At 62.9% G+C, this 193037-nt stretch carries 180 protein-coding genes (1 of these 180 only partly in view); 86 read left to right on the top strand and 94 right to left on the bottom strand.

All coding sequences use genetic code 11. The features are described from left to right. The 6 genes from DD235_RS14175 to DD235_RS14150 all read right to left on the bottom strand — a co-directional run. Positions 1–7019: two-partner secretion domain-containing protein (locus DD235_RS14175; RefSeq protein WP_109062744.1), on the bottom strand; the 7019-nt coding region annotated here is incomplete at its 3' end. Positions 7020–7080: 61 nt separating this feature from the next. Beyond that, positions 7081–8730 (bottom strand): ShlB/FhaC/HecB family hemolysin secretion/activation protein, encoded by a 1650-nt coding sequence (locus DD235_RS14170; protein ID WP_109062771.1) that lies wholly within the window; start codon positions 8728–8730, stop codon positions 7081–7083. 346 nt (positions 8731–9076) lie between these two features. Beyond that, on the bottom strand, positions 9077–9538 hold the full coding sequence (locus DD235_RS14165; protein WP_109062743.1) for a tetratricopeptide repeat protein: 462 nt from the start codon (positions 9536–9538) through the stop codon (positions 9077–9079). After that, positions 9535–10317 carry an ABC transporter ATP-binding protein gene (locus tag DD235_RS14160; RefSeq protein ID WP_109062742.1) on the bottom strand — a complete coding sequence of 261 codons (783 nt, stop codon included), beginning with the start codon at positions 10315–10317 and terminating at the stop codon, positions 9535–9537. Before DD235_RS14160 ends, DD235_RS14165 begins: the two co-directional genes overlap by 4 nt. Positions 10318–10386: 69 nt before the next feature. Then, positions 10387–11223, bottom strand: a complete 837-nt coding sequence (locus DD235_RS14155) for an ABC transporter permease (RefSeq protein ID WP_109062741.1) — start codon at positions 11221–11223, stop codon at positions 10387–10389. Between the two features lie 26 nt (positions 11224–11249). Further along, positions 11250–12416: an ABC transporter substrate-binding protein gene (locus DD235_RS14150; RefSeq protein WP_109062740.1), complete on the bottom strand. Its 1167-nt coding sequence runs from the start codon at positions 12414–12416 to the stop codon at positions 11250–11252. 314 nt (positions 12417–12730) lie between these two features. On the opposite strand from DD235_RS14150, the gene DD235_RS14145 reads away from it, so the two are divergent. The 17 genes from DD235_RS14145 (at position 12731) to lhgO (ending at position 30471) form a co-directional block, all read left to right on the top strand. Then, on the top strand, positions 12731–13546 hold the full coding sequence (locus tag DD235_RS14145) for a substrate-binding periplasmic protein (RefSeq protein ID WP_162300507.1): 816 nt from the start codon (positions 12731–12733) through the stop codon (positions 13544–13546). A 32-nt stretch (positions 13547–13578) separates the two neighbouring features. Beyond that, positions 13579–14700: a cytochrome-c peroxidase gene (locus DD235_RS14140; protein WP_109062738.1), complete on the top strand. Its 1122-nt coding sequence runs from the start codon at positions 13579–13581 to the stop codon at positions 14698–14700. Positions 14701–14934: 234 nt separating this feature from the next. Next, positions 14935–15741, top strand: a complete 807-nt coding sequence (locus tag DD235_RS14135; protein WP_109062737.1) for a MetQ/NlpA family ABC transporter substrate-binding protein — start codon at positions 14935–14937, stop codon at positions 15739–15741. A gap of 62 nt (positions 15742–15803) precedes the next feature. Next, on the top strand, positions 15804–16625 hold the full coding sequence (locus tag DD235_RS14130) for a MetQ/NlpA family ABC transporter substrate-binding protein (RefSeq protein ID WP_109062736.1): 822 nt from the start codon (positions 15804–15806) through the stop codon (positions 16623–16625). A gap of 22 nt (positions 16626–16647) precedes the next feature. Further along, a complete protein-coding gene (locus tag DD235_RS14125; RefSeq protein WP_109062735.1) occupies positions 16648–17817 on the top strand; it encodes a methionine ABC transporter ATP-binding protein in 1170 nt (389 codons plus the stop codon). Further along, positions 17801–18451, top strand: coding sequence for a methionine ABC transporter permease (locus DD235_RS14120; protein WP_109062734.1), 651 nt, complete (start codon positions 17801–17803; stop codon positions 18449–18451). Before DD235_RS14125 ends, DD235_RS14120 begins: the two co-directional genes overlap by 17 nt. 42 nt (positions 18452–18493) lie before the next feature. Next, positions 18494–19753 carry an SfnB family sulfur acquisition oxidoreductase gene (locus DD235_RS14115; protein ID WP_109062733.1) on the top strand — a complete coding sequence of 420 codons (1260 nt, stop codon included), beginning with the start codon at positions 18494–18496 and terminating at the stop codon, positions 19751–19753. 5 nt (positions 19754–19758) lie between these two features. Next, positions 19759–21006, top strand: coding sequence for an SfnB family sulfur acquisition oxidoreductase (locus DD235_RS14110; protein ID WP_109062732.1), 1248 nt, complete (start codon positions 19759–19761; stop codon positions 21004–21006). 111 nt (positions 21007–21117) lie between these two features. After that, positions 21118–21930, top strand: coding sequence for a MetQ/NlpA family ABC transporter substrate-binding protein (locus DD235_RS14105; protein WP_109062770.1), 813 nt, complete (start codon positions 21118–21120; stop codon positions 21928–21930). A gap of 1 nt (position 21931) precedes the next feature. Continuing rightward, entirely contained in the window at positions 21932–23302 is a 1371-nt protein-coding gene (locus DD235_RS14100) for an LLM class flavin-dependent oxidoreductase (RefSeq protein WP_109062731.1), read from the top strand. Between the two features lie 44 nt (positions 23303–23346). Then, the gene (locus DD235_RS14095; protein WP_239990166.1) at positions 23347–24150 is read left to right on the top strand and encodes a MetQ/NlpA family ABC transporter substrate-binding protein; all 804 of its coding nucleotides are present in this window, start codon (positions 23347–23349) and stop codon (positions 24148–24150) included. A gap of 14 nt (positions 24151–24164) precedes the next feature. Further along, a complete protein-coding gene (locus DD235_RS14090; RefSeq protein WP_109062729.1) occupies positions 24165–24770 on the top strand; it encodes an NAD(P)H-dependent oxidoreductase in 606 nt (201 codons plus the stop codon). 5 nt (positions 24771–24775) lie between these two features. Further along, positions 24776–25990, top strand: coding sequence for an acyl-CoA dehydrogenase family protein (locus DD235_RS14085; protein WP_109062728.1), 1215 nt, complete (start codon positions 24776–24778; stop codon positions 25988–25990). A gap of 6 nt (positions 25991–25996) precedes the next feature. After that, complete coding sequence (locus DD235_RS17170; RefSeq protein ID WP_109062727.1) at positions 25997–27223, top strand: sigma 54-interacting transcriptional regulator; 1227 nt, start codon at positions 25997–25999, stop codon at positions 27221–27223. Next, entirely contained in the window at positions 27220–28359 is a 1140-nt protein-coding gene (ssuD, locus tag DD235_RS14075; protein ID WP_109062726.1) for an FMNH2-dependent alkanesulfonate monooxygenase, read from the top strand. Before DD235_RS17170 ends, ssuD begins: the two co-directional genes overlap by 4 nt. A gap of 7 nt (positions 28360–28366) precedes the next feature. Further along, a complete protein-coding gene (locus DD235_RS14070) occupies positions 28367–29215 on the top strand; it encodes an amidohydrolase family protein (RefSeq protein ID WP_109062769.1) in 849 nt (282 codons plus the stop codon). A 62-nt stretch (positions 29216–29277) separates the two neighbouring features. Further along, entirely contained in the window at positions 29278–30471 is a 1194-nt protein-coding gene (lhgO, locus tag DD235_RS14065; RefSeq protein WP_109062725.1) for an L-2-hydroxyglutarate oxidase, read from the top strand. Positions 30472–30545: 74 nt separating this feature from the next. On the opposite strand, the gene metK is transcribed toward lhgO, so the two are convergent. Further along, positions 30546–31703, bottom strand: coding sequence for a methionine adenosyltransferase (gene metK, locus DD235_RS14060; RefSeq protein ID WP_109062724.1), 1158 nt, complete (start codon positions 31701–31703; stop codon positions 30546–30548). Between the two features lie 303 nt (positions 31704–32006). Here metK and DD235_RS14055 point away from each other — a divergent pair, with 303 nt between their 5' ends. The 5 genes from DD235_RS14055 to xerC all read left to right on the top strand — a co-directional run bounded on the left by DD235_RS14055 (position 32007) and on the right by xerC (position 36553). Further along, positions 32007–32939, top strand: a complete 933-nt coding sequence (locus DD235_RS14055) for a lysophospholipid acyltransferase family protein (RefSeq protein ID WP_109062723.1) — start codon at positions 32007–32009, stop codon at positions 32937–32939. Further along, positions 32932–33840: a lysophospholipid acyltransferase family protein gene (locus DD235_RS14050; RefSeq protein WP_109062722.1), complete on the top strand. Its 909-nt coding sequence runs from the start codon at positions 32932–32934 to the stop codon at positions 33838–33840. Before DD235_RS14055 ends, DD235_RS14050 begins: the two co-directional genes overlap by 8 nt. A gap of 16 nt (positions 33841–33856) precedes the next feature. Beyond that, entirely contained in the window at positions 33857–34729 is an 873-nt protein-coding gene (gene dapF / locus DD235_RS14045; protein WP_109062721.1) for a diaminopimelate epimerase, read from the top strand. After that, positions 34729–35460: a DUF484 family protein gene (locus DD235_RS14040; protein ID WP_109062720.1), complete on the top strand. Its 732-nt coding sequence runs from the start codon at positions 34729–34731 to the stop codon at positions 35458–35460. The genes dapF and DD235_RS14040 overlap by 1 nt, the downstream gene beginning before the upstream one ends. Positions 35461–35533: 73 nt before the next feature. Beyond that, entirely contained in the window at positions 35534–36553 is a 1020-nt protein-coding gene (gene xerC / locus DD235_RS14035) for a tyrosine recombinase XerC (RefSeq protein ID WP_109062719.1), read from the top strand. 69 nt (positions 36554–36622) lie between these two features. On the opposite strand, the gene DD235_RS14030 is transcribed toward xerC, so the two are convergent. Further along, positions 36623–37240 (bottom strand): DUF3885 domain-containing protein, encoded by a 618-nt coding sequence (locus DD235_RS14030; protein ID WP_109062718.1) that lies wholly within the window; start codon positions 37238–37240, stop codon positions 36623–36625. Between the two features lie 115 nt (positions 37241–37355). Here DD235_RS14030 and DD235_RS14025 point away from each other — a divergent pair, with 115 nt between their 5' ends. The 3 genes from DD235_RS14025 to DD235_RS14015 are packed head-to-tail and all read left to right on the top strand — an operon-like array spanning position 37356 to position 40187. Continuing rightward, positions 37356–38078 (top strand): hypothetical protein, encoded by a 723-nt coding sequence (locus tag DD235_RS14025; protein ID WP_109062717.1) that lies wholly within the window; start codon positions 37356–37358, stop codon positions 38076–38078. A 40-nt stretch (positions 38079–38118) separates the two neighbouring features. Next, complete coding sequence (locus DD235_RS14020; protein ID WP_162300506.1) at positions 38119–38835, top strand: response regulator transcription factor; 717 nt, start codon at positions 38119–38121, stop codon at positions 38833–38835. Between the two features lie 5 nt (positions 38836–38840). After that, complete coding sequence (locus DD235_RS14015) at positions 38841–40187, top strand: sensor histidine kinase (RefSeq protein ID WP_109062715.1); 1347 nt, start codon at positions 38841–38843, stop codon at positions 40185–40187. Here the strand turns inward: DD235_RS14015 and DD235_RS14010 are convergent. The 12 genes from DD235_RS14010 to DD235_RS13955 form a co-directional block, all read right to left on the bottom strand. Continuing rightward, a complete protein-coding gene (locus DD235_RS14010; protein WP_239990164.1) occupies positions 40145–40933 on the bottom strand; it encodes a class I SAM-dependent methyltransferase in 789 nt (262 codons plus the stop codon). The genes DD235_RS14015 and DD235_RS14010 overlap by 43 nt on opposite strands. Before the next feature lie 9 nt (positions 40934–40942). Next, positions 40943–42994, bottom strand: coding sequence for a TonB-dependent receptor domain-containing protein (locus DD235_RS14005; protein WP_109062714.1), 2052 nt, complete (start codon positions 42992–42994; stop codon positions 40943–40945). Between the two features lie 136 nt (positions 42995–43130). Next, the gene (locus DD235_RS14000; RefSeq protein ID WP_109062713.1) at positions 43131–44159 is read right to left on the bottom strand and encodes a YncE family protein; all 1029 of its coding nucleotides are present in this window, start codon (positions 44157–44159) and stop codon (positions 43131–43133) included. 122 nt (positions 44160–44281) lie between these two features. Next, complete coding sequence (locus DD235_RS13995; protein WP_109062712.1) at positions 44282–46819, bottom strand: TonB-dependent receptor; 2538 nt, start codon at positions 46817–46819, stop codon at positions 44282–44284. A 78-nt stretch (positions 46820–46897) separates the two neighbouring features. Then, the gene (locus DD235_RS13990) at positions 46898–47833 is read right to left on the bottom strand and encodes a FecR family protein (RefSeq protein WP_109062711.1); all 936 of its coding nucleotides are present in this window, start codon (positions 47831–47833) and stop codon (positions 46898–46900) included. Then, a complete protein-coding gene (locus DD235_RS13985; RefSeq protein ID WP_109062767.1) occupies positions 47833–48384 on the bottom strand; it encodes an RNA polymerase sigma factor in 552 nt (183 codons plus the stop codon). The genes DD235_RS13990 and DD235_RS13985 overlap by 1 nt, the downstream gene beginning before the upstream one ends. 81 nt (positions 48385–48465) lie before the next feature. Next, positions 48466–49470 carry a nickel/cobalt transporter gene (locus DD235_RS13980; protein ID WP_420810473.1) on the bottom strand — a complete coding sequence of 335 codons (1005 nt, stop codon included), beginning with the start codon at positions 49468–49470 and terminating at the stop codon, positions 48466–48468. A 59-nt stretch (positions 49471–49529) separates the two neighbouring features. Next, positions 49530–50270, bottom strand: coding sequence for a DUF1007 family protein (locus DD235_RS13975; protein ID WP_109062710.1), 741 nt, complete (start codon positions 50268–50270; stop codon positions 49530–49532). Continuing rightward, positions 50231–51406 (bottom strand): metal ABC transporter solute-binding protein, Zn/Mn family, encoded by a 1176-nt coding sequence (locus tag DD235_RS13970; protein ID WP_109062709.1) that lies wholly within the window; start codon positions 51404–51406, stop codon positions 50231–50233. The genes DD235_RS13975 and DD235_RS13970 overlap by 40 nt, the downstream gene beginning before the upstream one ends. Before the next feature lie 36 nt (positions 51407–51442). Beyond that, positions 51443–52339, bottom strand: coding sequence for a metal ABC transporter permease (locus DD235_RS13965; protein ID WP_109062708.1), 897 nt, complete (start codon positions 52337–52339; stop codon positions 51443–51445). Between the two features lie 2 nt (positions 52340–52341). Beyond that, positions 52342–53091 (bottom strand): metal ABC transporter ATP-binding protein, encoded by a 750-nt coding sequence (locus tag DD235_RS13960; RefSeq protein ID WP_109062707.1) that lies wholly within the window; start codon positions 53089–53091, stop codon positions 52342–52344. A gap of 4 nt (positions 53092–53095) precedes the next feature. Then, on the bottom strand, positions 53096–53275 hold the full coding sequence (locus tag DD235_RS13955) for a hypothetical protein (RefSeq protein WP_109062706.1): 180 nt from the start codon (positions 53273–53275) through the stop codon (positions 53096–53098). A 187-nt stretch (positions 53276–53462) separates the two neighbouring features. On the opposite strand from DD235_RS13955, the gene DD235_RS13950 reads away from it, so the two are divergent. The 3 genes from DD235_RS13950 to dksA all read left to right on the top strand — a co-directional run bounded on the left by DD235_RS13950 (position 53463) and on the right by dksA (position 55720). Beyond that, entirely contained in the window at positions 53463–53972 is a 510-nt protein-coding gene (locus DD235_RS13950) for a Fur family transcriptional regulator (protein WP_109062705.1), read from the top strand. A 122-nt stretch (positions 53973–54094) separates the two neighbouring features. Then, a complete protein-coding gene (locus DD235_RS13945) occupies positions 54095–55219 on the top strand; it encodes a CobW family GTP-binding protein (RefSeq protein WP_109062704.1) in 1125 nt (374 codons plus the stop codon). Between the two features lie 39 nt (positions 55220–55258). Then, a complete protein-coding gene (gene dksA / locus DD235_RS13940) occupies positions 55259–55720 on the top strand; it encodes an RNA polymerase-binding protein DksA (RefSeq protein ID WP_109062703.1) in 462 nt (153 codons plus the stop codon). A gap of 71 nt (positions 55721–55791) precedes the next feature. Here the strand turns inward: dksA and glyA are convergent, their stop codons facing one another. Then, positions 55792–57039, bottom strand: a complete 1248-nt coding sequence (gene glyA, locus DD235_RS13935; protein WP_109062702.1) for a serine hydroxymethyltransferase — start codon at positions 57037–57039, stop codon at positions 55792–55794. A gap of 191 nt (positions 57040–57230) precedes the next feature. Between glyA and DD235_RS13930 the strand changes: the two genes are divergently transcribed. From DD235_RS13930 to hslU, 3 genes are all read left to right on the top strand, one after another. Further along, positions 57231–58658 carry an aminotransferase-like domain-containing protein gene (locus DD235_RS13930; RefSeq protein WP_109062701.1) on the top strand — a complete coding sequence of 476 codons (1428 nt, stop codon included), beginning with the start codon at positions 57231–57233 and terminating at the stop codon, positions 58656–58658. 85 nt (positions 58659–58743) lie between these two features. Continuing rightward, on the top strand, positions 58744–59283 hold the full coding sequence (hslV, locus tag DD235_RS13925) for an ATP-dependent protease subunit HslV (RefSeq protein WP_109062700.1): 540 nt from the start codon (positions 58744–58746) through the stop codon (positions 59281–59283). A gap of 5 nt (positions 59284–59288) precedes the next feature. Next, complete coding sequence (hslU, locus tag DD235_RS13920) at positions 59289–60620, top strand: ATP-dependent protease ATPase subunit HslU (protein ID WP_109062699.1); 1332 nt, start codon at positions 59289–59291, stop codon at positions 60618–60620. 6 nt (positions 60621–60626) lie between these two features. On the opposite strand, the gene DD235_RS13915 is transcribed toward hslU, so the two are convergent. Genes DD235_RS13915 through hutW form a run of 3 tightly spaced genes read right to left on the bottom strand, consistent with a single transcriptional unit; the run spans position 60627 to position 63255 of the window. Beyond that, on the bottom strand, positions 60627–61295 hold the full coding sequence (locus DD235_RS13915; RefSeq protein WP_109062698.1) for an NAD(P)H-binding protein: 669 nt from the start codon (positions 61293–61295) through the stop codon (positions 60627–60629). Beyond that, positions 61292–61843 carry a heme utilization cystosolic carrier protein HutX gene (gene hutX / locus DD235_RS13910; RefSeq protein ID WP_109062697.1) on the bottom strand — a complete coding sequence of 184 codons (552 nt, stop codon included), beginning with the start codon at positions 61841–61843 and terminating at the stop codon, positions 61292–61294. The genes DD235_RS13915 and hutX overlap by 4 nt, the downstream gene beginning before the upstream one ends. Then, on the bottom strand, positions 61840–63255 hold the full coding sequence (gene hutW / locus DD235_RS13905; protein WP_162300505.1) for a heme anaerobic degradation radical SAM methyltransferase ChuW/HutW: 1416 nt from the start codon (positions 63253–63255) through the stop codon (positions 61840–61842). The genes hutX and hutW overlap by 4 nt, the downstream gene beginning before the upstream one ends. A gap of 501 nt (positions 63256–63756) precedes the next feature. Between hutW and nirB the strand changes: the two genes are divergently transcribed. The 8 genes from nirB (at position 63757) to DD235_RS13865 (ending at position 75937) form a co-directional block, all read left to right on the top strand. Then, positions 63757–66312 (top strand): nitrite reductase large subunit NirB, encoded by a 2556-nt coding sequence (nirB, locus tag DD235_RS13900; RefSeq protein WP_109062695.1) that lies wholly within the window; start codon positions 63757–63759, stop codon positions 66310–66312. Next, positions 66309–66659: a nitrite reductase small subunit NirD gene (gene nirD, locus DD235_RS13895; RefSeq protein ID WP_109062694.1), complete on the top strand. Its 351-nt coding sequence runs from the start codon at positions 66309–66311 to the stop codon at positions 66657–66659. The genes nirB and nirD overlap by 4 nt, the downstream gene beginning before the upstream one ends. A gap of 73 nt (positions 66660–66732) precedes the next feature. Further along, entirely contained in the window at positions 66733–67977 is a 1245-nt protein-coding gene (locus DD235_RS13890; protein WP_109062693.1) for a CmpA/NrtA family ABC transporter substrate-binding protein, read from the top strand. 20 nt (positions 67978–67997) lie between these two features. After that, complete coding sequence (ntrB, locus tag DD235_RS13885) at positions 67998–68786, top strand: nitrate ABC transporter permease (RefSeq protein WP_239990163.1); 789 nt, start codon at positions 67998–68000, stop codon at positions 68784–68786. 25 nt (positions 68787–68811) lie between these two features. Beyond that, the gene (locus DD235_RS13880) at positions 68812–69618 is read left to right on the top strand and encodes an ABC transporter ATP-binding protein (protein WP_109062691.1); all 807 of its coding nucleotides are present in this window, start codon (positions 68812–68814) and stop codon (positions 69616–69618) included. 40 nt (positions 69619–69658) lie between these two features. Then, positions 69659–73840, top strand: coding sequence for a bifunctional nitrate reductase/sulfite reductase flavoprotein subunit alpha (locus DD235_RS13875; RefSeq protein WP_109062690.1), 4182 nt, complete (start codon positions 69659–69661; stop codon positions 73838–73840). After that, positions 73840–74640, top strand: a complete 801-nt coding sequence (cobA, locus tag DD235_RS13870) for a uroporphyrinogen-III C-methyltransferase (protein ID WP_239990162.1) — start codon at positions 73840–73842, stop codon at positions 74638–74640. Before DD235_RS13875 ends, cobA begins: the two co-directional genes overlap by 1 nt. 25 nt (positions 74641–74665) lie before the next feature. Beyond that, positions 74666–75937: a nitrate- and nitrite sensing domain-containing protein gene (locus tag DD235_RS13865; RefSeq protein WP_109062689.1), complete on the top strand. Its 1272-nt coding sequence runs from the start codon at positions 74666–74668 to the stop codon at positions 75935–75937. Positions 75938–75984: 47 nt separating this feature from the next. Here the strand turns inward: DD235_RS13865 and DD235_RS13860 are convergent, their stop codons facing one another. The 6 genes from DD235_RS13860 to DD235_RS13835 are packed head-to-tail and all read right to left on the bottom strand — an operon-like array spanning position 75985 to position 80675. Continuing rightward, positions 75985–76659, bottom strand: coding sequence for a protein-methionine-sulfoxide reductase heme-binding subunit MsrQ (locus DD235_RS13860; protein ID WP_239990161.1), 675 nt, complete (start codon positions 76657–76659; stop codon positions 75985–75987). A gap of 6 nt (positions 76660–76665) precedes the next feature. Continuing rightward, entirely contained in the window at positions 76666–77670 is a 1005-nt protein-coding gene (gene msrP / locus DD235_RS13855; protein ID WP_109062688.1) for a protein-methionine-sulfoxide reductase catalytic subunit MsrP, read from the bottom strand. An 18-nt stretch (positions 77671–77688) separates the two neighbouring features. After that, complete coding sequence (locus DD235_RS13850; RefSeq protein ID WP_109062687.1) at positions 77689–78465, bottom strand: ABC transporter ATP-binding protein; 777 nt, start codon at positions 78463–78465, stop codon at positions 77689–77691. Between the two features lie 12 nt (positions 78466–78477). Further along, positions 78478–79224 carry an ABC transporter permease gene (locus DD235_RS13845; protein ID WP_204524245.1) on the bottom strand — a complete coding sequence of 249 codons (747 nt, stop codon included), beginning with the start codon at positions 79222–79224 and terminating at the stop codon, positions 78478–78480. Further along, positions 79221–79907, bottom strand: coding sequence for an ABC transporter permease (locus DD235_RS13840; RefSeq protein ID WP_109062686.1), 687 nt, complete (start codon positions 79905–79907; stop codon positions 79221–79223). Before DD235_RS13840 ends, DD235_RS13845 begins: the two co-directional genes overlap by 4 nt. Positions 79908–79910: 3 nt before the next feature. Further along, on the bottom strand, positions 79911–80675 hold the full coding sequence (locus DD235_RS13835) for a transporter substrate-binding domain-containing protein (RefSeq protein WP_239990160.1): 765 nt from the start codon (positions 80673–80675) through the stop codon (positions 79911–79913). 116 nt (positions 80676–80791) lie between these two features. Between DD235_RS13835 and DD235_RS13830 the strand changes: the two genes are divergently transcribed. Further along, the gene (locus DD235_RS13830) at positions 80792–81379 is read left to right on the top strand and encodes an RNA polymerase sigma factor (RefSeq protein WP_239990159.1); all 588 of its coding nucleotides are present in this window, start codon (positions 80792–80794) and stop codon (positions 81377–81379) included. A gap of 13 nt (positions 81380–81392) precedes the next feature. After that, complete coding sequence (locus DD235_RS13825; protein ID WP_162300504.1) at positions 81393–82442, top strand: FecR domain-containing protein; 1050 nt, start codon at positions 81393–81395, stop codon at positions 82440–82442. 48 nt (positions 82443–82490) lie between these two features. Here DD235_RS13825 and DD235_RS13820 read toward each other — a convergent pair whose 3' ends face one another. Next, entirely contained in the window at positions 82491–84926 is a 2436-nt protein-coding gene (locus DD235_RS13820; protein ID WP_109062683.1) for a TonB-dependent receptor, read from the bottom strand. Positions 84927–84946: 20 nt separating this feature from the next. Beyond that, positions 84947–86050: a YncE family protein gene (locus DD235_RS13815; protein ID WP_109062682.1), complete on the bottom strand. Its 1104-nt coding sequence runs from the start codon at positions 86048–86050 to the stop codon at positions 84947–84949. Positions 86051–86204: 154 nt separating this feature from the next. On the opposite strand from DD235_RS13815, the gene DD235_RS13810 reads away from it, so the two are divergent. Next, positions 86205–87320 (top strand): YncE family protein, encoded by a 1116-nt coding sequence (locus DD235_RS13810; RefSeq protein ID WP_109062681.1) that lies wholly within the window; start codon positions 86205–86207, stop codon positions 87318–87320. Between the two features lie 81 nt (positions 87321–87401). On the opposite strand, the gene ubiT is transcribed toward DD235_RS13810, so the two are convergent. The 4 genes from ubiT to DD235_RS13790 all read right to left on the bottom strand — a co-directional run bounded on the left by ubiT (position 87402) and on the right by DD235_RS13790 (position 91356). Next, entirely contained in the window at positions 87402–87839 is a 438-nt protein-coding gene (ubiT, locus tag DD235_RS13805; RefSeq protein WP_109062761.1) for a ubiquinone anaerobic biosynthesis accessory factor UbiT, read from the bottom strand. Positions 87840–87851: 12 nt separating this feature from the next. Next, complete coding sequence (locus DD235_RS13800) at positions 87852–88778, bottom strand: U32 family peptidase (RefSeq protein ID WP_109062680.1); 927 nt, start codon at positions 88776–88778, stop codon at positions 87852–87854. An 8-nt stretch (positions 88779–88786) separates the two neighbouring features. After that, positions 88787–89812, bottom strand: a complete 1026-nt coding sequence (gene ubiU, locus DD235_RS13795; protein ID WP_239990158.1) for a ubiquinone anaerobic biosynthesis protein UbiU — start codon at positions 89810–89812, stop codon at positions 88787–88789. 158 nt (positions 89813–89970) lie between these two features. Next, a complete protein-coding gene (locus DD235_RS13790) occupies positions 89971–91356 on the bottom strand; it encodes a dicarboxylate/amino acid:cation symporter (RefSeq protein ID WP_109062679.1) in 1386 nt (461 codons plus the stop codon). Between the two features lie 225 nt (positions 91357–91581). Here DD235_RS13790 and DD235_RS13785 point away from each other — a divergent pair, with 225 nt between their 5' ends. The 5 genes from DD235_RS13785 to DD235_RS13765 all read left to right on the top strand — a co-directional run bounded on the left by DD235_RS13785 (position 91582) and on the right by DD235_RS13765 (position 97160). Further along, positions 91582–93423 carry a sensor histidine kinase gene (locus DD235_RS13785; protein WP_162300503.1) on the top strand — a complete coding sequence of 614 codons (1842 nt, stop codon included), beginning with the start codon at positions 91582–91584 and terminating at the stop codon, positions 93421–93423. Next, positions 93420–94781: a sigma-54-dependent transcriptional regulator gene (locus DD235_RS13780; protein WP_109062677.1), complete on the top strand. Its 1362-nt coding sequence runs from the start codon at positions 93420–93422 to the stop codon at positions 94779–94781. The genes DD235_RS13785 and DD235_RS13780 overlap by 4 nt, the downstream gene beginning before the upstream one ends. A 99-nt stretch (positions 94782–94880) precedes the next feature. Continuing rightward, on the top strand, positions 94881–95588 hold the full coding sequence (locus tag DD235_RS13775; protein ID WP_109062676.1) for a FadR/GntR family transcriptional regulator: 708 nt from the start codon (positions 94881–94883) through the stop codon (positions 95586–95588). Between the two features lie 112 nt (positions 95589–95700). Then, complete coding sequence (locus tag DD235_RS13770) at positions 95701–96243, top strand: hypothetical protein (RefSeq protein WP_109062675.1); 543 nt, start codon at positions 95701–95703, stop codon at positions 96241–96243. Between the two features lie 14 nt (positions 96244–96257). Beyond that, positions 96258–97160, top strand: a complete 903-nt coding sequence (locus tag DD235_RS13765; RefSeq protein ID WP_109062674.1) for a barstar family protein — start codon at positions 96258–96260, stop codon at positions 97158–97160. Here DD235_RS13765 and DD235_RS13760 read toward each other — a convergent pair whose 3' ends face one another. From DD235_RS13760 to DD235_RS13715, 10 genes are all read right to left on the bottom strand, one after another. Next, positions 97161–98207, bottom strand: coding sequence for a hypothetical protein (locus DD235_RS13760; protein WP_109062673.1), 1047 nt, complete (start codon positions 98205–98207; stop codon positions 97161–97163). Positions 98208–98209: 2 nt separating this feature from the next. Then, the gene (lipA, locus tag DD235_RS13755; RefSeq protein WP_239990157.1) at positions 98210–99241 is read right to left on the bottom strand and encodes a lipoyl synthase; all 1032 of its coding nucleotides are present in this window, start codon (positions 99239–99241) and stop codon (positions 98210–98212) included. Between the two features lie 135 nt (positions 99242–99376). Continuing rightward, complete coding sequence (lipB, locus tag DD235_RS13750; protein WP_275667552.1) at positions 99377–100033, bottom strand: lipoyl(octanoyl) transferase LipB; 657 nt, start codon at positions 100031–100033, stop codon at positions 99377–99379. Further along, positions 100030–100326, bottom strand: coding sequence for a DUF493 family protein (locus DD235_RS13745; protein ID WP_109062672.1), 297 nt, complete (start codon positions 100324–100326; stop codon positions 100030–100032). The genes lipB and DD235_RS13745 overlap by 4 nt, the downstream gene beginning before the upstream one ends. 22 nt (positions 100327–100348) lie before the next feature. Continuing rightward, the gene (locus DD235_RS13740) at positions 100349–101584 is read right to left on the bottom strand and encodes a D-alanyl-D-alanine carboxypeptidase family protein (protein WP_420810472.1); all 1236 of its coding nucleotides are present in this window, start codon (positions 101582–101584) and stop codon (positions 100349–100351) included. A gap of 64 nt (positions 101585–101648) precedes the next feature. Then, positions 101649–102305, bottom strand: a complete 657-nt coding sequence (locus DD235_RS13735) for an alpha/beta hydrolase (protein ID WP_109062670.1) — start codon at positions 102303–102305, stop codon at positions 101649–101651. Positions 102306–102335: 30 nt separating this feature from the next. Further along, positions 102336–102959: an ABC-type transport auxiliary lipoprotein family protein gene (locus tag DD235_RS13730; RefSeq protein ID WP_109062669.1), complete on the bottom strand. Its 624-nt coding sequence runs from the start codon at positions 102957–102959 to the stop codon at positions 102336–102338. Next, positions 102956–103891, bottom strand: coding sequence for an MlaD family protein (locus tag DD235_RS13725; protein ID WP_109062668.1), 936 nt, complete (start codon positions 103889–103891; stop codon positions 102956–102958). Before DD235_RS13725 ends, DD235_RS13730 begins: the two co-directional genes overlap by 4 nt. Continuing rightward, complete coding sequence (locus DD235_RS13720; protein WP_109062667.1) at positions 103878–104687, bottom strand: ABC transporter ATP-binding protein; 810 nt, start codon at positions 104685–104687, stop codon at positions 103878–103880. Before DD235_RS13720 ends, DD235_RS13725 begins: the two co-directional genes overlap by 14 nt. Positions 104688–104690: 3 nt before the next feature. Then, a complete protein-coding gene (locus DD235_RS13715; RefSeq protein ID WP_109062666.1) occupies positions 104691–105824 on the bottom strand; it encodes an MlaE family ABC transporter permease in 1134 nt (377 codons plus the stop codon). Positions 105825–105872: 48 nt separating this feature from the next. On the opposite strand from DD235_RS13715, the gene DD235_RS13710 reads away from it, so the two are divergent. Genes DD235_RS13710 through DD235_RS13700 form a run of 3 tightly spaced genes read left to right on the top strand, consistent with a single transcriptional unit; the run spans position 105873 to position 107705 of the window. Then, positions 105873–106724: a biotin--[acetyl-CoA-carboxylase] ligase gene (locus DD235_RS13710; protein WP_109062665.1), complete on the top strand. Its 852-nt coding sequence runs from the start codon at positions 105873–105875 to the stop codon at positions 106722–106724. Beyond that, entirely contained in the window at positions 106721–107533 is an 813-nt protein-coding gene (locus tag DD235_RS13705; RefSeq protein WP_109062664.1) for a type III pantothenate kinase, read from the top strand. Before DD235_RS13710 ends, DD235_RS13705 begins: the two co-directional genes overlap by 4 nt. Beyond that, positions 107526–107705 carry a hypothetical protein gene (locus DD235_RS13700; protein WP_109062663.1) on the top strand — a complete coding sequence of 60 codons (180 nt, stop codon included), beginning with the start codon at positions 107526–107528 and terminating at the stop codon, positions 107703–107705. Before DD235_RS13705 ends, DD235_RS13700 begins: the two co-directional genes overlap by 8 nt. 25 nt (positions 107706–107730) lie before the next feature. Here DD235_RS13700 and DD235_RS13695 read toward each other — a convergent pair whose 3' ends face one another. The 3 genes from DD235_RS13695 to waaC all read right to left on the bottom strand — a co-directional run bounded on the left by DD235_RS13695 (position 107731) and on the right by waaC (position 111122). Next, on the bottom strand, positions 107731–108669 hold the full coding sequence (locus tag DD235_RS13695) for an Rpn family recombination-promoting nuclease/putative transposase (protein WP_109062662.1): 939 nt from the start codon (positions 108667–108669) through the stop codon (positions 107731–107733). A 105-nt stretch (positions 108670–108774) separates the two neighbouring features. Next, entirely contained in the window at positions 108775–110151 is a 1377-nt protein-coding gene (locus DD235_RS13690) for a 3-deoxy-D-manno-octulosonic acid transferase (protein WP_109062661.1), read from the bottom strand. Next, positions 110151–111122: a lipopolysaccharide heptosyltransferase I gene (gene waaC / locus DD235_RS13685; protein ID WP_109062660.1), complete on the bottom strand. Its 972-nt coding sequence runs from the start codon at positions 111120–111122 to the stop codon at positions 110151–110153. Before waaC ends, DD235_RS13690 begins: the two co-directional genes overlap by 1 nt. 80 nt (positions 111123–111202) lie before the next feature. Here waaC and DD235_RS13680 point away from each other — a divergent pair, with 80 nt between their 5' ends. Beyond that, on the top strand, positions 111203–112630 hold the full coding sequence (locus DD235_RS13680) for an MFS transporter (RefSeq protein WP_420810469.1): 1428 nt from the start codon (positions 111203–111205) through the stop codon (positions 112628–112630). Positions 112631–112693: 63 nt separating this feature from the next. Here the strand turns inward: DD235_RS13680 and DD235_RS13675 are convergent, their stop codons facing one another. From DD235_RS13675 to aspS, 4 genes are read right to left on the bottom strand one after another with little or no spacing between them, the layout of a single operon-like run. Continuing rightward, entirely contained in the window at positions 112694–113044 is a 351-nt protein-coding gene (locus tag DD235_RS13675) for a hypothetical protein (RefSeq protein ID WP_109062658.1), read from the bottom strand. Positions 113045–113071: 27 nt separating this feature from the next. Further along, positions 113072–113341 (bottom strand): immunity protein TriTu family protein, encoded by a 270-nt coding sequence (locus DD235_RS13670; RefSeq protein ID WP_204524244.1) that lies wholly within the window; start codon positions 113339–113341, stop codon positions 113072–113074. Between the two features lie 4 nt (positions 113342–113345). Then, positions 113346–114206: an endonuclease/exonuclease/phosphatase family protein gene (locus DD235_RS13665; RefSeq protein WP_109062657.1), complete on the bottom strand. Its 861-nt coding sequence runs from the start codon at positions 114204–114206 to the stop codon at positions 113346–113348. A 40-nt stretch (positions 114207–114246) separates the two neighbouring features. Next, a complete protein-coding gene (aspS, locus tag DD235_RS13660; RefSeq protein ID WP_109062656.1) occupies positions 114247–116037 on the bottom strand; it encodes an aspartate--tRNA ligase in 1791 nt (596 codons plus the stop codon). Between the two features lie 131 nt (positions 116038–116168). Here aspS and DD235_RS13655 point away from each other — a divergent pair, with 131 nt between their 5' ends. From DD235_RS13655 to DD235_RS13610, 10 genes are all read left to right on the top strand, one after another. Continuing rightward, positions 116169–116879: a potassium channel family protein gene (locus DD235_RS13655; protein ID WP_239990156.1), complete on the top strand. Its 711-nt coding sequence runs from the start codon at positions 116169–116171 to the stop codon at positions 116877–116879. A gap of 219 nt (positions 116880–117098) precedes the next feature. Next, positions 117099–118334 (top strand): thiamine pyrophosphate-dependent enzyme, encoded by a 1236-nt coding sequence (locus DD235_RS13650; protein WP_109062655.1) that lies wholly within the window; start codon positions 117099–117101, stop codon positions 118332–118334. A gap of 3 nt (positions 118335–118337) precedes the next feature. Next, the gene (locus tag DD235_RS13645; RefSeq protein ID WP_109062654.1) at positions 118338–119351 is read left to right on the top strand and encodes an alpha-ketoacid dehydrogenase subunit beta; all 1014 of its coding nucleotides are present in this window, start codon (positions 118338–118340) and stop codon (positions 119349–119351) included. A gap of 3 nt (positions 119352–119354) precedes the next feature. Further along, positions 119355–120662 carry a dihydrolipoamide acetyltransferase family protein gene (locus DD235_RS13640; protein WP_109062653.1) on the top strand — a complete coding sequence of 436 codons (1308 nt, stop codon included), beginning with the start codon at positions 119355–119357 and terminating at the stop codon, positions 120660–120662. A gap of 108 nt (positions 120663–120770) precedes the next feature. Beyond that, positions 120771–121958 carry a cystathionine beta-lyase gene (gene metC, locus DD235_RS13635; RefSeq protein ID WP_109062652.1) on the top strand — a complete coding sequence of 396 codons (1188 nt, stop codon included), beginning with the start codon at positions 120771–120773 and terminating at the stop codon, positions 121956–121958. Positions 121959–122147: 189 nt separating this feature from the next. After that, positions 122148–123380: a pyridoxal phosphate-dependent aminotransferase gene (locus tag DD235_RS13630; protein ID WP_109062755.1), complete on the top strand. Its 1233-nt coding sequence runs from the start codon at positions 122148–122150 to the stop codon at positions 123378–123380. Positions 123381–123560: 180 nt separating this feature from the next. Further along, positions 123561–124187: a 2OG-Fe(II) oxygenase gene (locus tag DD235_RS13625; protein WP_109062651.1), complete on the top strand. Its 627-nt coding sequence runs from the start codon at positions 123561–123563 to the stop codon at positions 124185–124187. A 48-nt stretch (positions 124188–124235) separates the two neighbouring features. After that, complete coding sequence (locus DD235_RS13620) at positions 124236–125084, top strand: LysR family transcriptional regulator (protein ID WP_109062650.1); 849 nt, start codon at positions 124236–124238, stop codon at positions 125082–125084. A 108-nt stretch (positions 125085–125192) separates the two neighbouring features. Next, positions 125193–125906 carry an aspartate/glutamate racemase family protein gene (locus DD235_RS13615; protein WP_109062649.1) on the top strand — a complete coding sequence of 238 codons (714 nt, stop codon included), beginning with the start codon at positions 125193–125195 and terminating at the stop codon, positions 125904–125906. 106 nt (positions 125907–126012) lie between these two features. After that, complete coding sequence (locus tag DD235_RS13610) at positions 126013–126369, top strand: carboxymuconolactone decarboxylase family protein (RefSeq protein ID WP_109062648.1); 357 nt, start codon at positions 126013–126015, stop codon at positions 126367–126369. Between the two features lie 81 nt (positions 126370–126450). On the opposite strand, the gene DD235_RS13605 is transcribed toward DD235_RS13610, so the two are convergent. The 9 genes from DD235_RS13605 to DD235_RS13565 all read right to left on the bottom strand — a co-directional run bounded on the left by DD235_RS13605 (position 126451) and on the right by DD235_RS13565 (position 135560). After that, positions 126451–127188 carry an amino acid ABC transporter ATP-binding protein gene (locus DD235_RS13605; RefSeq protein ID WP_109062647.1) on the bottom strand — a complete coding sequence of 246 codons (738 nt, stop codon included), beginning with the start codon at positions 127186–127188 and terminating at the stop codon, positions 126451–126453. Between the two features lie 18 nt (positions 127189–127206). Continuing rightward, entirely contained in the window at positions 127207–127878 is a 672-nt protein-coding gene (locus DD235_RS13600) for an amino acid ABC transporter permease (RefSeq protein WP_109062646.1), read from the bottom strand. 2 nt (positions 127879–127880) lie between these two features. Then, positions 127881–128636: an amino acid ABC transporter permease gene (locus tag DD235_RS13595; protein WP_109062645.1), complete on the bottom strand. Its 756-nt coding sequence runs from the start codon at positions 128634–128636 to the stop codon at positions 127881–127883. Positions 128637–128777: 141 nt separating this feature from the next. Continuing rightward, the gene (locus DD235_RS13590; RefSeq protein WP_109062644.1) at positions 128778–129677 is read right to left on the bottom strand and encodes an amino acid ABC transporter substrate-binding protein; all 900 of its coding nucleotides are present in this window, start codon (positions 129675–129677) and stop codon (positions 128778–128780) included. 155 nt (positions 129678–129832) lie between these two features. Continuing rightward, positions 129833–130216 (bottom strand): alpha/beta hydrolase, encoded by a 384-nt coding sequence (locus DD235_RS17225; RefSeq protein WP_338028420.1) that lies wholly within the window; start codon positions 130214–130216, stop codon positions 129833–129835. A gap of 498 nt (positions 130217–130714) precedes the next feature. Continuing rightward, the gene (locus DD235_RS13580) at positions 130715–132322 is read right to left on the bottom strand and encodes a DHA2 family efflux MFS transporter permease subunit (protein ID WP_109062643.1); all 1608 of its coding nucleotides are present in this window, start codon (positions 132320–132322) and stop codon (positions 130715–130717) included. Then, positions 132319–133494 (bottom strand): HlyD/EmrA/EmrK family protein, encoded by a 1176-nt coding sequence (locus tag DD235_RS13575; RefSeq protein ID WP_109062754.1) that lies wholly within the window; start codon positions 133492–133494, stop codon positions 132319–132321. Before DD235_RS13575 ends, DD235_RS13580 begins: the two co-directional genes overlap by 4 nt. Before the next feature lie 46 nt (positions 133495–133540). Further along, positions 133541–134953 carry an efflux transporter outer membrane subunit gene (locus tag DD235_RS13570; RefSeq protein ID WP_109062642.1) on the bottom strand — a complete coding sequence of 471 codons (1413 nt, stop codon included), beginning with the start codon at positions 134951–134953 and terminating at the stop codon, positions 133541–133543. Between the two features lie 112 nt (positions 134954–135065). Next, a complete protein-coding gene (locus DD235_RS13565) occupies positions 135066–135560 on the bottom strand; it encodes a MarR family winged helix-turn-helix transcriptional regulator (protein ID WP_420810471.1) in 495 nt (164 codons plus the stop codon). A gap of 156 nt (positions 135561–135716) precedes the next feature. Between DD235_RS13565 and DD235_RS13560 the strand changes: the two genes are divergently transcribed. Together DD235_RS13560 and DD235_RS13555 are read left to right on the top strand one after the other, a co-directional pair. Continuing rightward, positions 135717–136775, top strand: a complete 1059-nt coding sequence (locus DD235_RS13560; protein WP_109062640.1) for a 2,3-butanediol dehydrogenase — start codon at positions 135717–135719, stop codon at positions 136773–136775. 376 nt (positions 136776–137151) lie between these two features. Further along, the gene (locus DD235_RS13555; RefSeq protein ID WP_109062639.1) at positions 137152–139710 is read left to right on the top strand and encodes a tetratricopeptide repeat protein; all 2559 of its coding nucleotides are present in this window, start codon (positions 137152–137154) and stop codon (positions 139708–139710) included. 140 nt (positions 139711–139850) lie between these two features. On the opposite strand, the gene ssb is transcribed toward DD235_RS13555, so the two are convergent. Together ssb and DD235_RS13545 are read right to left on the bottom strand one after the other, a co-directional pair. Further along, positions 139851–140375, bottom strand: a complete 525-nt coding sequence (ssb, locus tag DD235_RS13550; protein ID WP_109062638.1) for a single-stranded DNA-binding protein — start codon at positions 140373–140375, stop codon at positions 139851–139853. A gap of 207 nt (positions 140376–140582) precedes the next feature. Then, the gene (locus DD235_RS13545; RefSeq protein ID WP_239990155.1) at positions 140583–141764 is read right to left on the bottom strand and encodes an MFS transporter; all 1182 of its coding nucleotides are present in this window, start codon (positions 141762–141764) and stop codon (positions 140583–140585) included. Between the two features lie 86 nt (positions 141765–141850). Between DD235_RS13545 and DD235_RS13540 the strand changes: the two genes are divergently transcribed. Continuing rightward, positions 141851–144892, top strand: coding sequence for an excinuclease ABC subunit UvrA (locus DD235_RS13540; protein WP_109062637.1), 3042 nt, complete (start codon positions 141851–141853; stop codon positions 144890–144892). A 2-nt stretch (positions 144893–144894) separates the two neighbouring features. Here DD235_RS13540 and DD235_RS13535 read toward each other — a convergent pair whose 3' ends face one another. Continuing rightward, a complete protein-coding gene (locus DD235_RS13535) occupies positions 144895–145641 on the bottom strand; it encodes a tyrosine-protein phosphatase (protein ID WP_162300502.1) in 747 nt (248 codons plus the stop codon). Positions 145642–145903: 262 nt separating this feature from the next. Here DD235_RS13535 and DD235_RS13530 point away from each other — a divergent pair, with 262 nt between their 5' ends. Next, entirely contained in the window at positions 145904–146719 is an 816-nt protein-coding gene (locus DD235_RS13530) for a tellurite resistance TerB family protein (RefSeq protein WP_109062635.1), read from the top strand. A gap of 30 nt (positions 146720–146749) precedes the next feature. Here the strand turns inward: DD235_RS13530 and DD235_RS13525 are convergent, their stop codons facing one another. Both DD235_RS13525 and DD235_RS13520 read right to left on the bottom strand, forming a co-directional pair. Next, positions 146750–147673, bottom strand: coding sequence for an Rpn family recombination-promoting nuclease/putative transposase (locus DD235_RS13525; RefSeq protein WP_109062634.1), 924 nt, complete (start codon positions 147671–147673; stop codon positions 146750–146752). Positions 147674–147799: 126 nt separating this feature from the next. Continuing rightward, positions 147800–148606, bottom strand: a complete 807-nt coding sequence (locus DD235_RS13520; protein WP_109062633.1) for a methyltransferase domain-containing protein — start codon at positions 148604–148606, stop codon at positions 147800–147802. A gap of 279 nt (positions 148607–148885) precedes the next feature. Here DD235_RS13520 and DD235_RS13515 point away from each other — a divergent pair, with 279 nt between their 5' ends. From DD235_RS13515 to DD235_RS13490, 6 genes are all read left to right on the top strand, one after another. Then, positions 148886–149944 (top strand): iron ABC transporter substrate-binding protein, encoded by a 1059-nt coding sequence (locus DD235_RS13515; protein WP_162300501.1) that lies wholly within the window; start codon positions 148886–148888, stop codon positions 149942–149944. A 1-nt stretch (position 149945) separates the two neighbouring features. After that, positions 149946–151040, top strand: a complete 1095-nt coding sequence (locus tag DD235_RS13510) for a FecCD family ABC transporter permease (protein WP_109062631.1) — start codon at positions 149946–149948, stop codon at positions 151038–151040. Beyond that, on the top strand, positions 151037–151831 hold the full coding sequence (locus DD235_RS13505; RefSeq protein WP_109062630.1) for an ABC transporter ATP-binding protein: 795 nt from the start codon (positions 151037–151039) through the stop codon (positions 151829–151831). Before DD235_RS13510 ends, DD235_RS13505 begins: the two co-directional genes overlap by 4 nt. Further along, positions 151828–153975, top strand: coding sequence for a TonB-dependent receptor plug domain-containing protein (locus DD235_RS13500; protein WP_109062629.1), 2148 nt, complete (start codon positions 151828–151830; stop codon positions 153973–153975). Before DD235_RS13505 ends, DD235_RS13500 begins: the two co-directional genes overlap by 4 nt. After that, positions 153975–154823 (top strand): DUF364 domain-containing protein, encoded by an 849-nt coding sequence (locus tag DD235_RS13495; protein ID WP_109062628.1) that lies wholly within the window; start codon positions 153975–153977, stop codon positions 154821–154823. The genes DD235_RS13500 and DD235_RS13495 overlap by 1 nt, the downstream gene beginning before the upstream one ends. 98 nt (positions 154824–154921) lie before the next feature. Further along, positions 154922–155590, top strand: coding sequence for a dienelactone hydrolase family protein (locus tag DD235_RS13490; protein ID WP_109062627.1), 669 nt, complete (start codon positions 154922–154924; stop codon positions 155588–155590). 12 nt (positions 155591–155602) lie between these two features. Here the strand turns inward: DD235_RS13490 and DD235_RS13485 are convergent, their stop codons facing one another. Both DD235_RS13485 and aroB read right to left on the bottom strand, forming a co-directional pair. Beyond that, positions 155603–156757 carry a deoxyguanosinetriphosphate triphosphohydrolase gene (locus DD235_RS13485; protein WP_109062626.1) on the bottom strand — a complete coding sequence of 385 codons (1155 nt, stop codon included), beginning with the start codon at positions 156755–156757 and terminating at the stop codon, positions 155603–155605. A 119-nt stretch (positions 156758–156876) separates the two neighbouring features. Beyond that, complete coding sequence (gene aroB / locus DD235_RS13480) at positions 156877–158571, bottom strand: 3-dehydroquinate synthase (protein WP_109062625.1); 1695 nt, start codon at positions 158569–158571, stop codon at positions 156877–156879. Between the two features lie 117 nt (positions 158572–158688). Here aroB and DD235_RS13475 point away from each other — a divergent pair, with 117 nt between their 5' ends. Beyond that, entirely contained in the window at positions 158689–161139 is a 2451-nt protein-coding gene (locus DD235_RS13475; RefSeq protein WP_109062624.1) for a penicillin-binding protein 1A, read from the top strand. A gap of 184 nt (positions 161140–161323) precedes the next feature. Beyond that, on the top strand, positions 161324–161932 hold the full coding sequence (locus tag DD235_RS13470) for a DUF4136 domain-containing protein (protein ID WP_239990154.1): 609 nt from the start codon (positions 161324–161326) through the stop codon (positions 161930–161932). 73 nt (positions 161933–162005) lie between these two features. On the opposite strand, the gene cyaY is transcribed toward DD235_RS13470, so the two are convergent. After that, positions 162006–162335 (bottom strand): iron donor protein CyaY, encoded by a 330-nt coding sequence (gene cyaY, locus DD235_RS13465; RefSeq protein ID WP_109062752.1) that lies wholly within the window; start codon positions 162333–162335, stop codon positions 162006–162008. Positions 162336–162370: 35 nt separating this feature from the next. Between cyaY and lptM the strand changes: the two genes are divergently transcribed. Further along, complete coding sequence (gene lptM, locus DD235_RS17295; RefSeq protein WP_420810468.1) at positions 162371–162631, top strand: LPS translocon maturation chaperone LptM; 261 nt, start codon at positions 162371–162373, stop codon at positions 162629–162631. A 134-nt stretch (positions 162632–162765) separates the two neighbouring features. Then, positions 162766–164055, top strand: a complete 1290-nt coding sequence (gene lysA / locus DD235_RS13455) for a diaminopimelate decarboxylase (RefSeq protein WP_109062621.1) — start codon at positions 162766–162768, stop codon at positions 164053–164055. 59 nt (positions 164056–164114) lie between these two features. On the opposite strand, the gene ccsB is transcribed toward lysA, so the two are convergent. From ccsB to DD235_RS13440, 3 genes are all read right to left on the bottom strand, one after another. Next, complete coding sequence (gene ccsB / locus DD235_RS13450; protein ID WP_109062620.1) at positions 164115–165449, bottom strand: c-type cytochrome biogenesis protein CcsB; 1335 nt, start codon at positions 165447–165449, stop codon at positions 164115–164117. Then, a complete protein-coding gene (locus tag DD235_RS13445; protein WP_420810467.1) occupies positions 165446–167587 on the bottom strand; it encodes a cytochrome c biogenesis protein ResB in 2142 nt (713 codons plus the stop codon). Before DD235_RS13445 ends, ccsB begins: the two co-directional genes overlap by 4 nt. Before the next feature lie 122 nt (positions 167588–167709). Further along, positions 167710–168405, bottom strand: coding sequence for a c-type cytochrome (locus DD235_RS13440; protein WP_109062619.1), 696 nt, complete (start codon positions 168403–168405; stop codon positions 167710–167712). A gap of 240 nt (positions 168406–168645) precedes the next feature. Here DD235_RS13440 and yihA point away from each other — a divergent pair, with 240 nt between their 5' ends. Next, a complete protein-coding gene (gene yihA, locus DD235_RS13435; RefSeq protein ID WP_109062618.1) occupies positions 168646–169269 on the top strand; it encodes a ribosome biogenesis GTP-binding protein YihA/YsxC in 624 nt (207 codons plus the stop codon). After that, complete coding sequence (hemB, locus tag DD235_RS13430; RefSeq protein ID WP_109062617.1) at positions 169266–170282, top strand: porphobilinogen synthase; 1017 nt, start codon at positions 169266–169268, stop codon at positions 170280–170282. Before yihA ends, hemB begins: the two co-directional genes overlap by 4 nt. Before the next feature lie 130 nt (positions 170283–170412). Here the strand turns inward: hemB and dsbD are convergent, their stop codons facing one another. Both dsbD and cutA read right to left on the bottom strand, forming a co-directional pair. Beyond that, a complete protein-coding gene (gene dsbD / locus DD235_RS13425) occupies positions 170413–172332 on the bottom strand; it encodes a protein-disulfide reductase DsbD (RefSeq protein WP_109062616.1) in 1920 nt (639 codons plus the stop codon). A gap of 63 nt (positions 172333–172395) precedes the next feature. Continuing rightward, on the bottom strand, positions 172396–172758 hold the full coding sequence (cutA, locus tag DD235_RS13420) for a divalent-cation tolerance protein CutA (protein ID WP_239990153.1): 363 nt from the start codon (positions 172756–172758) through the stop codon (positions 172396–172398). Between the two features lie 108 nt (positions 172759–172866). Between cutA and DD235_RS13415 the strand changes: the two genes are divergently transcribed. The 9 genes from DD235_RS13415 to DD235_RS13375 all read left to right on the top strand — a co-directional run bounded on the left by DD235_RS13415 (position 172867) and on the right by DD235_RS13375 (position 181581). Then, positions 172867–173790 (top strand): LysR substrate-binding domain-containing protein, encoded by a 924-nt coding sequence (locus DD235_RS13415; RefSeq protein WP_109062615.1) that lies wholly within the window; start codon positions 172867–172869, stop codon positions 173788–173790. A gap of 224 nt (positions 173791–174014) precedes the next feature. Further along, complete coding sequence (locus DD235_RS13410) at positions 174015–174875, top strand: transporter substrate-binding domain-containing protein (protein ID WP_109062614.1); 861 nt, start codon at positions 174015–174017, stop codon at positions 174873–174875. Between the two features lie 100 nt (positions 174876–174975). Further along, positions 174976–175839: a transporter substrate-binding domain-containing protein gene (locus tag DD235_RS13405; RefSeq protein WP_109062613.1), complete on the top strand. Its 864-nt coding sequence runs from the start codon at positions 174976–174978 to the stop codon at positions 175837–175839. Then, positions 175836–176576 carry an amino acid ABC transporter permease gene (locus DD235_RS13400; RefSeq protein WP_109062612.1) on the top strand — a complete coding sequence of 247 codons (741 nt, stop codon included), beginning with the start codon at positions 175836–175838 and terminating at the stop codon, positions 176574–176576. The genes DD235_RS13405 and DD235_RS13400 overlap by 4 nt, the downstream gene beginning before the upstream one ends. Beyond that, positions 176566–177255 carry an amino acid ABC transporter permease gene (locus DD235_RS13395; RefSeq protein WP_109062611.1) on the top strand — a complete coding sequence of 230 codons (690 nt, stop codon included), beginning with the start codon at positions 176566–176568 and terminating at the stop codon, positions 177253–177255. Before DD235_RS13400 ends, DD235_RS13395 begins: the two co-directional genes overlap by 11 nt. After that, positions 177242–178048 (top strand): amino acid ABC transporter ATP-binding protein, encoded by an 807-nt coding sequence (locus tag DD235_RS13390; protein ID WP_109062610.1) that lies wholly within the window; start codon positions 177242–177244, stop codon positions 178046–178048. Before DD235_RS13395 ends, DD235_RS13390 begins: the two co-directional genes overlap by 14 nt. A gap of 62 nt (positions 178049–178110) precedes the next feature. After that, positions 178111–178728, top strand: coding sequence for a cysteine dioxygenase family protein (locus DD235_RS13385; RefSeq protein ID WP_109062609.1), 618 nt, complete (start codon positions 178111–178113; stop codon positions 178726–178728). 16 nt (positions 178729–178744) lie between these two features. Then, a complete protein-coding gene (gene metC / locus DD235_RS13380) occupies positions 178745–179932 on the top strand; it encodes a cystathionine beta-lyase (RefSeq protein ID WP_109062608.1) in 1188 nt (395 codons plus the stop codon). Positions 179933–179967: 35 nt separating this feature from the next. After that, complete coding sequence (locus DD235_RS13375; protein WP_109062607.1) at positions 179968–181581, top strand: rhodanese-like domain-containing protein; 1614 nt, start codon at positions 179968–179970, stop codon at positions 181579–181581. A gap of 91 nt (positions 181582–181672) precedes the next feature. On the opposite strand, the gene rplQ is transcribed toward DD235_RS13375, so the two are convergent. From rplQ to DD235_RS13280, 19 genes are all read right to left on the bottom strand, one after another. Next, positions 181673–182062: a 50S ribosomal protein L17 gene (rplQ, locus tag DD235_RS13370; protein WP_109062606.1), complete on the bottom strand. Its 390-nt coding sequence runs from the start codon at positions 182060–182062 to the stop codon at positions 181673–181675. Between the two features lie 202 nt (positions 182063–182264). After that, on the bottom strand, positions 182265–183260 hold the full coding sequence (locus DD235_RS13365) for a DNA-directed RNA polymerase subunit alpha (protein WP_109062605.1): 996 nt from the start codon (positions 183258–183260) through the stop codon (positions 182265–182267). A 133-nt stretch (positions 183261–183393) separates the two neighbouring features. Further along, positions 183394–184017, bottom strand: coding sequence for a 30S ribosomal protein S4 (rpsD, locus tag DD235_RS13360; protein WP_109062604.1), 624 nt, complete (start codon positions 184015–184017; stop codon positions 183394–183396). An 11-nt stretch (positions 184018–184028) separates the two neighbouring features. Next, positions 184029–184430 carry a 30S ribosomal protein S11 gene (rpsK, locus tag DD235_RS13355; RefSeq protein ID WP_109062603.1) on the bottom strand — a complete coding sequence of 134 codons (402 nt, stop codon included), beginning with the start codon at positions 184428–184430 and terminating at the stop codon, positions 184029–184031. Between the two features lie 15 nt (positions 184431–184445). Then, a complete protein-coding gene (gene rpsM, locus DD235_RS13350; RefSeq protein WP_109062602.1) occupies positions 184446–184811 on the bottom strand; it encodes a 30S ribosomal protein S13 in 366 nt (121 codons plus the stop codon). 33 nt (positions 184812–184844) lie between these two features. After that, positions 184845–184958 (bottom strand): 50S ribosomal protein L36, encoded by a 114-nt coding sequence (gene rpmJ / locus DD235_RS13345; protein WP_109062601.1) that lies wholly within the window; start codon positions 184956–184958, stop codon positions 184845–184847. A 33-nt stretch (positions 184959–184991) separates the two neighbouring features. Further along, positions 184992–185210 carry a translation initiation factor IF-1 gene (gene infA, locus DD235_RS13340; RefSeq protein ID WP_109062600.1) on the bottom strand — a complete coding sequence of 73 codons (219 nt, stop codon included), beginning with the start codon at positions 185208–185210 and terminating at the stop codon, positions 184992–184994. 7 nt (positions 185211–185217) lie between these two features. Then, a complete protein-coding gene (gene secY, locus DD235_RS13335) occupies positions 185218–186558 on the bottom strand; it encodes a preprotein translocase subunit SecY (RefSeq protein ID WP_109062599.1) in 1341 nt (446 codons plus the stop codon). Between the two features lie 16 nt (positions 186559–186574). Next, positions 186575–187018, bottom strand: coding sequence for a 50S ribosomal protein L15 (gene rplO, locus DD235_RS13330; RefSeq protein WP_109062598.1), 444 nt, complete (start codon positions 187016–187018; stop codon positions 186575–186577). Between the two features lie 11 nt (positions 187019–187029). Further along, positions 187030–187215, bottom strand: a complete 186-nt coding sequence (gene rpmD, locus DD235_RS13325) for a 50S ribosomal protein L30 (RefSeq protein ID WP_109062597.1) — start codon at positions 187213–187215, stop codon at positions 187030–187032. A gap of 3 nt (positions 187216–187218) precedes the next feature. After that, positions 187219–187740 carry a 30S ribosomal protein S5 gene (gene rpsE, locus DD235_RS13320; protein ID WP_109062596.1) on the bottom strand — a complete coding sequence of 174 codons (522 nt, stop codon included), beginning with the start codon at positions 187738–187740 and terminating at the stop codon, positions 187219–187221. Positions 187741–187755: 15 nt separating this feature from the next. Beyond that, positions 187756–188121 carry a 50S ribosomal protein L18 gene (gene rplR, locus DD235_RS13315; protein ID WP_109062595.1) on the bottom strand — a complete coding sequence of 122 codons (366 nt, stop codon included), beginning with the start codon at positions 188119–188121 and terminating at the stop codon, positions 187756–187758. Between the two features lie 21 nt (positions 188122–188142). Then, positions 188143–188676 carry a 50S ribosomal protein L6 gene (gene rplF / locus DD235_RS13310; RefSeq protein WP_109062594.1) on the bottom strand — a complete coding sequence of 178 codons (534 nt, stop codon included), beginning with the start codon at positions 188674–188676 and terminating at the stop codon, positions 188143–188145. A gap of 10 nt (positions 188677–188686) precedes the next feature. Further along, positions 188687–189082: a 30S ribosomal protein S8 gene (gene rpsH / locus DD235_RS13305; protein ID WP_109062593.1), complete on the bottom strand. Its 396-nt coding sequence runs from the start codon at positions 189080–189082 to the stop codon at positions 188687–188689. Between the two features lie 10 nt (positions 189083–189092). Beyond that, positions 189093–189398 (bottom strand): 30S ribosomal protein S14, encoded by a 306-nt coding sequence (rpsN, locus tag DD235_RS13300; protein WP_109062592.1) that lies wholly within the window; start codon positions 189396–189398, stop codon positions 189093–189095. Positions 189399–189409: 11 nt separating this feature from the next. After that, on the bottom strand, positions 189410–189949 hold the full coding sequence (gene rplE, locus DD235_RS13295) for a 50S ribosomal protein L5 (protein ID WP_109062591.1): 540 nt from the start codon (positions 189947–189949) through the stop codon (positions 189410–189412). 9 nt (positions 189950–189958) lie between these two features. Next, the gene (gene rplX / locus DD235_RS13290; RefSeq protein ID WP_109062590.1) at positions 189959–190291 is read right to left on the bottom strand and encodes a 50S ribosomal protein L24; all 333 of its coding nucleotides are present in this window, start codon (positions 190289–190291) and stop codon (positions 189959–189961) included. A 10-nt stretch (positions 190292–190301) separates the two neighbouring features. Then, entirely contained in the window at positions 190302–190670 is a 369-nt protein-coding gene (rplN, locus tag DD235_RS13285; RefSeq protein WP_109062589.1) for a 50S ribosomal protein L14, read from the bottom strand. Positions 190671–190920: 250 nt separating this feature from the next. Continuing rightward, positions 190921–193037 carry the 3' portion of a TonB-dependent siderophore receptor gene (locus DD235_RS13280; RefSeq protein WP_109062588.1) on the bottom strand. It continues 334 nt past the right edge of the window, so the window shows 2117 of its 2451 coding nt (coding positions 335–2451); its start codon lies beyond the right edge, outside the window; its stop codon occupies positions 190921–190923.

The raw sequence follows: 193037 nt of genomic DNA, 5'->3' as shown, positions 1-193037 counted from the left end.
CCAGTTGCCGAACTGTGGCTGTACCCGCCGCCCAGGCTGATGCCGCTGGCTTTGTAATCACTGTGGTTGGCTATGTCACTGGCGCTGAGCGTGCCTGTCGAGAGCCGGTTGCGGCCCGCCTCCACCGTCTCACGGGCGCTGGCAATCACCGCGCCTCTCAGGTCTGTGTGGCCTGCCACATCGACATCAAATCCGCCTGCGCCTGCCTGGATGCCGCTGATCTCATTGACGCTGGCGTAATCGCCTTCGGCCTTCGCACGGCTGTAGCTGCCGCTGGCCGCAAAGCCCGCGCCTACTGTCAGGCTACCGCCCATGCTGCTGTCACGCCCTTTGTACGTGCTGGTCTCCTGCAGGCTCTCGATCGTCAGGTCGCCTCCCACGCTGGCGCGCACGCGCTCGCCTGCTACCTGAGCCCCCTGCAGCACGGTATCTGCGCCTGATATCAGCGTGGCTGTCTCACCTGCGCGCACATGGCTGTTCGTCCAGGTGGTATCGCGGCCATCAGCGCTGCCTCGTCCACGGCTGGCGCTGACGGTCACGCCTGCGGCCATGCCATTCTGACCAAAGGTCAAGGCGACGCCCGCGCCTGCGCTGCTGCTTTTGCTGCTGCTCTCCTGACTTGCACTGTTGCGTGCAGCCTGCAGGCGAATATCATTTTGCGCCAACAGGGTTGCATCACCACCGGCTGTCACATCGCTGCCGCGCACCAGGATATTGCTCTTTGCATCGGCACCGGTTGCGACCAGACTCACATCGCCTCCTGCCTGCACACTGGAACCTCTGGCCTGATCCTCGCGCATTTCCTGCCAACTGCTGCTCTTGCTGCTGCCGACCGTCACACTGATGCCGATGCCCGCCTGGGCCGGATTGCCATTGGCCAGCGCACTGGCTGAATCCGCAATGGCCCCTGCATTGTTGTAGACATTGAGCGCTGCCGCACCGGCTGCCAGGGCCTGCATGCGGGCGTCCCCGGTATGGCCGGCAGCCTGCTTCATCTGATCGGCCATCTGCACCGCGCTGATCACCGGCGAGGTCACGCTCACGCTCAGACCACTCTGCCTGAATTTCGTCTCCTGGGTCTGCCGCCAGGTGTCACGCGCCTCGGTGATCGCGATGTCCTGCGCGGCGATCAGCACGTCGCCGTCAGGCGCCAGTACGTCGCTGCCGGTCTGGCGGTATTGGCCACCGGCCACGATCGCCACGTCGCCCGCCACGCTGCCGACGGTGCTGGCGGCAGCGCTGGCCTGGGTGCTGTCCTGGTCGGTGCTGAGCTGGCGGCTGCCGATGGTAAAGCCGATGCCGCTGGACATCAGGCCGCTGCGTTTGGTTTCCTTGAAATGGTTTTCGTCGTGGAAGTCCTGCCCGGCCTCGATGGCCACGTCGCGCCCGGCGCGCAGCGACAGGTCGCCATCGGCGGCAATCTGACCGGCCTCGATACCAATGTCGCGGCCCGCTTGCAGCGCAATCGTCTCGGCGCTCAGGCGGGAGCCCTGCGCGGTATCACTGCGCAATTGGTCGCGGGTCGCCACCGAGGAGCTACCCAGGGTGCCGCTGTGCTTGTGATAATGGGCCTCGTCAAGGTATTGCGCATCGCGGCCTGCCTGCAGATCGATGTCACGGCCTGCAGCCACGCCCAACGCCCCGCGTTCGCTGCTGATGGTGGCGGCTACGGTACGTACGTCCTGACCGGCCTGCAAGCGCACGTCGCCTGCCGTTTCAATACGGCTGCCCACATCCTGACGGCTACCCTGGCGCAGGTAGTTGCGGCTGTCGGCCACGCTGTTTTCATCCTGCGCCACGGTCACGGCACTCAACGTCAAGTCACGCCCGGCCAGCACGCGCGTCTCGCCCTGTACGCCAGCGTGCGAGAACACCCCGCCCAACGCGGTCAGGTCGCGACCGGCGCTGGCCACCAGAGTTCCTTGCGCATCCGGGTTCAGCACATATAGCCCGGCGACCCGATCAAGGTTGGTGCGGCTGAAACTGGATGCGCCCGCTTCATTGGCATCGCTGCGCACGGTGCTCTCCAGGTGCAGGTCGCGCCCGGCCAGCGCAGCCAGTTGTTGGCCTGCCAGTACCTGGCCACCCAGCAGTGCCAGATCGGCGCGAGCATCCAGCAGAATATCGCGGCCCTGAATGGTGCCTGCGTTGTGGATGTTGTCGGCGGCAATGCGTACCGTGCTGCGTCCAGCGATCGTGCCGCTGTTGACCAGATCGCTGCCAAGCGCCAGGTCGATCTGGTCAGCCGCGATCAGCGTACCGTCTCCCCGCAGATCGCCCGGCTGCACCCGCACGTAGACCTGCGGAGCCAACACGCGCTGCACCGTGCCGTCATCAAGCGTCACGTCACGCGCCACCAGCCAGACCATGTCAGTGGTCAACTGCGCCATCTGCGCGGGCGTGAGCGCCACGCCCGGCACCAGATCCCACTGCTGCGCATAGGTCAGACCGGCCTGCATCAGGGTGCGATACTGTTCCTCGTCGCTGGCATGACCCTGGAGGTAGCGCCTGCCGGTCAACTGGCTGATCTGCTCGCGTATCAGGCGCTGCTCATAGAAGCCATCTCCCAGCCGTTTCTGCATCCGGGTCGGATCGCTGGACAGCGCCGCCAGCATGTAGTCTGAACTCAGCCACTGGCGATAATCGGTAAAGCGGGTATCGGTTTCAATCAGGTAGCGGGCGGCAGGATCAGGCTGACGGCGATAGAGGCCGGCATCCGGTAGTTGAGTGTCGGATGCTACGGTGCGGATCAGCGCCGGTGTCTGCGTGCCGGTACCCGCAGCACCCGCTTGTTGGGCCAGAGCGGCAGCGGCCTGGTCGCGTGCGGTCTCGACGGCGGCCTGCGGTCCGGCATGCGCCTGCACTTCGGTCACGCGTTCGCCCAGCGCTGCCAGTTCAACGGTCAGGCTGCCATCATCAACCCGTCCACCCGAGGCCTGGGCGTCTGGCGCATAGCCGCTGCCCTGGGCCTGCGTGTCGCCTTCGGCACGCGTAACCGGCAACGTGATACTGGTCACTTCATCAGCCGGCAAATAGGCCACCCGATCGCCCCACCTGCGCTGGTGGTAACGCTTGAAGCCGCCGCGCCAGCGGCTGTAGGTGTACTGGCTGGTGCCTTCCTCATGGACCACATGCACGCCTTCGGCGTCGATGTTGTCAAGCCTTTCCAGGTCCCCTTCGAGCGCACCGCCTGCGACGATCTGACTCTTATCGTTGACCAGATGACCGCCTTCGAGACGCAATGCGCCCCCGGCCAGAATCTGGCCTGGGTCAGAGACCGCCACCTGAGTCTCGTACTCGGTACGCGTCACTGCATACTGAGTCCAGTCACGGATCTTGTTACCCGCGAATCGGTTGTTGTAGGTTGCGATTGCCTGATCCAACGCCTCGTAGCGCGTCTCGGATTCAACCTGCCATTGCGCATGGTCAGTTTGATACTGTGCCCAGGCCTGATCATAAGCCTGCTGATCGGCGCGATACGTGTCCCATGCCGCCTCATACACGCCACACGCCTGGGCATCATAGCCAGCCCCTGTTGCGCAGGCAGTCTGGCCTGCAGGATCGGGTGCCGTCGGCTGCGCCAGGGTTGGCCTGGGCGGTGCGGCGGCCGGTGCTGGCAGGCTGAAATAGCTCCAGGCCGGATCATGGCTCGGGTAGTCCGCCCCCGCCAGCGGGGTGCAGACTTCGCTGGCCTCATCGCCTGTGCAATCCTGCTCGCCTACGCGTGGCACCGGCGACAGTCCCAGCACACCGCTATCGTTGTCGGGCGGATCTGTTTTAAAGCGATACTGGCCTGCCCGGCTCCAGCCCTCCCAGCGCAGATTCTCAGCCAGGATTTTGAGTGTGCTGCCACGCGGCTGGATATACAGCAGCGATTCGGGACCCGCAACCTGCTCCAGCGTCGTCCTGAAATCGGCATTGGCGTTTTCCAGCGCCGCAGCGCCCAGCCGCAGGTTACCGAGTGCCTCGATCGTGGCCCCGACGTTGTCGATCCGGCCCGCCAGACCGGTCGCCCGATACTGCGCATCGAGCATACCGCCGACAGCCATATCTCCGGCGCTGAACACCAGGGCATGCCCTGTGTTACGCAAGGTGCCTGCGGCGATGTCGAGGCGCTCGCGTGCGGCGATCACCGCCGAGGTCGTCGCGCCGTCAACGGTTTCGGCGGTATTGTCGAGCAGGTCGGCTCGGATCGACACCTCGTCGCCATAGATGCGGCCAGTACCGGTGTTGTTGAGATGGGCAGCATCGATACGTGTGTGAGCACCATCGATCAAGCCACGGTTATCCAGCCGGTCAAGGACGTGAAGCGTCGTCTTGTCGGCCAGAAGGCGTCCCTGCGCCGTGTTGTCGATTTGGCGGGCGCGCAGAGTCAGGCTGTCGCCGGCGGCCAGTTCACCCCGGTTGACGATCCGGCCAGCGCTGGTCAGCGCCACGGCACCATTGGCCTGCAGTTGTCCCTGCGCTTCATGCTGATAATCCTGACTGAGATCGGCAGCCAGATCGCCCGAGCTCAGCACCTGCCCATCGCCGCTCAGGCGGGCGGCGGCAATGTCCAGACGCGTTCCAGCCAACAAGGCACCGGCGCGGTTGTCCACCGCCAGGGCGCGCTGCTGCACGTCTGCCGCATCACGGTCATGCAGGTTCAACACGCCGTCGGCTGACACCAACCCATCCCGGTTGTCGAGTCGCTGCGCCACCGCCAGACGGGCCTCGTCCGCCTGGAGGGCACCACGCCGATTATCGATGCCGGCGGCAGTCAGCGCCATGGCCTGTCCAGCCGCGACGACACCTTCGCGGTTATCGATCTGCCCTGCCGTGATGCGTATCCTTTCAATCCCAGCGATACGGCCCGACTGGTTGTCCAGGACTCCCGTATCGACCTCGATGTCGCGGGCGCGCATCTGGCCGCCGCGATGATCCAGCCGTTGTGTCTGCTGCGTGCGCAGAGCCAGATGGTCGCGCGCCGACAGCGTGGCTTCACGCGCATCGATGTCGCCTGTTTCGGCCACAATCTCGATTGCTGCGCCACTGAGCTGGCCGCCGCGCACGTCCACGCTGGCGCCCGCCAGCGTGACGCTGCCGCTGGCAGCGGTCTGTCCCTGCGCCTGGGCGGCCTGCCGTGCCTCGGCGCGCAATGTGCGGGCGCCGTCGACAAACCTGCCTGTGCCATCCACACCTGCGGCCAGCAGGCTGCCGGTGCTGCTTTCCAGCGTCTCTGTGGCCAGCGTCAGATCGCCCTGTGCGGCGATCGCGCCGCTGTTGCGCACGCGGCGGTCACTGTCGATATGGCTGTTACCCTGTGCATACAGACTGCCGGCGCGATTGTCGAGATCGCCTCCCAGGCGGATATCAAGATCACCCGCCGTCACGATCTGACCATCGCGATTGTCCAGCGTGCCGGGCAGCTCCAGATGCAAGGTCCGGGCCTCGCGCTGCGCGATGCGGCCACCTGCGTTGTCCAGGTTTTGTGCCTGCACTGTGATGTGGTTGGCACCCAGTTGGCCTTGCGCGGTGATCACGGTATCTGTAGCCTGCAACGCTGCACCGTCACGGGCGATGGTGTCCGCCTGCGACAGATCGATATCACCTGCGCGAGCCTGCAGCGCAATATCACGCGCACCGCTCTGGCTGCCGCGCATATCAATCTCGCTGCCCTGTACCGACAGGCTGGCCTGTGCCAGGATCTGGCCCTGAACCTGTACCGCACCATCAGCCTCCAGTGACAGATTGCCCTGGTCCTGCACCGCCAGGCGGCCATCGACCTCCATGCCGGCGGCCAGTGCCGAGGTTCGCGCCGCAACAATACGACTGTCTTGGCCCCGTGCCTGCAAACGGACATCGGCACGGGCCGCCAGCACGGCCTGCTCATCCTGCACGATATCGCTACTGGCCTGGATCACGGCATCGCCCTGTGCATAGAGTGTCCCGGCATTGCGCGCCTCGCCCGAGGTACGCACCACGATATCGGCGCGCTCGCCGCCGGATGACAGTATCTGGCCCTGGTTGTACAGCTTGCCATCAGCCGAAATGGCCACCTGCCCAGCACTGGCGGCGATACGCCCGGCGTTGCGCACGCCCAGGCCCGCCTCGGTGCCCACCAGCGCAATCTTGCCTGCATACATGCCGCCCAGCGCCGCGACATCCAGCGCATAGCCAGATACCGGCCCCGTGGCGGGATCACCCTGCCCAGGCCGCGCCGTATCGACTGCAGAGCCGGCTGCAGCCACTTCGCTGGCCCCCGCAATGACCTGCAGGTCGTTGGCCCAGACCCCGGCATTGACTTCGACTGCCCGCGCCAGCAGGCCGGTGTAATCCGTACTGCTGGCGTCCAGCCCCTTGCCCTCGATGGCAATCGTGCCACGCTGTACGCGATAGCCCTCCAGGCTGCCACCCTGCAGGATCGGCTGGCCGGTCGTGATCGTGGCTCGGCTGGCGTTGATAAAGCCGCCGCCATCGATCTGCACGCCAGCCGGATTGGCAATCACCACTTCGGCGCGCTGGCCAGCGACTTCGACATAGCCGCGCAAGTGGCTGGGGTCGCTGCTGTTGACTTCGTTCAGGATGACACGCGCCTCGCCGCGCGCCAGCCACGGATTGCCCTGCACCCATCCCCCCAGTTGGGTCTGTGCCTCGCGGCGGCTGTTGTTCAGGATTGCGCCCTGCTCCTGCACATCGAACTGGCGATACTCGTTGCGACTGACCCCTGCCGCGCTGGGCGTCTGGATATTGACCAGTGGCACGCCGTTGGGTGCCTGCAGAATCGTAGGCTGCTGGTTGCCGGGTGCCGCCGGATCGGCCACGATCTGGGCCTCAGCCGGACGCACAACCGCCAGTGCCAGCAAGATCGCCATTGATAACAGGCCGAGGCGAAAAAACGGCATCGATGTTCCGGCCAGCACGACAGCGCCCTGCGTCGTACGCCCGCCCGCCTTACCAAGGCCGCGTGCCGTTTCACCGACGACGATGAGCTGCCCGCGCACTGCGCTGAAAATCACTTTGTACAGGTTTTTATTCATGTCATTGCCCCGTTCGCACCTGGACCGATCTGCGACCAGATGCCCGGAAAATGCTGCGTTTTCAGAATTGGTAGCTGAGACTGAAACCGGCTGTCTTGCTAGCCGTCTGGAATCCATCAGGCTTGCGCAGCGGCAAGCCACCGAACAAGTCATACTGCAGACCACGCCAGCCACCACGCACGCCAATCACGCCGCCGACCAGCGTACGCCCCAGCAGCCATTGCGCCGACTGACCACCGACCCGTCCGGCATCCACGCCGAGATAGAACTCCTGGCCCGTGTTGCCCAGCGCCAGCCCCAGATCGTTGCGCCATAGCCAGCCACGCTCTGCCATCAGCGTGGACTCGCCATCGAAACCACGCACGGTATAGCGTCCGCCAATGGCAAAGCGTTCCTGCGGTGACAAGGGCGTACGGTTGAACTGAGCACGCCACAGTCCGGCATAGCGCAATCGCAGAGGCCCCAGCTGGAACGGCACCCCCAGGCTCAGATCGGCAGTAATCAGTCGAAAACGCGACGTGCCTTCGCCAAAGGCCTCTTCGGGCGCGGGCAGGGCACCAAACGCCCCGGTGCCATGACGGTAAGCCAGGCTGGCATCGAGCACGGCCCGGCCCAGGTAGGCCCGATGCGACAACCCAGCCTCCCAGCCGCCCGTAGCCCGTCGCTGAACTTCGATCTCGGTATCGTCGATGTAGTTGCGCGAACGCCGCTTGAAGACGCGCACATGGGCGCTGAGCTTGTTGCTCGCATCGCGCCATAACAGGCGCGACAGGCGGAATTCAGCCTGGCGGCTTTCGCCGCTGTATTCATAGGTCTGGTTCAGGCCGGCAATGGACTGATAGTAGCGGTTGCGGCTGGCCGTGACCGAAAACAGCCAGTAGCCATACGGCACCGAATAATGCAGCGTATCGGCACGCGAACCACGCCGGCCCGACTCGCCACCGCCCAGGTCATGGCTGAGACTGGCATAAAAAAGATCGTTGAGCGTCCACCAATGATCATAGGATACCGTCAGGCTGCCCTGGTACTTGCCCGTGGCGCGTGTCCCGCCATCATCGACCGACGCCACCACCCGCCAGGGAAAGCCCTGTCCGTAGCGAACTACGATATCGCTCTGTCCAGGCAGCGCATCATCGCCGGTTGCCGGCTCGATCTGGATGTCGGCATCGGCGGTAGGCACACGCTTGAGGTTTTCGAGCATTTGCTCGATATCGCGCAGGTCAAGCAAGTCGCCGGGTGCCATCGGCCGGGCATTCCAGAGCCGTGCGCGCGGGTCGGCAGGCTCGGCCAGACGGATGGCTCGAATGCGGCCAGGCAGCAGCGTCAGCGTCAGCGTTCCCTGAGCCAGATCCTGCGGCGAGGCCAGGACCCGCGTGGTGATGTAGCCATGATCGACAATTGCGTTCTGGATCCGGGCCATGACCAGATTGATGCCTTGCGCGCCCAGGCAGCGGCCAATGGCTGGATCGTCAGGCCGATCAGCCGCCCGCAAGGCCCATTGAAAATCTTCCGAGGACTCGCCCTCCAGGGCAATGTGTTCGATCGGAAAGCAAGGCTGCTCGGCCACCGGCAAATAGGCAGCCCTATCAGTCGCAGTCGACGACTCCAGGCGCACGTCCGGCGTGCGCTCCTGCGCTTCGCGCAGCGCACGCTCACGTTCCTGCTGCCGGGCCTGCTCCTGGGCATCCAGCCCCATCCCGACAGAGCCCATTCCCTGCCCCTGGACACCAAAGGCCACCACGACACAACTGGCCGCCAACAACAGCCGAGCATAGCGCCGCCCATCCCGCAGCACCCTGGATTTTTGTATTGTCATTTTCAGCGCTGCCCTGAATGAATACAGGCAGACTATTGTTTATATATATTTTAACTATGCAACTCCAATTGGGAATTTATCGTGTTTGCTCTTTTTTGGTGCGATTAAATGTAACAGGCCTGCTTTGCAACAGGCCCGGCCAAATCAAAATTGAAGACGTCAACGGAACATTCCAGCCAGATCGACAGAAAATTTTCGATACTCAATCAGGCCATTCGAGACATATTCCGTGTAGGCAAGCTCAGCGCACTTGCGTCGCACCATGCCCCGCATCTGCCAGCGCCTGCGTCAGTTGATCCACTTCCGCGCACCCCTGCTGACCACACAGCATTTGCAGATAATGCAGATTCTTGCGTGCGGCCTCGATATCGCCCGTGGCAATGAACAGTTCGCCCTGGTACTCGAGTGCCGGTCGGTGTGTGCCATCGAAATACAGGGCTTCGCGATACCACTTGCCGGCTTCGTCGTAGCGCCCCAGCTTGCGATAGCTGAAGCCCAGCAGATTGAACAGATCGGGGTGGCTGTTCTCCTGTGCCAGTGGCAACAGCGCCTCGATGGCTGCAGCATAATCACCCGCATAGATCTGGGCACGAATGGGGGAAATGTCGGGCAGATCCGACACCGGTGCCGTATCGGCTGCCCAGACGCTGCCGGTGGTCAGCACCAGCGCCACGCCCAGGGCGCTCAGCCGGAACCGGCTCATGCCGCCTCCTGCTCGAGGCCAGCGTATTCACCCATCGCTGCCAGGATATCGCGCTTGATCGACACGAAGGCATGACTGGCCCGATCTCGTGGGGCCGGCAGGTCGATCTCGATCTGCCGGACGATGCGGCCCGGATTGGCGTTCATGACCACGACCCGATTGCTCAGGTAAATGGCCTCGTCGACATCATGCGTGACCAGGATCATGGTCACGCCTTCGACACGCCAGATGCGCAGCAACTCCTGCTGCAGGCGAATGCGGGTCAGCGCATCGAGCGCGCCCAGCGGCTCGTCCAGCAACAGGATCTCCGGACGGCTGGCCAGACCGCGCGCAATGGCTGCACGCTGCGCCATGCCCCCCGACAACTGGTGCGGATAGGCCTGCTCGAATCCCCCCAGCCCCACCAGCGAAATATGATCGTGCACGGTCTGGGCCTGCTGCGCCGGATTGAGCGTGGAGTTCTGCACACTCAGCGCCACATTGCGCTCGAGGGTCAGCCACGGCAGCAGGCGGTGATCCTGGAACACGATGCCACGCGCCAGACTGGTACCGGCAATCCGGTCGCCGTGCAGCAGGATATCGCCCTCGTACTCGTCATCCAGCCCAACGATCAGTCTCAGCAGCGTGGACTTGCCACACCCGCTCGGGCCGACGATGGAGACGAACTCGCCGGCCTCTACCGTCAGGCTGGCCCGATCAAGCACCTGCACGCTGGCGCGGCCCTCGACCTCGTATTTCTTGGAAACATTGCGGATTTCCAGCCGCCCGCTCTGACTCATGATTACTGCTCCCTCAGTCCTGAATAGTCTCTTGTCGGGGCGACCGGGGCCGATCGCCGCCCGCCATCATCAACCGTCGTAGCCCTGCTTCCAGCGCAATACGCGCCGTTGCAACAGGTACATGCCGCGATCGATGGCAAATCCCACCAGACCGATGATCACCATGCAGACCAGCAACTGGTCGGTCAGCAACAGGCCCTGGGCACGGAAGATCAGGAACCCCAGCCCTTCCAGCCCGCTCAGACCCTCGGCCACCACCACCAGTGCCCAGGCCAGCCCGGCCGCATAGCGCAGCGACACCATGATGTTGGGCATGGCGGCCGGCAGGATGATCTGCCGCACCAGTTGCCAGCGCGTGAGCGTCAGCACCCGGGCCAGCTCGATGTGGCTCTTGTCCACATTGCGGATGCCCTGCAGCGTATTGAGGAATACCGGGAAGAACACCGACTTGCCGATCACCAGGATCTTGGCCGGTGCGCCCAGCCCCAGCCAGAGCACGATCAACGGAAACCAGGCGATACCCGGCACATGGCGGATAGTGTCGAACGTCGGCCCCAGGAAACGCTCGACGTTCTGCGACAGACCGGCGGCCACGCCCAGCACAACGGCCGTGATGGTGCCGTACAGGAAAGCCTGGCCGACGATGCTCAGGCTGGCCAGGAAATCCAGGGCCAGATTCTGGCGCAGCAACATGTCCCAGAAAGACGCCACCACCACTTTCGGCTCGGGCAGGAACACCTTGTCGATCCAGCCTTGCGATGACGCCATCTGCCATAGCAGCAGGATGGCAGCGGGCAGGATCAGGCCGATCAGGTTCTGCCTGCGCCACCGTGATCGCGCCGGCCCGGAACGTGTGCTGGGCAGGCCGAGGCGGGCCTGGTCGATGGTCTGGACGGCTGTGCTCATGTCCGCTCCCTGTTGCGTATCCGCGCTTACTGGCGGTAGATCGAGTAGTCACCGCCCACGAAGAAACGGCCATCGATGAAGGCATCCACCTGGTCGTCGCTCAGGCGGCGCTCGGAAAGAATGTCATCGCCATTGGCGACATACCATTCCTGGAAATTCTTGATGGCCTGGCGTGCACGCTCGGCATTGGGCTCGCCAGCCATGAACTCCCACTGACCCGGATGCGTGATCTGGAACTTGGCGATATTGACCGGCACACGCGTTTCGCGCGCCACGATCTCGGCAGCCTCGTCGACATTGTCGAGCGCCCATTCGCGGGTGCGCTCGCGTGCCGCCAGGAATGCCTTGACCACGTCGGGATAGCGATCCACGAAGTCGCGACGGGCGAAATAGGTGACCCGACCGCCATTGTTGACATAGACCCCGTCATCGGGCGACTGGGCCACGACCTTGAGCTTGCCCGACAGCCAGGCTCCGGTGAAGGCACCTGCCGCCAGGTGGGCGGTGGTGGCATCGGTCGCCCCGGACAGGACGGCCGAAATGGCGACCGCGCTGTTGTCGATGGACTCGTAGCGCACGCGGCCACGCTCGTTGCGAGAATCGAATGGCAGGCCTGCCTTGGTCAGGATCTCGAAAGGCGAAGACCAATAGCAACTGATGCGGCTGCTGCCGAATTTCTTGCCATCCAGGTCGGCGACCGAGTTGATGCTGTCATTGTCGGCCCGCGCCAGGATCGGCGCGCGATAGCGGTTGGACGGTTCCGACGCCCAGATGATCACGCCATCCAGGCCGTTGGCGCGATGCACGGTCGCGGGATAGATCATGCGCTGCGCAATGGCGATGGCCCCCCCGCCCACGGCAGCCGCTTCGGCCCCCAGCAGTTCGGCTGCGCCCGAGGCGATCAGGTTGACCTTCTGGGTACCGATGCGACCGAACTCTTCTTCGAAGAAACCTTTTTCGCGTGCGATCACCGACCAGGGAGAAAGCTGCAGATTGATCTCGGGCAGTGCCTGGGCCTGAGACGGTCCGGTCGAGACGGCAGCCGATGCATCCGTGGCGGCATGAGCCTCCGGTGTGCGCAGCAGCACGCTGCCGCCGGCCACGCCCAGGGCAACCAGGGTTGAGACATAAAGTTTGAGGTAACGGCGCGCAGGCGCAGTATTCGGTTCGGAACGCTGGAAACCGGACGACATGGATGATTCTCCGCTGATGAATATGATCGAATATCGAATTCAGCCAGCAGGCTAGCACGCATTGATTTTGGTCAATAAATATATGTTTTGAATTTGCTATTCAAAAATAAATATTAAGCATGGCCGCATAAAAACACAGAATATATATAGAGACCCTGATCCTGGATATATATTAATCACCCAGAATAATGCCCGACAGAAAATACTCGCGCGCCGATCTCCGCCTGCCAGCGACGGCCTCGAACCACCGACCTGCCATACCGCAACAGTCCAGGCGTATCGGACGACGTACACGCGGGATTGTGTGTCTGCTTATGCTGGTGGCCGCTACCTTGTGCCTGGCCACGGTCTGGCGCAGTGGCGCGTTGGCTGGCGTCGATGCGCAGGCTGCTGTCATCCCGCCATCCAGTAGCGATCGCGCCATGCGCCCGCTGAGAATCGGCCTGCTGCCCTCGGCCATGCCACTGGATGATGGCACCCGGCGCTATACGGAAGAAGGTTTCGAAGCCCTGCTGGCGCAGGCACTGGCGGACACGCTGGCGCGCCCGCTGGAACTGGTGCCGCTGCCCGCCGATGCCCAGGCAACCGCCCTGCTGGGTGCCCAGGTCGATGCCGTGCTGTCCCGACCGGAGGCCGACCATCGCGACACGCGCCTGCTGTGGCTCGACACCCGCTTCGAATCAGGCCTGAGCGTCGCCATGCGTTCGGATACCGATATCCGGACCTGGCAGGATCTGGCTGGCCGCACCCTCTGCCTGTCGGCCGCCGACCCGCGCAGCCTGGCACTGGCACAATCACTGGATGCCCATATCCGCGTGCTGCGCGCGCCCGGGCAGGCACTGGCGCTGGTCCGCTCCGGCGACTGCGACGCCTCGCTGCACGCCCAGGCGCAACTGGCGGCGCTCTTCGACCACCAGGACTGGCAGAAATTTTCGGCCACACTGCCACCCCAGGACACGACGCGCCTGGCACTGGCCGTCTCGCCGGCAGCGCCCGCCATGGCAGCCGCGCTCCAGCAGGCCCTGACGGCACTGGACCGCCCTGCAGCATGGCAGGAGCGCACCCACCAATGGGCGACCGATGTCGCTTTCGACGCCTACCTCGACCAGGTCGGCACAGACTGCCACTGACCCCCGACAGCCACAAGGGCACAGCCCCTGCCATGCGCCTCACCCTGCGCTGCCTGACAGCCCTTGCAGGGCCGCTGCTGATCATCGGCCTGTACCAGGACACGCCTGCGCAACGACACACGGGATCCAGCCCGACCGACGCAGACCCTGCCACCCTGCGAGCCCGCTACGAAAAGCCTGCCACGCATTGGCCGCCAGCCTGGCTGGATCCCGGTGTCCCCTTGCGTGAGCTGGCCATCCTGCCTGCCCGCGCAAGGCCCACCCCGTATCGACAGGCACAGGCCGCGCTGGGAGAACGCCTGTTCTCGGACACCGTGCTGGCTGCGCCTGGATACCCATCCTGCGCGGCCTGCCACCAGCCCGCGCAGGGCTGGAGCGCGCCCCCGCGACGCTTCGAGGCCCCGCTGGGCAGCACCGCCGGCCGCAAGCCGCCTTCCCTTTATCATGTCGCCCGACGTACGCACTGGGGCTGGGATGGCCGGCGTGACTCGCTGGTGGCACAGACGCTGGCACCGCTGACCGATCCGGATGAAATGGGCAACACCGACCTGGCCGTTGTCCTGCAGCGCCTGGCCCGCGATCCACGCCATGCGCAGGATTTCCAGTCCCTGTATGGCCCCGGCCCGGTCACGGCAGCCATGCTGGGGGATGCGCTGGTGGCCTATCTGGCAGGTATCGAGAAACCCAGCCGCCTCGATCGCTTCCTGGCAGGCGACCATGCCCAGTTGTCCGACCAGGCCATTCTGGGATTGCACCTGTTCCGCACCAAGGCCCGTTGCCTCAATTGCCACTCCGGTCCCTTGCTGACCGACGAAGGCTTCCACAACCTGCGCATCTCGGCCTTTGGCGAACCTGCCGAGGATCTGGGCCGCTACCGGGTCAGCGGCCAGCCTGAAGATGCCGGAGCCTTTCGTACCGCCAGCCTGCGCCATGTCGGCGAACATCCGCCCTATATGCACAATGGGTTGTTCCCGACCCTGGCGGGTGTCATCAACCTGTATGACCGGGGTGGCGGCGAAGTCTGGGCACGCAATGCCCAGGAGGCTGCCCATCCGCTCTATCCACATGCCGCACGCCGATCCGCCCGGCTGCAGCCACTGCATCTGGATGAGGCCGAAAAAGCCGCCCTGCTCGCCTTTCTGGAAGCACTGTAGAAATATGCGCAGATTGCGCATATTTCAGCATGCACGCCATGCCAGCTTATTAAAAATAAAAATAAGAAAATAATATTGGCAGAGACAAACTCCCCATTTCTCAAGCGACACAGCCGATTTCTGATTCCTAATAAACAAATAAAAAAACAATGCATTCGATCCCCCCTGATCAGGGATTAAATAGTCTGCCTGACCCTCTGGTCTGTTCACATTGGCCCAACCGGACTATTTACCATGATCAAATCGCTGCAAACCCTGGCTGCCGCCCTGGCACTGTCCATCCTGCCCCAGACCCATGCCGCCCCGATCAAGATCGGCGTCGTGCCCGGTGCCTATGCCGACTCGATCACTGTCGCCGCGCAGGAAGCCAAGGCCCAGGGCCTGGATATCGAAGTCGTCGAGTTCACCGACTGGACCACACCCAACGTCGCGCTCAACGCCGGCGACATCGACCTGAACTACTTCCAGCACGAACCGTTCCTGCAGGACGCCATCCAGAAACAGGGCTTCAAGCTGACCGGCATCGACACCGGCATCCTGGCCAATATCGGTCTGTACTCGCTCAAGCACACTTCTGTCGATCAGGTGCCGGAAGGCGGCAAGGCCGCCATCGCCAACGATCCCGTCAACCAGGGCCGTGGCCTGCTGCTGCTTGAAAAGGTCGGCCTGATCAAGCTGCGCGATGGCGTCGGCTTTCTCGGCACGGTGGACGACATCATCGAGAACCCCAAAAAGCTGACGTTCGTCGAAGTCGAAGGCCCGCAACTGGCGCGCATCACCGGCGACGTCGATGTGGCACAGGGCTATCCGCACTTCATCGTCGCCTCCAAGGCCTTTGATCCGTCCAGCGGACTAGCCTACTCCGGCATCGAGGATGCCCGCTTCGCCATCCGTTTCGTCGCCAACGAAAACAGCCTCAACAATCCCGACATCAAGAAGTTCATCGAGATCTACCAGAACTCGGACGCCGTGAAAGCCGACATCCATCGCGCCTTCTCCAACGACAACCGCCTCTACACCCTGGCCTGGCTGCGCAAGTAAAGCCGGCGCTGCTGCGCCCCTCGCCTGATCATCGCCACGCACAGAAAGACACGGAGTTTTCCATGCCGAATCTCACTACCCTGGCCCGCTGGCTGGGCCTCCTGACACTGGCAACCGCCGCCACGGCGCATGCAGCCGATGTCGTCAAGGTCGGCTCCACGCCCGGTGCCACCGCAGATGCCGTCGCCGCCTTGGCTGAAGAGGTCAAGGCCAGTGGACAGGCCCTGGATATCCAGCTGATCGAATTCACCGACTGGACATTGCCCAACGAGGCCGTGGACAACGGCGACATCGACCTGAACTTTTTCCAGCACCAGGCCTTCCTTGAAAACGCAGTCAAGGAGCGCGGCTACAAGCTCGAACTGATCGGCCTGGGGCTGCTGCAGAACATCGGCCTGTACTCGGACCGCATCAAGCGCCTGGAAGACATCCCGGACGGTGCCCGCATTGCCGTCGCCAACGATCCGGTCAATCAGGGCCGTGGCCTGCTGCTGTTGCAGAAGGCCGGACTGATCAAGCTGCGCGAGGGTGACGCGGTCGGTGCCTCGGTACACGATGTCATCGACAACCCGAAGCAACTGAAATTCGTCGAAATCGAAGGCCCGCAATTGATCCGTTCGCTGCAGGACGTGGATCTGGCCGTGGTCTGGCCCAGCTATTTCGTCAACGCCGGGCGCAAGGAGCAGGCCGGCCAGGCGCTGATCTACTCGGGCATCGACGACACCTTCTATGCCATGGGCTTTGCCGCCCGCAGCGACCGGGCCGACGAACCGAAGCTGCGCAAGTTCGTCGAGCTGTTCCAGTCCTCGCCCGCCGTGCGCCAGGTCATCAGCGACCGTTTCGACGGCAATCCCAACCTGTACACACTGCCCTGGCAGCGCTGAGCACTGAGCAAGGAGCCTGCCCATGACTACCAGCCAGAGTACTGCCATCGCCCTCGAGCACGGACTTGAACGGCACGGCGATACGGCGTCGGCAAGCCGTGCATCCGCGCTCGATGCCGCCACCGTTGCCGGTTCGGTCGTCTTCGAACGCATCGGCAAAACCTACCATTCATCGGCCGGCCCGGTCCATGCTCTGCAGGATATCGACCTGTCGATTCCGTCGGGCAGCATTTTCGGCATCATCGGTCGCAGCGGAGCCGGCAAGTCCAGCCTGCTGCGCACGATCAACCGGCTGGAATCGCCCACCTCGGGGCGCGTGCTGGTCGATGGCATCGACATCAGCCAGCTCAGCGAACGCGAACTGGTCCAGCTGCGCCGCCGCATCGGCATGATCTTCCAGCATTTCAACCTGCTGTCGGCCAAGACCGTCTACGAAAACATCGCGCTGCCGCTGCTGGTCGCCGGTGCCACGCCCGCCGAGATTGAACCACGCGTGCTCGAGCTGCTGAATCTGGTGGGCCTGCAGGACAAGCGCAACACCTATCCCACCCGCCTGTCAGGTGGCCAGAAGCAGCGCGTCGGCATTGCGCGGGCCCTGGCCACCGGCCCGGAGATCCTGCTGTGCGACGAGGCCACCTCGGCACTCGACCCTGAAACGACGCACTCCATTCTGCAATTGCTGCGCGACATCAACGGGCGGCTCGGCATCACCATCATCCTGATCACACACGAGATGAGCGTCATCCGCGAGATCGCCGACCAGGTACTGGTGCTCGAGCAGGGGCGCATCGCCGAGACCGGCCCGGTCTGGAAGATTTTCGGCGAACCACGCCACGAAGCCACCCGGGCCCTGCTGGCACCGCTACAGCACGACCTGCCCGACGATCTACGCCGGGTACTGCGCCAGACGCCCCCCGAAGGCGCGGCACAGTCCGGTTTCGAACGCATCCTGCAACTTTCCTACACCGGTGCAGGCGGCCTGGAGCCCGACTTCATCCGCATCAGCCAGGCACTGGCCGCCCCTGTGCGGCTGGTCCATGGCGGCGTCGATCGTATCCAGGGCCACGCCAATGGACGTCTGCTGGTCGCAGTGCCGGCCAGCCACGCCTTGCCCGAACTGCCCCCGCTGGCGCACGGCGCAGCCGCCATCGCCCATCACATCGAGGAAATCGGCTATGTCCCTGTCCTTTGAACGCTACTGGAATGCCTTCCTGGATACCCTGATGATGGTCGGCGTCTCCGGCGGCATCGCTTTTCTGGCCGGCATTCCGCTGGCGGTCCTGTTGATCGTCACCGCCCCCGGCGGATTTCTCGCCTCGCCCCGCATCAACCGCGCGGTGGGCAGCGTGGTCAACGGCTTTCGCGCCACGCCGTTCATCGTCCTGCTGGTGGCACTGATTCCGTTCACCCGCATCGTGGCCGGCACCACCATCGGTGTCTGGGCTGCCATCGTACCGCTGGCGATCAGTGCCACCCCCTTCTTTGCGCGCATCGCCGAAGTCAGCCTGCGCGAAGTCGACCCCGGACTGATCGAAGCCGCACAGGCCATGGGCTGCCGCAAGTGGCACATCGTGCGCCATGTGCTGCTGCCCGAGGCACTGCCCGGCATCATCGGCGGTTTCACCATCACCCTGGTCGCACTGATCAGTTCGTCCGCCATGGCGGGTGCCGTGGGCGCGGGTGGCCTGGGCGACCTGGCTATCCGCTATGGCTACCAGCGCTTCGATACCGAAGTCATGCTGATCGTGATCGCCATCCTGATCGCCCTGGTCACCGCGGTGCAACTGAGCGGCGACCGCTATGTCCGCTGGCTCAGGAGCCGCTGAGCAGGCCTGCCGTCGATCCGTCCATATTTCACAGGAATCCTCATGTCTGCTGTTTCTCCTGCCGGCACCACGCCGGACACCCCTCAGGCCGAACGCTTGCCCCTGCCGCCGCGCACACCGGACCGCATCCGCGATGACGCGCACGCCATCACCGTGGCACAGGCACTGGCCGAAGAATTTCGCCAGGAAGCCGCCACACGCGACCGCGAGCGTCGCCTGCCCTGGGACGAGCTGGACCGCTATACCGCCAGTGGCCTGGGCACGATCACCATCCCCCGCGAATACGGCGGCACCGGCGTGTCCTACGAAACCCTGGCGACGGTCTTCGCCACGATCTGCGCAGCCGATCCGTCGTTGGGTCAGATCCCGCAGAACCATTTCGCCGTCCTGCAGAACCTGCGCGACACCGGTACCGAGGCACAGAAACGCCGCTGGTTCGGCGATGTCCTGGCCGGACATCGCCTGGGCAACGCCGGACCGGAGCGCAAGGCCCGCGCCGGCAAGATGACCGACGCCACCGCCCGGCTGACGCGTACCGCCGATGGCCTGCGCGTGAGCGGCACGCGCTTTTACTCGACCGGGGCACTCTATGCGCACTGGATTCCATTTCGCGCCGCCGATGAGGAAAACCGACCACTGCAGGTCTGGGTACGACGCGACGCCCCAGGCGTCAGGGTCATCGACGACTGGGATGCCTTCGGCCAGAAAACCACCGCCAGCGGCACGGTCCTGCTCGACAATGTGGCCGTGGGCGAGGAAGACTTCATTCCACTGTACCTGCATCTCGATACGCCGACCCTGTCCGGCCCGGTCTCGCAACTGATCCAGGCATCCATCGACGCAGGCATCGCGCAAGGCGCATTGCGCGATGCGCTCGACTATGTCCGCACCCGTACCCGTCCCTGGGTGGATTCGGGCGTGGAACTGGCCGTGCAGGACCCCTACATCATCCAGGAAGCGGGCCAGTTGCAGATCGAAGTCGATGCGGCCCATGAGGTGCTGCTGTCGGCAGCACGCACCCTCGATGCACTGTCACGCCAGCCCGTGACCGACGACACCAGCGCCCAGGCCTCCATCGCCGTGGCCGAGGCCAAGATCCTGACCACCGAGGCCGCGCTGGCTGTCAGCGAAAAACTGTTCGAGCTGGCCGGCTCGTCGGCCACCCGTGCCGCACACAACCTCGACCGCCACTGGCGCAACGCCCGCGTGCACACCCTGCACGATCCGGTGCGCTGGAAGTACCACCTGCTGGGCAACTACCTGCTCAATGGCGTGCGCCCGCGCCGCCATCAATGGAACTGAACGCCATGAGTACCGATACCCTGATCGCCCCTCCCGACGCGGTGACTGCTGCCGCCGAACCTGCCACCCCGGCGGCCCGCCTGACCAGCACCGAGCAGGCCCTGGATGTCGCCCGCAACTTTGCCGCCACACTCGAAACGGATGCCGTCGCCCGTGATCGCGACCGCATCCTGCCCTGGCAGGACATCGAACGCTACAGCGCCAGCGGCCTGTGGGGCATTACCGTCCCGCAGGAGTATGGCGGCCTCGGTGCCTCGAGCGGCACCCTGACCCAGGTCATCGCGACCATTGCCGCAACCGACGGCAACTTCGGCCATATCCCGCAGAACCATTTCTATGCACTGGAAGTCCTGCGGGTCGGTGCCAACCATGCGCAGAAGACATTCTTCTACGACCGCGTGCTGCGCGGCGAACGCTTTGGCAACGCCCTCGCCGAAATCGGCCACAACGACTACAAGCGCCGTACCCACCTGAGCCGCGAGGCAGACGGCTGGTTCGTGCAGGGCCGCAAGTTCTACTGCACCGGCGCGATCTTCGCGCACTGGATCCCCACCCTGGTCACGGCCCTCGAGAACGGCCTTGAGGTCACCTATCTGGTATTCATCCCCCGCAGCGCGCCCGGCGTCAGCATCACCGACGACTGGGATGGTTTTGGACAGCGCGTCACAGGCAGCGGCTCGGTCGCGTTCGAGCGGGTCCGGGTTGAACCGGAATGGGTCGTACCATTCAAGGCATCGTTCGACCGGCCCACGACCATCGGCCCCTTTGCGCAGATCATCCATGCTGCGCTGGACGTCGGCATCGGTCATGGTGCCCTCAAGGCAACCCTACCCTACCTGCGTGAACACACGCGGCCCTGGGTCGATGCCGGCGTCGACCACGCCAGCCAGGACCCCTTGCTGCTGCACCAGCTCGGCCATGTCCATCTGCGCCTGCGTGCCGCCGATGCGCTGATCGCCCGGGCGGCACGCTTTGTCGATGCAGCGCAGGCCGAACCCACCGACGCATCCGTGGCGGCAGCCTCGGTCGCCGTCGCCGAGGCCAAGGCTCTCAGCACCCAGGCCAGCCTGCTGGCAGGCACCAAGCTGTTCGAGCTGGCCGGCACGTCGGCCACTGTAGGTGGCCTGGGGCTGGACCGTTTCTGGCGCAATGCGCGTACCCACACACTGCACGACCCCGTGCGCTGGAAATATCACGCCATCGGCAATTACGTCCTCAATGGCCGTCATCCGCCCCGGCACGGTGCGCTGTAAGCCGCCCCGCAACACACCAGGAATCCGAGCATCATGAGCAGGACAAACGATTTGATCGCCCTCACCTCCCCGGACCAGCCACGCACTGGCCGGACACAGCGCCGACGCACCATGACACGCCTGGGTGCCTGGCTGGTCACCTTTTTCGGTGCCACCGCACTGCTGGCCGGCAACGCGCTGGCCGCGCCCCTGAAGATCGGCGTCGTGCCAGGCATCTTTGCCGACTCGGTCGAGGTGGCCGCGCAGGAAGCCGGCAAGCAGGGGCTGGACGTCGAGGTCGTGGAATTCACCGACTGGGCCACGCCCAACGTGGCGCTGGATGCCGGCGACATCGACCTGAATTACTACCAGAACAGCAACTACCTGGCCAACGCCATCCGCGACAAGGGATTCAGCCTGACCAGCGTGCAGCCGGGCATCCTGTCCTACCTGGGCCTGTATTCGCTCCGGCACAAGAGCCTGGACGATCTGCCGCAGGGAGCCAAGGTGGCGATTGCCAGCGATCCCGTCAACATCGGTCGTGCGCTGCGCCTGCTGCAGCATGCCGGACTGGTCACGCTGCGTCCGGGCACCGGGCTGCTGGCCGAACTCAAGGATATCCAGGACAACCCGAAGCAGTTGCAGTTCGTCGAGGTCGAAGGCCCGCAACTGGTCCGGGTCACACCCGACGTCGACCTGGCCCAGGGCTTTCCCTATTTCATTATCGCCTCCGGTGCCTTCGATGCCACCCAGGGCCTGTCCTACACCCGCTACGAAGATGATTCGTGGGCCATCCATTTCGTGGCCCGCACGGACCGCGCCGATGATCCGCGCATCCGGCAATTCCTGGATATCTACCAGAACTCCAATGCCGTACGCGACACCATCCACGCGTTCTACCTCAACGACCCAAGGCTCTACCGCCTGGCCTGGATCAAGGACTGACATGAGCCAGAAAAAGCAGATCCACGTCAACGCATTCAACATGAATTGCGTCGGCCATATCCACCACGGTCTCTGGACGCATCCGCGCGACCAATCGACACGCTACAACACGCTGGAATACTGGACGAACATTGCCCGCATACTCGAGAAGGGCCTGTTCGACGGCATTTTCATTGCCGATGTCATCGGCTACTACGATGTCTACCAGGGCGGTACCGACCTGACCCTGCGCGAGTCCATCCAGTTGCCGGTCAACAACCCCTGGCTGCTGATCTCGGCCATGGCGGCCGTCACCGAGCACATCGGCTTCGGCGTGACGGCCACCGTGGGTGCCGAGCACCCCTATACCTTCGCCCGCAACGTGTCGACCCTGGACCAGGCCACCCGTGGTCGGCTGGGCTGGAACATCGTCACCGGCTATGTAGACAGCGGCGCACGCGGGCTGGGGCAGGACGGGCTGGCCGCGCACGATGCGCGCTACGACCGCGCCGACGACTTCCTGACCCTGTCCTACAAACTGTGGGAAGGCAGTTGGGAGGACGACGCCGTCATCGCCGACCGCGCCAGCCGGGTCTATGCCCGGCCCGACAAGGTACACCCGGTGCAGCACGAAGGGCCCTACTACCGGGCCAACGCCATTCACATGAGCGAGCCCTCGCCACAACGCACGCCGGTCCTGTTCCAGGCAGGCACTTCCGAGCGCGGCATCCGCTTTGCCGGCCAGCATGCGGAAGGCATTTTCATCGGCGCGCCCAATCCTGCCGCCGCCCGCACGGCCTCGCGCCGCCTGCGTCAGGCGGCTGCCGACGCAGGCCGCGATCCGTCCGACCTCAAGATCTATGTCGGGCTGGCCGTCATCCCTGGCCATACCGAAAAAGAGGCCCGCGACAAGTACGCCGAGTATCTGCAGCATGCCAACCCGGAAGCCGGACTGGCGCACTTCTCGGCCAGTACCGGCATCGATTTCTCGCAATACGGGCTGGACGATCCGATCAGCTACGGCCCGTCCAATGCCATCCAGTCGGCGACACAGACTGCACGCCAGCAAGGCTGGACCCGTCGCCAATTGCTGGAGCAGCACAAGCTGGGCAGCCGCTATACCACCGTGGTGGGCGACCCGTCGCAGGTCGCGGATCAACTGGAGCAGTGGATAGACGAAGGCGAAATCGACGGCTTCAATCTGACGCGCATCGTCGTCCCCGAAACTTACGCGGATTTTGCCGAACTGATCGTGCCGGAATTGCAAAACCGGGGCCGCTACCGCACCGCCTATGCCGAAGGCACCCTGCGCCAGAAACTCTTTGGCCGGGGCGACCGACTGCCGGACAGCCACCCTGCCGCGCAATGGCGTCATGCAGGAGTGACCGCATGAAGGTGCGCCACTCCGCTTGCAATCGCCTGTTGCACCCATTGCAGATGATTCTGTGCGCCGGCAGCCTGCTGCTGTCCGGCACACTGGCGGCAGCGCCCTTGCGGGTCGGCGTTACCCCCGGCTCTCTGGCCGACTCGGTGGCCGTGGCCGCCGCCGAGGCCCGCCAGCAGGGGCTGGACGTCGAACTCATCGAATTCACCGACTGGACGGCTCCCAACACCGCCCTGGATACCGGCGACATCGACCTCAACTATTTCCAGCATCAGGCTTTTCTGGACAACGCCATCCGGGAACGCGGCTATCGCATCCAGAGCGTGGCGGTCGGCCTGCTGCCCAATATCGGCCTGTACTCGAAAAAACATGCCCGCCTGGCCGACCTGCCCAAAGGTGCCACCATCGGTGTCGCCAACGACCCGGTCAACCAGGGCCGTGGGCTGCAACTGCTCGACCAGGCCGGCCTGATCACCCTGCGCGACGGCGTCGGGCCGCGCGGCACCGTCGATGACATCGTCGCCAACCCCGCCGGCTTCCGGCTGGTCGAGGTTGAAGGCCCGCAACTAGTCCGCGCCATCGACGACCTCGACCTGGCCCAGGGCTATCCGGCCCACTTCGTCAATGCCGGGCAGCCTGAACTGGCCAGCCGGGCGTTGCAGTATTCCAGCATCGACGACATCTACTACGCCATCCGTTTCGTCGCCCGCACCGAAGGGGCCGACGACCCACGCATTGCCCGCTTCATTGCCATCTACCAGGGATCGGATGCCGTGCGCCGCACCATCCATGAGGCCTTCGCCAGCGATCCGCAGCTCTACGCCCTGCCGTGGCTGAACGCCTCGCCTTCCCGCTAAAGGACATTTTCGCCATGATCACTTACGCCCCGCCTGATTCCGACACACCGCTGCGTGCCGTCGTGCTCAACGGCAGCCCCAGCGCCTCCTCGCGTACCCGCGTCCTGCTGGATGCCTTGCAGGCCCGCCTGGCACAGGCCCTGCCGCTCGATACCCGCTTCATCGATCTGCCGGACCTGGTCCCGCACATCGGCACCGCGCTGTCCGCCCAGCACCTGCCTGCCCCGGCACAGGACACCTTGCGCCAGATCGGCAACGCCGACTTGCTGATCGTCGGCTCACCGGTCTTCAAGGGCAGCCTGCCGGGCCTGTTCAAGCATCTGTTCGACCTGATCGACCAGGATGCGCTCATCGGCACGCCGGTTCTGCTGGCCGCCACAGGTGGCAGTCCACGTCATTCGCTGTTCATCGACCACCAGTTGCGCCCGCTGTTCAGCTTTTTCCAGGCCCTGACCCTGCCCATCGGGGTCTATGGCACACCCGACGAAATCATCGGCGGCCGGATCGCCGCCCCCTTGCTGGCGGAACGCATCGAGCTGGCCGCGTCCCAGGCACTGCCGGTACTCAAGGCACTGCAACGGGCGCGCCAGCCCCTGGCATCCGAACTGCTGGAGGCCTGAGCGCCATGGCACCGACCTCTGTACACCCGGCACCGGCATCAAGCGATTACGATGTGCCGGGCGGTACGCCGGAATTCATCAGCCAGGAACTGGCACGCCAGTTTGCCGCGACCGCAGCCGCACGCGACGAAGCCGGCGGCACCCCCCAGGCCGAGCGCGACGCACTGCGCCGCAGCGGTCTGCTGGCACTGAGCATTCCTCGCCAGTACGGCGGCCTGGGCGCAGACTGGGCGCAGGTTCTGGACAGCGTGCGGCAGATCGCCACCGCCGACAGTTCGGTTGCACACGTCTATGGTTTTCAGCATCTGCTGCTGGCCACAGTGCGGCTGTTCGGCCAGCCCGAACAATGGGAACCCTGGTGGGAACAGACTGCCCGCAACCACTGGTTCTGGGGCAACACGCTGAACCCGCTCGATACCCGGACAGTCGCCACCCGGCATGACGGCTGGTGGAGTTTTTCCGGCAAGAAAAGCTTCTGCTCCGGTGCCACCGATTCGCAGATGCTGGTCGCCTCGGCACTCGACAGCGAATCCGGCCGCCTGCTGATCGCCGCGCTGCCGACCGGACGTGCCGGCATCACCCTGAACCAGGACTGGAACAACATCGGCCAGCGCCAGACCGACAGCGGCAGCGCCCTGTTCGAAAAAGTCAGGGTCGAGCAAGCCGAACTGCTGCTGAATCCCGGCCCGCTGTCCACGCCGTTCTCGTCGCTGCGACCATTGCTGGCGCAACTGATATTCGTGCATATGTTCCTGGGCATCTCCGAGGGCGCACTGGCACAGGCACGCGAATACACCCTCAGCGAGGCACACCCCTGGTTCAAGTCGGGCGTCGAGCGCGCCAGCCAGGATCCACATGTGCTGACCCGCTACGGCGAGTTCTGGGCTGCCCGCGAAAGCGTGCGCGCCCTGGCCGCCGAGGCAGCCCAGCGCTTTGACGAGGCCTGGCGGCAGGGCGAGACGCTGACGGCAGAAGCACGGGGCCGACTGGCCATCGCCGTCAGCACCGCCAAGGTCGTGGCCGTACGCGCCGGGCTGGACATCACCAGCGGCCTGTTCGAGGTAACCGGTGCCCGGGCCACCCACGGCGCGCTGCGCCTGGACCGGTTCTGGCGCAACCTGCGTACCCAGTCGCTCCACGATCCGCTGCACTACAAGGTCCAGGAACTGGGCGAGTGGGCACTGAACGACAGCGCCCCCACCCCGTCGTTCTATTCCTGAGGCATCATGACTTCGACGCTGCCGACCTGGCCCATTCCGACACCCGAGCCCCCGCCCGAGACACCCGGCTGGCTGTTCGAGGACCCGGCCTCGCGGGCACTGCACGAGATCATCGAGCAGATCGCCCCCAGCGACGCAGGCGTCCTGATCGAGGGCGACAGCGGCACCGAGAAGGAACTGGTCGCCCGCCATATCCACACCACCAGTCTGCGCCGCGCCTATCCTTTCGTGGCCGTCAATTGCGGAGCCTTCTCGGAGTCGCTGGTCGATGCCGAGCTGTATGGTCACGAAAACGGGGCCTTTGCCGGGGCCTTCGGCAGCCAGCCCGGCTGGCTGGAGACAGCGCACCGGGGCACCCTGTTCCTGGATGAAATCGAAGCCCTGCCGCTGCAGGCTCAGGCCAAGCTGATCCGCACGCTGCAGGAGGGCACGGTATCCCGGCTGGGGTCGCGCCAGCGGCTGCCGGCCGACGTGCGAATCCTGGCCGCTACCCATGACGATCTGGCGCAACGCGTGCAACAGGGCCTGTTCCGCAAGGATCTCTATTACCACGTCAATGTCGTCAGCCTGGTCATGCTGCCGCTGCAATCTCGCCCCGGCGACATTCTGCCGCTGGCGCGTCACTTCATCCGCCAGTACTGCAAGCGGCTGCACTATGCGCCTGCCGAACTGAGTGCAGGGGCCGAGCGCCGGCTGCTGGCGCACTCCTGGCCCGGCCATGTTCGCGAACTGGAAAACGTGATCTACCGCACCCTGCTGCTGAGCCGTGGCCTGCGCATCCAGGCCGATGACCTGCGACTGCCGGCTGCGTCCGACACGCCGGTCACACCTCCCGTCAGCCCGGTGCCTTCCCCTGATATCAAGGCGACGTACCGCGCACAGGAAAAACCGGATACTGAAATATCCCTTGCTCGGGACACAGCGACTTTCCCAGGCAATGACATTGACCCTGCCGGATCCCCAATCTCTCTTGAACAGGTCCTGGAACAACTCTGCCAGACCTGCTCGCACGACCTTGAACAGCGCGTGCTCGACACCCTGCTGCTCAAGGCCTGGCATCACAACCACTACAGCCAGGTCCAGACCGCACAGCAACTGGGCATCAGTCGCCATGTCGTCCGTGCCCGGCTGGTCCGCCTGCAACAACTGGCCCCTGGCCGCAACAGGCTGACCGACACCGGCCCGGATGCCCCCCCCCTTCATCTTCCACCTGATAGGACCGTCACATCATGAGTCTCGACATTTTCTGGTTCCTGCCCACCTCCGGCGATACCCGCTACCTCGGTGCCTCCGAGTTTGGCCGACCGGTCACCAACGAATACCTGCGCCAGATCGCCGTCACCAGCGAATACCTGGGCTACGACGGCCTGCTGATCCCAACCGGCAGTTCATGCCTGGACCCCTGGGTCGTCGCCTCCAGTCTGGTACCGGTCACTCAGCGCATCAAGCTGCTGGTGGCTTTGCGCACCTCGCTCGGCAACCCTGTCTCGACCGCACGCCAGGCCGCCACGCTCGACCAGGCGCTGCACGGGCGGCTGCTACTGAACGTAGTACCCGGCGGCGATGCCGTCGAACTGGCCGCCGATGGCATTTTCCTCGAACACGACGCGCGCTACGAGGCTGCCGACGAGTTCCTGACCATCTGGCGCAAGATACTGGCCGGTGAAACCGTGGACTTCGATGGCAAGCACTACAAGACCCGCCAGAGCCGCAACTTCTTCGAGCCCGTGCAGAAACCCTATCCTCCGCTGTATTTCGGCGGCTCGTCCGAGGCGGCGCACGAACTGGCCGCCAAACATGTCGATGCCTACCTGAGCTGGGGCGAACCACCGGCCCAGGTCGCGGAAAAGATCGCCGATGTCCGCGCCCGCGCCGCACGCCACGGCCGCACCGTGCGCTTCGGCGTGCGCCTGCATGTGATCGTGCGCGAAACCAGCGAAGAGGCCTGGGCCGATGCCGACCGGCTGATCAGCAAGTTGAGTGACGACGACATCGCCCGCGCCCAGGCCAACTTCTCCCGCATGGACTCGGTCGGCCAGCAACGGATGGCACAGCTGCACGGTGGCCGTCGCGACAAGCTGGAAGTCAGCCCCAACCTGTGGGCCGGCGTCGGACTGGTGCGCGGAGGTGCCGGCACGGCCCTCGTCGGCGATGCCGAAACAGTCGCTGCACGCCTGCAGGAATATGCCGATCTCGGCGTGGACACGTTTGTCCTGTCGGGCTACCCCCACCTGGAAGAATCGATCCGTTTCGCGGAACTGGTCTTCCCCCTGCTCGGCAAACAAGCCGTAACGTCAGGCCAGGCACAGACCGGCGGTGCCTTCGATATCCGTGCCGCCGCGCCCCAGGCTGCGCGCTCCGCATCGTGAGGCAGGCATGACCCGTATCATCGACATGCGTTGCAGGCCCGCCTACCTGCATGATTTCTTCGGGGCCACGCCGGGCTCTGCGGAACACGCGACGGCACTCTGGCTCAATGGCCGCGTAGGCACGCGCGGCAACCCTGCTCACTTCGAGCGCTCGCTGACGCAGGAGGGTTTCCTGGCCGAGATCCATGACGCCGGCCTGAGCCACGCCGTCGTGGTGGGCCGGCACACGCCCGGCCAACACCTGCCCAACGACACCATCCACGGTATCGTGCAGGGACATCCGGAACTGATCGGCATCGGCGCCGTCGATCCGGCCCTGCAGGGCGAGGCGGCCGCCGTCGCCGACGCCGAACGCGCACTGCGCGAGCTGGGCCTGGCCGGCATCGACCTGGAGCCCGGCTTCGGCGCACCGGCTCGCCATCCGGACGATCCCGTCTACTGGCCGATCTACGAGCTGTGCCTGCAGCACGACGTGCCGGTCTTCCTGATGAGCGGCCCAACCACGCCGGATCCGCGCTTCAACGATCCCGCGCCGCTGGCGAAGGTCGCCCAGGCCTTCCCCAACCTGCAGATCGTGGTCTATCACGGCTATTGGCCCAACGTGCAGCAGGCCATCGGCCTGGCCTTCCGCTACGCCAATATCCATCTGGTGCCGGACATGTACCTGTTCCAGCCCGGCACTGAGGCCTACGTGCAGGCAGCCAACAGCTTCCTGGCCGACCAGTTCCTGTTCGGCTCCTCCTACCCGTTCCGGCCCATCGGCCAGACCATCGAGGACTTCCTGGCGCTGGGCCTGCGCGACAGCGTGATCGAACGCCTGCTGTACGGGAATGCGGCACGCCTGCTGAAAGTCTAGGACGAGCGCCCCCTGCAGGCGGAGTATCATGAAGCAAACACACCTCCCGCAAGGACCTCTCCATGGCGACCCCGACTTATGACTACCTGATCATCGGCGCAGGCATCATCGGTGCCGCACTGGCAGCCGAAATATCGCGCCGGCAGCCGGGGGCCCGCCTGCTGGTCGTGGACAAGGAAGACCGGGCCGCCTTCCACCAGACCGGCCGCAACAGCGGCGTCGTCCACTCCGGCGTGTACTACACACCGGGCAGTCTCAAGGCCCGCTTTTGCCGCGAGGGCCTGGCCAGGCTGCAGGCCTTCAGCCAGACCCACGGCATCGGCTACGACACGCGCGGCAAACTACTCGTCGCCACCAATGCGCAGGAAGTCGACCGGCTCGACAACCTGGCGCAACGCGCTGCGGACAACGGCGTGACTGCGCATCGCCTGGACCGATCCGCCCTGCAGGCCTGCGAGCCGGCCGTGGCCGGCCTGGCGGCGCTGCAGATTCCGGAAACCGCCATCATCGATTACACCGGCGTCACCCGCACCCTGCTGACCGAAGTGGAAAATGCCGGCGGTACACTCCGGTTCGGCCAGCCGGTCAACCATGTGGCGGCTACCCAGGCTGGCTATCGCATCCGAATCGGTGACGATAGCGTGGAAGCCGGCCGCATCGTTGCCTGCGCCGGGCTCGCCTCGGACCGGGTGGCCCGGCTGCTGGGCATAGACCCGGAAATCCGCATCGTCCCCTTCCGCGGCGAATATTTCGTGCTGCCGGCCGCGCTCAACCAGGTCGTTCACCATCTCATCTATCCGGTGCCGGACCCGACGCTGCCTTTTCTCGGCGTACACCTGACCCCGATGATCGACGGCTCCATCACCGTCGGCCCCAATGCAGTGCTGGCGCTGGCCCGTGAAAAATACCAGCGTTTCAGCTTCGATGCCCGCGATGCTGCCGATGCGCTGACATACCCCGGATTGTGGAAAATACTGGCACGGCACCCACGCGCTACCTGGCAGGAACTCAAGGGCTCGTTCTCGAAGCAGACCTATCTGCAGGCCGTGCGCAAATACTGCCCCCGGATCACCTTGGCAGACCTGCAGACCTATCGCAGCGCCAACCGTGCCCAGGCCGTGCGTACCGACGGCAGTCTGGTCGATGACTTTCTCATCAAGACTCAGGGCGGCGCGACTGCCATCCTGAACGCACCGTCACCGGCCGCAACCTGCAGCCTGCCCATCGCTGCCCACATCGCCGATCTCATACTGTAGCCCGCACTCCTCGCCACAAACGACTTGCGGGCGGCATCGAGCAGCCCGCAAGTCAGTGTAAAGCGACAGGAAAATCAGCCCTTGAGCAGCGTGGCGCGGTCAGTGGCTTCCCAGGTGAACTCGGGTTCGGCACGGCCGAAGTGGCCATAGGCCGCCGTCTTGGAATAGATCGGGCGCAGCAGGTCGAGCATGTTGACGATACCGCGCGGACGCAGGTCAAAATGCTCGCGCACCAGCTTGGCGATCTCCGCATCGGGGATCACGCCGGTGCCTTCGGTATAGACCGTGATGTTGATCGGTTCGGCCACGCCGATGGCATAGCTGACCTGCACCTGGCACTGGCGCGCCAGACCCGCTGCCACGACGTTTTTGGCAACATAACGGGCAGCGTAGGCCGCCGAACGATCCACCTTGGAAGGGTCCTTGCCCGAGAAGGCACCGCCACCATGCGGACATGCGCCGCCATAGGTATCGACGATGATCTTGCGGCCGGTCAGGCCGCAATCGCCCTGCGGGCCGCCGATCACGAAGCGTCCGGTCGGGTTGACCAGGTAGCGGGTGTTGGCCGTAAGCAGGCCTTCGGCAAAGCTGGGCTTGATGATGTCTTCGATCACGGCCTCGCGGATGGTTTCCTGCGAGACATCCGGCGAGTGCTGAGTCGACAGCACCACGGTATCGACCTCGACGGGACGGCCATCGACATAACGGAACGTGACCTGCGACTTGGCGTCAGGACGCAACCAAGGCAGGCGGCCATCCTTGCGCAGTTCGCTCTGGCGCTGCACCAGCCGGTGCGCGTACCAGATCGGGGCCGGCATCAGGTCGGGGGTTTCGTCGCAGGCATAGCCGAACATCAGGCCCTGGTCGCCGGCACCCTGGTTGAGGAAATCCTCGGAGGTGCGATCCACCCCCTGGGCGATATCGGGCGACTGCTTGTCGTAGGCGACCAGCACGGCGCAGCCCTTGTAATCGATGCCGAAATCGGTGTTGTCGTAGCCGATGCGGCGGATCGTATCGCGCGCCACCTGGATGTAATCAACATTGGCGGTCGTGGTGATCTCGCCGGCCAGCACCACCAGACCGGTGTTGCACAGCGTTTCGGCGGCCACGCGCGCATTGGGGTCTTGCTCGAATATGGCATCGAGCACGGCATCGGAAATCTGGTCGGCGACCTTGTCGGGATGACCTTCCGATACGGACTCGGAAGTGAAGAGGAAATCTTGTGGGGCCACGACTGGCATCCTTGCAAAACCGGCTCTACGGAGAAACCGGACAGGTTGACGGGCGCGTTGCACGCCTGACGAAGACCTGGAAAGCAGGAGAGTACGGGCGCGACGCTTTAGCGGAAAAAAGCCGGAACGTGTGCAGACGATAATACAGCCCGCCCTGCAGTTCCGCGGCCGCCCCGCAAGTTGTCGGTTAATTCGGCGGCCTTTCTCATTTTAGGCGAAAATGGCACCTTTTGGTGATCCGTCAGCCGACGAACAACCGGCCAAAGCGCCATCACTTCACGGCCTTCGTCAGACTCCCGCCCTATGTTGCTCCTGCTCCTGCGCCTGCTGGCCTGTCTTCCCCTCTCCGTCCTGCATGGTCTCGGCCGACTCGCCGGGGGCCTGATCTACGCCCTGCCGGGCAAGTACCGGACCCGTTTGCGTGCCAATGCCACCCAGGCCGGCTACCCCGAGGCGACGTTCGCACGCCGCGCTGCCCGCGAGGCCGGCGCCATGATTCTCGAACTTGCCTATGTCTGGCTGCGCACGCCCCAGGCCGTGGCCAGGGTCGAGGTGGATGACGCTGCCGACCTGCACGAGGCCCTGGCCGATCCGCGCGGCATCCTGTTTCTCACCCCGCACCTGGGCTGCTACGACATCACCGCCCGCTGGCTGGCCCAGCATCGCGCCATGACCGTGATGTACCGTCCGCCGCGCAAGACATACCTGGCCCCCATCCTGTCCACCATCCGCAACACCGAAGGCCTGACGGCCGTACCGGCCACCATGCAAGGCGTGCGGGCCTTCGTACGCACACTCAAGCAGGGCCACAGCATCGGCATGCTGCCGGACCAGGTACCCAACGCGGGCGACGGCGTCTGGGTGCCTTTCTTCGACCGCCCGGCCTTCACCACCACGCTACCTGGCCGGCTGGCCCGCCAGACCAAAGTGCCGGTGGTCATGGTGGCAGGCGAACGCCTGCCCGGCGGTCGCGGCTGGCGGCTGCACCACCTGCGCCTGCCCGACCCGCTGCCGGAATCCCCCGAAGAACAGGCCCGCCTCATCAATGCCGCCATGGAGACCCTGATCCGGCGCTGTCCGCAGCAATATCTGTGGAGCTACAACCGCTACAAGCAGCCTCACAAGGAAACCGCCCGCCACCCGGACGGCACCGCACCGGCCAACGCCCACGACAGGCCGGCCACCTCCGAAGAATCCGCAACGCCCCGCACATCGGGCCATACGCCGCATGACTGACGCCGCTCCCGTCTCCACGTTCAAATCCCGCATGCTGTTCCGGCTGCTGGGCGTCTTCGCACGCCTGCGCCCGGCCAGCCGCCTGCGGCTGGGCCGCATCCTGGGCCGGCTGGCCTACCGGCTGGTGCGCCCCCGCGTGCGGGTGGCCCGGCGCAATCTCGAAATCTGCTTTCCCGAACAGACTGCCGAACAACGTGAAATCCTGCTGCGCCAGCATTTTCATGCGCTGGCGCAATCCGTGATCGACCGTGGCGTACTGTGGCGCGGCAGTGAGACTGACATTCTCGACATGGTGGAGCTGCGCGGTTTCGAGCATATCCAGGCACTGCAGGATGCCGGCAGGCCCGTCATCATGCTGGCACCGCACTTCATCGGACTGGATGCCGCCGCCACCCGCCTCTCGATCGCACTGACCGAAGCCGCCTCGATCTATTCCGTGCAAAGCGACCCCGGCATCGACGCGCTGGTACGCGCCGGGCGCGCCCGTTTCAACAAGATCCACCTGGTCAGCCGGCGCGACGGCGTGCGCGGCCTGATCCGGCACCTGCGCGCCGGCTTGCCGGTGTATTACCTGCCCGACATGGACTTTGGACGCCGGGGCGCGATTTTCACGCCGTTCTTCGGCACTCCTGCGGCCACCATTCCGGCCACGGCCCAGATCGCCCGCAACTGGCATGCCGCAGTCGTCCCCATCATCAGTACCTGGGACCCGGCCAGTGGCCGCTACCTGATCGAAGTCCTGCCCGCACTGGAGGACTTTCCTGGCGACGCCTCGCTCGAAGAAGCTACGGCACGGCTGAACCACCTGCTGGAGGGCTGGATCATGGCCCGCCCTAGCCAGTATTATTGGGTACACCGACGCTTCAAGACCCGGCCCGAGGGCGAGCCCGGCCTGTACTGAACACGAGACACGCATCATGGCTTTCTACGAATTCACCAAAATGCACGGTGCCGGCAATGATTTCATTGTCCTCGACGGCGTGCGCCAGCAGATCAGCCTCAGCCCCGCCCAGTTGCGCGCCCTGGCCGATCGCCGTTTCGGCATCGGTGCCGACCAGATCCTGCTGGTCGAGCCAGCGCAGCATGGCGAAGCCGATTTCCGCTACCGCATTTTCAATGCCGATGGCAGCGAGGTCGAACACTGCGGCAACGGCGCACGCTGCTTCGTGCGCTTCGTGCACGAGCAGGGCTTGTCCGACCGCAACCCGCTGCATGCCGAGATCGCCACCGGCACGCTGACACTGACGGAGCAAGCCGACGGCGAAGTCACCGTCGACATGGGCATCTGCCGCTTCGAGCCCGCGACCCTGCCGTTCGATCCCGATGGTCTGACCACCAGGACCACGGGAGAAGCCACCCAATGGGCATTGCCGCTGGAAGGCGAGACAGAGCCGGTCTGGATCGTGCCCGTCTCGATCTCCAACCCGCATGCCGTGCAGGTGGTGACCGATGTCGATACCGCACCTGTCGCCCGTACCGGCCCACTGATCGAATCGCACCCCCGCTTTGCGCGCCGCGTCAATGCCGGCTTCATGCAGATCCTCGGTCGTCACGATATCCGCCTGCGTGTGTACGAGCGCGGTGCCGGCGAAACCCTGGCCTGCGGTACGGGTGCCTGCGCGGCTGCCGTCGCCGGCATACGCCTCGGCCTGCTCGACAGCCCGGTCAGGGTGCAAACGCGCGGCGGCGACCTGACGATCCGCTGGGATGGCACCCGGCTCGCCATGACAGGGCCGGCCACCACCGTCTTTACCGGCCGGTTCGATACCGATACGCTGGTGGGTGACTGATGCAGGCTGCGCGTGGCCACAATACCGACCGCCACGCGTACGCATCGCCCACTTTCATTGCCCCCCTTTCGCACCACATTATCGCCATGACCGACGCCACCACCCACACCCCGGAAGACATCGCGCTCTTTCTGCGCCAGCATCCGGATTTCTTCATCCAGAATGCAGACATCTTCGCTGAATTCAAGCTGCCGCACCCGCACTCCGGCAAGGCCATTTCACTGGGAGAGCGCCAGATCCTGACGCTGCGCGAACGGCTCAAGCAGACCGAAAACACGCTGGCAGGGCTGATCCACAATGCCAAGTCCAACGATGCCATCAGCCTGCGCCTGTATCAGTGGGTCGAACACCTGGTGGCCCTGCCCGACAGCGATACGCTGGCCGATGCCATCCGCGCCACGCTGATCGAGGATTTCGGCCTGCAGGACGCCACGGTGCGCTGGTGGGGTGCCACGCCCCCCGAGGATGCCGCCCTGCTCGACAGTCTGACCAACCAGGCCGCCCCTGCCGTCGGCTCCAGCCTGGATCACCCGGCCGTAGCCTTGCTGGCACAGCCGCCCGCGTCAGTCGCGATTATCGTGCTGCGCCATGACGTTATCGGCGACCAGCCGGCCGGCGTGCTGGTACTGGGCGCAGACAGCGCAGACCGTTTCACGCCGGACATGGGCACGCATTTCCTGGCCACCATCGGTGCCCTCGCCAGCGCCACGCTGGGGCGCACAGCCGCCTGACGCCATGCGTGGCCCTCCATCCACCGCTTCGCCTCCGATGCCCAGCCTCGCTGGAGCCGAAGTGTCGCCGAATATGGGCCATGACAGCGACGGGCCAGCACCGAATGCCCCCCTGCCATCCCCGATGGCCGGCTGGCTGCAACACCTGCAGACCGAGCGACGCTACTCGCCCCATACCCTGTCGAACTATCGTCGCGACCTGTGCGCCCTGCTGCGGCAGGCCGAGCACCGCCCCCTGGACCAGATCAGCCAGGGACATATCCGCCAGTATCTGGCGCGCCTGCACGGCCAGGGGCTGAGTCCTGCCAGCCTGGCGCGCACGCTGGCCGCCTGGCGTGGCTTCTTCCAGTGGTGGGGGCCACAGGCCAGCCTGCCGGCCAACCCGGCCCTTGGCGTGCGCGCGCCCAAAGCCCCCAAGGCGCTGCCCAAGGCGCTGTCGGTAGACTACGCCATCCACCTGCTCGACCAGGTCGCCCCCGATGCCACTCAGGCAGCGGTCGCCCTGCAGCACGGTCAGGAAGCCCAGACCATCCTGCGCGACCAGGCCATGTTCGAGCTGCTGTACTCAAGCGGATTGCGCATCTCCGAACTGGTCGCCCTGGACTGCCGGCACCACCAGTCGCAGACCTACGCATCACGCAGTTGGCTGCAGCTGGATGAACGCGAGGTCATCGTGCTGGGCAAGGGTGGCAAGCGCCGCAATGTTCCTGTCGGCCAGGCCGCCGCACAAGCCCTTGAGCGCTGGCTGCAGGCTCGCCCAGCCTGGGTCCCGGCACAGACAGACGAAGACACGCAGGCCGCGCTTTTTCTGGGCCTGCGCGGTGCCCGCATCACGCCCCGGGTGGTCCAGTTGCAACTTGCCAAACGAGCGCAGGCTGCCGGCTTGCCCACCCATGTGCATCCCCATGTGCTGCGCCACAGTTTCGCCAGCCATCTGCTGCAGTCTTCACAGGATCTGCGGGCCGTGCAGGAGTTGCTGGGTCATGTCAACATTTCCACCACCCAGATCTATACCCGGCTCGACTACCAGCACCTGGCCAAGGTCTACGACCAGGCCCACCCGCGGGCCCAGCGGCAGGACAAGGACAAGTAAACGGACTGACCCGTCCACAGGGTGATCGGGGCTCCTCCCGCCCGCATCGCGCCGGGCGTCGCCGAGCCGTCAACACGCAGGGTTGAAGGTCCGCTCCATGGCGTCCCTGTCGTAGTCGAGCAGCCAGGCATGGTGCTTTTCATACAAGGGTCGCAGCCGTGTGGAGTCGCGACAGATCACATCCATCCCCCGATCATCGTAAGGATGAAGCAGAATGCCGGATGCCGGCTGTATCAGATACACCCGGCACTGTGGGTTTGGGCAGACAGTACTCAGGTCGGTCGCCAGGGCACACCAGAGCAGGTTCTGCAGTTTGGCTGCAGGAACCTCAAACGCACAGTTGATCCAGCTACCGATATCGGACGCATCGGTGTCACTGTCCGCTTCGCGCCATATCGCCCGCACTTTCGGCACAGCAATACCGGCCAGTCGAAGCTCGCGCAGCGTCTCCCGCAGTTCGAAACCCGAAGCCCCCACAAAGCGCTGCATATGCACCAGCACGCGGTCTTGCGTACCGAACACGTCTCGGGCGATGACCGTTGCCCTGTGCAACGCAGTCAGCATCAGGTCGAGCGGGCTGTCGCCCTCGGACAGTTCAAAGCGCAGCCCACCGGGGAAAGTATAGAAAAGAGCATGCCGATAAGGCCCCGCCCCGGTCAATTCATGAGTGATGCGCTTGAAGTCCATGGCTGCTGGTCACATAAGAACGGCAAAACCGAAGCGTACTCCACCGCCTGCCATCACGACTAAAATCCTGCCTGCCGCATCACCTCATCATGCCCACACGCACACAAGGCCTGCCGTGAAAGACTGGTTCGAATCCGCCCCGCTCGTCGAGAACGCCGCCGTCGAGATTGCATTCCTGCTGCGCACCGACTTCTATTACGGCCCGGATGGCCATCAGGATATCGCCGAGAAAAAGCTGATCGTCCCTCTGGGCCTTCCCGAGTTTCCCAGAGTCGTCGCCTCACAGGCCACGACCCGGGAAGCCGAGCGCCACACCGGCGAACTGATCCGCTATTACGCCGACATCATCCGATATGCACAGCAATACGGCCGGAATATCGAGCAGGTGCGCCACTATTTCTGGCTCAGACTGTATCTCAGCACGCCTTCCGGCCATTTCGATGTCGCGTTTCCCTATTACGACACCCTGGCCGAGATTGCCCCACTGCTCCTCACCCTGATCAATCCACCCGCCAGTGGCGAAGTGCTGTGGGATCGGGACCAGTGCTGGGAACTGGACATGATTGCCCACGACGGCATGCTGTATGTCCGCGAATGGGACCCGGATGGCGCAGATCACCCCAGGGACCCCGAGGCCGGTGCCGTCCATGCCCTCGGCAAGCTTCCCCTGCAGGCGTTGGCAGCATCGAGCAAGGCCGCACTGGAACGCGCCAGGCGCATCGTGGCCACCCTGAATGACGCCCTGGGGGTGGATCTCTGGAGTGCCCGCCCGCCGGAGGACATGGATTTCCAGCGGCTGATGCTGCCTGTCCAAGCCAGCGGGCGCGCTTCATCATAAAATAGGCAATGCTTCCTGTTTTCAGTCATAGAGGTTGGTCTTGCCGCCCCGCAATGCTCCTACCGTCCTGATCGTCGAAGATGACGCCGCACTGGCCGAGAACCTGTTCTCTTCGCTGGAAGCAGACGGCTTCGTGCCCGACATCGCCTACGACGGCAGCATGGCGATCGAAGCCATCGACCACCAGCGCTTCGACCTGATCGTGCTCGACATCGGCCTGCCTCACGTCGATGGCTGGACCGTGCTGCGCCACCTGCGTACCGAACTGGGCCTGTCCACCCCGGTCCTCATCCTGACGGCACGCCAGGAAATCGAAGACAAGCGCATCGGCTTCAACCTGGGGGCAGACGACTACCAGACCAAACCGTTTTCGCTCGAGGAAATCTCGTTGCGACTGCATGCCCTGCTGCGCCGCAGCAGGGCCAGCCAGGCCGATCCCATCCTGCGCTGCGGTGCCCTGACCTACGCCCTGGCCACACAGCAGGTCTGCCTGGATGACACCGAACTGCGACTGCCTCGCAAAAGCCTGCAGATCCTGGAAGCGCTGATGCGTCAGCCTGGACGCATCGTCTCCCGCACCGAACTGGAACAGATCCTGTGGCCCGATGAAACACCGGCCTCCGACGCCCTGCGCAGCCACATGCATGTGTTGCGCAAGACGCTGGCCGCCCATGGCTTCGAGGGGCTGGAAACCCTCAGCGGCAGCGGCTGGAAAATGACCGTTCCGCCCTTGCGCCAGTCCCCGCCCGAGGCCTGATACACATGCGCCCGTCACTGGCTACCCGCGTCATCCTGGCCTTGACCGTGCTGATCATGTTCGCGGTCGGGCTGGTATCCCTGACCGCGTTCTATACCCATCAGCGCATGGAAAGCCGCGTCATCGACACGCTGCTGAAAACGGAAGCCGACAGGCTGGTGTCGCGCATCGCCAGTGTCAGCCCGACATGGGATGTGCCCTTCGTGCGGCAGTTCGGCCCACACCTGTATGCCTGGGGCGAAAGCGACCAGGTCCGTGCGCCGGACATGCCGGATTTCCTGCGTGCCCTGCCCAACGGCATGCACTACATCGATGGCGAGCACAGTACCCTGCACATCAAGATCGTCGATGCCCGCGATGGTCGCTTCTACGTCATGTACGACGCCGTGGAAACCGAGGCCCTGACACGTGAGTTCGGACTGTCGCTGCTGCTGATCGCGCTGTTCTTCATCCTGGCCTCCTACGCCACGGCATGGAAACTGGCCCAGTGGGTGGTACAGCCGCTGCAGGAGGTGACCGACCTGCTGGCGCGCTGGGCACCGGGGCGACCACGCAAGCAGGACGCCCGCAGCGACGAGCGCGGTCGCCTGACCGAAGCCTTCAACCGCATGCAGGACCGGATCGAACGTACCATCGCCGACCAGAAAGAGTTCGCCGCCAACTTCCAGCACGAAGTTCGCACCCCCCTGTCGATCATCCGCAGCGATGCCGAACTGCTGCGCCGGCTGCCGCTGGACAGCCCGGCACGCCAGCATCGGCTGGATCGCATCATCCGCTGCGTGGATGAGCTCAACGACGCGCTCACCAGCACCTACAGCCTATCGCAATCAGATGATGGGCAGCGTGAAACCGTCAGCCTGCAGACCATCATCCAGGATGCCCTGTCGAGCCTGTCGGAAGAGGCCGCCCGCCAGGGACTGACCCTGCACATCGAAGTCGATCCGGCCTGCCATGCCACGGTCAACCCACACGCCCTGCTGACGGTGGTCCGCAATATCGTACGCAATGCCATCCGCCATGCAGCACCGGCTACCCTGTCCATTCGGGCACTGCCGGGCGGGCTGTCTTTTACCGATGACGGCCCCGGCATCCCGGCCTCCGAACTGCCCCATATCTTCGATCGCTACTTCAGCCAGCGGCGCAAGGACGCCCCCGCCCAGTCCTCGTTCGGCGATAGCGGCATCGGCCTGGCGATTGCCAAGCAGACCTGTGCCCTGCAGGGATGGCAACTGGAAGCACACTCCCCGATCAGGGACCAGCGCGGCACCGCCTTCACCCTGACATTCGACACCACATCGCCACGCGCCCCTCAGCCTGCCGCTGGCGACACCGGCTCGGCAACGATCACATAATCATGGCCATGCCGCAGGCCCCCCTCGGCATCATCCAGGGCGCGTGCCCGCTGGCGCAACTCGGCCACATGCGTGGACAATGACACCGCCAGTGAACGGTCACGCAGCCGGGCCAGGCGCTGATCGCACATATCCAACTGGCTGTCGATAAAACGGGCACCGTAGCGGATGCCGTAGCGCTGCATATCCAGCACCCGGAAACCTGCCTGCTGCAAATGGCGCACGACCCAGTCCGCCGGATATTCGCGATAGGGCCGCTCCCCCGCCAGCAGCAGGCAGGCATCGCGCAACCGGCCGATCTCGCACACCATGCGACCGGCCGCACTCTCGGGAAAATAAGGCACGTACGGTTCCAGGCCGATCACATACAGCCTTTGTCCCACCAGCGGGCGCAGGCGACCGAATATCCGGTCCTGCCAGTAGGGCGCGAAACCATCGATGGCCCCCACCAAGTAATCGGCCAGCACCGTGTCGTAGCGCTCGCCTTCCAGCAGGCGCTCGTCCATCCAGTTGCCGGTCACGATCCGGTCCTGAGCCCGCATGCGCCCCTCGGCCAGCGCCCTGACACTGTCTGCCATGCCGCTGGCCCCCGTCACCGCCGTCCAGGCCTCGGTATCCTGCTTCAGCAGCCAGGACAGCGATCCGCGCCCGGTACCTGCATCCAGGAAGCGCCCCCAGGGCACATCGCCCTGCAGGGTCGCCACGATGTCGAACAGCGTATTGCCTTGCTTGAGAGGAATGCTCACCGTCTGCGCTCAGAAATCGAACCGGACACCGGCAATCAGGCTACGGCCCTGTACCGGCGCGGCACGCGAAATGAAGGAGGCATGATTGTAGGCCAGCCGGTTCAGCAGGTTGGTGCCACGCAGGTAGACCTGCCAGTCGGTCGCTCCCGAGCGGCCCAGGTAGGCGACTCCGGCATTGACCATGTTGTAGCCCGGCGTCTCGCTTTCGAAGTCGGCGATCCGGTTCTGGCTGAAGACACGGTAGTACTCGGCATAGGCGCGCCATTGCTGCCAGCTGGTATCCGCCCGCAGGCCCAGCCGGGCGGCAGGAATGCGCGGCAGGTTGCCCGCCCCTTCGCGCAGCTTGCCGCGCACGTAGTCACCGAACAGCGTGGTCTTGAGCAGCGGCGAGAAACGGTACGAGACGTTGGCCTCGGCACCCGTGAACTCGGCATCGTGCTGGGTGTACTTGATCAGGCGGAAATCCTCATGCTGATCAAGCGTATTGGCATAGATGTAGTTCTTCGTGCGACTGTGGAATACATTGATGCCAAACTGCAGGTCACCCTCGTGCTTGCGAAGCCCCAGGTCCACGCCCCGGGTGGTTTCCTTGCCCAGGTTGGCATCGCCCAGTTCGTAGGTGTTGGTCGCCAGGTGCACGCCCCTGGCATACAGCTCCTGGGCATTGGGCAGGCGCTGCGACTGCGTGAACGACAGCGTCGCCGCGTAGGCTGGAGCAAAATCCCATACGGCAGCAGCCGACCACGACACGGCACGCAGATCGGACTCCGGCTGGCTGTTGTCAGGCGTCACGCGCTGCCATTCATGGCGCGCCCCCAGCTCGAAGCGCCAGTCGCCCAGCGGGTACTCCTCGACCAGGAAAATTCCCGTATTGGTCGTCCGGGTGCGCGGCATGAAATTTTCCAGTCCGCTCGACTCGAACTCCGAGCGCGCCGTCTGCACACCCAGCACCCCGCGCCAGCCATACAGGGGACGGTGCTGCAATTCCAGGCGGGTATCGTGGCCCCGGTTGGTGAAGACCGTCGTCTTTTCGTCACCGTCGCGTTCATCGTGACGGTAATCGGTATAGCCGGCACGCAGCCGGATCTTTTCTACACCCGCCATCGGATCACGCCATTCGCCACGGATATCGAAGCGTTCGCTACGCAAATGCGCCGTCGCGGAGTGACCGCCGCCATGATCGTGGTCATGGTCGTGATCATGTCCGTGCCCATGATCGTGGCCGCCGCAGTGCAGGTGCTGGCCGTGCGGATGGCAATCCTCGTATTCATGGCTGTGGCCAGGCAGGCCATAGTCCTCTTCCCGGTAGGAATAGGCCACGCCGAGATAACCGTTGTCACCCAGGAAAGTCATGCCCAGGCTGCCGGTGGTGGTGTCGGCATTCGAATCCTTGACCCGTTTCTCGTCCCAATGCCCGACTCGGTAGTCATCCGATTTGCTGCGTGCACCTTCGGCATGGAAAACCACGCGCCCCGTCCCGCCCGTCACCGAAAATGCGCCGGCCCGTTCTCGAGCCGCCGTCGCTCCCTGCAACTCCAGGGAGCCTTCAATACCGCGTTCCGGCATGGCTGTGGGGATCTTGTTGTCCAGCACGTTGACCACGCCACCAATGGCTCCACCGCCATACAGCAGGGCAGAAGGCCCACGCAGGATCTCGATCCGCTCCGCCAGCAGGGTATCGACGGTCACCACATGATCGGGCGATACCGCCGAGGCATCCATGATTTCAGAACCATCGCTCAGCACCTTGACACGCGGTGCAGTCTGCCCGCGAATGACCGGACGGCTGGCACCGCCGCCGAACGTATCGGCATGCACGCCCGGCTGACCATCGAGCAGTTCGCCCAGCGTACCGCGACGACGCTGGATCAGTGCATCGCCTTCCACGATAGTGACGGGGATGACCGACTCCTCCGCACTGCGCGCCAGGGGACTGGCCGATACGGTAATGCCGGGCAATGCAGCGACATCATCATGTGCCACCTGCTGGGCCTGCGCGGGGATGGACTGTGTCAGCGCCGCCAGCAGGGCCAGCGACAACGGGGATCGTGAAAGCGTCATACGAAAAGTCTCTCTGCTTATCTGGGAACATACAAAAAAGCAATGATATAACATTTCATATATAAACAGTGGGACATCCCGCAGGATTGCACCACGCCATGCCTCCAGACCGCGCAGGCATGGCGCGCCCAGCCGCTTACCTGTCCGGGTGTCGCACCATCAGGCACGCCACCTGTTCCATCGCCAAACGGCCGGCTTCCCTGGGCTGTTTGAGGGATACCCAGAGCCGTCCATGTTCGCCATCCACTGCCAGGCTGTTCGGAAGATCTCCGGTATGCCAGTCCTGCAGGCGCTCGAGCGTATCGGCATCGAAGACAGCCACGGAGCCTGCGCCACGCTCGGTCACATAGACCCGCCCTTGCGAAGACTCGACGTGCAGAGCCAGCGGATTGGCCTGCGTTGGCACCTCTGCAAGCACACGCCCATCAGAGGCATCCAGCGCCAGTATCCGGTTGCCGTCATGGCGCGACACGAACCCCGGCAATACCCGGGCCTGCCAATCGCGAATGGAGGCCATGCCCTGGTCTGCCACGTAAAGCCGGTTGCGGGCAGCATCGTAGGCCAGTCCGACAGGCTGTTCCAGCCCGCCGATACGCCAGCGTTGCGTAATGCGCAGCGCCTGCGTATCGATCTGTAGAATCTCGCCCCCCATGTTGGAAACGAAGAGTCGCCCGCCCTCTGCATCCAGCGCCAGACCGGTCGGATAGAAGCCCAGTCCGTCCAGTCGCGCCTCGACCCGCAGGCTGTCCAGGCCGATCACGAACAAGACACTGCCCTCTGCCGACAGGCCGGGCACATAAAGTCGACGGGCTGCGGTATCGAGCACCAGGGCACGCAGGTCATGTTCGGCACGCGGGGCTCCCGGCGGCTTGGGGCTGACCTCGATATCGGCCAACCGTCCCCAGCGTTGCACGTCGATCACAGAAATCCGCCCCTCCAGAGAATATCCGGCATACAACCTGCCCTGGCCTTCGTCGAGCGCCAGTCCGAACACCTTGTAGGGCAGCAGCAGGCCACTCTGCTCCTGCAAGGTCTCAGGATCGAGACGCGCCACACGCGCAGGGGGCGCCTGCTCATCGAAACCACCGGAAACAGCCACATACAGCGACTGGTGCGTCGGGCTGTAGGCCAACTCGTACAGGCCCACACCGACCGGGCGCGCCATGAGCGGCCCCTGCCCGCAAACCGGCTCCCCAGCCTGTGCCGAAAAGGGACCCGCAAGCGCTGCCAGCACCAGGGCCCATGCACTTGCGCGTCTTGTCCACGCAGATATCATGATGCCTCCGCTCAATAATGCAGCGTATAGGTCAATGCCAACGTACGTCCCTGCCCCTTGAAATCCAGCACCGAGGGCGAAATCGAGGACGCATAGGCAAGCTTGGCCTGTTCACCCCAGCGGGTGGCATAGGTTCTGTTGAACACATTCTGCACACCGACACTCAGGATGCCCTGCATGCCGCGACCATGATCGAAACGATAATGGCCCAGCAGATCCACCAGCGTCAGGCTGGGCAGGCTTTCCCCTTCTCCCGTGCCGAAACTGGGCACATCGCTGTTCAGGCGGAAGCTGTGCGCTGCCTGCAGACGCACGCCCCAACGATCGGTCTGTCGGCCGACGTAGAGCGTCGCCTTGGAGGGACTTGCATAATAGATGCCACGACGGTTCCAGCGGCCATCATCCTTCTGCTCGGTACGCAGCAACAAGGCATTACCCCCCACGAACCAGCCATCCTCCAGCCGGTAATCCAGCTGTCCCTCGATACCGTAATTGCGTACCTTGGCTTCGTCGAGAGCAATGTTCAGAGTAGTCCGGTCCACCGCAATCGACTTGTTCGACTGTGAATGGAACAGGGCAGCCTGCGCCTGCCAGCGTCCCTCGTTCAGACGCCAGCCCAATTCATAGGAGCGGGTCTTGATGGCAGCCATCTCGGTCTCATCGACATTCAGGTAGCGATTCAACGCCCAGACGCCTCCCGCACCGCCCACCAGGCTGTAGCTGGCATTCGAGCCATAGTACTTGGCCGGGTCGGCCAGCTCGAAGCCTTCCGAGAAATTGGCCCAGACCTGCTGGGAGGGGGTCAGCCGATAGACCAGCCCCGCATTGAACAATGTCGCGGAATAATCATTGCTGCCCCCCGGTATCGCCTGCGCCGAGACGCCATAGCCTCCTGCGATCAGGCGCTGCTGGGCCACCTGCACGAAATCATCGACCTCGATATCGACCCGCTGATGTCGCACGCCGGCGCTGAGGGTCAGGTCATCGGTCAGATCGTAATCCGCCTGGGCAAACACGCCCCAGATATCCGTTTCGAAGCTCGGATAACGGCCCAGTCCAGCCGTCTGGCGGAAATTCAGGCCGCCACTGGCGATGGCCTGGTTCACATCGAACATGGTCTGCCGGGCCGTAAATTTCTCATGGTCATAATCGACACCATAGCTCAGCCGCAGCGACGACCAGTCCTTGTGCAGCATGGCCTTGAAGCCATAGGTCGTGGTGTCCTGCGTGGAGGTGCTCCAGTACGGCACTCGCGCCCCTCCCAGCGGATTGACGTCCGTCCCCGGAAAGGGATAGAACTGCAGGGACTCCTTGCGTTCGTATGCCTTGAAATAGAAATCCTGTCCGCCCAGCACGTCGGGCAAGTGCCAGTCCAGCGCAAGCAGGTGGCGCCGGGTATTGGGATCGACATCCGACGAAAATCCGTCGCGGATATCCAGGGCCGAAGGCTGCAGGATATTATTGCCCGGCCCAGGCTGCATCCACAGCGCCTTGCCCGCATGAAAGCCGGAGTCGTAATACTGTGCCAACAGACGCAGCGAACCCAGTTCGAGCATATCGATATCGGCCGAGCCCATCACATCGACTGCACGATTCCACTGCAGGTCGGTCTGCGTGATGTCCGGCAATACCCGATCTCCCTTGCCATCATAGGAGCCACCATTGCGGCTGTAGGCGACGGCCAGGCGTCCCTGGACACGCTCGTTGCCCCCCTGGATGGACTGCGCGGCATGCCAGCTGAAACTGTCGGATCCGTGAAACCCGCTGCGCATCCCGGCTTCGGATGTAAAGGTCGAATCAGCGGCATTGGCGCGTCGTGTGATGATATTGATGATGCCACCCGTGGCATTGCCGCCATAGATCGCTGTCGCCCCCGACAGGACCTCGATGCGTTCGATGTTGAATGGATCAATGGAATCGAACTGGCGGCTCAGCAGCCGCGAACCATTCATCGAAATGCCATCGATCATGACCTGGGCCGAACGCCCACGCAGGTTCTGGCCGAAATTGGTCCGCATCTGTCCGCCCAGGTCCAGCCCCGGTACGAGAATCCCCAGCATTTCCTTCAGCGGGATACCGGCGCGCGCCTGGTCCTCGATCTGCTCGCGCTCGATTACCCAGACCGTATTGGGCGTTTCCTCGATGGCACGCGGCGTACGCGATGCCACCACCGTCACCTGGGACAGCGTACCGACCGGCACATCTCTCGCCATAACGCCGGTCTGACCTGCGGGCACGATGGCATAGGCACCATCACCATTGGCCTCCAGGGTCAGCCCGGTCCCCTCCAGCAGACGCGCCAGCGCTTCTGGTGCGGTATAACTCCCCTGCAATGCGGGTGCGTTGATCCGGCTGGCCGCATCGCTGGCAAAGAGCACCTGCACGCGCGCCTGGCGAGCCACCTGGTTGAGTGCCTGCTCCAGGGAAGAAGCCGGCACATCGAAGGCAATCCGTGCCTCCTGTGCCAGGACTGTCGTGGAAAAAAGTGCACTCAGCACTGCGACACGAACAAGACGGCGCATCTGCGCACCGGAAGAAGATCGCTTCATGAAAGGTTCCTTGAAATCAGCCAAAGAGACGGGTCTGCTCACATAGCCGTATTCAACGCACGGAAACCCTACCTGAAATTACATATCGTTTCTTTTTGGCGCACCTGCGGCACGCACGTGTATTTCATCTGCCTGCTGATCAACCTGCACAGGCCAGACGCGTGGCAACAGGTCGAAAATCCGCGCCGCCTGGGCAATCTGGAAGACCCCGGACACACGCAGCCCCGCCAGGGAAGGATCGTCCAGCATGATCCGTTCCGGACGATAACGCTGGATCTGCGCCAGCGCATCAGCCAGCGGCAATTGCTCGAACACCAGCAGGCCATCGGCCCAGGCCGGACGCGCCTCACCCGCAACGACGGCATACGGCAGCACGGCCTCCGCCCCTACCCGTAGCGCCTGCCCCGGACGCAACTGCCACGCAGAGGGTCCAGAAGACGATCCGGCATCCGTACGCTGAACGGCCACGGATCCTTCGTAGAGTCTCACATCGACTTGCTCACGGCCACGGTCGACATCAAAGGAAGTGCCCGTCACGGTCACTTCGGCCAATCCGGCATCGACACTGAAGGGACGCCACGACGAACGCGCGACATCGAAGTACGCCTGCCCCTGCGCCAGCACGGCACGCCGGCTGCGCACATGCCAGGCCACCTGTATTTCCGTGCCGGTATCGAGGACCACCGTCGAACCATCGGTCAATGGCCATGTACGCTGCTCACCTGCCAGGGTCGTCATGGTTTCGACGCGATAGGCCGGATCCAGCCAGTAGGTGCCGCCCAGCAGAGCGGCCAGCAGCGTACAGGCTGCCGTGGCGGTCCGGCGCTTGCGTTGGCGCGCACGCAGCATGGCAGCCGCACGCATGCGATCCAGATCGGGCAGCGGGAACTGCGCCTGCAATTCCGCCAGATGCCTGGCCAGGGCCGCATCCACACCCGGCGCCCCCTCGCTCATGCCCGGCTCTTGCGCGGTCGCCTGCGATGATGCGCTGTCATCCATGCCTGGATGTGACATCACGCCCCCTCCTGCAAGTATCGCCGGCAGGCATGCATGCCCAGCCGCAGATGCTTCTCGACGGTCTTCAGGGAAATCTGCAGCGTGTCGGCCACGTCTCGCTGCGATAGGCCATGAATTTTATGAAGGATGAACACATCGCGGCAGCGTGGCGTCAATGTCTCGATCGCATGGGCGAGTCGCGCCAACTCCTGACGAGCAGCCAGCGCCTGCTCGAGCGCCGGAAGCGGGCAAGCCGTCTCCGGCAACTCATCCATGGGACACACGACGGCATGGCGAGCATCGGCGGCACGCATATGGTCCACCGCCAGATCATGCAGAATGCGGCGCAACAGCCCGAGAGGAGTACGGACAGGCTCGCGCGAGGCACCCCGGCCGCGCAATTGCAACCAGGCATCGTGTACCACTTCGTGTGCCATGTCGCGCCGGCCAAAGCGGCGCTGCACATGCGCCACCAGGTCATCGTAATGCGCCACCAGCGCAGTCAGCAAAGTCTGCGCTGGGGTATTGGGCAAGGGGGCATCGGCAACAGCGGGATCTTCGGCGGTCATGGCGGGCCGGCGGAGGCAGGCAACAAGAAAAATAAAAACCATTCCCATAATACATTATGAAAACGCCACCTGCCACGTCATTCAACGATATGCGGCCAGCGCCCCTGCCAGCAAAGCCAGCCCGAGCAGCAGCACCATGAGGGCCGCGCACGCGGCAATCAGCCGGCGCAACCACTGCGTATGGCGCGTCTGCAATGGCAGGCGCAATGTCAGCCGCTCAGCCGACAAGGCCCCAGCCGCCAGCAGCGACACCGTCAACCCGGTCCCCACCCCCATCGCCAGCGCGGCCACGACGCCAGCCAGAAAAAAATCCTGCGCCATGGCAAAGGCCAGCACGATCAACGCACCACTGCAGGGCCGCAGCCCCATCGAGAGCAGGGCCACCCAGGCCTTGTGCCAATCCAGCCGGCCTGCCACCAGCGCAGGGGCAGGAAGATGGCCGTGACCACAGTCACATCCAGCCTCGCCACGCACACCGGCATAGCGCAAGCGCCTGTAGCCCCCCCTGCCATCCTGACCGGCAGCGTCACTCCGCAAGGTCGCCGTGCCAAACAGCCCGACAGGCTGCCGCCTGGCCGCGCGCCATTGCCCGACCTGTCGCCACAACATCCAGGCTCCCAATCCGGCCACCATTGCATAGGCCACGATTTCCATCTGGGTGGCGGCACGCGTCACCGCCGCCCCATGCCAGCCCAGCAGCCAGCCCAGTCCACCGATCAGCAATACGGCGACCAGCGCCTGCAGAAGCGCCGACAGCATGGCCAGCACGGCACCATTGCGTACCGTTTCCCGATTCGCCAGCACGTAGGAAGCCAGCACCGCCTTGCCGTGCCCAGGCCCGAGTGCATGGAAAACGCCATAGGCGAAAGACAACCCGACCAGCCACCAGCCCTGCCCGCCCCCCTGCCAACTGCGGACAGCACCGGTCAACTGGCGGTAGAAGAGGCTCTGCCATTCCGACACCCACGCGGCAAACCGGCCCAGCCAGCCGTCCGGTGCAGGCGGCGGTGCTGGCACGCCGACCGCGAAAGGATGCCCCTGCGCCCAGGCCGATGACACCCCCAACAGCAGCAATACCATGACCATCCCCACCAGCAGGCCAGGCCAACATGATCCGCCCCAGCCTTGCCTGCCGTGGATTGCCCTCAGCCGCATGTCAACAACAACCTGTGCTGCAATTGGCCTGCGGCTTCGAGTAGGTCGGCGGGCATGCTTTCAGGATCGGCATCCTCGGGGATCTCGGCCAGGCGGGCCATGGTCTGCCAGTCCAGTTCCCTGGGCGGCACATAGCGGACCCCACAGCCCGCCGGCGCATTCACCAGTCTGAACGGTTTGAAGGAAGGTGGCGGCGGTGCGCCCGTCACAGGGTTTTCGCCGGTGAAATCGTATGCCACGAAAAACGTCGGGTCCTGGATGGACACCTCCAATGTCTGCCCCGGTGCCAGTGCCAGCGGCTGCACCAGCGGCAGCGTGAAGGTCAGCCCGAGCTGGCTGCTGTCGGCAACCCAGCGGCCCGAATATTCGGTAGGCGCAACAGTCGGCAGCTCGTGGTCCATCAGGCTGACACGCGTGAAATAGTGCGAAATGGGATCGCCGAGCGCCTCCATCCAGGGACTGACCATCTCCTGCAATGTCTTGTCAGCATAGCCGCCCCCCTTCTGCTTGGTCACGCCCATCAGCGCATAGGACGAAAACATCTCGTCAAAATCCCAGTGTTCTTCGAGCGCGGCCAGACGGCCCTGCGCATCGAATCGGAAATCCACCGTGGCATTGATCCACATATGTGGATGGGCCTGGGCTCCGCAAAGCGGGACCAGTGTCAAAGCCACGGCAGCAACCAGGCGTTTCAGGGGTGCAATGCGTCGAGAATCTGACGGGTATTCCATTCGTACATGTCCAGGTAGGTCGCAGCAGGCTGACCCGGCTTGGACAAGGCATCGGAATAGAGGGTTCCACCGACTCGGGCACCGGTTTCACGTGATATCTGCTCGACCAAACGCGGGTTGCTGATATTTTCCATGAAAACGGCCTGCACGCCTGCCTCCCTGAGCTGACGGATGATCGCTGCCACCGTGGCGGCAGAAGGCTCGGCATCAGTCGAAACGCCAGCAGGTGCCAGGATCTTCAGCCCATAGGCATCGCCCAGGTAGCCAAATGATTCGTGGGAAGTCACCAGCGTGCGACGTCCGGACGGGATAGCGGCAAACGCTTCCTTGAGACGGGCATCCAGCGCCTTCAGGCGCAGAATATAGCTGTCGGCATTGCGCCGGTATTCGTCTGCATGCGCGGGATCGACCTGCGCCAGACCCGCTGCGATGTTGTTGACATAGACCTCGGCATTGCCCAGGCTTTGCCATGCGTGCGGGTCGGCTGCGCCGTGCTCGTGCGTATGGGCATGGGCATGGGCATGCTCGTGTGCGTGACCGTTCGACGCTGCGCCATGATCGTGATCATGCGCATGAGCCTCATGATCATGATCGTGCTCATGATGATCCTCGGCATGGGCATGCTCGTGATCATGGGTGGCCGCTGCTGCCGACGCGTGTTCATGGTCATGTGCATGCTGCGCATCATGACCATGATCCGCATCGTGGGCCTGCCCGACCGCGTCATCCTCTGCACCGAAGGCGCGTGGATGGATACCCTTGCTGGCTTCGATCATCGGCCCCGCATAACCGGACGACTTCACCAGACGCGGCATCCAGGACTCGAAATTCAAACCATTGACGAACAGGATCTGCGCCTGGCTCAGGCTCCTGACATTGGCCGGTGTCGGTTCGTAGACATGGGCATCGCCATCGGGACCGACCAGCGTCGTCAGCTCGACATGATCCCCGCCCACTTCACGCACCAGATCGCCCAGGATGGAAAAGCTGGCCACCGCCTTCAAGGGCGCATCTGCCGCCCAGGCTGCCCCTGCCGGGCACAGCGCCACCACCACGGCTCCGGCCAGCGCCTTCAGTGAATACCTGCGCAACGCACGTTGCTCACGACTGCCTGCCCGCGACTCATCCTGACTCATTGCTTTCTCCTGTTTCATGACCGAAGCCGATACACGCTACTGCACCTGCTGGCTGGCCGCCTGCGCGTTTTGCCCCTGGGCATAACGCGTGCGCCGACAGACACCGCCGTAGGTACCGAAAAAGATCGATGCGAGATAGCCGCTGCCCGCAACCAGAATGATGGCCGGCGACGCCGGCACATCGAAGTGATAGGAAAGCAGCAGGCCGAGCACGCTGGAGGCCACGCCCCACAGGCCGGCCACCACGATCTGTCGTCCGACGGTGCGTACCCAGAAGCGCGCCGTGGCTGCCGGCAGCATCATCAGGCCCACCGCCATCAGCGTGCCCAGCACCTGAAAGCCTGCCACCAGATTGGCCACCACCAGGACCAGGAACACCATGTGTACCGCCGGACCGTTGCCGCCAATGGCGCGCAGAAAGCCCGGATCCAGACACTCGGCGATCAACAACCGATAGATCACCGACAGCGTCAGCAGCGTCAGCGTGGCGCAGGCCGCCATCAGGATGAGCGCACTGTCGTCCAGGCCCAAGACCGTGCCGAACAGTACATGTAGCAGGTCCATGTTGGAGCCCCGCAACGACACCAGCAACACCCCCAGCCCCAGGGAAATCAGGTAGAACGCGGCAAAACTGGCATCCTCGCGCAACGGCGTGACCCGTGATACCAGCCCGGCCAGCAGCGCCACGGCCAGGCCTGTCACCAGCCCGCCCAGCATCATGGCCGTCAGCGACAGGCCGGCCACCAGGAAACCGGCCGCCACCCCCGGCAGGATCGCATGTGCCATGGCATCGCCCACCAGGCTCATGCGTCGCAACACCAGAAACACGCCCAGCGGTGCGGAACTCAGGGCCAGTGCACTGGCCCCCGCCAGCGCCCGGCGCATGAAGCTGAACTCGATGAAGGGAGAAAACAGGATATCCACCAGCACCATGCTCAGCCCCAGAACGCGGCATCGCAGGATTTGCGCGCCAGCCTCAGATTGTCATCACTCAATACCGTGGCGGTATCGCCCCAGGCGATCGGCCGTCGCGCCAGCAGCAGCGTGCGCGGAAAATGCTCGCGCACCAGGTCCAGATCATGCAACACGGCAATGATGGTGCGCCCCTGGTTGTGCCACTGCCGGATCAGGGCCATCAGCACATCGATGGTCTCGCTATCCACAGCAGCAAACGGTTCATCCATCAGCAGGACCGGCGCATCCTGCAGCAGCATGCGCGCAAACAGCGCACGCTGCATCTGCCCACCCGACAGCGCCTCGATCAGCCAATGCGTGCAGCGGGTCAGGCCCACCGCCTGCAAGGCCTCGTCCACCAAGCGCAAGTGTCGGCCCCGCAAGGCTCCCCAGGGACCGACCTGACGCCAGGCCCCCATGGCCACCAGGTCATAGACAGTGATTGGGAACTGCCGATCGAGGTCGGCGGCCTGTGGCAACCAGGCGATCTCCCCTGCCGGACCAGGGCAACGTACCACACGGCCATGGGCCGGCTTGAGCATCCCCATGATGCCCTTGAGCAGCGTGGATTTGCCTGCCCCGTTGGGGCCCACGATGGCTGTCAGGGAACCCTGCTCGAAAGCGCCGGACACGTCCCGGGTCACGATACCGGTCGGCCAGCCAAATGCTGCTTCTTCGAGCGCGATGGCCGGCACGGCGGCTGCGGACGCCACGTTGGATGCAGAACTCATTGGCTCAGACCTGCATCGCCCAATACAGCGCGCCCCAGATGACGACACTGACAGCCAGGGCCCAGGGCAGGCGTCCCGCCGCCGAGGCCAGGAAAGCCGAGCGATAGGGGTCGGGCTTGCAGTGCGTATGCGCATGATCATGCGCATCGGCGTGACAGGGAGGACGTTCTGGAAGGGTCGGCATGACAATAACAGGCAGGCAACAGTGCCTTGCAACTTTGCCCTGATGCGTTGTTGATATTTTAATGTTATATCATATCATGCAGATTTGCCGTGCCAGGCATTTTTCTGCTAATGTCCAAGTCTTTGCTTTTTCTGGCCTATTCATTATTCCGGCCTATCGATTGCCAGTCACCATAGGGGGTGCCACCATGACGACAGCACCGGCCGCCGCCAGCGGCACGCCCGACGACGCCACCATCCAGGCACGCCTGCAGACTGCCGAAGCGCTCTGCCTGCGGCAGGGACTCAAGCTCACACAGATCCGTCGCACGGTCCTCGAGTTGCTGCTGCGCCACGGTCGCAGCCTCAAAGCCTATGAGTTGCTCGACACCATGCGCAGCATACATCCGGGCTCTGCGCCGCCCACCGTCTATCGCGCCCTCGACTTCCTGGTTGAAGCCGGCCTCGTACACAGACTGGATGCCGTCAACGCCTGGATCGCCTGCCATGATGCCGACGGCGACCCGCACGACCTGCTGATCGTCTGTACCCATTGCGGCGCGGTGGCCGAGATCAGCGATCCGGCCATGAGTCGCCAGTTGGCCGAGCGCGTGACACAGGCGGGCTTTTCACTGAGCGGTCACGAGATGGAAATCCGTGCGCTCTGCCCGTCCTGCAGGCAGCAGGCCCAACCGGCAGCATGCAAGCACACACATTGATGTACTCATCGACAGCGGCTTTTCATCCTTTACGTTCGCTTTTTTCACACGGTTGATCATGACAGCGGCCTGTGATGTAATCGCTCGTTATCCTTTACTCGGTTTGGCGGTCTGATCACACCATGAATGCACATTCTTCCCCGGACAAATTGATTCCCGTCACCGTGTTGACCGGATTCCTGGGCGCGGGCAAGACCACCCTGCTCAAGCGCATTCTGACCGAACACCACGGCCAGCGCATCGCCGTGATCGAAAACGAATTCGGACCCGAGAGCATCGACAACGACCTGCTCGTACAGCACAGCGACGAGCAGATCATCGAGATGAGCAACGGCTGCATCTGCTGCACGATCCGGGGCGACCTGGTAGAGGCGCTCAGCGACCTGCGCCGTCAGCGCGAGACCGGCAAGGTCAAGTTCGAACGCATCATCATCGAGACCACCGGCATGGCCAACCCCGGCCCGGTGTGCCAGACTTTCTTCATGGACGACGAGGTCGCCGAGTTCTACAAGCTCGACGCCGTGATCACCGTAGTCGATGCACTGCACGGCATGCAGACACTCGACGACCAGCCCGAGGCCCAGAAGCAGGTCGGCTTTGCCGATCGCATCCTGGTGTCCAAGAAAGACCTGGTCAACGATCTCGATTACCAGGCCCTGCGTGCGCGCCTGATGCGCATGAATCCCCGCGCAGCCATCACGCCGGTGCATTTCGGTGAGGTCGACCTCAAGGAAGTGCTGGATATCAGTGGCTTCAACCTCAACGACATCATCGAGATCGATCCGGCCTTCCTGGCCGAGCAGCATCCCGACGCGCATGACCACAGCCATGCGCACCACGATCACGACCATGGTCACGACCACCATCATGACCATGACGATGAGGATCACCACGGCTGCGGCGCAGGCTGCCAGCACCATCATCATCACCATCCTGCGCACGACGACGAAATCAGCGCCTTCGTCTTCAAGTCCGAAAAACCGTTCGATCCCGCCAAGCTGGAAGAATTCCTGGGTGGCATCGTGCAGGTCTATGGACCCGATCTGCTTCGCTACAAAGGCATCCTGTATCTGAAAGGCGTCAAGCGACGCATGATTTTCCAGGGTGTCCACATGATGACCGGAGCCGAGCCAGGACAGCCCTGGGGCCCCCGGGAACAACGCGGTACCAAGATGGTCTTCATCGGCCGCAAACTGCCCCGAGACGTATTTACCAAGGGGCTGGAAATGTGTTTGGCCGGAGGCTGACAGCCTCGGCCCGACTCGACGTCTACAGGAGTGTTTCTCATGGTTACCAAGACAGCAAAAGATAAAGAAGCCGGCGCGGAAACGCAAGATATCGCCCTGCCAACCGAGCAGGAACTCCTGGCTATGCCTGAGTCCGACTACATGAACGCGATTCAACTGGCTTTTTTCAAGAATCGCCTGCATCAGCTCGAACAGGATATCCTGAGCAATGCCGACGCCACCACGGAAAACCTGCGCGACACCCAGTTCGTGCCGGATCCGGCCGACCGCGCCACCATCGAGGAAGAGCACGCGCTGGAGTTGCGCACCCGCGACCGCGAGCGCAAGCTGCTGAAAAAGGTCCAGCAAGCCATCGCCAGCATTGATGCCGGTGACTACGGCTGGTGTGAGGAGACGGGCGAGCCCATCGGCATCCCCCGTCTGCTGGCCCGACCGACCGCCACGCTGTCCCTCGAGGCACAGGAGCGCCGCGAAATGCGCCAGAAGATGTACGGCGACTGATCGCGCATCCTGCTCCATGAAAAACGCCCCCTTATGGGGGCGTTTTTTTACACCTCAGAAACCCACAAGGCTCAACCGTATACCGGGAAGCGCCGGCACAATGCCTCCACTTCGGCCCGAACCCGCTCGCGTACCTGCGTATCGGCAGGTGCAGCCAGCCGGTCGGCGATGGCATGCGCTACCCGCACCGCATCCTCAACGCCAAAGCCTCGTGTCGTGATGGCCGGTGTCCCAAGCCGGATACCGCTACTCACCGTCGCCTTCTGCGGATCACGCGGTACCGTATTCTTGTTGCAGGTCAGCCCGACATCTTCCAGCAGCCGCTCGGCCTCCTGGCCCGTCAGCCCCTGGCCGCGCAGATCGACAAGCATCAGGTGGCTTTCCGTTCGCCCCGACACGATACGCAGACCACGCCGGATCAGGGTGTCGGCCATGGCACGGGCATTGTCCAGAATCTGCTGCTGGTAGACCCTGAATGCAGGCTCCAGCGCCAGGCCGAACGCCACGGCCTTGCCGGCAATCACATGCATCAGCGGACCGCCCTGTATCCCCGGAAAGATCGCCGAGTTGATGGCCCGCTCGTGCTCTGCCTTCATCAGGATCGCGCCGCCACGCGGACCACGCAGGCCCTTGTGCGTAGTCGTCGTGACAAAGTCTGCATGTGGCACCGGATTGGGATACCCCCCCCCGGCAATCAGGCCGGCATAATGCGCCATATCGACCATGAACCAGGCTCCTACCTCTTTTGCCACACGGGCAAAGCGCTCGAAATCGATCCGCAGGGCATAGGCGGATGCGCCAGCGATGATCAGCTTCGGGCGTGTTTCCCGAGCCACGCGTTCCATTTCGTCATAGTCGATTTCTTCCTGCTCATTCAAGCCATAGCTAACCACGTTGAACCACTTGCCGCTGATATTCAGCGGCATGCCATGCGTCAGGTGGCCTCCTTCATCCAGACGCATGCCAAGAATGGTATCGCCCGGATTGAGCATCGCGAAGAACACGGCCTGGTTGGCCTGCGAGCCGGCATGGGGCTGCACATTCGCGGCTTCTGCACCAAACAGAGTCTTGAGCCGTTCGATAGCCAAATTTTCTGCCTCATCCACCACGGCACAGCCACCGTAATAACGCCGCCCCGGATAGCCTTCGGCATACTTGTTGGTCAGTACGGAGCCGACCGCCGCCATGACGGCCGGATGGGCGTGATTTTCCGAGGCGATCAACTCGATATGCGCCTCCTGGCGTCGGGCTTCACGCTGGATGACATCCCAGATGGCGGGGTCAATGCGGTTCAGCGGCTCGTGATGTGCGTCGAACATGGTGTACTCCTTCTGCGGCTCATGACAAAAATCGATTGAATCAATTTAATTAACCCAATAACATTAATTTAATCGATTTAATCGGTCAAGAAAATTTCCGGCCCTGATCCATTACACTAGGCCGTATTCATCCGGGACGTTCGACATCTGCATGTCATGACTACCCCTTCCCATCGAGGAGACGTTTCGCCGTGTGGTCACCCGATCTGACCCAATACCAGGGTGCGATTTACGAAAAAATCGCGGCCGCCCTCGAACACGATATCCGTAGCGGCTTATTGCAGCCCGGCACCCGGCTGCCCACGCTCAAGGAACTGGCCAGCTCGCTGGGCGTCACACCCGGGACAGTCAATCGTGCCTACGAACTGGCACAACGACGCAACCTGGTGGAAGGAGAGGTGGGCCGCGGCACCTTCGTGCAGCCGCGACGCACGCAAAGCCATCAGCCCCCCGCATCTGCACAGCAGCCCGCGCCGGCATCCCCTGCAGTGGCTGCTGACGCACACTCGGCCGCCCCTGTCAGCGACACCATCGACCTGTCGATCGTCAAACCCAACCTGCAACTCCAGGAACCCTATGTCCGGGCTGTCCTGAAAGAGCTGGCACACTCGGGCAGCCTGTCCGAAATGCTGGACTACACCCCTGACGGAGGCTTGTTGCTGCACCGCCAGGCCGGCGCTGCCTGGATGCGTCATGGCGGCCTGGATGCCGACGCCAGCCAGGTCGTCCTGACTGCAGGTGCCCAGCATGGCTTGTGGGTCGCCGTGCACGCGCTGACCCGTCCTGGTGACCTGATCTGCTGTGAGTCCCTCTGCTATCCCGGCATTGCCTCGGTTGTCCTGAGCCTGGGACGACGCCTGCAAGGGATTGCCATGGATGCCGACGGCATGCTGCCAGCGCAGCTTGCCGAACAGTGCGCGCAGGAAAAACCGGCCATGGTGATCTGCATCGCCACGCTCCAGAATCCCACCACAGCCATCATGCCTGCGGCCCGCCGACATGAAATCGCACAGTTGGCACGCGAGCACGACCTGCTCCTGCTGGATGACGATCTGTACGGATTTCTCGCACCCGACCCCGTCGCGCCGCTGGCAACCTTCGCCCCTGAACGCACGGTCTACCTGACCAGCCTGTCGAAATCAGTTTCTTCCACCATTCGCCTGGGCTACCTGCATTGCCCGCCAGAATGGTTGCCACGCATCACCTCGAGCGTACGCACCAGCATCTGGATGGTGTCACCACTGGCAGCGCAGATGGCCACCTCGCTCATCAATACAGGCCAGGCCACTGACATGGCGGCCCTGCAAAAACAGGAAGCCATCGCCCGCCAAGAGATGGCGCACGAACTGCTCGGGCAGTACGAATACCGCGCCCAGCCCACGGCCTTCCATATCTGGCTGCGCCTGCCCGCTCGCTGGCCCAGCGGCGAGCATTTCGCCGTCCTGGCACGCGGTCATCAGTTGCTGGTGCCGGGTGGTGACGCCTTTTCGGCCAACCGCGATGGCGAAGGCCGACAGCATGTGCGCATCTCGCTGATGGCCGGCACCCGCGACCAGATGCGCTTTGTGCTGACCAAGCTGGCCGGCCTGATCGACACGCCGGCCTCGGTCTGGCTGTAGATTAAAGCCATTGGTTACAGTCGGCCTATCTTGTTTTCCTCCCACTCGCCCCCATGTGCAGCTTTCAAGGCAAGGAAAAGGAACCATGGAACAATTTCACGCCACTACCATTCTCTGCGTCCGGCGCGGCAATCGCGTTGCCCTGGGCGGAGACGGCCAGGTCACGCTGGGCAACGTGGTCATCAAGGGCACGGCCCGCAAGATCCGCCGCCTCTACCACGACAAGGTGTTGGCCGGTTTCGCCGGTGCCACGGCCGACGCCTTCACCCTGCAGGAACGCTTCGAGACCAAGCTCGAAAAACACCAAGGTCACCTGATGCGGGCCGCCGTCGAACTCACCCGCGACTGGCGCACCGACCGCGTGCTGCGCCGCCTCGAAGCCATGCTGATCGTGGCCGACAAGGACCACACTCTGGTGCTGACCGGCAACGGCGACGTACTCGAGCCAGAACACAGCCTGGCCGCCATCGGTTCCGGCGGCAGCTATGCCCAGTCGGCCGCTCTGGCCCTGCTGCACAACACCGACATGCCACCCGAGGACATCGTCAAGAAGTCGCTTGAGATCGCCGGCGACCTGTGCATCTACACCAACCAGCACCACACCATCGAACTCCTCGAAGGCTGACCATCATGTCCGCATCCACCATGACGCCCGCCGAGATCGTTTCCGAACTCGACAAGTACATCGTCGGCCAGGACCGCGCCAAGCGCTCCGTCGCCATCGCCCTGCGCAACCGCTGGCGCCGCCAGCAGGTCGCGGAACCCCTGCGCCACGAGATCCAGCCCAAGAACATCCTGATGATCGGCCCGACCGGCGTGGGCAAGACCGAGATCGCGCGCCGTCTGGCCAAGCTGGCCAATGCGCCCTTCATCAAGATCGAGGCCACCAAATTCACCGAAGTCGGCTATGTCGGCCGCGACGTGGACACCATCATCCGCGATCTGGTCGAGATCTCCATCAAGCAGACTCGCGAGCAGGAAGTAAAGCGTGTCCGCACCCAGGCCGAAGATGCCGCCGAGGATCGCATCCTGGATGTGCTCGTACCGCCACCGCGCGATGGCTCGGGTAATCCCATGCGCGAGGAAAACGCCGCCCGCCAGACTTTTCGCAAGCGCCTGCGCGAAGGCCAGCTCGATACCATGGAAATCGAGATCGAAGTGGCCCAGGCTGCGCCGCAGATGGACATCATGGGGCCGCCGGGCATGGAGGAAATGACCGAGCAATTGCGCGGCATGTTCGCCGGCCTGGCCCGCGACAAACAAAAGCCGCGCAAGCTGACCGTCAAGGAAGCCTTCAAGCTGCTGACCGAGGAAGAAGCCGGCAAGCGCATCAACGAGGAGGAACTGCGCAGCCGTGCCATCTCCAATGCCGAGCAGAACGGCATCGTCTTCCTGGACGAGATCGACAAGATCGCCACGCGTCAGGAGCATGGCGGTGGTGATGTATCCCGCCAGGGCGTGCAGCGCGATCTGCTGCCGCTGGTCGAGGGCACCACGGTCAACACCCGCTACGGCATGATCAAGACCGATCACATCCTGTTCATCGCCTCGGGGGCCTTCCACCTGTCGCGCCCGTCCGACCTGATCCCGGAGCTGCAGGGCCGCTTCCCGATCCGGGTCGAACTGGACTCGCTCAGCGCCCAGGATTTCGTGCGCATCCTGTCGAGTACCAATGCCTCGCTGACCAAGCAATACGCCGCCCTGCTGGCCACCGAAGAAGTCACACTCGACTTCACCGAAGAAGGTGTGCAGCGCCTGGCCGAGATTGCCTTCTCGGTCAACGAACGCACCGAAAACATCGGTGCGCGCCGCCTGTACACCGTCATGGAAAAACTGCTCGAAGCCCTGTCGTTCGACGCCGGCTCATCCAGCGGCAAGACCGTGATCATCGACGCAGCCTATGTCGATGACAAGCTCGAGGAAGCCGCCAGCCGGGAAGACCTGGCCCGCTACGTGCTTTGATTTGCCTCAGCCCAGCGCCACCGCCTGAACAGGATTGACGCACTGGGCCTGCCCGGCATCCACGACAGCAAAAGCCCCTGGCAGCCCCTCCGGTGCTGCCAGCACCCGCACTACCAGCGCCGCCAGGTCGGCGCGCTGGATGAAGCCATGCACTTGCGGATCTGCGCACAAAATGCCTTGCCCGGTCGCCTCGCCATCACGCAGCCCTCCGGGGCGCAGGATGGTGGCATCTGGCCATGCTGCCTGCAGGTGTGCCTCGGCTTTTGACTTGGCATCGACTACCGCACCGAAAGCCGCAATCGCCTGCGGTGAGCGGTAAGGGGCCATTTCCCCGCACCCCATGGCCGTCACCAGCACGAAGCGGCGCACCCGGCCGCTGGCCACGGCATGATCGATGACATTGATATTGCCATCGGCATCGACCCGGCAGTCCCCTGGCCCGCCCCCCAGCAGCGACACCACATCGCAGGGCCCCGCCTGTGCGGCAAAGGCATGCGCCACGTCCCCAGGCAGCAAGGCATCCCCCCTGACCACGGACACGCCCAATGCCAGCAGTTCATCCGCCGCGACCGACTCACGCAGCATCACCTGCACGGCCACGCCCTGCTGACGCAATTGCTGCGCCAGCAACAGGCCCGTGCCACGACTGGCACCAAAAACCAGAACCGGTGTCATGCCTGCGGCTCCTGAACCGCCAGACGCTGCTCCAGGGCATCGAAGCGCAACAGTTGATCCTGACGCAGTTCACGGTTTTCATCGCGCCCCACATACACCTTGAACATCGCGGTCCCTTCAAGGTTGAAGAACAGGATGGAGCGCGTTTCCTTGCCCATGAAGGGACGGCGCACAAAGTAGATCGCACCGCAGCGGTCGGCACGCAAATGCCCACTCACCACACCACCGCCCTGCAGGTTGTAATAGCCATGCCCGGTCTTGCCAACCGGCAGCGGGCCGGAGAATTCGATGATGGCATCCGCCGTATGCACAATCAGCGTGACGTCACCCCAGCTTGCGATATCCTCGAACGCGTCGATGAAGACACTGCCCGGTGCCTGGCGGCGCACCTGGACAGGCAGGCAATCGATCACCGTCTGCAAGGAAACCTGATGCTGCGCAGCCAGCGACTCGAGAATGCCATCCGGATTATCGGCCAACGCCACGCGCAGGGCCACGCGGGCCTGGTCAGCCTCTGCCGGGATAGAGTGTGTGGATGCAATGCTCATGAGACAACCTCCTTGTCCGCCACCTGGCGAAGAAAAACAGGCTCCCGGGGCTGTTGAGGACGCCCACCGGAAGCAGATGAATGCGCGGGCACGGCATCGCCGCTCAACAGCGCATCGAATGCAAAAATCAGATTGCTGGCCCAGAAGCGGCCTGCCAGCGTCAAATCCAGCCGGCTTCCCTCAATCCGCAGCAACCCGGCCAACTGCCACTGCTCGGTCAGGTATTGCATCTGCTGCAGACATGACTCAGGTGCCAGCGACTTCAGCCCTGCCAGATCCAGGCGACCGGCCTCGAAACCGGCCGTCACCCGTTGCCGCGCCGGCTGCCGTGCATCCCCCACAGACAGCCCGGCCAGCGGTTTACGACCCGCCTGTACCGCCTCGCCGTAGCGGGCCAGGTCGCCATCGATGGCATAACTGTGCCCTCCCGCCAGGCCACCTGCCCCCGAACCATAGGCAAGGCAATCCACACCCTCCTTGATCAGCCGGTTGTAGCGATTCCGTTCCAGCGGCGTGCGCTGCCAGTGACTATTGCTGAGCTGGTTCCAGCCCTCGGCAGCCAGGAACGCGGCCCCTGCCCGGTACGACAGACTCTGATGCTCCAGTGTCGCCATATCGGGAAACTTGCCATTGGCGGTGGCCCGCTGCAACGGCGTACCCGGGATCAGGTTCAGGCCATACAGATCCACGCCATCCGGGGCCAGCGCCACCGTCGTGCGCAGATCCTGCTGCCAGACATCCTGTGTCTGACCAGGCAGGCCGTACAGCAGATCGATAACCAGCGCCAGTTGCTCCCGAGTCCGCAGTCGCTCCAGAAAATGGATCGCCTCTTCACGGCTGGACTGCCGACCCTGACGCCGCCTGACCTGGGTATCGAAACTCTGCACGCCAATCGATATCCGGTTCACACCTGCCGCAATGCAGGCATCAATTTTGTCATCATCGAAATGGGTAATCCGTGCTTCCAGCGTGACCTCGCAATCATCCGTCAGCGGCAGGCATTGCCGTGCCGTATTCAATATCCGCTCCAGTTGCTGTGCAGACAGCGCACTGGGCGTGCCACCGCCCAGATACAGCGCCTCGACCGGTGCCGAGCCTGCTGGCAGACGCGCAGCCTCACGGCTGATTTCCGCGACCAGACATTCGGTGTAGTGGGCCATCGCATCCTGCGAGCAGGCATTGCGATAGAAACCGCAGAACAGGCAATGATTGGCACAGAACGGCACATGGATATAGGCAATGCGATGGCTGCCGGGTACCGCGTCCAGCACCTGGGCCCAGGCGGCGGCCATGCCTTCGGCAGGGACGGCCTGCTGGCGACGCCAGGGCATCACGGCCCGTCGCATGGCAAATGCCGTACGCAAAGGATCATCGCCTGTTCTGGCGAAATAGACTGCAAGCTTCTCGTCCATCCGACTCATCACTCTCGATCGCCTGCAGGCACACGCCTGCATGCATGGGTTCAACAGATCAAGAAAGCGTAATCAGACGCAATTTCAGTCTGTTTGCGTTAACGCAAACAGACCCGGCCAGGCAAGGAAGTCTTAATCCAACCCTCATCCATTCTTCATGTTTCTCCCTTTTCCTGCCCGCGCGGGCCCGATGAACCCGGATGGTGCCGGGTGCGCCGCAACAGTGCATATCCAGGCACCTGCGCACCAAGTCCGGCGCGCAGGCCCACACCACTCAGGCAATCACAGCCGGCCATGCCCTCCCGGTTCACGGGCTTTCGCACGGTACAGCACCGGGTTTTCCCCAGCCCGCATCCGGTCTGGCACAGATATTGCTTGATAACCGGTAGAGAAGTTTTCTCGCCCAGACAACCTGTGCAGTACCGGCAAAGGCGCCCCCGACCCTCCCAGGTCAGGAGCGCCTTTTGTCTTGGCGGCGGCATTGTTTGCAAGGAATTACACATGAACATCGCGTCTTCTACCCCTCGCCAGGATCGGCCCACGCTCATCATCATCGGCCACGGCATGGTCAGCCATCACTGTGCGGAGCAATTGGTCGCCCATGGCGCAACCGCACGCTACGACATTCATATCTTCGGTGAAGAACGCAGCCGGGCCTATGACCGGGTTCATCTGTCCGAGTACCTGAGTGGCCGCGATGCCGAATCAATGGCGCTGGGCGATGGTGCCCTGTACTCCACGCCTGGCCTGACGCTGCATCTGGATACCAGCGTGCTGGAGATCGATCGCGCCAGACAGGAAATCCTGACCAGCCTGGGTCGCCATCATTACGACCACCTGATCCTGGCAACCGGGTCGTATCCGTTCGTGCCACAGATCGACGGTGCTGCGGGCAACGCCCGCCTGGTCTACCGCACCCTGGACGATCTGGACACGATCCGCATGGCCGCCCGCCATGCCCGACGCGGCGTCGTTGTCGGCGGCGGCCTGCTTGGGCTTGAAGCGGCCAATGCCCTGCGACTGCTGGGACTGGAAGCCCACATCGTCGAATTTGCACCGCGCCTGATGCCCGTACAGCTCGATCCACAGGGCGGTGCAGCTCTGAAAGCACGAATCGAGGCCCTGGGTGTGCAGGTACATCTGGATCGCGCCACACAAGCCATACATCCCGGCAGTACACACAGATACGGCATGCATTTTGCCGACGGCAATGTGCTGGACACCGATCTCATCGTTTTTTCCGCAGGCATCCGGCCCCGCGACGAGCTGGCCCGAGCCGCCGGCCTGACACTGGGCAAGCGGGGCGGCATTGCCATCGACAGCCTGTGCCAAACCAGCGATCCCGCCATTTCTGCAATAGGAGAATGCGCGGCCTGGAACGATGCCGTCTTCGGCCTGGTCGCTCCCGGCTACCAGATGGCGCGCTGTGTGGCGGCCCGGCTCTGCGATCTGGAGGCATCGCCCTTTGCAGGCGCGGACATGTCCACCAAGCTCAAATTGCTGGGGGTGGACGTAGGCTCCATCGGCGATGCCCATGCCGCCACGCCGGGGGCCCGCAGTTATCGCTATATCGACGAAATCACTGCCAGCTACCGCCGCCTGGTGATCTCCGAAGACGGCAAGCGCGTGCTGGGTGCCGTACTGGTAGGCGACAACAGCTATTACGACACGCTCTCCCAGTATGTCAGCAACGGCATTGCACCACCGGCCGATCCTGCCGCGCTGATCCTGCCCCAGGGCTCTGCCACGCCTACGCTGGGTGTGGATGCCCTGCCGGCCACGGCCACGATCTGTTCCTGCCACAACGTCACCAAGGGTGCCATCTGCAATGCCATCGACGCAGGCTGCACCGATCTGGGTGAAATCAAGACCTGCACCAAGGCAGCCACCGGTTGCGGCGGATGTGCAGCACTCCTCAAGCAGGTATTCGATCATGAGCTGACTGCGCGCGGTGTGGCGGTCGACAAAAGCCTGTGCGAGCACTTTGCACTGACCCGCCAGGAACTGTATGCCTGTGTCCGCGTGGAAGGGCTGGAAACCTTCGAGCAGGTGCACGCCAGGCATGGCCGGGGTAACGCGCTCGGTTGCGACATCTGCAAGCCCATCGTCGGCTCCGTTCTGGCCTCGTGCTGGAACCGCCCCATCCAGAACCCGGCCCTGGTGCCCTTGCAGGACACCAACGATACCTTCATGGCCAACATGCAGAAAAACGGCACCTATTCGGTGGTGCCGCGCATTCCAGGTGGAGAAATCACCCCCGATGGTCTGATTGCCATCGGCCAGATCGCCCGCAAGTACCAGCTCTACACCAAGATCACGGGCGGCCAGCGGATCGACCTGTTCGGTGCCCAGTTGCACGAACTGCCGGAAATCTGGGCCGAGCTGATCGAGGCCGGCTTCGAGACCGGCCATGCCTACGGCAAATCCACCCGTACCGTGAAATCCTGTGTGGGCAGCACCTGGTGCCGTTACGGTGTGCAGGACAGTGTCGCCATGGCCCTGCATATCGAACACCGCTACAAAGGACTGCGTGCCCCGCACAAATTGAAGTTTGCCGTCTCGGGCTGCACCCGCGAATGTGCCGAGGCGCAGAGCAAAGACATCGGCGTGATCGCGACCGAACAGGGCTGGAACCTGTACGTCTGCGGCAACGGCGGCATGCGCCCGCGCCATGCCGAACTGTTTGCGACAGATCTCGATGACGCCACCCTGATCCGCTACATCGACCGCCTGCTGATGTTCTACATCAGCACCGCCGACAAGCTGCAGCGCACGGCAGTCTGGAGGGAGTCCCTGGAGGGCGGCCTGGACTACCTGAAAGCCGTTGTCATCGACGACAGCCTGGGCCTGGCCGGACAACTCGAAGCGCAGATGCAGCTCATCGTGGACCGCTATGAGTGCGAATGGGCCAATGCCCTGTCCGACCCTGAAAAGCTCAAGCGTTTTCGCACCTTCGTCAACGATTCGCGCAGCGATCCCGACATCCGTTTTGAACAGGAACGCGGTCAACCTCGCCCCGCCCGCGTCATCCAGATTACCGAGGAGATTGCATCATGAAAACCACCACGTCCTCCCCCCACTGGCAGCCGGTCTGCCGCCGCCAGGATCTGGTCGCCCGCTCGGGTGTGGTGGCTCTGGTCGGAGAGCACCAGATTGCCCTGGTGCTGGTGCCGGACAGCGAACAAGGCGACACCGTGTTTGCCATCGACAACCGCGACCCCCGCTCCGGGGCCAATGTCATCGGGCGCGGGCTGGTAGGTTGCGTGCAGGATGAGCCTGTCATTTCATCCCCTCTCTACAAGCAGCAATTCCGGCTGCGTGACGGGCAATGCCTGCAATACCCGGAGCAACGCCTGCGCACCTGGCCCGCCCGGCTCAATGGCGACTGGGTGGAAATAGGCTGATCACGCCGCTGCCCTGCCGCCTGCCTCACACCATACCGACTCACTCCAATCACTGCATGCAAGGGAAAACATCATGACCGATACTCTCCTGAAGACACGCCGCAGTTTCATGCGCAACGCCACCGCCATGGGTGCCCTGCTCTGCGCGCCCGCCCTGCTCCCCGCGCGCGCTGCCGCCGGCGGCATGGGCACGCCAGAAAAGAAGGAAGTCCGGATCGGTTTCATCCCGCTGACAGACTGTGCCAGCATTGTCATGGCCTCGGCCCTGGGCCTGGACGAAAAATACGGCATCAAGATCATTCCCAGCAAAGAAGCGAACTGGGCCACGATCCGGGACAAGCAGCTCAATGGCGAGAACGATTTCAGCCATATCCTCTACGGTGAGCTGGTCGGCCTGCAAGTCGGCATCGGCGGCCCGCAGGCCGACATGGCCAACCTGATGACACTCAACCGCAACGGACAGGGCATTTCCCTCTCCAGGAAACTGGCCGAGGCCGGTGCCACCGACCTGGCCTCGCTGGCCGCCCTGATGAAGCGGGAACCGCGCGAATACCCATTCGCCCAGACCTTCCCGACCGGCACCCATGCCATGTGGCTGTACTACTGGCTGGCCACGGCCGGCATCAATCCGATGCAGGACATCAAGGTCATCACCGTGCCGCCCCCGCAGATGATTGCCAATGCTCGGGTCGGCAACATGGACGGTTTCTCGGTCGGCGAACCCTGGAACATGCGCGGCATCCTGGACGGCGTATCGGTCCATGCCGCGTCCTCGCAGGACATCTGGCCAGACCATCCCGAAAAGGTGCTTGGCACGACACAGGCCTTTGCCGAACAGCATCCCAACACCTGCAAGGCGGTCATCGCCGCAATTCTTGAAGCCAGTCGCTGGATCGACAGCACACCGGAAAACCGTGAACAAATGGCCGACACCATCGCCGCCCGGGCCTATGTGAACACCAGTCGGGCCGCCATTATCGACCGCATCCAGGGCCATTACCAGGACGGTCTGGGCAAGACCTGGGATGACCCCAATCACATGAAGTTCCACGATGCCGGCCAGGTCAACTATCCCTATGCCTCCGATGCGGCCTGGTTCCTGACCCAGCACAAGCGCTGGGGGCTGCTGGCCGACCACCCTGACTATCTGGCCGTGGCACGGCGTCTCAACCAGACTGACCTCTACCGCGAAGCCGCCGCCGCTGCAGGCGTTGCCGTGCCGGACAGCGATTTGCGCAGCAGCACGCTGCTGGGTGGCAAAACCTGGGATGGACAGGACCCGGCCACCTACGCCGACTCTTTCGACATCCACGCCTGAACGCGGCACGGGAGCATGCTGTGAGACATATTCTGAACCGTTGGTTGCAAGCCATTCTGCCCCCCCTGCTGGGCTTCCTGCTGGTACTGCTGTTCTGGCAAATCCTGTCCCAACAGGGAGATGGCATCCCGCCACCACTGGAAACCTGGGACTCGGCTGTCGTGCTGTTTTCCGACCCGTTCTACCAGGCCGGGCCGAATGACCAGGGGATAGGCTGGAATGTGCTGGCCTCGCTGCAACGCGTCGGCCTGGGCTTCGGCCTGGCGGCACTGGTGGGCATTCCGCTGGGATTCATGATCGGCCGCTCCGCCTTCCTGGGGCGCATGCTCAACCCGATCATCAGCCTGCTGCGTCCCGTCTCGCCGCTGGCATGGCTGCCCATCGGCCTGCTGGTATTCAAGTCCGCCAATCCTGCCGCCATCTGGACCATTTTCATCTGCTCGATCTGGCCCATGGTCATCAACACCGCCGTAGGGGTACAGCGGGTCCCGCAGGATTACATGAATGTGGCCAGGGTACTGGCCCTGTCAGAGTGGAAAATCGCGACCCGCATCCTGCTGCCCGCCGTCCTGCCCTACATGCTGACCGGTGTGCGGCTGGCCGTGGGAACGGCCTGGCTGGTCATCGTGGCGGCAGAAATGCTGACCGGCGGCGTCGGCATCGGCTTCTGGCTCTGGGATGAATGGAACAACCTGAACGTCAACCACATCATCATCGCCATTTTCGTGATCGGCATCGTCGGCCTGCTGCTGGAAACCCTGTTGGTACGCCTTGCGGCTGCCGTGACCTTCGAAGAATCACGCCACTAAGAATCACGCCACTGATATGGAACCCATGATGAGTGACAGCAAATACATCGAAATTTTCAACGTGGCTCAATCCTTCAAAACGGCCAAGGGCATTTTTCCGGCACTGCGCGATATCAACCTGAATATCGCCAAGGGAGAGTTCGTGGCGCTGATCGGCCATTCAGGCTGCGGCAAGTCGACCTTGCTGAACCTGGTGGCCGGTCTGACCGTGCCATCTGCCGGAACGCTGATTGCCGCCAACAAGGAAATCGCCGGCCCTGGGCCGGATCGGGCCATGGTGTTCCAGAACCATTCCCTGCTGCCCTGGATGACCTGCGAAGGCAACATCATGCTGGCCGTCGAACGCGTGTTCGGCAAGCTGGAAACACGAGAGCAACTGCGGGCACGCACCGCTGCCGCCCTGGAACTGGTTGGACTGTCCCATGCGGCCCACAAGCGGCCAGGGGAAATCTCGGGCGGCATGAAGCAGCGCGTCGGCATTGCGCGTGCGCTTTCCATGGAGCCCAAGGTCCTGCTGATGGACGAACCCTTCGGGGCGCTGGATGCACTGACCCGTGCCAAGTTGCAGGACGAACTGCTGGCCATCGTGGCCCAGACCCACTCCACCGTGATCATGGTGACGCATGACGTGGACGAAGCCGTGCTGCTGTCGGACAAGATTGTCATGCTGACAAACGGACCGGCCGCCACCATTGGCGAAGTGCTGTCGGTCGAGTTGCCACGGCCCCGCAACCGCATCGAACTGGCCGAAGACAATCACTACCAGCAATACCGGAAGGCAGTGATCGATTTCCTCTATACCCGCCAGGGGCATGTGGAAAAGGCCGCCTGAGCGGCCCGGACACCTGCCCATATCCGCCGGAACCCTCACCATGGCCGAGACCGTCAAATCCGTATGCCCCTATTGCGGCGTGGGCTGCGGCATCGTGCTGCATGTCGACGGCCAGCGCGTCATCAAGGTATCCGGTGACCGCAATCATCCCAGCAACGCGGGGCGGTTATGCACCAAGGGGCAAAGCTGTCACCTGCCACTCGATACGCCTGGCCGGCTTGCCGACGCCTGGGTGCGCACACAGCGCCACCAGGAGCCCATGCGGATGGATATCGATGCGGCCTTGCGCGATACGGCCCGACGGCTGCGCCATATCCTGGACACCCACGGGCCGGATGCCATTTCCCTGTACGTGTCCGGCCAGATGTCGCTGGAAGCCCAGTACCTGGCCAACAAACTCGCCAAAGGCTATATCCGTACCCGCCACATCGAGAGCAACTCGCGATTGTGCATGGCCAGTGCCGGCAGCGGCTACAAGCAGTCACTGGGTGCGGATGCACCGCCCGGCTCATACCAGGATTTCGATCATGCCGACCTGTTTTTCGTGATCGGGGCCAACATGGCGGACTGCCATCCCATCCTGTACCTGCGCATGATGGATCGCATCAAGGCGGGAGCCCGACTGATCGTAGTCGATCCACGACGCACGGCCACCGCCGACAAGGCACACCTGTATCTGCCGATCCGCCCTGGCAGCGATCTGGCTTTGCTCAACGGCCTGTTGTACCTGCTGGTGGCAGAGGGACATATCGATCCGGCGTTCATCGCCCAACATACCGATGGCTGGGAGACCATGCCCGCCTTCCTGGCAGACTATGCACCGGCGCAGGCTGCCGCCATGACCGGCCTGCCCGAAGCCGATATCAGGACCGCCGCGCAATGGATCGCCGAAGCCGGCGAATGGATGAGCTGCTGGACCATGGGGCTGAACCAGAGTACCCACGGCACCTGGCATACCAATGCCCTGTGCAACCTGCACCTGGCCACCGGCAAGATCTGCCGACCCGGCAGCGGCCCATTCTCGCTGACCGGCCAGCCCAATGCCATGGGCGGGCGCGAGATGGGCTACATGGGGCCTGGCCTGCCGGGTCAGCGCTCGGCCCTGCAGGCCGATGACCGAACTTTCATCGAAAATCTGTGGCAACTTGCCCCCGGCACCCTGCGCAGCGATCCGGGTGATGGCACCGTCGCCATGTTCGAGCAAATGCGCGACGGTCAGATCAAGGCCTGCTGGATTATCTGCACTAACCCCGTCGCCAGCGCCCCCAACCGCCAGACCGTCATCGACGGACTGGGCGCGGCGGAACTGGTCATCGCGCAGGACGCCTTTCTGGACACGGAAACCAATGCCTATGCCGATGTCCTGCTGCCAGGTGCGCTGTGGGCCGAGAGCGACGGCGTGATGATCAACTCGGAGCGCAACCTGACCCTGGCGCGCCAGGCCGTCCCACCACCCGGACAGGCCATGGCCGACTGGCGCATCATCGCCCGCATCGCCTGTGAAATGGGCTACGCCGACGCCTTCGACTACGCGTGTGCCAGCGATGTGTTCGACGAAATCCGCCAGACCTGGAACCCCGCCACCGGCTATGACCTGCGCGGTGCCAGCCATGCCCGCCTGCGCGAGACCCCCCTGCAATGGCCCTGCCCACCCGACGATCCGCAGGACCGGCATCCGATCCGCTACCTGCACCCGGGGCCGGCACAAGGCCCGCGCCTGAAATTTGCCACCGCCAATGGCCGGGCCGTTTTTTTCGCCCGCCCCTGCCTGCCGGCAGCCGAACTGCCGGATACAGAATTCCCGCTGATCCTCAATACCGGACGACTCCAGCATCAGTGGCACACCATGACCAAGACCGGCAAGGTGCCGGCGCTCAACCGCCTGAATCCGGCCCCGTTCATCGAAATTCATCCCGAGGATGCTGCCGCCCTTGGCCTGACCGACCAAATGCAGGTCGAAATCCGTTCGCGCCGGGGCAAGGCCCGCCTGCCCGCCAGCATTTCAAACCGGGTTCAGCCAGGCAGCTGCTTTGCGCCGTTTCACTGGAGCGATGTGTTTGGAGAAAATATGGCCATCAATGCCCTCACCAGCGATGCGGTCGATCCGATCTCGCTGCAACCGGAACTCAAATACTGCGCCATCTCGCTAACGCCCATTGCATCAGAGACAGCGCAGGCACCTGAGTGCAGCACAGATACCAGCGACACGGCAACAAGGCCTGCCGCCCCCCTGCAAAACATGTGCACCAACATACACCCTGCACTCGATATCGTGGCCAGCCTGCTGGGATTGGACAACCCGCCGACCATCACCCTGGAGCCCGACGAACAGCATTATGTCCAGGGCTATCTGACGGCATTGGGCACCCAATCCCTGTCCACTGCGGGCGTTGCGCCCGTCCTGCCGCTATCAGCCCCGCTCAAGCCCGCCCATCGGCTGTTTCTGGATGGTCTGCTGGCAGGCCTGCTGAATCACAGCGTCGCACCGGCAGGCCAGGCAGTTATTGCACCACCTTCCGCACCCGCCAATACAGCCCAGGTCATCACCCTGTTGTGGGCGTCACAGACCGGCAATGCGGAAACGCTGGCCCGGCAATGCGCGCAGCACCTGCGCGAATGCGGCCTGGATGTCACACTCAGCAGCATGGATGCCATCCAGGCCACCGACCTGGCTCGCGCCCCACACATACTGGCCTGCGTCAGCACCTTCGGGGATGGCGAGCCACCAGATCATGCCGCAGCATTCTGGCAGGCGCTGTGCGCGAACGACATGCCCCGCCTGGAGAAAAGCACCTATGCCGTGCTGGCGCTTGGCGACTCCAGCTATGATCAGTTCTGCGGGTTCGGCCGCCAACTCGATCAACGCCTGGCTGCACTGGGGGCACGCCAACTGACGCCGTGCCTGCCCTGCGAACCCGACACCCATGATCAGGCCACGGCATGGTGCCAGCACATTGCCCAGGCGCTCACCGCCGAAACTCTCCAAGCACCGGAACCCACCACAGTTGCCGCCATCAGCGCTGTTACGGCCAACCCCGCACCGGTGCCTGCCGGTAGCGCCACCCCGGCCGCTGTCGGCAGTGCCTCAACCGCAGAATCAACCGCTGCGTTCAGCCGCAAAAACCCCTTGCCGGCCCACTTGGAGCTGAACCAGCGCCTCAACCTGCCCGGCTCCGGGAAAGACACCCGCCAGTTCGGCTTTGGCCTGGCCGACAGTGGCCTGCGCTACGAAGCAGGCGATGCCCTGGGCGTCTGGCCACGCAATGACCCGATGCAGGTTTCCTCCTTGCTATCTGCACTGGCGCTGGCCCCCGACACATCGGTGGAACTCAACGGCATCACGATGCCACTGGGTGATGCCTTGCTGCACCATCTGGACATCACCCGCATCACCAAGGAGCTGCTGCATGCCATTCATGAACGCAGCCAAAGCGAACTGCTGACCGGGCTATTGCAGCCTGCCCACAAGGCACAATTGCAAGCCTGGCTCTGGGGCAGGCAACTGACGGACCTGCTGGCAGCCTGCCCGATCCGTCTGTCCGCACCGGAACTGCTGTCGCTGCTCAAGCGCCTGCAACCCAGGCTGTATTCGATTTCATCCAGCCAGAAGGTCGTGCCGCAGTCGGTACACCTGACCGTGGGCACGGTCCGCTATCTCCTGGATGGGCAACCGCGCGGCGGTGTCTGCTCGACATTTCTGGCCGACCGTGCCGAGCACGGCACTGTGCCCATCTTCGTGCAGAAATCCCCTCTATTCAAACCACCCGTCGATCCTGACGCGCCCATGATCATGATTGGCCCAGGCACGGGTATCGCCCCCTTTCGAGCATTCCTGCAGGATCGGGAAGCCGATGGCGCACACGGCCCGAACTGGCTTTTCTTTGGGGAACAGTATCAGGCCACCGATTTCTACTATCGGCAGGAATTGGATGCCTGGCTGGCCAGCGGCCACCTGAACCGGCTGGATACCGCGTTTTCGCGCGATCAGGAAACGCAGATATATGTCCAGCATCGCATGCTTGAACAGGGGGCTCTGCTCTGGCGCTGGCTACAGGAAAACGGGCATCTCTATATCTGCGGCGACGCCGCCCGCATGGCCCGCGACGTCGATGCCACGCTGCGCCAGATCGCCCGCACACACGGTGGCCTGACACCGGAAGCGGCCGATCTCTATATCGACAGTCTGGCGCAACAGCGCCGCTATCTCAAGGATGTGTACTGATGCACAACACGCTCTCGCACCCAGGCATGCACCCCTCTGTCTGGCTGGTCGGGGCCGGGCCGGGCGACCCGGAACTGCTGACACTGAAGGCCGTACGCATCCTGGCCCAGGCCGACATTGTGCTGGTCGACGATCTGGTCGGGGAAGGGGTCCTGCACTATTGCCCGCAAGCCCAGATCATCCGTGTCGGCAAGCGCGGGGGCTGCCGCTCCACGCCCCAGTCATTCATCCAGCGCCTGATGCTGCGCTACGCGCGCCAAGGGCTCACGGTCATTCGCCTCAAGGGCGGCGACCCCGGAATTTTCGGACGCAGCGGCGAAGAAATCGAATGGCTGGCCCGCCACGGCATTGCCTGCGGCATCGTCAATGGCATTACGGCAGGCCTGGCGGCAGCCACCGCATGCAACATCCCACTGACACTGCGCGGCATCGCACGCGGCGTCAGCCTGGTCACGGCCCACACGGACGATGACAGCCCGCCTCCCTGGGAAGCGCTGGCACGCAGCGGCACCACACTGGTGGTCTACATGGGCGTGACCCGGCTGGACGACATCTCCCGGCAATTGCAGGAGGGTGGCCTGCCCGGACATACCCCGGTCTGCATGATCGAGAATGCCAGCCTGCCCTACCAGCGCCAGATCGACAGTACGCTGCACGAGATGCCCGCAGACGGGCAGGCAGCCGGCCTGCGCAGCCCGGCCATCCTGATCATCGGCAGCGTCGCCGCCCAGGCCGGGACACAGGCCACCTCGTGTTCCGAATACCGCTCCTGTATGATTCCATGCAGCCAGGAGGCCTGAGTCCCCCGCAAACACCACGCACACCATGACCCGACAGACCCTGCCCCCGACACTGCGCTTCCTGATCGCCGCCCGCCAGGCGGAACTGCACAGTCTCGAATCGCTGGCGCATACGTGCGAGCTGGTCACCCTGATCAGCCACCTGGTTCATGAGCTGCAAAAAGAACGGGGCTACACCAATCTGTTCCTGTGCCATCCGACGCCTGAGCGGCAACACATTCTGGATGCACAGCACCAGTCGGTATCCACCCATGAGGCCGATGTCCGCACCTTTCTGGATGCCCTGCTGACCCACCCCATCGGCAGTGACCATGGCCGGGCCCGGCTGTTCGACAGTATCGCCCATGCGCTCTACCGTCTGGATGGACTGCCCATCCTGCGCTGCAATATCCTCGCGCACCGCCTGCAGCCAGGCGACGCCAGCGCGGCCTTCACCCGCCTGATTTCCAGTCTGCTGGCCGTTGCGGTAGAAACGACCGATGCCGCGCACGATGCCGACATCACTCGCCTGCTGGCCGCACTGCTGAACTTCATGCAGGGCAAGGAACTGTGTGGCCAGGAACGAGCCTACGGCGTGCTCGGTTATACCGCGGGCCGCTTCAATCCTACCCAGAAAGTCCACATGGTCATGCTGGCCGAAAGGCAGACGCGCTGCTTCATGCAGTTCGAAGCATTGGCCGACAGACAGAGCCTGCAGGCCTGGCAGAGTCTGGACGACCTGCACGAACCCGTTTTGTCCCTGCGTGGCATGGCCGCCCGCACCTCGGCAGAGCAGCCGGTCGATACCGGCATGGCGGCCCTGTGGTTTGATCTGTGTACCGCGCGCATCGACGGCATGCACCCCATCGAATGCCAGTTGACGACCACGCTGGCCCAGCGCTGCCGCCAGCGCATCGAAGCCGTCAGCCTGGACCTGCGCAACCACCGCGCTCTGCTCGACAGCATGGCGGCCCACGAGGGCAGCACCCGGCCCACCATGCTGTTCGATGTCCAGAGTCGTCCGCTGGACGTGGCTCCGGCTGACGGCATCGCCAGCGGCATGGAACGCTCCATTCTGGATCTGCTGCAGGCCCAGGCCGAACGCATCCAGGCATCCGACCAGGCTCTGGATCAGGCCCGTACCGCCCTGGACGAACGCCGACATATCGAAAAAGCCAAATGGATACTGGTCGAGCTGCACCGGATCAGCGAAGCCGACGCGCACGCACAACTGCAACATGAAGCCATGCGCAGCGGCCGCACCTTGACCGAAGTCGCCCACGCACTGCTGGCAACACGCAACGCCACACAGGGCTGAGCCGGCACACCTCCATGACGGGTACTCTCCCCGTACCTGTCAGCTGGTTATGGCAGTGAGGACCGATGCGTTGCACGCCAACGCATCCGCAATTTCACGACCACCCGCACAGCCAGCAGCAGCACCAGCACACCGCCATACAGCAACGGCTCCAGCCAGTCGTTCTTGCCCGCCTTGTGCCACCAGAAATGCAGAATCGCCAGCCCGCCGGCCAGGTACACCAGCCGATGCAGGCGCTGCCACTGCCTACCCAGCATGCGCATGGCCGCCTTGCTCGATGTCGCCGCCAGGGCCAGCAGGATCACGAATACCGCCACGCCCACGGCGATGAACGGTCGTTGCAGGATATCCGCGCCCATGTCACGCAGCACCAGGGCATGATCGAAAAACGACCAGGCCAGCGCATGCAGCACGGCATAGAAAAAAGTGAACAGGCCTGCCATGCCTCGCCAGCGCGGTGCCCCCTGCCAACCCAGCAGGTGACGGGCCGGCGTCAGTGCCAGGGTCACCAGCAGACAGACCAGCGTCCAGGTGCCTGACGAACGCAGCAGAAACTCCGTCGGATTGAAGCCCAGCGCCCCGGTCGCGCCCAGCCAGAGCCAGCGCAACAAAGGCAGCAGCCCCAGCAGGAACGCCAGCCACCAGATACACCTATCGGCACGCGCCCTGCCTCGTCGATTGCGCTGACTCATCGCCTCACGCGGGTCATGCTGGCCGGCCATCCCGGCTCAGTAATTGGCCTGCAGATCCATCCCCTGATACAGGGATGCAACCTGCTCGCCATAGCCATTGAACGGCAGCGTATTGCGGCGCGGGGTGAACAGCCCCCCTTCACCAATGCGACGCTCGTTGGCCTGGCTCCAGCGGGGATGGGCCACATCAGGATTGACGTTGGCATAGAAGCCATACTCATGCGGTGCCGACTTCATCCAGGAGGTCATCGGCCGCTCGCGCACCAGGCGGATCGTCACCAGCGACTTGGCCGACTTGAAGCCGTATTTCCACGGCACGGCCAGTCGCAGCGGCGCACCATTCTGGTTGGGCAGCAACTTGCCATACAGGCCAAAGGCCAGCAGCGTGAGCGGATGCATGGCCTCGTCCAGCCGCAGGCCTTCGGTATAGGGCCACTCGAGCACCGGGTAGCGCAACCCGGGCATGGCCTGCGGCTGCATGACCGTCTCGAACGTCACATAGGCCGCCTGCCCGGTAGGTTCGACCTGGCGCAGCAGATGCGACAGCGAATAGCCGACCCAGGGCACCACCATCGACCAGGCCTCCACACAGCGCAGTCGATAGATACGCTCTTCCATGGGAGCCAGTTTCAGCAGGTCGTCGATATCGAATGTGCGTGGCTTGAGCACTTCACCTTCGACACGCACCGTCCATGGACGAGTCTGCAGGGCCCCGGCCTGGCGCTTGGGGCTATCTTTGTTGACGCCGAATTCGTAGAAGTTGTTGTACGAAGTGACCGCGTCGTAATCGGTACGCGCCTCGTCGGTGGACAGGGCGGCATTGAGCGTAGCCTGTTGCATCGCCGCCTGCGCCGCCGTCAGCGACGCGGATCCATCTATTGTTGTACCTGAAGCTGACGCTGCCGCACGGGCTGTCTGCGCCACGCCACCCAGGCCCATACCGGCCAAGCCTGCTGCGGCAATCAGCGCGCGGCGCTTGTGCCATACCGATTCCGAGGTGATTTCCGAGGCGGGGATATCTGAGGGAAATCGAATCAGCATGGCTCACTCCGGAAAAGGCTATTTGAGATTGCCCGACAGGAAGCGGGCCAATCGTTCGCTGCTGGGGTTGGCCAGCACGTCGCGCGGATTGCCCTGTTCTTCGATCAGGCCCTGGTACAGGTACACCAGATGGCTCGACACCTCGCGCGCAAAGCCCATCTCGTGCGTCACCACTACCATGGTGCGGCCCTGTTGCGCCAACAACCGCATGATGCCCAGCACTTCACCGACCAGTTCAGGATCGAGCGCGCTGGTCGGTTCGTCGAACAGCATCACCTCGGGTTTTACGGCCAGCGCACGGGCAATCGCCACACGCTGTTGCTGGCCCCCGCTGAGATGGCTGGGATACGCCTGTTCGACCCCATTCAGACCGACAAGTTCCAGCAACCGACGCGCTTCGTCGATGGCTTCGTCACGCGCCATGCCCAGTACGTGTACCGGTGCCTCGATGATATTCTGCAGCACCGTCATGTGCGCCCACAGATTGAAATGCTGAAACACCATGGCCAGCCGCGTGCGCAGGCGCTGCAGTTGCTGCGGCGTCTCGGCCTCCAGGTCACCGGCCGCATTGGGTTTCAGGCGCAATTCTTCACCGGCCACGATGATGCGCCCCTGACTGGGTTTCTCGAGCAGGTTGATACAGCGCAACAGCGTACTCTTGCCGGAGCCGGAACTGCCGATGATGCTGATCACATCGCCAGGCCGAGCCGCCAGCGATACGCCCTTCAGCACCTCCTGGTTGCCATAGCGCTTGTGGATATTCTCGACTTGCAGGGAAAAGGCAGATTCGGTCATCGCGTGTCGTAGTCAGTGCGCCCGAGGCCGCAGATAGGCGGTAAAGCGGCGCTCGGCCAGTCGGAACAGGCTCATCAGGAAAAACGTGATCAGCAGGTACAGGATGGCGGCAAACAGATAGGCCTCGAACGGCAGGTAATAGTCGGAATAGATCCGGCTGGAGACACCGGTAATATCCATCAGCGACGGAATGGTACTGGCCAGGCTGGTGCCGTGCATCATCTGCATCACTTCATTGCTGTAGGGCGGCAGGATGCGGCGCATGGCCCCAGGCAGGATGATGCGATACCAGACCTTCAGGCGGCTCATGCCCATCGCATAGCCGGCCTCGATCTCGCCCGCCGGCGTGGCGCGGATGCCACCCGCCAGGATTTCGGCCAGGTAGCCGGCATGATTGATGCTGAAGGCCAGCATCGCGCAGAACAGCGGTGTCTTGAAATACGTCCACGGCCAGACGGCATCCCAGCGCTCCTGCACCCATTCGAGCTGGGCCACGCCGTAATAGATCAGGTAAAGCTGGATCAGCAGCGGTGTGCCGCGCACGCAGTAGGTGAAGGCCGAGGCAATGCGCTGCAACACGACCGAGCGACCGGTCAGCATCAGTGCCAGCACAAAGCCGGCAATCCCGCCAAAGCACAACAGGCCTATCAGCATGTAGAACGTGGTCCACATGCCCCAAGCATACATCCGCAATGTATCAGGCTGCAGAAACAACGCCCAGCTGAACTCGTTGGGATCGAGAAACTGTGCCCAGCTCATAGCTGCACCCGCTCCGATCCCAGGTTGTAGCGTGCATCGAGCCGCCGCAGTACCCACAGGGAAATGCTGGTGAACAGCAGGTAAAGCGCCGCAGCAAACAGGATGAAGATAAAAGGCTCGCGGCTGGCGGCCCCCGCCTGGCGCGCCAGGTAGGTCATGTCATGCAGGCCGATCAGGCTGACCAGCGCCGTCGCCTTGAGCAGCGCCATCCAGCTGTTGGTGAAACTCGGCAGCACATAGCCGATCATCTGCGGCAGCGTGATGCGGCGAAATGCCTGCCAGCGGGTCATGCCGAACGCCCAGGCAGCCTCGGCCTGTCCGTGCGGAATAGACAGGATCGCACCCCGGAAGGCCTCGGCCATGTAGGCACCATAAATAAAACCGATCGTCAGCACACCCGCGACAAACGGGTTGATGTCAACGCCCTGATCGTAGCCAACGTATTCGAGCAAGGCATTGAGCCCGATGGCTCCGCCGTAGAACACCAGCAACATCAGCACCAGTTCCGGAATGCCCCGAATCAGCGTGGTGTAGAGCGTCGCCAGCCGCACCAGCACAGGCCGCCCGGACAGCTTGGCGCTGGCCCCCAGCAGGCCCAGCGTGATCGCCACGACCAGCGACAGCAAGGAAACGGCCACCGTGGTGCCCGCCCCCTGCAGGATCATCCAGTAGTAATCAGACACGGATCAATCGGTACCGTAAGGGTCGAAATCGAAGTACTTGCGGCTGATTTCCTCGTAGGTGCCATTGGCACGGATGGCCTGGATGGCCTCGTTGAGCGCCTGCTTGAGATCTTCCCGGTTCTTGCGCAGAGCGATGCCCAGGCCTTCGCCGTAATACTTGGGGTCGTAGATGTCGCCACCCACGGCATGGTAATCGGCCCCTTCGGGCTTGCTCAGAAAGCCACCACCCACCTCGACCTTGTCGGCCACCGTGCCGTCAAGTCGGCCGGAGCGGATATCCAGATAGACCTGATCCTGGGCCGGATAGGAAATGACCGTGGCCCCCTCAGGTTGCAGCACGCCCATGGCATAGCGCTCCTGGGTACTGCCCTTGAGCACGCCCAGACGCAGGCCCTTGAGCGACTCATGGCCAACATAGGGGTGATCCTTGCGCACCACGACGGTGCTGGGTGTCTTGTAGTAGCGGTCGGTGAAGTCCACCACGCGCTTGCGCTCGTCGGTGATCGACATGGAACTGATGATCACGTCGTACTTGCGGCTCTGCAGGCCGGCGATCATGCTGTCCCAGACCTGCTCGACGAATACGCACTTGCGCTGCAACTGGTCGCACAGGGCATTGGCAATATCCACGTCGAAGCCGGCTGGCTGGCCATCCGGTGTCTTGTAGGTAAAGGGCTCGTAGGTCGGATCGATCGCCACGCGCAGATCCTGGGCCGAGACACCCGCCGCGAACACGGCGCAAACCATCCCCATCAGTATTCTTTTCATGGAAGCCTCCATTACCAACATGCAAAAAACAATCCCGCATTATAGAGGGAAGCGACACGGCTCCCGTCGGGCTGATAGCGTCGGGCGCAGACGCACCGGCCCGGCACAAGGCTATAATGCGAACACCTTTCATTATTCTTTTCTACGCCTGCACGCCGTCTGCCGCCACCGTGTTCGAGCGCTACTACCAGGAACTGCTGAACTTCTGCGCCCGCCTGACCCGCAACCGGGATGCGGCAGCCGATGTCGTGCAGGAAACCTATGCACGGGTACTGACGGCCCAGCAACAGGGCAGCCGGATCGCTGAGCCACGCGCCATGCTCTACCGCACGGCCCGCAACCTGATGATCGACCAGCATCGCCACGATGCCCTGCACCTGGGCACGGCCTCGCTCGACGGAACCATCGATGCCGACACCCTGGTCGGACCGAGTGCCCAGGAGCCCGAAGTCGCCGCCATGTCACAGCAGGCCGCACAGGTCCTGCTGGCTGCCATCCAGGGTCTGCCGCCACGTTGTCGCGAAGCCTTCGTGCTGCATCGCTTCGATGGCCGCTCACATGCCGAAATCGCTTCCATGATGGGCATCTCGCAAAAAATGGTGGAGCAACACATCCGGCTGGCCATGCAGACGTGCAGGCGCGAACGACGCGCCTGGGAAGCTCGCCATACCCCTTCTTGCACCGATACCCATGGGGCCGCCTAAAATAGTCCCTGTCATGACTGCCTCCCCTTCTTCTCCCTCCGCCTGTACGGACACCCCGGAACAGACTGCGCTGGACTGGTTCATGCGCAGCCGGAATGGCCTGGATAATGCGCAGCGCCAGGCACTGGCGCAATGGCTGGCCGCCGACCCGGCCCATGCCCAGGCCTATGCCGAATGGCAGGAAGACTGGGACGGTCTGGACACATTGCCCGCGCAGCAGCAGGGTGCCTTGCTGGCTTCGGCACGGAATGCATGCCAGCCACCTGCAGCACAGCGCCCCACGCCACACACCGGCTTCTGGTCGCGCCGCTGGCAATTGACCGCCCTGCTGGCCAGCCTGATCGTAGCGCTCCTGCTGTTCCAGTTGCCAGGCACGGCATCTCCCTCTTTCGCACACAGCTATGCCACCCTGCCCGGCGAACAGCAGACAGTCGAACTACCGGATGGCAGCCGGATCGATCTGGATACCGATACCCGTATCAACGTGGCACTCTTTGACGGGCATCGTGAGGTACGCCTGATACGGGGCCAGGCCATGTTCCAGGTCGCCGCCAACTCCGCCCGCCCTTTCATCGTGGCAGCTGATGCAGCACGTATCACAGTGGTTGGCACGCAATTCTCGGTACGGAATACGCCCGGACAGCCCGGTGCGGATACCCTGCAGGTTGCCGTGGCATCGGGCCATGTGCGCGTGGCACCGGAGGGCGACAGTTGGCTGCCCTGGCGTGCAGCATCTCAGATCGACCTGACCGCCGGCCAGCAACTGCGCCTGGACACCCGCCAGAGCACCCGGCCCGAGCCAGCCATCGCAGCCGACATCGGAGCCTGGCGCAACCACAGCCTCAGTGTCGACGACACACCGCTGTCCCACGTCCTCGCCGAATTCGCTCGCTATGGCCATCCGTCACCGCTACTGGCCGACCCTGGCATTGCCGCGCTACGGATCACCGGGACATTCGACACACAGAACATGGCAGGCTTCTATCGTCTGCTGCCCCGAATCCTGCCCGTCCACGTCGAGGGACAAAACACGGGTACGCCCCGTATTACCACTTCCCACTGACAGGCAAAGAACAAGCCGGCCCGGGCTTGCAGACGGGCCGGCTTGTGCTCAGAACTCCAGCGTGGCGTTCAGCATAAAAGTACGGGGTGCCCCCAGCACCAGATAGCCACTGTTGGGATACCCGCCTACCGAAGACCAGTAGTCGAGCCCAGTCGCATTCTCCAGACGGGCACGGAGGGTCAGCAGCCGGTCGCCGATGTCCATCATGTAGCTGGCTCCCAGATCCAGCCTGACCCAGCCCGGCGCACGCAACGTATTGGCCACGTCCGCATAGCGGCTGCCGGTAGCGATCACCCGCGCATTCAATGCCAGGCCGTCCGTGCCGGGTACATCCCATTCGACGCCCAGGTTGGCCTGCCGGGAAGGCACACCGATCACACGCTTGCCGTCATGCGCAGGATTGCCGGTATTGCGCTGCTTGGCATCCAGCAGCGTGATACCGCCCAATAGCCGCAAACCCGGCCAGGCTTCGCCGTAGAGCATCAGCTCGGCACCGCGATGCCGGTTCTTGCCCGCCTCACGGAATACCCGATCCGTACCGACATAGCCACGCGGCTGCTCGGTCGTGAACAGCGCCAGGCTGCCGCCGATCTGCCCGCCATCGTATTTGAGGCCGATTTCCTTCTGCTTGGAGACATAGGGAGACAACCGCTCTCCCACATTGATGGCTGTGTTCGGTGCGCTTTCTCCCTGCGCCAGGCTTTCGATGTAATTGGCGTAGACCGAGACACTGTCGTCCAGCTTGTAGACGATACCTGCCACCGGGCTGTTGTGACTGTCGTCGTAGGGATTGGCTTCCGGCAGGGAGCGAGCATAGTTGTAGGCCGTGCTCCGCAAACGCTGATGTCGCAGGCCCACGATCAGGTCGATACGATCATCGAACAGCGACATCGTATCGCCCAGCGTGAAGCTGGTCAGGCGCGTATGGTTGAACAGACCGGGATCTCCCAGGTCGCCGCCACGAAAGGCATTGGCAGAAAAAGCCGGGCGATCCCAGTACGTCGGATCATAGATATTGGTCGCCAGCGTATTCATGAAATCCATGACGATGGCATTGCGCTCCTCATGATCGTAATGCGACACCGAAGCCACCAGGTCATGACGAACCGAACCTGTCTGCAGTGCCGCACGCACGCCGATCTCTCCGGTCCATACATCGTCCCGGCGCCGGTTGTCGAAACGGTAGGCGCTGGCCGCACCCGTCTCGGCATTGCTGACCGTCACACCAGCCAACGAGTTGAACTCCTTGCCACGTCGTGCACCGATGGCAGCCCAGCCAGTCACCGCATCATTGAAGTCATACTCGGCCCGCAACGTGCCAAAGAAATCCTCTTCATTGGAGCGTGTCCAGGGCTGTGCATAGTTGCGTCGCGCATCGGGTGCCACCGGCACACTGTCGACACCACTCAGCGACACGTTGGGACGCATGCCGCTCAGGCGATTGTTCTGATAACCCGCATCAGCCGACAGGCGCAGGCGCTCACCGCGCCAGTCCCAGCCCAGTGTGACCAGATCCAGCTCGACATGTTCGCCATCAATGGCCGTATCCCCATCACGACGGGCGACATTGACACGCAACCCGCTGCGCTGATCCTCGCCGAAACGGCGGCTGAAATCTGCTGCCGTATAAACCTGCCCGCCACTGGCGGTGCCCAGCGTGACCGAATTCAGCGGCTCGCTGGCGGCCCGCTTGGGCAGAATATTGACTGTCCCGCCAATCCCCATGCCCGACGGTGCCGCCCCATACAGGAACGCGCCGGCTCCCCGCATCACCTCGACGCGCTCGATCATTTCCGCCGATGTGAACTGGCGTGGCAACAGACCATACAGCCCGTTATAGGCAATATCGTCGGAGGTCGTCAGAAAGCCCCGGATGAAATACGTCTCCTGGAAGTTGCCGAACCCGCGTGCCGTCCGTACGGAAGGATCGTTCTGCAACACGTCAGCCACGCTGCGCGCCTGCTGATCCCGGATCAGGCGATTGGTATAACTGGTCAGGCTGAAAGGCGTATCCATATTGTCACGGGCACCCAGCACGCCGACCCGGCCACCGCGTGCCACCTGGCCACCTGCATATTCGCCCAGCAGGCCGCCAGCCGAGGCATCGGCACTGGCCTGAACCGTGATCGCAGACAACTCACCGCCGTGATGCAGGGCACTCTCGCTGTCTTCGGCACGAGAGATCACAATCGCCCCCTCTTCGACCCGAAAACCAAGCCCTGTGCCCGCCAGCAGCCGCTCCAGCGCCTGAGCCGGGGTCAGGCTGCCCTGCACCGCCGGGGCCGTTCTGCCGGCTACGCTGTCGGGACGAACGATCAACTCCAGCCCGGCCTGGCGGGCAAACGCATTCAGTGCCTGCGCCAATGGCTGGGCCGGCAGGGAGACCGAGACCGGCGTATCGACCACGGACTGGGCCAGCGCTGGTGACGCCAGGATCAATAGTGTGGCGCACAGGGCCCCGGCCCTGGGAAAAACATGCTTCATGATGCAAACTCCGGAAAAATTCAGGGCAACTGGATACGCGCCACGCTGCCCTGGCCGCTGGCGAAGCGGTCAGGCGTGAAGGGCGTCTTGACGGTGACGTAGAGGTGGCTGCCGTCGGCATCCAGCGCAAGGCTGTTGGGGTTGGGCGGCAGGTGGTGCGTCTGCAGCACACGGTAGTCGGTGGCATCAAGGATGCTGACGGTGCCTTGGTCGCGGTGGCCGATGTAGAGTTGGTTGCGCGTCGGGTTGAGCAGGATGTCCATCGAGTCGCCCACCGGCAGGCGGGTGATGACGCTGCCGTCGCGGGCGTCCAGCACGAAGGTGGTCTTCTGCTGCGAATGGTCAGTGACGTACAGGCGCTGGGTCTTGTCATCGAGCGCCAGGTTCACCAGCAGCGCTTTGGCATCGCCAGCCGGCTTCCAGCGTTGCTCGATGGTGTGGGTGCGGGTATCGATGACCAGCACTTCGCCATCGCCGTTGGCGGAGTAAAGGCGGTGCTGTGCCGGGTCGAGCAGCAGTCCTGTCACCCATTTCCCTGCATTCCCGATGGTCGCACGCACAGCCATGGTATCGGCATCGATAGCCCAGATCATGCCGGGGTCACCGACCCCACCGACATACAGCAGATTGCTGCCTGCATCATGGACGACAGTACGCGGGCCATAGTTCGAGCCATCGGTACTTTTTTCAGTGAATTTCAGGCGCGCCAGCACCTTACCTTCCTTGAGGTCGATCTTGCTGACGGCGCTGGCCAAACTGTTGGTGACGAACAGGGTGTCGCCAGCCGGGTTGAGCGCCAGGCCGAAATTCTTCTCATCGGTATGGATCAGGCCCTTGGTGGCCAGGGTTTCGGGATCGAGCTGATAGATCACGCCGCCACGGACACCGGGCTGCGCTTCGGTCGATGCCACATACAGCGACTGGTTGAACGGGCTGTAGCGCACCTGATACAGCCCATGCGCCAGGTCACGCCGCAGCGCCCCCTCGGGCGAGAGCTGATAGGCCTGAGCAACAACAGGACGGGCAGAATTTTGCGCGGCTTGAGTCTGGGCAGAGGCAGGCACTGCCCCCATGAGCACCGCAGCAACGGCAGCCGCCACACATGTAAAACGAACAGGGAACATAACGGACTTCTCCAATGGATACCGGAAGGGGTTGTCCATGGAGACGAACGACGACGATAAAACCCTATGTGCTAATCAAAAAGATTTTTGTTTTTCTGCTACCGTATCGGCGCATCGGAATGTGTTCTGCCCGATATCGACCCAAGGAGTTTCCATGATCCCACGCCCGAACCCGCTGCTGCTCCTGGCACGCACGGCACTGCTGCTGGCCGCCTGCGGCCTTTCCTCCACAGCCTTCGCCACCGGCGAGGCACCGCAGTTGCCGCCCGCCCCAGGCGACGCCCAGCAATATCAGTTGACCCAGGAAGGCGCACTGCGCCGCGAGCTCAGTCCCGGCATCTACCAGGTACGCTACAGCCCGTTCAACCAATCGCTGTATGTCGCCGCAGCAGAAGCTCGGCCCGGCGTACAGGGTGGCGTAATCTATCAGCTTGATCCCGAAACCCTGGCCACCAAGGGTCTGATCCATACCGATGAGAAGAATTTCGGCCTGGCACTCAACCCGACTGGCGACACCCTGTTCGTCACCAACAGCCTGGCCGGTGCCGTCAGCAAGATCGACCTCAAGGAAGGCAAGACGCTCGGCCGCATCCGCTTCACCGAGAAAGGCAAGGATGGCTGGCCCTATGGCCCCCGCAGCGCCATCTACAGTGCTGACAACGACACCCTGTATGTCGGCGGCGTGGGCGATCCCGGCGTGATCTGGGCCATCAACCCGGCCGACATGACCCTGCGCACGACCATCGAAAACGCCGGCAAATGGATGACCGGCCTGCTGCTCGACCCGGCACAGCATCGCCTGTACGCCGCCAACGGCGATGGCGAAGTGCTGGTCATCGATACCCGCACCCACGCTATCGAGCAGCGCTGGAAACCGGCAGGCGACGCCAAGGCACTGCTGCTGAACCTGGCGTTCGATGACAAGACTCAGCGCCTGTACGTGACCGATCACTCGCAGCAGAAGACCACCTTCGTGCTGGACGCCCGCGACGGCAGCGTCATCACCCGCCTGCCGGTGGGTGACTCGATGGACATCCTGCTCAACCCGACGCGCAACCAGCTCTACATCGGCCACCGCGATCAGGGTACCGTCAGCATCCTCGATGCCACCGACTACCGCGAGCTGCAGACACTCCACCTGCCGCCCAACCCCAACAGCCTTGCGCTGGATGCCGACGGCAGCCACCTCTACGTCACGGTCAAGACACCCTTCACGCCTGACCGCTTCGCCAGCGGCCCGGGCAGCGTGGTACGGATCGAACTGCCCTGATGCACCCGGTTGATGCCAGCCTTGCTCGCTGGCATCAACAGCACAGGGAGAGCTCGATCTGTTGGCAAGCCTCGCGAACGGCTAGCCCGGCAACAACGCGCCCGCCAGCCTGCGCAGCCAGGCCGGGCGCTCTTCGGTATCCAGCCAGTTCTTGACGACCAGGCCCAGTTCGGTATCGCCCGAAATACGCAGGCGGCGCTGGAAGAACAGGGTATCGGCGTCCATCTCACCCTGCATCATCACCAGGAAATCGGCGGCGCAGGCACTCAGCGACAGATCCTCGTCCTGGCCCATGCAGGGCCGGAAGCGACCCGCCATCACACGAAAGCGACTGGCCACGCCCAGGTCCTCGACCCGGATGAGGAAAACCTTGCCCTCCAGCTCCTCGGGCGGATTGAGCCAGTGCATCAGGCGCGCCACCTCCAGGCCGGCGACGAAATGCAGCGACACAAACGGCTCCGGCAGGCGTGCGCCCACCTTGGCAAGGAAAGCCGGCAACCGCAAGCGATTCTGTTCCATCATCATGTTGCTCTACGCCTCCCTGGCGACATTGACCTCATTGGCCGCCGGCTCGACCCATTCGATACCGGCCCGGCCATACCAATACCCATTGCAGCGCTCCATACCCTCGGGCAGCGGAATACCTGCCGCCAGCGCCTGCGCAGGCGTGCTGCCCCGACGCATCGCATCCAGCGCCGCCACCGCCTCGAAGGTACCGCGCGACTGCGGACTGACCCGCAGCACACTCACGCCCATTCGCGCCAGAACCGCCGCCTGGTCGAGAATGTCCATGCAACCGGCCGACTGCGTCTGAATGCCGTTGATCGCCAGGAACTGCTGCGACTCGCGCGTTTCCATCAACAGCCCGTCGGGATGCTCGATACAGCGGAACCCGCAATCATCCTTGCGCAGGCGAAAATGCCGCGCCGTGAAGCAGCGTGCCGAGAAAGCCAATGGCAGCCGCCCCCAGACAGCGACCTCCGTCTCCAGGCCTGCCGGGGTTTCCTGCAACAGCAGACACAGGCTCTCGCGGTCGTTTTCCAGTGGCATGACATAGCGCACGGCACCCAGCCCATGCAGCCAGGCCAGGGTATCGCCGTGATAGGCGTTCATGTAGGGGCCGGCCACGAAAGCGCGTCCCTGCAGATGCCGCACCGCACCCACTTCGTTAGCCTCGACCAGCCAGTCCTGCTGCGCACAAAGCTTGCGCAACGCCTGGGCATCACTGCCCGTCTCGATCAGCGTCTGGGTCGACAGCACAGCGGTCTTGCCGGCCTGTGCCAGCATATCGGCCACGTCGATCCAGTCGGCCGCCCGCAATTCATGCCGCCGACTACAGACCGTCTCGCCCACATAGACGATATCAGCCGGCCCCTCGGCCACGGCCTGGTAGAAATCAAACACCGACTGGCGCGGCCAGTAGTACTGCAACGGTCCCAATGCAATCCTGAACATCATTCCACTCCTTACTTCCAGGGCCGCTCGAACGCGCCCTGCGTGACCTGCGTACCCTCGGCATGACGTGCCAGCGTCGTCATCCATTCCGGCCGGGCTGAAAAACGCGTCGACTCCTGCGCCACCCCATCCAGTGCGGCGCGCAACGTCGATACCACCTGGGCCACATAGGCCGGACTGCGCTGGCGCCCCTCGATCTTGATGGCGCGCACACCCATCTCCTGCAGGCGCGGCAGCAGGCTGATCGCGTTCAGGCTGGTCGGTTCCTCCAGGGCATGATCCTCCTGCCCATCGATGCGGAAGCGCCCCTTGCAGATGGTCGGATAGGCCGCCGCCTCGCCCGGCGCATAGCGATCCACCAGCAGACCGTTCAGGCGCGCATCGAGCGTGCCATCGCGTTCTGTCCAGCGCACCGCATGCGCGGGCGAACAGACCCCCTTGTTGTTGGGCGAATCACCCGTGGCATAGGAAGACAGCAGGCAACGCCCCTCGGCCATCACACACAGGCTGCCGAAACCGAACACTTCGATCTCGACCGAGGTGCGCTGCGAGATTTTCTCGATCTCCTGCAGCGTCAGCACGCGGGGCAGCACCACGCGCTGGATGCCGAACTGCTCACGCATGATTTCGATGGCATCGGCATGGGTGGCCGATCCCTGCACCGACAGGTGCAGGCGCAGGTCAGGATAACGGCGGCTGGCGTAGCCCAGCATGCCGGGATCGGCCATGATGAGGGCATCCACGCCCAGATCATGCGCGGCATCGACCGCATTGCGCCATTCCTGCGTACGTCCGGCCTGGGGAAAGGTATTGATGGCGCACAGGACCTTGCGGCCACGCTGGTGCGCCAGCGCCACCCCGGCACGGATATCGTCTTCCTTGAAATTGAGGCCCGCAAAATTGCGGGCATTGGTAGCGTTCTTCAGCCCGAGATAGACTGTATCCGCTCCGGCATCCAGCGCAGCCTTGAGGGCTGCCAGACTGCCTGCAGGTGCGACCAGCTCCATGCGCTGGGCACCCGATTGATGAGATGACATGACCGGCACTCCAGAAATTCTTCGTGCCGGACAGTCTAGGCAAGCGCTTCGGGATCGTGATTGACGGGCGTCAACCTCATTTCTAAAGCGGCGATCCCACCGCCTTCTTCAATCAACTCCGGATAAAAACACAATCCGTCGTTAATATTTATCAACCTTTATACAGCCGGGTGCGTACTCGGCGTGGTGCCGGCAACCAGCGGTTCGGTCAGGTGATCCACCGGATCCTTGTCATGGCCGGGTTCACCATTAAGCACCGCCGTCAGTTGCGACTTGTCCAGCTCGCCTTCCCAGCGCGCCACCACGATGGCAGCCACGGCATTGCCCGTCAGGTTGGTCAGGGCGCGACACTCGGACATGAAGCGGTCGATGCCGAGAATCAGGGCCATGCCGGCCACGGGCACGTCAGGCACCACCGACAGCGTGGCCGCCAGGGTGATGAAACCGGCACCAGTCACGCCTGCGGCCCCCTTGGAGCTGAGCATGGCGACCAGCAGCAACAGAATCTGCTGCTGCAGCGACAGATCGATATTGCAGGCCTGGGCGATGAACAGCGCCGCCATCGTCATGTAGATGTTGGTGCCATCCAGGTTGAACGAGTACCCGGTCGGCACCACCAGCCCGACCACCGACTTGGCACAGCCGGCGCGCTGCAGCTTCTGCATCAGCGTGGGCAGCGCAGCCTCTGACGAGCTGGTACCCAGCACCAGCAGAAGCTCTTCGCGGATGTAGCGGATCAGCTTGAGGATCGAGAACCCGTTGTAGCGGGCCACGGCACCCAGTACCACCACCACAAAAAAGACCGAGGTCAGGTAGAAGGTCACCACCAGCAGCGCCAGACTCGAGACCGACTCGATCCCGTACTTGCCGATGGTGAATGCCATCGCACCAAAGGCACCGATGGGCGCAGCCTTCATCAGAATGGCCACCAGCTTGAAGACCGGGAACATCAGCGCCTGGAAGAAATTGAGCACCGGCTTGCCATAGTCACCCACGGCAGCCAGCGAGATACCGAACAGCACGGCCACAAACAGCACCTGCAGGATGTCGCCGCCAGTAAAGGGGCTGACCAGCGTGGCCGGAATGATGTTCATCAGGAAGGCGGTGATGGTGCTGTCATGCGCCTTCTGCACATAGGTCTGCACGGCACCGCTGTCGAGCGAGGCCGGGTCGATGTTCATGCCGTGACCGGGATGCACCACATTGCTGACAATCAGGCCAATGATCAGCGCCAGCGTCGAGAAAGTCAGGAAATACAGCATGGCCTTGCCGACCACGCGGCCCACCTTCTGCAGATCGCTCATGGCCGCAATACCGGTCGTGACCGTCAGGAAAATCACCGGTGCGATGATCATCTTGACCAGCTTGATGAAGGCATCGCCCAGCGGCTTCATGCTTTCGCCGACGTCGGGATAGAAGTGGCCCAGCAGGATGCCGATGGTGATCGCCACGATCACCTGTACATACAGGACCTGGTAGAGGCGGATTTTGCGGGGAGCGGTCGGGCGCACGACAATGCCTTCGCCCTGAGAGAGGTCGACCATCTTTTATGTCTCCTGATACCTTGAAACGGGTCCGTATGTTTCGGACAGTTGGAGGGGCAAAAGCAAATTTCATGCCAACTCATGCACCACACCGGATCAAATGCACCGAGACGGCGCAGCGCGCCTTCGCGGACGGCACCACAAGCGGGCATAGCGACCAGGCGACCAGGATTGTGCGAAAATCCGCACAACCACTCAGTACATCACGCGGATTTTCACACAGACATGCCAGATATTCCGGCACGGCCCCGGCCTCTCGACCAGCGCATACGGCATGACTGGTGGCTGTTCGGTGCCATTGGCCTTGTCCTGCTGGTACTGGCCGCCATGTTCTCGGGACGTCTGGGCGACAACCAGGCCTACCAGGCACAATCCGTACGGCTGGACAGCCTGGCCTCGGCCAATGCCCGCCTGATCGACAATATCCGCAACAAGTTCGATGCCCTGCCCTTTATCCTGGCGCAGGATACGGCCCTGCAGCAGGCGCTCACGCAACGCAACCCCGCAGCGCTGGCTGCGCTCAACCTCAAGCTGGAGCGCCTGGCCCAGGGTACGGGTGCCAGCGTGATCTACCTGATAGACCACCAGGGCGACACCCTGGCATCCAGCAACTGGCAGGACCGCGACAGTTTCGTGGGCAAGAATTATATGTTTCGCCCCTACTTCGCCAATGCGCTGCGAGAAGGGCAAAGCGAATATTTTGCGCTGGGTACCTCCAGCGGCCGACCCGGCCTGTATTTTTCGCGTCGGGTCGATACCGATCCAACACGCGAGAATGGCGTCATCGCCATCAAGCTCGATTTCGGCTGGCTGGAACAGGCCTGGCAGCACGCCGGTGACATTCTTTTCGTCACCGACGAGCATGGCGTCATCATCCTGAGCAGCGACCCCGACTGGCATTTCCGTACATTGGGCACCCTGCCGCCCGCCCTGGCAGATAGCCTGCATGCCGACCTGCAGTTCGGCACGGCCAGCCTGACACCCCTGCCACTGGTGCCGGGTATGCAGGCCAATCTGCCGGTCCTGCGCAGCGGTACCCGGGAAAGCTATCGCCAGATCAGCCAGGCCATCCCCGACAGCACCTGGACCCTGCATGTGCTGTCGCCGACCCGCGCCATGCTGGCTGCCAGCGCACAGACCTCGCGCCTGACCGCCCTGCTGGCCACCGCCAGCCTGCTGGCACTGGCTGCTCTCTGGCTGGTACGCCGGCACCAGAGACTGGAGCGCGAGGCGCTGCAGGCTGCCTCACAGACGGAGCTGGAACAGGCCGTCGAAGCTCGCACCCGGCAATGGCATGCCGCCAACCAGCGCCTGGAAGAAAAAATGCAGGCTCTGGAACAATCGCGGGCGCGGGCCCGCGATCTGCGCGAACAACTGGAGCAGGCCGACAAACTGGCCTTCCTGGGCCAGATTTCGGCCGGCGTGGCCCACGAAATCAACCAGCCCGTCGCCGCCATCCAGACCTATGCCGACAATGCCCGAGTCTATCTGGAGCGGACGGATACCGAGGCGGCCGCCCGCAACCTGACCATCATCACCGACCTGACCCATCGCATCGGCCTGATTACCGGCCAATTGCGACATTACGCCCGCAAAGCCGGGGACGAACCCGGCCCGGTCTCGATCCGTGCCGCGCTCGACAATGCCATGCTGCTGCTTGAGCCACGCGCCCGCCGCCAGGGCGTGACCGTCGACATCGACGATACCCTGGCACCGCTGCAGGTCCGCGCCGCGCAGGTCAGGCTGGAGCAGGTCTTTATCAACCTGCTGCGCAATGCCCTCGATGCACTCGGCCCGGCCACGGGTGGATGCATCACCATAGCGGCGAGCCAGGCCGATGGTCAGGTCCGGATCCGCATCCGCGACAACGGCCCGGGCCTGGATGCAGACATCGGTCGCAAGCTCTTCACGCCCTTCACCTCCAGCCGCAGCGATGGCCTGGGACTTGGGTTGCTCATCTCGCGCGACATCATCCAGGCACTGGGCGGCACACTGGTACTCGAACCCTCCACCCCCGGCCAGCCGGGTGCCTGTTTCCTCATCACCCTGCCGGAATACACCGCATGACCTCCGCCACTGCCCTGCGTGCCGCCTTCATCGACGACGATCCCGACCTGCGGGCCGCTGCAGCACAAAGCCTGGACCTGGCCGGCATCACCGTCGACCTGTTCGCCAGCGCCCAGGATGCACTGGCGCAGTTACCCGCCGACTACCCAGGCGTCATCATCAGCGATATCCGTATGCCGGGCATGGATGGACTGGCCCTGTTCCGCGCCCTGCGTGCCCGCGACGCAGGACAGCCTGTCATCCTGATCACCGGTCACGGCGATATCGACATGGCGGTCCAGGCCATGCAGGAAGGTGCCTTCGACTTCCTGGCCAAACCCTACCCGACCGAACGCCTGCTGACCTCGACACGCCATGCCGCCACCCAGCGCCTGTTGACCCTGCAAAACCGCAGCCTGCAACAGGCGCTGCACCAGAACGACAATGAGCCCCTGATGCTGGGCGAGTCGCCTGCCATGCAGCGACTGCGCAATACCTTGCGCCATATCGCCGATGCCGATGCCGACGTCCTGGTCGAAGGCGAAACCGGCACTGGCAAGGAGGTCGTTGCCTCGCTGTTGCATCACTGGAGCCGGCGCGCCTCGCATCGGCTGGTCGCGATCAACTGCGGAGCCCTGCCCGAAAACATCATCGAGAGCGAACTGTTCGGTCACGAAGCCGGTGCCTTCACCGGCGCGCAGCGCAAACGCATGGGCCGGATCGAATATGCCGACCACGGCACCCTGTTCCTGGATGAAATAGAAAGCATGCCGCTGGCTGCCCAGATCCGCCTGCTGCGCGTACTGGAAACGCGCAGCGTCACCCCGCTGGGCACCAACGAAGAACGCCCTGTCAATCTGCGCGTGGTGGCAGCCACCAAGGTCGATCTGGGCCAGCCCGACAATCAGAAACAGTTCCGGGCCGACCTCTACTATCGCCTGAACGTGATCACGCTGCGCCTGCCGCCCCTGCGCGAACGGCGCGAGGACATTCCACTGCTGTTTGCCCATTTCTGCGCACAGGCGGCGCGCCGCTTCAACCGCCCGCAACCACCGGCCGACAGCCGCACGCTGGCCTGGCTCGACAGCCACACCTGGCCAGGCAACGTCCGTGAGCTGGCGCATTATGCCGAGCGCCATGTGCTAGGCGTGTCCGACCCCGGACTGACGCAATACAGCGCCAGTACCGGACTGAGCCTGCCCGAACGCATGGAGCGCTACGAAGCACAACAGATCCGCAGCGCACTGGCTGCGCACCGGGGCGATATCCGGGCCACCCTGGCCGAACTGGGCCTGCCACGCAAAACTTTCTACGACAAACTGCAGCGCCATGGCATCAGCCGCAGCGACTTTGCCCAGGATGCCGATATCGACACCTGATCAACCTATGGCAAAACCACATATGACACCGTTTATCGCCATAAAAAAGGCATAATATGGCGGATAACATCACATAATACGGATTCATCCCTCAACGCCATGCCCGCCTTCTCCGCCCAACCGCTGCGCCGCAAGAATCGGACGCTGGCCGAAGAAGCCGTGGCAGCGCTGATGCATCCCATCCAGCAAGGCATCTGGCAGACAGGAGACAAGCTGCCCTCCGAAGCCGAACTCATCCGCCAACTGGGCGTCAGCCGGACTGTGGTGCGTGAAGCCATTTCACGACTGCAGGCACAGGGACGGGTCGAAACCCGACAGGGCGTGGGAACCTTCGTTCTGCCATCCCCCGTGTCCACCTGCCCGCAAGAGGCCAGCCCGGACAGCAAGATTGAAGACAGCGCCGCACGCCTTGAACTGTTTCGCGCCCTGGCCAGCGAAAGTGCAGCCCTGGCGGCGCTGCGACGCACATCGGCAGACCTGGCCCGGCTGCGCCATGCCGCTTCACAGCTCAGCCTGGCACCCGCCGACAGCGAACTGGATCCACAGACGGAGATCCAGCAGGCAGCCAGAGCCTTTTTCCACGCCCTTGCCGATACCGCCCGCAGCCACTACCTGTCACAGCACCTTGCCACGTTGGGCTATACCGCCAGCCCCGAGCACCGACTCCCTGCCGACAGCCACGCAGCCGCAGCACAGCGCAACTGGATTCGCCAGGAATATGCCACGATCATCGCCGCCATCCAGGAACAGGATGCCACCGGCGCACGTCAGGCCACCTGCGCATACCTTTCCAGAACCGTCGCCTGAGCGAGAAGTCGCGACCATCACACATGCCCGGGATGCCAGGCAACTCGCCTGCCACGGGTTTGCAGTGCCATAAAATGATGCGTTGCTTCCATAGCCCATCCTGTCATTGCGCATGCCTTCTCATCTCCGCCTCCATCTGGCCGCCGCAAGCCTGGCCCTGACCCTGGCTTTGCCCTGCACCACCGCACTTGCCGCTTCCTCCAACATGATCGCCACTGCACCTGCCGTACAGACCCAGCTCGCCACCACCCATCCCAGCACGCTCTACATGCATGCCCAGAAGCTGTTCGAACAGGGCCACAAGGATGAAGCCACAGTCTGGTTCTATATCGGCCAGCTCCGTTTTCGCTACCATCTGCTGGCCCATCCGGAACTGCCCGCCGATGGCGAGCCTGCCGTCATGGATGCACTCAATGCCACCCTTGGACAGCAGATCAATGAATGGGCCGGCGGCTCTATCGATCATTGGGTCGCAGCCATAGACCAGGCGCTGGACTGGGATGCCCGCCACGACAATCCACTGACGCCCAAAGACCAGTACGCCACCCAATTGGCCGAAATCCGCACCGGCCTGCAAGGGTTGCGCCAGCACATCCTGGACAACGCCGACACCATACGCGCAGAGCGTGTGGCCAATGGCCTGGACAACCGCTGAATACCCTTTCTGCCATGCACATCATCATCGACCTGACCGATGCCCACACTTTCCCGACCGTGGTGCGCACATTCAACCAAGCGTTCATTGCACCACTGGGTGGCGAATGGCATGGCAGTTGGGACGCCCTCAATGACTATTTGTCCTGGCCCGAAGCAGAACACTACACGCTGGAGTTCAGGGGTTGGCATACCTGCCAGGGGCTGACCACGGACGACCGGGTCATGCTGGCCAGCATACTGGCCGACCATCCCGGCATACGTGCCTTGTTTCCCCTGCCGGAATCGGATGCGGCAGAACAATCTGCCAGCCTGCAACGCTGGGCGGCCGACATGCGGCCACTACGCTGGCGGCTGGTCGAATACAGTGGCGTCGAATGCCTGGCTGCCAGCGATCTGCAGGCCCATGAGGTCGATGCCCGCATCCGCGCACTCATCGACCAGGGATTTCATCTGGCAGGCGCACGACAGGGGCAAACCGCCGTACTGCGTGCCCATGAAGGCACGCCGGTGCCACCTTGGCTCAGTGTCTTCGCAGAACGCGACCTGATCGGCGGTCTGGATGCAGAACACCAGAACGAAGACGGCCCCATGGATGCCGAGCGTCTGGTCAGTTGCTGGCAAACCGAGAAAGCCGCTCAGTTGCTTGGCCTGCTCAAGCAGGACAGCTCTGGCCTGGCGGCAGCCCAATGGCGTGCACTGAACCTGTCCGGGGAACAAGCCGGACAGGTACTGGCAGTGCTCGATCAGGTCTGTACCGATCTGCTCTACACCCTGCTGTTGAGCCTGGATGGTGCCGCTGCCGCTGGCGGCGAACAGCATACTTTCGAAGTCCGCAACGAACAGGGCCAGAACCTGTCGCCCTGCGGGGAACTGGAAGCGGCGGCCTATGCCCTGCTGATGGAACGGCAACCCTGATCAGGCGGCAGGCGTCAGCCGACGCACCTGCAAGGTATCCGTGGCGAACGCATATTCGTATTCATACACAGCCGCCACGGCATAGGGATCGTCCAGCCCTGGCGCATCCTGGGTCACGATCCCCCGCAACACCATATGGCCGTCAACCCGGTCCAGCAAGCCGAACGAGGTATGCCCCTGACGCAGACCAGAGGCGCGCAGTTTTTCAGGAATGCCGTAATCCCGGTACAGATTGCCGGACGGTACGATGTAGAAGCCATCCTGCACGAAGAATGCATTGCGTGCGCGCATGGCGTCGATTGCGCCATAGCAGGCTGTCCGCAGGGCAGGCTGGCGCTCGGAAACGATGTGTGGTGCTGCAATCGCTTGGGTATCCAGAGACCAGAGTGCCGTCGAACCGTCATCCTGACTCTGCATGTAGGTCTGTGGCGCACCCCGGATAAGTTCGATCGGACCGTGATAGCCCTTGCCCAGCGGATCGACATAGTCCGCCCGCGCCGAAGCCGGATAGATGTCGATCTGTGGCGGCGGTTGCAAGCCGGCACGCATCACGCCCGCAAGCCCCCTGGCCATTGCTGCGCCGAACAGCGGCTGGTCATGGCGCAATGCACCCATATCGGCAAAATACGCGATATTCCAGCGCGGCTTGCCGTAGACCGAGTCAGCCTTCAGGGAAAAGAAATCACCTTGCAGGCCTGCTGCGCGCAGGGAGGCCAGGGCCTGGCGCTGTTGCTGCACGAATGCGTTTTTCTCGCGCCGTGCTGCCTCGACCTTGGGCACCAGGCTCTCGGCACTGTCGTCCTGAGCCAGCCGCACCATGAATGGCTCGCCATCGGCCCGGTCGCGCACATACAGACCGTAGACGCCCTTCCAGCGCGCCAGCGGCTCTGAAGACCCGAGCTTGCGCAGCGACAGAACCTGCAGTTCACCGCTGAAGCGATCCTCAACCGTGCGCTCGAACATCCGCGCCGGCCCCCGACCCGCGCACGCCGCCAGCACACCCAGCAACAGGCAGCCGGCGACGACCAGCCACAGCTTGTGCGTCATGCTCAGTTGGCCAGGCCAGCCGCCTCGGCCTGCTGATCCGCGTGGTACGAGGAACGCACCATGGCACCTACTGCAGCATGGCTGAAGCCCATGTCGTAGGCTTCGCGCTCGAACATGGCAAAGGTATCGGGATGCACATAACGCAGTACCGGCAGGTGATGCTCGGAGGGTTGCAGGTACTGGCCGATGGTAAGCATGTCGACGTTGTACTCGCGCATGTCGCGCATCACCTGGAGGATTTCCTCGTCGGTCTCGCCCAGGCCCAGCATCAGACCGGACTTGGTCGGCACGCTGGGCTGCAGCTTCTTGTACTCGGCCAGCAGCTTGAGGGAATGCAGGTAATCGGCCCCCGGACGCGACTGCTTGTACAGACGCGGCACGGTTTCGAGATTGTGGTTCATGACATCGGGCGGTGCCAGATCGAGGATCTCCAGCGCACGCTCAAGCCGGCCACGGAAATCGGGCACCAGTACCTCGATGCGGGTCTTGGGCGACATTTCGCGGATCAGCCGGATACAGTCGGCATAGTGCCCTGCGCCACCATCACGCAGGTCATCACGATCAACCGACGTGATCACGACATACGACAGCTTGAGCGCTGCAATGGTACGTGCCAGGTTCTCAGGCTCTGCCGTATCCAGCGGGTCCGGACGACCATGCCCGACATCACAGAACGGGCAGCGACGGGTGCACTTGTCGCCCATGATCATGAAGGTGGCCGTACCCTTGCCGAAGCATTCGCCGATATTGGGGCAGGATGCTTCTTCACACACGGTATGCAGATTGTGCTCGCGCAGAATGCGCTTGATGTCGTAGAACCGCGACCCCTGCGAGGCCGCCTTGACCCGGATCCACTCGGGCTTCTTGAGCCGCTCGACCGGCACGATCTTGATCGGGATCCGTGCCGTCTTGGCCTGCGACTTCTGCTTCTGGGTGGGATCGTAGGCGGCCGGCGCGGGTGCCGGAACAGCCGTACCCGGCGCAGTCGTCTGGATCGTTGTCGGAGAGGATTGCTGATCGGCAGCCGTGGTCATGGGATATCCTGGGCAAAGCGTGTGCAAAAAGCCAGTGTAACCGCAGGTGCCCTGCCCCGCATCCTTTCACGCATGGCAGGCCAGGAATGCGCGGCCTGCTCACGACAAAACGCCAGCCAAGACATCCTGGACACGCTATCGAGAGAAACCCTGTCCCGTGGCACGGTGTCCCAACTGGTGATCGATCTGCGCGGCAAGTGCCTGTCCGGCATGCTCGAAATCGACATGCACGCCCAGCGTCGCCAGGTCTACGGTACGCAGACCGGCATAGCCACAGGGGTTGATCCCCAGAAAGGGCTGCAGGTCCATATCGACGTTGAGGGCGGCACCGTGGTAGCTGCAGCCATTGCGGATCTTCAGGCCCAGGGCGGCAATCTTGGCTTCATCGCCCTGGTGCGTGACATACACCCCCGGCGCGCCCGGCTTGCGACGCGCATCACGCACGCCAAAACCGGCCAGCGTGTCGATCACGGCCTGCTCAAGCCTGAACACATATTCCTTGACGAAGATGCGCGCACGGCGCAGATCCATCAGGCAATAGGCCACGGCCTGACCTGGCCCATGATAGGTCACCTGCCCGCCCCGGTCGGTCTGCACCACCGGGATATCGCCGACATTGAGCAAGTGCTCCGGCCTGGCGGCCTGGCCCAGTGTGTAGACCGGCATATGCTCCACCAGCCAGATATGATCCGGCGATTCGGCCGTGCGCATTTCGGTGTAGTCCTGCATCGCCAGCCAGACCGGCGTGTAATGCGATTGGCCAGCCAGACGATCGATCCGGAAACCGCTCACAGCACGACCGATACCATCTCGTGACCGTTCAGCGCACGGTACAGGTTGTCGAGCTGCTCACGCGAGGTGGCACGCACCACAAAGGTCAAGCCCATGTAGTTGCCACTGCTGCTGGGGCGCATCTCGACCGTTGCCACGTCGAACTCAGGATCGTGCTCCAGCACCAACGCCGTCAGCAACTGGGCAAAGTCGGGATGCGCCTTGCCCATAACCTTGATCGGAAAGTCGCTGGGATACTCGATCAGCGACTGCTCGGGAGGAATTTCCGGAAAAGCACCTGGGGTATCTGTCATGACAAGACCTCGTATCAAGTGATCAGTTGAACCAGCGGCGCACGGTATCAGCCATACGGCCGAAGAACCCGGCGCGCTCGACCGGCGTCAGAACCTGCAAGGGCTCGCTGCGCAGCACCTGGCCATCCAGCGTCAGGTCCAGCGTACCGACGCGCTGGCCCTGGGTCAGCGGTGCCACCAGCGGATCGGTGCGGCGTGCCACGGATTGCACATCACCTGCCTTGCCACGCGGCACGGTCAGCCAAACAGCCTCGGGCACACCCAGGCCGACTTCTTTCTGCTCGCCTTCCCAGACCTGGGCCTGCACGGCAGGCTGGTCGGCATCGAGCAGCTTGACCGTGTCGAAGTTCTGGAAGCTCCAGTTCAGCAGCTTGAGGCTTTCCTCGGCACGGGCCGCTTCGCTGTCGGCACCCACGATCACGGTCACGATGCGGCGGTCACCGCGCTTGGCGGTCGCCACCAGGCAATAGCCGGCCGAAGAGGTGTGACCGGTCTTGAGCCCATCGACCGACGGATCGGCCCACAGCAGGCGGTTGCGGTTGGCCTGTGTGATGTTGTTGTAGCTGTACTCGCGCTGCTGGTAGTAGTGGTAGTACTCGGGGAAGTCCTCGATCAGGTGCTCTGCCAGGATGGCCAGATCACGTACCGACACCAAGTGACGCTCGCCCGGCAAACCGGTGGCATTCTCGAAATACGACCGGCTCATGCCCATGCGCTCGGCCTGCTGGTTCATCAGGGCGGCAAAGGCAGGTTCGCTGCCGGCCACGGCCTCGGCCAGCGCCACAGAGGCATCATTGCCCGATTGCACGATCATGCCCTGCAACAGTTCATCCACCGTCACCGGCTTGCGCGGCTCGATGAACATGCGTGAACCGCCCGTCTTCCAGGCGAATTCGGACACGATGGCCTGCTGGTCGAGCGACAGGCGGTTTTCCTTGAGTGCCTGGAACACCACATAAGCGGTCATCACCTTGGTGATCGAGGCCGGCTCGACCTGCACGTCGGGGTCCTTGGACGTCAGTACCTGGCCACTGGTCAGGTCGATGGAAATCCAGGCGCGTGCCGCCAGCACCGGGGCAGGCACGGCCGACAGGTCGGCCAGCGACGTCACGGGTGCCTGCGCCTGCTGGGCAACAGCGGCAGCCGGTGCGGCGGCTTCCTGTGCCATGAGCGGGGTGGCGGTCGCCAGCACCGAGGCGGTCATGGCGAGCATTACCATGCGCGTGGTCGGCTTGAGTACGAGAGAACGAAAAGACATCGACATGGATTTCACTATGGGAGGAATGCGTAAACGGGGACGAATGTGGCAGTGTACAAAGGCCTCAGGACTGCCACAACCAGCCGAGATGTCTGGTTGCCAATTGTCGCAAGACCAACAATTTGCCATGGAAGAAATGGCCTGCGCCCGGCAGCACCACGACCGGCAGGCCCAGCGGACGTGCCCAGTCGAACGCCTCGGCCAGCGGCACGACCTCATCCTGCTCTCCATGGATCAACCAGGTATCGTCAGGCAACGACACGTCGCGAAACAGAAAACGACTCACCGCGGGCCCGGCCAGCATCACGGCATCGAACGGTGCTGCGCCATCGCGCTCGGCCAGGGCCGAATAGAGCTGCGCAGCCACCGCCGTGCCAAACGAAAACCCCGCCAATACCTGCTTGCCTGCCACCAGGGCCGGATAGCGTTCGCGGAACTGATCCACCAGGGCCTGCATGTCTTCGGTTTCGCCGCGTGCCTGGTCGAACGCCCCTTCGGACTTTCCCACGCCACGAAAATCCGGGCGTACCACCACCAGTCCTTGCATCAGGCAGGCTCGCGCCAGTGTGGTCACGACCTTGTTGTCGCGCGCACCGCCATGCAGGGGGTGCGGATGCAAGGCCAGCGCCCAGCCGCGCGGCTCGCTTTCGGGCCAGTCGATGGCGCAGTCGATGCGCCCTGCCGCGCCGCTGAAAGTGATGTATTCGGTTTTGATTGCCATGAGTCTCTGAATATCGTGCGATCCGTAAGTTCAATCCTGCAGCCAGCCATCGACCTGCTGCATGGCGCGATCCAGCGCCAGGGCCAACGCCCGCACACCAGCAACGGCCCCCGTGCCGGACACATCCTGCACCTGGTCGAAGCGGAACTGACGCGGTGCCTGCCCAGCCTCGAACCAGAGTCCGCTGAGTGTGACATGGGCCTGGCTGGCACCGGTTTCCGGCGCGTAGATCTGCTCGAACCGCTCGAGCCGCACCTGCAAATGCGGCATTGCGCCTGTCAGGTCCTGGGCCAGCACAGGACCGCCCGCCGACAGGCGTTCGCGCAAACGCTGATCAACAAGGCTGGCCGGTGTGGCGACCCAGCGGTAGCCTTGATAACCATGCGGCTCACTGCTGCCTGCCTCACGCCAGATCACCAGCGTATCGGTCAGCAGGGGTGCAGCCTGCACCGTTTCCAGCACCAGGGCAGGCCGGGCCGGCGCACTCGCGCTGGCGAATGACGTATCACCCTGGGCTGCCCCCAGATCCAGCATGACTGGCATCACCCCCGTACGGCCCATGCTGCAGGCCGCCAGCACCAGCACGGCAAACACTGCCGACAGGCGTGCCATCAGGCGCAGCGGCTGCGCGCCCTGCTTCATCACTTGTTTCATTGGTTTCCTCCAAACCCTTGGAACCCGGACTCGCCGGGGCCTGGCCTGACCGCAGGCGGCCCGAACAACAGCGACTGAGGCGACTCACCGATCACCCGCGCCGTGTTGCCAAGGCTGGCCGCCGCACTGCCGACCTGGCCGGCAGCGGTTCCCAGGGTCGGCAGTGTTTGCATCCGCAGTTGCGCCGCCACCCTGGCCAGGTCTTCCATGCTTTGCGTCGCCGTATACAGCGGACCTCCGGGTGCCAACACCCGATCCAGGGCGCTGCGTGCCGACAACACGGCTTCGCTCATGTCGCGCGCCATCCGATCGGCCTGCGCGGCCACGCCCCGCAGTGACTGCACCAGCGGACCGGCCTGTTCCATGGCCGGACGCAACGACGCCGTAATCGCATCGAGATTGTCCAGTGTCTGGCCCAACGCACGCACATGCCTGTCATCCAGCACCTTTTCAACCTGGCTGGCGATACGCTCGACACTGGCGAGAATGACACTGGCGCGTGCCTCTACGCGTGCCAGCAGACCCGGTTTGAGCGGAATCATGATCGGCTCGCCGCCCGGCTTGGGCACCAGCATCTCGGTCGACGAACCATCATCGTGCAGTGACACGAATGACATGCCGGTCACGCCCTGGGCCGTGAGTTCCGCCCAGGTCGAAGTCGTGATCGGAGTGCCGGGCCGGATACCGATCTGAATGCGGACGTTGCCAGGCCGGTTGGTGTCGAGCGACAGCGCCAGTACCTTGCCGACCGGCACGCCCTGGTAATTGATCGCCGACTGGGACGACAGCCCGGTCACCGAGGTATCGGTACGCAGCTCGTAATGCAGCAGATCACCCTGGCCGCGCGACATCCAGATCGCCACCAGCACGGCGGCAACCAGCAATGCAATCGTGAACAGTCCCGCCAGCAGCGCGTGACTACGGTTTTCCATGGACAGACTCCCCGGACGCAGCCGACAGCCGGCTGCGATATTCCAGCTCACGCTGGAAAAATGCCTTGATGAAAGGATGGTCGAACTGCATGACCTTGTCCACCGTATCGCAGACAATGACGCGCTTTTCGGCCAACACGGCGACCCGCATGCTCATGGCAACCAGCGTATCCACATCATGGGTCACCATGACCACCGTGAATCCCAGTTGATGATTCAACTGGCGGATCAACTCGACGAACTCCGCCGAACGCTGCGGGTCCAGACCCGCCGTAGGCTCGTCAAGAAAGACCAGATCGGGGTCCAGCGCCAGCGCACGCGCCAGTGCCACCCGTTTGATCATGCCGCCGGACAGGTCCGACGGCTGCTTGAGCGCATCGCCTGGCGTCAGCCCGACCTGGGCCAATCGCATCATGACCACATCGCGGATCACCGCTTCCGGCAGTGCACGCAGTTCGCGCAGCGGCAACGCCACATTATCGAAGACCGACAGTGCCGAAAACAGCGCCCCGCTCTGGAACAGCATGCCCCAGCGGCGCGGCAGCAACGCACGCGTACGCGCATCCATATCGTGCAACGCCTGGCCGAATACCTCGACGCGTCCCGCCGCCGGATGCTCCAGCCCGAGGATCTGGCGCAGCAGCGTCGTCTTGCCGGAACCCGACCCACCGATCAGCGACAGGATCTCCCCCGGCATCACATCCAGGTTCAGGTGCTCATGGACGACATGCGTCCCGAACGCCGTTTTCAGGTCACGGATCGAAATCACCGGGCGAACGGCAGCAGTCTGGCTCATGACCTATATGCCCAATCGGCTGAAGATCACCGCATAAATCGCATCCAGCAGGATCACACCCGTAATGGCCGTGACGACGGATGCCGTGGTGCCCCGCCCCAGGCTCTCGGTATTGGGTTCGATGCGCAAGCCGAAGAAGCAGGCCACCAGGGCAATCATCATGCCGAAGGTCACGCCCTTGCCCAGCCCGATCCAGTAATGGGCCGACGCAACCGCATTGGGCAGTTCCTGCAGGAACCAGCGTATCGACATGCCCAGTTCCAGCTGGGCAGCGATCATGCCGCCCAGCAGTGCCATGGCATCCGTCCACAGCACCAGCAGCGGCATGGTGATCGACAGTGCCAGCATGCGAGGCAATACCAGCCGCTGGCTGTGTGAAATTCCCATGACCTGCATGGCATCGAGTTCCTGCGTCACCCGCATCACGCCGATCTGCGCCGTAATGGCCGATCCGGAGCGGCCTGCCACCAGGATGGCAGCCAGCACCGGACCCAGTTCACGAGTGATCGACACCCCCAGCAGCGTGACAATGAGACGATCGGCACCGAACAGCTTGAGCTGCTGGGCCGACAGATAAGACAGGACGACACCGATCAGAAAACCAACCAATGCTGTGATGCCCAGCGCCTGCGTACCGGTGTGATAGACCTGCGCAGAGATTTCGCGCCACGGCCCCCTGGCCGGGAAACGCAGCATCCGCAACAGATCCAGCATGACCTGCCCGAAGAGCGCCAGCATGTCCTGAGCGGCACGCGCGCCTTCATAGACCCGGTCACCGACCCGGCGTACATGACGCCAGTGATCGACTATCGGCTCAGGCGGCACCACGACCGGAAAACGCGCCAGCATGTCGAATACATCACGCTGCAGATCGGTCAGCGTCACCCGCGCGGGCAGCGTATTGCCCCAGGCCCGCCACAGCATGTGCGCCCCCACCGAATCCAGGTGCCGCACGGCAGACAGATCCCAGGCCACGCCATCGGCCTGTTGCTGCAGCCGCTGGTCCAGATTGCGGGTCTTGCGGCGATCCGACAACCCCTGGGCCGTCCAGTCACCCACCACGCGGCAAGCCTGCCCGTCGCAATGCAGGGCAGGACCACTGGGCAGACTGTCTGAAGGCTGTGGCGAGTTCACCATACAATATCGGTCGAAAATTTTGTCACATCATAACGCGTCGAGACTGTCATGCATGTTCCAGAGGCCTCTGTCCTGCTGCCCGATCCCGCCCAACAGCAGGCCGGGCTGGCTGCGCTGCTGCCCGGCTTCGGCCACCTGGACTGGCTGGCGCAGACCGGCTCGACCAATGCCGACCTGTTGCTGCGCGGTCGCCAGGGGCATGCGGGCAACCTGCCCTGGCTGCTGGGCACACACCTGCAACAGGCCGGACGTGGCCGGGCCGGACGCCCCTGGCGCAATCGGGCCGGTGCCGCGCTGATGTTCTCGTGCGGGTTCGAGGTCCAGGCCCCGGCCGCACGCCTGCCATTTCTGTCATTCCTGGCCGGCATGATCGCCTGCGAAACGCTGCGCCGGATTGCACCCGCCCCGGCACGCCACGACATTATCCTGAAATGGCCCAACGACGTGCAATTCGGCCAGGCCAAACTGGCAGGCATCCTGGTCGAATCGATGCGCATGGGCACGGGTTTCCTGGTGGTCATGGGCATCGGCATCAATCTGGCCGATGCCGCAGAAACCAGTCTTCACCTGGGACGCGAAGTGGCCGACTGGAGCCAGATACTGAGCACCGCCCCCACACCTGCACCGCAGGATGCCTGTATGATCGTGGCGTCCCTGGCCCAGGCCTGGCAACAGGCCGTCGCTGAATTCGAACACGGCACCCTGGGCGATGTCGACGCCCGCTTTGCCGCCATCGATGCCCTGCGTGGCCGCGCCATCAACGTCATCGACCGCGAGCATGTGCTGCTGAGCGGCACGGCGGCGGGCATCGACCACCAGGGCTGCCTGCAGGTAGAAACCGAAGACGGCCGCATCCATCCCGTGTCGATCGGCGAGATTTCCGTACGGACCCATTCATGAGCATACTGATAGACGCCGGCAATACCCGCATCAAACTGGGCTGGCTGGCTCAGGACACGGTTCCCGGACAGCCGCCCTGCATCGAGCACATCATGGCCTGCCCCCATGCCGACCTGCCGGAAGTGTTCACCGGCTGGCTGCGCACGCTGCCCTACACGCCGGAACGGGCGCTGGGTGTCAGTGTCACGCACCACCGCATCAATGATTATCTGTCGCGCACGCTCGATACGCATGGCTGCAGCCTGATCTGGCGCAAAGCTGCGCAACAGGCACTCGGCCTGACCAACGGCTACCTGCAGACCACCCAGTTGGGGGCCGACCGCTGGGCAGCACAACTGGGTGCCTGGCAGCGCTGGCGTCACCTGGCGCAACCGCTGCTACTGGCCGGCTTCGGCACCGCCACCACGCTGGATACCATCAGTCCCGACGGCACATTCGTGGGCGGCCTGATCCTGCCTGGCACGGCACTCATGCGCCATGCCCTGGCCCAGGGCACCGAGTTGCTGCCAGTGGCCTCCGGCGAAGCCCAGGACTATCCGCAGGATACCCACAACGGTATTATCTCCGGCATCTACGCTGCCCAGTGTGGTGCGCTGCTGCGCCAGTGGCTGCTTGGCCTGCAACGCTATGGCCAGCCTCCCCACCTGGTCGTGACCGGTGGAGCCTGGCCTGCGCTGGCCAGCGAAATGGAAACCCTGCTGCGCACGGAAACCACGCTGCTGGGCAAGCCGTCTCCCGAACTGCACTATCATGAACACCTGTCGCTCGAAGGCGTCGCCTATCTGTTGCAGGAGTCTTCCCATGCGTAGCCTGTTCTTTCTACTGGTACTCGGCAACCTGGCCCTCTATGGCTACGGCCAGGGCTGGCTGGGCACGCCCCCCGAACTGCAACAGCGCTCGCCGGGCTATGCCTCGCAGGAAATCCGGGCCGATGCAATCACGGTACGAAAAGAACCGAACACACGCCAGAGTGGTTCGTAGGCATCGCCACAACCGTACTGCAGGATCAGTCGGTGCCTGAAAACACCGCCTCCAGCGTTTCTGCATCCAGCAGATTGATGGACCACGCCTCAAGCTGCAAGGTACCTGCCTGACGAATACGCTGCTGCACTTCCTCGGACAAGGGGCCGAATTTGCGTGTCAACTGGCGCGCCAGCAAGAGTGCCTCGCCTTCCTGTCGCCACTTATGACCCCAATCATGGGGATGCGCTGCCATCATGAGGGTGATCTCCTGTAAATCTTCGGTATCCGGCAACGTGGCCGTGGCAGGTGCCGCTCGTGGCAGCAGCACATGCCGTGCCCAGGCTCCGAATACCCGGCGCAACTCCTGTCCTTGCGCGCAGTCGGTCAGTCTGAGCACAGTGTGCAGCAATTGCGCCGTTTCCTCAATACTACGGCTGTGCTCCAGATGAAAGAGGGCACTCACCAGATTGTCCGCCGGCAAGACATCGGCATCAGCCAACGCCCCCTCGTCCAGCAGCAGGTAGCGCATCTGCGGCTGATAGGGCGTCAGCTCCGGTGGCGCGGGATCCATCAACTCTGATACCTGACGTGGCTCACGCCAGCGTCGAGCACCGCTGTACAGCACAATGGGCAGAATGATCGGCAACCGTCCCGAAGGACCAAGCAAACGACGCATGGCAAGGTCCTCATACATCAAGGCGCAATAGCCCATGACCCGTACACTGATCATCCGGTCTGTACCAGATTGATGCTCCAGCATGATAATCAGGTACAGCATCTGACCATCACGCCGCCTGACGCGCCAGAGACGATCTCCCTGGCGCTGCCGACGTCTGTCACTGACGTAGTCGGTAGGCAACGGCTCCAATGTGCCAAGATCCACCAGGTCCAGCAACCCTGGCGGCAATATCCCTGCGAACAGCGCGCGCACCATCAGCGGACTGCTGAACAGGCGGCGATAATACTGGTCCTGCAGATTCATGACGTGTGTCCCGTGAGTGACAGGGACACTGACTTTAGGCCTCAGACAGGCAGGCTGGGTAAGGGATGTGACGGTTTTGTCATAGCCGTACCATTCAAAAGCGTCTCAGAAATAGGCAGCCAGCACCCTCAACGCCCGCTCGGTCGCACCGCGATGCGCAGCCACCCACTCGCGTGCCGCCGCTGCACGCCGGGCACGCTCTGATGACTGGTCTATCCAGGACTGCGCCACGGCCAGAGCCAGCGGCAAATCCGGCACCTGCTCGATAGCACCGGCGGCACAGCCATCCACCACGGCCTGCTCGAAATTCCAGGTATTCGGCCCCACCACGGCAGGCGCACCGGCGGCACAGGCCTCAATCACGTTCTGCCCGCCCATGGGTGCAAAGCTGCCTCCCATGAGCACCACATCGGCCGCAGCATAGTAAAACGGCATCTCGCCCAGCGAATCCCCCAGCAGAACCGTGGCATTGCGCAGGGCCTGCATATCATCCTCGTGGCCTTCGGCCATCCGCTCCAGCGTTCCCAGTGTCGAACGCCGCAGCAGTGTGCCATCCAGCCCGGCCAGGATACCCGCAGCCTCGTCGAAACGCTGCGGATGACGCGGCACGACCAGCCAGAGCGGCGTCTGTGCCACACTTTCTGCTGACGAGGCAACAGCGACCCGTACGTTTCCTGCCTGCGTCACCGGCATTGCAGCCCCGCTCGACGGCATCGCCACCTTCACCGCATCGATCAGCATCTGCTCTTCGCCATCACGCGCACTGGCCAGCAACACGACCGGGCGACCCAGCGCACGACGCCATGCATGACCAGCCGCCAGCAACGGCTCCGGCAAGCCCATGTCGAACTTGAGATTGCCCATCACGCTGACCTGCCGGGCTCCTGCCTCGCGCAGCCGCTGCGCATCCATTTCCGTCTGCGCCAGCACGTCATCCAGGCTCGCCAGCGCAGGCCCGAGCAATGCCCGAAAACGCAGCGCCTGCCGCAGGCTGGATGCCGAGAACCGGGCGCTGACCATCACCATCGGCACCCGCGCCTGTTCGGCTGCGGCGAGCAGATTGGGCCAGATCTCCCGCTCCATCAATACACCGCAACGGGGTCGCAGCGCCTGCATGAAGCGCCGCGTTGCGCCTGGAAAATCATAGGGCTGCCAAAGCTGCACCAGTTGGCCTTGCTCGATGGCCTGCGCAAACAGCCGCGCGCCCTCGGCACGACCTGTCGCCGTCATGTGCGTCATCACCACCGTCTGACCGGCCAGCAGCAATGCACGCACCAATGGCTCGGACGCACGCGTCTCGCCCAGGCTGACGGCGTGCATCCAGACCGCGCCCTGTGGCAATACATGATCGCCATAGCGGCCAAAGCGCTCGCCACCCATCACCTGCCATCGCCCGCCCGAACGGCGTGCCCGACGAGCCAGCAGCAGCCAGACCAGTGGTGCCAGCACATAAAGCAGTAGGGAATAGAAAAAGCGAGCCATCACTCAAAAGCCAGCGCCTGCTCGACCGCCTGCAGCACCTGGTCGCGTGACGGCGACAGGCCACGATCCCCCAGACTGGCTGTGTAGGCTGCGCCGACCAGCGGCGTGCGCACCGGCGTGGACGCTCGATAGATGCCGATGGTCGGGCGCGCCAACGCTGCCGACAGATGGGTCAGCCCGCTGTCCAGGCCCACCATCAGGCGAGCGCCACTCAACAGCCGCGCCGTTTCGGTCAGCGTCATGCGCGGCACGACCTCGACACGCGAACGACCAGCCACGAGCTGCTGGGCCCGCTCGGCTTCGCGCGCATTGCCCGACAATATCCTGAGATCCAGCCCGGCCAGCGCCAGGCGGTCAAAGACCGCGTGCCAGTCCGCCTCGGGCCAGAGCTTGTCGTCCCGGCTGGCCGACGGCATGATCACGGCATAGGGTGCCACCCCATCGACCGTTTTGCCTGCTTCGGGCCGGAAGAACTGGGACAGGCCGAAATCGGGTTCGCCTTCGTAGTGGTAGCCGAACGTCTGTGCCGCCAGCTTGCGCTGGCGCGTCACGGCGGGCTGCCAGAACTCGACCCGGTGACGACGCTGATAGAACAAGGTCGCCAGGGGTTCGCGAGCAGATTTCCAGTCCAGGCCATGGCGCACCCCCTTGGCCAGCCGTACCATCCAGACGGACTTGAGCAGAGCCTGCATATCAAGCACCACGTCATAAGGCTCGACCTTCAGGCGTGCCGCCAATGCGGCCCGCTCGGAACGGGAGCGTGCCGACCACCAGTCCTTGCGCCAGCGCCGATGCGCCACCGGAATGACATGGCGCACGGCAGGGTGCCAGCCGGGGATTTCGGCAAAGGCTTCTTCGACCACCCAATCGATCTTGGCACCGGGAACATGCCGCGCAATATCGGAAATGGCTGGCAACATATGCACTAGATCGCCCAGCGATGATGTGCGTACAATCAGGATTCGGGTCATGGAAGCGCTCATAATTACCCGCCATTCTAGCGAAATTTTTGTCGGGCACCGCGCATGCGCCCTGCTCGCCATCCAACCTTATGCCCACTCCATCAGATTCTTCCACCGCCACTGACGCGCCCTGTACGTCACCGGCGGAGCTCAGCCGTCGCCAGTTATTGATGGCCATGCTCGGCGTCTCGGCCACACTGGTCCTGGCAGCCTTCGACTCCACCATCATCGCCACCATGCTGCCACGCGTGGCCGAAGCGCTCGACGGCATGGACCTGTACGCCTGGGTCGGCACCGGCTACATGCTCTCGACATCGATCGCCATTCTGATCTTCGGACGGCTGGGCGACATGTACGGCCGCCAGCGGCTGATGCTGGCCTCGGTGGTCATCCTCGCGCTGGGCGGGCTGCTGTGCGCCACCGCGCAGAATATGGCGCAACTGGTTCTGTGGCGTGCCCTGCAGGGTGTCGGCGGCGGCATGATGATCGCGACCGCCTTTGCCGCGCCAGCCGACCTTTTTCCCGACACGGGCCAGCGCGTGCGCTGGATGGCCATGCTGTCAGCCGCCTATGCGGTCGCCAGCGGTATCGGTCCCTTCATGGGCGGAGCCATCACCGAAGCACTGGGCTGGCGTGCCACCTTCCTGCTGGTCACCCCGCTCACGGCACTGGCAGCCTTCGTGCTGCTGTTCCGTTTTTTCCCGGATTTCCGTCCCCGGCACGATCCTGAACGTCGCATCGACTGGCGCGGCGCGGGCCTGCTGGCACTGGCGTTGGGTGCGCCCCTGGCCGCCCTCGAACTGGGCCTGGCTCCCGGCGAACACAGCCATCCCTGGCTGGCCCTGATCCTGCTGACATGCGGTCTGGCCGCCCTCGCCGTACTGATTCCGCTGGAGCGGCGTCTGGCCTGGCCGATCTTTCCATTGCGCATCCTGGCCCTGCGCCAGACCCGCCTGCTGACGCTGGTATCCGTCTACGTAGGTGCCACCATGTTCATCCTGATCTACTACAGCCCTCTGCTGCTGCAACAGGCGCTGGGCTACGAACCGGGGGCCAGCGGCCTGCTGATCACGCCCCTGGTCGTCGCCATCCCGATCGGCAGCATCATCAATGGCCGGATCTTTCCTCGCCAGACCGAACCGCAACGCCTGTTGGTATTCGGTTCGCTGCTGCTGGCCGCCGGTTGCCTGATGACGCTGTTCATCGGCCAGGGCAGTCCGATTGCCTACATCCTGCTGGCGTTTTTCGTGAGCGGCCTGGGTCTGGGCTTTCTGCTCCCTAACCTGACCCTCATCATGCAGATGCTGAGCGACCGGCGCGACATCGGCCTGGGCTCTGCCCTGGTACAGACCGCCCGCAGCACCGGCAGCGCGGTCGGGGTCACTGTGCTGGGCCTGGTGATCGCACGCCTGACAATCGAGTCCGGCATCCGTACCGGCCTGGCCTGCTGTATCGCGCTGGCCCTGCTGTGCGCCTGGACCTCGACCCGCATCAAGATGAAGAACCTGCCGGATTGAGTGTTGCAGCAATGAGCCGCCGGACAACCCGGCCGTCAATCCCGACGATGAGAGCCGAATCAATCAGACCGCATTATAGAAATCGTGCAGGTCCTCATCGATATTCAGACACACCTCGACGTCACCCTTTTTATAGGTCAGTGACAATGTGCCCTTCTCGCCCATGCCTTCGATCGCCCTGACGCCATCCAGGACACAGAAAAAACCAAAAACAGCGCTATCAGCCACCTCCTCCAGGAGATGCCTGATCATGGCCTGCTCTTCTGCGCTCTTGCTGTTGTAGTACGCCGACATGGCGAGCAGGGCAGGGGCTGGCCTGCGTCCCGGCGGAGCAGTCAAAATGGACACAGTCCCCTCTACAGCCGAGTCTCTGACCTCTCGCCGGATCACCTCAACAAACTCTTCAGCATTCATTTTTTACTGCCTGTCTTAAATACGCCATCACCGGCACGCCATCTGCAGCAGAAACACCTGGAACGCGGCCACCAGCGCTGCGCTGCCCGACAGGTCCATCCGCTCATTGAGCACATAGTGGCCATCCCGAGCGTCCATGACTTCCAGCACGCATGAGCCATCATTCCAGGCCGTGAAGCGGCCCAGCCGATGATCAGTGTCGATATCTACCACCAGGCTTTCCGACAGGCCGTGCCGGTGCGTGACGGGCGCATAGTCGCCACAGGACTGCACATGACGCTTCAATTCGGACAGCATCCGCTCAGGGCAATTCAAGCTCGGTCACGATAGGGGCATGGTCCGACAGTTGCGTCCATGGCTTGCCGCGCAGCACCCGCGCCGAGCGTACGGCAAAGCCGCGCTGGTAGATGCGATCCAGCCGCAGCCAGGGGAAAGCCGCCGGGAAGGTGCGTGGCGGCGGCAACGGCTCGTAGCCGCCCTCATGGCCAAGTTGGTGACTACGCTGATGCGCACGGCTCAAACCGGCACCACGCTGCAATGCCTGGCGCAGCGCCTTCACGGAATCCCGCAGTCGCGGCATGCCAATATTGGATGTGTGCTGCGCGTAGGAGAACACCTCGTGCAACCCCAGTCGCTGCACGAACAGGGGCGACAGCCGGTTGGTCCAGTCGTTGAAATCGCCGGCAATCAGCACCGGTGCATTCGCCGGCACCAGCCGCTCGATACGGTCGGCCAGCGCCTGCACCTGACGCACCCGACTGACAGCGAACAGTCCCAGGTGCACCACAAAGCAATGCACCTCGGTTTCCTGCACGAACACCTTGGCATGCAGCAGCCCGCGCTGCTCGAGCGCATGATCGGAGATGTCCTGGTTTTCGAAACCGATGATGGGGTAGCGCGACAGCAGCGCATTGCCGTGGTCGGTTTCCCGACGCACCGCATTGCGGCCGTAGGCCACCTCGAACTGCAGGCCGGCGGCCAGCGCCTCGTGCTGGGCATCGAGAATGCCGCTCTGGGCGTTGCGCCCCTGCACTTCCTGCAGAAAGACCAGGTCCGGCTGCAGACCATACAGGCCAAGCCGCACGTCGTACAGGCTTTCCCTGCCGCCCAGTGCGGAGCGGCCCTTGTGGATGTTGTAGCTGACGACCCGCAGGATGGACATAGGCGGCCCGGCTGCGGCCGGAGCCGCAGCCCACGAAGGGTTATTTGACTTCGGTCTGGCGCAGGCGGATGTGCAGTTCGCGCAGCTGCTTTTCATCCACGGACGAAGGCGCTGCGGTCAGCAGGCACTGGGCGCGCTGCGTCTTGGGGAAGGCGATCACGTCGCGGATCGAATCGGCACCGGTCATCATGGTGACGATACGATCCAGGCCGAAGGCAATCCCGCCGTGCGGAGGCGCACCGTACTGCAGCGCATCCAGCAGGAAGCCGAACTTCTCGCGAGCTTCCTGTTCGTCGATCTTGAGGGCGCGGAACACCTTGCTCTGCACTTCCTCGCGATGGATACGCACCGAGCCGCCACCGATTTCCCAGCCGTTGAGCACCATGTCGTAGGCCTTGGCCAGCGCCTTGCTGGGATCCTTGGTGAGGAAATCCTCGTGGCCATCCTTGGGGCTGGTGAAGGGATGATGCGCCGCCACGTAGCGGTTGTCGTCCTCGTCGTATTCGAACATCGGGAAGTCGACCACCCACAGCGGCTTCCAGACATTGTCGAACAAGCCGTTGTTGCGACCGAACTCGCTGTGACCGATCTTGACGCGCAGTGCGCCGATGGCATCGTTGACTACCTTGGCCTTGTCCGCGCCGAAGAAGATCAGATCGCCATCCTGGGCTTCGGTCCGCTTGAGCAATTCGGCCAGCGCAGCATCATGGATGTTCTTGACGATGGGTGCCTGCAGGCCCTCGCGGCCCTTGGCCACTTCGTTGACCTTGATCCAGGCCAGGCCCTTGGCACCGTAAATGCCGACGAACTGGGTGTAGCTGTCGATCTCGCTGCGCGAGAGCTGGGCACCGCCCGGCACACGCAGGGCCACCACGCGGCCGCCGACCATGTTGGCCGCACCGGAGAACACTTTGAAGTCGACATCCTTCATGACGTCGGTCACATCGGTGAACTCGAGCTTGACGCGCAGGTCGGGCTTGTCGGAACCGAAGCGATCCATGGCTTCCTGCCAGGTCATCTCGGGGAACTCTGCCGGCAGCGACACGCCCTGGACCTTGTTGAAGACATGACGGATCATGCCCTCGAAGATCTCGCGAATCTGCGTTTCGTTGAGGAACGAGGTCTCGCAGTCGATCTGGGTGAACTCGGGCTGGCGATCGGCACGCAAGTCTTCGTCGCGGAAGCACTTGGTGATCTGGTAGTAACGGTCGAAACCGGCCACCATCAGCATTTGCTTGAAGAGCTGCGGCGATTGCGGCAGCGCGAAGAAATGACCGGCATTGACGCGCGACGGCACCAGGTAGTCACGCGCGCCTTCGGGCGTGCTCTTGGTCAGCATCGGAGTCTCGATGTCGATGAACCCCAGTTCGTCGAGGTACTTGCGCACTTCGATCGACACACGATAGCGCAGCATCATGTTGCGCTGCATCTGCGGACGACGCAGGTCGAGCACGCGATGCGTGAGGCGCGTGGTCTCGGACAGGTTGTCATCGTCGAGCTGGAACGGCGGCGTGACCGATGCGTTCAGGATTTCGATGTCATGGCAGAGGATTTCGATCTCGCCCGACTTCAGGTCGGCATTGGTGGTGCCGGCCGGACGCTCACGCACCAGGCCGGTGATGCGGATGCAGAACTCGTTGCGCAGGCTCTCGGCCGTCGCGAAAGTATCGGCACGGTCGGGATCACACACGATCTGGGCCAGTCCGGCTCGGTCGCGCAGGTCGATGAAAATCACACCGCCATGGTCGCGGCGACGATGCACCCAGCCGAAAAGGGTGACGATCTGACCCAGTTGATCGCGGCAAACCTCACCGGTGTAGCAGGTACGCATGAAGGGAACTCCGACAGGGGAATGTAAAGACAATCAATCATTATAGTGCAGGGAAACGGCCTGCCGGCTGCGGTAAGATGCGACTGCGCGGCCGGGAACACCTCGGTCCATGCCTGATACCGACACGCGACATGACCTCCGTTTCCCCTTCCGCCCGATCTCGCTGGCATACGCTGGCCACCGATATTTCCAACATCATGGGCATCGTGCTTTCGCTGGCGCTGGTCATCAGCATGTCCGTGGAAGCCTTTACCAGCCCGACCATGTTCGAGCAGCAGATCTACAACGACATACAGCTGTGGGTATGCCTGTATTTCCTGGCAGAACTGTTCGTCATGCTGTGTTACGCGGAGCACAAGGGTCGCTATCTGCTGCGCAATCTCCCGTTGCTGCTGCTGTATATCCCCTATCAGAGCCTGCTGGCGCACTTCGCCGTAGAGCTGTCCGACGAAACCAGCTACCTGCTGCGCCTGCTGCCCATCGTGCGCGGCGGCGTGGCCCTGGTCATCCTGACTCGGATGACAATCAAGAATCGCATCAACAGCCTGTTCGTGACCTATATCGCGATTTTTCTGGTGCTCTGCTATTTCCAGATACTGGCTTTCTATATCTTTGAAGCCAACATCAACCCCCTGGTAAAGAACTACGGCGATGCCCTCTGGTGGGCCGCGATGACGGTCACGACGCTAGGCTCCAACATCGTGCCGGTCACGACCACCGGCAAGATTGCCACCGCCGTGCTGGCTGTCATCGGGATGACGACCTTCCCGATTTTCACGGTGTATATCACGACACTGGTGCAGAATCTGAACCGCAAGCCAACATCTCCTCACCAGTCCTGAGTCCAGGCAGTTGCCAACGCATCAGGCTCGCCGGCCCATGCGTTCTCCACACCAGGTTTCCCCCTACTGCCTCGTCCCGCCCTTCTCTGATACAGTGCCTTCATAACAGTGGCCGCCTCGCCCATCCGGCGCACACGGCCACAGTCGCCCGTACCGGCATCCCGCGATACGCGGCGACATCCATGCAAGCCAGACACAATCTGCGCAGGAGACAAGGCCATGACCGCATCACAGGGATCACTCCGCCTGCACGTGCCCGAGCCCTCCGGCCGGCCCGGACAGCGCACCGACTTTGCCTACCTCAGGCTGAGCCCGGCAGGCTCGCTGCCTCGCCCCCCCATCGATACGCCCTATCGCGACACGCTGCCGCTGGCCGACGGACTGATCCGCGTACTCAATGACGACGGCCAGGCGATCGGCCCCTGGGATCCACAGGCCGATCCCGGCCTGCTACTGCATGCCCTGCGCCTGATGCTGCTGACGCGGGCCTTCGATGCCCGCATGGTCATTGCCCAGCGCCAGAAGAAAACCTCCTTCTACGTCCAGAGCCTGGGCGAGGAAGCCGTCGGCATCGGCCAGGCCCTGGCGCTGCACGCCGACGACATGTGCTTTCCGACCTACCGCCAGCAGGGCATCCTGCTGGCACGCGGCATGCCCATGACCGACATGATGTGCCAGTTGTTCTCCAACAGCCGTGACCCGCTCCTGGGCCGCCAGTTGCCGGTCATGTATTCCTCCAGGACTCATGGTTTCTTCTCCATTTCCGGCAATCTCGGCACCCAGTTCGTCCAGGCCGTAGGCTGGGCCATGGCTTCGGCCATCAAGGGCGATACACGCATCGCCTCGGCCTGGATCGGCGACGGCTCGACCGCCGAAGCGGACTTCCACACGGCGCTGACCTTCGCCCAGGTCTATCGGGCACCGGTCATTCTCAACGTCGTTAACAATCAGTGGGCCATCTCCACTTTCCAGGCGATCGCCGGCGGCGAAACCACCACCTTTGCCATGCGGGGCGTCGGCATGGGCATTGCCGCGCTGCGGGTCGATGGCAATGACCTGCTGGCCGTGCTGGCCGCCTCGCGCTGGGCTACCGAACGCGCACGCAGCAATGCCGGCCCGACCCTGATCGAATGGGTCACCTACCGGGCCGGACCACATTCCACTTCGGATGACCCGTCCAAGTACCGTCCTGCCGACGACTGGACTCACTTTCCTCTGGGCGACCCCATCGAACGACTGCGACGGCACCTGACCGCACAGGGTCTGTGGTCGGATACGCAGCATGAAGCGGCTCTGCGCGACATCGAAGCCGAAGTACTGGCCGCCCAGAAGGAGGCCGAACGCCACGGCACCCTCGGCGATGGCCGCCCCGATCCGGGAGCCGACCTGTTCGAAGACGTCTATGCCGACCTGCCGCCGCACCTGGTGCAGCAACGCGCACAACTGGAGGGCTGAGCCATGGCGACCATGACCATGATCCAGGCCCTGCGTTCGGCCATGGATATCATGCTGGAACGGGATGAGAACGTCGTGTTGTACGGCCAGGACGTCGGCTACTTCGGTGGTGTATTCCGCTGTACCGAAGGCCTGCAGGCCCGCCACGGGCGCACCCGCGTCTTCGACGCGCCGCTGTCCGAAAGCGGCATCGTCGGGACGGCCATCGGCATGGCGGCCTACGGCCTGCGCCCCGTGGTGGAAATCCAGTTCGCCGACTATTTCTATCCGGCCTCGGACCAGATCATGTCCGAAGCCGCACGCCTGCGCCACCGCTCGGCCGGCGACTTCACCGCCCCGATGGTGATCCGCATGCCCTGCGGTGGAGGCATCTACGGCGGCCAGACCCACAGCCAGAGTCCCGAGGCGCTGTTCACCCATGTGTGCGGCCTGCGCACGGTGATGCCTTCCAACCCCTACGATGCCAAGGGCCTGCTGATCGCCGCCATCGAGAGTGACGACCCGGTCATTTTCCTCGAACCCAAGCGGCTCTACAACGGCCCCTTCGACGGCCACCACGACCGCCCGGTCACGCCCTGGTCAAAGCATCCGATGAGTGACGTGCCCGAGGGCTACTACCGCGTGCCACTGGGCGTACCAGCCATCCATCGTCCCGGCCAGGCCGCGACCGTCCTGACCTACGGCACCATGGTGCACGTGGCAGCCGCCGCCGTGGCAGAAAGCGGCATCGATGCCGAGATCATCGACCTGCGCACCCTGTGGCCCCTCGACATCGAACCGCTGGCAGCCTCCGTGCGCAAGACCGGGCGCTGCGTCATCGTGCACGAAGCCACGCGCACGGGCGGCTTCGGTGCCGAACTGGCGGCGCTCATGCAGGAGCACTGTTTCTATTCGCTGGAGTCGCCCATCGAGCGTGTCGCGGGCTGGGACACCCCCTACCCGCATGCGCAGGAATGGGCCTACTTTCCATCGCCGGCCCGCATTGCCGCCGCGCTGCGACGCGTCATGGAGGAATGAGGCATGCCCATCCACACCATCAAGATGCCGGACATCGGCGAAGGTATTGCCGAGGTCGAACTGGTCGGCTGGCACGTCCGCGAAGGAGACCAGGTCAGTGAAGACCAGCCGCTGGCCGAAGTCATGACCGACAAGGCAGCCGTCGAGATTCCTTCACCCGTAAATGGCCGGGTCCAAACGCTGTGCGGCACACTGGGCGAGATGATCGCCGTCGGTGCCCCGCTGATCCATATCGAACTGGCGGACGACAGCGCCCCACCCACACAGCCTGTGGCCGTCCCCACTAACCAACAGGATCCCACCTCCCCTCAGGCAACCTGCCCGAGCCCCATTACATCTGTCGAACCTGAGCCGGCAGCAGCCTGTCGCCAGGCCACCCACCCGCGCCCCCTAGCCTCGCCCTCCATACGCCGTCGGGCGCGTGAACATGATATCGATCTCCATGCACTCCAGGGTAGCGGCCCAAGCGGGCGTATCGTTCACAGCGACATAGACACGGCCTTGGCACGCACACACCCACCGCATGGCACCGCCGGCCACCCGGCACACGCTACACCGGCCAACCCGCCTCCTGTTACCGCCGCAACCAGCCCCACGGTACGCACCGGCACGCAACAGATCCAGGTCATCGGCCTGCGCCGCCGGATCGCCGAGAAAATGCAGGCGTCCATGCAGCGCATTCCGCATTTCAGCTATGTCGAAGAGGTCGACGTGACCGATCTGGAAGCACTGCGACAAGCGCTGAATATCGAATACAGCGCAACACATGGCAGGCTCACCCTGCTGCCATTCCTGATCCAGGCCCTGGCGCGGGCCACCGAGGCCTTTCCGCAGATCAATGCCTGCTACGACGACGAGGCCGGCATCATCACCCGCCACGCGGCCCTGCACCTGGGCATCGCCACTCAGACCCCCGGCGGCCTGGTCGTCCCGGTCCTGCGCCATGCGGAATCGCGTGACCTGTGGGGCAATGCCGCGGAGATCACGCGCCTGTCGCATGCCGCACGCGAAGCGCGCCTGCCCCGCGAAGTTCTGTCAGGCTCCACGCTGACCCTGACCAGCCTGGGTGCCCTGGGCGGCATTGCCAGCACCCCCATCATCAACCATCCCGAAGTCGCCATCGTCGGGGTCAACCGGCAGGTCGAGCGCCCGGTGGTACGTCACGGACGGATCGAAGTGCGCCGCATGATGAACCTGTCTTCGTCCTTCGATCACCGCGTCGTGGATGGCATGGATGCAGCGCGCTTCATCCAGGAGCTGCGACGCCTGCTGGAGACACCTGCATTGCTGTTCCTGCCGGCCCCCGGCTAGCAGAATCCGCCGATCCTTGCGCGCTGTGAGCATAGCGGCGGAATATAGATAGTGGATCTGCCCTGACGGCAGTGGCGCCAATGCGAGGTGCCCGCTATCATGCTTCGCATGAACAAGACACACCACATTGATACCCGCCTGATGCACACCGGCAGCGCGCCGTTCGACCCTGCCACGGAGTCCGCGCCGGTCAGCCTGCCCTCCATCCGTACCAGCACCGTCCGCTTCAAGAGCCTGGACGCGCTCGACCGGGCCATCGCACGACGCGCCAGCGGCGAACGGATCGCCGCCTACGGCCGTCAGGGCCTGGACACGCACCGCGCCTTCGAAGACCTGATCTGCGAACTCGAAAACGCCACGCACAGCTACATCGCCCCCTCCGGCATGGCCGCCATCACGCTGGCCTTCATGGCCCTGCTCGATGCCGGCGACCATGCGCTGGTGGCCGACTGCGTCTACGGGCCGACCCGCATCCTGGACCACTCCCTGCTGGAGCGGATGAATATCGAGGTCACCTACTTTTCCGCACAGGACGACCTGGCCGCGCTGGTGCGTCCCAATACCCGCCTGCTGTACGTCGAATCGCCCGGTTCGCTGCTGTTCGAAACCCTGGACCTGCCTGCGCTGGCCACCTTCGCACAGCAACATGACCTGGTGCTGGCCAGCGACAACACCTGGGGCTCGGGTTATCTGTACCGTCCGCTCGATCTGGGCGCGCAGGTCTCGGTCATCGCCGCCACCAAGTACATCGCCGGCCACTCCGACGTGATGCTGGGTGCGGTCGCCACCAACGACGCCAAAACCGCTGCCCGACTGGCCAAGGCCCACTACGCGCTGGGCTACTCGGTCAGCGCCGACGACGTCTGGCTGGCACTGCGCGGCGCACGTACCCTGCCACTACGCCTGGAGCAGCACGCCCGCAACGCGCTCGAGGTCTGCCGCTTTTTTGCCAGCCGCCCCGAGACGGTACGCATCTTTCACCCCGCCTGGCCCGACGATCCCGGCCATGCGCTGTGGCAACGCGATTTCCATGGTTCCAACGGCATGCTGTCGGTGGCGCTGGCGCTCGAACCGGCGCAAGCACGGCGCTTCGTCGATGCGCTCACGCTGTTCGGCATCGGTTTCTCGTGGGGCGGTTTCGAAAGCCTGGTGCAACTGGTCGAACCCTCCCTGATCGCTCCGCACGGCTACTGGACGCTGGCACCGCATGCCCTGGTACGCCTGCAAATCGGACTGGAACACGTCGACGACCTGATCGCTGACCTGCAGCAGGCCCTGGATGGCGCTCAGGCCTGATCCCCTCGGCAGATCGCTTCATCGGGCTACCTGACGCCTGATCGTTGCGCATTTGCCGGCCTCATGGTCTGCCCCGACCAACGGCCTATATGCCGTTGCGGGCGCAGGTGGCACAATATGCGATTACGGTCCGCTTCCTCGCGAAGCGGACTCCGCCCTTTCGGCGGCCCGATGCCGCAGGCCATTTCCATGAAGCCCATCCACAAATCCAGCAAGCTCGCCCACGTTCTCTACGATATCCGCGGCCCCATCATGGATCGCGCCAAACAGATGGAGGACGAGGGCCAGAAAATCATCAAGCTAAACATCGGCAACCTGGCCGTATTCGGCTTCGATGCCCCCGAGGAAATCCAGCAGGACATGATCCGCAACCTGCCCAACTCGGCAGGGTACTCCGACAGCAAGGGCATCTTCGCAGCGCGCAAGGCAGTGATGCACTACACCCAGGCGCAGGGCATCAAGGGTGTTGGCCTGGAAGACATCTACCTCGGCAACGGTGCCTCGGACCTGATCGCCATGGCGACCAATGCCCTGCTCGACGACGGCGACGAACTGCTGCTGCCCGCCCCCGACTATCCGCTGTGGACCGCCGTCACCAGCCTGTCCGGCGGCACGCCAGTGCATTACCTGTGCGACGAAAGCAAGGGCTGGATTCCCGACCTGGAGGATATCCGCGCCAAGATCACACCCCGCACCAAGGGCATCGTGGTCATCAACCCCAACAACCCCACCGGCGTGCTCTATCCCGACAGCGTCCTGCAGGGCATCATCAAGATCGCACGCGAGCATGGCCTGGCCATCCTGGCCGACGAGGTCTACGACAAGGTGCTGTATGACGGAGCCAGGCACACGGCCATTGCCAGCCTGTCATCGGATGTCCTGACCCTGACCTTCAACTCGCTGTCCAAGAGCTATCGAGCCTGTGGCTATCGGGCCGGCTGGATGATCGTCTCGGGCGACAAGAGCCTCGCCAGCGACTACATCGAGGGCCTGAACATGCTGGCCAACATGAAACTGTGCGCCAATGTGCCTGGCCAGTGGGCGATACAGACCGCCCTGGGCGGCTACCAGAGCATCAATGACCTGGTCTGCGAGGGTGGCCGCCTGCGTCGCCAGCGCGACCTGGCCTACAAGCTGATCACCGCCATCCCGGGCGTCACCTGCGTCAAGCCGCATGGCACGCTGTACATGTTCCCCCGCCTGGACCCGGAGATCTATCCGATCCAGGACGACCGCCAGTTCTTCGTGCAACTGCTGGAGGCCACCCGCGTGATGCTGGTACAGGGCACCGGTTTCAACTGGCCCCATCCCGACCATTTCCGCATCGTCTTCCTGCCACACGAGCCGGACCTGCGCGAAGCCATCGGGCGCATCGCCACATTCCTGGAAGGCTACCGCAACCGGCACGCCAAGAAAGCCTGACCGAACGATCGTCCTGGCACTGACCATACCGGCTGCAGAAAATCCTCTGTGGCCGGTTTTTTTTCAGATAAAATTCGCTCCCCATCTACCGATTTTCTGATGCTGCGGCCACATCATGGCGCTGTGGCAAGGAGACTGCGATTCGAGTCGTTCCGGTGTTTCCGCTGAGCAGGATGGATCATGACGCAGCCGCTTGATACGCTGCTCGATCTCTTAGAAACCCAGGGCTGGGCCATGTCGGACGACATCATCCCGCCGGAACTGACACATCGTTTACGCACGGAAGGCATGCAGCGCTGGCAACAGGGCGAATTCCATGCTGCCCGCATCGGACGACAACAGCAGGAAGGCCGCCATCCGGAAATACGCGGCGACACCATCTGCTGGCTGGACCACGACAATCGGCAACCGGCCAGCAGCGAATTCCTGGCCTGGACCGACGAACTGCGCACGCTGCTCAACCGGCATTTCTACCTGGGCCTACGCCACCTGGAAATGCACTACGCGCGCTACGACTCCGGCATGGGCTATGCCCGGCACATGGACCAGCATCGCGGCATGCCTTATCGCATGATCACCATCCTGCTGTACCTTAATCCCGACTGGCAACCTGGCGACGGTGGCGAGTTGCGCCTGTTCGAAGCTGACGATCCCGAACGCGAATTCCACCGTCTCGAACCGCTGGCCGGCCGTCTGCTGCTGTTTCGCAGCGACCTGATCCCGCATGAAGTCCTGCCCTGCACCCAGCCCCGCTGGAGCCTGACCGGCTGGTTCCGCACCGATGATCCGGCCCTGCTGCCGACCTGATCTGCCAATACTGAACCATCAGGCCCTACAATTCTCAATATGAGAAACATGGACCTGGATGATCTGGACATTTTCCGCTGCGTGGTCCGCGAGGGCGGTATCGCGCGTGCGGCCGCCCGCCTGCATCGTGTTCCGTCCAATATCACGACCCGCATCAAGCAACTCGAGGCACGCCTGGGCGTTGCCCTGTTCCGCAAGCAAGGACGCAGCCTCGCCCTGACCGAGTCCGGACAGACCCTGCTGGGCCACGCCGAACGCCTGCTGTTGCTGGCAGAACAGGCCGAGCAGGAGGTCCGCAATGGCACCACCCACGGTACCCTGCGACTCGGCTCGCTCGAAAGCACGGCCGGTGCACGCCTGCCATCCCTGCTCTCGACCTTCCATCTGCAGCATCCTGGCATGTCGATCGAACTGCAGACCGGGATCACCGACACGCTATTGCGCATGCTGGCTCGCTTCGAGATCGATGCGGCCTTTATCGCTGAGCCCTTCGAACCCGGCAGGTTCAGCAGCCGTCCCGCCTTCAATGAAACCCTGACGCTGATCTCGGCCCAGGGTACGCCACGCATCCACAGTGCAGCCGACCTGAGCGGCCAGACCCTGGTCGTCTTTCCGCATGGCTGCTCTTATCGTCGCCGCCTGACGGAATGGCTGGCCGAAGAAGGCGTGACACCCGGCCGGATACTCGAATTCGGCTCCTACCATGCCATCATCGCCTGCGTGGCCGCCGCAACGGGGATTGGCATTATCTCGACCGAACTGCTCGACCATGCCGTACTGGGCAATGCCGTGCAACGTCACCCCCTGCCCGACAGGCTGCGTCTCAACCGTACCCATCTGGTCTGGACCGATCAGCCTGGCGCACCGCTGCAGGCATTGATGGCCCTGTTGCCATGATAAATTTCCCAAAAACAGAAATATTGAACAGAATTATTCAATTTTCATAAATTATTCTGCTCGTTAGACTCCCGATAACGCATCCATTCTTTTTCATCGGGATTTTTCATGACCCTGCGCACCCTCGGACTGATCGGCGGAATGAGCTTTGAAGGCTCGGCTGTCTACTATCGAAAAATAAACGAAGCCATCCACCAGCACCTGGGTGGACTGCACTCGGCAGAACTGCTGATGCGCTCCATCGACTTCCAGCCTATCGTCGATATGCAACGCAGTGATCGCTGGGAGGAAGCGGGCCAGGCATTGGCAAAGGCCGCCCGCGCCCTGGAGGCTGGCGGGGCAGACTGCATCATGATCTGTGCCGTCACCATGCATCTGGTGGCCGACGCAGTAGAAACGGCCACTGCACTGCCCTTCATCCATATCGTCGATGAAGTGGCCTCCCGCCTCAAGGCGGCCGGACGCGTCCGGCCTCTGCTGCTGGCCACACGCTACACGATGGAAAACGGCTTCTATCCGGCTCGCATGAAGCCGCATGGCATCGACGTCATGGTGCCCGATGCGCCATCTCGTGAACGTATCCACGAGATCATTTTCAATGAACTCAGTATTGGCAGGGTAGAAGACCTATCGCGCCAACAGTTGGTCGACATCATCGAAACCGCCAGGACGCAAGGTGCAGACTCGGTCATTTTTGGCTGCACCGAGATCTGCATGATCCTCGATACAGATACCCTGCCACTGCCAGGCTTCGACTCCACGGCAATCCATATCGAGGCTGCCGTGGACTTTGCCCTGGGCAAGTCTGGCTCCCTGGCATAGCAGACATTTATTCGCTCATATCTAATTTAGATAAATCTAAATTATAATTCCGGTATCACCGCTGCCTGCCGGGCGGCATTCTCAAAAACAATCACCGGAGTTGTCCATGTCCGCGCCGCAATACAAGCAGCTGACCCAGTCCGTTTCGACCCAACTCGCGCAACTGCGCAAAACCCAGCCGGGCGTCATGAAAGGTTTTGCCGACATGGGCAAGGCTGCCATGGCAGGAGGGGCGCTTGACCCCAAAACCAAGGAGCTGATCGCACTGGCCATCGGCGTTGCCTCCCGCTGCGATGGCTGCATCGGGTTTCATACCCAGGCGCTGGCGCGGCTGGGGGCCAGTACGGAAGAAGTTCACGAAGCCCTGGGCGTGGCCATCTACATGGGCGGCGGCCCTGTCGCCATGTATGCCGCGAATGCAGTGGCCGCCTTCAACGAGGCCAGCCTGCCGGCCCAGGCCTGAAGGTCCCTCCGAACCGACGACAAAAATAAAACCCCGCCTGGCTGCATCAGCCAGGCGGGGTCGTTCATGACCAGAACGCGATCAGTGCGCCAGGATCTTGTGCAGGAAGTCCTTGGTACGATCCTTGCGGGCATCCGGGTTGCCAAAGAACTCCTGCGTGGGGCAGTCTTCCAGGATCTTGCCGCCCACATCCATGAAGATCACGCGGCTGCTGACCTTGCGCGCAAAACCCATTTCGTGGGTCACGCACATCATGGTCATGCCTTCCTGGGCCAGTCCGACCATCACGTCGAGCACTTCGCCCACCATTTCGGGATCGAGTGCCGAGGTCGGCTCATCGAACAGCATCACGATGGGGTCCATGCTCAGCGCACGGGCAATGGCCACACGCTGCTGCTGGCCACCCGACAACTGACCGGGGAACTTGTCCTTGTGCGCCAGCAGACCGACCCGCTCCAGGTATTTCAGGCCATGGGCATGGGCCTCGTCCTTGCTGCGACCCAGCACCTTGATCTGCGCCACCGTGAGATTCTCGGTGACCGACAGGTGCGGAAACAGCTCGAAATGCTGAAACACCATGCCCACGCGGCTGCGCAGCTTGGGCAGATTGGTCTTGGGATCATGCACTGCCGTGCCGTCAACCCAGATCTCGCCTTTCTGGAACGGCTCCAGCGCGTTGATGGTCTTGATCAGCGTGGACTTGCCCGAACCGGACGGCCCGGCCACCACCACCACTTCACCCTTTTCGATGCGGGTCGAGCAGTCGGTCAGCACCTGGAAGTCGCCATACCACTTCGAGACGTTTTTCATTTCAATCATGTTGTGCTTTCCTTCTGACTAGCGAATGATGGCAATCTTGCGATGCAGTTGCTTGACGCACCACGACAATGAATAGCAGATGATGAAGTAGGCCACGGCTGCCGCAACATAGGCCTCGATCGGGCGACCGAAGTTCTTGCCTGCGGTCTCGAAGCCCTTGAGCATGTCATAGGCACCGATAGCGTACACCAGCGACGTATCCTGAAACAGGATGATGGTCTGCGTGAGCAGCACCGGCAGCATGTTGCGGAAGGCCTGCGGCAGAATCACAATGCGCATGTTCTGCCCGTAGGTCATGCCCACGGCCTGACCGGCATAGACCTGTCCACGCGGAATGGACTGAATGCCGGCACGCATGATCTCGCTGAAATAGGCCGCCTCGAATGCTACGAAGGTAATCACCGCCGAGGTTTCTGCGCCCACAGAGAAGCCGACGATCAGCGGCATCAGCAGGAAGAACCACAGGATGACCATCACCAGCGGGATGCTGCGCATGCCATTGACGTAGATGGTCGCAGGCAGCACCAGCCAGCTCTTGCCCGACAGGCGCATCAGCGCCAGCACGGTACCCAGGGCAATGCCGCCCAGGGTCGCCACGACGGTCAGCCAGACGCTGAAGTAGAAGCCCTTGAGCACGTAGTCGCTGATCAGCGCCCAGTTGTAGAAACCGAAATCAAAATCGAAGCCCATGATCAGTGTCCTCCCTGGGCACCGCCCACGATGAAGCCCGGAATGCGGACGCGGTTTTCAATGAAGGCCATGACACGGTTGATGCCGAACGCGGTCACGATGTAGAGCGCCGTCACGCCCAGGTAGATCTCGATGCCGCGCGAGGTTTCTTCCTGCGCCTGCATGGCGAACATGGTCAGTTCTGCAATCGACACGGCAAAGGCCACCGACGAGTTCTTGACGATATTCATCGATTCACTGGTGAGTGGCGGAATGATGATCCGGAACGCCAGGGGCAGCAGCACATAACGGTAGTACTGGAAGGTCGTAAAGCCCAGTGCCATGCCTGCATAGCGCTGGCCGCGTGGCAAGGCCTCGATCCCGGCGCGTACCTGTTCGGCAATCCGGGCCGACGTGAAGACCCCCAGGGCACACACCACCAGCACGAAACCCGACACGCCACGCATCACCGGAAACAGAGACGGCACCACGTGATACCACAGGAAAATCTGTACCAGCAGGGGAATATTGCGAAAGATCTCCACCCACGCATTACCTGCCCGCACCCAGAAGCGGCTGTTGGGCAGCGTACGCAACGTGCCCACCAGAAAACCCAGCGCCAGCGCCAGGGCCAGGGATACCAGCGACACCGAAATCGTCCAGCCCCAGGCCGACATCATCCAGTCCAGATAGGTCACGCTGCCGTCTTTACCGAAGCATCCCTGTACCACTTGCTGGTCCAGGTTATCCTGGCAGAATACCTGCCAATCCCAATTCATACAGCCTCCCTACCGAGGTAGTTCCGTGCGTGCCGCGATCATGCCACGGCAACCCGCATCGGTGCAATTCCAATCAAAAACGCCCCTGCAGACCGGCTGTAGGGGCGTATGTACATCAGACAACCCAAGTCCGATACGCGATCATTCGATCACGTAGGCTTCCATGGGCTTGTCGTTGGGATTTTCCCAGGCTTGCTTGGTCGCTTCCGACAGTTGCAGACCAATGACCGTGCCTGCCGGCGGGGTCGGCTGCAGGAACCACTTGTCCCACAGGGCATTGAGGGTGCCGTCGGCAATCTGGCGCTCGATGCTCTTGTTGATGGCGGCCTTGAAGTTGTCGTCGTTCTTGCGCAGCATGCAGGCGATCGGCTCGACCGACAGGACTTCACCAACGATGCGGTAGTTGTCGGGGTTGCGCGACTTGGAGATGTTGGCGGCCAGGATCGAACCGTCCATCACGAATACATCGGCACGGCCGGTTTCGAGCAGCAGGAAGCTGTCGGCGTGGTCCTTGCCCATGACTTCGTTGAAGTTGACGCCTTCGGCACGCTTGTTGCGACGCAGGGTCTGCACCGAGGTGGTACCGGTGGTCACGGCCACGTTCTTGCCGGCCAGGTCGGCGACAGAGCTGATGCCGGAGTCGGCCTTGGTGGCCATGCGCACTTCTTCCACGTAAGTGGTGTGGGCGAAGTCCACATCTTTCTGGCGGGCCGTATTGTTGGTGGTGGAGCCGCACTCGAAGTCGACGCTGCCGTTGTTGATCAGCGGGATGCGATTCTGCGAGGTGATCGGCTGATACTTGATCTCAAGCTTTTCGAGGCCCAGATCCTTGCGCAGGTCCTCGATGATGTTTTCAGCCATTTCGGTATGGAAGCCGACGTATTTGCCATTACCCAGGGTGTAGCCCAGCCCGGACGATTCGCGCACGCCCAGGGTCACGGAGCCGCTGTCGCGGATCTTGGCGAGCGTATCGTTGGCTTGCGCCATGGCATTGCCGGCGGCCAGCGCCAGGACTGCTGCGGCCAGAATATGTTTTTTCATACGTTCGTTCTCCTTGGGAAAAACCGGATGGGGGCGACGCACGGTCAGCGCGTCGTGCAAGAATTATATTGTGACCTAAGTAACGACCTGCCACCATCAGGGAAATACCTACATGTCCCTGTTTTTTAAGTGCTTGCATTTTCAGGGACCGAACGCTAGAAAACAACCTCCTGAAGATGCCGTACCAGCAATGAACGCAGCACCGGCAGACACCCCGTGAAGAAATGCCCGACCCCCGGCACCACCACAACAGGATGCCCTTCTGGCCGGGCCCAGGCCAGTACGGCATCGAGCGGCACCTGACGATCCTGCTCGCCATGCACGACCAACGTATCGGGCAAACCATCGGGCGTTTCGTACGAACGCCCCGCTTCCACGGTGCCAAACGGCATGCCTGCCAGAAAGGTGCGCCATGCCGGCGTGCCCGCATCCGCCAGACGCCGTGCCAGCCGCGCCTGCACGAACGCGCCGAAGGAAAAGCCCACCAGCACCACGGGCAACCGGGCATGTCGACCTGCAGCAGTTGCAGCACGGCCCACATATCATCGGTTTCACCCTGCCCGGCATCATGCACACCGGCACTGCGTCCCACGCCACGAAAATTGGGCCGCACGGCCAGCCAGCCAGCGTCGCGCAAGGTGTGTGCCAGAAATTGCGGGATCTTGTGCCGGGCGTCTCCTCCCATCAGGGGCTGAGGGTGCGCCACCAGCGCCAGCCCCCGGAGCGGACCGGATGGCGCATCAAAGAGCGCCTCAATGGGGCCAATCGGCCCCGGCAACAACTGTGCGCCGCCCTGCTGCCACGACCATGCAGCCGTCATTGCAACGGCTCCCCGCTGCGCTGCCGATCCAGCCGTGTCGTAGCCGGACGATTGGAGGAATGATTCATTGGGCTGTGACCTGATCTAAACAAAGGAAGCCTTCATTCTAAACATGGCGGCGGCCACAGCGGGCCAGACTCTGCAGACCAGGTGGACTTATGCCCTGTCACGCCAGGCTCGAACACCGGCAGCGAACCCGCCCCGCAAGCAGTCTCCGTCAATGCGCCCCGCCAGCCGCCTCCGCCGCACCACCCGCCGGCCCAGAACGATTGGGTCGTGCCAGCCAGACCAGTGCCGTCAGCAACACGAAGATCACGGCCGACGCGTGAAAGATATCCAGCGCCGACAGCGTGAAGGCCTGTGTATTGAGCAATCCGTCGATGTAGCTCAGCGCCCGTGCCGGGTCCAGCGTCTGCCGCAGGGTCTCGAAGGCACTGTCGAAACCGGGGCTGCCGGGATGGGCCACCTCGCTCAGGCGGGCATGATGGAAGGCCGCCCGGTCATCCCACAGCGTGGTCGTGATCGAGGTGCCAAAGGCCCCTGCCGTCAGCCGCGCGAAATTGGACAACCCCGAGGCAGCCGGAATCCGCGCCGGATCAAGGCCGGACAGGCTGATGGCGGTCAGCGGCACGAAAAACGCAGCCATCGCGATCCCCTGGATCACCGTCGGCACGATCAGCGTCGCCATATCGGCCTGGGTATTGAAGCCCGAGCGCATATAGGACACCAGCGCAAAAACCAGGAACGCGAACGTCACCAGGCGACGCGGGTCCTGGCTGGCCAGCAGGCGTCCGACCACCGGTGTGAGCAGAATGGCGAACAACCCGACCGGTGCCGTCACCCAGCCCGCATCGGTCGCGGTATAGCCCATGAAGCGCTGCAACCATAAAGGCATCAGCACCACGTTGGCAAAGAACACCCCGTAGGCCACCGCCAGCGTCAGCACTCCGATGGTGAAATTGCGCCCCAGGAACAGCCTCAAGTCTACGATGGGATGGGCCTCGGTCAGTTCCCAGATGAGGAAGAACACGAACGCCACCACCGACACCACGGCCAGCGTCACGATCACCGGGCTGGAGAACCAGTCCAGTTCCTGCCCCTTGTCGAGCATGACCTGCAACGCGCCGACCCAGACCACCAGCAACGCCAGCCCCATGCGATCGATCGGGATGTGGCGCGTGGGCGATTCACGATCCTTGTAGATGCGCCAACTGAACCAGGCTGCGAGCAGCCCCACCGGCACGTTGATGTAGAAAATCCAGGGCCAGGTGTAGGTATCCGAAATCCAGCCACCCAGCAACGGACCGGCCACCGGGGCCACCAGGGTGGTCATGGCCCAGATCGCCAGCGCCATGCCCGATTTTTCGCGAGGAAAACTGGCCAGCATCAGGGTCTGGGACAGCGGAATCATCGGCCCGGCCACCGCCCCCTGCAGGACCCGGAACACGACCAGCGCCTCCAGCGATGACGCAAAACCGCACAGCCACGAGGTCAGCACGAACAGCAACGTGGACATCAGGAACAGCCGCACCTGCCCGAAGCGCTGCGTCAGCCAGCCCGTCAGTGGCACGGTAATGGCATTGGCCACGCCGAACGACGTGATCACCCAGGTGCCCTGGCTGCTGCTGACCCCCAGGTCGCCCGCAATGGTCGGGATCGAGACATTGGCGATGGACGTATCCAGCACGTTCATGAACACCGCCGTCGACAATGCGATCGAGCCAATGATGCGGGCCGCCCCCTCAAGCGGCGGATGAGGCGCCGGCGCGGCAGCCGGAGCCGCGCCGGTTGCCGCATCCTGCCGTTCGGCAGTCGTGCCGCTCATGACGCCAGGTTCTCGCGGATGATGGTGTCGATCAGCGCATCGGCCACGTCCTGGTCCAGCGTCAGGGCATCGGTCTGCAGGCCCGCCACGGCAGGGACTGCGTGACCTTCATCGCCCACGTCCACTTCCACCGTCATCGACAGGCCGATCCGCAGCGGATGCTCGGCCAGCTCGGTCGGGTCCAGCCGGATACGCACCGGTACGCGCTGCACCACCTTGATCCAGTTGCCGGTGGCATTTTGTGCCGGCAGCAGCGCAAACGCACTGCCGGTACCGGCATCCAGACCGCTCACCACACCGTGATAGCGCACACGGTCGCCATGCAGATCGGACACCAGCGTCACCGGCTGGCCGACACGCATATTGCGCAACTGGTTTTCCTTGAAATTGGCCTCGACCCAGAGCTGATCCAGCGCCACCACGCTCATCAGCGCTGCCCCCGGTGCCACCCGCTGGCCGACCTGAACACTGCGACGCGCCACCATGCCATCGACCGGTGCCGGCAAGGCCGTCCGCTCACGCGCCAGCCAGGCCTCGCGCAACTGTGCGGCGGCCCGTTGCACATCCGGATGATGTGCCACATCGGTGCCACGCGTCAGCGCCTGGTTGGTTTCCAGCATGGCCTGAGCGGCTTCCAGCGCTGCCTGCGCCTGGGCGGCCTGCGACTGCGCCGAGCGCAGCGCGGTCTGCGCATGCTGCAGTTCTTCGCCGCTGACACCACCAGTGCGTGCCAGCTTCTGGCGTCGATCCAGATCAGTCCGTGCCCGGGCCAGATCCGCCTGTACCCGCTGCAGGTCAGCTTCGCGCGCCGACACATCGGCCTGCAGGGCCTCATTCTGAACATAACGCGTACGGGTCTGGCGCACCGCCTGCGCCAGTTGTGCCCGCGCCTGCGCCAGCGCCGCCTCGGCATCGGCCGGGTCGAGTTGCACCAGCGGCTGGCCGGCCTTCACCCACTCGGTATCGTCGGCAGCAATAGCTACCACCGTACCGGCCACCTGGGGCGTGATCTGCACCAGATTGCCATGTATATAGGCATCGTCCGTGGACTCGAAATGCGAGCTGTAGATCCACCACCACAGGCCATAGCCCACGGCCAGCAGCACAAAAACGGCGGTCGCCAGCAACAACAGCCGACGACGCGAAGCGGGAACGGAAATTTTTGAAGTCATGATCAATACACTATCCAGATATCTTTGAAAGCAGGGCGGGCCCGCATCAGAAAGCAGTCTGCGCGGGCTCGGCATAGCCGCCACCCAGCGCCGTCATCAGGCCGGCATCGAGCTTCCAGGCACGCGCCGCCAGCGCGGTATCGCGGCGCGTCTGCTCCAGCACGCCGGCCTGAGCCGACAACACCGTCAGGTAATCGCCCAGGCCCGCGGCATAGCGGTCGCGTGCCAACGCATAGGCCGCATCCAGAGCCAGCCGGGCGTCGCGCTGGTGCCGGGCTTCATCGGCCACCAGCCGCAGGCTGTCGAGCGCATCGGCGACTTCGCGCACGCCCCCCAGCACGGCCTGGTTGTAGCCCGCCACGGCCTCATCACGCTGCGCCCTCCGCGCATCCAGATCGGCATTCAGGCGTCCGCCCTCGAACAGCGGCAGGCTGATGGCTGGCGTCACCCCGGCCATGCGGCTGCCTTGATCGAACAGCGTGGCCGTATTGAGCGTCAGCAAGCCGGCAAACGCCGCCAGGCTCACATTGGGATAGAACGCCGCCTTGGCCGCCTGTACCTCGGCCCCCGCCGCCTCGGCCTGCCAGCGCGCCGCCACGATGTCGGGGCGCCGCCCCAGCAACGCCAGCGGCACCTCGGCGGGCCGCGCCTGCGCCGGCATCTGCAGGGTCGCCGGCTCAAGCGACAGCGCCGTATCCGGCCCGGCCCCCTGCAAGGCCGCCAACTGGTGTCGGAAGCGGGCAATGTCGTTTTCAACCTGGCTGGTCTGCACACGCACTTCCGCACGCTGCGCTTCGGCCTGCCGCACCTCGACCTGTGTATCCAGCCCGGCCTCGTAACGGGCCTGCGTCAGGCTCAGCACATCATCGGCCCGCGCCAGTGACTGTGCCAGGACATGCTGCTGCGCCCAGGCATTCTGCAGATCGGCATAGCCCTGTACCACCGCCAGCACCAGCACATTGCGCGCCCACTGCACATTGGCCTGCGCCGCTTCTGCGCTGGACCGGGCGGCATCCAGGCCGCTGCGGTACTTGCCCCACAGGTCCAGCTCGTAGCGAGCATCCAGCGCCAGACGCGCATCACTGCCCACGGAGCCGCCCAGCGGTTCGGGATAGACATAGTGCTCGCTGTAGTGCTGGCGCGTGAGCGTGCCATTGGCTTCGACTGTCGGCAGCAACGCAGCTCCCGCCCGCCCGACGGCAGCCTGTGCCTGACGCAGGCGTGCTTCGGCCGCCACCATATCGGGGCTACCCGCCAGGGCCGCCTCGACCAGCCGATCAAGCTGCGCATCGCCATAGCGCTGCCACCAGCGGGCAGCGGGCCATTCCATGGCCGTAGCGGCAGCATGCAGCCCTACCGCCTGCGGTGCAATCTGCTGCGCCTCGGGCACGCCATCGCGCATGGGCGCACATCCTGCCAGCACCGCAGCGCTGGCGATAGAGACAATCAAACGATTCATTCTGACAATAAGCTTAAAAACATTGCCTGATCTGTATCTGCCTAGGCAGCAAACAGGATCAAAAAAGCGCAGGCAGACTGCCTGCGCACCGATTGCGCCGACTGGCGCGCGTTCACGCTCGTGGTTGCGCGCCGTTGACCAGCATGCGTTGCAGGTATGCCCGCAATGCCGTCACTTCCTCAGCCTTGAAATCACGCAAGTGATGATCCAGCATCCGGCCCAACACGGCCGGACACTGCGCCGCCACCTCGCGGCCCGCATCCGTCAGCTCCAGCCGCACCACGCGCCGATCGTCCTGGCTGCGCTCCCGGCGCAGCAAGCCTTTGCCTTCGAGCCGGTCGAGCGTACGGGTCATGGCACCGGTATCCACATCCAGCACCCGGGCCAGTTCTGCCGCCGTATCGGCCTTGCCGCTGTAGACCATCATCAGCGGACGCCACTGCATCGCCGTCAGATCCAGCGGCACCATGTCGCGCTCGATGATGCGGCTCATGGACACCAGCACGCACTTGATCAGGAAGCCGATACTGTCCTCGGACGTGCAACTGACCGGGTCACGCAGGGAATGCGCCAGGGCGCGGGAATTGGAACGCTTCATGGGCTGGATTATTAACTGCCTAGGCAATCATTGTCAAGGCAGATGCCATATCCCTGACTTACACACTCTGTTACCATCATCTTAATAGGTCGCCGCCCTCCGGCTACCCCGCCCCTCGATGGCAGCGGCCGATTCAGATCATCAACCCCTGAACAGGAGTGCCCCATGAAAGCAGCCCGCTGGCACAAGGCCCGAGACATCCGCATCGAAGACATCCCCGAACCCACCGTCGGCCCCGGCCAGGTCAAGATCAAGGTCGCCTGGACCGGCATCTGTGGCAGCGACCTGCACGAATACGTGGCCGGCCCGATTTTCGTACCCGTCGGTACACCGCACCCGATCAGCCAGGACGTGGCCCCCATCGTGCTGGGCCATGAGTTCTCCGGCGAAGTCACCGCCATCGGCGAAGGCGTCACCCGCGTCAAGCCCGGCGACCGCGTAGTGGTCGAACCCATCCTCTCCTGCGGCCACTGCGACGCCTGCAACCACGGCAAGTACAACCTGTGCGACCAGTTGGGCTTTCACGGCCTGTCGGGCGGCGGCGGCGGCTTCTCCAGCTACACCGTGGTCAAGGAACGCATGGTGCACCGCATGCCCGAAGGCCTGTCGTTCGAGCAGGGCGCGCTGGTCGAGCCCGCCGCCGTGGCACTGCACGCCGTGCGCCTGAGCACCCTCAAAGCCGGCGGCACCGCTGCCGTGTTCGGTGCCGGCCCCATCGGTCTGTTGCTGGTCGAAGCCCTGCGCGCCGCCGGTGCCGCCGCCATCCACGTGGTCGAAATCTCGCCAGAACGCGCCGCCAAGGCCCGCGAACTGGGTGCCACCACCACCATCAATCCGCTGGAACAGGACCCGGTCGCTCGCATCCGCGAACTCACCCCCGGCGGCGTGGACGTGGCTTTCGAAGTGACGGGCGTATCCAAGGTGCTGCAACAATGCGTGGACTCGACCCGCTACGAGGGTGAAACCATCGTGGTCTCGATCTGGGAAGGCGAAGCCGCACTGCACCCGAATGCCGTGGTGCTGAAAGAGCGGACGCTGAAAGGAACGATCGCCTACCGGGATGTGTTCCCGGCGGTGATGGACCTGATGACGCGTGGATTCTTCCAGGCAGATCGGCTGGTGACCAAGCGGATCGGGCTGGAGGATATCGTGGCGGAAGGGTTTGAGACGCTGGTGAAGGAGAAGCAGCAGGTGAAGATTTTGGTCAAGCCTGTGGGGGAATGATTGGTTAGCTGAGTATGGCTGCGGGGGCTTGGGCTCTCGTGGCTGTTTTCGGCCATCAAGAGACGTTCTACTGTTCTTGAACACCGCCAGATGAGCGTCCACTATGCTCCGGAACCTGCAGGAAGGGTAATTCCGGCCTCTCGGCCGAAACGGCAGTTTAAGCGAGCATAGTTAGATGCCCGGTCTCGATCTATAAGCGGCCGAGAATGCACTGAACAGTTTCTCTTTTCCCAAGGCAATCTCTTTATTCCAACCCTATAAGCCCTCTTCAGCACTTGCCATCGGCATTAATACCGTGTAATTTTCCGTCACTCTCAATCCATAATAATCCGTGTCACACACACGGAAGAAAAAGGCTTGGCAACCAGGATTTCCTATGAAAATCTTCCTTTCTCATAGTTCCAGCGACAAAGACATCGTTAGTAACGTCTACAGGGAGCTTGGTCCCGGGATCTGCCATTATGACGTTGCCACTTTTGATCCGTGTGGGTTCTTGCCAGATCAGATTTACTCTGCACTGAACGAGTCGACCCATTTTATCCTCTTCGCATCAGAAAGAGCTCTTGCTTCAGAGTGGGTAGGCGGTGAACTTAAGGTCGCTTTCATTAACTGGATGCGCAATCGGATAGCGACTGCCATGGTTTTTTTACTGAGAGGTGGACAACGCTCGGCGGTGCCTGATTGGCTGCAAAACTACGTAATAACAGAGCACCCATCACCTGCTCATATTGCCTGCCGCATTTTGAGCGAATACGACAATTGGCAAAACAAAGAAGCTCCTTCGGCTCCTTTTTACAGAGCTGACGAACTTAAAGCGATCGAAAAGGCATTAACGGTCGAAGCTGCAAAGATGCCGGCCTGCTTGTTGATTTCCGGGCCTGATGGAATGGGACGTAAAGACCTGATCAATCAGCTATTTAGCAGACAGTTCAGAAATATTCCCTCGCGGAAGATGTTAATCTATACGGAGAGTTTTGAGTCTGATGTTGATCTCTTCAAGTCCATTAAGGGGCTCGTAGGCCTTACGACAGCAAGAGATCTCGCGGCCTCAATGGAAGATTATGGAAAAAAACCACTAAATCAGCGCATATGTGAGCTAGCGGACCTCATTATCTCTACTTGCGGCAGTGGGCAGGTATTGGTTGTTGAAGCTGCCGATTCAATCCTAAATGACTCCGGAGAACTAAACACTTGGGTCCAGAAACTTATTGAAGCAATGCCTTCTGGTTCTTATCCACTCATCAACATAGTTACAGGCAGAAAGCCGAATTTCATCAATTCATCTGTTTCGGAAAAGACCGCCACCTGCCACCTTGAACCCATGCCTGAAGACGAGTCGTCTTTATTGTTTGCTTGGTGGATTTCAAATCTTGGCGTCGTCCTTCCTTCCTATACCGCGGAAATCGTTCTGGAACAAGTGTCAGGCAACCCGGCACTCATAGCCTCAGCCGCACGTCTTCTCAAGACCCTCCCTGATACATCTGATATGAAAAGCATCAGAAAGTATGTATTTTCTGATCTTGAAAGAAACGCGTCGAAGCTTGTGCGGAGCATTGCGGACGATAGCATCTCAAAATTGATACTTACCTTCGTCGCCGATTGCGGGCATATCGCTGCATCAGACATTTTTGAGACGCTTTCTCAAGTAATGCAGTGCCAAAGGGAGGAAATACGAAACGCATATATACTACTACAATCTTACGGACTTCTTCAAACAGACGCCACGTCGGTGAAAGTTCCAAATTTTCTTAGCAGAACCGCACGGGCCTTTGGTAAAACGCCTCCTACCGATTCCGATTTGAGGCGTTGCTGGATCGCACTGACGGCGTCGGTCGAGCGTATTTCCTTCGACACCGAAACCAATATCGCTCTTCTCAATGAAGCATGCATGCTAAAGCTCAAAGAGGGAACAAATTTTATTCCGGGAATTGAGAGTCTCATTCTTCCCTCTCAATGCCTGCGGACCGCTAAACGTCTTTATGATAGCAACGCATACGACAAGGCATACCAACTCTGCGTGCGTGCGTATCAGAGCCGCCTTGCCCTGACAGATGACGGAGCTATTGAAGCGCTGAGGTATCGCGGCATGTCGGCAGCGCGCCTAAATAAGCAAGATCTGATGGCGGAAACACTGGCCCTTTTTTCGGAGTATGGAGGGAACAAACGGGCAAAGCGTATTTCAGAGTTCGTCCGCGGATTTAACTCTCGATTAGCAGGACAATTCGATGATGCGTTAAAGCACATGGAGTACGCCCTAGAACTGAGAGGAGATGATGACATTCATATTCTCCGCGAACTTGCCTATTTGTATCTAGCGACAAACCATCCGGATAAAGCGAAAACATTTATCACTAAAGCCAAGTCTAGGGCAAAAAATAACTCATATATCACGGAGCTGCAGGTTCTAATTGAACTGGCCTTCGGAAAAGGCTACGTCATCCATAATGCGACCTCCATCCAGGGATTGATTGATGAACTTGAAAACATGGGTGTCTCAATAGGGGGGGTATCCGCATTCCGCTCGAAAGTACGGTACTTGTTCACTAGAGGCGATGTTTCGGAAGCGCGAACTGCTTTCAATTCCAGTCCTAAGTGGGGGCAAGGAATTTCTTCTGTCGGCAGCCGTCTACTAGAAGCTCAGATTCTAATGGCGGAGAAAAGGTTTCAGGATGCTTTCAATATCCTGGTCGGTCTAAGGAAGCGCGTGCTTTCATCAGCGGAATCGCAGCGTCGTTCAACGTTGCCTCTAATTGTTGAACTCCTGATCCAAGCGGCTAGCGGAATCTCTATCTCCAGTGGGGTCTCGGAGTTTGCGCAAAACCGCAAGTACATGCCGAAGAAAGTGGAGATGAAGACCAAAGAGGAGCTGAAGGAGCAAGCTGCTTTTTCCAGGTATCAACTATCAGCCAATGAACGGACAGTTTTGGAGCAATAATATCGGGTCTGTCAGAGATTTCGTGTTTAAGGCATAACATACACTCAAGGATTATGCCTCACAAGACGAAAACCCCGCCGCTGGTATTGCCGGCAATACCAGCCGAACTGCTTGAACAGTTCGGCAACGACTCGAGGGTCCTAGAACGGAATATCGTCATCCATATCAGCCAAACTGGCCGCACCGCCCCCAGCAGGCGCTGACGGTGCCGCAGCCGGCGCAGGCCGCTGCGCGGGTGCCGGACGGCTGCGCGGTGCCGGTGCGCTGTCGCCATAGCCGCCATCATCGTAGCCGCCACCGCTGCTGCCGCCACTATTGCCACCACCTTCACGCCCGCCCAGCATCTGCATCTGGTCGGCCACGATTTCGGTCGCGTAACGATCCTGGCCGGTGTCCTTGTCCTGCCACTTGCGGGTCTTGAGGCGGCCTTCCACGTACACCGAGCGACCCTTGCGCAGGTACTCGCCGGCGATCTCGGCCAGGCGGTTGTAGAACACCACGCGGTGCCATTCGGTTTCTTCGCGACGCTCGCCGCTGTTCTTGTCTTTCCACTGCGAGGAGGTCGCGATGGTCACGTTGCAGATGGCAGCGCCATCCGGGGTGTAGCGGATCTCGGGATCGCGTCCCAGGTTGCCGACGATGATGACTTTATTGACCGATGCCATGCCGATCTCCCTTCCAAATTCAGGCAATTGAACAATGCCGCATTATCGACGATCCCGCAGGGTTCGACAGCCACAATGCGTAAATAAGTCGCACCACAAAACTCGTACCGCCCGCGACGATGTGGCAGACGGGCCTTGCGGATACAACGGATTGCCGCGCCAGCGGCTCAAACCGGCGATGCCGCTTTCAAGCGTTCGGCGCGACTTTTATGCCACCCGGCACGGCACCCGCGCCAGGACCAGCCAGACCAGTGCCAGTCCGCTACAGGACCAGAATACCGCTACACTGCCCGACGCGGCCAGCAGGCGACCGCCCAGCAGCCCCCCCAGGAACAGGCCCAGTGCCTGCGCGGTATTGTAGATGCCCAGCGCCAGCCCTTTCAGCTCGGGCGGTGCCAGGCGCGATACCAGCGAAGGCTGCAACGCTTCCAGGATATTGAAGGCCACGAAGAACACCATCAACGCCGCCACCAGCGCCGCAAAGTGCGCGCCAGCCAGTGCCATGCCGGCGCAGGCCAGCACCAGCACCAGCACGGCCAAGCGCAGCATCTCGGGCTGGCGGCCACGCTTTTCGGCAACGATGATGGAGGGCACCATGCCGACGAATGACACCAGGATCACCGGCAGGTAGACTTTCCACAGTTCGGATGCCGCCAGTTCGCCATAGCGGACCAGCAGGCCCGGCACGGCAACGAACAGCGCCACCTGGATCAGGTGCAGCACAAATACGCCCAGATTGAGCCGCAGCAGGCCGCCATGGCGGAACACGCCGCCCACGGCCCCCTGCACGGCAGGTGTCATCTGGCGCGGCACCACCGGCACCCGGAAGGCCGCCACCAGCAGCGAAGCCACGCCCAGTATGGCGATCAGCCAGAACAGGCCCGACAGGCCGGCCCAGCCCACCACCAGCGGTGCCAGCACCAGAGAAATCGAAAACGACATGCCGATCGACATGCCGACCAGTGCCATGGCGCGTGTGCGCACCTCGTCGCGGGTGGCATCGGCCAGCCAGGCAGTGATGGCGGCGGAAATCGCGCCTGCACCCTGGATGGCACGCCCCAGCGTGATCCAGAACAGGTCATCGGCCAGCGCACAGACCACGCTGCCGACAATGAACAGCAGCAGCCCGGCCAGCACCACCGGCTTGCGCCCCCAGCGGTCGGAAGCCAGCCCGAAGGGAATCTGCATGACAGCCTGGGTCAGGCCATAGATGCCCAGCGCCAGCCCCACGCGAGCCGGGTCGTTGCCGCCCGGCAGGCCGTGTACCGCCACCGCGAACACCGGAAACAGCAAAAACAGGCCCAGCATGCGACAGGCATACAGGCTGGCCAGCGCCACGCTGATCCGACGTTCGGCGGGCGTCATGGTATTGGCTTGGGGAGTCGGCATGAATCTAGTCTGAAGGTTTACCCCGCAAAAACCGGGGCAGCTTGCTATAGTACCAAGTTACCCCCAAAAAACGCCACAGGCGGTCTATGCAAGCCATCAGAATCCGGGGTGCTCGCACCCACAACCTGAAGAACCTGACGCTGGACCTGCCGCGCCACAAGCTGGTCGTGCTGACCGGCCTGTCCGGCTCGGGCAAGTCTTCGCTGGCCTTCGACACGCTCTACGCCGAGGGGCAGCGCCGCTATGTGGAAAGCCTGTCGGCCTACGCGCGCCAGTTCCTGCAACTGATGGACAAGCCCGACGTGGATCTGATCGAAGGGCTGTCGCCGGCCATCGCCATCGAACAGAAAAGCGCCGGCCACAATCCTCGCTCGACCGTCGGCACCATTACCGAGATCCACGACTACCTGCGCCTGCTCTATGCGCGGGTCGGCACGCCCTACTGCCCCGACCACCACCTGCCACTGTCGGCGCAAAGCGTAAGCCAGATTACCGATGCCATCCTGGCCTGGCCCGAAGGCACCCGCCTGGCGCTCCTGGCACCGCTGGCGCGCGGTCGCAAAGGCAGCTTCGAGAACGACATCGCCGGCCTGCAGGCGCAGGGTTACGTGCGCCTGCGGATCGATGGCACGATGACCGAGATCGACAACCTGCCGCCGCTCGACCCCGCCACCCGCCACGATGTGGACGTGGTGATCGACCGCCTGCGCGTGCGTCCCGACAGCCGCCAGCGACTGGCCGAGAGCATCGAGACGGCGCTGACCCTGGCCGATGGCCGCATCATTGCGCTCGACCTCGACAGCGAGCGCGAGCACCTGTTCTCCAGCCGCTATGCCTGTCCGGCGTGCAGCTACAGCCTGTCCGAGCTTGAGCCGCGCCTGTTCAGCTTCAACAATCCGGCAGGTGCCTGCCCCTGCTGCGACGGCATGGGCGTGGTGGACTATTTCGATCCGGGCAAGGTGGTGGCGTTTCCCGAACTGAGCCTGCCGGCTGGTGCGATCCGCGGCTGGGACCGCCGCAACGCCTTTGCTCATACCATGTTGATGAGCCTCGCACGGCACTATGGCTTCGACCTGGACCTGCCGTTCGGCGAGCTGCCGGAGGCAGTACGGCAGGTCATCCTGCACGGTTCGGGTGACGAGGAAATCGAATTCACCTACCTGGGCGACAAGGGCCGCCATCAGGTCAAGCGCCATGTCTTCGAAGGCATCCTGCCCAATCTGGCACGGCGCTGGCAGGAGACCGATTCCGGCACGGTACGCGAAGAACTGTCCAAATACCGCAGCACCCGCGCCTGCCCCGAGTGCCACGGCTCGCGCCTGCGCCGCGAGGCGCGACACGTGCTGCTGGGCAGCGCGGTCGCTGATACCACGCCAGACGCTGCCCAGGCGACAGCGTCGGCATCTGCCGCAAACTCGACATCGACGCCAGCCTCAGCAACTGCGCCTGTAACCGGCCACCAGCACGGAGAGGTGCCCACACGCCCGCACGGCAGCATGGCGATCTACGAGGTCGAGGCCCTGCCGCTGTCCGACTGCCTGCTCTGGTTCGAACAGCTCAGTCTGGGCGGTGCACGCCAGGAAGTCGCCAGCCGCATCGTCCAGGAAATCGCCGCGCGGCTGCGTTTTCTCAACGATGTGGGGCTGAATTACCTGTCGCTGGACCGCAGTGCCGACACCATCTCGGGCGGCGAGGCGCAGCGCATCCGGCTGGCCAGCCAGATCGGCTCGGGCCTGACCGGGGTCATGTATGTGCTGGATGAGCCTTCCATCGGCCTGCACCAGCGCGACAACGACCGCCTGATCGCCACGTTGCGCCACCTGCGCGACCTGGGCAACAGCGTGATCGTGGTCGAGCACGACGAAGACATGGTGCGCGCCGCCGACTGGGTGGTCGATATGGGCCCCGGCGCGGGCGAACATGGCGGCCAGGTCATCGCTGCCGGTACGCCGGCGCAGATCGAAGCCGATCCGGCATCGATTACCGGCCAGTATCTGAGCGGCTCCCGCAAGATCGCCGTGCCCAAGCGTCGCCCTGTTGACCCAGCCACATTGCCCGATGCGGCGCAGTGTCCTGCCGTACTCACCGCCCCCGGCGACCAGGGCGATCCGCAGATCCAGCCTGCGCTGGCCGAAGGCTGGCTGTCGCTGACCGGCTGCAGCGGCAACAATCTGCGCAACGTGGATCTGCACCTGCCCATCGGACGCATGATCTGCGTGACCGGAGTGTCAGGCTCGGGCAAGTCCACGCTGGTCAACGACACGCTGGCCGCAATTGCCGCCCGCGAACTGCAGCGGGCACACAGTGTGCCTGCGCCCTTTACCGCCATCCACGGACTGACGCAATTCGACAAAGTCATTGACATCGACCAGAGCCCGATCGGCCGCACGCCGCGCAGCAACCCGGCCACCTATACCGGCCTGTTCACGCCGATCCGCGAGCTGTTCGCCGGCGTACCCGAGGCACGCGTGCGCGGCTACGATCCTGGGCGTTTTTCCTTCAACGTCAAGGGCGGGCGCTGCGAGGCCTGCCAGGGCGATGGCGTGATCAAGGTGGAAATGCATTTCCTGCCCGACATGTACGTGCCCTGCGATGTCTGCCACGGCCTGCGCTACAACCGCGAGACCCTGGAAATCCGCTATCGCGGCCGCAACATCAGCGAAGTGCTGGACCTGACGGTGGAACAGGCACTGGAGTATTTCTCGGCCGTCCCGGCGGTGGCCCGCAAGCTGCAGACCCTGGCCGACGTAGGCCTGTCCTACCTGCGGCTGGGCCAGAGCGCCACCACGCTGTCGGGCGGCGAGGCGCAACGCGTCAAGCTGTCGCTGGAGCTGTCACGCCGCAGCACCGGCCGCACGCTGTTCATCCTGGATGAGCCGACCACCGGCCTGCACTTTCACGATATCGAGTTGCTGCTCGGGGTACTCAACCAGTTGGTCGAAGCAGGCAATACCGTGGTGATCATCGAACACAACCTCGATGTGATCAAGACGGCCGACTGGCTGGTGGACATGGGACCGGAAGGCGGCGGTGGTGGCGGTCGGGTCGTGGCACAAGGCACGCCGGAAGATATCGCCCGCCACCCGGACAGCCATACGGGGGCCTATCTGGCGCGATATCTGGACTGATTTCAGTCCAGCAGCCGCCCCTGCAGTGCCTGGCGATCCCTGTCCCCGACGCCAATGTACTGCAGGTATCCCTCGACGCTACCGTGGCGCGCCTCAAGGTAGTCCAGCGTAGCGGACATGGTTTGCGGCTTGCAGGCTAGCAGGGGTTCGATCACGGCGGCATTCATGCCTTCGCCATAGCAGGCGGCGACCATCTGCGACATGCGGAAGGCCATCAGGCTTTCCGTCAGCGCATAATCCTGCACGATGACCTGTTTCTCCACACCCGCCAGCGCCAGCAGCAGGCCGGCCACCAGCCCCGTACGGTCCTTGCCGGCAGAACAGTGAAACAGCACCAGCCCCGGATCGGCACGGCTGATGGTAGTCAGCACCTGGGCAAAGGCATCGCCGCACGTTTCCAGTGCCTTGGTGTACAGCACGAACAGCATGTCCGTATCGGCATCACCGGCTGGCCAGCTTCGGGGAATGATGCCCTCGAACACCGGGATGCGATGCTGCACCACCGGGTCCTGGGAGGTAAAAGGATCCGGTGCCCGCGCCGCTTCCGAGGCTTCGCGCAGGTCTATCACCATCGCCAGCCCGGCATCCAGCAACTGGCGCTTGCCGGTCTCGTCCATTTCGTACAGGCTATCGGCGCGCAACAGGCGACGCCACTGTGTCTGTCCCTGGTCGGCCGGATAGCCTCCCAGGTCGCGGACGTTGCAGGTGCCGGGAATTGCGATATGGCGGTCGGGGCTGGGCGTATTCATGATGTATGGGTCGCACCTATGGAGATCGCACGCAAGGCCGTGCATCGGAACCCAAGCATAGCCCAAGCCCATGACATGCAAAAAATACCCCCACGCTTGTCGCTACGCCCCGGCGCTGCCCCCCAAGGGGGTGTTTTTTGGCTTGGGGCGACCCGGCGACAAGAAAATGCATGCCGGATACAGCCTGCAAGCATTTTGCAGTGAACCATTTTCCTGCTGTACAGTCTGAATCCTGATACCAATCTGACAAGGAACTGAAAGCATGTCGATCCAAGCCATCCTGCAACAACTGCTCCAGTCCGGACAGGGCCTGGCCAAAGACGTCGCTTCCTCGACCGGCCTCGGTCAGCAACAGCAGCAGCAAAACACCGGGCAGGGCAAATCCCTGCTGGGCGGCTTCACCGGCGGCGCACTCACGGGAGGCGCGCTGGGACTGCTGCTCGGCAACAAAAAATTCCGCAAGATGGGTGGCAAGGTCGCCGCATATGGTGGCATGGCCGCACTCGGGGCCGTGGCCTACCGGGCCTACCAGGACTGGCAAAGCAAGCCCAGCGGTCAGGCCGCCCCGGCACAGCCCCAGCCCTATGGGTCACACGCCCCGCAGCCCTCCCACGCTGCCGGCAACCAGACCAGCGCCTTTGCCTATCCTGCCACCATGCCCGCACCGGCACAGTTGCCGGTGACCTCGCAGGCCTACGCCCAGTTGCCTGCCCTCGAGATCGAACGCCACAGCCGCAACGTGCTGGCCGCCATGATTGCCGCCGCCAAGGCTGACGGTCACATCGGCGCGGAAGAGCAACAACTGCTCGATGCCGAATTCCAGAAACTGCAGGGTTCACCGCAGGACCAGCAGTGGATCGCTACGCAACTGGCCGGCCCGGCCGATCCAGCTGCCATTGCACGCCTGGCCGCCACACCCGAGCAGGGCGCTGAAATCTACCTCGCCAGCCTGCTGATCACGGATGCAGACAGCTTCATGGAGCGCGCCTATCTGGATGAACTGGCCCGCCAGCTCAGCCTGGCTCCGGATCTCAAGCTGCACCTGGAGAACACTGCCCAGGCTCATGTAGCAGCCTGATCCGCTGTTCCGAGGAAGAAGAACAACAGATCAAGAAGCCGGATCGAAGACATCTTCGATCCGGTTTGCATCCAGCACATTGAGCGTCCATTGCTGCAAGTCCGTCAGATCTGCGGCAGCCATGCGATCCTGTATCGGGGCCGGGATATGGCCGAACTTGCGCAACAGTAATTGATTGAGTGTCGTGACGGCATTTCCCCGACGACCTTGTTCCAATCCCGCCTGCTCTCCCTGGCGGGTTGCGCGCTTGAGTGCGGTACGTTCATCGAGCATGGCAATATCATGCTGCAGTGCCGCCCAGCGCAGTTTTTCATCGGCAGACAGGGTCTGCAGGTGTTGCAGGGTTTCCTGCACAGGGGGATGGGTGATCTGCTTCATGGCGGCCTCGTCCAGGTTGTGCAGCAGGCAGGCGATCCAGGCGCGCAGTTCGGGCGGCAGGTCGCCCAGTCGTTCAGCCTTGGGCAGTTCCATTATATGCAGTTGCAGGGCTTCCTTGAAGCAGACGGCAGGCGTCTGTTCATCGCGCAGGGCCAGACGCCAGAGGGCCTGATGTGGATACTCCGGGAACAGGTCATGAGCCAGCAGGCTGATGCCGATCACCGGGCGCAAACCTTCATAATCCTGCCCGGCTTGTAGTTGCTCCGATAAACCGCGTGCCAGGTAATACACATTCCGTTCCGGCCAGGGCTCTTCACGCCGTACCTGCATCTCGATGATGAATACGGCGTTGGTGGCATCGCGTACCAGGATATCCATGACGATACGCTTGCCATTGGCGTGGCGCGGCAGGATATCGGGATTGAGTATCTTGACGACGGCAATTGGCGTGGGCCACTGCAGAACGGCATTGATCAGATCCGACAGCAGGTGCAAGTGTCGGCTGAAGAGTGCTTTGGACACCAGGTCATTCGTCAGGCGCAGGCCGGGCGCGGACGCAACGTGATCGGATGGCATCTCGGCAACTCCCTGTCTGTGTGGCAACACAGGCAATCTACCGGATTGCTATCTCATTGAAAATTGGACAAATTTGTCACACAGAGGGGCTGCATTTCATTGCACGCCCCTCATGAAACAAGCCCGTCAGGCAGCCAGCGTACCCGCCGGCTCCCAGGAAATCAGGGCCCAGCAGATGTCCCCGCCACCACGCCGGGCACGTTCCGGATCGGCACCATACCATTCGGCCAGGCGAGCCTGCTCGTCGGCGTTCAATTCGCCAAACGACCAGGCCACCTTGTCGATGAACTCCTGGGCATCACGGGTACCGGCCAGCCGGCCCGGAAACGTCAGATAATCTACACGCGGATGAATCCCCATGCCGTGCAGGATATTGACGATATAAACATAGTCGGGAAAGGCCCGCACCTGCCGGCCCAGCAGCTCGGCAATCGCCGCATCGCCAAAATGCCCGCCGACCAGGTGGGTCATGTAGCAGCGCAAGCGCGCATGCGATGTCATCTTGTGCAGCGCATCCGCCATGTCCGGCACCAGGCTGGAGCGTGATGCGACTGCAATATCGCAGACCGGCACGCCTTCCCAGTCATCCGTCCAGGAACGCAATAGCGGCGTGACATTGTCCAGGCCTGCCGCCCTGGCATTGTCGGTCAGGCACTCCAGCATGCCCGGGCTGTAATCCAGCCCGTATACCGCTTCCAGCCGACCCGCCAGCGGCACACCGATGGTGCCGGGGCCACAGCCTATATCCAGCAACGTGGCTGCGCCCGACAGGTCCATGCGGGCCAGGAATGCCTTGGCGTAATCACCCTGCATCATCTTGGCTCCGGCCGAGCGGGCGCGCTCATCCCACACGCTGGCGGGTTTTTCCGGGCGGTCGCTGCGGCGCATGTGCTCGCGATACATTTCGGCAAAATCGAGGTCGTGGATGATCATGTCTGGGTAATCCTGCTGCGCGGGTTCGATATCTTGAATGATGACTGCCGTACACGACAGTCTACTGTCTGGTTATATACGGCAGGACATAACAATACATCCGATCTACCCTTCAAGTCTGCCCACGGGCCATGATCCGTTGCGGAATTTGCGGTCGGTCAAACTCGACAAGTACTCACCCTCCCTCTACACTCGCCGCCTTGGTTATATATACAGATATATAACGCTTGATGAACATCATGCCTGTGGATGCACGGGCAACAGACGCAGCACACCACGATGCACCGACGATCTTTCCTGTCCGCCGCAGCCAGCGGCCTGCTGTTGCAGACTTTTGCCCCGCGGCTGCTGGCCGCCCCGGTCGAACCGCTGATTGCCGTCCAGTTCGGTCAGTTCCCTCCCGGCGATCAGGTACGTCGGATCGCCAGCGCCGGCCCCCTGGCCGATGTCATGCTGATCTCTCTGGTGCCGGACAAGCTGCTCGGCATCTCGACCCACAACATCCCGGAATCACGCAAGAAATTCTTTCCGGAGTCGGTGCGCCATCTGCCCAATACCGGCCGACTCGCGGGCCGGGGCACCACCTTCCCGATGGAGTCATTGCTGGCCTTGCAGCCGGACCTGATCCTCGACCTGGGCAATACCAGCGATACCTATACGTCCACGGCAGAACGTGTCTTCCAGCAGACAGGCATCCCCTATCTGGTGATGAGCGGGCGCCTGGACGCCTCGGGCGAGCAGTTGCGCACGCTGGGCGAAATGCTCGGTGCCGCCGAGCGCGGACAGACACTGGGTCGTTTTGCCGACCGCATACTGGCAGATGCCCGTCGCCTGCGCGAGCAGACAGCGGCACACCCTGTACGCGTGTTTTTCGGGCGCAGCGCCGATGGGCTGGAGACCGGGCTGTCCGGCTCCATCCATGCCGAGGTCATCGACACGGTAGGCGGCTACAACGTCGCGGCTGCAGCCGGCAAGGAGCTGCTGGCCCGTGTGTCCATGGAACAGTTGATCCAGTGGGATCCCGACGTCATCCTGACCCAGGATGCCAACTATTTCGAGCGGCTGCGCCACGATCCTCTCTGGAAAGACCTGCGTGCCGTCCAGACAGGTCGCATCTATCTCGCGCCCACCATGCCGTTCGGCTGGCTGGATCATCCTCCCGGCATCAACCGCCTGCTGGGCATCCTCTGGTGCACGCATGTTTTCCATCCCGAAGTCCTGCCACTGGCGCGTTATGAGGCAGCCGTGGCCGAGTATTTCGAACTGTTCTACGGCTACCGTCTGGCCCCAGGTGAACTGGCGACCCTCGACCATCGCGCCGCCCTGACAGGCGGCTGAGATGACGGCACCGTCTTCTTCTACCGGCGATCCGGCTGCCAGCCGGACAGCCTCCTCCACTGCGCCTGCCCGCTCTGGACCGGCCACAGAGCGCTCATCCCGCCTGCCTGCAACCTTGCTGCCGGCACTGTGCGTGCTGATCGTGTTCAGTGCCTTTTTCGTGGGCCAGTTTCCGCTGGGCCTGGACGATTTCCTGACGTCGGCCCGCCACTGGTTCCTGGAGGGCGGACAGGCCGCCCCCAACGCCGTCGACAAAGTGCTCTGGCAGATCCGCCTGCCACGCATCCTGGCGGGCGTGTTTGTCGGTGCCAGCCTGTCGGTAGCCGGTGCCGCCTACCAGGGCATGTTCCGCAATCCACTGGTCTCGCCCGACATCCTCGGCATCACGGCGGGCGCGGGCTTGGGAGCCATGCTGGCCATCTACCTCGGCCAGCCGGTGATCGTGATCCAGTTGGCCGCCTTCTGCAGCGGCCTGCTGACGGTCGGCCTGGTCTGCCTGGTATCACAGGCGGCACGGTTCCACAGCCCGACACTGGCACTGGTGCTGTCGGGCATCGCCATCGGTGCCCTGTGCGGTGCCGGCATTTCACTGGCCAAGATCCTCGCCGATCCCTACCGCGACCTGCCCAGCATGACCTTCTGGATGCTGGGCGCGCTCAATTCCGTCACGCTCGACGACCTGCTGCCGACCCTGCCGGTCATGCTGGCCGGCATGCTGCCCCTGGCCCTGTTGCGCTGGCGCATGAACCTGCTCAGCCTGGACGATGAGGAAGCCCAGGCCCTGGGCGTCAACGTGCGCCGGACCCGCCTGCTTTTCATCCTCTCGGCAACCCTGATGACCTCCGCCTCGGTCGCCATCACCGGCATCATCGGCTGGGTCGGACTGGTCATCCCGCACATCGCCAGGCTCTGGGTCGGCCCGGATTTTCGTCGTCTGCTGCCGGCCAGCCTGTGCCTGGGTGCCGGATTCCTGGTGCTGACCGATACCGTGGCGCGCACCCTGTTTCCCATCGAGGTGCCGCTGGGCATCATCACAGCCTGCATCGGTGCGCCCTTTTTCCTGGGTCTGCTGATCCGTACCGGAGACCGGCGATGAGCCTGCTCGCCCTGCGTGCCGTTTCGGTGGGTTATGGCACACGCACCGTCCTGTCCGATATCGATCTGCTGCTGGAGCCGCAGACTGTGCTCTGTCTGCTGGGGGCCAACGGCTGCGGCAAAACCACGCTGCTGAAGACCATCCTGGGGCTGATTCCAGCCTCATACGGCGAAATCCGTATCGAAGGCCGTCCGCAGGCGGACTGGTCGCGCACCGCCCTGGCACGCCGCATCGGCTATGTGCCCCAAGCGCACCACGGTGTCTTTCCCTTTACGGTCGAACAGGTCGTGCTGATGGGCCGCACCGCCCACCTGCCCTGGCACGCCACGCCCCGCACTGCGGATATCGACATAGCCCGACACAGCCTCGAGCTGCTCGGTATCGACCACCTGCACCACCGCAACTACATGCATCTCAGCGGCGGTGAACGCCAGCTCGTGATGATCGCCCGGGCACTGGCCCAGGAACCGGCCTTGCTGGTCATGGACGAACCGACTTCCAGCCTGGATTTCGGCAACCAGATCCGCGTGCTCGAACACATCGATCAATTGCGCGCCCAGGGCCTGTCCATCCTGCTGACCACGCACCAGCCCGAGCAGGCTGCCCGCCTGGCTGACCGGCTGGTCCTGCTGCATCAGGGCCACATCCTGGCCCAGGGCATGCCTGGCGACGTCCTGACCCCGGCCCATCTCGCCCGGATATACGGGCTGACCGAACACACCGTGACAGCCCACCTCCCGCATCTTTTCCCGTCTGCTCCGGCAGACGTCCGTCACCGAGAAGCACCATGACAATACGCTACTACCCACTTTCCTCGACACGATATCGCCCGGCCTGTCTGACCGCACTGGCGAGTGCCCTGCTCTGCCTGGGCGTACAGCCTGCGCTGGCCAACAACACGGCCACCGGCAACCAGAACGTCTTTACCCTGGGCACGATTGCCGTGCAGGGCGCACGCCAGACCGAAGCCGAGAAGGCCGAAACGGTCGTGGACCGCGAGACCATCGACCTGCTGGAGAAAAAAGATGTCGGCACCGCCCTCTCACTTGCGCCGGGCGTGTTCTACAACCGGCCGCAGGGTGGGCGCTATGAGTCCAATGTGATCGTCCGCGGCTATGACCTGCGCTCGGTGCCGATCTTTGTCGACGGCATCCCCGTCTATATCCCGTACGACGGCTATTCCGACCTGGGCCGTTTCACGACCGCCGATATTTCCGAGATCAACGTCGCCAAGGGCTACAGCTCGGTCATGTACGGGCACAACACCCTGGGCGGTGCCATCAACATCGTCTCGCTGCGGCCTCAGTCTGAACTCGACGCCAGCGCCATCGTGGGCACGGCCACCGGCAACGTATCAGAAGCAGCCGTCAACGTCGGCACCCGCCAGGAGAACTGGTATTTGCAGGCTGGCCTCTCGCACTACGAGCAAAAGTACACCCGACTGGCGGAAAACTTCGTCGGCACCGATGCGCGCGGCAACGAGGTCGATTCGGACAAATACAACTACCGCACCCGCGACCGTCGCGGCAGCCTGCGCTTGGGCTACACACCCAACGCCACCGATGAATACGTGGTGAGCTATTCCAAACAGGAAGCCGTGAAACTGCCCGGCCAGACCGGCAGCAATGGCTTCGTCCCGACCGTCTGGGCGTGGCCAAAATGGGACCGCGAGACAGTTTCCTTCGTGTCCAACACGCGTTTCCTCGACAACAAGTTCTATATCAAGCCACGCGTCTACTACGACAAGTTCGACAACACGATGGACTGGTGGCGCGGCATGCCGCAAGGCAGTCACTACCGCGACAAGGCATTCGGCGCATCGCTGGAACTGGGCACGGAGATCATCGAGAACCATCTGCTCAAGGCCATGATCAGCTACAAGGATGAAGAACACCGGTCATTCAACACGGACATCCATAGTGGCGCAACCCTGCCCAACACCGATGAAAAGGTCACGCAGGAATTCTTCTCTGTCGCGCTGGAGGATACCTGGACAATTTCCAACCACTGGGAAACGCAAATCGGCGCGCTCTATACCCGTCGCAAATCCGATGCCAGCGATGTCGGCATCAACACCCAGAACCTGATTAACCAGTACCCGGCCGCCGGTTCAATGCTCAACCCCAGCATAGACACCATCGATCCGCAGGCGGCCCTGTTCTACAAGCCTGACGAAGATCACACCTGGCGTGCCAGCATCGCCCGCAAGACCCGCTTCCCGTCGTTCAAGCAAGCCTACTCGAACTACGCCGCAGGCAGCACCGCACGCTGCCCGAGCGGCGCAACGACCTGCACGCCCGGCAGCTCCGTACCCTCCATGACGCTGCAGAACCCTGGCCTGGCACCCGAAAAAGCCATGCATTACGAGCTGGGCTACGCAGGCAGGCCGTTGCCTGACCTCTACATGGACGCCAGCGTGTACTACAGCGAGTCGAAAGACGCCTTCGGCCGGACCGACCGCGACTTCGTCACCTTCCCCGGCTACGCCGTGTCGCAGAACGTCAACCTAGACGGCAAGACCGAACGCAAGGGCCTGGACCTGAGCCTGAATTACACATTCGCCCCGCGCCTGAGCGTCGGCCTGAACTACAGCTACCTGCACATCCGCAACAAGGATGACTCCAGCTACCGGTTCACCGACATGCCCGAACATTTCGGCATCGCCTATGCCGACATTCGCGCCACCGAATGGCTGACGGTCACGCCCTCGATCGAGTATCGCGGCAGCAGCTATTACGACACCAAGGGCGAGGACAAGAACCCCGGCTACGCCATCACCAACCTGAAGTTCTCCGTCACGCCCCCGGCCTGGAAAAACGCCACCTTCAGCATCGGCGTCGAAAACCTGTTCAACAAGGATTACCGTGCCTTCGATGATGAATACGCCAGCCCGGGCCGCAGCTTCTTTGCCAATCTGCGGGTGAGCTACAACTGATGCCCACCGCCCCCGTCCCGCACGCCCTGCTGACCGACCTGCGCGACACCCTCGTCGAGGCCCTGGGCGACACCCTCGACACCCTGCTGATCGAGCGTGTCGTGGTCGGTCTGTTCTTCTCCGGCGTCAAACTCGGCAATGGTGCCTGCGGCCTCAGCGCCACGCCGATCAAGAGCATCCCCGCTGCCGTCTGCTGCCCCAGCTCGGCACTGGCACTACCCAGCCCCGGCAAGCTGCGCGGACGCCCGGCCGCCGACCTGCTGGACGACCTGACCAGCAAGCAGGACATGCGCCGCGCCCTGGCCATCGCTACACTCAATGCGCTGGTCGAAACGCTCTGGCAGCGCGATGGAGCACCCGCTACCCAGGCCGTCACGGACGGCGACACCTTCGAGGGCATGGACATCCGTCCGAATGACCGCGTAGTGCTGGTGGGTGCCTTCGCCCCCTATATGCGGGAACTGCGCAAGCGGCAAATCGACTACCGGGTACTGGAACTGGATATTTCCACACTCAAGGAAGTCGAACTGCCTCACTATGCACACCCCGACACCGCACCCGAGGTCATCCCCTGGGGTACGGTGCTGGCCGTGACCGGTACCACCCTGATCAACGGCACACTGGACGCCCTGCTAACCCATGTCAGGCCCGGCATGAAAGTCGCCGTAATCGGCCCAACCGCCCCACTGCTGGTCACGCCGTTTGCTCAGCGCGGCGTGACCCACATCGGCGGTGCCCGGGTGCGCGATCCGGATGTGCTGCTCGATATCCTGGCAGAAGGAGGCTCGGGCTATCACTTCTTCGGTTCGCTGGTGGAGCGGCTGACACTGCATGCCGGCAGGCCCTGACATTGCCCGCTTCCTGACTGTCATCCAGGCGCGGTTGTGCCGCGCCCGGGTCTGGCACACAATAGGCGTCTGCCCTGACACCCTAAAGGAGAAGACACATGTCCCAGGCCAACCTGACATTCAAGCGCCCCGATGGATCCGACTGCCCGGCCTACCAGGCGTCGCTGCCCGGAGGCCGCAGGGGGGTCGTCGTCTTGCAGGAGTGGTGGGGGCTGAACGAGCAGATCTGCAGCGTGGCGGATCGCCTGGCGGCAGCCGGCTATCAGGCCCTGGCCCCCGACCTCTATCATGGCCGTGTTGCCCAGGATGCCGATGAGGCCAGCCATCTGATGGATGGCCTGGATTTTGCCGGCGCAACGTTCGAGGACATTCGCGGTGCCGTTGCCCATCTGCGCGAGCAGGGCTGCGAGACCGTCGCGGTGATCGGATTTTGCATGGGCGGCGCGCTCACCATTGCCAGTGCCGCCCATCTGCCGGAAGTCAATGCTGCCGTCTGTTTCTATGGCATCCCGCCGAAGGAAGTGGCCGATCCCGCACAGATCCGCATTCCCTTCCAGGCACACTTCGCCAGCCGCGACCACTGGTGCACGCCGGCAGCCGTGGATGCGCTGGAGGCTGCCATGCGCGATGCCGGCCAGTCACCGGAGATCCATCGCTACGAGGGCGAGCATGCCTTCTTCAACAAGCTGCGGCCCGAAGTCTACGACCCCGAGGCCAGCGAACTGGCCTGGAAGCGCACACTGGATTTCCTGCTCAAGCACCTGTAGGCAGCACCTGCCCTACATCTGAAACAGCCGCTTGTGCTCACTGATCGCGTAGCGATCCGTCATCCCGGCGATATAGTCCGAAATCGCCCGCAGTTGTTCCACCTTGTCGGCACGCTGATAATCCGGCGGCAGCAGGCGCGGATCATCGACAAACGCCATGAACAGCTCACGGATGATGGTGCGCGCCTTGCGCGTCATGCGCATCACCTGATAGTGCCGGTACAGATTGTCCATCAGGAATTTCTTGAGCACATCGGCCTGCGCCCGCACTTCGGGTGAGAACCCGGCAATCGCCGGTGCCTGCCGGAGTTCATCGGCGGACTGTGGCTTGAGTTCCGCCAGACGCTGCTGCGTGGTCGACATCAGATCCACGATCAGGGTATTGATCATGCGCCGGATGGTTTCCGACAGGATGCGGCGCGGTGCCACATCGGAATAGCGCTTGGATACTGCGTGGTAATGCCGCTCGAACAGTTCCACCTCCAGCAACTGCTCCAGGGTGATCAGGCCAGAACGCAGGCCGTCATCGACGTCATGATTGTTGTAGGCGATCTCATCTGCCAGATTGGTGAGTTGAGCCTCCAGCGACGGCTGGGTGCGGTCGATGAAGCGGCTGCCGACATCGCCCAGTTGCCTGGCATGGTAATGCGAGCAATGCTTGAGAATCCCCTCGCGGGTCTCGAAGCACAGGTTCAGTCCGTTGAACTCGGCATAGCGCTCTTCCAGTTCATCGACCACCCGCAGGCTCTGCAGGTTGTGCTCGAAGCCACCTGCATCGGGGGAAATCTCGCGCAGGCAGGCATTGAGTTCATCCTGCCCGGCATGGCCGAACGGGGTGTGCCCCAGATCATGCGCCAGCGCGATGGCCTCGGTCAGATCCTCGTTGAGCCGCAGGTTGCGTGCCAGGGTACGGGCAATCTGCGCCACTTCCAGGCTGTGCGTCAGCCGGGTACGGAACAGGTCGCCTTCGTGGTTGACGAACACCTGCGTCTTGTACTCGAGCCGGCGAAAGGCAGTGGCATGGATGATGCGATCCCGGTCACGCTGGAACTCGCTGCGATTGGCCGAAGCCGGTTCGCGGTATCGACGCCCCCGGGTCTGCGCCGGATCGCAGGCGTAGGGAGCCAGCGCATGGGCTTCGATCACGGCGGACAGTTTGCTTTCCATACATTGTCTCCTGGCAGGGACGGCTGCCTGCCGCCCGGATACTCAAAATCGCAGATGCGTCATACCCGCCACATTGCCTGAACCGGCCACACCGCACCATGATGCAGCGCAATAATCGATCATGCCACCGTCGCCGCCAGAACATCGCGAACCGCCTCGTCGGGTGCCGCGCAACGCACAGCCTCGCCGATCGAGGGCAACAGCACGAAACGGATCTCGCCGGCCTCGGCCTTCTTGTCGACGCGCATCAGGTCGAACCAGCGCTCGTCGCCCAGGTCGGGGGCCGTGACCGGGCAACCGATGGCCTCGACCAGGGCGCGGATGCGGTCCACGGACTCACGCGGCAGGCCGCATACCCGCGCAGACAGTTCGGCCGCCTGCACCATGCCGCAGCCCACGGCTTCGCCGTGCAGCCACTGGCCATAGCCCAGCCCAGCCTCGATGGCATGGCCAAAGGTATGCCCCAGATTGAGAATGGCCCGCAGGCCCGACTCGCGCTCATCCTGCGACACCACGTAGGCCTTGAGTTCGCACGACCGCGTGATCGCCCAGCGCAGCGCTTCGGGATCGAGGGCGCGCAGGGCCGCCACATTGCGTTCGCACCACTCGAAGAAATCAGCGTCGAGAATCATGCCGTACTTGATGACTTCGGCCAGACCCGCCGAAATCTCGCGGGCCGGCAACGTGCGCAGCACATCGGTATCGACCTCGACCGCGATCGGCTGGTAGAAGGCACCGATCATGTTCTTGCCCAGCGGATGATTGACGGCCGTCTTGCCGCCCACTGACGAATCCACCTGCGCCAGCAGCGTGGTCGGCACCTGGATGAAGCGGATGCCACGCATGTAGGTGGCGGCGGCAAAACCAACCATGTCGCCGATCACACCACCGCCCAGCGCCACCAGAACGGCACGCCGGTCGAACTTTTCTGCCAGCAGCAGGTCGAATATCAGGTTGAGCGTCTGCCAGTTTTTGTGCGCCTCGCCGTCCGGCAGTTCCAGTTGCACCACCCGATGCCCGCTGGCTTCGAGCGAGGCACGTACGCGGGCACCATAGTGCGCCGCCACAGTGGGGTTGGTGACCAGCGCCACGGCCGTGGCGTCTTCGGGCACCGCCCGGGCCAGCGCGTCGAGCCGGCCAGGCGCGATGCGAATCGGATATTGCCCGCCAGGAGTGTCTACATTGACGATATTCATGATGCCCGTATGAGGTTGTGCCGTAGAAGAATGTTTGTCCGGTGCGGTATGCAGCATGCGGATCAGCTTGCGCACCAGGGTCGCCACCGGTGCCGTGCCTGTTTCCAGGCGCAGGCCCGCGACCTCGTGGTAGAGCGGTTCGCGCCGCTGCATCAGTTCGTGCAGGGTCTGGCGCGGATTGGCGGTCGCCAGCAACGGCCGGTTGCGATCACGTGCAGTGCGCCGTACCAGTTCGTCCAGTTCGGCCTGGAGATAAATCACGATGCCATGTTCGCGCAGCAGCTTGCGATTGTCTTCGACGGTGACGATGCCGCCCCCGGTCGCCACCACCACACCCTGCTGGTGCATGTACTCGGCCAACAGCCGCGACTCACGCTGGCGAAAACCGGCTTCGCCCTCGATATCGAAAATCACCGGGATGCGCACGCCGCAACGCGCTTCCAGGGCATGATCCAGGTCGACGAAGGCATAGCCCAGTTCGCGTGCCAATCCGCGCCCGATGGTGGTCTTGCCCGCACCCATCATGCCGACCAGGAAAATCGGCCGGCCGAACGGTACGGACACGCCGTCGTGCGGCACGGCGGCAACCGTATTGCTCGTTTGTAAAATGGCGTTCATAGCTCACATTATCCCATTCGTAAGGGTTGTTTGGGCGCGACATAGACCAATCCTGTTACATACACTGCACGCAGAGATGCCGCCACCCTGCATAACCCCGGTAAAATCCGCCCTGAAATGAGCCAAGATTCCTCCCCCGACCAAAAAAAACCGGCCCCACGCAAGGGATCGCGCCTGCTGCGCTTCTTCGTCAAGACAGGCGTCTTCTTTGCCGGGCTCGGCCTGTGCGTGGCCCTGCTGGTCGCCATGGCGCTAGCGCTGGCCTGGCCCAACCTGCCGGACCTCAACGCGATGACCGACTATCGGCCACGCGTGCCGCTGCGCGTCTACACCGCAGACAAGGTCCTGATCGGCGAGTTCGGCGAGGAGCGCCGCAACGTACTGCGCATCGACGAAATCCCCGATGTGATGAAATCGGCCGTACTGGCCGCCGAGGATGACCGTTTCTACCAGCACGGCGGGATCGACTGGCTGGGCGTCATCCGCGCCGGCCTGACCAACGTGCTGACCATGTCCAAGTCGCAGGGTGCCAGCACCATCACCATGCAGGTGGCCCGCAACTTCTATCTGTCGTCGGAAAAGACCTACTCACGCAAGTTCTATGAGCTGCTGCTGACCTTCAAGATCGAGTCCAGCCTGACCAAGGATCAGATCCTTGAGCTGTACATGAACCAGATCTTCCTGGGACATCGAGCACACGGCTTTGCAGCTGCCTCGCGCACCTACCTGGGCAAGCCGCTGTCCGAAGTCACTGCCGCCGAGGCGGCACTGCTGGCCGGCATTCCCAAGGCCCCTTCGCGCTTCAACCCGATCTCGAATTTCCCACGTGCGCAGGTGCGCCAGCACTATGTGCTGAATCGCATGCACCTGCTCGGCTACCTGACCGATGCCGAGTACCAGGAAGCCATGCAGCAGGAAATCGAAGTCCGCGCCGGCCAGGGCACGCCTGCCGGTGGCTACGCCATCCACGGCGAATACGCAGCCGAACTCGCCCGCCAGTTGCTGTTCAACGTTTACCAGGACAACGTCTACTCGCGCGGCCTGAACATCTACACCACGATCAATTCACGCGACCAGGAACTGGCCTACCAGGCCGTGCGCGATGGCGTGCTGGCCTATACCCGCCGCGCCCGCTACCCCGGTCCCGAAGGCCAGGCCAGCCTGGCAGAAGGCCTGGAGCAGGACGCGCAGGCGTTCGACGAACGGCTTGATGAAATACTCGAAGCCTATCCCGACAGCGCCGATCTGCAGTCTGTCGTGGTGCTTGCTGCCAGCGGCGACGCCATCAAGGTCGCCCGCAACTCGCGCACCATCATCGATATCACCGACAAGAAGGTGCTTGACGTGGTGCGACGCGGGCTTGATCCCAAGGCCTCCGAACAGCAACGCATCCAGCGCGGCTCGGTCGTCTACGTCCGCAAGACCGGCGATGACGCCTGGGAAATCCTCAACATGCCCGGCGTGCAGGCAGCCTTCGTGTCGCTCTCGCCCGAGGACGGTGCCATCCGTGCCATGGTGGGGGGATTCGACTTCAACCGCGGCAATTTCAATCGCGTCACGCAGGCATGGCGCCAGCCCGGCTCCTCGTTCAAACCCTTCATCTACGCCGCCTCGCTGGAGCGTGGCCTGACGCCCGCCACGCTGATTTCCGACCAGCCGTTCAGCCTGACAGCGGCCGAAACCGGCTCGCGTGACTGGAATCCCAAGAACTACGGTGGCAAGTACGAACCGGCGCTGACCATGCGCCAGGCGCTGTACAAGTCCAAAAACATGGTATCCATCCGTATCCTGCAGGCCATCGGCCCCAAGTACGCGCAGGAATACGTCACCCGCTTTGGCTTTGACGCCAATCGCCAGCAGCCCGTGCTGCCGATGGCACTCGGCTCGGGCGAAGTCACGCCGCTGCAACTGGCCGGTGCCTATGCCGTGTTCGCCAACGGTGGCTACCGGATCACACCTTACCTGATTGATCGCGTCACCGACGGCGAGGGCAATGTGATCATGCAAGCCCGCCCCATCGTGGCTGGTGACAGCGCCGCCCGTGCCATTGATCCACGCACCGCCTACGTCATGGACGACATGCTGCGCGGCGTGGCCACCTCGGGTACCGCGGCACGCGCCCGCGCCACCCTCAAGCGCAACGATCTGGCCGGCAAGACCGGCACCACCAACAATTCGGTCGATGCCTGGTTTGCGGGCTACACGCCCTCGCTGGTGGGCATCGCCTGGCTGGGCTTCGACCAGCCACGCGGCCTGGGCAGCTCGGAAACCGGCGGCGGTGTCGCCATGCCGATCTGGATCGAATACATGCAGGGTGCCCTGCAGGGTGTGCCCGAAACCCGGCGTCCGGAACCCTCGGGCCTGACCCGCCAGGGTGGCGAGCTGTATTTCTCCGAATTTCCTCCGGGACAGGCCGTCGCCACACTGGGACTGCCGGTACCCGATCTGGTCGGAGACTTCCTCAATGACCTGATCCTGCGCGAGCAACAAGGTGGGCAAGAAGGCGCATCCGGCACGCCGGATACCGCCGGCAATGGTCAAATTCCGCCAATTCCGCTGCCGTTCTAAACGAATTCTATTCCCACTTTTTGTTACAGCAAGATAGAATAGGACGGTGCCACCGTCCTGCGCAGACCAGGCGAGGCGGTGCTGTAGGCACAGCAGTCGAAACCACCCCCAAAGGGGGCATCCTCGCTTCATGTTGCCGGCAGCCACTCACAGCCTGACTCAGGGCCGGACAACGGCCAGCCGCATGAACGCGAACGACCATCTCGGAGGCTTCATGCATTACACCCGCCTGACCCCTGTCCTGGCCGCGCTGGCCCTGTCAGCATGCGCCAGCACCCCCAGTGTCTACACCGACTTCAGCCCGACCGTTTCTTTCAGCAATTTCCACAGCTACGGCTGGGTGAAGGAACCGACCGATGTGCCGCCGCTGGTCAGCCAGCGTATCGTGGCCGACATCAATGCCCAGCTCCAGGCCAAGGGATGGCGCCTGGAACCCTCAGCCGCCAATGCCGACGTGGCGCTTGCCGCACACGTCTCGACCCAGCAGAAGCAGACCCTCGACACCTTCTACGATGGCCCCACCTGGGCCGGCTGGGGCTGGCAGCCAGGCTGGTATGCACCGGGCTGGTATGCACCCAACGTCAACATGGCAACCACGACCGTCTACACCTATGAGGTCGGCACCCTGGTAGTCGATATGTTCGACACCAAGACCAAGCAGGCCATCTGGCGCGGCAGCGCCACCGATACGGTGCCGGAATCGCCCCAGGCCCAGGATGCAGCGCTGAAGGCCGGTATCGACAAGATGTTCTCGGGCTTCCCGCCCGAAAGTCCCAAGCCTGTTCGGCAGTAATACGACGTAGAGGCAACCATTGCCATGCATCAAGGGCACATGACCCGGCATGGCGATGGCATGGCTGAGGTACTTACAGCTTGACCGTCAGCACCTCGCCTGCCGCGTTCGACACGATCTGCGACAGCGCCTCCGGCAGGTCCGGACCACCACGCGTATCGCGCCAGTGCCCATCCTGCAGCCGGTAATGAAAACCGCCACTGCGTGCCGCTACCCAGATTTCCTGCATCGCAGCCTGCGTGTTGATCACGATCTGTGCGTTTTCCCCAAAAACCAGCGTCAACACGTTACCATTACGGCTGGCCTCGATATCCAGGTCCGTACCCGCTGCCCAGTCATCCGCCTGGCTCTCGATATGATCCAGCACCTGCTCGGCAAGCGTCAGGAATTCGGTTTCGTTCATCATGTGTCCCCTCTGCCAAAACGGAGTTTCTTGAAATGTCTGCACCCTTCAGTCCTGCGGATGCACGTCGGTATGTGCGCATTGTAGCCATGCTGCTCGTCCTTGGGGGAATCACCGGCTGCGGCTACAAGGGGCCACTGACACGCCCGGCCCTGGCGGCGATACCAACAACCCAGACAGCCGATTCCCTGACCCATCCAGCAGGGCACATCCGCATGGCACCTGCAGTCACCTTGAACGACTCAGGCCCGAAGCCCGTCGCAGCCGTGCAGGCAAACGCCACATCCAGGGCATAGCCAGCACGGATCACCACTGATCACACAACCCGTCCTGGTGTCTGCCACACCTGCCATGGCTTGCATGCCACTCGCGCTGCCACGCCAACCAGGATGCCAGCATTTCTTACACTTTTCCTATTCCTGATCTCCTCATGACGTCCCCTGTTTCATCCGAGCCTGTCGGCCAACCGCATTTCCATTACGCCAACGGCCAGTTGCATGCCGAACAGGTTGCCCTCGAGCCACTGGCCCGCCAGCTCGACACGCCGCTGTACGTCTATTCCCGTGCCGCCCTGCAGGCCGCCTGGACACGCTATCAGGATGCAATCGCCGGCCGCGACGTGCTGGTCTGTTACGGCATGAAAGCCAATTCCAATCTGGCGGTGCTGGCCGAGTTCGCTCGCCTGGGCAGCGGCTTCGACATCGTCTCGGGCGGCGAGCTGGCCCGCGTGCTGGCCGCAGGTGGTGATCCCGCACGCATCGTCTTTTCGGGCGTGGGCAAGAAAGTCTGGGAAATCGAAGCCGCGCTGACTGCCGGCATCAAGTGCTTCAACGCCGAGTCCGATGCCGAGCTGGAACGCCTGTCGGCCGTCGCCACGCGCACCGGCCAGACGGCGCGTGTCTCGCTGCGCGTCAATCCCGACGTGGATGCACAGACCCACCCCTACATCTCGACCGGCCTGCGCGACAACAAATTCGGCATCGCCATCGAACGCGCCCGCGAAGTCTATCGTCATGCAGTCAGTCTGCCGGGCCTGGAAGTCGTCGGCCTGGATTGCCACATCGGCTCGCAGATCGAAAGCGTCGCCCCTTACCTAGATGCCCTCGACAAGCTGCTGGATCTGATCGACGCACTGGAAACCGATGGCGTCCAACTGCACCACCTCGATCTGGGCGGCGGCCTGGGCATCCGCTATGAGGATGAAACCGCCCTGCCGCCACAGGCCCTGCTTGACGGGGTCTTCGAACGCCTGCAGCAGCGTGGCCGCAGCCACCTGCAACTGGTGCTCGAACCCGGCCGCTCACTGGTCGGCAATGCAGGCGTGCTGCTGACAGAAGTGCAGTATCTCAAGCCCACCGAGGCACGCAACTTCGCCATCATCGATGCCGCCATGAACGATCTGATCCGTCCGGCCCTGTACCAGGCCTGGCACGGCGTCCTGCCGGTCACGCCGCGCCAGGACGAGCCTGCCCAGACCTGGGATCTCGTCGGCCCGGTCTGCGAAAGCGGTGACTGGCTGGCCCGCCAGCGTGTCCTGGCAATCCGCCAGGGCGATCTGCTGGCCATCGAATCGGCAGGTGCCTACGCCATGGCCATGGCCTGCAACTACAACAGCCGTAACCGGCCTGCCGAAGTCATGGTCGATGGTGCGGACTTCCACATCATCCGCCGACGCGAGACGCTGGAAGACCAACTGCGGGGTGAGTCGATTCTGCCTTGAGTATCAGTTGAAAGCCTGTGGCGCAGCCAAGCCAGCTGCGCCACAGCGTATCCGGGGACTTAGAGTTCCCCGTAGGAATGCAATCCTGACAGGAACATATTGACCCCCAGGAACGCAAACCCCGTGATCAGCAGCCCCACCAGCGCCCAGTAGGCGGCCAGCGTACCGCGCAGCCCCTTGATCAGCCGCATGTGCAGCCAGGCGGCATAGTTCAGCCAGACGATCAGCGCCCAGGTTTCCTTGGGATCCCATTGCCAGTAGGCACCCCAGGCATCGGCCGCCCACAGTGCCCCCAGAATCGTCGCTACGGTAAAGAAGGCGAACCCCACCGCAATGGCGCGGTACATGATGTCGTCCAGCACTTCCAGCGACGGCAGTCGCGCCGCGATCGGTCGGCGTGCCAGCAGGATGCCGCCCGCCACGATCGCCCCCAAACCGAAATAGATCGCCCAGGTTGCCGACAGCCCTTCAGTGCGGAACACCATTGGCTCGGCCATCAGCAGCACGCCCATGATGAAAAGCGGCACCAGCGTGCGCCAGGAGCGCGATTCGCCATTTTCCTTCACCAGGTAAGCAAAACCCACCATCGCCGCCAGCGAGAACGTGCCATAGCCGATGAAATTGGCCGGCACGTGCAGCTTCATCCACCAGCTCTTGAGTGCTGGCACGAGAGGCTGAATCTGCTGGGCATCGCGGGTCAGCGAATACCAGAACAGGAACACCACCATCGAGGCCACCACCAGCATCACGAAGCCGCCCAGAGCCCGTGTGGCATAGCGACGCTCGTAGTACAGATAGAACAGCGCCGTGACCAGCGCAAACAGCACGAACACCTCGTACAGGTTGCTGACCGGGATGTGGCCCATGTCCGGCCCCATCAGATGGCCCTCGCGCCAGCGCACCATCAGGCCGGTAAAGCCCGCAAACACACCGCCCCAGGTCAGGGCCGTACCCAGCCAGGCGGCCGTCGGGCTGACGAAACCGATCCAGTAGCAGACCGTGGCCAGCACGAACAGACAGCTCATCCACAGGATGGCCGACTGGGAGGAAAACAGGTACTTGAGCCAGAACACACTATCGGCCCGCCCCAGGTCATCCTGGTACAGCAGCACGCCCAGCAGGCTGGCCAGGGCAACAGCGACCATCAGCGTACGCAGTGGTCGCCACAGCCAGCCCAGCCAGGCCACCACCGGCACCGTACAGACCAGAATGACTTTTTCGTAGCCATCCATGGCATAGCCATAGGCAGTCAGCGCGTACCAGGTACCCGCCGCCAGCAGCAGCAAAAACACCAGGTCAGTCCAGTCCGGCCGCCCCCGGAACTGGCGGGCGTCGCCGGTTTCCGAAATCGATTCAACCCAATCCTGACTGGCGGAAGCGAGTGCGCGGCTCATGATGTTTTCTCCGTCGGTGAAGGTGCCGCCGGAGCGGCCTGCTGAGTCTGGTCATCGGCCGCAGGGGCCATGCGTTCCAGCATCTGCCGGAACTGGGAAAATTCGCGCAGGAAGTCCAGAGTACGCTTCTGCGAAGTCATGGCGGCCAACAGACTGGTACTTGCCGCAGGGCCATCGGCACCGGGTTCCGGCTTGAGCCAGATCCAGATGCGGCGATCACGGATATAGAACATCGCAAACACGCCGATCACCAGGAACAGACAGCCAAGATACACGATATTCTTGCCGGGAGAACGTGTCACCTGAAAGACACTGGCCTTGCGCTGTTCGAAATCGACCAGGGTCAGCACCGAATCCGCCGGATAGAACGCCAGATCCGACAAGGCGGCCACGGCCAGGCGGGTCCATATCTGTGCCTGCAGGGCTTCGTCGCCCTGTTGCGGTAGCGCTGCCAGGCCCATGCGCTCGCGATTGATATCACGCAGGGACTCCAGTGAAGCACCGATCAGGCGCACCACGATGCTGGCGGCACGCTCGCGTTCGGCCTCGGGCACATTGCCGTCGATGAACTGGGCCACGGCCTGCAGGCCACCGTTGGAGAAGGTCTCCAGCGCCCGTTCGGCAGAGTTTTGCAGTGCCTCGGCATTGGGGCCGCCTGCCGGCGAATTCTCGCGGGTAAAACGCGCGGCGGCTTCACGTCGCAATTCGGGCTGATTGAGGCTGGCACGCAGCGCCATGAACTCATCAAGCGACAGGTTTTCGTCGGCCGGCAGTTGTAGATAACGAAAATCCTCGGCCGGCGACGGACGAGCCCCGAACAGGAAAACCGGGAAGCCCTCCAGCTCGATCGGTGCCATGTAACTGTGAAACTGGTGTGCCTGCCCGGCGGCATCGATCAGTTGATACTCGATGCTGGGACCGACATTGCGCAGGTTGCTGTTGGACTGGCCTGCCGCGCTACCGGTCACTGCCGCCACATGCTCGCCCAGTTCCTTGGGCTGGGGCTGGCCGGTCGTCAGGTCCTCGACATTGATCGGACGCAGCGCCGAAAGATCCAGCCGCAATGCCGCCTGGCCATTGCCCTGCAGATCTTGCGACTCGCCCACCACACCACTGACGAGCGTGCCCTCGGCCTGTCCTCCACGCAGCGGGTAGCGCATCAGCCGCACGCTGCTGCCGCCATCCTCGAAACTGGACTGGTAGACCGTCACACCCTTGTAGCGCAGCGGCTCGTTGACCTCGATCACCTGGTCGAAGCGATCACCGGTTTCCCAATCGATGACTTCAACCTTGCTGGCGAACCGGCTCGGCATGCCATTCGAGTAGTAATCGACCACGAATTCGTCGAGCCGCAGGGAGAACGGCAGCGGCTGTACCAATGCACCTTCGCGGGCCAGAATGATGGCGCTCTGCGTGATGCTGCCCTCCGGCAGCATCATGTTGGCGCGAAAACTGGGATTGTTCAGCGACAGCCGACCACTTTCCGGCACTTCGCGAATCAGCATGTTGTCGACAACCGGCTTCTTGTCGCCCAGCCAGATCTGCAGACGCACCGGCAACTCGCTGTCGAGCAGCCCGCCGACACAAATCACTACAATGGCGGCATGCGCAAAGATATAGCCCAGTCGATTGCTGGCCCCCTTGCGGGCCGCCAACAGTACGGCATCACCTTCGCGGCGCTCGCGTATGGCATAGCCCTGACGTCCCAGCCACTGACGCATGCGCAATTCAATGGCACCGGCCGGCGCATCGATATGCTGTTCGACCCGTTGCGGAAAGGCACGCAGGCTGCCTGCACGGACATGCTCGCGAAACGAACGCATGTCGCGCACCATCTTGGGCACATTGCGGATCAGGCAGATGGTGGTCGACACCACCAGAAAGCCCATGATGACCAGGAACCAGACGCTGTTGTAGACCTGCCAGATATCGAACTTGTCGAACACGTCGTACCAGAACGGTCCGAAGCGATCGATGTACGTCCCCTGGGACTGGTTCTGCCCGAGCACGGTGCCGACCACGCTGGCGATACAGATAATCACCAGCAGGCTGACGGCGAACCGCATGGAACCCAGCAATTCAAAAAGTTCTGCGCCGATTCTGCGCGGCGAGGGAGGAGGCTTGTGTGTCGTGGTCATAAAAAAGGGGAGTGCGGCTGCCTCCCCAATAGACTGAAGGCGGGCCCTTCAGTTCCGGCCATGATGCCGGAAAGATGCGCCGGTTTGATTCTGCTCAAATCAGGCGCATATGATAGTACGGATCAGCGCAGCCCAGCTGCGTAATCTGCGATCGCCTTGATATCGGCATCCGACAGGCGCTTGGCAATCGTGACCATCACCTGGTTATTGGCCCGATACCCCTCGCGGAACAGCTTGAGCTGTTCTTCCAGGTACATGGCATGCTGACCACCCAGGCGCGGATACTGTGCCGGAATGCCTTCACCCGAAGCGCCATGACAGGCCGCACAGGCAGGAATACCGCGCGCCGCATCACCACCACGCCACAGATGCATACCCGTTTCGACGGTCGCTTCATTCTCGGCAGTGGCCGGCTCGGTCAGTTCCTGGTGCGACAGGTAGAGCGCGATATCCTGCATGTCCTGGGGTTCGAGCATCATGACGTTGAAGCTCATGACCGAGGGACCGCCATCGGCACCACCACGGGTGGCGACATCCTCGCCATCCTTGAGCTTGAACTCGCTCAGTTGCTTGTAGAGGTATTCATGCGGCATGGCGGACAGATTCGGGTTGAGCGGAATCTGGCTGTTGCCAGCCACGCCATGACAGGACGAACAGGCAATCACGCCGCGCGCCGCATCACCCTGTTCGTACAGCATCTCGCCACGTGCGGCATCCGGACGAACGGGACCATCGGCAGCCGCAAAGCTCGCCGTGGAAACGGACGCACAGAGCATCACTCCACTTGTAACAAGTATCCTGGACAGCACACGCTTCATGAAATCCTCGATCAGTTCGCATATGCGCAGCCCCGGCGGACGTGGAATGCTGCGCTTTTATCAGTCAGGATATTCCTGACCACAATCTTTCTTATGCTATACCTGCGCAGCCGATTTGTTTTTGATATGGCGCAAGGTTTTTGATATAGCGCAAGCTTCCCCGAAAAGGCCCCTTGCGGGTTGTTGATTATACAATAGGCCCTTACTGCTTCTTTTCCAACCGCCCCTCTCGGACGACCCGTGTCGCTACTGCACCGCGCCTCTTTCTTTACATCCGCCGCCCGCCTCGACCAGCTTCCCGAAGCCGGCGCTCCCGAGGTGTGTTTTGTCGGCCGATCCAACTCCGGCAAGTCCTCTGCAATCAACGTATTGACCAACCAGAAACGGTTGGCCTTCTCGAGCAAGACCCCCGGCCGGACCCGCCTGATCAATATGTTCTCGCTGCCCGATCCGCTCGAGCCGGAAGCCGCGCTCGGCTTTCTGGTCGATCTGCCGGGCTATGGCTATGCCGCCGTCGACAAAAAGGCCCGCGAGGAATGGGCCGAAGTGCTCGGCGACTATCTGCGCAGCCGCAGCTCTCTGGCCGGCGTGGTGCTGATGATCGACATCCGGCGCGGCGTGACCGACCTCGACCGTCGCCTGGCACACTGGCTGGCCCCGACCGGCCGCCCCGTGCTGGCCCTGTTGACCAAGGCCGACAAACTGCCGTATGGTCAAAGAATCAAGGCGGTCTTCGCCGTCAAGAAAGAGCTGGCCGAAATCGGTGCACTCTATGCCGTGCCGTTTTCCGCCACACATCGCATCGGGCTCGAAGAGGCCGCCCTGCATATCGAAAACTGGATCTCTCCCAAGGTCGTACCATGACTCTGCTCAATGCCGACGCCGACTTTCCGCTGTCGCGCCCTCGCCGCCTGCGCCGCGACGATTTCAGCCGCCGCCTGGTGCGGGAAAACCACCTGCACGCCGATGACCTGATCTACCCGGTCTTCGTGGCTGACAGCGCTGACCTGGCCGGTCCGGTGCAATCGATGCCCGGCGTCGAACGCTACACGCTGGAAACCCTGCTGCCGGTCGCCGAGCAGTGCCTTGAGCTGGGCGTGCCGGTGCTGGCCCTGTTCCCGGTCATTTCACAGGAATTCAAGACGCCCGACGGCCGCGCCGCCACCGATCCCGACGGCCTGGTGCCGCGCGTGGTGGCACGCCTCAAGCAGGACTTCCCCGAGCTGGGCATCCTGACCGACGTCGCGCTCGACCCCTACACCAGCCACGGCCAAGATGGCCTGCTCGACGACAACGGCTACATCCTGAACGAACCCACGGTGGAAATGCTGATCAAGCAGGCCCTCAGCCATGCCCAGGCCGGCGTCGACATCGTCGCCCCCAGCGACATGATGGACGGCCGCATCGGTGCGGTGCGTCGGGCCTTCGAAGACCAGCGCTTCATCTACACGCGCATCATGGCCTATTCGGCCAAGTATGCCAGCGCTTTCTACGGCCCGTTCCGCGATGCCGTCGGTTCCGCAGCCAACCTGGGCAAGGCCGACAAGTTCACCTACCAGATGGATCCTGCCAATAGCGACGAGGCCCTGCGCGAAGTGGCGGCCGACCTGCGCGAAGGAGCCGACATGGTCATGGTCAAGCCCGGCATGCCCTACCTGGATGTGCTGCGCAAGGTCAAGGACACTTTCCGCGTGCCGACCTATGCCTACCAGGTCAGCGGTGAGTACGCCATGCTCAAGGCGGCTGCAGCCAACGGCTGGCTGGATCACGACAAGGTCATGATGGAGGCTCTGCTGTCATTCAAGCGCGCCGGAGCCGATGGCATCCTGACCTACTTCGCACTGGAAGCCGCCCGCAAGCTGCGCGAGACGGCCTGATCACAGGGCATCGCCCACATGGCGGCACTTGCGATCAGGTGCCGCCGTCCCCCCTCGCTCCCTTCCACATGCATCGCCTGCGGCCAGACGCATGGCGGTCAGCGTCATGCGCCGACAAGATATGCTGTGCTTATCGCACCCGCTCCAGCACACCGGCGAACGTCTGCGCATTCATGAAACCGATCACCCTCGGCTCAGCCTGTTCCTGTCCCTGAGCGTCGAAAAAGATGATGCCCGGCGGCCCGAAGAGCCGGAAGCGACGCAGCAACTCGCGATCCTGTGCCGTATTGGCCGTGACATCGGCCTGCAACAACAGAAAATCACCCATCAGGGCGGCCACGGCGGGATCGCTGAAGGTAAAGCGCTCCATCTCCTTGCAGGACACGCACCAGTCGGCATAGAAATCGAGCATCACCGGCCGGTCCGTCGATCGCAGCCGCGCCTCGAGTTCTGCCACCGAAGCCACGCGCTCGAATCCAGCCTTGCCGACCGCCTCAGTACCTTGTGGGCCTGCGGTATTTCCGCCGAGGAAGGGAGCCAGGGGATGCCAGGGATCACGCGCCCCGGCCAGCGCGCCGGCCACCCAGGCTGCAGCCAGCAGCACCAGCAGAATGGCCACCGTGCGCGACAGCAGGTGCCTAAAGCCGACCGATCCGCCCCATGGACTGACCAGCCCCAGCAACAGCGCCAGCATGATTGCCAATGCCGCCCAACCCAGCATCAGCACGGCGACCGGCAGAACCGGCGACACCATCCACCAGGCCGTCGCCAGCAGGAGCCAGCCGAAGAGTCGCTTGATGCGATCCATCCACGCCCCGGGCCGGGGCAGCCAGGCCGGCGAGGCAGCGCCCACGATCAACAACGGCACACCCATGCCCCATGACAATGCAAACAGCGCCGCTCCCCCCAGCCAGACATCTCCCGTCTGCGAGATGTACAAGAGCGCACCGGCCAGCGGTGCCGCCACGCACGGCCCCACGATCAGGGCCGAAATCGCACCGATCAGGGCCGCGCTGCCCAGTTGCCCACCCGGCATCCGGGCCAGCACCTGATTCAGTCGTGACTGCAGTGCACCAGGCACCTGGAAGGTAAACACATCGAACATGGCCAGCGCCAACCCTGCCAGCAGCAACGCAAACAGCGTCAGCACCCAGGGCGTCTGCAGCCAGGCGGCCAGACCGACGCCACTCAGCCCCGCGGCCACGCCCAGCGCCGTATAGACCACTGACATCCCGGCCACATAGGCCAGCGCCAGCAGCCCGCCTCGGCGAGCCCGCGACCCCTTGGGTCCGCCCTCCACACCCTCGCCACGCACCAACAGTGCGGACAGGATCGGCACCATCGGCAATACACAGGGGGTAAACGCCAACAAAATACCCAACGCAAAGAAAATCAGCACTGTCTGGGCCGTGCCTGCCGACAGCATGCCATCCATCAGACCGGTATCGGACGATTGCAGCCAGCGCTGCCAGAAGCCCCCTTCGGCACCATTGCCCGATACGCTACCAGCCGCAGCGACCGTACCCGCAGCATTGTCGACAACCTCACCATCAATCACTTCGCGAATGAGCGCCTGACCCGGCCCGGCCATGACCAGCTCATAGCCCTCCGCCGTCGGTGTCAACTCCAATTGCTCCATGCGCGGCGGATAGCACAGACCGGCATCGGCGCACCCCTGGCTGCCTACGCGCAGCGTCAGGGGCAGATCCGAATCGGGCAGCGCCACCAACAGGGAAGCGCTGCCGTAATAGATTTCCATGTCTTTTTCGAAAGTCGGGTCGTACTTGACCAGGCCATCCGGATAACGCACGGCGTCGACCGCCAGCGGCACTGGTTCAACCTCCCAGACAAAGCGCTCGCGGTACATGTAGTAGGCGTCGGCAATCCGGTAGTCGAGCTGGAGCGTATGCGGATCCTTCATCTGCGCCGACAGCACGAACGCCTGCTCCGGCGGCAGGAAATCCGCTTCGGATGCGCCAAACAATTGCGCCTGAGCCTGCCCCGACCACAACACCGCCATTACCAGCAACCACCGCCACATCGTGCGCATCACCGCTTTCCTTGTCTTGCTTTGCCCGAGCCGGGCTCCTGACCGATCATAGCCGCCTACCGTTCAGGCGGATTTGTCCAAAGGCAAAGTCTGGCCGCGCACCCACTGCAGATAGGCAGGCAACCCTTCAGTCACCGGCAGGGCAATGATCTCCGGTACCTCATAGGGGTGCAGCGCCTGGATCAAGCCGATCACTTCGGGCAGGCGTACGGCCGTGGTCTTGATCAGCATCGGCGTTTCATGCGCGTGCTCGACCTGTCCCTGCCATGCATAGATGGACAGACAATCCGGCAGAAGGTTCGCGCACGCAGCCAATCCCTGCTCCACCAGAGCGCGGGCAATGCGCTCGGCACAGTCGCGATCCGGCGCATTGCAGAAGACAAGCCGCACCTCGCCTGCCGGCATATGCTCATTCTCACGGGTCATGTCGTTCCTCCAGTGCCTGACTGCCTCTCGCGCATAATAGCGCCTTCGGGCCATCCTCCCGAGCCGTCACCCCCAGCCTCCTACGCTCCGAGCCAGTACGACGCCTTCATGCTGCCTTCCCAGAAACAAACGCTTGATCTCGAACTGCTGCGCAGTTTCGTCGCCATTCATGATGGCGGCACCTTTGCGGCGGCAGGCCAGGCACTGGGATATACGCAGGCTGCCATTACCCAGCACATGCAGCGGCTTGAACTCCAGATCGGCCGTCCCCTGTTCCTGCGCACCGGCCGCACCAAACAGTTGAGCGAACATGGCCGCCAACTGCTGCGCTATGCCCGAGAACTGCTGAACCTGAACGATGACGCACTGCGTTCGCTGGCGGACAACGGCCTCAGTGGTTCTCTGCGCATCGGCTCACCCCACGATATTGCCGATACGCTGCTCCCCCCCTTGCTCAGCCACATTGCGCGCTCGGCTCCCAATCTACAGCTGGATATCAGCGTTGGCCGCAGCCCTTTCCTGATGGAGGAACTGCTGAAGGGAGAACTCGACCTGACCATCTCCACGCGCCAGGATCCGAACCTGGAAGGCATTGCGCTCCATACCTCGCCGACACTCTGGATCTGCTCCTCACGCTTCAGCCACACGCTCAGGCAGCCACTGCCGCTGGTTCTGATCAGTGAACCCAGCATTTTTCGCCGGCTGGCCGTGGACACGCTGGAGCAGCAGGGCATCGCCTGGCGACAGGCCTATGTCTGCTCAAACCTGATCGGCATCAAGGCCGCCGTGCGGGCCGGGCTCGGCATCACGGCACGCAGCATGGAACTGCTGGGACCCGATATGCGCGTACTGGGCGAGCAGGACGGATTGCCACGCCTGCCGGACGTGACCTACTACCTCTGGATCCGCCGCCATAGCGCCAATCCCGTGGCCCGGGAAGCCTTCGAGCTGATCCGCAGCCGGGCAGAGATCAATCCGCAGTCCATGACACCTGCGGCAGAAGAAAAGATAAAGAGCCGATTTAAATCATAAGACTTCATTATCAAAATACTCTTCCGGCAGATCATCAAAAGCAAAAATTCTATTTATTTTCAATTAATTAATAGAAAAACAACTCCCCATAATATATCCATAACCTGAAAACACTTAAACAAATAACCAAATCCGGACTGTTCTGAGCACATCCGTTTTTACATAATTTTCCTGTCTCGACGGCACATGCACCCAACCAGCATGTTCCTTTTTCAGGAAAATCCATGACGACCCGCCTCCCGTTCTCAGAACGCCACCCCTCGCGTGCCAGGCATCTGCTCTCGATACTGGGCGCATCACTGCTCTGCCTGTTTGCCCGCACCGCCCTGGCCGATGCCACACTGGAACAGATTCACTCGCGCGGCAAGCTGGTCGCGGGCGTTGTCCTTTCCGGCCCCCCCTTCGGCACGATAGACCCGGCCACCCAGCAGCATATCGGCTACAACGTCGAACTCTCCCGAGCCATTGCCGATGCCCTGGGTGTCACGCTTGAAACCGTCCAGGTCCAGCCCTCGAACCGCGTCCAGTTCCTGCAGCAGAACAAGGTCGACATCCTGATCGCCAATATGCAGTGGACACAGGAGCGGGCCGACATTCTGAGTTTCGTGCCCACGCCATTCGAAGAAGTGGGCGGTGCCCTGGTCACGCGCAGGAACAGCGGCATCACCCAATGGGAAGACGTACGCGCACAACCCGTCTGCCTTTCCCAGGGCAGCAACTTTGCCAAGCCCCTGACCGAAACCTATGGCGCGCAGTTGAAAGCCTTCCGCAGCCAGGCCGAGTCGCTGCTGGCGCTCAGGGGAGGCAACTGCGTAGCCGCCGTCCATGTCAGCCCGACGCTGCGCAACCTGGTCGCCACCAATCCCGACTGGCAGGACTATGCAACGCCACTGGACACCGATCTCATCCCTTCGCCTTCCGTAATCTGGCTCCGCAAAGGGGAAACGGACACTCAGGCAGCCATCGACCGGATCGTGCAGGACTGGCATCGCACCGGCTGGCTGATCGACACCGGCAAGCGCAACGGCATGACACCGACCGCCCGTCTGTACGAACTGCATGAGCAGTTCAAGCGCGACAACTGAACAGCCCTCCTTATATCTCTTCATTCGACCCCGACGGGAACGGCTGCGGGCATCCAGCCTGCAACGGCCATGCCCACCGTCCCATTCACCAGGAGCTCCCATGGCTTCCAAGCCTGCTTTCCAACGTACCCTGCAATCCCTGCCTGCCACCCTGTCCATGGGGCTGGCCCTGGCCTTCGGCACCACTGCAACCGCGCAGGCAGACACCACCCTGGACAAGATCCAGTCCCGCAACTCGGTCACCATCGGCGTGCTGATCAATGGCGGTCCCTTCGGCTCCATCGAGCCTGGTTCCCAGCGCTTCATCGGCTGGAATCCCGAACTGGCCCGTCAACTGGCCCGCGATCTGGGTGTACAGGCCGAACTCGTCCAGGTCCAGCCCTCGAACCGTGTGCAATTCCTGCAGTCGGGCAAGGTCGATCTGTTGATCGCCTCGATGGAACTGACCGACAGCCGCGCCGAGATCCTGGGCTATGCCCCGACGCCCTTCTATCGGGTCGGCGGTGTTGCCATCGCACCGGCAGGCAGCACGATCCAGTCCTGGGAAGACCTGCGCGGACAACCTGTCTGCCTGTCACAGGGCAGCAACTATGCCCAGCCCCTGACCACGCAATATGGTGCCCAGGTCAAAGGTTTCCGGGGTTCTCCCGAATCCCTGCTGGCACTCAAGGGCGGCAATTGCGTCGCCGCCGTCCATGATGCCACCTTGTTACACCCGTTGGTCAGGACCAATCCCGACTGGCAAGGCTACAAGGTTGCCCTCGCCGACGAATTGATCCCGTCACCTTCCGTCGTCTGGACGCGCAAGGGCGAAAACGACACCGCTGCCGCCATCGACCGCATCATCCAGGACTGGCATCGCACCGGCTGGCTGATCGAAACAGAACAGCGTCTCGGCATCGCGCCAGCTTCACCGGCCCTGGTGGAACTACATGCACAATTCAAGGACAGCGCCCCGCAATGACTGCGCTGCACTGGTTCGTGGAAACGGCCCGCATGACAGGCCTCAACTACGGCTTCCTGCTGGAAGCCTATGAGCGCGATGCCTTTGTCCGCGGCCTGGGCGTCACCCTGCAACTCTGCCTGCTCGTGATTCCTGGCAGCCTGCTGTGCGGACTGGTACTCGCCCCCGCCCTGCGGGCCCCGCAGCGCTGGCTGTCCGGCGCGGCCCGCGCCTGCGTGGAGTTCACGCGCAACACCCCGACCCTGGTGCAGTTGTACTGCGCGTTCCTGGTATTCAACATGCTGATCACCCGTGCCTTCGAAACGCATGGGGAAACCAACCCGCTCACGCCGGTTTTCTGGGTATTCGTGGTCGTCTCGATCCACAAGGGTGTTTTCCATGCAGAGGCACTGCGCGCCGGCATCGAGGCCGTGCCGCCGGTCACATTGGAGGCGGCACGTTCTCTGGGACTGAGCCAGCGCCAGATATTCCTGCAGATCGAACTGCCCATCGCACTGCGCTTTGCCCTGCCATCACTGATCAACAACATGGTCGACCTGGTGAAGATGACCGCGATCGCCTCGGCCATTGCGGTCGGCGACGTCACCTACGAATCCATCATGATCTGGACGCACCGCGACAACGTGCTGGAACTGATCCTGTTGATCCTGCTGTATTTCTGGCTGCTGACCTGGTGCGTCAGCGCCATCGGCAGGCAACTTGAAACACGCCTGAGGATGCCCGGCTATGGACAATGACGCACACGTCTTCCTGCAGCTCTGGCAATGGGCACCGGCACTGTTGCGAGGCATGCTGACCAACATCCAGATCAGCATCGTCGCAATTGCCCTGGGCACCGTCACCGGCCTGCTGATCGGCGCGCTGTCCATTGCCGGTTCCCGCCCCCTGCGCTGGCTCACGCATCTGTACGTGCAAGCCTTCCGCAATGCGCCGGCGCTCGTGCTGATCTATTTCACGACCTATGTGTTCCCGTTCGAGATTGTCCTGTTCGGGCACTGGTTTGCATTCCCGGACTGGATCAAGGTCACGCTGGGCCTGGCCCTGCCTGCCAGTGCCAATATCGCCGAAATATTCCGCGGGGCCATTCAGTCCATCCCGGCCGCCCAATGGGATGCCGCGCGCTCGCTGGCCTTGCGTCGCAGCCAGATATTCAGCCTGATCATTCTGCCGCAAAGCGTGCGCCGCATGCTGCCGCCCTGGATGAATCTGTACGCGATGATCACCATGAGCACCTCGCTGGCTTCCCTGGTCGGCGTCCACGATATTGTCGATACCGCCCAGATCGCCAGCAACACAGTCATGCAGACCGACTTCACCATCCTGATCTACATGACCATGCTGGCCCTGTTCTTCTGCTACTGCTATCCGATTTCTCGCTATACCCGACGACTGGAGCGCCGCCATGCCATACGCTGAACCCTCTTCTTCGCCCCTGGTCTCGCTGCGCGACATCCACCTCTCCTTCGGCAGCAATGAAGTGCTCAAGGGTATTGATATCGATATCCAGCGCGGCCAGGCTGTTTCCATCATCGGCCCTTCGGGGTCGGGCAAGTCCACCATCCTGCGCTGCATCACAGGCCTGATCCGGCCGCAGTCGGGACAGATCCGCGTCGGGGCCACCCAGGTCGACCAATTGCATACGGAAGCCGAGCTGATCGCACTGCGCCAGCGGGTGGGCTTCGTCTTCCAGCAGTACAACCTGTTCCCGCACCTGACCGTTCTGCAGAACCTGACCCTGGCACCGATACGCGTCCTGGGCCTGGACCGTCAGCGTGCCGGCCGTCTTGCCCGCGACCTGCTCGAACGGGTCCGCCTGGCCCACAAGGCCGATGCCTATCCAGGCGAACTGTCGGGCGGCCAGCAACAGCGCGTCGCCATCGCCCGTGCCCTGGCCATGCGTCCCGAACTCATCCTGTTTGATGAAGTGACCTCCGCACTCGATCCCGAAACCGTCGGGGAGGTGCTGACCGTGATCCGGGAGCTGACGCAGGATGGCATGACCTGCGTGCTGGTGACACACGAAATGCGCTTTGCAGAGGAGATCAGCGACGAGGTGTATTTCACCGAAGCAGGCAACATTGTCGAGCATGGCCCGGCCTCGCGCATCTTCCACCACCCCGCCAACCCCCGAACCCGCATATTCCTGGAGCGCAGCCTGGGGCAGGGTCCCCTGCCGTCCCGGCACCTGCATCCGGCCCGGGCCGCCTGACCGATCCACACCCGCACACCTTTTTTTCAGCACATTTTTTCAATTTCCTGGAAACCGAACCCATGAGCCAAGTCCCTCATTCCGAACGCCGCCAACTGGTCGAGCAAACCCTCGCGGACATCCGTCATATCCTGGCCGCCGGCGTCAGCCGCGACAGCCTGGCACAGGCCACGCAGCGACTGGAAGCACTGGCATTGCGTCCAGAGCTGTTTTCCCGTGCCGAATTTCCGCCTCCTTCGAGCCATGAAGGCGAAGGTGCCTCGACCCGCTATCGCCTGAATCCGGATGACGGCGACGACGATATCGCGCTCTACCTGAACTCGATCAACCCCGGCAAATCGACCTGGCCACACGACCACACGACCTGGGCCATCATCGTTGCGCTCGAAGGCCAGGAAATCAACCGCATCTATGCCCGCACGGATGATCACAGCGATCCCGGACAGGCCCGGCTAGCACTGGCACGCGAAACCATCGCCCAGCCCGGCAGCCCGCTGGCCTTTCTGCCCGATGACATCCACAGCATTGCCGTCACGGGCGAGCAGCCAACCCTGCATTTCCACCTCTATGGCCGGCCTCTGGAAACGCTGACAGGCCGCATCGGCATCCATCCCGACACCGGCAAGATCGTGAACTACAACCGCAACCAAATGTCGCCCAGCGTCAATGTACGGCTGTAGTACGGAATCCGCAGACATGACACACCACCTCGACACCCAACTGGTACAGGCAGGCCACCCCGAGATCACCGCCAGTGGCACCCCCGTGAACATACCGGTCGTGCGCGGCAGCTCGCTGCTCGTGCCCACGGCTGCCGACCGCGAGCGTCTCTGGACCCGCCGGCATGCCGGCGAGAACATCCCGGCCTACGGTATTCATGGCCTGGATACGCACCGCGCCCTTGAGTCGGCACTCTGTGCCCTCGAAGGCGGCCATCGTGCCTGGCTGACACCGTCGGGGCTCTCGGCCATCAGCCTGACCTTGCTGGCCCTGCTGTCCCCAGGCGATCATGCCCTGCTGTCGGACAGTATCTACAACCAGGTCAGACAGTCCGACCTCCGACTGTTTCAACGCCTGGGCATCGAACTCGAATACTTTGCGCCGCAACCGGAGGTTCTCGAAACCACGATCCGGCCCAATACGCGCCTGCTGTTCCTGGAATCGCCTGGCTCCCTGCTCAACGAGGTACTGGATCTGCCTGCGCTGACGCATATTGCTCGGCAGCGAAACATTCCGGTCGCGGTCGACAACACCTGGGGATCTGGCTATCTGCTGAAGCCCCTGACGCTGGGTGCCGACATTTCGGTACTGGCCAGTACCAAATACCTGGGTGGCCATTCCGATCTGCTGCAGGGTGCCATCGTCTGTGCCAATCCGGCACTCGACAAACGGCTCAACGATACCCATGAGTCCCTGGGACTGAGCGTCGGCCCCGATGATGTCTGGCTGGTGCTGCGTGGCCTGCGCACACTCGCCGTGCGACTGGCTCAGCATCAGCGCCATGCTCTGCGGGTTGCGGACACGCTGCAACAGCACACCGCCGTACGTCGCGTGTTCTACCCGGCCTTGCCTGACGATGCCGGTCATGCCCTCTGGCAACGCGATTTCCAGGGTGCCAATGGCCTGCTGTCCTTTGAGCTGCAGAACGCCGACATGGCACAGGCCCACGCCTTCATCGACGCGCTGGCGCTGTTCCGTATCGGGGCATCCTGGGGCGGGGTAGAGAGCCTGGCCCTGGCAGTCGACCCTGCACGACTGGCCTTGCACAGCCATTGGCGCAATCTTGCTGGCCAGGGCCCCGTGATCCGGCTGCATGTCGGACTGGAAAATCCGGACGACCTGAACGCAGACCTGCTGCAGGCATTTGCGGCCATTCGGTCCTGACCCACTCTCTTATCAATCGCACCTGATCTCTACTCATGACCTCATTCTCTTCCCCCCATGCATCGATTTCGGCAGCCCAGTTGGCAGACTGGCTGCAGGATGGTGAGGAAATCGCATTGATCGATGTACGCGAATACGGCCAGTACGGCGAAGGACATCCCTTCTTTGCCACCCACCTCCCGTACAGTCAGCTCGAACTGCTGGCCCCTTCACGCCTGCCGCGCCCGGACTGCCGCATCGTCCTGTTCGACCAGGATGACGGCGTTGCCCTGCAAGCCGCACACCGGCTGGCCAGCCTGGGCTATTCGAATCTGACCCTCCTTGAAGGCGGCGCAGCCTCCTGGCTGCAGACCGGACATGCCCTCTTCCAGGGCGTCAACCTGCCGTCCAAGACATTCGGAGAGTGGATCGAACAGATCGAACAGACCCCGCACCTCTCTGCTGCCGAGCTGCACCGCAAGCAGCGGCATGGAGAACCCTTCGTCCTGGTGGATGGCCGTACGCCCGCAGAACATCGCAAGATGACCATTCCCGGAGCCATCCCGATTCCCAATGGCGAGCTGCCGCTGCGCATCCACAGCGTCCTGCCCGATGCGCAGACCCCTGTGATCGTGCATTGTGCCGGCCGCACCCGCAGCATCATTGGTGCCCAGACACTGCTCAATCTGGGTTTGCCGAACCCTGTCTTTGCCCTTGAAAACGGCACCCAGGGCTGGGCGCTTGCAGGTCTGCCACTGGAGCATGGCAGCACTCGCCCCATCCCGCCGGCTGCAGCCGAGCCACAGTGCCAGCAACTGACCGACACGGCAGATCAACTGGCACACCAGGCGGGCGTTGTCTTCCTTGATCCAGCGCAGGCCCGCGACTGGGCTCTCGACACGCGACGCACCACTTATTTCATCGACATCCGCAGCGCCGAAGAGATCGCCACGCTGCCGATCGCAGGTCTGCTCCACGTTCCTGGCGGACAATTGGTTCAATGTGCCGATCAGACCATCGCCGTCCGACACAGCCGGGTTGTCCTGATAGCGACCAACTCACCCGCAGATGCGCGGACACGCGTCGTCGCAACCTGGTTGCGACAACTGGGCATCCAAAGTGCCATTCTCGAGGCTGCGCCCGACACGATCGCTGCGCTGCTGTCACAACGCCCTCAGGTCCCTGCCGGTATCAGGGCCGAAATACGGACGCTTGATGCAGAGAGCTATCTCCGGCGCATCCAGTTGCCGACACATCTGCTCCTTGATCTGCGCTCCGGCCTGGCGCATCGCAGCGGGCACCCACAAGGCGCTCGCTGGAGCATACGGCCGCACTTGCCCAGAACGCTCGCAACGCTGTCGGCGATTCCCCAACATGTCACCGTACTGGCAGACAGCCTCGATATTGCGAGTCTGGCCGCATTCGACCTGAACGGATACGGCATCCAAGACATCGCCTGGGCGGCAGAATCAATCTGGCACCCCATCACCCAGAATCTTGAAGTCACGCCCGACCTTCCCAGCGATGAGGAGATGATCGACTACCTGTTCTTCGTACATGACCGCCACGACGGCAATCTGGAGGCGGCCCGGTGCTATCTTGCGTGGGAAACCAATCTACTCGCGCAATGCCAACCGGATGAATTGTCGGGCTTTCGCGGCAGGCACTGACCCTGCAATGCAAAAAGCCCGTACTGCATTTGCAATACGGGCTTTTTTGTCGCCGCGCCTCCAGGATGACATCCCACAGGCGCATCAGGACTTATTCGGCGCTGGCTTCTGCTTCGGTGGGCTCAGGACGGTCCACCAGCTCCATGAAAGCCATCGGGGCATTGTCGCCCTGGCGGAAGCCCATCTTCAGCACGCGGGTGTAGCCACCGGGACGGCCTTGGTAACGGGGGCCGATTTCGGCGAACAGCTTGACCACGGCAGCGCGGTCACGCAGGCGAGCAAAGGCCAGACGCTTGTTGGCCAGGGTCGGCTCTTTGGCCAGGGTGATCAGGGGCTCGATCACGCCGCGCAGTTCCTTGGCCTTGGGCAGGGTCGTCTTGATGGCTTCGTGCGTGATCAGGGCGACAGCCATGTTGCGGAACATGGCAAGGCGGTGGCTGCTGGTGCGGTTGAGCTTACGGAGACCGTTACGGTGACGCATGTTGATTTTCCTAGTAAGAATCTAATGAACGGCTTGCGCCGCAGGGGCCCGGTTCTTCTATCACGCCCCTCTTTCACTTGAAAAGAAAGGCATGCGGTCCGGTAGTCAATCCGGCCAGCCGGTTACTGCAAATCGGCTGGACGCGGGATTATAGCTGAACTATGGCTGCGCCAGGCCTTGCAGCACTGGCGCCATACCGAGATCAGGGACGCTCGAGGCCCATCGGGGGCCAGTTGTCGAGCTTCATGCCCAGTGTCAGGCCGCGTGCGGCCAGGACTTCCTTGATCTCGTTGAGCGACTTGCGACCCAGATTGGGGGTCTTGAGCAGCTCATTTTCGGTACGCTGGATCAGATCGCCGATGTAGTAGATGTTTTCGGCCTTCAGGCAGTTGGCCGAACGCACCGTCAGTTCCAGGTCATCGACCGGGCGCAGCAGGACCGGATCGATTTGCGGGGCGACGCCGCCACGCACGATGCCGTTCTCGGGCTGATCACCTGCACCTTCCAGTGCGGCAAAGACGGAGATCTGGTCCATCAGGATGCGGGCCGACTGGCGCACGGCTTCCTCGGGCGAGATCACGCCGTTGGTTTCGACGTCCAGGACCAGCTTGTCCAGGTCGGTGCGTTGCTCGACGCGGGCGTTTTCGACAGCGTAGCTGACACGGCGTACGGGGCTGAACGAAGCATCCAGGACGATGCGGCCCAGGCTGGCGCTGCGATCTTCCTGCAGGTTGCGGACGTTGCCGGGCACATAGCCGCGACCCTTCTCGACCTTGATCTGCATTTCCAGCTTGGCATTGTCGGTCAGCGTGGCAATCACATGATCAGGGTTGATGATTTCTGCATCATGCGGCAGTTCGATGTCCGACGCCAGCACGGGGCCGGTGCCTTCCTTGCGCAGCACAACGGTGATTTCGTCACGGTTGTGAAGCTTGAATACGATGCCCTTGAGGTTCAGCAGGATATCGACCACGTCTTCGCGCACGCCAGGGATGGTGGAGTACTCGTGAACGACGCCGGTGATCTGAACTTCGGTCGGAGCATAGCCATACATCGACGACAGCAGGATGCGACGCAGGGCATTGCCCAGGGTGTGGCCGTAGCCGCGCTCGAAGGGTTCGAGAATAATCTCGGCGCGATTGACACCCAGCGCTTCGACTTCGATGCTGCGCGGTTTCAGCAGACCATTGGTGGACATGTATGTGTATCCTTTTCAATACCCTCGGCTCGTTACACCGATAAGGCTGATGGAGAGAAGGCCGATCAAGGCCAGGAAACGCAACAAACGTACGCCTGAAAACAGGCGTACGTTTGTACGGAAACGCGTGATATTAACGCGAATACAGTTCGACGACCAGCGACTCGTTGATGTCGCGAGCCACGTCGACGCGGTCAGGGGCTTGCTTGAACACGCCGCTTTGCTTGCCAGCGTCCACTTCAACCCACTGGGGCAGGCCAATGCCGGTTGCCAGATCCAGGGCTTCCTTGATACGGCCTTGCTTCTTGGCCTTCTCACGGATGGAGACAACGTCGCCAGCCTTGACGATGATCGAAGCGATATCGGCAGTACGGCCGTTCAGCTCGATGGCGCGGTGGTTCACCAGTTGGCGAGCTTCAGCGCGGGTCGAGCCGAAGCCCATACGGTAGACCACGTTGTCCAGACGCGATTCGAGCAACTGGATCAGGGTCTCGCCGGTGTTGCCACGACGGCGCTCGGCTTCCTGGAAGTACTTGCGGAATTGCTTTTCCTGCACACCGTACATGCGCTTGAGCTTTTGCTTTTCGCGCAGTTGCAGACCGTAGTCGGACGTACGGGCACCCGAAGTGCGACCGTGTTGACCGGGCTTGGAATCCAGCTTGCACTTGGAATCCAGCGAACGGCGGGCGCTCTTCAGAAACAGGTCGGTACCCTCGCGGCGCGAGAGCTTGCATTTAGGTCCAATATAACGTGCCACGATGCTTTTCCTTAGATGCGCCGACGCTTGGGCGGACGGCAGCCGTTATGCGGGAGGGGCGTGATGTCGGAGATGCTGGAAATCTTGATGCCCAGCGCATTCAGCGCGCGCACCGACGATTCCCGGCCCGGACCCGGTCCCTTGATCCGCACTTCCAGCGTCTTGATGCCGTATTCCTGGGCCACGCGGCCTGCGGTTTCGGCAGCGACCTGGGCTGCGAACGGCGTCGACTTGCGCGAGCCCTTGAAGCCCGCGCCACCCGACGTCGCCCACGACAGGGCATTGCCCTGGCGGTCGGTGATGGTGATGATGGTGTTGTTGAAAGAAGCGTGGACGTGAGCAATCCCGTCGGCAACGTTCTTTTTGACCTTTTTGCGAACGCGTGATGCGCCGCTGGCAGAAGCTTTGGCCATTTCTCTTATCCTCGATTATTTCTTCAGCGCCACACCGGCACGACGCGGACCCTTGCGGGTACGTGCGTTGGTGCGGGTACGTTGACCGCGGACCGGCAGGCCACGACGGTGACGCATGCCACGATAGGTCCCCAGGTCGATCAGGCGTTTGATCGAAAGCTGCACTTCGCGGCGCAGATCGCCTTCGACGGTGAAGCTGCCGACCTGTTCGCGCACACGCTCAAGCTCGGTGTCGTCCAGATCCTTGATCTTCTTGGTGGTGGGGATCCCGGCCGCTTCACAGATCTTGCGGGCGCGCGTGCGACCGATGCCGAAAATGGCGGTCAGACCGATTTCGGCGTGTTGATGCGGCGGAATGTTGATGCCAGCAATACGGGCCATGACTGTTCCTCAGTAAAACGAATTCAGAGCCGATTAGCCCTGGCGTTGCTTGTGTCGCGGATCGGTACAAATAACACGCACCACGCCGTGACGTTTGATGATTTTGCAGTGACGGCACATCTGCTTCACTGATGCCATTACTTTCATTTTAATAACTCCTTGAATTCCCGCTGGCCGTTCTTATTTGGAACGGAATACGATTCTGGCGCGCGTCAGGTCGTATGGCGTGAGCTCCACAGTTACCTTGTCGCCCGGCAAAATCCGGATATAGTGCATACGCATCTTGCCCGAGATATGGCCCAAAACCTGATGGCCATTTTCCAGCTTGACGCGAAATGTCGCGTTCGGGAGGTTTTCGACAACCTCCCCCTGCATTTGAATGACGTCGTCTTTTGCCATCGTCGTTCTACCGCATCGTCAGTCCGTTGCCGCCCTTGAAGTTAGCCTTCTTGAGCAGGGAATCGTACTGATGAGACATCATGTAGGCCTGAACCTGGGCCATGAAGTCCATCGACACCACGACGATGATCAGGAGCGAGGTTCCACCGAAGTAGAACGGCACATTCCAGCGCAGCGTCAGAAACTCGGGCAGCAGGCAGACCAGCGTGATGTAGATGGCGCCCGCCAGCGTGAGCCGGGTCAGGATTTTATCAATATACCGTGCTGTCTGCGTACCAGGACGGATCCCGGGAACGAAGGCACCACTGCGCTTGAGGTTATCTGCGGTCTCGCGGCTGTTGAACACCAGGGCCGTGTAGAAGAAGCAGAAGAATACAATCGCGACGGCATACAGCGTGATGTACAGCGGACGGCCCGGCGACAGCTCGGCAGCCAGATCACTCAGCCACTTCGCAAACCAACCCTGGTTGCCACCCTGCGAGAACCACTGGGTAATCGTGGCCGGGAACAGGATGATCGACGAGGCGAAGATCGGCGGAATCACACCGGCCATGTTCAGCTTGAGGGGCAGGTGCGAGCTTTGCCCGCCATACACCTTGTTGCCGACCTGGCGCTTGGCGTAGTTGACCGGGATCTTGCGCTGGCCACGTTCCACGAACACGACGAATGCAGTCACCAGGACGACCAGAGCCAGGATGAACAGCGCCGACAGGGCCGAGATCGAGTTGGTCCGGACCAGGTCGAGCGTGCCGCCCAGCGCTGCCGGCAGACCGGCCACGATACCTGCAAAAATCAGGATCGAGATACCGTTGCCAAGGCCGCGCTCGGTGATCTGCTCGCCAAGCCACATCATGAACATGGTGCCGGTCACCAGCGTGATCACGGTCATGACACGGAACAGCATGCCAGGATCGATGACCAGGCCAGGTTGCGACTCGAGTGCGACGGAAATACCGACCGCCTGCACCAGAGCCAGCACGACCGTGCCATAGCGCGTATATTGAGTGATCTTGCGACGTCCTGCTTCGCCTTCCTTCTTCAAGGCCTCGAGCGATGGGATCACCACCGAAGCCAGCTGCATGATGATCGATGCCGAGATGTACGGCATGATCCCCAATGCGAAGATGGAAAAGCGCGACAGGGCTCCACCCGAGAACATGTTGAACAGTCCCAGGATCCCGCCTTCATTCTGGCGGAACAGGGAAGCCAGCTCGTCCGGATTGATGCCAGGCACGGGGATATGCGTCCCCAGCCTGTATACAACCAGGGCCAGCAACAGGAACACCAGACGACGTTTCAGATCGCCGTAGCGTGCCCCTGTCTTTCCAAGTGCCTGCGCGTTAGCCACTCGTCCTCCGATCTTCTCAGGCCAGCGAACCGCCGGCGGCTTCGATCGCGGCGCGTGCGCCGGCCGTTGCCGTCAGACCCTTGAGAACGACCTTGCGGGAGAGTTCGCCGGACTTGATGACCTTGACGAAGCGCACGGCCTGGCCAACCACGCCGGCCTGCTTCAGGACCTGGACGTCGATTTCATCGACGGGCAGGGCTTGCAGCTCGGACAGGCGCACTTCGGCACGCAGGTGACCACCCAGGGGCGTGAAACCACGCTTGGGCAGACGGCGCTGCAGGGGCATCTGACCGCCCTCGAAGCCGACCTTGTGGAAACCACCGGCACGGGACTTCTGGCCCTTGTGACCGCGACCACCAGTCTTGCCGAGGCCGGAACCGATACCGCGACCAACGCGGCGGCGGGGATGCTTGGCGCCCTCGGCGGGCGACAGCGTATTGAGTTGAACGTTATCCGTCATCACGAATCCTTTCAGACTTCTTCGACGCGCACGAGATAATCCACTTTACGGATCATGCCGCGCACTTCGGGCGTATCGACCAGCACGCGGCTGCTGTTGAGACCGCGCAGACCCAGACCACGCACAGTGGCGCGGTGCGGAGCCTTGGTGCCGATCACGGACCGGACCAGGGTGACTTTGATTTGTTTCTGTGACATGACTTACCCCAGAATCTCTTCAACGGTCTTGCCGCGCTTGGCCGCCACTTCGGACGGGGTCATCGCAGCCTGCAGGCCGTTGAGGGTGGCACGCACCATGTTGTACGGGTTGCTCGAACCGAGGCTCTTGGCCACGACGTTGCGAACACCCATCACTTCGAAAATGGCGCGCATCGGGCCACCGGCGATCACGCCGGTACCTTCGGCTGCCGGCGAGATCAGCACCGTGGAGGCGCCGTGCTTGCCCACGACGGTGTGGTGCAGGGTGCCGTTCTTGAGGGCAACCTTGAACAGACCGCGACGGGCCTGTTCCATTGCCTTCTGGACGGCGACCGGCACTTCACGTGCCTTGCCCTTGCCCATGCCGATGCGGCCATCGCCATCACCGACCACGGTCAGCGCAGCGAAGCTCATGGTGCGACCACCCTTCACTACCTTGCTGACACGGTTGACGGCGATCATCTTTTCGCGAAGACCATCATCGCGCTCGTCCGCCGCAGCGTTTTTGCCTTGTACCTTGGCCATAATGAGTATCCTCGCTTAAAACTTCAGGCCGGCTTCGCGAGCGGCTTCGGCCAGCGCCTTGACGCGGCCGTGATAACGGAAACCGGAACGGTCAAACGCGACCGTTTCGATGCCGGCAGCCTTGGCCTTCTCGGCCACGCGCTTGCCCACCAGGCTGGCGGCTGCGACATTGCTGCCACGGCCGGTTTCGCCAGCGAGTTGCTGACGCAGCTCGGTTTCGACGGTCGAAGCGCTGACCAGAACGCGGTCGCCTTCGGGAGAAATGATGTTCGCGTAGATGTGCTGGTTCGTACGGAAAACCGAGAGGCGATGCATGCGCAGTTCGGCAATCTTCCGACGGGTAGGCACCGCACGACGCAAACGGGTTTGCTTTTTGTCCATGATCTGTCCTTACCTGGGCGCTTATTTCTTCTTGGTTTCCTTGATGACGACGCGCTCGTCGGCATACCGGACACCCTTGCCCTTGTAGGGCTCGGGCTTGCGGTAGGCGCGAATCTTGGCCGCCACTTCTCCAACCACCTGCTTGTCACTGCCCTTGATGACGATTTCCGTCTGGCTGGGACATTCGGCCTTGATACCGGCCGGCAGGGGATGCACGATGTCGTGCGAGAAACCAAGCTGCAGCTTGAGTGCCTCGCCCTGGACCTGGGCGCGGAAACCCACGCCAACCAGGGTCAGGCGACGCTCGAAGCCCTTGCTCACGCCGGTGACCATGTTGTTGACCAGCGCGCGCAGCGTGCCGGACATGGCCTTGGCATGACGGGTTTCGTTGGCCACAGCAAAGTTCAGCTTGCCATCTTCCAGCTTGATTTCGACATCGCCGCTCAGGGGTTGGCTGAGCGTGCCCAGCGGACCCTTGACGGTGATCTGTTCTGCCGTAATGTTGGCTTCAACACCCTTGGGCAGGTCTACGGGGTATTTTGCGATACGTGACATCTGATTCTCCTTAGGCCACGTAGCACAGCACTTCGCCACCCACGCCATTGGCGCGAGCCTTGCGATCGGTCATCACGCCGCGGGGCGTGGACACGATGGCGACACCCAGGCCATTCATGACCTGAGGAATGCTGGTGCGACCCTTGTAGATCCGCAGACCGGGGCGCGATACGCGCTCAATGCGCTCGATCACGGGGCGACCTGCGTAGTACTTCAGGGCGATTTCGAGTTCCGGCTTGGCGGGCGTACCCTTGAGCGCGAAATCCTCGATATAGCCTTCATCTTTCAGCACGGCGGCAATGGCCACTTTCAGCTTGGAGGAAGGCATCGCAACGGAAACTTTCTCGACCTGTTGCGCATTGCGAATGCGCGTCAGCATATCGGCGATGGGATCGCTCATGCTCATAATGTTTCTCCTACCAGCTGGCCTTGGTTACGCCCGGGATCTCACCGCGCATTGCCATCTCGCGCAGCTTGATGCGGCCGAGACCGAACTTCTTGAAAACGCCGCGAGGACGACCCGTGATCGCGCAGCGATTACGCTGACGCGAGGGGCTGGCATTGCGCGGCAGCTGTTGCAGCGCGAGCCGAGCCTGATAGCGCTCTTCGTCGGATTTCGACGCGTCGTCGATGATCGCCTTCAGCGCAGCACGCTTGGGCGCATACTTTGCAGCCAGCTTGGCTCGCTTGACGTCACGATTGATGAGTGAGAGTTTTGCCACGTCATCGCCCCTTAGTTGCGGAACGGGAAGTTCAGCGCTGCCAGCAGCGCCTTGGCTTCCTCGTCGGTTTTGGCCGTGGTGGTGATGCTGATGTTCAGACCACGCAGCGCGTCGACCTTGTCGTATTCGATTTCGGGGAAAATAATCTGCTCTTTCACCCCGACGTTGTAGTTGCCACGACCGTCGAATGCACGACCGGAGATACCACGGAAGTCACGCACACGCGGCAGGGCCACGGTCACCAGACGATCCAGGAATTCGTACATGCGTTCGCCACGCAGGGTCACCATGCAGCCGATCGGGTAGTTTTCGCGGATCTTGAAACCTGCGATAGCCTTGCGGGTCTTGGTGATGACGGGCTTCTGGCCAGCGATGCGAGTCAGGTCGCCAAAGGCATGTTCGATCACTTTCTTGTCGGCAACCGCCTCGGACACGCCCATATTCAGGGTGACCTTGGTGATGCGCGGCACTTGCATGGCGCTCTTGTAGCCAAATTTTTCGCGCAGGGCGGGAGCCACCTTGTCGCGATAGAGTTCTTGAAAACGAGCCATTTTCGTTCCTTATGCCTTGGCGCCGACGACTGCGCCGTTGGAGCGGAACACACGAACCGCCTTGCGCTTGCCTTCGACCTGCTCGACCTTGATCGACACCCGCTCGCCCTTGCCGGACGCCGGGTTGAACACTGCCACATTCGAGATGTGGATGGGCAGGGTCTTTTCGACGATGCCGCCAGCCGTACCCAGCGAGGGGTTGGGACGTGCATGCTTCTTGACGACGTTCACGCCTTCGACCAGCACGCGGTCTTCGCCCACGATTTCCAGCACGGTACCGCGACGCGTCTTGTCACGACCAGCCAGAACGATGACTTCGTCACCTTTGCGAATTTTGTTCATCATCCGCTCCTTACAGCACTTCCGGGGCCAACGACACGATCTTCATGAACTTTTCGGTACGCAGCTCGCGCGTGACCGGTCCGAAGATGCGGGTGCCGATGGGCTCCAGCTTGGCATTGAGCAACACGGCGGCATTGCCACCAAACTTAATCAGCGAACCGTCCTTGCGGCGAACGCCCTTGGCGGTGCGAACCACCACGGCGTTGTAGATTTCGCCCTTCTTGACGCGCCCGCGGGGAGCCGCATCCTTGACACTCACTTTGATGATGTCGCCGATGCCGGCATAACGGCGCTTGGAACCGCCGAGCACCTTGATGCACATGACGGAACGTGCACCGGTGTTGTCGGCCACGTCCAGCGTGGTCTGCATTTGAATCATGATTTATCCTGTTCCAACTTAGCGGAAATAGCCGGAAGACCTTGCGATCACCCCACCGATTCCACCAGTTTTGGTCCCGTCAGGTAATAACTCAGCACTGTTGCGCCTTGCCATCGCCCTGGGTTGAAATCTGGAAAGTTAACCTTGCCCGACAAAACTATCTAGGCAAGCAGGCCATTCTATACGCAATCACGGGATATGGCAACACCTATGTTGACTTTGTCTTATCCCGTGTTGCGCAAAGGGAACCCTATAAAGCGTAGCGCAAGGTCAACATGGCATTGCGTGGTGCCCCATACAGATTGTAGAAGGTCGCGTGACCCGGCGTGCGCAGATACGTACGATCGAAAAGATTGTTGACTGCAAGCGAAGCATCCCAGTGCGCATCGAACCGGTAGCCAAGACGCAACGATACGGTCGCATATGCCCCTTGCCTGATCGAAGCGGTCTGGACATTGCTCTGAGCCTGCAGACCTGCACCGATCCGCCAGCCAGTCAGCGCACCATCAAAATCGGTGGGACCAAACCGGTAATGCGTCCACAGCCTGAGCAGGTGGCGCGGCAACACATCGGCACCAAAGCGCCGCCCGACATTGGCCGGATCCGAGTCGCTCAGATATTTGGCATCCGTATAGGTATAGCCGGCCATGACATCCCAACCAGGTGATAAACGCCCACTGACCTCCATCTCGACGCCCTGGCTCTGTACCTTGCCGGCAGCGCGATAGCAGGCCCCGTTGGGCGTCCCACCGCAGCCGATGTTCGCGTCGTCCGTGATGGCGCGGTTGGTATCCCGGATACGGAACACCGCCAGCGAAGCGTTCAGCCTGCCATCCAGAAACTCACCCTTGACCCCTGCCTCGGCCTGCCAGCCCACGCGCGGGCGCAGTGTCTGGCCGCTGACATCTTCTTCGTCCTGCGGTACGAAAATATCGGCATAACTGGCATATACGGTCATGTTATCGGCCACGTCCCAGACCAGCCCGCCGAACGGTGTGAACTCGCTATCGACGTCTGCAGCACTGCGCGTCCAGCTACTGGCGACCGGGGCAACCTGCCGGCTTTTGAGCCGGTAATCGGTCCAGCGCCCTCCCAGCACCAGGGTCAGCGGCTCGGCCAGCCGAATCCGTGCCGTGCTGTACAAGCCCGACTGCTTCGTCACGCTGCGGTTGAAATTGGTCACCGGCGCATCGAATGCCGCACCAAAATCATGATCCTGGAGTGGAGCCCAATCAGGCAGCCAGACAAAACGGCTACCCGTCGTCGACTCATAACGGCTACTGTTGTAACCCAACGCCAGCCAATGCTCCTGTCCCAGCAGTCGTACCGGCCCCGAGACTTGCAGGTCGCCCTGATCCCATTCAAAATCATTGGCAATCCGGCCAGCTGAAATACCGGCACGTCCCGTGGCAGTATCCAGGGCACTGCCGGCAAAGGCCGAGTAACCCCGATAACGCTCGCGCCGGTGCATATAGGTGGCCTTGGCGGTCCAGCCATTGTCGAAACGATGCGTCAGGTCGAGGCTGTAGTCATGCTCGCGATACTTGGAAAGCCGGTCTGATCCTACATAATCATCACGACCGGGCAGGCTGCCGTCCGCATACAGAGGCAACCCGTTGAAATTGCGAAACTGCCGCTCATGCCAGGTGCCAGCGACGCCCAGTGTCGTGCGCTCGGACAGGTCGAGCTCGATCACCCCATAAAGCGTGCGTGGTGCGTTGTGCCCCAGTTCGTAGAACTTGTCCTCCCGCTGCCAGGCACCCACCACTCGCCCCCGGAGGGTGCCGGCTTCGTTCAGCGGCCCGCCGCCATCCACTTCGGCACGCCGGTATGACCAGGACCCGGCCGTCAACGCCGCCGACCCATGCGCGGCATCGCGTGGCCGCTTGCGAGCATAATTGATCGCGCCGCCCGGCTCGCCTGTGCCGGTCAACAGACCCGAAGGCCCGCGCAGCACCTCAACCCGGTCATAGATCGCCAGATCCAGATGGGTGCCAAAGTCTTGCTGGGGAACGCCGTCGAACTGGGCACTGGTTGCAAACCCGCGCGCATTGAATTTTTCAGTGCCCTCATAATCTGATTGCGTCAGCCCGGTCATGTAGCCCATCGCCTCCGCGACCGTCACGGCCCCCATGTCATCCATCTGGCTACGGGTCATGACCGACACTGATTGCGGGATTTCACGCCAGGACTGAGTGCCCTTGCCCAGGCTCACATAGCGTGCGGCATAGCTATCGTTGCCATCCGTGGCTGCACTGCGCACGGCTTGCCCCTGGACCATTACGGCATCGAGCGTCGACACGCCAGCAGACGGTTCTGCCGGCAACGCCTGCAGTACATAGCCCGCCCCGGTACGCACGGCACGAT

This window comes from Corticimicrobacter populi (assembly GCF_003123725.1).
Classification (GTDB): Bacteria; Pseudomonadota; Gammaproteobacteria; order Burkholderiales; family Burkholderiaceae_B; genus Corticimicrobacter; species Corticimicrobacter populi.
This window is presented reverse-complemented; position numbering and strand designations above follow the sequence as displayed.

What these genes read in the sequence shown, in the direction of transcription:
- glyA (WP_109062702.1), bottom strand. Translation starts at nt 57,039, where the DNA reads ATGTTCGACGCACATCACGAGCCGCTGAACCGCATTGACCCCGCCATC.
- DD235_RS13705 (WP_109062664.1), top strand. Translation starts at nt 106,721, where the DNA reads ATGAGCATACTGATAGACGCCGGCAATACCCGCATCAAACTGGGCTGG.
- DD235_RS13385 (WP_109062609.1), top strand. Translation starts at nt 178,111, where the DNA reads ATGAGCCAAGTCCCTCATTCCGAACGCCGCCAACTGGTCGAGCAAACC.
- rplF (WP_109062594.1), bottom strand. Translation starts at nt 188,676, where the DNA reads ATGTCACGTATCGCAAAATACCCCGTAGACCTGCCCAAGGGTGTTGAA.
- DD235_RS13695 (WP_109062662.1), bottom strand. Translation starts at nt 108,669, where the DNA reads ATGAATCTGCAGGACCAGTATTATCGCCGCCTGTTCAGCAGTCCGCTG.
- DD235_RS14115 (WP_109062733.1), top strand. Translation starts at nt 18,494, where the DNA reads ATGTCTGCTGTTTCTCCTGCCGGCACCACGCCGGACACCCCTCAGGCC.
- DD235_RS13475 (WP_109062624.1), top strand. Translation starts at nt 158,689, where the DNA reads ATGAGCCAAGATTCCTCCCCCGACCAAAAAAAACCGGCCCCACGCAAG.
- DD235_RS13645 (WP_109062654.1), top strand. Translation starts at nt 118,338, where the DNA reads ATGGCGACCATGACCATGATCCAGGCCCTGCGTTCGGCCATGGATATC.
- rplQ (WP_109062606.1), bottom strand. Translation starts at nt 182,062, where the DNA reads ATGCGTCACCGTAACGGTCTCCGTAAGCTCAACCGCACCAGCAGCCAC.
- ubiU (WP_239990158.1), bottom strand. Translation starts at nt 89,812, where the DNA reads ATGTCATCTCATCAATCGGGTGCCCAGCGCATGGAGCTGGTCGCACCT.
- DD235_RS13525 (WP_109062634.1), bottom strand. Translation starts at nt 147,673, where the DNA reads ATGCCATCCGATCACGTTGCGTCCGCGCCCGGCCTGCGCCTGACGAAT.
- DD235_RS13560 (WP_109062640.1), top strand. Translation starts at nt 135,717, where the DNA reads ATGAAAGCAGCCCGCTGGCACAAGGCCCGAGACATCCGCATCGAAGAC.
- rplX (WP_109062590.1), bottom strand. Translation starts at nt 190,291, where the DNA reads ATGAACAAAATTCGCAAAGGTGACGAAGTCATCGTTCTGGCTGGTCGT.
- DD235_RS14090 (WP_109062729.1), top strand. Translation starts at nt 24,165, where the DNA reads ATGATCACTTACGCCCCGCCTGATTCCGACACACCGCTGCGTGCCGTC.
- DD235_RS13675 (WP_109062658.1), bottom strand. Translation starts at nt 113,044, where the DNA reads ATGAATGCTGAAGAGTTTGTTGAGGTGATCCGGCGAGAGGTCAGAGAC.
- DD235_RS13945 (WP_109062704.1), top strand. Translation starts at nt 54,095, where the DNA reads ATGAATGCACATTCTTCCCCGGACAAATTGATTCCCGTCACCGTGTTG.
- DD235_RS14040 (WP_109062720.1), top strand. Translation starts at nt 34,729, where the DNA reads ATGCAGGCTGCGCGTGGCCACAATACCGACCGCCACGCGTACGCATCG.
- DD235_RS13680 (WP_420810469.1), top strand. Translation starts at nt 111,203, where the DNA reads ATGCCCACTCCATCAGATTCTTCCACCGCCACTGACGCGCCCTGTACG.
- DD235_RS13950 (WP_109062705.1), top strand. Translation starts at nt 53,463, where the DNA reads ATGACGACAGCACCGGCCGCCGCCAGCGGCACGCCCGACGACGCCACC.
- rpsH (WP_109062593.1), bottom strand. Translation starts at nt 189,082, where the DNA reads ATGAGCATGAGCGATCCCATCGCCGATATGCTGACGCGCATTCGCAAT.
- DD235_RS13410 (WP_109062614.1), top strand. Translation starts at nt 174,015, where the DNA reads ATGACGACCCGCCTCCCGTTCTCAGAACGCCACCCCTCGCGTGCCAGG.
- DD235_RS13395 (WP_109062611.1), top strand. Translation starts at nt 176,566, where the DNA reads ATGGACAATGACGCACACGTCTTCCTGCAGCTCTGGCAATGGGCACCG.
- DD235_RS13985 (WP_109062767.1), bottom strand. Translation starts at nt 48,384, where the DNA reads ATGACCGCCGAAGATCCCGCTGTTGCCGATGCCCCCTTGCCCAATACC.
- DD235_RS13665 (WP_109062657.1), bottom strand. Translation starts at nt 114,206, where the DNA reads ATGTCCATCCTGCGGGTCGTCAGCTACAACATCCACAAGGGCCGCTCC.
- DD235_RS13975 (WP_109062710.1), bottom strand. Translation starts at nt 50,270, where the DNA reads ATGGAATACCCGTCAGATTCTCGACGCATTGCACCCCTGAAACGCCTG.
- DD235_RS14165 (WP_109062743.1), bottom strand. Translation starts at nt 9,538, where the DNA reads ATGAGCCGGTTCCGGCTGAGCGCCCTGGGCGTGGCGCTGGTGCTGACC.
- ssb (WP_109062638.1), bottom strand. Translation starts at nt 140,375, where the DNA reads ATGGCATCGGTCAATAAAGTCATCATCGTCGGCAACCTGGGACGCGAT.
- DD235_RS13865 (WP_109062689.1), top strand. Translation starts at nt 74,666, where the DNA reads ATGACCCGACAGACCCTGCCCCCGACACTGCGCTTCCTGATCGCCGCC.
- DD235_RS13490 (WP_109062627.1), top strand. Translation starts at nt 154,922, where the DNA reads ATGTCCCAGGCCAACCTGACATTCAAGCGCCCCGATGGATCCGACTGC.
- metC (WP_109062608.1), top strand. Translation starts at nt 178,745, where the DNA reads ATGACACACCACCTCGACACCCAACTGGTACAGGCAGGCCACCCCGAG.
- hutX (WP_109062697.1), bottom strand. Translation starts at nt 61,843, where the DNA reads ATGAGCATTGCATCCACACACTCTATCCCGGCAGAGGCTGACCAGGCC.
- DD235_RS13810 (WP_109062681.1), top strand. Translation starts at nt 86,205, where the DNA reads ATGATCCCACGCCCGAACCCGCTGCTGCTCCTGGCACGCACGGCACTG.
- DD235_RS13725 (WP_109062668.1), bottom strand. Translation starts at nt 103,891, where the DNA reads ATGGAAAACCGTAGTCACGCGCTGCTGGCGGGACTGTTCACGATTGCA.
- DD235_RS14170 (WP_109062771.1), bottom strand. Translation starts at nt 8,730, where the DNA reads ATGGGCTCTGTCGGGATGGGGCTGGATGCCCAGGAGCAGGCCCGGCAG.
- hemB (WP_109062617.1), top strand. Translation starts at nt 169,266, where the DNA reads ATGACTCTGCTCAATGCCGACGCCGACTTTCCGCTGTCGCGCCCTCGC.
- DD235_RS13965 (WP_109062708.1), bottom strand. Translation starts at nt 52,339, where the DNA reads ATGGTGCTGGTGGATATCCTGTTTTCTCCCTTCATCGAGTTCAGCTTC.
- DD235_RS13825 (WP_162300504.1), top strand. Translation starts at nt 81,393, where the DNA reads ATGACTGCCTCCCCTTCTTCTCCCTCCGCCTGTACGGACACCCCGGAA.
- DD235_RS13770 (WP_109062675.1), top strand. Translation starts at nt 95,701, where the DNA reads ATGCCTTCTCATCTCCGCCTCCATCTGGCCGCCGCAAGCCTGGCCCTG.
- DD235_RS13640 (WP_109062653.1), top strand. Translation starts at nt 119,355, where the DNA reads ATGCCCATCCACACCATCAAGATGCCGGACATCGGCGAAGGTATTGCC.
- ccsB (WP_109062620.1), bottom strand. Translation starts at nt 165,449, where the DNA reads ATGAGCCGCGCACTCGCTTCCGCCAGTCAGGATTGGGTTGAATCGATT.
- DD235_RS13990 (WP_109062711.1), bottom strand. Translation starts at nt 47,833, where the DNA reads ATGTCACATCCAGGCATGGATGACAGCGCATCATCGCAGGCGACCGCG.
- lhgO (WP_109062725.1), top strand. Translation starts at nt 29,278, where the DNA reads ATGGCGACCCCGACTTATGACTACCTGATCATCGGCGCAGGCATCATC.
- DD235_RS13500 (WP_109062629.1), top strand. Translation starts at nt 151,828, where the DNA reads ATGACAATACGCTACTACCCACTTTCCTCGACACGATATCGCCCGGCC.
- rplN (WP_109062589.1), bottom strand. Translation starts at nt 190,670, where the DNA reads ATGATTCAAATGCAGACCACGCTGGACGTGGCCGACAACACCGGTGCA.
- DD235_RS13655 (WP_239990156.1), top strand. Translation starts at nt 116,169, where the DNA reads ATGACCTCCGTTTCCCCTTCCGCCCGATCTCGCTGGCATACGCTGGCC.
- DD235_RS13505 (WP_109062630.1), top strand. Translation starts at nt 151,037, where the DNA reads ATGAGCCTGCTCGCCCTGCGTGCCGTTTCGGTGGGTTATGGCACACGC.
- DD235_RS13800 (WP_109062680.1), bottom strand. Translation starts at nt 88,778, where the DNA reads ATGATGTTCAGGATTGCATTGGGACCGTTGCAGTACTACTGGCCGCGC.
- DD235_RS13960 (WP_109062707.1), bottom strand. Translation starts at nt 53,091, where the DNA reads ATGAGTTCTGCATCCAACGTGGCGTCCGCAGCCGCCGTGCCGGCCATC.
- DD235_RS14125 (WP_109062735.1), top strand. Translation starts at nt 16,648, where the DNA reads ATGACTACCAGCCAGAGTACTGCCATCGCCCTCGAGCACGGACTTGAA.
- DD235_RS13775 (WP_109062676.1), top strand. Translation starts at nt 94,881, where the DNA reads ATGCCCGCCTTCTCCGCCCAACCGCTGCGCCGCAAGAATCGGACGCTG.
- DD235_RS13785 (WP_162300503.1), top strand. Translation starts at nt 91,582, where the DNA reads ATGCCAGATATTCCGGCACGGCCCCGGCCTCTCGACCAGCGCATACGG.
- DD235_RS13405 (WP_109062613.1), top strand. Translation starts at nt 174,976, where the DNA reads ATGGCTTCCAAGCCTGCTTTCCAACGTACCCTGCAATCCCTGCCTGCC.
- DD235_RS13875 (WP_109062690.1), top strand. Translation starts at nt 69,659, where the DNA reads ATGGCCGAGACCGTCAAATCCGTATGCCCCTATTGCGGCGTGGGCTGC.
- DD235_RS13620 (WP_109062650.1), top strand. Translation starts at nt 124,236, where the DNA reads ATGGACCTGGATGATCTGGACATTTTCCGCTGCGTGGTCCGCGAGGGC.
- DD235_RS13630 (WP_109062755.1), top strand. Translation starts at nt 122,148, where the DNA reads ATGAAGCCCATCCACAAATCCAGCAAGCTCGCCCACGTTCTCTACGAT.
- xerC (WP_109062719.1), top strand. Translation starts at nt 35,534, where the DNA reads ATGGGCCATGACAGCGACGGGCCAGCACCGAATGCCCCCCTGCCATCC.
- DD235_RS13710 (WP_109062665.1), top strand. Translation starts at nt 105,873, where the DNA reads ATGCATGTTCCAGAGGCCTCTGTCCTGCTGCCCGATCCCGCCCAACAG.
- hutW (WP_162300505.1), bottom strand. Translation starts at nt 63,255, where the DNA reads ATGGACGAGAAGCTTGCAGTCTATTTCGCCAGAACAGGCGATGATCCT.
- DD235_RS13700 (WP_109062663.1), top strand. Translation starts at nt 107,526, where the DNA reads ATGCGTAGCCTGTTCTTTCTACTGGTACTCGGCAACCTGGCCCTCTAT.
- aroB (WP_109062625.1), bottom strand. Translation starts at nt 158,571, where the DNA reads ATGAACGCCATTTTACAAACGAGCAATACGGTTGCCGCCGTGCCGCAC.
- DD235_RS17170 (WP_109062727.1), top strand. Translation starts at nt 25,997, where the DNA reads ATGACTTCGACGCTGCCGACCTGGCCCATTCCGACACCCGAGCCCCCG.
- rplE (WP_109062591.1), bottom strand. Translation starts at nt 189,949, where the DNA reads ATGGCTCGTTTTCAAGAACTCTATCGCGACAAGGTGGCTCCCGCCCTG.
- DD235_RS13625 (WP_109062651.1), top strand. Translation starts at nt 123,561, where the DNA reads ATGACGCAGCCGCTTGATACGCTGCTCGATCTCTTAGAAACCCAGGGC.
- dsbD (WP_109062616.1), bottom strand. Translation starts at nt 172,332, where the DNA reads ATGCGCACGATGTGGCGGTGGTTGCTGGTAATGGCGGTGTTGTGGTCG.
- cobA (WP_239990162.1), top strand. Translation starts at nt 73,840, where the DNA reads ATGCACAACACGCTCTCGCACCCAGGCATGCACCCCTCTGTCTGGCTG.
- DD235_RS13715 (WP_109062666.1), bottom strand. Translation starts at nt 105,824, where the DNA reads ATGGTGAACTCGCCACAGCCTTCAGACAGTCTGCCCAGTGGTCCTGCC.
- DD235_RS13540 (WP_109062637.1), top strand. Translation starts at nt 141,851, where the DNA reads ATGCAAGCCATCAGAATCCGGGGTGCTCGCACCCACAACCTGAAGAAC.
- nirB (WP_109062695.1), top strand. Translation starts at nt 63,757, where the DNA reads ATGAACATCGCGTCTTCTACCCCTCGCCAGGATCGGCCCACGCTCATC.
- DD235_RS13720 (WP_109062667.1), bottom strand. Translation starts at nt 104,687, where the DNA reads ATGAGCCAGACTGCTGCCGTTCGCCCGGTGATTTCGATCCGTGACCTG.
- DD235_RS13845 (WP_204524245.1), bottom strand. Translation starts at nt 79,224, where the DNA reads ATGAGCTGGGCACAGTTTCTCGATCCCAACGAGTTCAGCTGGGCGTTG.
- DD235_RS13595 (WP_109062645.1), bottom strand. Translation starts at nt 128,636, where the DNA reads ATGAATTGGGATTGGCAGGTATTCTGCCAGGATAACCTGGACCAGCAA.
- DD235_RS13955 (WP_109062706.1), bottom strand. Translation starts at nt 53,275, where the DNA reads ATGCCGACCCTTCCAGAACGTCCTCCCTGTCACGCCGATGCGCATGAT.
- DD235_RS14160 (WP_109062742.1), bottom strand. Translation starts at nt 10,317, where the DNA reads ATGAGTCAGAGCGGGCGGCTGGAAATCCGCAATGTTTCCAAGAAATAC.
- DD235_RS13835 (WP_239990160.1), bottom strand. Translation starts at nt 80,675, where the DNA reads ATGAAAAGAATACTGATGGGGATGGTTTGCGCCGTGTTCGCGGCGGGT.
- DD235_RS13470 (WP_239990154.1), top strand. Translation starts at nt 161,324, where the DNA reads ATGAACGCGAACGACCATCTCGGAGGCTTCATGCATTACACCCGCCTG.
- hslV (WP_109062700.1), top strand. Translation starts at nt 58,744, where the DNA reads ATGGAACAATTTCACGCCACTACCATTCTCTGCGTCCGGCGCGGCAAT.
- rplR (WP_109062595.1), bottom strand. Translation starts at nt 188,121, where the DNA reads ATGGACAAAAAGCAAACCCGTTTGCGTCGTGCGGTGCCTACCCGTCGG.
- DD235_RS13995 (WP_109062712.1), bottom strand. Translation starts at nt 46,819, where the DNA reads ATGAAGCGATCTTCTTCCGGTGCGCAGATGCGCCGTCTTGTTCGTGTC.
- DD235_RS13980 (WP_420810473.1), bottom strand. Translation starts at nt 49,470, where the DNA reads ATGGTCATGGTATTGCTGCTGTTGGGGGTGTCATCGGCCTGGGCGCAG.
- DD235_RS13570 (WP_109062642.1), bottom strand. Translation starts at nt 134,953, where the DNA reads ATGAATCGTTTGATTGTCTCTATCGCCAGCGCTGCGGTGCTGGCAGGA.
- cyaY (WP_109062752.1), bottom strand. Translation starts at nt 162,335, where the DNA reads ATGAACGAAACCGAATTCCTGACGCTTGCCGAGCAGGTGCTGGATCAT.
- rpsE (WP_109062596.1), bottom strand. Translation starts at nt 187,740, where the DNA reads ATGGCCAAGGTACAAGGCAAAAACGCTGCGGCGGACGAGCGCGATGAT.
- lipA (WP_239990157.1), bottom strand. Translation starts at nt 99,241, where the DNA reads ATGACCACGGCTGCCGATCAGCAATCCTCTCCGACAACGATCCAGACG.
- DD235_RS13375 (WP_109062607.1), top strand. Translation starts at nt 179,968, where the DNA reads ATGACCTCATTCTCTTCCCCCCATGCATCGATTTCGGCAGCCCAGTTG.
- DD235_RS13850 (WP_109062687.1), bottom strand. Translation starts at nt 78,465, where the DNA reads ATGACCGAATCTGCCTTTTCCCTGCAAGTCGAGAATATCCACAAGCGC.
- DD235_RS14005 (WP_109062714.1), bottom strand. Translation starts at nt 42,994, where the DNA reads ATGACGCTTTCACGATCCCCGTTGTCGCTGGCCCTGCTGGCGGCGCTG.
- ubiT (WP_109062761.1), bottom strand. Translation starts at nt 87,839, where the DNA reads ATGGAACAGAATCGCTTGCGGTTGCCGGCTTTCCTTGCCAAGGTGGGC.
- DD235_RS13890 (WP_109062693.1), top strand. Translation starts at nt 66,733, where the DNA reads ATGACCGATACTCTCCTGAAGACACGCCGCAGTTTCATGCGCAACGCC.
- DD235_RS14110 (WP_109062732.1), top strand. Translation starts at nt 19,759, where the DNA reads ATGAGTACCGATACCCTGATCGCCCCTCCCGACGCGGTGACTGCTGCC.
- DD235_RS13735 (WP_109062670.1), bottom strand. Translation starts at nt 102,305, where the DNA reads ATGGCAATCAAAACCGAATACATCACTTTCAGCGGCGCGGCAGGGCGC.
- DD235_RS13365 (WP_109062605.1), bottom strand. Translation starts at nt 183,260, where the DNA reads ATGTCCACCAATGGTCTGCTGAAACCGCGCAGCATCGAAGTCGAAGCG.
- DD235_RS13440 (WP_109062619.1), bottom strand. Translation starts at nt 168,405, where the DNA reads ATGAAGCGTGTGCTGTCCAGGATACTTGTTACAAGTGGAGTGATGCTC.
- DD235_RS13860 (WP_239990161.1), bottom strand. Translation starts at nt 76,659, where the DNA reads ATGGCCGGCCAGCATGACCCGCGTGAGGCGATGAGTCAGCGCAATCGA.
- DD235_RS14130 (WP_109062736.1), top strand. Translation starts at nt 15,804, where the DNA reads ATGCCGAATCTCACTACCCTGGCCCGCTGGCTGGGCCTCCTGACACTG.
- DD235_RS13880 (WP_109062691.1), top strand. Translation starts at nt 68,812, where the DNA reads ATGATGAGTGACAGCAAATACATCGAAATTTTCAACGTGGCTCAATCC.
- DD235_RS14055 (WP_109062723.1), top strand. Translation starts at nt 32,007, where the DNA reads ATGTTGCTCCTGCTCCTGCGCCTGCTGGCCTGTCTTCCCCTCTCCGTC.
- DD235_RS13650 (WP_109062655.1), top strand. Translation starts at nt 117,099, where the DNA reads ATGACCGCATCACAGGGATCACTCCGCCTGCACGTGCCCGAGCCCTCC.
- DD235_RS13615 (WP_109062649.1), top strand. Translation starts at nt 125,193, where the DNA reads ATGACCCTGCGCACCCTCGGACTGATCGGCGGAATGAGCTTTGAAGGC.
- DD235_RS13555 (WP_109062639.1), top strand. Translation starts at nt 137,152, where the DNA reads ATGAAAATCTTCCTTTCTCATAGTTCCAGCGACAAAGACATCGTTAGT.
- DD235_RS13580 (WP_109062643.1), bottom strand. Translation starts at nt 132,322, where the DNA reads ATGAGCGGCACGACTGCCGAACGGCAGGATGCGGCAACCGGCGCGGCT.
- DD235_RS13545 (WP_239990155.1), bottom strand. Translation starts at nt 141,764, where the DNA reads ATGCCGACTCCCCAAGCCAATACCATGACGCCCGCCGAACGTCGGATC.
- rpmJ (WP_109062601.1), bottom strand. Translation starts at nt 184,958, where the DNA reads ATGAAAGTAATGGCATCAGTGAAGCAGATGTGCCGTCACTGCAAAATC.
- DD235_RS14155 (WP_109062741.1), bottom strand. Translation starts at nt 11,223, where the DNA reads ATGAGCACAGCCGTCCAGACCATCGACCAGGCCCGCCTCGGCCTGCCC.
- DD235_RS13915 (WP_109062698.1), bottom strand. Translation starts at nt 61,295, where the DNA reads ATGACACCGGTTCTGGTTTTTGGTGCCAGTCGTGGCACGGGCCTGTTG.
- DD235_RS13485 (WP_109062626.1), bottom strand. Translation starts at nt 156,757, where the DNA reads ATGGAAAGCAAACTGTCCGCCGTGATCGAAGCCCATGCGCTGGCTCCC.
- DD235_RS13780 (WP_109062677.1), top strand. Translation starts at nt 93,420, where the DNA reads ATGACCTCCGCCACTGCCCTGCGTGCCGCCTTCATCGACGACGATCCC.
- DD235_RS13535 (WP_162300502.1), bottom strand. Translation starts at nt 145,641, where the DNA reads ATGAATACGCCCAGCCCCGACCGCCATATCGCAATTCCCGGCACCTGC.
- msrP (WP_109062688.1), bottom strand. Translation starts at nt 77,670, where the DNA reads ATGCTGATTCGATTTCCCTCAGATATCCCCGCCTCGGAAATCACCTCG.
- lptM (WP_420810468.1), top strand. Translation starts at nt 162,371, where the DNA reads ATGTCTGCACCCTTCAGTCCTGCGGATGCACGTCGGTATGTGCGCATT.
- DD235_RS13610 (WP_109062648.1), top strand. Translation starts at nt 126,013, where the DNA reads ATGTCCGCGCCGCAATACAAGCAGCTGACCCAGTCCGTTTCGACCCAA.
- rplO (WP_109062598.1), bottom strand. Translation starts at nt 187,018, where the DNA reads ATGACGGATAACGTTCAACTCAATACGCTGTCGCCCGCCGAGGGCGCC.
- DD235_RS13390 (WP_109062610.1), top strand. Translation starts at nt 177,242, where the DNA reads ATGCCATACGCTGAACCCTCTTCTTCGCCCCTGGTCTCGCTGCGCGAC.
- DD235_RS13520 (WP_109062633.1), bottom strand. Translation starts at nt 148,606, where the DNA reads ATGATCATCCACGACCTCGATTTTGCCGAAATGTATCGCGAGCACATG.
- DD235_RS13575 (WP_109062754.1), bottom strand. Translation starts at nt 133,494, where the DNA reads ATGACTTCAAAAATTTCCGTTCCCGCTTCGCGTCGTCGGCTGTTGTTG.
- DD235_RS13815 (WP_109062682.1), bottom strand. Translation starts at nt 86,050, where the DNA reads ATGTTCCCTGTTCGTTTTACATGTGTGGCGGCTGCCGTTGCTGCGGTG.
- DD235_RS13730 (WP_109062669.1), bottom strand. Translation starts at nt 102,959, where the DNA reads ATGAAACAAGTGATGAAGCAGGGCGCGCAGCCGCTGCGCCTGATGGCA.
- DD235_RS13445 (WP_420810467.1), bottom strand. Translation starts at nt 167,587, where the DNA reads ATGACCACGACACACAAGCCTCCTCCCTCGCCGCGCAGAATCGGCGCA.
- dapF (WP_109062721.1), top strand. Translation starts at nt 33,857, where the DNA reads ATGGCTTTCTACGAATTCACCAAAATGCACGGTGCCGGCAATGATTTC.
- DD235_RS14150 (WP_109062740.1), bottom strand. Translation starts at nt 12,416, where the DNA reads ATGTCGTCCGGTTTCCAGCGTTCCGAACCGAATACTGCGCCTGCGCGC.
- DD235_RS13590 (WP_109062644.1), bottom strand. Translation starts at nt 129,677, where the DNA reads ATGAAAAAACATATTCTGGCCGCAGCAGTCCTGGCGCTGGCCGCCGGC.
- DD235_RS13400 (WP_109062612.1), top strand. Translation starts at nt 175,836, where the DNA reads ATGACTGCGCTGCACTGGTTCGTGGAAACGGCCCGCATGACAGGCCTC.
- cutA (WP_239990153.1), bottom strand. Translation starts at nt 172,758, where the DNA reads ATGACCCGTGAGAATGAGCATATGCCGGCAGGCGAGGTGCGGCTTGTC.
- DD235_RS14120 (WP_109062734.1), top strand. Translation starts at nt 17,801, where the DNA reads ATGTCCCTGTCCTTTGAACGCTACTGGAATGCCTTCCTGGATACCCTG.
- DD235_RS14145 (WP_162300507.1), top strand. Translation starts at nt 12,731, where the DNA reads ATGCTGGTGGCCGCTACCTTGTGCCTGGCCACGGTCTGGCGCAGTGGC.
- nirD (WP_109062694.1), top strand. Translation starts at nt 66,309, where the DNA reads ATGAAAACCACCACGTCCTCCCCCCACTGGCAGCCGGTCTGCCGCCGC.
- DD235_RS13760 (WP_109062673.1), bottom strand. Translation starts at nt 98,207, where the DNA reads ATGACGCACAAGCTGTGGCTGGTCGTCGCCGGCTGCCTGTTGCTGGGT.
- DD235_RS13510 (WP_109062631.1), top strand. Translation starts at nt 149,946, where the DNA reads ATGACGGCACCGTCTTCTTCTACCGGCGATCCGGCTGCCAGCCGGACA.
- DD235_RS13530 (WP_109062635.1), top strand. Translation starts at nt 145,904, where the DNA reads ATGTCGATCCAAGCCATCCTGCAACAACTGCTCCAGTCCGGACAGGGC.
- rpmD (WP_109062597.1), bottom strand. Translation starts at nt 187,215, where the DNA reads ATGTCACAGAAACAAATCAAAGTCACCCTGGTCCGGTCCGTGATCGGC.
- DD235_RS14095 (WP_239990166.1), top strand. Translation starts at nt 23,347, where the DNA reads ATGATTCTGTGCGCCGGCAGCCTGCTGCTGTCCGGCACACTGGCGGCA.
- hslU (WP_109062699.1), top strand. Translation starts at nt 59,289, where the DNA reads ATGTCCGCATCCACCATGACGCCCGCCGAGATCGTTTCCGAACTCGAC.
- DD235_RS14015 (WP_109062715.1), top strand. Translation starts at nt 38,841, where the DNA reads ATGCGCCCGTCACTGGCTACCCGCGTCATCCTGGCCTTGACCGTGCTG.
- rpsM (WP_109062602.1), bottom strand. Translation starts at nt 184,811, where the DNA reads ATGGCCCGTATTGCTGGCATCAACATTCCGCCGCATCAACACGCCGAA.
- DD235_RS13740 (WP_420810472.1), bottom strand. Translation starts at nt 101,584, where the DNA reads ATGTCTTTTCGTTCTCTCGTACTCAAGCCGACCACGCGCATGGTAATG.
- DD235_RS14105 (WP_109062770.1), top strand. Translation starts at nt 21,118, where the DNA reads ATGACACGCCTGGGTGCCTGGCTGGTCACCTTTTTCGGTGCCACCGCA.
- dksA (WP_109062703.1), top strand. Translation starts at nt 55,259, where the DNA reads ATGGTTACCAAGACAGCAAAAGATAAAGAAGCCGGCGCGGAAACGCAA.
- waaC (WP_109062660.1), bottom strand. Translation starts at nt 111,122, where the DNA reads ATGACCCGAATCCTGATTGTACGCACATCATCGCTGGGCGATCTAGTG.
- DD235_RS14140 (WP_109062738.1), top strand. Translation starts at nt 13,579, where the DNA reads ATGCGCCTCACCCTGCGCTGCCTGACAGCCCTTGCAGGGCCGCTGCTG.
- DD235_RS13820 (WP_109062683.1), bottom strand. Translation starts at nt 84,926, where the DNA reads ATGAAGCATGTTTTTCCCAGGGCCGGGGCCCTGTGCGCCACACTATTG.
- DD235_RS14135 (WP_109062737.1), top strand. Translation starts at nt 14,935, where the DNA reads ATGATCAAATCGCTGCAAACCCTGGCTGCCGCCCTGGCACTGTCCATC.
- DD235_RS13765 (WP_109062674.1), top strand. Translation starts at nt 96,258, where the DNA reads ATGCACATCATCATCGACCTGACCGATGCCCACACTTTCCCGACCGTG.
- DD235_RS13745 (WP_109062672.1), bottom strand. Translation starts at nt 100,326, where the DNA reads ATGACAGATACCCCAGGTGCTTTTCCGGAAATTCCTCCCGAGCAGTCG.
- DD235_RS13670 (WP_204524244.1), bottom strand. Translation starts at nt 113,341, where the DNA reads ATGCTGTCCGAATTGAAGCGTCATGTGCAGTCCTGTGGCGACTATGCG.
- DD235_RS14100 (WP_109062731.1), top strand. Translation starts at nt 21,932, where the DNA reads ATGAGCCAGAAAAAGCAGATCCACGTCAACGCATTCAACATGAATTGC.
- DD235_RS13495 (WP_109062628.1), top strand. Translation starts at nt 153,975, where the DNA reads ATGCCCACCGCCCCCGTCCCGCACGCCCTGCTGACCGACCTGCGCGAC.
- DD235_RS14030 (WP_109062718.1), bottom strand. Translation starts at nt 37,240, where the DNA reads ATGGACTTCAAGCGCATCACTCATGAATTGACCGGGGCGGGGCCTTAT.
- DD235_RS13415 (WP_109062615.1), top strand. Translation starts at nt 172,867, where the DNA reads ATGCTGCCTTCCCAGAAACAAACGCTTGATCTCGAACTGCTGCGCAGT.
- ssuD (WP_109062726.1), top strand. Translation starts at nt 27,220, where the DNA reads ATGAGTCTCGACATTTTCTGGTTCCTGCCCACCTCCGGCGATACCCGC.
- DD235_RS13970 (WP_109062709.1), bottom strand. Translation starts at nt 51,406, where the DNA reads ATGAGTCAGGATGAGTCGCGGGCAGGCAGTCGTGAGCAACGTGCGTTG.
- DD235_RS13790 (WP_109062679.1), bottom strand. Translation starts at nt 91,356, where the DNA reads ATGGTCGACCTCTCTCAGGGCGAAGGCATTGTCGTGCGCCCGACCGCT.
- DD235_RS14050 (WP_109062722.1), top strand. Translation starts at nt 32,932, where the DNA reads ATGACTGACGCCGCTCCCGTCTCCACGTTCAAATCCCGCATGCTGTTC.
- DD235_RS14070 (WP_109062769.1), top strand. Translation starts at nt 28,367, where the DNA reads ATGACCCGTATCATCGACATGCGTTGCAGGCCCGCCTACCTGCATGAT.
- DD235_RS13830 (WP_239990159.1), top strand. Translation starts at nt 80,792, where the DNA reads ATGCGAACACCTTTCATTATTCTTTTCTACGCCTGCACGCCGTCTGCC.
- DD235_RS13600 (WP_109062646.1), bottom strand. Translation starts at nt 127,878, where the DNA reads ATGGGCTTCGATTTTGATTTCGGTTTCTACAACTGGGCGCTGATCAGC.
- infA (WP_109062600.1), bottom strand. Translation starts at nt 185,210, where the DNA reads ATGGCAAAAGACGACGTCATTCAAATGCAGGGGGAGGTTGTCGAAAAC.
- DD235_RS13690 (WP_109062661.1), bottom strand. Translation starts at nt 110,151, where the DNA reads ATGGCTCGCTTTTTCTATTCCCTACTGCTTTATGTGCTGGCACCACTG.
- metC (WP_109062652.1), top strand. Translation starts at nt 120,771, where the DNA reads ATGAACAAGACACACCACATTGATACCCGCCTGATGCACACCGGCAGC.
- DD235_RS13515 (WP_162300501.1), top strand. Translation starts at nt 148,886, where the DNA reads ATGCACCGACGATCTTTCCTGTCCGCCGCAGCCAGCGGCCTGCTGTTG.
- lysA (WP_109062621.1), top strand. Translation starts at nt 162,766, where the DNA reads ATGACGTCCCCTGTTTCATCCGAGCCTGTCGGCCAACCGCATTTCCAT.
- DD235_RS14085 (WP_109062728.1), top strand. Translation starts at nt 24,776, where the DNA reads ATGGCACCGACCTCTGTACACCCGGCACCGGCATCAAGCGATTACGAT.
- aspS (WP_109062656.1), bottom strand. Translation starts at nt 116,037, where the DNA reads ATGCGTACCTGCTACACCGGTGAGGTTTGCCGCGATCAACTGGGTCAG.
- DD235_RS14000 (WP_109062713.1), bottom strand. Translation starts at nt 44,159, where the DNA reads ATGGCGCGCCCGGTCGGTGTGGGCCTGTACGAGTTGGCCTACAGCCCG.
- DD235_RS13605 (WP_109062647.1), bottom strand. Translation starts at nt 127,188, where the DNA reads ATGATTGAAATGAAAAACGTCTCGAAGTGGTATGGCGACTTCCAGGTG.
- rpsK (WP_109062603.1), bottom strand. Translation starts at nt 184,430, where the DNA reads ATGGCCAAAGCTTCTGCCAGCGGCGCATCACGCGTTCGCAAAAAGGTC.